Origin of the sequence: Bradyrhizobium sp. PMVTL-01, assembly GCF_051861855.1 — a bacterium.
Classification (GTDB): domain Bacteria; phylum Pseudomonadota; class Alphaproteobacteria; order Rhizobiales; family Xanthobacteraceae; genus Bradyrhizobium.
The window spans coordinates 1,068,038-1,286,728 of the sequence record NZ_CP193982.1; the positions used below are offsets into that span (position 1 = coordinate 1,068,038).

At 64.8% G+C, this 218,691-nt stretch carries 220 protein-coding genes, 3 tRNA genes, 3 pseudogenes and 1 riboswitch (2 of these 227 only partly in view); of the genes and pseudogenes, 119 read left to right on the forward strand and 107 right to left on the reverse strand.

Going from position 1 to position 218,691, the window contains the following annotated elements:
- Together ACRQ5Q_RS04975 and ACRQ5Q_RS04980 are read left to right on the forward strand one after the other, a co-directional pair.
- Positions 1-680 carry the 3' portion of a GNAT family N-acetyltransferase gene (locus ACRQ5Q_RS04975; RefSeq protein WP_439396299.1) on the forward strand. 466 nt of this gene lie to the left of the window's left edge, so only the last 680 of its 1,146 coding nucleotides appear in the window; the start codon falls outside the window, past its left edge; the stop codon is at positions 678-680.
- An 83-nt stretch (positions 681-763) separates the two neighbouring features.
- Positions 764-1,648: a protein-L-isoaspartate O-methyltransferase family protein gene (locus ACRQ5Q_RS04980; protein WP_439396301.1), complete on the forward strand. Its 885-nt coding sequence runs from the start codon at positions 764-766 to the stop codon at positions 1,646-1,648.
- A 226-nt stretch (positions 1,649-1,874) separates the two neighbouring features.
- On the opposite strand, the gene wrbA is transcribed toward ACRQ5Q_RS04980, so the two are convergent.
- The 3 genes from wrbA to ACRQ5Q_RS04995 are packed head-to-tail and all read right to left on the reverse strand — an operon-like array spanning position 1,875 to position 4,008.
- The gene (gene wrbA / locus ACRQ5Q_RS04985; protein ID WP_439371233.1) at positions 1,875-2,474 is read right to left on the reverse strand and encodes an NAD(P)H:quinone oxidoreductase; all 600 of its coding nucleotides are present in this window, start codon (positions 2,472-2,474) and stop codon (positions 1,875-1,877) included.
- Positions 2,475-2,519: 45 nt separating this feature from the next.
- A complete protein-coding gene (locus ACRQ5Q_RS04990; RefSeq protein ID WP_439371232.1) occupies positions 2,520-3,218 on the reverse strand; it encodes a pirin family protein in 699 nt (232 codons plus the stop codon).
- A 37-nt stretch (positions 3,219-3,255) separates the two neighbouring features.
- Positions 3,256-4,008 (reverse strand): SDR family NAD(P)-dependent oxidoreductase, encoded by a 753-nt coding sequence (locus ACRQ5Q_RS04995; RefSeq protein ID WP_439371230.1) that lies wholly within the window; start codon positions 4,006-4,008, stop codon positions 3,256-3,258.
- Positions 4,009-4,125: 117 nt separating this feature from the next.
- Between ACRQ5Q_RS04995 and ACRQ5Q_RS05000 the strand changes: the two genes are divergently transcribed.
- Positions 4,126-5,061, forward strand: a complete 936-nt coding sequence (locus ACRQ5Q_RS05000; protein WP_439371228.1) for a LysR family transcriptional regulator — start codon at positions 4,126-4,128, stop codon at positions 5,059-5,061.
- 118 nt (positions 5,062-5,179) lie between these two features.
- On the opposite strand, the gene ACRQ5Q_RS05005 is transcribed toward ACRQ5Q_RS05000, so the two are convergent.
- Entirely contained in the window at positions 5,180-5,437 is a 258-nt protein-coding gene (locus tag ACRQ5Q_RS05005; protein ID WP_439396303.1) for a hypothetical protein, read from the reverse strand.
- A 144-nt stretch (positions 5,438-5,581) separates the two neighbouring features.
- On the opposite strand from ACRQ5Q_RS05005, the gene ACRQ5Q_RS05010 reads away from it, so the two are divergent.
- Together ACRQ5Q_RS05010 and ACRQ5Q_RS05015 are read left to right on the forward strand one after the other, a co-directional pair.
- Positions 5,582-6,568, forward strand: coding sequence for a tripartite tricarboxylate transporter substrate binding protein (locus ACRQ5Q_RS05010; RefSeq protein WP_439396305.1), 987 nt, complete (start codon positions 5,582-5,584; stop codon positions 6,566-6,568).
- 95 nt (positions 6,569-6,663) lie between these two features.
- Positions 6,664-6,996: a hypothetical protein gene (locus ACRQ5Q_RS05015; RefSeq protein ID WP_439396307.1), complete on the forward strand. Its 333-nt coding sequence runs from the start codon at positions 6,664-6,666 to the stop codon at positions 6,994-6,996.
- Between the two features lie 6 nt (positions 6,997-7,002).
- Here the strand turns inward: ACRQ5Q_RS05015 and ACRQ5Q_RS05020 are convergent, their stop codons facing one another.
- Both ACRQ5Q_RS05020 and ACRQ5Q_RS05025 read right to left on the reverse strand, forming a co-directional pair.
- Positions 7,003-7,470, reverse strand: a complete 468-nt coding sequence (locus tag ACRQ5Q_RS05020; RefSeq protein WP_439371223.1) for a YbaK/EbsC family protein — start codon at positions 7,468-7,470, stop codon at positions 7,003-7,005.
- Between the two features lie 32 nt (positions 7,471-7,502).
- On the reverse strand, positions 7,503-8,234 hold the full coding sequence (locus ACRQ5Q_RS05025) for a haloacid dehalogenase type II (protein WP_439396309.1): 732 nt from the start codon (positions 8,232-8,234) through the stop codon (positions 7,503-7,505).
- Positions 8,235-8,771: 537 nt separating this feature from the next.
- On the opposite strand from ACRQ5Q_RS05025, the gene ACRQ5Q_RS05030 reads away from it, so the two are divergent.
- From ACRQ5Q_RS05030 to ACRQ5Q_RS05040, 3 genes are all read left to right on the forward strand, one after another.
- On the forward strand, positions 8,772-9,368 hold the full coding sequence (locus ACRQ5Q_RS05030; protein ID WP_439371221.1) for a superoxide dismutase: 597 nt from the start codon (positions 8,772-8,774) through the stop codon (positions 9,366-9,368).
- Positions 9,369-9,434: 66 nt separating this feature from the next.
- Positions 9,435-10,028 carry a hypothetical protein gene (locus ACRQ5Q_RS05035; RefSeq protein WP_439396311.1) on the forward strand — a complete coding sequence of 198 codons (594 nt, stop codon included), beginning with the start codon at positions 9,435-9,437 and terminating at the stop codon, positions 10,026-10,028.
- Positions 10,029-10,068: 40 nt separating this feature from the next.
- Positions 10,069-10,566 carry a GlcG/HbpS family heme-binding protein gene (locus tag ACRQ5Q_RS05040; RefSeq protein WP_439396313.1) on the forward strand — a complete coding sequence of 166 codons (498 nt, stop codon included), beginning with the start codon at positions 10,069-10,071 and terminating at the stop codon, positions 10,564-10,566.
- A 38-nt stretch (positions 10,567-10,604) separates the two neighbouring features.
- On the opposite strand, the pseudogene ACRQ5Q_RS05045 reads toward ACRQ5Q_RS05040, so the two are convergent.
- Positions 10,605-10,768, reverse strand: a pseudogene (locus ACRQ5Q_RS05045) (haloacid dehalogenase type II); the annotation flags it as partial.
- 117 nt (positions 10,769-10,885) lie between these two features.
- On the opposite strand from ACRQ5Q_RS05045, the gene ACRQ5Q_RS05050 reads away from it, so the two are divergent.
- Together ACRQ5Q_RS05050 and ACRQ5Q_RS05055 are read left to right on the forward strand one after the other, a co-directional pair.
- Entirely contained in the window at positions 10,886-11,311 is a 426-nt protein-coding gene (locus tag ACRQ5Q_RS05050) for a hypothetical protein (RefSeq protein ID WP_439375807.1), read from the forward strand.
- A gap of 186 nt (positions 11,312-11,497) precedes the next feature.
- On the forward strand, positions 11,498-12,637 hold the full coding sequence (locus ACRQ5Q_RS05055) for an OpgC domain-containing protein (RefSeq protein WP_439396314.1): 1,140 nt from the start codon (positions 11,498-11,500) through the stop codon (positions 12,635-12,637).
- A gap of 339 nt (positions 12,638-12,976) precedes the next feature.
- Here ACRQ5Q_RS05055 and ACRQ5Q_RS05060 read toward each other — a convergent pair whose 3' ends face one another.
- Positions 12,977-13,861, reverse strand: coding sequence for an amidohydrolase family protein (locus tag ACRQ5Q_RS05060; RefSeq protein ID WP_028180449.1), 885 nt, complete (start codon positions 13,859-13,861; stop codon positions 12,977-12,979).
- A 342-nt stretch (positions 13,862-14,203) separates the two neighbouring features.
- Here ACRQ5Q_RS05060 and ykgO point away from each other — a divergent pair, with 342 nt between their 5' ends.
- The 3 genes from ykgO (at position 14,204) to ACRQ5Q_RS05075 (ending at position 15,461) form a co-directional block, all read left to right on the forward strand.
- Positions 14,204-14,329: a type B 50S ribosomal protein L36 gene (gene ykgO / locus ACRQ5Q_RS05065; RefSeq protein WP_006611362.1), complete on the forward strand. Its 126-nt coding sequence runs from the start codon at positions 14,204-14,206 to the stop codon at positions 14,327-14,329.
- A 108-nt stretch (positions 14,330-14,437) separates the two neighbouring features.
- Complete coding sequence (locus ACRQ5Q_RS05070; RefSeq protein WP_439396316.1) at positions 14,438-15,070, forward strand: tetratricopeptide repeat protein; 633 nt, start codon at positions 14,438-14,440, stop codon at positions 15,068-15,070.
- A gap of 124 nt (positions 15,071-15,194) precedes the next feature.
- A complete protein-coding gene (locus tag ACRQ5Q_RS05075) occupies positions 15,195-15,461 on the forward strand; it encodes a hypothetical protein (protein WP_439371213.1) in 267 nt (88 codons plus the stop codon).
- Here the strand turns inward: ACRQ5Q_RS05075 and ACRQ5Q_RS05080 are convergent.
- Positions 15,458-15,640, reverse strand: a complete 183-nt coding sequence (locus ACRQ5Q_RS05080; protein ID WP_439371211.1) for a hypothetical protein — start codon at positions 15,638-15,640, stop codon at positions 15,458-15,460. The genes ACRQ5Q_RS05075 and ACRQ5Q_RS05080 overlap by 4 nt on opposite strands.
- Before the next feature lie 329 nt (positions 15,641-15,969).
- Between ACRQ5Q_RS05080 and ACRQ5Q_RS05085 the strand changes: the two genes are divergently transcribed.
- Positions 15,970-16,926, forward strand: a complete 957-nt coding sequence (locus tag ACRQ5Q_RS05085; protein WP_439371209.1) for an alpha/beta fold hydrolase — start codon at positions 15,970-15,972, stop codon at positions 16,924-16,926.
- A gap of 120 nt (positions 16,927-17,046) precedes the next feature.
- Here ACRQ5Q_RS05085 and cycA read toward each other — a convergent pair whose 3' ends face one another.
- Complete coding sequence (cycA, locus tag ACRQ5Q_RS05090) at positions 17,047-17,442, reverse strand: cytochrome c-550 CycA (RefSeq protein ID WP_439371207.1); 396 nt, start codon at positions 17,440-17,442, stop codon at positions 17,047-17,049.
- Between the two features lie 229 nt (positions 17,443-17,671).
- On the opposite strand from cycA, the gene ACRQ5Q_RS05095 reads away from it, so the two are divergent.
- The 5 genes from ACRQ5Q_RS05095 to ACRQ5Q_RS05115 all read left to right on the forward strand — a co-directional run bounded on the left by ACRQ5Q_RS05095 (position 17,672) and on the right by ACRQ5Q_RS05115 (position 23,710).
- Positions 17,672-19,165, forward strand: a complete 1,494-nt coding sequence (locus tag ACRQ5Q_RS05095) for an FAD-linked oxidase C-terminal domain-containing protein (protein ID WP_439396318.1) — start codon at positions 17,672-17,674, stop codon at positions 19,163-19,165.
- A gap of 153 nt (positions 19,166-19,318) precedes the next feature.
- Complete coding sequence (locus ACRQ5Q_RS05100) at positions 19,319-20,557, forward strand: FAD-binding protein (RefSeq protein WP_439371205.1); 1,239 nt, start codon at positions 19,319-19,321, stop codon at positions 20,555-20,557.
- Positions 20,554-21,876: a glycolate oxidase subunit GlcF gene (glcF, locus tag ACRQ5Q_RS05105; RefSeq protein WP_439396320.1), complete on the forward strand. Its 1,323-nt coding sequence runs from the start codon at positions 20,554-20,556 to the stop codon at positions 21,874-21,876. Before ACRQ5Q_RS05100 ends, glcF begins: the two co-directional genes overlap by 4 nt.
- Positions 21,877-21,960: 84 nt before the next feature.
- Positions 21,961-22,293, forward strand: coding sequence for a histone (locus ACRQ5Q_RS05110; protein WP_439371202.1), 333 nt, complete (start codon positions 21,961-21,963; stop codon positions 22,291-22,293).
- A 403-nt stretch (positions 22,294-22,696) separates the two neighbouring features.
- Positions 22,697-23,710: a TorF family putative porin gene (locus ACRQ5Q_RS05115; protein ID WP_439396322.1), complete on the forward strand. Its 1,014-nt coding sequence runs from the start codon at positions 22,697-22,699 to the stop codon at positions 23,708-23,710.
- Between the two features lie 224 nt (positions 23,711-23,934).
- Here ACRQ5Q_RS05115 and ACRQ5Q_RS05120 read toward each other — a convergent pair whose 3' ends face one another.
- Entirely contained in the window at positions 23,935-25,698 is a 1,764-nt protein-coding gene (locus ACRQ5Q_RS05120) for an ABC transporter ATP-binding protein/permease (protein WP_439371198.1), read from the reverse strand.
- A 315-nt stretch (positions 25,699-26,013) separates the two neighbouring features.
- Between ACRQ5Q_RS05120 and ACRQ5Q_RS05125 the strand changes: the two genes are divergently transcribed.
- Both ACRQ5Q_RS05125 and ACRQ5Q_RS05130 read left to right on the forward strand, forming a co-directional pair.
- On the forward strand, positions 26,014-27,678 hold the full coding sequence (locus ACRQ5Q_RS05125) for an L-lactate permease (RefSeq protein ID WP_439396324.1): 1,665 nt from the start codon (positions 26,014-26,016) through the stop codon (positions 27,676-27,678).
- Between the two features lie 132 nt (positions 27,679-27,810).
- The gene (locus tag ACRQ5Q_RS05130) at positions 27,811-28,209 is read left to right on the forward strand and encodes an META domain-containing protein (RefSeq protein ID WP_439371194.1); all 399 of its coding nucleotides are present in this window, start codon (positions 27,811-27,813) and stop codon (positions 28,207-28,209) included.
- A gap of 216 nt (positions 28,210-28,425) precedes the next feature.
- On the opposite strand, the gene ACRQ5Q_RS05135 is transcribed toward ACRQ5Q_RS05130, so the two are convergent.
- From ACRQ5Q_RS05135 to ACRQ5Q_RS05145, 3 genes are all read right to left on the reverse strand, one after another.
- Positions 28,426-29,637: a hypothetical protein gene (locus tag ACRQ5Q_RS05135; RefSeq protein WP_439396326.1), complete on the reverse strand. Its 1,212-nt coding sequence runs from the start codon at positions 29,635-29,637 to the stop codon at positions 28,426-28,428.
- A gap of 143 nt (positions 29,638-29,780) precedes the next feature.
- Entirely contained in the window at positions 29,781-31,412 is a 1,632-nt protein-coding gene (gene groL / locus ACRQ5Q_RS05140) for a chaperonin GroEL (RefSeq protein ID WP_439371190.1), read from the reverse strand.
- Between the two features lie 117 nt (positions 31,413-31,529).
- Positions 31,530-31,826: a co-chaperone GroES gene (locus ACRQ5Q_RS05145; protein WP_439371189.1), complete on the reverse strand. Its 297-nt coding sequence runs from the start codon at positions 31,824-31,826 to the stop codon at positions 31,530-31,532.
- Between the two features lie 315 nt (positions 31,827-32,141).
- Here ACRQ5Q_RS05145 and ACRQ5Q_RS05150 point away from each other — a divergent pair, with 315 nt between their 5' ends.
- A complete protein-coding gene (locus ACRQ5Q_RS05150) occupies positions 32,142-32,660 on the forward strand; it encodes a hypothetical protein (RefSeq protein WP_439396328.1) in 519 nt (172 codons plus the stop codon).
- 164 nt (positions 32,661-32,824) lie between these two features.
- Here the strand turns inward: ACRQ5Q_RS05150 and ACRQ5Q_RS05155 are convergent, their stop codons facing one another.
- On the reverse strand, positions 32,825-33,610 hold the full coding sequence (locus ACRQ5Q_RS05155) for a protein phosphatase CheZ (protein ID WP_439396329.1): 786 nt from the start codon (positions 33,608-33,610) through the stop codon (positions 32,825-32,827).
- A 316-nt stretch (positions 33,611-33,926) separates the two neighbouring features.
- Here ACRQ5Q_RS05155 and ACRQ5Q_RS05160 point away from each other — a divergent pair, with 316 nt between their 5' ends.
- Positions 33,927-34,742, forward strand: coding sequence for a L,D-transpeptidase family protein (locus ACRQ5Q_RS05160; protein ID WP_439396331.1), 816 nt, complete (start codon positions 33,927-33,929; stop codon positions 34,740-34,742).
- Positions 34,743-34,981: 239 nt separating this feature from the next.
- Here the strand turns inward: ACRQ5Q_RS05160 and ACRQ5Q_RS05165 are convergent, their stop codons facing one another.
- The 6 genes from ACRQ5Q_RS05165 to ACRQ5Q_RS05190 form a co-directional block, all read right to left on the reverse strand.
- The gene (locus ACRQ5Q_RS05165; RefSeq protein ID WP_439371184.1) at positions 34,982-35,794 is read right to left on the reverse strand and encodes a DUF2076 domain-containing protein; all 813 of its coding nucleotides are present in this window, start codon (positions 35,792-35,794) and stop codon (positions 34,982-34,984) included.
- A 136-nt stretch (positions 35,795-35,930) separates the two neighbouring features.
- Positions 35,931-36,776: a ChbG/HpnK family deacetylase gene (locus ACRQ5Q_RS05170; protein ID WP_439396333.1), complete on the reverse strand. Its 846-nt coding sequence runs from the start codon at positions 36,774-36,776 to the stop codon at positions 35,931-35,933.
- A complete protein-coding gene (locus ACRQ5Q_RS05175) occupies positions 36,773-37,879 on the reverse strand; it encodes a glycosyltransferase family 2 protein (RefSeq protein WP_439371182.1) in 1,107 nt (368 codons plus the stop codon). Before ACRQ5Q_RS05175 ends, ACRQ5Q_RS05170 begins: the two co-directional genes overlap by 4 nt.
- 100 nt (positions 37,880-37,979) lie before the next feature.
- Positions 37,980-38,957, reverse strand: coding sequence for an ATP phosphoribosyltransferase (gene hisG, locus ACRQ5Q_RS05180; protein WP_439396335.1), 978 nt, complete (start codon positions 38,955-38,957; stop codon positions 37,980-37,982).
- Positions 38,958-38,960: 3 nt separating this feature from the next.
- Positions 38,961-40,112: an ATP phosphoribosyltransferase regulatory subunit gene (locus tag ACRQ5Q_RS05185; protein WP_439396337.1), complete on the reverse strand. Its 1,152-nt coding sequence runs from the start codon at positions 40,110-40,112 to the stop codon at positions 38,961-38,963.
- A gap of 136 nt (positions 40,113-40,248) precedes the next feature.
- Positions 40,249-41,004 carry a 16S rRNA (uracil(1498)-N(3))-methyltransferase gene (locus ACRQ5Q_RS05190; RefSeq protein ID WP_439396339.1) on the reverse strand — a complete coding sequence of 252 codons (756 nt, stop codon included), beginning with the start codon at positions 41,002-41,004 and terminating at the stop codon, positions 40,249-40,251.
- 210 nt (positions 41,005-41,214) lie between these two features.
- Here ACRQ5Q_RS05190 and ACRQ5Q_RS05195 point away from each other — a divergent pair, with 210 nt between their 5' ends.
- Together ACRQ5Q_RS05195 and ubiA are read left to right on the forward strand one after the other, a co-directional pair.
- On the forward strand, positions 41,215-41,874 hold the full coding sequence (locus ACRQ5Q_RS05195) for a hypothetical protein (protein ID WP_439375720.1): 660 nt from the start codon (positions 41,215-41,217) through the stop codon (positions 41,872-41,874).
- A complete protein-coding gene (gene ubiA, locus ACRQ5Q_RS05200) occupies positions 41,871-42,803 on the forward strand; it encodes a 4-hydroxybenzoate octaprenyltransferase (RefSeq protein WP_439396341.1) in 933 nt (310 codons plus the stop codon). The genes ACRQ5Q_RS05195 and ubiA overlap by 4 nt, the downstream gene beginning before the upstream one ends.
- A gap of 124 nt (positions 42,804-42,927) precedes the next feature.
- Here ubiA and ACRQ5Q_RS05205 read toward each other — a convergent pair whose 3' ends face one another.
- Positions 42,928-43,446: a DUF6101 family protein gene (locus tag ACRQ5Q_RS05205; RefSeq protein WP_439371175.1), complete on the reverse strand. Its 519-nt coding sequence runs from the start codon at positions 43,444-43,446 to the stop codon at positions 42,928-42,930.
- Positions 43,447-43,719: 273 nt separating this feature from the next.
- On the opposite strand from ACRQ5Q_RS05205, the gene ACRQ5Q_RS05210 reads away from it, so the two are divergent.
- The 6 genes from ACRQ5Q_RS05210 to lpxK are packed head-to-tail and all read left to right on the forward strand — an operon-like array spanning position 43,720 to position 49,247.
- Positions 43,720-45,111 (forward strand): TldD/PmbA family protein, encoded by a 1,392-nt coding sequence (locus ACRQ5Q_RS05210; protein WP_439371173.1) that lies wholly within the window; start codon positions 43,720-43,722, stop codon positions 45,109-45,111.
- Complete coding sequence (locus ACRQ5Q_RS05215; RefSeq protein WP_439396343.1) at positions 45,098-45,916, forward strand: inositol monophosphatase family protein; 819 nt, start codon at positions 45,098-45,100, stop codon at positions 45,914-45,916. The genes ACRQ5Q_RS05210 and ACRQ5Q_RS05215 overlap by 14 nt, the downstream gene beginning before the upstream one ends.
- 60 nt (positions 45,917-45,976) lie before the next feature.
- Entirely contained in the window at positions 45,977-46,219 is a 243-nt protein-coding gene (locus ACRQ5Q_RS05220; RefSeq protein ID WP_439371169.1) for a DUF4170 domain-containing protein, read from the forward strand.
- Positions 46,216-46,929, forward strand: coding sequence for a lysophospholipid acyltransferase family protein (locus ACRQ5Q_RS05225; protein WP_439371167.1), 714 nt, complete (start codon positions 46,216-46,218; stop codon positions 46,927-46,929). Before ACRQ5Q_RS05220 ends, ACRQ5Q_RS05225 begins: the two co-directional genes overlap by 4 nt.
- Positions 46,892-48,238 (forward strand): 3-deoxy-D-manno-octulosonic acid transferase, encoded by a 1,347-nt coding sequence (locus tag ACRQ5Q_RS05230; RefSeq protein ID WP_439396345.1) that lies wholly within the window; start codon positions 46,892-46,894, stop codon positions 48,236-48,238. The genes ACRQ5Q_RS05225 and ACRQ5Q_RS05230 overlap by 38 nt, the downstream gene beginning before the upstream one ends.
- Entirely contained in the window at positions 48,231-49,247 is a 1,017-nt protein-coding gene (gene lpxK / locus ACRQ5Q_RS05235; protein ID WP_439396347.1) for a tetraacyldisaccharide 4'-kinase, read from the forward strand. Before ACRQ5Q_RS05230 ends, lpxK begins: the two co-directional genes overlap by 8 nt.
- Before the next feature lie 188 nt (positions 49,248-49,435).
- Here lpxK and ACRQ5Q_RS05240 read toward each other — a convergent pair whose 3' ends face one another.
- Both ACRQ5Q_RS05240 and ACRQ5Q_RS05245 read right to left on the reverse strand, forming a co-directional pair.
- Positions 49,436-49,663: a hypothetical protein gene (locus tag ACRQ5Q_RS05240; protein WP_439396349.1), complete on the reverse strand. Its 228-nt coding sequence runs from the start codon at positions 49,661-49,663 to the stop codon at positions 49,436-49,438.
- 417 nt (positions 49,664-50,080) lie between these two features.
- Positions 50,081-50,305, reverse strand: a complete 225-nt coding sequence (locus ACRQ5Q_RS05245; protein ID WP_232994551.1) for a DUF2093 domain-containing protein — start codon at positions 50,303-50,305, stop codon at positions 50,081-50,083.
- Between the two features lie 187 nt (positions 50,306-50,492).
- On the opposite strand from ACRQ5Q_RS05245, the gene ACRQ5Q_RS05250 reads away from it, so the two are divergent.
- Together ACRQ5Q_RS05250 and ACRQ5Q_RS05255 are read left to right on the forward strand one after the other, a co-directional pair.
- Positions 50,493-51,317, forward strand: a complete 825-nt coding sequence (locus ACRQ5Q_RS05250) for a dienelactone hydrolase family protein (protein ID WP_439371163.1) — start codon at positions 50,493-50,495, stop codon at positions 51,315-51,317.
- A 223-nt stretch (positions 51,318-51,540) separates the two neighbouring features.
- Positions 51,541-51,690, forward strand: a complete 150-nt coding sequence (locus ACRQ5Q_RS05255; RefSeq protein WP_439371161.1) for a hypothetical protein — start codon at positions 51,541-51,543, stop codon at positions 51,688-51,690.
- 231 nt (positions 51,691-51,921) lie between these two features.
- On the opposite strand, the gene xseA is transcribed toward ACRQ5Q_RS05255, so the two are convergent.
- Positions 51,922-53,544: an exodeoxyribonuclease VII large subunit gene (gene xseA, locus ACRQ5Q_RS05260; protein ID WP_439399688.1), complete on the reverse strand. Its 1,623-nt coding sequence runs from the start codon at positions 53,542-53,544 to the stop codon at positions 51,922-51,924.
- 214 nt (positions 53,545-53,758) lie between these two features.
- On the opposite strand from xseA, the pseudogene ACRQ5Q_RS05265 reads away from it, so the two are divergent.
- The 4 genes and pseudogenes from ACRQ5Q_RS05265 to ACRQ5Q_RS05280 all read left to right on the forward strand — a co-directional run.
- A pseudogene (locus tag ACRQ5Q_RS05265) lies at positions 53,759-54,141 on the forward strand (hypothetical protein); the annotation flags it as partial.
- A 4-nt stretch (positions 54,142-54,145) separates the two neighbouring features.
- A complete protein-coding gene (locus ACRQ5Q_RS05270) occupies positions 54,146-54,445 on the forward strand; it encodes a winged helix-turn-helix domain-containing protein (protein WP_439371160.1) in 300 nt (99 codons plus the stop codon).
- A 267-nt stretch (positions 54,446-54,712) separates the two neighbouring features.
- Positions 54,713-55,996 carry a phosphoribosylamine--glycine ligase gene (purD, locus tag ACRQ5Q_RS05275; protein WP_439371158.1) on the forward strand — a complete coding sequence of 428 codons (1,284 nt, stop codon included), beginning with the start codon at positions 54,713-54,715 and terminating at the stop codon, positions 55,994-55,996.
- A gap of 188 nt (positions 55,997-56,184) precedes the next feature.
- Entirely contained in the window at positions 56,185-57,087 is a 903-nt protein-coding gene (locus ACRQ5Q_RS05280) for an alpha/beta fold hydrolase (RefSeq protein WP_439371157.1), read from the forward strand.
- Between the two features lie 105 nt (positions 57,088-57,192).
- On the opposite strand, the gene ACRQ5Q_RS05285 is transcribed toward ACRQ5Q_RS05280, so the two are convergent.
- Complete coding sequence (locus ACRQ5Q_RS05285) at positions 57,193-57,651, reverse strand: nucleoside deaminase (RefSeq protein ID WP_439371156.1); 459 nt, start codon at positions 57,649-57,651, stop codon at positions 57,193-57,195.
- Between the two features lie 117 nt (positions 57,652-57,768).
- On the opposite strand from ACRQ5Q_RS05285, the gene ACRQ5Q_RS05290 reads away from it, so the two are divergent.
- Together ACRQ5Q_RS05290 and rsmD are read left to right on the forward strand one after the other, a co-directional pair.
- Positions 57,769-59,682 carry a pseudouridine synthase gene (locus tag ACRQ5Q_RS05290; RefSeq protein ID WP_439396350.1) on the forward strand — a complete coding sequence of 638 codons (1,914 nt, stop codon included), beginning with the start codon at positions 57,769-57,771 and terminating at the stop codon, positions 59,680-59,682.
- Between the two features lie 174 nt (positions 59,683-59,856).
- Positions 59,857-60,414: a 16S rRNA (guanine(966)-N(2))-methyltransferase RsmD gene (gene rsmD / locus ACRQ5Q_RS05295; protein ID WP_439396352.1), complete on the forward strand. Its 558-nt coding sequence runs from the start codon at positions 59,857-59,859 to the stop codon at positions 60,412-60,414.
- Between the two features lie 54 nt (positions 60,415-60,468).
- Here the strand turns inward: rsmD and mutL are convergent, their stop codons facing one another.
- From mutL to ACRQ5Q_RS05335, 8 genes are all read right to left on the reverse strand, one after another.
- Positions 60,469-62,283 carry a DNA mismatch repair endonuclease MutL gene (gene mutL / locus ACRQ5Q_RS05300; RefSeq protein ID WP_439399690.1) on the reverse strand — a complete coding sequence of 605 codons (1,815 nt, stop codon included), beginning with the start codon at positions 62,281-62,283 and terminating at the stop codon, positions 60,469-60,471.
- A 292-nt stretch (positions 62,284-62,575) separates the two neighbouring features.
- Positions 62,576-62,992 (reverse strand): alternative ribosome rescue aminoacyl-tRNA hydrolase ArfB, encoded by a 417-nt coding sequence (gene arfB, locus ACRQ5Q_RS05305; RefSeq protein ID WP_439396354.1) that lies wholly within the window; start codon positions 62,990-62,992, stop codon positions 62,576-62,578.
- 132 nt (positions 62,993-63,124) lie between these two features.
- Complete coding sequence (locus tag ACRQ5Q_RS05310; protein WP_439396356.1) at positions 63,125-64,495, reverse strand: M16 family metallopeptidase; 1,371 nt, start codon at positions 64,493-64,495, stop codon at positions 63,125-63,127.
- On the reverse strand, positions 64,492-65,886 hold the full coding sequence (locus ACRQ5Q_RS05315) for a M16 family metallopeptidase (RefSeq protein WP_439375717.1): 1,395 nt from the start codon (positions 65,884-65,886) through the stop codon (positions 64,492-64,494). The genes ACRQ5Q_RS05310 and ACRQ5Q_RS05315 overlap by 4 nt, the downstream gene beginning before the upstream one ends.
- Positions 65,887-66,078: 192 nt before the next feature.
- On the reverse strand, positions 66,079-66,804 hold the full coding sequence (locus ACRQ5Q_RS05320) for a hypothetical protein (RefSeq protein ID WP_439396358.1): 726 nt from the start codon (positions 66,802-66,804) through the stop codon (positions 66,079-66,081).
- Positions 66,805-66,901: 97 nt separating this feature from the next.
- A complete protein-coding gene (lspA, locus tag ACRQ5Q_RS05325; RefSeq protein WP_439396359.1) occupies positions 66,902-67,396 on the reverse strand; it encodes a signal peptidase II in 495 nt (164 codons plus the stop codon).
- 7 nt (positions 67,397-67,403) lie between these two features.
- Entirely contained in the window at positions 67,404-70,412 is a 3,009-nt protein-coding gene (ileS, locus tag ACRQ5Q_RS05330) for an isoleucine--tRNA ligase (RefSeq protein WP_439396361.1), read from the reverse strand.
- Between the two features lie 202 nt (positions 70,413-70,614).
- Positions 70,615-71,586: a bifunctional riboflavin kinase/FAD synthetase gene (locus tag ACRQ5Q_RS05335; protein ID WP_439371146.1), complete on the reverse strand. Its 972-nt coding sequence runs from the start codon at positions 71,584-71,586 to the stop codon at positions 70,615-70,617.
- 231 nt (positions 71,587-71,817) lie between these two features.
- Here ACRQ5Q_RS05335 and ACRQ5Q_RS05340 point away from each other — a divergent pair, with 231 nt between their 5' ends.
- On the forward strand, positions 71,818-72,213 hold the full coding sequence (locus tag ACRQ5Q_RS05340) for a response regulator (protein WP_007596883.1): 396 nt from the start codon (positions 71,818-71,820) through the stop codon (positions 72,211-72,213).
- 151 nt (positions 72,214-72,364) lie between these two features.
- Here the strand turns inward: ACRQ5Q_RS05340 and ACRQ5Q_RS05345 are convergent, their stop codons facing one another.
- From ACRQ5Q_RS05345 to ACRQ5Q_RS05355, 3 genes are all read right to left on the reverse strand, one after another.
- Complete coding sequence (locus ACRQ5Q_RS05345) at positions 72,365-73,219, reverse strand: TIGR01459 family HAD-type hydrolase (RefSeq protein WP_439371144.1); 855 nt, start codon at positions 73,217-73,219, stop codon at positions 72,365-72,367.
- A gap of 15 nt (positions 73,220-73,234) precedes the next feature.
- Complete coding sequence (locus ACRQ5Q_RS05350) at positions 73,235-74,722, reverse strand: EAL domain-containing protein (RefSeq protein WP_439371143.1); 1,488 nt, start codon at positions 74,720-74,722, stop codon at positions 73,235-73,237.
- 141 nt (positions 74,723-74,863) lie between these two features.
- Complete coding sequence (locus ACRQ5Q_RS05355; RefSeq protein WP_439396363.1) at positions 74,864-76,426, reverse strand: winged helix-turn-helix domain-containing tetratricopeptide repeat protein; 1,563 nt, start codon at positions 76,424-76,426, stop codon at positions 74,864-74,866.
- A 122-nt stretch (positions 76,427-76,548) separates the two neighbouring features.
- Between ACRQ5Q_RS05355 and ACRQ5Q_RS05360 the strand changes: the two genes are divergently transcribed.
- Positions 76,549-77,388 carry a class I SAM-dependent methyltransferase gene (locus ACRQ5Q_RS05360; protein WP_439371140.1) on the forward strand — a complete coding sequence of 280 codons (840 nt, stop codon included), beginning with the start codon at positions 76,549-76,551 and terminating at the stop codon, positions 77,386-77,388.
- Between the two features lie 42 nt (positions 77,389-77,430).
- Here the strand turns inward: ACRQ5Q_RS05360 and ACRQ5Q_RS05365 are convergent, their stop codons facing one another.
- From ACRQ5Q_RS05365 to uvrC, 7 genes are all read right to left on the reverse strand, one after another.
- Positions 77,431-78,561, reverse strand: coding sequence for a YihY/virulence factor BrkB family protein (locus tag ACRQ5Q_RS05365; RefSeq protein WP_439396365.1), 1,131 nt, complete (start codon positions 78,559-78,561; stop codon positions 77,431-77,433).
- 1 nt (position 78,562) lies between these two features.
- Positions 78,563-79,150: a phage holin family protein gene (locus tag ACRQ5Q_RS05370; RefSeq protein WP_439396367.1), complete on the reverse strand. Its 588-nt coding sequence runs from the start codon at positions 79,148-79,150 to the stop codon at positions 78,563-78,565.
- A gap of 90 nt (positions 79,151-79,240) precedes the next feature.
- A complete protein-coding gene (gene prmB / locus ACRQ5Q_RS05375; protein ID WP_439396369.1) occupies positions 79,241-80,200 on the reverse strand; it encodes a 50S ribosomal protein L3 N(5)-glutamine methyltransferase in 960 nt (319 codons plus the stop codon).
- The gene (locus ACRQ5Q_RS05380; RefSeq protein WP_439371135.1) at positions 80,200-80,667 is read right to left on the reverse strand and encodes a molybdenum cofactor biosynthesis protein MoaE; all 468 of its coding nucleotides are present in this window, start codon (positions 80,665-80,667) and stop codon (positions 80,200-80,202) included. Before ACRQ5Q_RS05380 ends, prmB begins: the two co-directional genes overlap by 1 nt.
- Positions 80,668-80,671: 4 nt before the next feature.
- Positions 80,672-80,923: a molybdopterin converting factor subunit 1 gene (gene moaD / locus ACRQ5Q_RS05385; protein ID WP_439371134.1), complete on the reverse strand. Its 252-nt coding sequence runs from the start codon at positions 80,921-80,923 to the stop codon at positions 80,672-80,674.
- Positions 80,920-81,537, reverse strand: a complete 618-nt coding sequence (gene pgsA / locus ACRQ5Q_RS05390) for a CDP-diacylglycerol--glycerol-3-phosphate 3-phosphatidyltransferase (protein ID WP_439371132.1) — start codon at positions 81,535-81,537, stop codon at positions 80,920-80,922. Before pgsA ends, moaD begins: the two co-directional genes overlap by 4 nt.
- A 97-nt stretch (positions 81,538-81,634) precedes the next feature.
- Complete coding sequence (uvrC, locus tag ACRQ5Q_RS05395; protein WP_439396371.1) at positions 81,635-83,692, reverse strand: excinuclease ABC subunit UvrC; 2,058 nt, start codon at positions 83,690-83,692, stop codon at positions 81,635-81,637.
- A gap of 254 nt (positions 83,693-83,946) precedes the next feature.
- Here uvrC and ACRQ5Q_RS05400 point away from each other — a divergent pair, with 254 nt between their 5' ends.
- Positions 83,947-84,570, forward strand: coding sequence for an outer membrane protein (locus tag ACRQ5Q_RS05400; RefSeq protein ID WP_439396372.1), 624 nt, complete (start codon positions 83,947-83,949; stop codon positions 84,568-84,570).
- A 102-nt stretch (positions 84,571-84,672) separates the two neighbouring features.
- Here the strand turns inward: ACRQ5Q_RS05400 and ACRQ5Q_RS05405 are convergent, their stop codons facing one another.
- The 4 genes from ACRQ5Q_RS05405 to ACRQ5Q_RS05420 form a co-directional block, all read right to left on the reverse strand.
- The gene (locus ACRQ5Q_RS05405; protein ID WP_008544396.1) at positions 84,673-84,888 is read right to left on the reverse strand and encodes a cold-shock protein; all 216 of its coding nucleotides are present in this window, start codon (positions 84,886-84,888) and stop codon (positions 84,673-84,675) included.
- A 253-nt stretch (positions 84,889-85,141) separates the two neighbouring features.
- Complete coding sequence (locus ACRQ5Q_RS05410; RefSeq protein WP_439396374.1) at positions 85,142-86,002, reverse strand: 23S rRNA (adenine(2030)-N(6))-methyltransferase RlmJ; 861 nt, start codon at positions 86,000-86,002, stop codon at positions 85,142-85,144.
- A 165-nt stretch (positions 86,003-86,167) separates the two neighbouring features.
- Complete coding sequence (locus tag ACRQ5Q_RS05415) at positions 86,168-86,860, reverse strand: ribonuclease T2 family protein (protein ID WP_439396376.1); 693 nt, start codon at positions 86,858-86,860, stop codon at positions 86,168-86,170.
- 119 nt (positions 86,861-86,979) lie between these two features.
- Entirely contained in the window at positions 86,980-87,441 is a 462-nt protein-coding gene (locus ACRQ5Q_RS05420) for a hypothetical protein (protein ID WP_439371125.1), read from the reverse strand.
- 182 nt (positions 87,442-87,623) lie between these two features.
- Between ACRQ5Q_RS05420 and ACRQ5Q_RS05425 the strand changes: the two genes are divergently transcribed.
- Together ACRQ5Q_RS05425 and ACRQ5Q_RS05430 are read left to right on the forward strand one after the other, a co-directional pair.
- Positions 87,624-87,917, forward strand: a complete 294-nt coding sequence (locus ACRQ5Q_RS05425; RefSeq protein ID WP_439371124.1) for a hypothetical protein — start codon at positions 87,624-87,626, stop codon at positions 87,915-87,917.
- 44 nt (positions 87,918-87,961) lie between these two features.
- Positions 87,962-88,492 (forward strand): DUF3617 domain-containing protein, encoded by a 531-nt coding sequence (locus tag ACRQ5Q_RS05430; RefSeq protein ID WP_439371122.1) that lies wholly within the window; start codon positions 87,962-87,964, stop codon positions 88,490-88,492.
- 206 nt (positions 88,493-88,698) lie between these two features.
- On the opposite strand, the gene ACRQ5Q_RS05435 is transcribed toward ACRQ5Q_RS05430, so the two are convergent.
- Genes ACRQ5Q_RS05435 through ACRQ5Q_RS05445 form a run of 3 tightly spaced genes read right to left on the reverse strand, consistent with a single transcriptional unit; the run spans position 88,699 to position 91,374 of the window.
- Complete coding sequence (locus ACRQ5Q_RS05435; protein ID WP_439371120.1) at positions 88,699-90,084, reverse strand: ATP-binding protein; 1,386 nt, start codon at positions 90,082-90,084, stop codon at positions 88,699-88,701.
- A gap of 19 nt (positions 90,085-90,103) precedes the next feature.
- Positions 90,104-90,835 carry a response regulator gene (locus ACRQ5Q_RS05440; RefSeq protein WP_283023652.1) on the reverse strand — a complete coding sequence of 244 codons (732 nt, stop codon included), beginning with the start codon at positions 90,833-90,835 and terminating at the stop codon, positions 90,104-90,106.
- Positions 90,832-91,374, reverse strand: a complete 543-nt coding sequence (locus ACRQ5Q_RS05445; RefSeq protein WP_439371118.1) for a MarR family winged helix-turn-helix transcriptional regulator — start codon at positions 91,372-91,374, stop codon at positions 90,832-90,834. Before ACRQ5Q_RS05445 ends, ACRQ5Q_RS05440 begins: the two co-directional genes overlap by 4 nt.
- A 340-nt stretch (positions 91,375-91,714) precedes the next feature.
- Here ACRQ5Q_RS05445 and ACRQ5Q_RS05450 point away from each other — a divergent pair, with 340 nt between their 5' ends.
- The 5 genes from ACRQ5Q_RS05450 (at position 91,715) to ACRQ5Q_RS05470 (ending at position 96,017) form a co-directional block, all read left to right on the forward strand.
- Positions 91,715-92,797, forward strand: coding sequence for a branched-chain amino acid aminotransferase (locus ACRQ5Q_RS05450; protein WP_439396378.1), 1,083 nt, complete (start codon positions 91,715-91,717; stop codon positions 92,795-92,797).
- A 173-nt stretch (positions 92,798-92,970) separates the two neighbouring features.
- Complete coding sequence (locus tag ACRQ5Q_RS05455) at positions 92,971-93,489, forward strand: DUF2314 domain-containing protein (RefSeq protein ID WP_439396380.1); 519 nt, start codon at positions 92,971-92,973, stop codon at positions 93,487-93,489.
- A gap of 188 nt (positions 93,490-93,677) precedes the next feature.
- Positions 93,678-95,192: a histidine--tRNA ligase gene (gene hisS / locus ACRQ5Q_RS05460; protein WP_439396382.1), complete on the forward strand. Its 1,515-nt coding sequence runs from the start codon at positions 93,678-93,680 to the stop codon at positions 95,190-95,192.
- A gap of 54 nt (positions 95,193-95,246) precedes the next feature.
- Entirely contained in the window at positions 95,247-95,501 is a 255-nt protein-coding gene (locus ACRQ5Q_RS05465; RefSeq protein ID WP_439399692.1) for a tautomerase family protein, read from the forward strand.
- Between the two features lie 111 nt (positions 95,502-95,612).
- The gene (locus ACRQ5Q_RS05470) at positions 95,613-96,017 is read left to right on the forward strand and encodes a thioesterase family protein (RefSeq protein ID WP_439371112.1); all 405 of its coding nucleotides are present in this window, start codon (positions 95,613-95,615) and stop codon (positions 96,015-96,017) included.
- 95 nt (positions 96,018-96,112) lie between these two features.
- Here ACRQ5Q_RS05470 and proC read toward each other — a convergent pair whose 3' ends face one another.
- Together proC and ACRQ5Q_RS05480 are read right to left on the reverse strand one after the other, a co-directional pair.
- Entirely contained in the window at positions 96,113-96,937 is an 825-nt protein-coding gene (gene proC, locus ACRQ5Q_RS05475) for a pyrroline-5-carboxylate reductase (RefSeq protein WP_439396383.1), read from the reverse strand.
- Positions 96,938-97,162: 225 nt separating this feature from the next.
- Positions 97,163-97,663 carry a YbjN domain-containing protein gene (locus ACRQ5Q_RS05480; RefSeq protein WP_439396385.1) on the reverse strand — a complete coding sequence of 167 codons (501 nt, stop codon included), beginning with the start codon at positions 97,661-97,663 and terminating at the stop codon, positions 97,163-97,165.
- 406 nt (positions 97,664-98,069) lie between these two features.
- Positions 98,070-98,243, forward strand: a riboswitch (FMN riboswitch).
- 78 nt (positions 98,244-98,321) lie between these two features.
- On the opposite strand from ACRQ5Q_RS05480, the gene ACRQ5Q_RS05485 reads away from it, so the two are divergent.
- Entirely contained in the window at positions 98,322-98,882 is a 561-nt protein-coding gene (locus tag ACRQ5Q_RS05485; protein ID WP_439371107.1) for a 6,7-dimethyl-8-ribityllumazine synthase, read from the forward strand.
- 262 nt (positions 98,883-99,144) lie between these two features.
- On the opposite strand, the gene ACRQ5Q_RS05490 is transcribed toward ACRQ5Q_RS05485, so the two are convergent.
- From ACRQ5Q_RS05490 to lgt, 5 genes are all read right to left on the reverse strand, one after another.
- Positions 99,145-100,098 carry a ribose-phosphate pyrophosphokinase gene (locus tag ACRQ5Q_RS05490; protein WP_439396387.1) on the reverse strand — a complete coding sequence of 318 codons (954 nt, stop codon included), beginning with the start codon at positions 100,096-100,098 and terminating at the stop codon, positions 99,145-99,147.
- A gap of 196 nt (positions 100,099-100,294) precedes the next feature.
- Positions 100,295-100,921 (reverse strand): hypothetical protein, encoded by a 627-nt coding sequence (locus tag ACRQ5Q_RS05495; protein ID WP_439371106.1) that lies wholly within the window; start codon positions 100,919-100,921, stop codon positions 100,295-100,297.
- Between the two features lie 113 nt (positions 100,922-101,034).
- Positions 101,035-101,802 carry a peptidoglycan editing factor PgeF gene (gene pgeF / locus ACRQ5Q_RS05500; protein WP_439371104.1) on the reverse strand — a complete coding sequence of 256 codons (768 nt, stop codon included), beginning with the start codon at positions 101,800-101,802 and terminating at the stop codon, positions 101,035-101,037.
- Positions 101,802-102,917 carry a class I SAM-dependent methyltransferase gene (locus ACRQ5Q_RS05505; RefSeq protein ID WP_439396389.1) on the reverse strand — a complete coding sequence of 372 codons (1,116 nt, stop codon included), beginning with the start codon at positions 102,915-102,917 and terminating at the stop codon, positions 101,802-101,804. Before ACRQ5Q_RS05505 ends, pgeF begins: the two co-directional genes overlap by 1 nt.
- A gap of 21 nt (positions 102,918-102,938) precedes the next feature.
- A complete protein-coding gene (gene lgt, locus ACRQ5Q_RS05510) occupies positions 102,939-103,781 on the reverse strand; it encodes a prolipoprotein diacylglyceryl transferase (RefSeq protein ID WP_439396391.1) in 843 nt (280 codons plus the stop codon).
- Between the two features lie 209 nt (positions 103,782-103,990).
- Between lgt and ACRQ5Q_RS05515 the strand changes: the two genes are divergently transcribed.
- From ACRQ5Q_RS05515 to ychF, 4 genes are all read left to right on the forward strand, one after another.
- Positions 103,991-104,242 (forward strand): accessory factor UbiK family protein, encoded by a 252-nt coding sequence (locus tag ACRQ5Q_RS05515; RefSeq protein ID WP_018648337.1) that lies wholly within the window; start codon positions 103,991-103,993, stop codon positions 104,240-104,242.
- A gap of 206 nt (positions 104,243-104,448) precedes the next feature.
- Positions 104,449-105,174, forward strand: coding sequence for a 50S ribosomal protein L25/general stress protein Ctc (locus ACRQ5Q_RS05520; protein ID WP_439396393.1), 726 nt, complete (start codon positions 104,449-104,451; stop codon positions 105,172-105,174).
- A gap of 58 nt (positions 105,175-105,232) precedes the next feature.
- Positions 105,233-105,838 (forward strand): aminoacyl-tRNA hydrolase, encoded by a 606-nt coding sequence (pth, locus tag ACRQ5Q_RS05525; protein ID WP_439371098.1) that lies wholly within the window; start codon positions 105,233-105,235, stop codon positions 105,836-105,838.
- Positions 105,839-105,843: 5 nt separating this feature from the next.
- Positions 105,844-106,941 (forward strand): redox-regulated ATPase YchF, encoded by a 1,098-nt coding sequence (ychF, locus tag ACRQ5Q_RS05530; protein WP_439371097.1) that lies wholly within the window; start codon positions 105,844-105,846, stop codon positions 106,939-106,941.
- 231 nt (positions 106,942-107,172) lie between these two features.
- On the opposite strand, the gene ACRQ5Q_RS05535 is transcribed toward ychF, so the two are convergent.
- Complete coding sequence (locus ACRQ5Q_RS05535) at positions 107,173-107,469, reverse strand: DUF4282 domain-containing protein (protein ID WP_028176656.1); 297 nt, start codon at positions 107,467-107,469, stop codon at positions 107,173-107,175.
- Between the two features lie 167 nt (positions 107,470-107,636).
- Between ACRQ5Q_RS05535 and ACRQ5Q_RS05540 the strand changes: the two genes are divergently transcribed.
- The 3 genes from ACRQ5Q_RS05540 (at position 107,637) to ACRQ5Q_RS05550 (ending at position 109,005) form a co-directional block, all read left to right on the forward strand.
- Positions 107,637-108,089, forward strand: coding sequence for a MaoC family dehydratase (locus tag ACRQ5Q_RS05540; protein ID WP_439371095.1), 453 nt, complete (start codon positions 107,637-107,639; stop codon positions 108,087-108,089).
- Complete coding sequence (locus ACRQ5Q_RS05545; protein WP_439396395.1) at positions 108,089-108,568, forward strand: MaoC family dehydratase; 480 nt, start codon at positions 108,089-108,091, stop codon at positions 108,566-108,568. Before ACRQ5Q_RS05540 ends, ACRQ5Q_RS05545 begins: the two co-directional genes overlap by 1 nt.
- A gap of 290 nt (positions 108,569-108,858) precedes the next feature.
- Positions 108,859-109,005 carry a hypothetical protein gene (locus ACRQ5Q_RS05550; RefSeq protein WP_165424826.1) on the forward strand — a complete coding sequence of 49 codons (147 nt, stop codon included), beginning with the start codon at positions 108,859-108,861 and terminating at the stop codon, positions 109,003-109,005.
- A 35-nt stretch (positions 109,006-109,040) separates the two neighbouring features.
- On the opposite strand, the gene ACRQ5Q_RS05555 is transcribed toward ACRQ5Q_RS05550, so the two are convergent.
- From ACRQ5Q_RS05555 to ACRQ5Q_RS05570, 4 genes are all read right to left on the reverse strand, one after another.
- Positions 109,041-109,178 carry a hypothetical protein gene (locus ACRQ5Q_RS05555; protein WP_439371093.1) on the reverse strand — a complete coding sequence of 46 codons (138 nt, stop codon included), beginning with the start codon at positions 109,176-109,178 and terminating at the stop codon, positions 109,041-109,043.
- A 302-nt stretch (positions 109,179-109,480) separates the two neighbouring features.
- Positions 109,481-109,900, reverse strand: a complete 420-nt coding sequence (locus ACRQ5Q_RS05560; protein WP_439371091.1) for a hypothetical protein — start codon at positions 109,898-109,900, stop codon at positions 109,481-109,483.
- Positions 109,901-110,253: 353 nt separating this feature from the next.
- Complete coding sequence (locus ACRQ5Q_RS05565) at positions 110,254-111,174, reverse strand: hypothetical protein (protein WP_439396397.1); 921 nt, start codon at positions 111,172-111,174, stop codon at positions 110,254-110,256.
- A 266-nt stretch (positions 111,175-111,440) separates the two neighbouring features.
- The gene (locus ACRQ5Q_RS05570; protein ID WP_439371088.1) at positions 111,441-111,881 is read right to left on the reverse strand and encodes a nuclear transport factor 2 family protein; all 441 of its coding nucleotides are present in this window, start codon (positions 111,879-111,881) and stop codon (positions 111,441-111,443) included.
- 300 nt (positions 111,882-112,181) lie between these two features.
- Here ACRQ5Q_RS05570 and ACRQ5Q_RS05575 point away from each other — a divergent pair, with 300 nt between their 5' ends.
- Together ACRQ5Q_RS05575 and ACRQ5Q_RS05580 are read left to right on the forward strand one after the other, a co-directional pair.
- A complete protein-coding gene (locus ACRQ5Q_RS05575) occupies positions 112,182-112,424 on the forward strand; it encodes a hypothetical protein (protein ID WP_439371086.1) in 243 nt (80 codons plus the stop codon).
- 138 nt (positions 112,425-112,562) lie between these two features.
- A complete protein-coding gene (locus ACRQ5Q_RS05580) occupies positions 112,563-112,949 on the forward strand; it encodes a hypothetical protein (RefSeq protein WP_439371084.1) in 387 nt (128 codons plus the stop codon).
- 84 nt (positions 112,950-113,033) lie between these two features.
- On the opposite strand, the gene uvrB is transcribed toward ACRQ5Q_RS05580, so the two are convergent.
- The 4 genes from uvrB to ACRQ5Q_RS05600 form a co-directional block, all read right to left on the reverse strand.
- Positions 113,034-115,988, reverse strand: coding sequence for an excinuclease ABC subunit UvrB (uvrB, locus tag ACRQ5Q_RS05585; RefSeq protein WP_439396399.1), 2,955 nt, complete (start codon positions 115,986-115,988; stop codon positions 113,034-113,036).
- A 104-nt stretch (positions 115,989-116,092) separates the two neighbouring features.
- The gene (locus ACRQ5Q_RS05590) at positions 116,093-116,326 is read right to left on the reverse strand and encodes a hypothetical protein (RefSeq protein ID WP_439371082.1); all 234 of its coding nucleotides are present in this window, start codon (positions 116,324-116,326) and stop codon (positions 116,093-116,095) included.
- A gap of 39 nt (positions 116,327-116,365) precedes the next feature.
- Positions 116,366-116,590 (reverse strand): hypothetical protein, encoded by a 225-nt coding sequence (locus ACRQ5Q_RS05595; RefSeq protein WP_439371080.1) that lies wholly within the window; start codon positions 116,588-116,590, stop codon positions 116,366-116,368.
- Positions 116,591-116,704: 114 nt separating this feature from the next.
- Complete coding sequence (locus ACRQ5Q_RS05600) at positions 116,705-117,622, reverse strand: LysR substrate-binding domain-containing protein (RefSeq protein ID WP_439371078.1); 918 nt, start codon at positions 117,620-117,622, stop codon at positions 116,705-116,707.
- A gap of 314 nt (positions 117,623-117,936) precedes the next feature.
- Here ACRQ5Q_RS05600 and ACRQ5Q_RS05605 point away from each other — a divergent pair, with 314 nt between their 5' ends.
- The 3 genes from ACRQ5Q_RS05605 to ACRQ5Q_RS05615 all read left to right on the forward strand — a co-directional run bounded on the left by ACRQ5Q_RS05605 (position 117,937) and on the right by ACRQ5Q_RS05615 (position 119,773).
- Positions 117,937-118,716 carry a TSUP family transporter gene (locus tag ACRQ5Q_RS05605; protein ID WP_439371076.1) on the forward strand — a complete coding sequence of 260 codons (780 nt, stop codon included), beginning with the start codon at positions 117,937-117,939 and terminating at the stop codon, positions 118,714-118,716.
- Positions 118,713-118,943: a hypothetical protein gene (locus ACRQ5Q_RS05610; protein ID WP_439371075.1), complete on the forward strand. Its 231-nt coding sequence runs from the start codon at positions 118,713-118,715 to the stop codon at positions 118,941-118,943. The genes ACRQ5Q_RS05605 and ACRQ5Q_RS05610 overlap by 4 nt, the downstream gene beginning before the upstream one ends.
- Positions 118,944-119,074: 131 nt before the next feature.
- A complete protein-coding gene (locus tag ACRQ5Q_RS05615) occupies positions 119,075-119,773 on the forward strand; it encodes a glutathione S-transferase family protein (RefSeq protein ID WP_439371073.1) in 699 nt (232 codons plus the stop codon).
- A 77-nt stretch (positions 119,774-119,850) separates the two neighbouring features.
- Here the strand turns inward: ACRQ5Q_RS05615 and ACRQ5Q_RS05620 are convergent, their stop codons facing one another.
- Complete coding sequence (locus ACRQ5Q_RS05620) at positions 119,851-120,057, reverse strand: cysteine-rich CWC family protein (RefSeq protein ID WP_439371072.1); 207 nt, start codon at positions 120,055-120,057, stop codon at positions 119,851-119,853.
- A 114-nt stretch (positions 120,058-120,171) separates the two neighbouring features.
- Between ACRQ5Q_RS05620 and ACRQ5Q_RS05625 the strand changes: the two genes are divergently transcribed.
- The 3 genes from ACRQ5Q_RS05625 (at position 120,172) to ACRQ5Q_RS05635 (ending at position 123,546) form a co-directional block, all read left to right on the forward strand.
- A complete protein-coding gene (locus ACRQ5Q_RS05625; RefSeq protein WP_439396401.1) occupies positions 120,172-121,731 on the forward strand; it encodes a DUF1800 domain-containing protein in 1,560 nt (519 codons plus the stop codon).
- Positions 121,732-121,733: 2 nt separating this feature from the next.
- Positions 121,734-122,951, forward strand: coding sequence for a DUF1501 domain-containing protein (locus tag ACRQ5Q_RS05630; RefSeq protein ID WP_439371069.1), 1,218 nt, complete (start codon positions 121,734-121,736; stop codon positions 122,949-122,951).
- Positions 122,952-123,222: 271 nt separating this feature from the next.
- Positions 123,223-123,546: an antibiotic biosynthesis monooxygenase family protein gene (locus ACRQ5Q_RS05635; protein ID WP_439371067.1), complete on the forward strand. Its 324-nt coding sequence runs from the start codon at positions 123,223-123,225 to the stop codon at positions 123,544-123,546.
- A 16-nt stretch (positions 123,547-123,562) separates the two neighbouring features.
- Here ACRQ5Q_RS05635 and ACRQ5Q_RS05640 read toward each other — a convergent pair whose 3' ends face one another.
- The 5 genes from ACRQ5Q_RS05640 to ACRQ5Q_RS05660 all read right to left on the reverse strand — a co-directional run bounded on the left by ACRQ5Q_RS05640 (position 123,563) and on the right by ACRQ5Q_RS05660 (position 127,628).
- On the reverse strand, positions 123,563-124,504 hold the full coding sequence (locus tag ACRQ5Q_RS05640) for an aldo/keto reductase (RefSeq protein ID WP_439396403.1): 942 nt from the start codon (positions 124,502-124,504) through the stop codon (positions 123,563-123,565).
- A 253-nt stretch (positions 124,505-124,757) separates the two neighbouring features.
- Positions 124,758-125,213: a GNAT family N-acetyltransferase gene (locus ACRQ5Q_RS05645; protein WP_439371063.1), complete on the reverse strand. Its 456-nt coding sequence runs from the start codon at positions 125,211-125,213 to the stop codon at positions 124,758-124,760.
- A gap of 178 nt (positions 125,214-125,391) precedes the next feature.
- Positions 125,392-126,198, reverse strand: coding sequence for a PAS-domain containing protein (locus tag ACRQ5Q_RS05650; protein WP_439396404.1), 807 nt, complete (start codon positions 126,196-126,198; stop codon positions 125,392-125,394).
- A 358-nt stretch (positions 126,199-126,556) separates the two neighbouring features.
- Positions 126,557-126,733: a hypothetical protein gene (locus ACRQ5Q_RS05655; RefSeq protein WP_439371060.1), complete on the reverse strand. Its 177-nt coding sequence runs from the start codon at positions 126,731-126,733 to the stop codon at positions 126,557-126,559.
- Between the two features lie 244 nt (positions 126,734-126,977).
- Positions 126,978-127,628 (reverse strand): glutathione S-transferase family protein, encoded by a 651-nt coding sequence (locus tag ACRQ5Q_RS05660; protein WP_439396406.1) that lies wholly within the window; start codon positions 127,626-127,628, stop codon positions 126,978-126,980.
- Positions 127,629-128,171: 543 nt separating this feature from the next.
- Between ACRQ5Q_RS05660 and ACRQ5Q_RS05665 the strand changes: the two genes are divergently transcribed.
- The 7 genes from ACRQ5Q_RS05665 (at position 128,172) to ACRQ5Q_RS05695 (ending at position 136,611) form a co-directional block, all read left to right on the forward strand.
- Complete coding sequence (locus ACRQ5Q_RS05665) at positions 128,172-129,374, forward strand: pyridoxal phosphate-dependent aminotransferase (RefSeq protein ID WP_439396408.1); 1,203 nt, start codon at positions 128,172-128,174, stop codon at positions 129,372-129,374.
- Between the two features lie 420 nt (positions 129,375-129,794).
- Positions 129,795-130,277: a DUF992 domain-containing protein gene (locus ACRQ5Q_RS05670; protein ID WP_439371055.1), complete on the forward strand. Its 483-nt coding sequence runs from the start codon at positions 129,795-129,797 to the stop codon at positions 130,275-130,277.
- 189 nt (positions 130,278-130,466) lie between these two features.
- Entirely contained in the window at positions 130,467-132,515 is a 2,049-nt protein-coding gene (locus tag ACRQ5Q_RS05675) for an elongation factor G (RefSeq protein ID WP_439396410.1), read from the forward strand.
- A 313-nt stretch (positions 132,516-132,828) separates the two neighbouring features.
- Positions 132,829-133,098 carry a helix-turn-helix domain-containing protein gene (locus ACRQ5Q_RS05680; protein ID WP_439396412.1) on the forward strand — a complete coding sequence of 90 codons (270 nt, stop codon included), beginning with the start codon at positions 132,829-132,831 and terminating at the stop codon, positions 133,096-133,098.
- Between the two features lie 114 nt (positions 133,099-133,212).
- Positions 133,213-134,955, forward strand: a complete 1,743-nt coding sequence (locus tag ACRQ5Q_RS05685; RefSeq protein ID WP_439371050.1) for a SulP family inorganic anion transporter — start codon at positions 133,213-133,215, stop codon at positions 134,953-134,955.
- Between the two features lie 130 nt (positions 134,956-135,085).
- Positions 135,086-135,919 carry a shikimate dehydrogenase gene (locus tag ACRQ5Q_RS05690; RefSeq protein ID WP_439371049.1) on the forward strand — a complete coding sequence of 278 codons (834 nt, stop codon included), beginning with the start codon at positions 135,086-135,088 and terminating at the stop codon, positions 135,917-135,919.
- 65 nt (positions 135,920-135,984) lie between these two features.
- Complete coding sequence (locus ACRQ5Q_RS05695) at positions 135,985-136,611, forward strand: hypothetical protein (RefSeq protein ID WP_439396413.1); 627 nt, start codon at positions 135,985-135,987, stop codon at positions 136,609-136,611.
- 144 nt (positions 136,612-136,755) lie between these two features.
- On the opposite strand, the gene ACRQ5Q_RS05700 is transcribed toward ACRQ5Q_RS05695, so the two are convergent.
- Positions 136,756-137,892, reverse strand: a complete 1,137-nt coding sequence (locus ACRQ5Q_RS05700) for an alpha-hydroxy acid oxidase (RefSeq protein WP_439396415.1) — start codon at positions 137,890-137,892, stop codon at positions 136,756-136,758.
- Positions 137,893-137,996: 104 nt separating this feature from the next.
- Here ACRQ5Q_RS05700 and ACRQ5Q_RS05705 point away from each other — a divergent pair, with 104 nt between their 5' ends.
- The 12 genes from ACRQ5Q_RS05705 to ACRQ5Q_RS05760 all read left to right on the forward strand — a co-directional run bounded on the left by ACRQ5Q_RS05705 (position 137,997) and on the right by ACRQ5Q_RS05760 (position 151,534).
- Positions 137,997-138,164 carry a hypothetical protein gene (locus ACRQ5Q_RS05705; RefSeq protein ID WP_439396417.1) on the forward strand — a complete coding sequence of 56 codons (168 nt, stop codon included), beginning with the start codon at positions 137,997-137,999 and terminating at the stop codon, positions 138,162-138,164.
- Between the two features lie 223 nt (positions 138,165-138,387).
- On the forward strand, positions 138,388-139,731 hold the full coding sequence (gene glmM / locus ACRQ5Q_RS05710; protein WP_439371044.1) for a phosphoglucosamine mutase: 1,344 nt from the start codon (positions 138,388-138,390) through the stop codon (positions 139,729-139,731).
- A 268-nt stretch (positions 139,732-139,999) separates the two neighbouring features.
- On the forward strand, positions 140,000-141,301 hold the full coding sequence (locus tag ACRQ5Q_RS05715; RefSeq protein ID WP_439396419.1) for an MFS transporter: 1,302 nt from the start codon (positions 140,000-140,002) through the stop codon (positions 141,299-141,301).
- 228 nt (positions 141,302-141,529) lie between these two features.
- Complete coding sequence (locus ACRQ5Q_RS05720; protein WP_439371042.1) at positions 141,530-142,360, forward strand: outer membrane protein; 831 nt, start codon at positions 141,530-141,532, stop codon at positions 142,358-142,360.
- A gap of 170 nt (positions 142,361-142,530) precedes the next feature.
- Positions 142,531-143,418, forward strand: coding sequence for an outer membrane protein (locus tag ACRQ5Q_RS05725; protein WP_439371040.1), 888 nt, complete (start codon positions 142,531-142,533; stop codon positions 143,416-143,418).
- A 77-nt stretch (positions 143,419-143,495) separates the two neighbouring features.
- The gene (locus ACRQ5Q_RS05730; protein ID WP_439371038.1) at positions 143,496-144,086 is read left to right on the forward strand and encodes a glutathione S-transferase family protein; all 591 of its coding nucleotides are present in this window, start codon (positions 143,496-143,498) and stop codon (positions 144,084-144,086) included.
- Between the two features lie 28 nt (positions 144,087-144,114).
- Positions 144,115-144,579 carry a GNAT family N-acetyltransferase gene (locus tag ACRQ5Q_RS05735; RefSeq protein ID WP_439371036.1) on the forward strand — a complete coding sequence of 155 codons (465 nt, stop codon included), beginning with the start codon at positions 144,115-144,117 and terminating at the stop codon, positions 144,577-144,579.
- Between the two features lie 157 nt (positions 144,580-144,736).
- A complete protein-coding gene (locus ACRQ5Q_RS05740) occupies positions 144,737-144,943 on the forward strand; it encodes a hypothetical protein (RefSeq protein ID WP_439371035.1) in 207 nt (68 codons plus the stop codon).
- A 78-nt stretch (positions 144,944-145,021) separates the two neighbouring features.
- Positions 145,022-146,194, forward strand: coding sequence for a phosphoserine transaminase (locus tag ACRQ5Q_RS05745; protein WP_439371034.1), 1,173 nt, complete (start codon positions 145,022-145,024; stop codon positions 146,192-146,194).
- A gap of 206 nt (positions 146,195-146,400) precedes the next feature.
- On the forward strand, positions 146,401-147,990 hold the full coding sequence (gene serA / locus ACRQ5Q_RS05750; RefSeq protein WP_439396421.1) for a phosphoglycerate dehydrogenase: 1,590 nt from the start codon (positions 146,401-146,403) through the stop codon (positions 147,988-147,990).
- 204 nt (positions 147,991-148,194) lie between these two features.
- Positions 148,195-149,367, forward strand: coding sequence for a thiolase family protein (locus tag ACRQ5Q_RS05755; protein WP_439371032.1), 1,173 nt, complete (start codon positions 148,195-148,197; stop codon positions 149,365-149,367).
- A 193-nt stretch (positions 149,368-149,560) separates the two neighbouring features.
- Positions 149,561-151,534, forward strand: a complete 1,974-nt coding sequence (locus ACRQ5Q_RS05760; protein WP_439396423.1) for a methyl-accepting chemotaxis protein — start codon at positions 149,561-149,563, stop codon at positions 151,532-151,534.
- Positions 151,535-151,655: 121 nt separating this feature from the next.
- Here the strand turns inward: ACRQ5Q_RS05760 and ACRQ5Q_RS05765 are convergent, their stop codons facing one another.
- Positions 151,656-155,081, reverse strand: coding sequence for a PAS domain-containing protein (locus tag ACRQ5Q_RS05765; protein WP_439396424.1), 3,426 nt, complete (start codon positions 155,079-155,081; stop codon positions 151,656-151,658).
- A gap of 674 nt (positions 155,082-155,755) precedes the next feature.
- On the opposite strand from ACRQ5Q_RS05765, the gene ACRQ5Q_RS05770 reads away from it, so the two are divergent.
- The 5 genes from ACRQ5Q_RS05770 (at position 155,756) to ACRQ5Q_RS05790 (ending at position 159,280) form a co-directional block, all read left to right on the forward strand.
- The gene (locus ACRQ5Q_RS05770) at positions 155,756-156,190 is read left to right on the forward strand and encodes a phasin (RefSeq protein ID WP_439371028.1); all 435 of its coding nucleotides are present in this window, start codon (positions 155,756-155,758) and stop codon (positions 156,188-156,190) included.
- A 341-nt stretch (positions 156,191-156,531) separates the two neighbouring features.
- A tRNA-His gene (locus ACRQ5Q_RS05775) sits at positions 156,532-156,608 on the forward strand.
- A gap of 556 nt (positions 156,609-157,164) precedes the next feature.
- Positions 157,165-157,344, forward strand: coding sequence for a hypothetical protein (locus ACRQ5Q_RS05780; protein WP_439371027.1), 180 nt, complete (start codon positions 157,165-157,167; stop codon positions 157,342-157,344).
- A gap of 505 nt (positions 157,345-157,849) precedes the next feature.
- On the forward strand, positions 157,850-158,059 hold the full coding sequence (locus tag ACRQ5Q_RS05785) for a hypothetical protein (protein WP_439396426.1): 210 nt from the start codon (positions 157,850-157,852) through the stop codon (positions 158,057-158,059).
- A gap of 471 nt (positions 158,060-158,530) precedes the next feature.
- The gene (locus ACRQ5Q_RS05790) at positions 158,531-159,280 is read left to right on the forward strand and encodes a hypothetical protein (RefSeq protein ID WP_439371023.1); all 750 of its coding nucleotides are present in this window, start codon (positions 158,531-158,533) and stop codon (positions 159,278-159,280) included.
- A gap of 302 nt (positions 159,281-159,582) precedes the next feature.
- Here ACRQ5Q_RS05790 and ACRQ5Q_RS05795 read toward each other — a convergent pair whose 3' ends face one another.
- Together ACRQ5Q_RS05795 and ACRQ5Q_RS05800 are read right to left on the reverse strand one after the other, a co-directional pair.
- Positions 159,583-160,029, reverse strand: coding sequence for a hypothetical protein (locus ACRQ5Q_RS05795; RefSeq protein ID WP_439396428.1), 447 nt, complete (start codon positions 160,027-160,029; stop codon positions 159,583-159,585).
- 413 nt (positions 160,030-160,442) lie between these two features.
- Positions 160,443-161,387 carry an AEC family transporter gene (locus ACRQ5Q_RS05800; RefSeq protein ID WP_439396430.1) on the reverse strand — a complete coding sequence of 315 codons (945 nt, stop codon included), beginning with the start codon at positions 161,385-161,387 and terminating at the stop codon, positions 160,443-160,445.
- A 460-nt stretch (positions 161,388-161,847) separates the two neighbouring features.
- Between ACRQ5Q_RS05800 and ACRQ5Q_RS05805 the strand changes: the two genes are divergently transcribed.
- On the forward strand, positions 161,848-162,210 hold the full coding sequence (locus tag ACRQ5Q_RS05805; protein ID WP_439371018.1) for a hypothetical protein: 363 nt from the start codon (positions 161,848-161,850) through the stop codon (positions 162,208-162,210).
- Between the two features lie 475 nt (positions 162,211-162,685).
- The gene (locus ACRQ5Q_RS05810; protein WP_439396432.1) at positions 162,686-163,363 is read left to right on the forward strand and encodes an AAA family ATPase; all 678 of its coding nucleotides are present in this window, start codon (positions 162,686-162,688) and stop codon (positions 163,361-163,363) included.
- Between the two features lie 123 nt (positions 163,364-163,486).
- Here the strand turns inward: ACRQ5Q_RS05810 and ACRQ5Q_RS05815 are convergent, their stop codons facing one another.
- The 5 genes from ACRQ5Q_RS05815 to trxB all read right to left on the reverse strand — a co-directional run bounded on the left by ACRQ5Q_RS05815 (position 163,487) and on the right by trxB (position 167,472).
- A complete protein-coding gene (locus ACRQ5Q_RS05815; RefSeq protein WP_439396434.1) occupies positions 163,487-163,684 on the reverse strand; it encodes a hypothetical protein in 198 nt (65 codons plus the stop codon).
- 98 nt (positions 163,685-163,782) lie between these two features.
- Positions 163,783-164,004: a hypothetical protein gene (locus ACRQ5Q_RS05820; RefSeq protein ID WP_439371017.1), complete on the reverse strand. Its 222-nt coding sequence runs from the start codon at positions 164,002-164,004 to the stop codon at positions 163,783-163,785.
- A 218-nt stretch (positions 164,005-164,222) separates the two neighbouring features.
- Positions 164,223-165,131 carry a 4-hydroxy-tetrahydrodipicolinate synthase family protein gene (locus ACRQ5Q_RS05825; protein ID WP_439396436.1) on the reverse strand — a complete coding sequence of 303 codons (909 nt, stop codon included), beginning with the start codon at positions 165,129-165,131 and terminating at the stop codon, positions 164,223-164,225.
- Between the two features lie 446 nt (positions 165,132-165,577).
- On the reverse strand, positions 165,578-166,501 hold the full coding sequence (locus tag ACRQ5Q_RS05830; protein ID WP_026312114.1) for a LysR family transcriptional regulator: 924 nt from the start codon (positions 166,499-166,501) through the stop codon (positions 165,578-165,580).
- 5 nt (positions 166,502-166,506) lie between these two features.
- Entirely contained in the window at positions 166,507-167,472 is a 966-nt protein-coding gene (gene trxB, locus ACRQ5Q_RS05835; protein ID WP_439371014.1) for a thioredoxin-disulfide reductase, read from the reverse strand.
- Between the two features lie 267 nt (positions 167,473-167,739).
- Here trxB and ACRQ5Q_RS05840 point away from each other — a divergent pair, with 267 nt between their 5' ends.
- On the forward strand, positions 167,740-168,219 hold the full coding sequence (locus tag ACRQ5Q_RS05840; RefSeq protein WP_026312113.1) for an Lrp/AsnC family transcriptional regulator: 480 nt from the start codon (positions 167,740-167,742) through the stop codon (positions 168,217-168,219).
- Between the two features lie 242 nt (positions 168,220-168,461).
- On the opposite strand, the gene greA is transcribed toward ACRQ5Q_RS05840, so the two are convergent.
- From greA to ACRQ5Q_RS05855, 3 genes are all read right to left on the reverse strand, one after another.
- Positions 168,462-168,935 (reverse strand): transcription elongation factor GreA, encoded by a 474-nt coding sequence (greA, locus tag ACRQ5Q_RS05845; protein ID WP_027563740.1) that lies wholly within the window; start codon positions 168,933-168,935, stop codon positions 168,462-168,464.
- 208 nt (positions 168,936-169,143) lie between these two features.
- Complete coding sequence (gene carB, locus ACRQ5Q_RS05850) at positions 169,144-172,608, reverse strand: carbamoyl-phosphate synthase large subunit (RefSeq protein ID WP_439371013.1); 3,465 nt, start codon at positions 172,606-172,608, stop codon at positions 169,144-169,146.
- A gap of 141 nt (positions 172,609-172,749) precedes the next feature.
- Complete coding sequence (locus ACRQ5Q_RS05855) at positions 172,750-173,919, reverse strand: MFS transporter (protein WP_439396438.1); 1,170 nt, start codon at positions 173,917-173,919, stop codon at positions 172,750-172,752.
- A gap of 113 nt (positions 173,920-174,032) precedes the next feature.
- Here ACRQ5Q_RS05855 and ACRQ5Q_RS05860 point away from each other — a divergent pair, with 113 nt between their 5' ends.
- Positions 174,033-174,410: an ArsR/SmtB family transcription factor gene (locus tag ACRQ5Q_RS05860; protein ID WP_439371011.1), complete on the forward strand. Its 378-nt coding sequence runs from the start codon at positions 174,033-174,035 to the stop codon at positions 174,408-174,410.
- A gap of 142 nt (positions 174,411-174,552) precedes the next feature.
- Here the strand turns inward: ACRQ5Q_RS05860 and ACRQ5Q_RS05865 are convergent.
- A tRNA-OTHER gene (locus tag ACRQ5Q_RS05865) sits at positions 174,553-174,628 on the reverse strand.
- Between the two features lie 54 nt (positions 174,629-174,682).
- Positions 174,683-175,384 carry a class I SAM-dependent methyltransferase gene (locus ACRQ5Q_RS05870; protein ID WP_439371010.1) on the reverse strand — a complete coding sequence of 234 codons (702 nt, stop codon included), beginning with the start codon at positions 175,382-175,384 and terminating at the stop codon, positions 174,683-174,685.
- Positions 175,385-175,498: 114 nt separating this feature from the next.
- On the opposite strand from ACRQ5Q_RS05870, the gene ACRQ5Q_RS05875 reads away from it, so the two are divergent.
- Positions 175,499-176,023, forward strand: a complete 525-nt coding sequence (locus tag ACRQ5Q_RS05875) for a Dps family protein (RefSeq protein WP_439396440.1) — start codon at positions 175,499-175,501, stop codon at positions 176,021-176,023.
- 95 nt (positions 176,024-176,118) lie between these two features.
- On the opposite strand, the gene ACRQ5Q_RS05880 is transcribed toward ACRQ5Q_RS05875, so the two are convergent.
- Both ACRQ5Q_RS05880 and carA read right to left on the reverse strand, forming a co-directional pair.
- Positions 176,119-176,643, reverse strand: coding sequence for a cupin domain-containing protein (locus ACRQ5Q_RS05880; protein WP_439371007.1), 525 nt, complete (start codon positions 176,641-176,643; stop codon positions 176,119-176,121).
- Positions 176,644-176,762: 119 nt separating this feature from the next.
- Positions 176,763-177,953 carry a glutamine-hydrolyzing carbamoyl-phosphate synthase small subunit gene (gene carA, locus ACRQ5Q_RS05885; protein ID WP_439396442.1) on the reverse strand — a complete coding sequence of 397 codons (1,191 nt, stop codon included), beginning with the start codon at positions 177,951-177,953 and terminating at the stop codon, positions 176,763-176,765.
- A 230-nt stretch (positions 177,954-178,183) separates the two neighbouring features.
- Here carA and ACRQ5Q_RS05890 point away from each other — a divergent pair, with 230 nt between their 5' ends.
- The 3 genes from ACRQ5Q_RS05890 to ACRQ5Q_RS05900 all read left to right on the forward strand — a co-directional run bounded on the left by ACRQ5Q_RS05890 (position 178,184) and on the right by ACRQ5Q_RS05900 (position 181,651).
- Positions 178,184-178,639, forward strand: a complete 456-nt coding sequence (locus tag ACRQ5Q_RS05890; RefSeq protein WP_439371005.1) for a GatB/YqeY domain-containing protein — start codon at positions 178,184-178,186, stop codon at positions 178,637-178,639.
- A gap of 218 nt (positions 178,640-178,857) precedes the next feature.
- The gene (locus tag ACRQ5Q_RS05895; RefSeq protein ID WP_439396444.1) at positions 178,858-179,997 is read left to right on the forward strand and encodes an epoxide hydrolase family protein; all 1,140 of its coding nucleotides are present in this window, start codon (positions 178,858-178,860) and stop codon (positions 179,995-179,997) included.
- A 43-nt stretch (positions 179,998-180,040) separates the two neighbouring features.
- Positions 180,041-181,651: an acyl-CoA synthetase gene (locus ACRQ5Q_RS05900; RefSeq protein ID WP_439396446.1), complete on the forward strand. Its 1,611-nt coding sequence runs from the start codon at positions 180,041-180,043 to the stop codon at positions 181,649-181,651.
- Positions 181,652-181,773: 122 nt separating this feature from the next.
- Here the strand turns inward: ACRQ5Q_RS05900 and ACRQ5Q_RS05905 are convergent, their stop codons facing one another.
- Entirely contained in the window at positions 181,774-184,005 is a 2,232-nt protein-coding gene (locus tag ACRQ5Q_RS05905; RefSeq protein ID WP_439396448.1) for an ATP-binding protein, read from the reverse strand.
- Between the two features lie 267 nt (positions 184,006-184,272).
- Here ACRQ5Q_RS05905 and ACRQ5Q_RS05910 point away from each other — a divergent pair, with 267 nt between their 5' ends.
- Complete coding sequence (locus ACRQ5Q_RS05910; protein WP_439396450.1) at positions 184,273-185,046, forward strand: DUF2189 domain-containing protein; 774 nt, start codon at positions 184,273-184,275, stop codon at positions 185,044-185,046.
- 186 nt (positions 185,047-185,232) lie between these two features.
- Here the strand turns inward: ACRQ5Q_RS05910 and ACRQ5Q_RS05915 are convergent, their stop codons facing one another.
- From ACRQ5Q_RS05915 to ACRQ5Q_RS05925, 3 genes are read right to left on the reverse strand one after another with little or no spacing between them, the layout of a single operon-like run.
- Entirely contained in the window at positions 185,233-185,745 is a 513-nt protein-coding gene (locus ACRQ5Q_RS05915) for an SRPBCC family protein (protein WP_439396452.1), read from the reverse strand.
- A complete protein-coding gene (locus ACRQ5Q_RS05920) occupies positions 185,742-186,212 on the reverse strand; it encodes an SRPBCC family protein (protein WP_439396454.1) in 471 nt (156 codons plus the stop codon). Before ACRQ5Q_RS05920 ends, ACRQ5Q_RS05915 begins: the two co-directional genes overlap by 4 nt.
- On the reverse strand, positions 186,205-186,519 hold the full coding sequence (locus ACRQ5Q_RS05925) for an ArsR/SmtB family transcription factor (protein ID WP_439370996.1): 315 nt from the start codon (positions 186,517-186,519) through the stop codon (positions 186,205-186,207). Before ACRQ5Q_RS05925 ends, ACRQ5Q_RS05920 begins: the two co-directional genes overlap by 8 nt.
- Positions 186,520-186,635: 116 nt before the next feature.
- Here ACRQ5Q_RS05925 and ACRQ5Q_RS05930 point away from each other — a divergent pair, with 116 nt between their 5' ends.
- The 3 genes from ACRQ5Q_RS05930 to ACRQ5Q_RS05940 all read left to right on the forward strand — a co-directional run bounded on the left by ACRQ5Q_RS05930 (position 186,636) and on the right by ACRQ5Q_RS05940 (position 189,573).
- The gene (locus tag ACRQ5Q_RS05930; protein WP_439370995.1) at positions 186,636-188,081 is read left to right on the forward strand and encodes an LVIVD repeat-containing protein; all 1,446 of its coding nucleotides are present in this window, start codon (positions 186,636-186,638) and stop codon (positions 188,079-188,081) included.
- 2 nt (positions 188,082-188,083) lie between these two features.
- Positions 188,084-188,617 (forward strand): hypothetical protein, encoded by a 534-nt coding sequence (locus tag ACRQ5Q_RS05935; protein ID WP_439396455.1) that lies wholly within the window; start codon positions 188,084-188,086, stop codon positions 188,615-188,617.
- A 335-nt stretch (positions 188,618-188,952) separates the two neighbouring features.
- Complete coding sequence (locus ACRQ5Q_RS05940) at positions 188,953-189,573, forward strand: LysE family translocator (protein ID WP_212341692.1); 621 nt, start codon at positions 188,953-188,955, stop codon at positions 189,571-189,573.
- A gap of 47 nt (positions 189,574-189,620) precedes the next feature.
- Here the strand turns inward: ACRQ5Q_RS05940 and ACRQ5Q_RS05945 are convergent, their stop codons facing one another.
- Positions 189,621-190,424: an N-formylglutamate amidohydrolase gene (locus ACRQ5Q_RS05945; protein ID WP_439396457.1), complete on the reverse strand. Its 804-nt coding sequence runs from the start codon at positions 190,422-190,424 to the stop codon at positions 189,621-189,623.
- A 91-nt stretch (positions 190,425-190,515) separates the two neighbouring features.
- Between ACRQ5Q_RS05945 and ACRQ5Q_RS05950 the strand changes: the two genes are divergently transcribed.
- The 3 genes from ACRQ5Q_RS05950 (at position 190,516) to ACRQ5Q_RS05960 (ending at position 192,822) form a co-directional block, all read left to right on the forward strand.
- Entirely contained in the window at positions 190,516-191,427 is a 912-nt protein-coding gene (locus tag ACRQ5Q_RS05950; RefSeq protein ID WP_439396459.1) for a transglutaminase family protein, read from the forward strand.
- Positions 191,427-192,257 carry a transglutaminase-like domain-containing protein gene (locus ACRQ5Q_RS05955; RefSeq protein WP_439396461.1) on the forward strand — a complete coding sequence of 277 codons (831 nt, stop codon included), beginning with the start codon at positions 191,427-191,429 and terminating at the stop codon, positions 192,255-192,257. Before ACRQ5Q_RS05950 ends, ACRQ5Q_RS05955 begins: the two co-directional genes overlap by 1 nt.
- A 166-nt stretch (positions 192,258-192,423) precedes the next feature.
- On the forward strand, positions 192,424-192,822 hold the full coding sequence (locus ACRQ5Q_RS05960) for a gamma-glutamylcyclotransferase family protein (protein ID WP_439370986.1): 399 nt from the start codon (positions 192,424-192,426) through the stop codon (positions 192,820-192,822).
- Positions 192,823-193,024: 202 nt separating this feature from the next.
- Here the strand turns inward: ACRQ5Q_RS05960 and ACRQ5Q_RS05965 are convergent, their stop codons facing one another.
- The gene (locus ACRQ5Q_RS05965; protein ID WP_439370985.1) at positions 193,025-193,588 is read right to left on the reverse strand and encodes a chlorite dismutase family protein; all 564 of its coding nucleotides are present in this window, start codon (positions 193,586-193,588) and stop codon (positions 193,025-193,027) included.
- 152 nt (positions 193,589-193,740) lie between these two features.
- Here ACRQ5Q_RS05965 and dnaG point away from each other — a divergent pair, with 152 nt between their 5' ends.
- The 3 genes from dnaG to ACRQ5Q_RS05980 all read left to right on the forward strand — a co-directional run bounded on the left by dnaG (position 193,741) and on the right by ACRQ5Q_RS05980 (position 199,571).
- The gene (dnaG, locus tag ACRQ5Q_RS05970) at positions 193,741-195,750 is read left to right on the forward strand and encodes a DNA primase (protein ID WP_439370984.1); all 2,010 of its coding nucleotides are present in this window, start codon (positions 193,741-193,743) and stop codon (positions 195,748-195,750) included.
- A 375-nt stretch (positions 195,751-196,125) separates the two neighbouring features.
- Complete coding sequence (gene rpoD / locus ACRQ5Q_RS05975) at positions 196,126-198,279, forward strand: RNA polymerase sigma factor RpoD (RefSeq protein ID WP_439396463.1); 2,154 nt, start codon at positions 196,126-196,128, stop codon at positions 198,277-198,279.
- A 343-nt stretch (positions 198,280-198,622) separates the two neighbouring features.
- Positions 198,623-199,571, forward strand: a protein-coding gene (locus tag ACRQ5Q_RS05980; protein WP_439368321.1) for an IS630 family transposase whose coding sequence is annotated in 2 segments (ribosomal slippage) — positions 198,623-198,958 and positions 198,960-199,571 — 948 coding nt in all. Because the reading frame shifts where the segments join, the coding sequence is not laid out codon by codon here.
- Here ACRQ5Q_RS05980 and ACRQ5Q_RS05985 read toward each other — a convergent pair.
- Positions 199,550-199,780, reverse strand: coding sequence for a hypothetical protein (locus tag ACRQ5Q_RS05985; RefSeq protein ID WP_439396465.1), 231 nt, complete (start codon positions 199,778-199,780; stop codon positions 199,550-199,552). The two genes, ACRQ5Q_RS05980 and ACRQ5Q_RS05985, sit on opposite strands and share 22 nt — an antisense overlap.
- Before the next feature lie 102 nt (positions 199,781-199,882).
- On the opposite strand from ACRQ5Q_RS05985, the gene ACRQ5Q_RS05990 reads away from it, so the two are divergent.
- Positions 199,883-200,014, forward strand: coding sequence for a hypothetical protein (locus ACRQ5Q_RS05990; protein WP_439396466.1), 132 nt, complete (start codon positions 199,883-199,885; stop codon positions 200,012-200,014).
- A 270-nt stretch (positions 200,015-200,284) separates the two neighbouring features.
- Here ACRQ5Q_RS05990 and ACRQ5Q_RS05995 read toward each other — a convergent pair whose 3' ends face one another.
- On the reverse strand, positions 200,285-200,626 hold the full coding sequence (locus ACRQ5Q_RS05995) for a hypothetical protein (protein WP_439375713.1): 342 nt from the start codon (positions 200,624-200,626) through the stop codon (positions 200,285-200,287).
- Positions 200,627-200,884: 258 nt separating this feature from the next.
- On the opposite strand from ACRQ5Q_RS05995, the gene ACRQ5Q_RS06000 reads away from it, so the two are divergent.
- Entirely contained in the window at positions 200,885-201,691 is an 807-nt protein-coding gene (locus ACRQ5Q_RS06000) for a lytic murein transglycosylase (RefSeq protein ID WP_439370981.1), read from the forward strand.
- Between the two features lie 45 nt (positions 201,692-201,736).
- Here ACRQ5Q_RS06000 and ACRQ5Q_RS06005 read toward each other — a convergent pair whose 3' ends face one another.
- The gene (locus ACRQ5Q_RS06005) at positions 201,737-202,567 is read right to left on the reverse strand and encodes an SDR family NAD(P)-dependent oxidoreductase (RefSeq protein ID WP_439396468.1); all 831 of its coding nucleotides are present in this window, start codon (positions 202,565-202,567) and stop codon (positions 201,737-201,739) included.
- A gap of 120 nt (positions 202,568-202,687) precedes the next feature.
- On the opposite strand from ACRQ5Q_RS06005, the gene ACRQ5Q_RS06010 reads away from it, so the two are divergent.
- From ACRQ5Q_RS06010 to ACRQ5Q_RS06025, 4 genes are all read left to right on the forward strand, one after another.
- Positions 202,688-203,062 carry a response regulator gene (locus tag ACRQ5Q_RS06010; RefSeq protein ID WP_439370980.1) on the forward strand — a complete coding sequence of 125 codons (375 nt, stop codon included), beginning with the start codon at positions 202,688-202,690 and terminating at the stop codon, positions 203,060-203,062.
- A gap of 57 nt (positions 203,063-203,119) precedes the next feature.
- Positions 203,120-203,731, forward strand: coding sequence for a LysE family translocator (locus ACRQ5Q_RS06015; protein ID WP_439396470.1), 612 nt, complete (start codon positions 203,120-203,122; stop codon positions 203,729-203,731).
- 783 nt (positions 203,732-204,514) lie between these two features.
- Positions 204,515-205,726, forward strand: a complete 1,212-nt coding sequence (locus ACRQ5Q_RS06020; protein WP_439370979.1) for a GGDEF domain-containing protein — start codon at positions 204,515-204,517, stop codon at positions 205,724-205,726.
- Positions 205,727-205,761: 35 nt separating this feature from the next.
- A complete protein-coding gene (locus tag ACRQ5Q_RS06025; RefSeq protein ID WP_439396472.1) occupies positions 205,762-206,385 on the forward strand; it encodes a peptidoglycan recognition protein family protein in 624 nt (207 codons plus the stop codon).
- A 160-nt stretch (positions 206,386-206,545) separates the two neighbouring features.
- Here the strand turns inward: ACRQ5Q_RS06025 and ACRQ5Q_RS06030 are convergent, their stop codons facing one another.
- From ACRQ5Q_RS06030 to ACRQ5Q_RS06040, 3 genes are all read right to left on the reverse strand, one after another.
- A complete protein-coding gene (locus ACRQ5Q_RS06030) occupies positions 206,546-206,887 on the reverse strand; it encodes a hypothetical protein (protein WP_439370976.1) in 342 nt (113 codons plus the stop codon).
- Positions 206,888-207,069: 182 nt separating this feature from the next.
- A complete protein-coding gene (gene rpoH, locus ACRQ5Q_RS06035; RefSeq protein WP_157328162.1) occupies positions 207,070-207,969 on the reverse strand; it encodes an RNA polymerase sigma factor RpoH in 900 nt (299 codons plus the stop codon).
- Positions 207,970-208,186: 217 nt separating this feature from the next.
- Positions 208,187-209,209 carry an RluA family pseudouridine synthase gene (locus ACRQ5Q_RS06040; RefSeq protein WP_439396474.1) on the reverse strand — a complete coding sequence of 341 codons (1,023 nt, stop codon included), beginning with the start codon at positions 209,207-209,209 and terminating at the stop codon, positions 208,187-208,189.
- On the opposite strand from ACRQ5Q_RS06040, the gene ACRQ5Q_RS06045 reads away from it, so the two are divergent.
- The 3 genes from ACRQ5Q_RS06045 to ACRQ5Q_RS06055 all read left to right on the forward strand — a co-directional run bounded on the left by ACRQ5Q_RS06045 (position 209,208) and on the right by ACRQ5Q_RS06055 (position 211,716).
- A complete protein-coding gene (locus ACRQ5Q_RS06045; RefSeq protein ID WP_439370972.1) occupies positions 209,208-209,552 on the forward strand; it encodes a hypothetical protein in 345 nt (114 codons plus the stop codon). The genes ACRQ5Q_RS06040 and ACRQ5Q_RS06045 overlap by 2 nt on opposite strands.
- A 156-nt stretch (positions 209,553-209,708) precedes the next feature.
- Positions 209,709-209,783 (forward strand) — tRNA-Glu (locus ACRQ5Q_RS06050).
- A gap of 88 nt (positions 209,784-209,871) precedes the next feature.
- On the forward strand, positions 209,872-211,716 hold the full coding sequence (locus tag ACRQ5Q_RS06055) for a DUF6538 domain-containing protein (RefSeq protein ID WP_439396476.1): 1,845 nt from the start codon (positions 209,872-209,874) through the stop codon (positions 211,714-211,716).
- Positions 211,717-212,371: 655 nt separating this feature from the next.
- On the opposite strand, the gene ACRQ5Q_RS06060 is transcribed toward ACRQ5Q_RS06055, so the two are convergent.
- Positions 212,372-212,662, reverse strand: coding sequence for a hypothetical protein (locus ACRQ5Q_RS06060; protein WP_439396478.1), 291 nt, complete (start codon positions 212,660-212,662; stop codon positions 212,372-212,374).
- Complete coding sequence (locus ACRQ5Q_RS06065; RefSeq protein ID WP_439396480.1) at positions 212,631-212,975, reverse strand: response regulator; 345 nt, start codon at positions 212,973-212,975, stop codon at positions 212,631-212,633. Before ACRQ5Q_RS06065 ends, ACRQ5Q_RS06060 begins: the two co-directional genes overlap by 32 nt.
- 411 nt (positions 212,976-213,386) lie before the next feature.
- Between ACRQ5Q_RS06065 and ACRQ5Q_RS06070 the strand changes: the two genes are divergently transcribed.
- Entirely contained in the window at positions 213,387-213,767 is a 381-nt protein-coding gene (locus ACRQ5Q_RS06070) for a response regulator (RefSeq protein WP_439396482.1), read from the forward strand.
- A gap of 79 nt (positions 213,768-213,846) precedes the next feature.
- Here the strand turns inward: ACRQ5Q_RS06070 and ACRQ5Q_RS06075 are convergent, their stop codons facing one another.
- From ACRQ5Q_RS06075 to ACRQ5Q_RS06085, 3 genes are all read right to left on the reverse strand, one after another.
- A complete protein-coding gene (locus ACRQ5Q_RS06075; RefSeq protein ID WP_439396484.1) occupies positions 213,847-215,778 on the reverse strand; it encodes a hypothetical protein in 1,932 nt (643 codons plus the stop codon).
- 537 nt (positions 215,779-216,315) lie between these two features.
- A complete protein-coding gene (locus ACRQ5Q_RS06080; protein WP_439396485.1) occupies positions 216,316-216,864 on the reverse strand; it encodes a hypothetical protein in 549 nt (182 codons plus the stop codon).
- 28 nt (positions 216,865-216,892) lie between these two features.
- Complete coding sequence (locus tag ACRQ5Q_RS06085; protein ID WP_439396487.1) at positions 216,893-217,078, reverse strand: hypothetical protein; 186 nt, start codon at positions 217,076-217,078, stop codon at positions 216,893-216,895.
- A gap of 203 nt (positions 217,079-217,281) precedes the next feature.
- Between ACRQ5Q_RS06085 and ACRQ5Q_RS06090 the strand changes: the two are divergent.
- Positions 217,282-217,413: pseudogene (locus ACRQ5Q_RS06090) on the forward strand (transposase); the annotation flags it as partial.
- A gap of 108 nt (positions 217,414-217,521) precedes the next feature.
- Positions 217,522-218,100, forward strand: coding sequence for a hypothetical protein (locus ACRQ5Q_RS06095; protein ID WP_439399981.1), 579 nt, complete (start codon positions 217,522-217,524; stop codon positions 218,098-218,100).
- 169 nt (positions 218,101-218,269) lie between these two features.
- On the opposite strand, the gene ACRQ5Q_RS06100 is transcribed toward ACRQ5Q_RS06095, so the two are convergent.
- Positions 218,270-218,691, reverse strand: the 3' portion of a protein-coding gene (locus ACRQ5Q_RS06100) for a recombinase family protein (RefSeq protein ID WP_439396489.1). It continues 250 nt past the right edge of the window; 422 of the gene's 672 nt are visible here — the last part of the coding sequence; the start codon falls outside the window, past its right edge — the gene reads right to left on this strand; the stop codon is at positions 218,270-218,272.

The window sequence follows — 218,691 nt, forward strand, 5'->3', positions numbered from 1 at the left end:
TCGGCCGCGCCGGATCGTGCTCGGTCAACGGCAATCTCGTGCTCATGGGCGACGACTATGAGGACTATCGGGCCTCGATCAAGCGCATGCAGATGCCGCGCTGCTGGCGCGTCTTCAGCCGTCACGCCGGTGCGCGGTTCGAGATTGCCACGGACCCCGCGCGGACGCGCGAGCTGCTGGATGTGATGGACGTCCAGCAGCAGGCACGGATGCGCAAGCTCGGCTCGCGCTTCGTTCTCAACGACGACACCCATGCCCGCTTCTATCGCGAGGTTGCTCGCCAGGGTGTCGCAGAAGGCTATGCCGTCATCTCGGCACTGGTATGCGACGCAGCCATCGTCGCCACCACGCTCGGCGTGAGATACGGAGCGACCTATTTCCTGCTGCGCATCAGCCACGCAGGCGATTCCTGGTCGAGCTGCTCGCCCGGACTGCTGGTGGCCGAACGCACCATGGCGGCGCTGCATGCTCAGGGCGTGCGCCGCTTCGATCTCAGCATCGGCAATCAGGATTACAAGCGCCGGCTTGGCGCCGAGCAGGTGCCGCTGACCGATGCCAGCGTCGCGCTGTCCTGGCGCGGGCTGCCTCTTGCCTGGCGCGACCACGCCGCCCAGGGCCTGCGTCGTCACCCCAGGCTCGCCGCTCTTGCGGCGCGGGCGATGGACAAGGGCGGACGCTGAAACCGGACAATAACTCCGGGTTGCATGACCATTGGATTGTCGCAGACGTTGTGTTATCCTCGCCCTCATTTCCCGGAGGCGACATGGAAGATCGTTCGGCCAAATATCGCGCGTTCTACGCGCGGTTGATCTGTGCGGCGGCGAAAGCCACGGATCCGCGTCTCGAGGAGGCCTTTCGGACCGTCAGGCGCGAGCCTTTCGTCGGGCCCGGGCCGTGGTCGATCTGTTTCGGCGGTCATCCTTACGTGGTAACGCCCGATGATGATCCGGCCTTTCTCTATCAGAACGCGCTGCTCGCGCTGGATCCGGTCCGTGGCCTCAATATCGGCATGCCCAGTGCACACGCTTATTGGCTCACCGGCTGCGCCGTCAGGGAGGGCGAGACCGTGATCCAGATCGGCGCGGGCAGCGGCTATTACACCGCGATCCTCGCGCATCTCGTCGGACCCCGCGGCCGCGTCCACGCCTATGAGATCGACGAGCGCCTGGCGGGACTTGCGCGCGAAAATCTAGAGGATGTCGCCCATGCGGATGTGCGCGACCGTTCGGGTATCGCCTCCGATCTGCCGGCTGCCGACGTGATCTATGTCTGCGCGGGCGCGGCGCAGCCGGCCGCGGAATGGCTCGAGGCGCTGCGACCCGGCGGGCGGCTGGTGTTTCCGCTGGCGCCCGAAGGCACGCCCGGCGGCATGTTGATGATTACCCGCCCGGATGACGGCGCGATCTGGCCGGCGAAATTCCTCAGCCGCGCCCAGTTCATCGGCTGTGCGGGATTGCAGAATGCGGATGCCGCCCGTCGATTGGCAGATGCGTTCGCGACAGGATGGGAGGGCGTGCAGTCGCTGCGGCGAGAGGGCGCTCCCGACGAGACCTGCTGGTTTGCCGGCGAGGGCTGGTGGCTGTCGACGGCGCCGCCCCCCATGAGGACAGAGCTAGTCCAGCCTCACGCCGGCATCACGCAAGTGTAACGGCGATTGCCGTCTCACGATCCCGTGCACCCGGCGCAGTGAAGCCGGCCGCGCGAAGCGCGGAACAGGCTGCGGCAATACCATCGCCGCGCCAACGCCTGTGCGGGCTTGCGGATCATCTGCGCGATCAACAAGAGTTCGAAAGCCATTCGTCTCGCTTCGGGTCAAATATCCTGCTCATGCATATGGGGCGGCAGTCCCGAAGGAGAATGCCGCCCGTGTCGCATCAGCCATGCAGCTTTTTGGCCGTCTCCGCGATCTGCCGGCCCTGATAGCGCGCGCCGGCGAGCTCGTTGGCGCTGGGCTGGCGGCTGCCGTCGCCGCCGGTGATCGTGGTGGCGCCGTAGGGCGCGCCGCCCGTGACCTCGTCGAGCTTCATCTGGCCGGCAAAGCCGTAGTTCATGCCCACCACGACCATGCCGAAATGCAGCAAGTTGGTGATGATCGAGAACAGCGTCGTCTCTTGGCCCCCATGCTGGGTCGCGCTGGAGGTGAAGGCGCCGCCGACCTTGCCGTGCAGCGCGCCCTTCGCCCATAGCCCGCCGGCCTGGTCCAAGAAGTTCGCCATCTGCGAGGCCATCCGGCCGAAGCGGGTGCCGGTACCGACGATGATCGCGTCGTAATTGGCGATATCCTCGATCTTGGCAACGGGCGCGGCCTGGTCGAGCTTGTAGTGGGAGGCTTTCGCGACCTCGGCCGGCACCAGCTCCGGCACGCGCTTGATGTCGACGGTGGCGCCCGCCTCGCGCGCGCCTTCGGCGACGGCATTGGCCATCGCCTCGATGTGGCCATAGGCGGAATAATAGAGGACGAGAACTTTGGTCATGGTGGTCTCCGTTGGGATTGGTGAGATGATCGGTCGTTTGAATCGTCAAGCCGCGTCGACGAGCACGAGCTCGGAGTCTTCGAGCGCCGTGATCTTCAGCCGGTCCTCGTCGCGGATCGCCGCGCCGTCGCGGGCGTTGACGCGCACGCCGTTGATCTCGACGGCACCCGCCGCGGGCACGAGGTAGAGATGCCGCGACTTCTGCGGCGCGTACTCGGCGCTCTCGCCCGCCTTCAGCGTGGTGGCGAGCACCCGCGCATCGGCGCGGATCGGCAATGCGTCCGTGTCATTCTCGAAGCCGCTCGCGATGGTGACGAGCTTGCCGGAGCGGTCGGCCTTGGGGAAAGGCTTCGAGCCCCAGGTCGGCTGTCCGCCGCGTTGCGTCGGCTCGATCCAGATCTGGAAGATCCGCGTCTGGGTCGGCTCGAGATTGTACTCGGAGTGGCGGATGCCGCTGCCGGCGCTCATCACCTGGACGTCGCCCGCTTCAGTGCGGCCCTCGTTGCCGAGGCTGTCCTGGTGCGTGATCGCGCCCTCGCGCACATAGGTGATGATCTCCATGTTGGCGTGGGGGTGGGCGGGAAAGCCGGTGTTCGGCGCGATCTCGTCATCGTTCCACACCCGCAAGGCGCCATGACCCATGTTGTTCGGGTCGTAATGGCTTGCGAATGAGAAGTGATGCTTGGCCTTGAGCCAGCCATGGTCGGCGCCGCCGAGCTTTGCGAAAGGTCTGAGTTCGATCATTTGCGTACTTCCTTGGGTTGGACGGGTGACGCCTTGTTCAGGCGCCAAACCCGCCGTCGATGTTGAGCACGGTGCCGGTGACGAAGGAGGCTTCCGGGCTTGCGAGGAAGACCACGCCGGCCGCGATCTCTTCCGCAGTGCCGAAGCGTTGCAGAGCGTGCTGCTTGCGCTGTGCGTCGGCGAATTCGCGGTCGTCGTCCGGGTTCATGTCCGTATTGATCGAACCCGGCTGCAGCACGTTGACCGTGATGCCGCGCGGTCCGAGGTCGCGGGAAGCGCCCTTGGTGTAGCCGACGATCGCAGCCTTGGTTGCCGCGTAGTCCGCGAGGCCGGGGAACGAGGCGCGCGTGGCAATACCGGAGCCGATCGTAACGATGCGGCCGCCTTCACCCATCAGCTTCGAGGCCGCACGGATCGCGGCGACCACGCCGTGCACGTTGATGTCTTCCTGGCGTGCAAGTGCGGCGGTGTCGGTCGAAGGATCGTCGATCAGTCCACCGACGGCGACGCCGGCATTGTTGACGAGGATGTCCAACCGGCCGAAATCGTTGCCGACGCTCCTGACCAGTTGATCGACCTCCTTGGCCGAGGCTTGATCGGCCTTGTAGGCACGGGCCTTGACACCGCGGGCCTTCAATTCCGCGACGACGGCTTCCGCCTTGTCCGGCGAAGCGACATAGCTGATGGCGACATCCGCGCCCTGATCGGCGAGAGCGCGTGCGGATGCCGCGCCGATGCCGCGCGAGCCGCCGGTGACGAGGGCAACCTTGCCTGAGAGCTTCTTGGTCATTGGATTTCTCCATTCCGTGGATTTGCGATTGGCCTTGGATAAGCCTCGGCCTGTGGTATAGAAATAGAAACTGTTGAAACGCATTGTTTCCTGAAATTCACCGAGACGGGTTGATCGATGGCAAAACTCCCCGATTTCGAGGCGCTCGCAATCTTCGCAAAAGTCGTGGAGTTACGGTCGTTTGCGGGGGCCGCGAGCGAGCTGACGATGTCCAAGGCGACGGTGTCGAAAGCCGTGACCCGGCTGGAGGAGCGGCTCGGCGCCCGCCTGTTCAACCGCACCTCGCGCCGGCTCGCGTTGACCGATGCCGGCCACAAGCTCGCCGACCGGGCGACGCGCCTGCTTGCCGATGGCGAGGCGGCCGAGAACGAGGCGCTCGCGCAATCGGTCGCACCGCGAGGCCTGGTGCGGCTCGCCGTGCCCATGACGTTCGGCATCAAGGCGGTGGCGCCGCTGCTGCCGGAGTTCTTCAAGGCCTATCCGGAAGTCTCGGTCGATCTGCACTTAAGCGATGCGACCGTGGATCTGATCGGCGAAGGGTTCGACATGGCGGTGCGGATCGCGCGGCTGCCGGACTCCTCGCTGATCGCCCGCCGGCTCTTCACCATGCCGCGCTTCACGGTGGCGGCGCCGTCCTATCTGAAGCGTCACGGCCGGCCGACGCATCCGATGCATCTCGCCGAGCACAGATGCTTCAGCTACGCCTACATGTCGACGCCCAACATCTGGCATTACACCAATTCGGCCGGCGAGCAGGCCAGCGTGCGTCCGGGCGGCCCGCTCCGCGTCAACAACGGCGAAGCCGTGATGCCGTCATTGATCGCCGGCCTCGGCATCGCCGAGCTGCCCGAATTCATCGTCGGCGAGGCCATTTCGTCCGGCGCCGTCGAAGTGATCCTGAAGGACTGGAAGCAGGCCGAAGGCGCCGTGCACCTGGTGACGCCACCCGGCGGCCCGCGTCCCGCACGCGTCGAAGCGCTCGGCGATTTCCTCGCCGCCAACCTGCCCGGCACCTGCAAGCGGCGGCCGCGCGGGAAGGTGAAGGGAGCGTAGGGAGAGCGGTCCCGACTATCTCGTCATTGCGAGCGCGGCGAAGCAAATCCAGAGTGTCACCGCCGAGGGAATTCTGGATGGCTTGGTCGCAAGGGATCCTCGCAATGACGGCGTGTGGCTACGACACCTGCACGCCGTTGATCGCGACGATGCGGAGATTCGGCTTCAGCGTTCCCTCCAATCGCGTCTTCAACTCGTGGACACGCGGGTCGGTCGAGTGGGCCGCGCAAACCGCGTATTGATGGACGGACTTCGCCAGGGCCTGCCGCGCTTCCGGTGTTCGCGTCGCGTCCGGTTCCGAAAGCCGCAAGACGATCGCGGCGAGATTGACCAGCATCTCGTCCAGGGCGACGTCGATAGTCCCAAGATTGCACATCACTCCCTCCCGGCAAGGGCAACCCGCAGGTCCGCCGATGCGTTCCGCACCCGGTCGGACATGGTTAATGCCTGGTTAACGGCTTGTTATTGCCGGTCGCCACGCTAGGCTGGCCGGAGAAACAAAGAAAATCTGGGGAGGCACATGGATCGACGCGATCTCTTGCGCGCCGTTGCGGCATTGCCGCTGTTGCGGGCTGCTGTACCGGACAGGGCCCTCGCGCAAGCCTATCCGGTGCGCAACATCACCATGATCGTGCCGTTTCCGGCCGGCGGCCAGGCCGATCTCGCGGCGCGCCCCGTAGCGATGGCGCTGGAGCGGATCCTCGGCAAGCCCGTCATCGTCGACAATCGCGCCGGCGGCGGCGGCGGATCGGTCGGCAATGCCGCCGCGGCACGCGCCGAGCCCGACGGCTACACGCTGCTGATGACGCTGTCCTCGCTCGCGGTGCTGCCGGAGGCCGACCGGCTGTTCGATCGTCCCGTTGCCTACGAGGTCTCGCAGTTCATGCCGATCGCGCGCGTGCTGGCCGATCCGACGCTACTCGCGGTGCCGGCCTCGGCACCGTGGAAGACAGCGCAGGATTTCATCGAGGATGCGAAGAAGCGGCCGGGCCAGATCACCTACGGCTCGTCCGGCCCCTACGGTACGCTGCATGTGGCGATGGAAATGTTCGCAAACAGCGCTGGCATCAAGCTGCTGCACGTGCCGTTCCGCGGCGCCGGTCCTGCGCTCACCGCGTTGCTCGGCGGCACCGTGCAGGCGATCGCGGCCGCGCCCGGCACGCTGAAGCCGCAGGTCGACGACGGCAAGCTGCGCGTGCTCGGTAATTGCGGCGCGCAGCGCGTTGCGAGTTTCCCGGACGTGCCGACCTTCCAGGAGCTCGGTTACAAGGACGTCGAGATGTACATCTGGGCCGGCCTCTTTGCGCAGAGCTCTCTTCCCGCGCCGATCGTCAGCCGGCTGCGCGAGGCGATGGCGCAGGTGATGACGAGCCCCGACGTGCTCAAGGCATTCGAGACATCAGGCAGTCTCGTCGCCTATCAGGACGCGCCGGCCTTCTCCGAATTCGTGGCGGCCGACAGCGCGCGGCTGATCGCGGCGGTGAAGAAGATCGGCAAGGTGGAGTAGGTTCCGCATTGCCTTCACATTTTGTTGTTGGTTCAGAACCTGCCCGCGTCTCATTGTTTGATGAGAATTCGAGAGACTCGGGAAGGGATGGAACTATGCGAGCAGAGCGGATTGCGCTGAGTGTGGCGCTTGCGATCGGCGGCATCGTCGTCCACAGCGCTGCCTCCGCCCAGGAATATCGCGGAACCATGGAACAGCAGATGGCCTGCACACCGGATGTGTGGCGCCTGTGCGGCGACCAGATTCCGGACAGGAACCGTATTGTGGCTTGCTTGCAGCAGAACACGCCCCGCCTTTCGAGCGGTTGCCGCGCCGTGTTTCAGTCGAGCAACCAGGCGCAGCAGCCGGTGCCGCGCAACCGCGTCGCCCCGCCCCCGCGCTATAACAATGCGCCTCCGCCTCCGCCTTATTACGATGACGACGACTAGGCGGCTCTAGGATTTGTGCTCGCAGACATCGACCCATTCGGCCGCGGTCAACTCCGCCATGCGCTCGGGCGTGATGCGCACCGCGCTGTGGGTCGAGCCTGCGGCCGGCACCACCACGTCGAACGCTTTCAGCGACAGGTCGCAATAGACCGGCAGCGGCGCCTTCAGCCCGAACGGGCAGACGCCGCCGACCTCGTGGCCGGTGATGTCGGCGACTTCTTCCGGCCCCAGCATCTTCGGCTTGCCGCCGAACTGCGCCTTCACCTTCTTGTTGTCCATGCGCGAGGTGCCCGCGGCGACGATCAGGATCACGCGCTCGCCGATCCGCAACGACAGCGTCTTGGCGATCCGTCCAGGCTCGACCCCATAGGCTTCGGCCGCCAGCGCCACCGTCGCGGAGCTGATCGGGGATTCGATGACGGTGACGTCGGGGGCTTTCTCGGCGAAGAAGGCGCGAACAGATTCCAGGCTCATTCCAGTCTCTCGGGCGGGCGGCGGTACCTGCCCTAGATGATAGCTGGCAGCTCGGAGAGCGAGCGGACGCGGTGGTCCGGCGCAAAGCCGAGCTCGTCCATCTGGGTGCGGATCGCCTTGAACATTGTCAGCGGTGCCACGAGTTCGGTCTCGACGCAAGCCAGCGCCATCGCCTCGGGCGTCACCCGTTCGAGCCAGGCGACGTTCAGCCCAAACGACTTCGCGCCCGCCACGTCCCAGGGATTGGAGGACACGAACAGGACTTCGTCCGTCTTGGTGCCGAGCACCTCCCCGATCAGCTCATAGGCCGCCGGGCTCGGCTTGAAGATCTTCTTCGCATCGACGCTGATGGTGGCATCGAGCAGGCCGTCGAGCCCTGAGTTGCGCACCAGCCCGTCCAGCATGTCCGGACTGCCGTTGGAGAGGATGGCGAGTTTTCGCGGCCTCAAGGCTGCAAGCGCGCCTGTTGCATCCGGATAGAGATCGAGATGTAGATATTTTTCGATCACGCGCTCGAAGCCCTCGCTCTCGTAGGCGAGCCCGAGCATGCGCAGCGTATAGGCGAGCGAGTCGCGGGTGACCGCGTCAAAATCCCGGTAGCGCCGCATCAGCGAGCGCAGCCAGGTGTATTCGAGCTGCTTGATGCGCCAGACCTGAGTGATGATCTCGCCATAGCCCGGAAACGCATCCTCGGTGACGTCTGCGACCGACTGGATGTCGTAGAGCGTTCCGTAGGCGTCGAAGACGACGGCTTTGATGCTCATTGGCTCGCTCCTCCGTGATATTTGCAGCGCGCACCGACAATACCGAAGCGGCCCGGCGCGCGACAAGGTCGGACCTCTCTTCAAGAAATCGTCACCCCGTTGACCTCGCCTGGCAGATTGACACGCCAGGCGGCAGAGCGCTTAATTCACGGCACGGGGATTTGCGATCTCCCCGCGAGGCGACATGCCCAAGCATCGCGTCCTGGTCACCAAGGACGCTGCATGTCTCCTTTCATCTCGAACTCATCAGCGAAATTGTCCCGTCAATTGGTGCCGCCAGCGCGCCGACCCATCGTCGATGTCCGTATCGACGAGGGCCGCGCGCTCCATTTGCGCGCGCGACAGGACAGCGAGCACCAGCAGCTGGCGAGCACGCGGGGCACGTCGGGGACGATGATGACGTGGAGGATTCCGTGACCACGAATACCCGACCGCCGGGACTTCGTCAGGGGCGTGGGGCCTGCTGCGGCATCGACCGCAATACTCACGGGGACGCAAGCCCTTGCGCACGTCAATCAGCCAACAGGAGCCCTGCCAATGACACACCAGGCCAAGCCGATGCCGTTCGACCCGAAATCCATTGCCGGCATCTCGGAGAAGGTGCTCGTGAGCCACTACGAGAACAACTATGTCGGCGCCGTAAAACGACTCAACGCGATCGGAACGCAGCTTGCCGAGCTCGACTTCGCGAAAGCTCCGAACTTCGTCATCAATGGCCTGAAGCGCGAGGAACTCGTCGCGTCAAACTCGATGATCCTCCACGAAATCTATTTCGACGGGCTCGGTGGTGCCGGCAAGCCGAGCACGGCACTTGCCGACGCCATCGCGCGCGATTTCGGCAGCATGGAGCGGTGGCGCGCGGAGTTCTCCGCCATGGGCAAGGCCGAAGGCGGCGGCTCCGGCTGGGTGATACTTTCCTACTCGCCACGCGACAAGCGGCTGGTCAATCAATGGGCCGCCGACCACACGACCACGCTGGCCGCCGGACGCCCCGTGCTGGTGCTCGATATGTATGAGCACGCCTATCACATGGATTATGGCGCCGCTGCCGCGAAGTATGTCGACATCTACATGGAAGCGATCAAATGGGACAACGCTGCAACACTGTACGATCAATACAGGCGGGAAGCTTAGATGCAAAAAATGAGCGCAGCGCTCTCGGGGGCGGCGTTGTTCCTGTTGTTGGTGGGAGGAAACGCGATGGCAGAAACTGTGAACTTTGACAACGCAGCGGCCGGCGCAGCGCCCGAAGGCTGGACTCTGACGATGACGGGCCGTGGCCAGCCCAAATGGACGGTCGAAGTGGAGTTGACGGCGCCCAGCAAGCCGAACGTCCTCAAACAATCCGGTCAGGCGACGTTTCCAGTTGCGCTCAGGAACGGCATCAGCATCCTGGACGGGTTCGTCGAGGTCAAGTTCAAGGCGATCGCAGGCTCCGAGGATCGTGCGGCCGGTATTGTCTGGCGTGCAAAGGATGCCGACAATTACTATGTGGTACGGGCCAATGCGCTTGAAGACAATGTCGTGCTCTACAAGACGATCAAGGGTGTTCGCAGCGCGCTCGATATCGTCGGCCGGAAAGGCGGCTATGGCGTCAAGGTATCGGTGCCGTCGGGCCAATGGCATTCCCTGCGGTGCGAATTCGCGGGAAAGTTGTTCAAGGTAACGTATGACGGCAAGCCGATGTTCGAGGTCGAGGACCAATCGATCAAGGACGCCGGCATGATCGGCTTGTGGACCAAGGCCGACAGTGTCACCTTGTTCGACGACCTGACATACGGTGCGCTGAACTAGGCCAAAAGTCGGCGCCGGACCTGCTCACGTCGGAGAAGCCATGCTCGCTCGAACCCTGCTTGCGGCCACCGTCCCGTTGATGCTCGCGTACCCGGCAATGGCGCAGGAGCCGCTCGCGACCTACAAATCCCTGAGTCCCGAGCTGGCGCTTGACCTGGCCCGGGCATCGCTTGGCGATTGCCGATCGCGCGGGTACCAGGTCGCCGTCGCGGTCGTCGATCGTTTCGGGGGGACACAGGTGATCCTTCGCGACAGGTTCGCAGGCGCTCACACCGTTTCGACGGCTTCGGGCAAGGCGTGGACCGCAGCAACATTCAGGACCAGCACCACCGAACTGAATGCCGTCAGCCAACCTGGCATGATGCAGGCCGGTATCCGCAATCTCCCCGGCACGGTGATCATAGGTGGCGGATTGATTGTCGAAGCGGGCGGTTCGCTGGTCGGGGCCGTCGGTGTGTCCGGGGCGCCTGGCGGTGATGCTGACGAAGCCTGCGCCAGGGCCGGGATCGAGGCGATACGCGACAAGCTGGAGTTTTAGGGCTGCAGTTTTCGGGCCGGCTTGCCCGCCTCAGAGACGAAAAGCCGCCAGCGCCGCATCAGCGAGCGCAGCCAGGTGTATTCGAGCTGCTTGATGCGCCAGACCTGCGTGGTGATCTCGCCATCGCCCGGAAACGCATCCTCTCGGTGAGCGAACCGTAGGCATCGAAGACGACGGCTTCGATGGGCGGCTCGCAAGCAATTTGCACCTCTTTCAGACCGATACAGTTTTTCGATACGATGAGTTTGGCCTTAAAGTGAGAAACCGACGTCCGGGGTCGGCGCAGGCAGCCCGGGCGTAGCTCGGAAAGCCCGCGGCGATGGGAAGACTGATTGGCGAAGTTGCTTCGAAGGGGATCAGAGCGGCGCGACAACGGTTGGTGCTCTGTCGCCTGATGATCGACATCATGAGAACCGTGCACGGAGCCTATGCTCCTGCAAGTGAGCCTTTTGGTAGCCGCTTGGAAATCTTCTTCATTGGGTTGTGCGTAGCTCTTGGTCAGTTTGAAGACAGGCCATTTTCCGTCGCTAAGATTGCGGCGTACATGCGTGTGCCCCGCACGACAGTCCTGCACAGACTGGAACGCCTGCGAAGTTGGGGTCTCGTTCATCGACAGGACCGTCGCTATTACGTCGACGAAAAGGCGCTCAATTCTCTCCTGGGCATGCGAAGCTATCAGCGCATCAGGGGGCTGCTCGACAAGGCTGCCGAGGAATTGACCGTTTTGGACACTTTGCCGGATTGACCGCAGCGCTCGAATGTCCAATAGCGGATCGCTTGACTCAACTGATTGTGCGAAGCCGGCAAAGCTCAATGCTGGTGCGCAAATTCATCTCCGGTGACAGCAAAAAAAATCAGCCTTTGAAGGTGACCAACTCACCTCAGTACCTCCAGCGGCAGGTCCATTTTGCCTGCTTGGGGGAAAAGCCGGATGCGCAACCAAATTACCATCCCGAGGTTGGCTGTCGGCGAACTGTCGGAGCTGAAAGGCCAGGGCCGCGACCTGCGAATAGATGCCTGTCGGGGCGTCGCGCTGTGGTGCATCTTTCTTGACCATGTTCCCAACAACATCGGAAGTTGGCTGACGCTACGGAACTACGGCTTCAGCGATGCCGCCGAAGCATTCATGTTCATTTCCGGCGTAACCTGCGCGATGGCCTACGGCAAGGCATGGCGCCGCGAGGGCTGGACCGGAGTGATCATCCGGACGGTGCGGCGAAGCTGGGACATCTATGTCGCATTTCTGTTGCTCACGCTCGCTTGCGCCATCCTGGTTCACGTTGCAGGCGGAGGCCGCCTTGCTGACGAGAGCAATACGCGCATTCTACTGGACGATCCGGGCGCGACGCTCGCGCGCACGGCGATCCTGCAATACCGTCCGGTCAATACCGACGTGTTGCCGATCTTCGTGCTTTTTCATCTCTCGTTCGCGCCCTTGCTGTGGCTGCTGCTGCGTCTGCCGAACGTGACGCTTGGCGCCTCGCTGGCGCTCTATGCGCTGGTGCATATCTTCGGCTGGACCGTCACTGCATGGCCCAACGGCCACTGGGCCTTCAATCCGCTGGCCTGGCAGCTGCTGGTTGTACTTGGCGCCTGGTGGACGATCGCGGGCGAGAGAGTGCTGCCGTTTTTGATGTCACGCACAGCTCTTACAGTTTCAGTCTTGTATCTGCTGCTCAGCTTGATCGTCGCCTTGAGCTGGCACATCAGGCCCCTGGAAGCAGTAATTCCGCAGCTGCCGAAGCTGCACCCCTTGGACAAATCGAATCTCGATCCATTTAGACTGCTGCATTTTTTGGCCATGGCGGTCTTGGCGGCATGGTTCATGCCTCGCAAATGGCCAGGGCCGATGAGGCCGGTGATGCGCGGTGCGATCCTCTGTGGCCAGAACTCGCTACCAATCTATTGTCTCGGCGTCCTGCTGTCGTTCGCTGCCGATGTGGCGAAGCACGACATCTCGGACGGGCTTGCGATGCAGTTAGCCCTTAGTCTCGGTGGCATCGTGGCGATGATCGCGACTGCAACGCTGCTGAACTTGCTCGACATCAAATCCAGACAGCAACAACGATAATTTCAACGCTGCGATTAGGGAACGCCTATGAGAACGAAGCGCGTCGACATTGGCGAGATCACGACATTGCAGGTGCAGGGTCGGTTGGCAGCACCTCTCTGACGCCTGATTTAGGTGTTCGTCGATGGGGCCCGGCGCAGGTCTGGGGTCTCGTTCACCTCTCCCGCTCGCGGGAGAGGGGCGCGTCGCGGGCGATGCGAAGCATCGTTTCGCGCGACGGGTGAGGGCTTCCTCCTCTAGGGGATTGTCCCGTTGTTGAAACAGGCTCTCCCCGACCCGCTCCCGCAAGCGGGAGAGGGGTGGGACTCCGTTGGCAACCTGATCTCATTACGCTTTAGCCTAGATCCCCAGCAGCTTCCGCGCGTTCGCTTTCAGCACCTTCGGCCGGATCTCGTCGCGGATGTCGATCTTGGCGAAATCCGACAGCCAGCGGTCCGGCGTGATCACCGGCCAGTCCGAGCCGAACAGCATCTTGTCCTGCAGGATCGAGTTGATGTAGCGCACCAGGATCGGCGGGAAATATTTCGGCGACCAGCCGGAGAGATCGATGTAGACGTTCGGCTTGTGGGTCGCGACCGACAGCGCCTCCTCCTGCCAGGGGAAGGAGGGGTGGGCGAGGATGATCTTGAGGTCGGGGAAATCGGCCGCGACGTCGTCCATGTACATCGGGTTGGAATATTTCAGCCGCATGCCCATGCCGCCGGGCATGCCCGAGCCGACGCCGGTCTGGCCGGTGTGGAACAGCGCGATCGCGCCGCCATTGTTGATCTCTTCATAGAGCGGATAGGCCATGCGGTCGTTGGCGTAGAAGCCCTGCATGGTCGGATGGAATTTGAAGCCGCGCACGCCGTATTCCTCGATCAGCTTGCGCGCCTCGCGTGCCCCGAGCTTGCCTTTGTGCGGATCGATCGAGACGAACGGAATGAGGACGTCGAGATGCTCGGAGGCGACCTCCAGCATCTCGTAATTGTTGTAGCGGCGGAAGCCGGTCTCGCGCTCGGCATCGACAGGGAAGATCACCGCGGCGATGTTCTTGGAGCGGTAATAGGCCGCGGTCTCCGGCACGGTCGGCGGATGCTTGTTCGGCGACTTGAAGTATTCCGCCATCTGCGCCTGGAAGTCGTCATAGCCGTCGTCGGGATGGCAGCCGCAGGGCTCCTCGGCATGGGTGTGGATGTCGATGGCGACGACATCGTCGATATTGGGCAGCTTGAGCTTCGGCATTGGTTTCCTCCCGACGGGTTGCCGAATTGATTATATGATATAACGAATTTGGCAAGGCGTTGCTGGAAGCAAAACCGCAGGCCGCAAGAGTCGTTGCTGCGCCTGGCCTCTGATGAGGAAGATCGGGCCGATCCGGCCGCTTCTACTGTGCATGGGGTTGTTTTCGCGAAATTGCCGGTTCGGAACCGGGCGGTTAACATTGACATGACCTCCCGCCATGCCTTAAGAACCGCCCCGTCCCGGGCGGTCGGTCCGCCGGCGGGCAAGATCTCATTTTGCCACATTCGCGCGTGCCGAAACGGTAGTGCCGAACACGGCCTTTCGAACGTTCAGGATTCTGCCATGAAGGTCCGTAACTCGCTGAAATCGCTGCGCGGTCGCCATCGCGCCAACCGCCTGGTCCGCCGCAAGGGCCGGGTCTATGTGATCAACAAGGTGCAGCGCCGCTTCAAGGCTCGCCAGGGCTAAGCTTGCCCTCGCGCTTGCCTGTCGCGCGCCCCGCAAGACCACGGTCTCACACGAGTTTGACGCCGCCTTTGCTTTGCAAGGGCGGCTTTGCGCGTTTACACTTTCGCCATGGCAGTGAGATTCCGTTTCGCGCATACCCTGTGTCTGACCCTCGCGCTGGGAACCGCCGGGCTGGCTCCAGCCCTGGCGCAGCAGATTGAGCCGCCCGGCAAGCAGAAGAAACTGCCGGAGGCCCCGTCCAAGCTGCCCAAGGTCGACCGCAGCAAGAATCTCGATTTCCTGTTCGGCGCGTTGAAGGCGGCGCCCGACGAGGCCAGCGCCAAGCATGTCGAGGCGCGAATCTGGGCGATCTGGCTGCAGACCCCGAGCGACACCGCTTCGCTCTTGATGTCGCGGGCCAAGACCGCGGTCGACGCGCAAAAGATCGACGTCGCGATCAAGCTGCTGGATTCGGTGATCAAGCTCAGGCCCGATTACATCGAGGCCTGGAACCGGCGTGCCACGCTCTATTACATGCACAACGATTACGGCCGCTCGCTCGCCGACATCCGCGAGGTGCTGATCCGCGAGCCCCGCCATTTCGGCGCGCTCGCCGGCCTCGGTATGATCATGCAGGAGGTCGGGGACGAGAAGCGTGCGCTCGAGGCCTACCGCAAGGCACTCGCCGTCAATCCTCACCTCGAGAAGATTCCCGATCAGGTCAAGGCGCTGACCGAAAAGGTCGAAGGCCGCGACATCTAGCCTCGAACTCGATCAGTTGTTGAAGGAACGCAGCGTCTTCGGATTAACCAAGATCGCAGGCGCGGCGTTTCGAGGTCTATTGCCGGCGTCGCCACTGGCTTACCTGCATCGCAGGAGCACAGCCATGAAGCGCTTGATCTTTGCGGGTAGCTTGCTGCTCGCGTCGGGAACGATGAGTTTTGCCGACGGACTGTTCTGGGTGGTCGGCAATCGCGCCACCGGCAAATGCGACATCGTGACCAGCAATCCGATCATCATCGGCGATATCTGGTTCGGCGACGGTCCCTACAAGTCCAGGGCCGATGCCAAGCTTGCCCAATCTACGATTCGCGCCTGTCCGGCGCCCGCCTCCGACGAGGAAAAGGCCGACGACAGCACGAGCCAGGACTAGTGCAGGACGCTGCTGCCGCGCTCGGCGAGGTCGCGATCCGCAGCCGCGGCGTAGGCCTTGGCAAGCTCCGCCTCGAGATGCTCGTTGATCAGGAGCAGCGCCCGCACGGCACCGCGCAGGTCACCGTTGCAGCTCGCGACGATTTCGTCGATCGCAGTGTCATTCGATCTGAAGTTCATCGACATTCTCCGGTTCAAACCAGGACAATTCCCGCCGGCCTGTCCCGCATCCCCCGAAGGCTGCAAGGAGGATCGGCGCCCACCCGCGCCTAAATGGCGGAACCGACCGTGGCGATTATATGGAAGCCGCGATGACGGTCGCATGAAGCTGGTCCGAAGCTTGCGTGTCGCAGGGCAATATCATTGATTCCATTTGTTTTTCCTGTTTGGCAATTGTGGACATATCCACAGCCCCTTAATTTCTGTGGAAGTGCCGAAAGGCCCGGGGCGAAACTGCCACGCGCCACGCTCGTAATTGTGAAGTGCCCTGGATCGCCCGGATTCGCTCCATGATCGTGATGTCAGTCGTGACGGCGCTGGTTCTGCTGGCGCTGGTCACGCAGGCGGGTGTCCTCGCCGTGCAGCGCGCCTTTCCGCCGCAGGGCCGCATGATCGAGGTCGATGGCGCCGTGCTTCACGTCGTCGACATCGGTCCGCGCGAAGCCGGCCTGCCGATCGTGATGCTGCACGGCGCGAGCTCCAATCTCGAAGCGATGCGGCGTCCGCTCGGCGACCTCCTCGCCCGGGACCACCGCGTCATCCTGATCGACCGTCCCGGCCACGGCTGGAGCACGCGCGCACGGCGGCAGGATTCGACGCCCGAGGTCCAGGCGCGGATGATCGACGAGGCGCTTCAAAAGCTCGGCATCGCGCGTGCGGTCTTCGTCGTGCATTCCTGGAGCGGCGCGCTCGGCGCGCGGATCGCGCTCGATCATCCGGCCCGCGTCGCCGGCCTCGTGATGCTGGCGCCCGTCACCCATCCCTGGCGCGGCGGCGTCGGGCGCTACAACGAGCTCATCGCAACGCCGGTGATCGGCCCGCTGCTCGCCTACACCATCACGCTGCCGCTCGGCTATTTCGTCACCGAGGCCGGCGCGCGCAACGTGTTCCTGCCGCAAGTTATGCCGGATGGTTTCGTGCAGGATTCCGCGACGCCGCTGTTGCTGCGCCCGCGCGAGTTCATCGCCAATGCCAATGACCTGGTGACGCTGAAGGAGGCAGTGCTCGCGCAGGTCGCGCGCTATGGCGAGATCAAGGCGCCGGTCACGATCATAGCGGGCGAGCCCGACAAGACGGTGAAAACCAGCATCCACGCGCGCCCGTTTGCAGCATTGGTGCCGAATGCGAAGCTGCTCGTGCTGCCCGATCTCGGCCACATGGTGCAGAACGCGGTGCCGGATCTGGTGAAGACGGAGATCGAGACGATGATCGGAAACATCGCCCCGGCGCCGGCAGCCGCCGGCTAAGGCGTTTTCGAGCGGCGTGGGTACCTTCTCGCGAGAAGAAAGCGCGTCAAAAACAAGAAGCCGGCGCTTCGGTTCTGATCCGATCAGAACCGAAGCTCCGGCGGGCGCCGTTCGCGCCGCTTACTGCTTGATCTTCCCGTCCTTGTCGAACTGCGAGATGAAGGCCCAGAGATTGTTGATCTCGGTCTCGTTCTTGACGCCGGCGAATGCCATCTTGGTACCGGGAATCTTGGCCTTGGGGTCCTTGATGTATTCCTTGAAGGTCGCTTCGTCCCAGGTGATGCCGGAATTCTTGTTCGCATCCGAATAGCTGTAGTCCGGCGCAGTTCCCGACTTGCGGCCATTCAGGCCGTTCAACTCGGGGCCGACCTTGTTCTTGGCGCCTTCGCCGATCGCGTGGCAGGCCAGGCACTTGTTGAACGATGTCTTGCCGGCCGCGACATCCTGCGCCATCGCGGCGGGTGCGGTGGCAATGACGGTGAGGAGCGTCAGCGCGCCGAAAGTCAGTTTTGTCATAAGGGTGCTCTTCGTCTCTTCCCGGGTCAGATGGAGGGTCGTGGTTTTCGCAGGTCCGGTGCAGGTGGACAAGCCGCGAAACCTTGACAGGTTTCCCGATAGCCGACTTGCCCCAGAGAGAACTTGCGCTGCAACAAAGCAATGCGACCTTCGGAGGACCCTACCCAAAGAGGGCAAGACATGATTGATTTGCCGGGACAATTTCCTCCGTCGGACGAAGGCTTCTAATATGGCCATCATGATGCCCGCGGGCGACCAGAACGTGCTGGCGCGTCGCAGCGAGATCGTCGCCGCCTTGCGCGCAATCGTGCCAGGTGAAGGCGTGATCGACAGTGCCGCCGAGATGAGGGCCTATGAATCCGACGGGCTGACCGCCTATCGGCAGCCGCCGATGGTGGTGGTGCTGCCCGATACGACCGAGCAGGTCTCGCTCATCCTGAAATATTGTGCCGCGCAGGGTATCAAGGTGGTGCCGCGCGGCTCCGGCACATCGCTATCCGGCGGCGCGCTGCCGCTGGAAGACGGCGTGCTGCTCGGGCTCGGCAAGTTCAAGCGCATCCGCGAGATCGATTTCGAGAACCGCGTCGTTGTCACCGAGCCCGGCGTCACCAACCTCGCGATCAGCCAGGCGGTCGCGCATGCCGGCTTCTACTACGCGCCCGATCCGTCCTCGCAGATCGCCTGCTCGATCGGCGGCAATGTCGCCGAGAATTCCGGCGGCGTGCACTGCCTGAAATACGGCATGACCACCAACAACGTGCTCGGTTGCGAGATTGTCCTGATGAGCGGCGAGATCCTGCGCATCGGGGGCAAGGGGTGCGAGAACGCCGGCTATGATCTGATGGGCGTCATCACCGGCTCGGAGGGGCTGCTCGGCGTCATCACCGAGATCACGGTGCGCATCCTGCAGAAGCCGGAGACGGCGCGCGCGCTGATGGTCGGATTCGCGCAAGTCGAGGCGGCCGGCGAATGCGTGGCGCGCATCATCGGTGCCGGCATCATTCCCGGCGGGATGGAGATGATGGACAAGCCCGCGATCCACGCGGCCGAAGCTTTCGTCCATGCCGGGTATCCCCTCGATGTCGAAGCGCTGCTCATCATCGAGCTCGACGGTCCCAAGATCGAGGTCGACGAGCTGATCTCGCGCGTCGAGACCATCGCAAGAGACTGCGGCTCGGTGACGCTGCAGATCTCCAATTCGGAGGCCGAGCGCAACCTGTTCTGGGCGGGCCGGAAGGCAGCGTTCCCCGCCGTCGGCCGCATCTCGCCCGACTATCTCTGCATGGACGGCACGATCCCACGCGGCGCGCTGCCGAAGGCGCTGGCGCGCATTCGCGAACTCTCGGAAAAATACCAGCTCGGCTGTGCCAACGTGTTCCACGCCGGCGACGGCAACCTGCACCCGCTGATCCTCTACGATGCCAACAAGCCGGGCGAGATCGAGCGCGCCGAGGCTTTTGGCGCCGACATCCTGCGCGCCTGCGTCGAGTTCGGCGGCGTGCTGACCGGCGAGCACGGCGTCGGCATCGAGAAACGCGACCTCATGGGCGACATGTTCACCGAGATCGATCTCAACCAGCAGCAGCGGCTGAAATGCGCCTTCGACGCACAGGGCCTGCTCAATCCCGGAAAAGTGTTTCCGACCCTGCACCGCTGCGCCGAGCTCGGCCGCATGCATGTCCATGCGGGGAAGCTGGCGTTCCCGGACATCCCAAGGTTCTGAGCGGCATTGAGTGCCCTCTTCCAGGGCCGGGGAGGGCAGGCGCATATGGCCTTTCGTCAGCGGGTGGTGCGTGCGTGAAGCCGCCTTTGGGATGAGAGGCTCGAGCGTCGCGCGAATTGATTTCCGACGCGAATTTCGCTACCGCCTTTTCCCGTGGATACGCTCAAGGTCAGAGACGCCAAAGACGTCGAAGAGGTGGTGCGCGCGGCGATTGCCAATGAGCAGCCGCTCGAGATCATCGGCCATGGCAGCAAGCGCAGCATTGGCCATGCCATGGCGACCAATGCCCTGCTCGACATCTCCGCGCTCAATGCCGTCACCTCCTACGAGCCCAACGAGCTGATCGTGACGCTCCAGGCCGGCGCGCCGCTCGCTGACGTGCTGTCGCTGATCGACGCCAAGAACCAGCAATTCGCCTTCGAGCCGATGAACACCGCACCGCTGCTCGGCACGCCGGCGCTGGGCACCATCGGCGGCATGATCGCAGCCGGGCTTGCCGGGCCGCGGCGCATCCGGGCGGGCGGGGCGCGCGATCACCTGCTCGGGGCGCATGCCGTTTCCGGTTTCGGCGACAGCTTCAAGACCGGCGGCAAGGTGGTGAAGAACGTCACCGGCTACGACCTCTGCAAGCTGCTCGCGGGGTCCTGGGGCACGCTGTCGGTGATGACCGAGGTCACGCTGAAAGTGATGCCGAAGCCGGAGGCCGAGCGGACTCTGCTGCTGCGCGGGTTAGATGATGCCGCCGCCAACAAGGCGATGACCGCGGCGCTGGGCTCGCCGTTTGACGTCTCCGGTGCCGCGCATTTGCCGAAATCGGCGTTTCGGGCCAGGACAGACGGGCTTGGCGACATTGCAGGCCAGGGCGAGGCGCTGACCGCACTTCGGCTCGAGGGCATCACCGCCTCCGCCGCCCACCGCGCCGGCTCGCTGCGTGAATTGCTGACGCCGTTCGGAACCGCAACCCTGATCGAGGACGCGGCGTCGTCCGCGCTGTGGGCGACGCTGCGCGACGTGCTGCCGTTCGCGGCCGGCGGCGCGCTGGGGGCCTGGCCGGTTTGGCGGATCGTCTGCCCGCCGGCCTCCGGCGCGGCGCTGGGGACGCAATTGGCGCGCGAGACCGGCGGTGACGTGATCTATGATTGGGGCGGCGGCTTGATCTGGGCCGCGTTGCCGCCGAAGCGCGACGCGCATGCCCCGGTCGTGCGTGCGTGCGCGAATGCGGTCGAGGGTCACGCCACGCTGATCCGGGCGGCCGAGGATGTCAGGCGCGAGGTCGATGTATTCCATCCGCAGGCGCCCGGCATCGCGGCCCTGAGCGAACGGGTACGCGCCAGTTTCGATCCGAAGACGATCTTGAACCGGGGACGTCTGACGCGGGGCGCTGCGGCATGAAGACCGAATTCTCGCTGGCCCAGCTCGCCGACCCCGATATCGCGGAAGCCGACAAGATCCTGCGCGCCTGCGTCCATTGCGGCTTCTGCACCGCAACCTGTCCGACCTATGTGCTGCTCGGCGACGAACTCGATAGCCCCCGTGGCCGCATCTATCTGATCAAGGAGATGCTGGAGAAGGACCGAGCCCCGACGGCCGAAGTGGTCAAGCATGTCGACCGCTGCCTGTCGTGCCTGGCCTGCATGACGACCTGCCCCTCCGGGGTGAACTACATGCACCTCGTCGACCAGGCCCGGGTCAGGATCGAGCAGCGCTACCAGCGTCCGCTGGCCGAGCGCCTGCTGCGCCAGGTGCTGGCCTTCGTCCTGCCGGACCCGCAGCGTTTTCGCATCAGCATGTGGCTGGCGCGGCTGGCCCGCCCGCTGGCCGTGTTTCTGCCGACGCCGCGGCCCTCGGCGACTCCCGGCCTGATCCAGCGCCTCAAGGCGATGCTGGCGCTGGCCCCACACCGGCTGCCGTCACCGGGACCGCTCCCGGGCAGCGTGTTCGCGGCCCTCGGCAAGAAGCGCGGCCGGGTCGCGCTGCTGCAGGGCTGCGCCCAGCAGGTGCTGGCGCCGCGCATCAACCAGGCCGCCATCAGCCTGCTCACCCGCCACGGCATCGAGGTCGTCCTGGTCAGGGACGAGCAGTGCTGCGGCGCGCTGACCCATCACCTCGGCAACGACCAGGATGCATTGGCGCGGGCGCGTGCCAACGTCGCGGCGTGGAGTGCGGAGGCCGCCGGCGAGGGGCTCGACGCCATCCTGGTGACGACCTCCGGCTGCGGCACCGTGATCAAGGACTACGGCTATCTGCTGCGCGAGGATCAAGCCTTCGCAGCCGACGCGGCGAAGGTGTCCGCGCTCGCCAAGGACATCACCGAATACGTCGCCGGCCTCGGATTGGAATCGACTGCACGGCAGGACAACATCGTCGTCGCCTATCACTCCGCATGTTCGTTGCAGCACGGACAGAAAATCACGGGGCTTCCGAAAGAATTGCTTTCCAAGAATGGATTCGTGGTGAAAGATGTGCCCGAGAGCCATTTGTGTTGCGGCTCGGCGGGGACCTACAACATTCTCCAGCCCGAGCTTGCGGGCCGGTTGCGCGATCGCAAGGTCGCCAACATCGCAAGCGTCAAGCCGGACATGATTGCCGCGGGCAATATCGGTTGCATGGTGCAGATTGCCAGTGGCACGTCAGTTCCGGTCGTACACACGATTGAGCTTCTCGATTGGGCTACGGGCGGGTCGCGGCCGGCACTGAACGCGCAAGTTTGAGCTTTCAGAGCCTGAACTTTCCTCCCGAGGTGACGTCTGAAGGCGCCCGATCGACCATTGTTCGGCGGCAACAGGAGGACCACGATGGCGAAAGCGAAGAAGAAGAAAAGCAAGAAGGCCAAAAAGGCCAAGAAGGCTGTAGCGGCGAAGAAGGCGACGAAGAAGAAGGCAGCCAAGAAGTCCGCGAAGAAATCTGCCAAGAAATCTGCGAAGAAGGCCGCCCCGAAGAAGGCTGCCAAGAAGGCGGCGGCCAAGAAGGCTGCACCGAAGAAAGCCGCGAAGAAAGCGGCACCGAAGAAGGCGAAGGCAGCTCCCGCGCCGAAGCCATCAGGTCCGGCGCCCGAGCCCGTCGCCGAGACGAGCTGGGCGATGCCTTCGTCTTCTGCGGAACCGACGCCGGTCGAGGGGCAGGGCTAGGCCGAGGGCCCTATCTCGATCTCTTGGAATATCTGCAAGCAGAAAGGCCGTGGCGGTGACGCTGCGGCCTTTTTGCATCGCTGCATGAGGAGCCGCGAGCCGTCCCTCTTCAGCCGAAATGATTCGTGGCGCCGGCGCCACGTGGCCGGCGGCGTCCGTACTTGCACGGGGCCCCTATGCACTTTGTGATGCAGATAATGTGATCCAGAAGCCACACAGGCTGACAACCTTTCGTGGAAACCTCAAAACGCCTAAAAAGTCGGCAGATGCTCGCGCTTTTTGCTTCACCCTTCGCGTCCGTCGATCCAGATTGTCGCAGTAACGCAATTTTGCAGACAGGTCGCATGCCCCGGGGGCTTCCGGGCGCCGACTGGCAAGTACGAACGGGTAGATGGGGATCGAAATGAAAAAAGTGGCTTTGTTGGCAACGGCGCTGGCAATGGTGACGACGGGTTCGGCTTTCGCGGCCGACATGGCAGTGAAGGCCAAGAAGGCCCCGCCGGTGGTTGCTTTCGATCCCTGGGATATCGCTTTCGGCGGCGCAATCATGAGCGACTACATCTTCCGCGGTATCACCCAGTCGAACCACAAGCCCTCGGTCGCGGCCTATTTCGAGCCTCGCTACAACGTCACCAAGGACCTCCAGCTCTATGTCGGCGTGGCCGGTGAGAGCATTTCCTTCCCGAACCGGGCTGCGGCCGAAATCGACGTCTACGGCGGTATCCGCCCGACCTTCGGTGCGTTCGCCTTCGACATCGGCGTGTGGGGCTACCTGTATCCGGGCGGCACTTGCTACTTCGGCGCCCCCGGCATCGACAACGCCGGCGTCTTCCAGGGCGCCGAGTGCGCCGAGAAGGCCCTGCTCAACACCAACGTGATCAAGAAGGACCTGAGCTTCTTCGAAGTCTACGGCAAGTTTACCTACACCGTGAACGACAACTGGTCGTTCGGCGTGAACGAATACTACACCCCGAGCTATCTGAACTCGGGCGCCTGGGGCAACTACGCCTCGATCGTGGGCAAGTATACCGCGCCCAGCACCGTGTTCGGCTCCAGCGGCGTCGGCATGTATGTGTCGGGTGAGTTCGGCCGTCAGTGGCTCGGCACAACCGACAGCTTCTACGGCGTGCCGGCCTTCCCGAACGGCATCAAATATGCCGACTACAACACCTGGAACATCGGTATCGGCTTCACCTACAAGGTCATGACGCTGGATCTGCGCTACTCCGACACGGACCTGTCGAAGGGCAATTGTAACGCCTTCACCAGCGACTGGTCGGCACGCGGCAACATCACGGCCTCAAGCGGCACCTTCGTGACCCCGATCAATCCGACGGGCGTCGGCTCCAACTGGTGCGGCGCGGCCGGCATCGCCAAACTGTCGTTCGACCTGACGGCGATGACCAACCTGAAGTAAGTTTCGTCTCGGGACTACTCACGAGGGCGGCAGGGCAACCTGCCGCCCTTTTGCTTTGAGGATGCAGAGACGGGGCGGGGCCGTGAGACGACTAGTCTAGTCCAAGCTGAGTTTGGGGCTTCAAATGCGAACCGGCAGGGCGCCGCGGCTGCCTCACACTCCCTCATTGGCGAGCGCAGCGAAGCTGGGCAGTCTGGACAGCCGGCGAGGGACGCCCCTGCGCCTCAGCGCGCCGCCGTCGGCTCCTTCTCGGCGGGCGCGGCGGCATCGCCGAGAACGTGGATCTCGCCGTCCTGCACCATCGCCACCTTGCGGGTGTGGAAGACATCGAGTGTCGAGCGGTGGCCGATCGAGACGATGGTCGCCTGCGGCAGCTTCTCCGCCAGTAGCCGGTACAGCCGCGCCTCGGAGGGCTCATCCAGCGACGCCGTGGCCTCGTCCAGGAAGAGATAGTCGGGTGCATGCAGCAGGGCGCGGGCGAGCCCGAGGCGCTGCTGCTCGCCGAGCGACAGCATCCGGTTCCAGTGACCGTCCTCGTCGAGCCGTCCGGCGAGATTGGGCAGCCCGACCGCAATCAGCGTGTCCCTCACGCGCGCGGGGTCGAATGCATCACGCGTTGCCGGATAGACCACGCCATCGCGCAGCCTGCCGACGGGGAAATAGGGGCGCTGCGGCAGCATCATCAGCCTGGCCTTTTCGGGAACGAGGATGGTCCCGGTGCCGAACGGCCAGATGCCCGCGATGGCCCGGAACAGCGTCGACTTGCCGGAGCCGGACGGACCGGTCACCAGCACGCGTTCCGAAGGCTGGATAGCAAAGGCATCGGCGGCGACCAGCGGCGTGCCGTTGGGCAGGTTCACGCAGAGCTGCTCGAGGGCGATGATGCGGCTGCCGCCCGCAGCCCTGAGGGCAATCGCAGGTTCATGCGCCGGCAGGTTTGCGGAGGAAGCGACCGACATCTCGAAGCCGTCGAGGCGCGCGACGATCGAGCGCCATTCCGCCAGCGACCGGTAAGCCGTGACGAAGAACGACAGTGCACCCTGCACGCTGGAGAAGGCGGATGCGGTCTGCATCATGTCGCCGAGTTGAATCTTTTTGGCGAAGAAGGCGGGGGCCACCAGCACATAGGGAAAGATCACGGCGGCCTGCTGATAGCTCGCCGTGAACGCCGTGAGCCGCTTCGTCCGGCTCATGATGGCGTACCAGTTGCCGATCACGAAGCCGAAGCGATCCAGCAGCCGGCCGCGTTCGGCGCCTTCGCCCTTGAGCAGCGCGATCTGCTCGGAGTTCTCGCGCACACGGACGAGGTTGAAGCGGAAGTCGGCCTCGTAGCGCTGCTGCTCGAAATTGAGGTTGACCAGCGGGCTGCCGATCCAGTGCGTCAGCGCGGTGCCGAAGATCGCGTAGATCAGTGCGCCCCAGCACAAATAGCCGGGGATCATGAGGTCGGTGCCGAACAGGTGCAGCGGCGCAGCGTTGGAGAGGCCCCAGAGAATGATCACGAAGGAGAACAGCGTCACGATCGAGGAGAGCAGGCCAAGCCCGATCGTCAAGGTCTGCTCGACGAAGTTCTTGACGTCTTCGGTGATGCGCTGGTCCGGGTTGTCGGCCGCATCGCCCTTGAGCTGCATGCGGTAATGCGTGGCGTTCTCGAGCCATTCGCCGAGATAGTGCCGGGTCAGCCATTGCCGCCAGCGGATCTGCAGCCACTGGTTCAGGTACAGCTTGTAGACCGCCAGCGCGATGTAGGTGAACGCGAGGGCGACGAAGATCCAGATCTGCGTGACGAACGCGTCCCAGTCGCTCGCCTGCAGAGCGCTGTAGAACCTGTTCTGCCACTGGTTCACCAGCACGTCGATCGCCACCAGCGCCAGCTCCATGGCAACGACGGCGCCGAGCAGGCCGCGGCCGGCCCATTTGTCCTCCGATCGGAAATAGGGGATGGCGATTCGCCAGACGATCGCGAGCGTGGCGCGGATGTTGTTCACAGAGCTCTGTCTCCTCGAGGGGATGTGCACAAATGCCCTGAGCCAAAGACTTGAGGCAATGACGAAAATGGGCGCGCTTAGACTAAAGTCGCAAGCTGTGCAATTTGCGTTGGCTTGTCGCAGCTTGCAACCCTAGCATGGGCGTAACGGCGCGGGGCGGGGGTGCTTCGGGGTTTCGCGAGCTTGTGAGCGGAGGGGAACCGCCGCATTCGCGAGGAATTCGCGTCCAGCTCGGGGGTTATCGCTACCAGCGAAAAGCAGGATTGGCTCTCCACGCGGGCCGTCTGCCGCAAACATGCGTGGGGGAGGAAGATCATGTGGAATCAAATTTATGATCCGCTGCACAGTCCGGTGCTGTCGACGATCGCGGCGGCGGTCCCGGTCGTCACGCTGCTGGTCCTGATCGCGAGCGGGCGCGTCCAGGCGCATATCGCGGCCGTCGTCGCCGTGATCGTGACCAACCTGATCACGATCTTCGTTTTCACCATGCCAGCGAACATGTCGATCCGGGCCTCGGTGCTGGGCATCGTGACCGGCTTCTTCCCGATCGGCTGGATCGTCCTCAACGTCATCTTCCTCTACCAGGTGACGGTGGCGACCGGGCGCTTCGAACTCCTGAAGCGTGCGGTCGGCGGGGTCACCGAGGACCGGCGGCTGCAATTGCTGCTGATCGCGTTCTCGTTCGGCGCGTTCTTCGAGGGTGCTTCGGGCTTCGGTACGCCGGTCGCGATCACCGGTGCCGTGCTGATAGGCCTCGGCTTCTCGCCGCTCGCGGCATCGGGTCTGTCGCTGATCGCCAACACCGCGCCGGTCGCCTATGGCGCGCTCGGCACGCCGATCCAGGGGCTTGCCTCGGTCACCGGGCTCGATCCCTACATCCTCGGCGCGATGGTCGGCCGGCAGTTGCCGTTCTTCTCGCTGATCGTCCCGTTCTGGGTGGTGTGGGCGTTCGCGGGCTGGAAGGGCATGAAGGACGTCTGGCCGGCGATCCTCGTCACGGGCGTGTCGTTTGCGATCCCGCAATTCGTGATCTCGAACTTCATTAATCCGTGGATCGTCGACATCGGTGCGTCGCTGATCTCGATGGGCGCGCTGATCCTGTTCCTGAAGGTCTGGCAGCCGAGGCAGCTCTGGCTGTCGCCGGCGCTGCGCGGCCGCGATGAATCGGCGGCCACGATGGGGGCGGCAAAGCCGCTCGACAAGACGCCGCTGACGCAGAGCGAGATGTGGAGTGCGCTGCTGCCGTGGATCATCGTCTGCATCGTGATGCTGATCTGGGGCAATGGTGCGTTCAAGACCTGGGCGAACTCGATCTTCGTCTGGAACTATCCGGTGCCCGAGCTGCACCAGATGATCAACAAGATGCCTCCGGTTGCACCGGCGCCGACCAAGGAAGCCGCGGTGTTCAGCTTCACCTACCTGTCCTTCACCGGCACGGGCATGCTGATTGCGGCGATCATCTCGGGCTTCCTGATGGGCGTCGGTCCCGGACGGCTGCTGACCGAATACGGCCGCACCATCCGCCTGTGCGCGATCTCGCTGGTCACGATTTCGGCGATGCTCGCGATCGGCACCTTGACGCGGCTCTCCGGCGTCGACGCCACGCTCGGTCTCGCCTTCGCCGCAACCGGCGTGCTCTATCCCTTCTTCGGCACGCTGCTTGGCTGGCTGGGTGTGGCGCTGACCGGATCGGATACGTCGTCGAACATTCTCTTCGGCAACCTCCAGAAGATCACGTCTCAGCAGTTAGGTCTGTCGCCGGTGCTGATGGCGGCGGCGAACTCCTCCGGTGGCGTGATGGGCAAGATGATCGACGCGCAGTCGATCGTGGTCGCCTCCACCGCGACCAACTGGTACGGCCACGAGGGCACCATCCTGCGCTTCGTGTTCTGGCACTCGATCGTGCTGGCATGTCTCGTCGGTGTGCTCGTGACGTTGCAGGCCTATGTCTGGCCGTTCACGACGCTGGTCCTGCAGTAACCGGCGGCGCTGCGACGCCAATCCCCGCGAGGTTCGCCCTCGCGGGGATTTTGCGTCCGTACCCGGCGAACCTTCTCAATGACGCCATCGTCTTATAGAAGGTGCCGCAAATCAGGTCGGTCGAGAGGTTTCATGGTTTCGATCAAGCAGATCGTGTGTGCGGCGGTTGCAATGCTCGCGATGGCCACGCTCGCGCGCGCCGAGGACGGTTTTCCGTTCGGCACCGAGATGACGCTGGAGGCGTTGCCGCAAGCAGGCTCGAAGCGGATTCCGAACATCGAGATCGGCGACAATGGCGAGGTCGTGCTCGAGCTCTGGTGCAAGGGCGGCAAGGGCCAGTTCTCGGTCGCCGGCAACACCGTGATCTTCGTCCCGGGCCAGATCCAGGACCGGTCCTGTCCGCAGGCCAAGGCCCAGGCGGACGATGAGCTGGTCGCAGCGCTCGGCAGCGTCGAGACCTGGAAGCGCCAGGGCGACGTACTGACCCTGATCGGCCCCAAGCCGCTGCGCTTTCGCGTCAACGGGAATTGAAGCACGCTCGTCGTCGTGCCCCGGCTTGACCGGGCTTGACCGGGGCACCCAGCACTCCGCGGCTTGTCCGCGTATCATCAGCGTCTCGGAGTACGGGATCGCCCGGTCCGGCTCCGCCAAGGCTACGCCGAGGCGCACAAAGGCGCTCGGCGCCGAAGCTTCAGCGAAGGCGGCAAGCCGGGCGATGACTGAGAGTGAGGTGCGCGACTCACTTCGTCACTTCCACACCGACTTGTCGGCGTCCCAGCGCTGGCCCTTCAGCTCCTTGGTGAGCGCCTCGAGCGATCCGTTGTCGTCGGGCAGATCGCCCTCCTCCTCGGCCGAGGCGTCGTCCGAGAGATTGAGCTTGGGGCCGCTGCTCTCGTCGCTGGTCGTGGTCGCGGGGCTGCCGATCCAGAGCATCAGCTTGTCGGTGGTGCCAGGCTTGTCGGGCGAGACGAGCCCTGCGACCTCGATCGTGTCGGTGAGCTCGAGCGCCGGGTGATCCTGGTTCGGCCGCTTGAACACCAGCTTGAGCTTGCCGGTCGCCGGGTTGAAGCTTTGCGACACCGGCTTTGCCGCGAGCGTCCTGCTCAGCACGCCCGCAACGGCGGTCGCGAGCTTGTCGCGATTGATCCTGTCGCCGTCGCGCCAGTCGGCGGCGGGGAAACGGATCGTGCGGTCCATCTCGGTCATCCCCGCGGTCCAGCCTGCCGCGGTGACGCCCGGCATCGCCTTGAACTTTGCCAGCATCTCGGCCGCGCGCTCCGGGTCGACCGACATGTTGATGGTCTGCTCGCCGGCGCGCAGTGCGTCGCAGCCGACATTAAGGCTCGCCAGCGTCACCTCGACCGCCTGGCCCTTCAGGCTCTTCAGGAACTCGGTCGCCGCATCCAGCTTGACCTTCACCGCGATCGCCTCCGGCGAGACGTCGGTGAAATCCTTCGGCTGCGGCACGATGCCGTCGTCGGAGGTCTGGTTGTCCTGAAATTCCTTCTCGCTGAGATCGGAATTGTCGGGCGAGGTAACCTCGGTCACCGTCTGGCCGATGCTGATCTGGCCGCGGAATTCGAACGTGTCGCCGCTCTGCTTGCGCAGCAGCTTGACGCTGACGGGCGACTTCTCGCCAAGGCTCTGCGTCGTGCCGGTCAGCGTCTGGCCGGCGACCTGGAGATTGACGACGAAGCGGTCCTTGCGCTCGGAATTCTTCGCGACCGGGTAACAGACGTCGAGCACGGCCGCCGTCACCGTCTTGCCCTGCCGCGTCTCCTTCAGGATCACGTCGGCATTGCCGTCCATCAGCCCGTCGATTGAGGTGAAATAGCGCGTCTCGGTTCCACCCGGCGCCGTGGCCTTGGGCGACAGTTTCATCTGGGCGGAGGCGACTTCGGGCGCGATTGCCAGCAGAGCCGCCAAAACAACCGTCAGGCAAACCAGAAGCGCGCGCATCGTGGAAATCCTTGATCGAGAATCGGCGCGCCACCGTAGTGGGTTTTGGCCGCCGGTTGAATCGGAAAGCGGCGGGGCAGGGTCGGCAAAAAAGAAGGCCGCCCGGAGGCGACCTTCGTTGGTGCTGGTAGATCAGGAAGGGCTCAGAAGCCGCCCATGCCGCCGCCGGCGGGCATCGCGGGCGGAGCTTCCTTCTTCGGCAGCTCGGCCACCATGGCTTCGGTGGTCACCAGCAGGCCGGCCACGGAGGAGGCGTCCTGCAGCGCGGTGCGCACCACCTTGGCGGGGTCGATGATGCCCTTCTCGACCATATCGACATAGTCCTCGTTCTGGGCGTCGAAGCCGAAGGTCTCGGACTTGTTCTCCAGGATCTTGCCGACCACGATCGAGCCTTCCACGCCGGCGTTCTCGGAGATCTGGCGGATCGGGGCTTCCAGCGCCTTCAGCACGATGTTGATGCCGGCCTGGACGTCGTCATTGGCGTTGGACAGACGGCCCACGGCCTTCTTGGCGCGCAGCAGCGCGACGCCGCCGCCGGGGACGATGCCTTCCTGCACCGCGGCGCGGGTGGCGTTGAGCGCGTCCTCGACGCGGTCCTTCTTCTCCTTGACCTCGATCTCGGTGGCGCCGCCGACGCGGATCACCGCGACGCCGCCGGCGAGCTTGGCGAGGCGCTCCTGCAGCTTCTCGCGGTCGTAGTCCGAGGTGGTCTCCTCGATCTGCGCCTTGATCTGGCCGACCCGGGCCTCGATCTCGGGCTTCTTGCCGGCGCCGTTCACGATCGTGGTGTTCTCCTTGTCGATCACCACCTTCTTGGCGCGGCCGAGCATCTTGACCGTGACGTTCTCGAGCTTGATGCCGAGCTCCTCGGAGATCAGCTGGCCGCCGGTGAGGATCGCGATGTCCTCGAGCATGGCCTTGCGGCGGTCACCGAAGCCCGGCGCCTTCACGGCGGCCACCTTGAGGCCGCCGCGCAGGCGGTTGACGACCAGGGTGGCCAGCGCCTCGCCCTCGACGTCCTCGGCGATGATGACGAGCGGCTTGCCCGACTGCACCACGGCTTCGAGCACCGGCAGCATGGCCTGCAGGCCCGACAGCTTCTTCTCGTGCAGGAGGATGTAGGCGTCCTCGAGCTCTGCGGTCATCTTCTCGGCGTTGGTGACGAAGTAGGGGCTGAGATAGCCGCGGTCGAACTTCATGCCCTCGACGATGTCGACCTCGGTGTCGAGCGACTTGTTCTCCTCGACGGTGATGACGCCCTCGTTGCCCACCTTCTGCATCGCCTGGGCGATCATCTTGCCGATGGCGGCATCGCCGTTGGCCGAGATGGTGCCGACCTGGGCGACCTCGGAGGATGCGGCGACCGGCTTGGCGCGTTTCTCGATGTCCTTGATGACCGCGGCAACCGCGGTGTCGATGCCGCGCTTGAGGTCCATCGGGTTCATGCCGGCCGCAACCGCCTTGGCGCCTTCGCGCACGATGGCCTGGGCCAGCACGGTCGCCGTGGTGGTGCCGTCGCCGGCGAGGTCGTTGGTCTTGGAGGCGACCTCACGCACCATCTGGGCGCCCATGTTCTCGAACTTGTCCTCGAGCTCGATCTCCTTGGCGACGGTGACGCCGTCCTTGGTGATGCGGGGCGCGCCGAACGACTTCTCGATGACGACGTTGCGGCCCTTCGGGCCGAGCGTCACCTTGACGGCGTTGGCGAGAATGTCGACGCCGCGCAGCATGCGTTCGCGCGCCTCTCCGGAAAACTTGACGTCTTTGGCAGCCATGGTCTGCAATCCCTCGTGTTTCGTGATGTGTCTTGTTTGGTGCTGTGCGGCGGAATGATGGATGCCCGGATCGCTCGATCCGGGCATGACATTCAGCGGCCGTTCAGGCGGATGGCCTTAGGCCAGAACGCCCATGATGTCCGACTCCTTCATGATCAGGAGCTCTTCGTTGTCGATCTTGACCTCGGTGCCCGACCACTTGCCGAACAGCACGCGGTCGCCGACCTTGAGGTCGATCGGGATCAGCTTGCCGGTCTCGTCGCGGCCGCCCGGGCCGACGGCGACAACCTCGCCCTGGGACGGCTTTTCCTTGGCGGTGTCGGGAATGATAATGCCGCCCTTGGACTTTTCCTCGGCGTCGATACGTTTGACCACGACACGGTCATGCAGCGGACGAAATTTGGATTTAGCCATGACGTTTCCCTTTGGAGGCTCGCTTCGGAAGTAGTGGAAGTGGGTGGGGCGGCGCTTCCGTCCCCCCTCGTCCCGAGGATCGAACGGCGCGCTTAGCAATCGGGCTTTCCGAGTGCTAATAGTGCGTCCGGGAATATGGCTTGGCTGCGATCCTGTCAAGCAAAGCTGGTTAAGCGATTGGTGAGGCGGATATAGGATGGTGGCATTGGAAACTTGTTCGGGGCGCCGGCGTGTCAAAGGACGTCATTGCTCCGGCAGCGGTTTTACGCTTGGCTGCGGGAGGGGTGCGGCCATGGTCTTGTTCGGGGGAATGCCATGATCAGTTCAGCTCACGCGCGCAAGGTCGCCAACCTGGCGGCTGCCTCTTGCCTGGCGCTGCTGCTCGGCGCCTGCGGCGGCGGCACGAGCCTGCCGTCCTTCTCGTCGTCGCCGCCACCCGAGGCGGAGCCCGGCACCGGTCCGGAAATGCCGGCGACCATCCGCCCCGACGAGATCGTAGGCCGCTGGGGCCTTGCCTCGTTCCAGAACCCGGCCGACCGCGCCCGCACCGAGGCCGCGGCGAGGGCCCAGTGCAAGAACCCTTACGTGATCACCGCCGGTTCCTCCGGCGGCGTGATCATGCATCTGGCCGACCAGGCGACGCCGCAGGAGCTGCGCCTGAAGGGCTCGCCCAGCGGCAAGAACTATATCGGACCCGCCGGCCCGACGCCCGGCGAGCAGGACCGCGAGATCGTCTCCTTCGACGGCCGCGTCCTGATCACCCGCTTCATCGACAAGGACGCCGCCACCCGCTACGGCAACATGGTCTACGTCCGCTGCGCGCCGAGGGCCTGATCGGGGTTCCGGCCTAACCACTCGTCATTGCGAGCGCAGCGAAGCAATCCAGCCTGTCTCCGCGGAGGCAGCCAGCATTGTTTCGCTTCGCTCCTCGCAGTGACGAGAAACAAAAACGCCGGTCCCCAGGGCCGGCGTTTTGCTTTTTCCTATGCCGCGTCCGCTCAGTCGAACAGTGCGTCGATGTCGTCCTGCGAGGCGTGGCCGACGTCGCCGGCGAGCTTGGGGCCGTTGAGGAGCTTCTCGTCCTCGCTGCGCGTGTCGACCGGCGCCGGCACATGAGCCTTGATCGCGTCGACCCCGCCCCAGATCTCCATCATCGCATTGATGTGCTGCTCGATGAACTTCATCGTGGTCATGACCTTGCTGATGCGCTGGCCGGTCAGGTCCTGGAAGTTGCAGGCTTCGAAAATAGAGATGACGCGTTCCTGGATGTCGTCGGCGAGCCGCTTCTGCTGATCGGCCGAGTCCACCTTTGACATCGCGCTGGCGGCCTGGTCGATCGACTCGGCCGCTTCGAGGATTTGCTGGGTCGCCTGCTCGGTGCCGCCGACCACCGCGCCCAGCTCGCCATTGACCTTCGCCATCTCGCCGCCGTCGAAGCTCTTGCCGTGCAGGGTCGCGATCTCGCGCTTGGTGCGGTCGATGGCGTCGTGGATGAGATCTAGCTCGACCTTCAGCTTCTCGCATTGCTCGATCTGCGCCCGGTAGGTCTCGAGCATGGTGCGCGCTTCGGACAGCTCATGCGCGGTCGACGCGTCGATCGCCGCCATCGCGGCGCTGCCGGTCAGCGGGCTGGCCGTGATGCCCTTCGCCATCTGGGCGCGGATCGCGCGCAGCTCGGCCATGATCTCGCTGTGCATCGGAGTTGCCTCTTCAGTTACGTCTAGAATGGGCATCTCGCCACCGGCGATATCCTCGACACGAAAACGCTTGCGGTGAACAGCCATCAGGATACTCCCCCCACCTCACTCACGCGTCTTTGTACGCAGAAGCGATTTAACACGAAGTTCACAGCGGGAACTGTCGTTGCGGCCGCGCGGGACGGCGCGCAAAGAAGCGATTAACGAGGGTCGCGCGGCGTTCATCGAAAATAAACGCTGATCGCCAAATTGCAGGCCCGCTCGCGACGTGGTGAATCGAAACGGCTGATACGTTTACCAAACAAAACGGCTTTTGCTTTTTATTGACCACGTCGCGGGCGTGGATCAGCCACCAGACCTGCACGACGCATGTGATCTAGACGAAACAGTACAGAGTACGTCGATGTTCAAGAAAATGTCTGTCGCGCTGCTCGGCAGCGCTTCCACCTTCATTGCCGGCACCAGCGGCGCCAGCGCTTTCGACAACACAGTGCCGAACGATCCGCCCGCGGTGCTCTATCAGCCGCGCGTGCCGCCGGCGTCGGTGCGCGTCGCCTCCAACTCGAACATGGGCGGCGGCTTCATCGAATTCCTGTTCGGCGATGGTCCGGGTCGCGGTCCGGCCTATGCGCCCGAGCGGCCGGTGTATCAGCAGCAGCCGGGCTATTACGACCAGCGCCGGCTGCCGCCGATGAGCGAGCCGCAGATGCAGGGTGGATATCAGCAAGGTGCAGGACTGCAGCAGGAGGCGATCGACCCGCGGCAGCGTCCGTTCGATCCGAAATTCGAGAAACAGGTTGTTGACTATAGCGGCAATGAAAGCGCCGGCACGATCGTGGTCGATACGCCGAACAAGTTCCTCTATCTCGTCGAGGGCAACGGCAAGGCGATGCGCTACGGCATCGGCGTCGGGCGTCCCGGCTTCACCTGGTCCGGCGTGAAGTCGATCACCGCCAAGCGCGAATGGCCGGACTGGACCCCGCCCGCGGAGATGCTCGCGCGCCGGCCTGATCTGCCGCGGCACATGGAAGGCGGCCCCGAAAATCCGCTCGGTGCCCGCGCGATGTATCTCGGCTCCACGCTCTACCGCATCCACGGCTCCAACGAGCCCTGGACCATCGGCACCAACGTCTCCTCCGGCTGCATCCGCATGCGTAACGAAGACGTCATCGACCTCTACGGCCGCGTCAATGTCGGCACCAAGGTCGTGGTGATGTAGCCAAGCGTTCGCTGCTCACCCTCTCCCCTTGCGGAGAGGGTGGATCGCCGCGCCGCGGCGAGACGGGTGAGGGGTCTCCATCCTCACGAGCAGTCCTGCAATTGGAGATATACCCCTCATCCGGCGCTTCGCGCCACCTTCTCCCACAAGCGGAGAAGGGAAGAGGCCTGCGCAAGAGTTGGAAATGAAAAACGGCCGCCTCCCGGACGGCCGTTGTTGTTTGTCATGCTATCGAGCAGTTACGCGTAATCGCTGCCGCCGTCGTCATTGCCGAAATCGCTGTCGTCGGCCATGTCCATGCTGTCGTCGTGATCGTCGTCGTAGTTCTGGTCGTTGTTGTCGCGGTCGTTCGACGCCTGGTCGAAGAAGCCCTGGCGCGAGTCGTCGCTGCGGTTGGAGCCGATGTCGTTCAGGCCGGCATCGCGCGCGAGCGAGCCGCCTGACTGATCGCTGCCGCCCCACGGACTGCGGTCGCCGAGCGCGTTGGTGTCGCCGAAGGCCTGCTGGTGCGGGCCGCCCATCATGCCGCGGATGCTCGAGAGCAGCAGCGATCCGCCGACCACGCCGGCCGCGGCTGCCGCCGCCGTGCCGAGGAACGAGCCGCCGCCACCGCCGACCGGCGGGGCGCCATAACCCTGTCCCGGACCTTGTCCGTAAGCCTGGCCATAAGGCGGCTGGCCGTAGCCCGGCTGGGACTGCTGCATCGCCTGGCCGCTGTTCCAGACCGGCCGCTCCTCACGCGGCGGCACGTTCGGAACCGAGCCGCGCGACGGGCTCGAGCCGAACAGCGTGTCGCGCATGGTATCGAGGAAACCGCCGGACTGGGCCGGCTCCGGCGCATGGGCCGCTTCCAGTTCCTGGATGCGGGCATTGGCGCGCTTGAGGGCTTCATCCTGCAGCAGCACGGTCTGCACCAGCGCATAGACCGCGCCGGGCGCCTTGCGCAGGCCGTCGGAGATCGCGGCGATCGCGTCGGGATCGCGCGGGGCATTTTCCAGCTTTGAAAGCCGGTCGAAAAGGTCGTCGACGAGCTGGCGTTCCTGCGGGGTCATGATCTGTCTCCTTCGCGCAAAACCAAGCGCGCAGAAGATGTAGGGTTCCATTGTGGCCCCAACAGTGCCGGCCGGATTAAATTTCGGTATGCGACAAGCTGCCTCTTGGCTGCCCCTGGCCGGCTTTTCGCCGACTTCATGCCAGTGTCACGTTGCTGTCCGCCAGCAGGCGGGCGAATGCATCGCTCTTCAGATAGGCGTGCTCGCGCTCGCGGACGTCGGTCATCGGATCGAGGCTGGTGAGGATGTCGTCGACGAAGCCGGGATGGCACATCACGAGGCCGCCGTCCGGCAGGCCTTCCAGAAACTGCCGCATCAGCTCGCCGAAATCGGCCGCGCGCGTGAAATCATAGGCGCCGGCGAAGCCGGGATTGAAGGCGAGGCCGGCGCTGGCGGCGCGGCGGCGGAATTGCGCGCTGAGGATGTCGAGCACCATGGCTTTGGGCGAGGCCAGCCGCTGCGCCAGTGGCAGCTTGCGGCCGCCCTGGCGCACCCAGGCCTGTGGCGCAGCCTCAACAACCGCATCGACAAAGCCGTCGCGCACCTGCGGATAGAGCTGCACATGCTGATGGCCGTCGACGAAATCAGGCGTGCGGCCGAAGGCGTCGACGAAGGCGGCGAGCTGCGCCTTCACCTCGGCGCGAAAGAATTCGCGGTCGAGCCGCCGCGCAAGACCGGCGCGCAGCAGCTTTGGAAACGGCAGGAACATATCGCCATCGAGGGGACGGAAATGCATGGTGAGCGGCCGAAACGGCGCCGACAGCGTGACATGCAATCCGATCGCGCAGCGCGGGCTCGCTTTCACCGCAGCCTGAAGCGCCTCGGCCTCGCTGCGTTCGATCGCAGCTCCCACCATCATCACCGAAGTGGCGTTGAGGCGGCCGCGTTCGATGAGGTCACGGATGGCGCGGTTGACGCCCGGGCTGATGCCGTAATCGTCGGCGCAGAGCCAGATTCGCCGCGGGCTCGCGGCGCTGCTCATTCGGCCGCCGTCCTGCTCGAGGCGTCCTGGCTCGAACCGTCCTGGCTCGAACCGTCCTGGCTTGAAGCGTCCTGGCTTGAAGCATCCTGGGCCTTGTCGGCCTCGAAATGCCTCTCGCTGTGCTCGGCGACGAAGTAGATCGGCCGCGCCTTCAGCTCGGAGAGGATCTTGCCGATATATTCGCCGACGATGCCGATCATGATGAGCTGCACGCCGCCGATGGTCATCAGGCCGACCACGAGCGAGGGATAGCCGGGCACCTGCTTGCCGGTTGTCCATACCTCCCACAGGATCGACAGGCCGAACAGGAAGGCGCCGCCGGCGAGCACCACGCCGAGCAGGCTGGCGAAGCGCAACGGCGCCACCGAGAACGAGGTCAGGCCCTCGATTGAAAGGCCAAGCAGTCGCGCGGCGTTGAAGGTGGTGACGCCATGTGCGCGCGGTGCCGGCTCGTAGTCGACGCGGATCTGGCGGAAGCCGATCCAGCTGGCGAGGCCCTTGAAGAAGCGGTTGCGCTCCGGCAATTGCCTGAGCGCTGCGACTGCGCGCGGCGACAGCAGGCGGAAATCGCCGGCATCCTCGGGGATCTTCTGGCGCGCGCCCCAATTGATCAGCGCGTAGAAGCCGTGCACGGCGAGGCGGCGCAGGAACGTCTCGTTGTCGCGATGCGCCTTGGCGGTATAGACGACGTCATAGCCGTCATCGATCCAGTGCCGCACCAGCTGCTCGACCAGGGCCGGCGGATGCTGGCCGTCGCCGTCCATGAACATCACGGCGCCGAGCCGGGCATGGTCGAGGCCGGCCATCAGCGCCGCCTCCTTGCCGAAATTGCGCGACAGCGACACCACCTGGATGCTGATCGCGTCAGCCGGCAACGAACGTGCGATCGAAAGTGTCGCGTCCGCGCTGCCGTCGTCGACATAGACGACCTCGCAAGCGAGCCGATAGCGCTCGCGCAAGGTCTTGGCGAGCTCGCAGATGCGCTGGTGCAGGGCGGCGAGGCCGGCCGCCTCGTTGTAGACGGGGACGACAATCGACAGTCCCTTCGCCGCGGCGGTGCCTGCGGTGGTCGTCATGCCGGAAACGTCAGAGCCCAGCGTCATCGATTGGGGTTCCAGAGGAGATCAAGGTCATCTCAACAGCATATGGTAGCTGCGGTTTGCTGTCGCTACGCTGAACGGAGCTGCTCAGCAAACTTTGGGCTCACCGCCGCAGGAACGCCTCGAGCTTGGCGAACAGCGGGTTCTCCCGGTCGAACACGTAGTCGAGCGAGGCCACCGAGACCGTGTCGGCGCCATGCTCGCGCAGGAAGCTCGCCAGTGCATAGAGCTGCCCCGGCGGGCAGTGCAGCGTCAGCATGCCGGACGAGGTCGGCCCGCCGAACGGGGCCTCGACGCCGAACCGGCTGTGGGCTTCGCCGAGCAGGGCGGCGTCGCACTGCCGGAAGCGGGTGCGGACCTCGCGGTATTTGTTGGCGCGCGCCCTTGCTGCGATGTGATCGAGGATGACGCGCGCAGTCTCGCGCGCCTGCGGCGACCAGTCGGCGTCCTTCGAGGCGACCAGATTGGCCTGGCTGCGCAGGATCACGCCGTCGTCGAGCACCCGCAGGCCGTTGGCGGCCAGCGTCGCGCCCGTGGTGGTGATGTCGACGATCAACTCGGCGCTGCCGGCCGCCGGCGCGCCTTCGGTTGCGCCCGCGCTTTCGACGATGCGGTAATCGGTGATGCCGTGGCTCTGGAAGAAGGCACGCGTGAGGTTGACGAACTTGGTCGCGACCCGCATCCGCATGTGATGCTGCTCGCGGAAGCCGGTGGTGACGTCGTCGAGATCGGCCATGGTGCGGACGTCGATCCAGGCCTGCGGCACCGCGACGACGACGTCGGCATAGCCGAAGCCGAGCCCCTCGATCAGCGACACGCGCTTGTCGGCGTCCGCGATGGTCTCGCGCACCAGATCCTCGCCGGTGACGCCGAGATGCGCGAAGCCGCGGGCGAGCTGCGATGCGATCTCGCTCGCCGAGAGATAGGCGACCTCGACATTGTCGAGCCCTGCGATGGTGCCGCGATAGTCGCGGGCGCCGCCGGCCTTCGACAGCTTGAGGCCGGCACGAGCGAAGAAGCCTTCCGCGTTTTCCTGCAGGCGGCCCTTGGAGGGAACGGCCAGAACGAATGGCGCGCTCATGACTTAAGCTCCCAGCTTGCGGCCGATCCGGTTCAGCGCGTCCACCCAGACCGAGAAGCCGACGGCGGCGATCGGCTCGCTAGATCCGAGCTGGGTCATCAGCCCGTCATAGCGGCCGCCCGCGACCAGCGGCTCGGCGCCGTTGCCGCTGTGGTGCAGCTCGAATTCGAAGCCGGTGTAATAGTCGAGCCCGCGTCCGAACGCGGTCGAAAAGCGCGCCTGCTTCACCTCGATGCCGCGCGCGGCCATAAAGCCGACCCGGCTCTCGAACTGGTCGATCGCAGCATTGAGATCGAGCTTCGCGTCAGTCGTGAGCGCACGCAGCTCGGCGACGGCATCGTCCGGATTGCCCGCGATCGACAGGAAGCGCTTGAGCACGGCGATGGCCTCGCGCGGCAGTGCGCCGCCCTTCAGCGTCGACTGCTCTAGGAAGCGGTCGGCGATCTCGGCCGTGGTGCGGCCGCCGACATTGGTGGTGCCGGCGATCGACATCAGATCGGTGACGAAAGCGAGTGCCGCCTTCCGGTCCGAGCCTGCGAGCGCTGCCAGCACGCCCTCATATTCGCTGCGCTTCGCGGTGGCCGCGGCCGCCAGCCGCTCCAGATCCTGTTCCAGGCTGATCTTGCGGTTGAAATCCTTGACCAGGCGGCGGCGCCAGACCGGATAGAGGTTGAGTGCGTCGAGCAGCGCGTTGAACAGTGCGACGTCACCGGTGCGGATCTCGACGTCGCGGACGCCGAAGGCGGCCGTCGCCTCCAGCGCCAGCGCCAGCATTTCGGCGTCGGCCGCGGCGCGGTCCTGACGGCCGAACGATTCGATGCCGGCCTGCAGGAATTCGCTGGCCTGACCGCTGCGGTAGCGAAACACCGGTCCGAGATAGCTGAATCCTGCTGGCTGGCCGGCCCGGCCGGAGGCGAGATAGTCGCGGGCGACGGGGATGGTGAGGTCCGGGCGCAGGCAGAGTTCCTCGCCGGAGAGGTCGCTGGTCAGGTACAGGCTCTTGCGGATGTCCTCGCCGGACAGGTCCAGAAACGGCTCGGCCGGCTGCAGAATCGCGGGCTCGGCCCTGACATAGCCGGCCTGCGCGAACGACAAGAGCAGCGTATCCGCCCAGGCGGCGGAGCCGGCAGCATTTGAGGTGGCAGTCGCGGTCATCTCAGGGGTCCATCGTCCCGGTGGAAGCGGGCAGAGCAGGGGAGGCGGAGGCGAATTGGCGGAGCCCTTAGCATGGCCCGACATCGGTTTCGACCTCCAAAGGATCAATCGCTTAACGGCGGGCAATGCGTCGGGATCAGCCGTTTTTGCCACCCCAGTCGCCCAGCACCGCCTGCACCAGCGCCAGGGCGGCGACGGCGGCCGTGTCGGCCCGCATGATGCGGGGGCCGAGGGCCAGCCGCAGGATGCTGGGCTGCCGCAGCAGCAGCGCCCGCTCTTCCTCGGCAAAGCCGCCTTCGGGGCCGATCAGCACGTCGATACCTTGCCCCGCCTTGCGGGCGCCTTGCAGGCTCTGAACGGGGTTTTGGACCTCCGCCGCCTCGTCGCAGAAGATCAGCCGGCGGCCTGCGGCGCGCTGGCTGAGGTACCGATCCAGCGGCACCGGCTCGCCGACGGTAGCGATGCTGAGGATGCCGCATTGCTCCGCCGCCTCGACCACATTGGCGCGCATCCGTTCGGTGTTGACCCGGGAGGCCTGGGTATACCTGGTCAGGACCGGTTGAAGGCTGGCGGCGCCCATCTCGATGGCCTTCTGGACCATGTAGTCGAGCCGGGCATGCTTGAGCGGGGCGAAGACATAAGTGAGGTCGGCCAGACGGTCCTGGGGCCGGGTCTGCTGCAGGATGACGAGGCCGTCCGGCCGCTTGCGGCCTTCGACCGCGGCCTGCCACTCGCCGTCGCGGCCGTTGAAGGCCAGCACCTCGGCCCCCGCCGACAGCCGCAGCACATTGCCGAGATAATTGCTCTGGTCGCGGTCGAGCGGGACCCTGGCGTCCTGGGCGAGGAGAGCATCAACGAACAGGCGGGGGGCGCGAAAATCGTGGGATGGCATCGTTCAAAGGTCCAATTTGGGGCCGTTCTTAACCGAAACCAGTCGTTTTGGGGGTAAATATCGCTGAATCGGTGCGTTCCCGCGCCGCGCTCTTGCCCTATTCGACGGGTTGTTAAGCGCTGGCGGGAATCGTAAAAACGCGAACACGCTGGTTGCGCTTCAATGGGAAGACGCTGAACCCCGTAAGCTCCTGCCGGAGAGACTGCCTTGATGATCCGTCATCTGATGGTTCCGATCACTGCCGCCATGGTCACCATGGGGGCCGCGGGCGCCTATGCGCAAAGCGCCTTCCCGGCGCCGCTGCCGAACCAGGCCGCGAGCAGCTCGGCATTTCCGCCCGTGAACGGCTCGGCGCCGACCGCCTCTGTCGGCGCGGCGCCGCAATCCTCGTTTCCCGTGAACGGCGCTGCGCCGATCGGCGGCGCTGGCGCTTTCAGTGCGGCCCCGCCGACGCAGGCCCCGGGTGAGGACTGCATGAAGGCCTTCCTTCCCTTGCGCGAGGAAGCCGAGAAGCGCGGCAAGGCGATCAAGGCCGCGAGCGACCGACATGCGCCACCGGACGAGGCCTGCAAGCTGATCCGCAATTTCAGCCAGGCTGAAATGAAGATGATCAAGTACATCGAGACCAACGCCGCCAAATGCGGAATCCCGCCGAATGTCGGCGCGCAGATGAAGGACGGCCACAAGAACACCGAGGCCATGCAGACCAAGGTCTGCAATGTCGCGCAGCAGATGCAGAACCAGCCGCGCGGTCCGGCAGGTCCGTCGTTGAGCGAGGTGCTGGGCTCGGGCTCGGCGCCCGAGGCCAATGCCGGCAAGAAGGGCGGCAGCACCTTCGATACGCTCAACGGCAACGTCCTGACCCGATGAGCGACACATCCGCCCGCGTTGCCGACTCCACCGGCAACTGGGTCGATACGCTCGCGCCGCATTGGGCGCGGCCCTACCTGCGGGTGTCCCGCTTCGATCGTCCGATCGGCTCCTGGCTTCTGCTGATGCCGTGCTGGTGGTCGGCGGCGCTCGCCGCCGGCATCGCGCACGATATCAGCCGTCTGCCGCTCACCATCGTGCTGTTCTTCATCGGCGCCTTTGTGATGCGTGGCGCGGGCTGCACCTGGAACGATATCACCGACCGCGACCTCGATGCCAGGGTCGAGCGCACGCGCTTGCGGCCGCTGCCCGCGGGACAGATCACCGTGAAGCAGGCGCTGGCCTTCATGATCGCGCAGGCGCTGGTCGGTCTCGTCGTGCTGCTTCAGTTCAACCGTTTTGCGGTCGCGACCGGCATCGCTTCGCTCGCGGTCGTCGCCATCTATCCTTTCATGAAGCGGATCACCTGGTGGCCGCAGGTCTTCCTCGGACTTGCCTTCTCCTGGGGTGCGCTGATGGGCTTTGCCGTCACCTTCGGACGCATCGACCTGACCGCGCTGGTGCTCTATGCCGGGTCGATTGCCTGGGTGATCGGCTATGACACCATCTATGCGCATCAGGACACCGAGGACGACGCGCTGATCGGCGTCAAGTCCACCGCGCGCCTGTTCGGCGCGCACACGCACCAGGCCCTGATCCTGTTCTATGGGCTCGCGGTGGTGCTGATCGGCGTCGCGCTGGCCTCAAGCGATGTGCGCTGGCCGGCCTGGCTCGGGCTCGCGGCGTTCGCCGCGCATCTGGTCTGGCAGATCGTGCGGCTCAGGACAGAGGATCCCGTGCTGTGCCTGCGCCTGTTCAAGTCGAACAAGCATGCTGGTGCGCTGCTGTTTGCCGGATTGCTCGCGGACGCGGTGATGCGGGCGGCGTAATTAGCAGGGTAGGTTAGCCCCGTGCTGCGCGGAGCGCAGTTGCTCGGCGTAACCCACCACTTTGCTTTCGATGCGGACAGATATTGGTGGGTTACGCCTACGGCCAACCAACCCCACGGCACCTTCAGTTCCGCGCGATGATCTCGCGTTCGTCGCGGTGAACGGCCAGCTCGCGCGCCATGCCGGTGCGGCGGCGCATCAAGAATTTCGGACGTCGGGCGCGGATCGCGTTGGCGCGACGACGGCGGGCTGCGGGCTTGCGCGCACCTTCGTCGAGCTGCGGAAGCGCAAAGATCTCGCTCCAGATCGCCCAGGCCTCGGTAAGCTCATTGGCTTCGGCGCCGACCAGCAGCGGAACGGAGAGGGAAGGGTCGCGATGGACGAGGACGAGCGCCTGCGCCTCGTCATGGCCGCGCAGCGCGATGCCGGTGAAATCGCTGACGCGGACGTTGATCGCCATCTGCATGCCGCGGACGGCACGGCGCAACACGACACGCTCGCGATGAAGCTCGATCTGCCTGGTGTATCCGTCGGCGCGCGGATCATGCGCGTCGAAGCGGACCGGAAGGGAAAGGGGGTCGAGCCGCAGGGAGCGGCTCGACCCGGCGGGAGCGACCCCGCATGTTGATGTTTGACGCCTCACGGCTTTCGTTCTCCCCGCCGGGATTATGTTCCCGGTCGATGCGAGGACCTTAGCGCGCCCCTTTCCGAAACCGCTTAAAAAGGCTGGTTAACCCGGCGTGACCACGGCTCATGATTGACAAGACCTTCGCGCGCATGATTGACGAGACGTTGCGCCAACGAAGCGAATCTGAGCTTTTTGCGGGCTGAAAATGCTTGAAGTCCGCACCATTTGGGCACATCTGGTGGGTTCGGCCGTTCCGGGCTCGACCCTCGCCCCAACAGGATTTCGTTTGTGAACCCTTCACCAAGCTCGACGCTTTCGCCCAAAGCCAATCGTGATCTGTTCGATCAGTCCGCGCTGTCCGATCTCGCACAGCGGCTGGTGGAGGCGGCCAGACGCGCAGGCGCCGATGCGGCCGATGCGGTCGCGGTGCGCGGCGTCTCGCAAGGGGTCGAGGTTCGCGACGGCCGCGTCGAGGAATCCGAGCGGTCCGAGGGCGATGATGTCGGCCTGCGCGTGCTGGTCGGCCAGCGCCAGGCGGTGGTCTCCACCAACGACGTCAGCGGCGATGCCGTGACCAAGCTCGCCGAACGCGCGGTGGCGATGGCGAGGGTTGCGCCCGTCGACAAATATGTCGGCCTCGCCGATCCCGCGCTGCTCGCGCGCGACTTCCCCGATCTCGATCTGCTCGATCCCGACGTGCCCGCGACCTCGGAGCTCGAGCGCCGTGCGCTCGCCGCTGAAGCTGCCGCACTCGCGGTGAAGGGAGTCACGAAATCCGGCGGCGCCTCGGCCTCCGCCGGCATGGGCGGCATGGTGCTCGTCACCTCGACCGGCTTCCATGGCTCCTACCTGCGTTCCAGCCAGGGCATCTCGGCCACCGCCATTTCCGGCGAGGGCACCAGCATGGAGCGCGACTACGATTTCACCTCCGCGCCGCATGGCGCCGACCTGCTGTCGCCGGAAGCCGTCGGCCGATCCGCCGGCGAGCGCACCGTGGCGCGCTACAATCCGCGCAAGGTCGAGACCTGCAAGGTGCCCGTGGTGTTCGACCCGCGCGTCGCGGGCTCGCTGGTCGGCCATCTCGTCGGCGCCATCAACGGCGCCTCGATCGCGCGCAAGACCAGCTTCCTCAAGGACAAGCTCGGCCAGCAGCTGTTCGCCAAGAACATCCGCATCATCGATGACCCCTTGCGCAAGCGCGGCCTGCGCTCGCAGACCTTCGACGCCGAAGGCGTCGCGGTGAAAACAATTGCGCTGGTCGATGAAGGCGTGCTGACCACCTGGCTGCTCGACTGCGCCACCGCGCGCGAGCTTGGGCTGGCCACCACAGGCCACGCCCATCGCGGCGTCTCGTCCTCGCCGTCGCCGGGGCCGTACAATCTGCACCTCGAAGCCGGCACGCCGACGCCGGCCGAATTGATCGCCGACATCAAGCAGGGCTTCTACGTCACCGACCTGATCGGCTCCGGCGTCAACGGCGTCACTGGCGATTACAGCCGCGGCGCCTCCGGCTTCTGGATCGAGAACGGCGAGATCACCTATCCCGTCAGCGAGGTCACGATCGCCGGCCATCTGTTCGAGATCTTCAAGTCGATGCAGCCGGCGAACAATCTCGAATTCCGCTACGGCATCAATGCGCCGACGGTGCGCATCGAGGGCTTGACGCTTGGCGGACGCTGACGCGAACTCCCTCGACTCGACCATCCTGACCCACGACGCGGCGCTGCTGAAAGACGCGGTGCGGGAGGCGGGCGCGCTCGCCCAGTCGATGTTCCGGACCGAGCTGAAGAAGTGGATCAAGGGCGCGTCCTCGCCGGTCTCGGAAGCCGACATCGCCGTCAACGATCTGCTCGAGGCGCGGCTGCGCGCCGCCACGCCGGACTATGGCTGGCTCTCCGAGGAGAGCGCCGACGACGCCAAGCGGCTGTCGCGGCGGCTGACATGGGTGGTCGACCCGATCGACGGCACGCGCAATTATCTGGGCGGCCATGACGAGTGGTGCGTCAGCGTCGCGCTGGTCGAGGACGCCACGCCCGTTCTCGCCGCGGTGTTCGCGCCGACCATCGACGAGTTCTTCTTTGCGGTCCGAGGGCAAGGTACGACGCTGAACGGCAAGGCTGTGCGGGCGACTGGCGGATCCGAACTCGACTTCTCGCGCGTCGCCGGGCCAAAACCTCTGGTCGAGCGCCTGAAGCCGTCACTCGGTGAGATCAAGCTGCACCCGCGAATCGGCTCGCTCGCGCTCCGGCTCTGCCGGGTCGCCCATGGCGCGCTGGATGCGGCTTTTGCGGGCGGCAACAGCCATGATTGGGACCTTGCGGCGGCCGATTTGATCGTGCAGGAAGCGGATGGTAGGATGAGCGACCTCTCCGGAGATCCCATCCTCTATAACCGCCGGGAAGTGGCCCACGGGGTGCTGGTGGCAGCGGGACGCGATCGTCATGCGAGCATTGTCGCGCATTTTCGCAACCGTCCCTTGCCCTGAAGCGCTTTCGCGTGCCTGTTGATCACTGCTTTGCCGGGCAGCCCGTTAGAAAGAGAACCCATGTCAGATAGTGCCCCGCAACAACTGCTTCACCTCGTCATCGGCGGAGAGCTCGTCGATCTCGAGCACAGCACCTTCAAGAACCTGGACGACGTCGACATCGTCGGCCTCTATCCGAACTACGCGACGGCGCACGCCGCCTGGCGCGCCAAGGCGCAGAGCACGGTCGACAATGCGCAGATGCGCTATTTCATCGTCCATCTCCACCGGCTGCTCGACCCGAATCAAGAACCGGCGCGTTGAAAAAACTGCTTCGCAATACGCTGCGAAGCAGCTTCGTTCAGCGTGCCGTCGGGGTCCTGGCGGCCGAATATCTGCGCTTTGTCTGGCGGACCAACAAGTTCACGTTCGATCCGTCGGACGTCTATGACATCGTCGAGCCGCAGATCCCGGCGATCTTCGCCTTCTGGCACGGCCAGCACTTCCTCACGCCGTTCATCAAGAACAAGGACTGGTACAAGGCCAAGGTCCTGATCTCACGGCATCGCGACGGCGAGTTCAATGCCATCGCCGCCGAGCGGCTCGGCATCGGCACGATCAGAGGTTCCGGCGATCACGGCGGGGCGTTCCACCGCAAGGGCGGGGTCGGCGCCTTCAAGGAAATGGTGCGGACGCTCCAGGACGGTTGTAATGTCGCGCTGACCGCCGATGTCCCCAAGCGCTCGCGCGTGGCCGGGCTCGGCATCATCATGCTGGCACGGGAATCGGGGCGGCCGATCATGCCTTTCGCGATGGCGACCAGCCGCTTCGTCCGGCTCAAGAACTGGGACCGCACCACCATCAATTTGCCATTCGGGCGGGGCGCATTGGTCGGCATCAAGGAAATCCACGTTCCGCCGGATGCTGACGCCGCCATGATGGAAGCGCTGCGGCAGGAGCTCGAGGAGACGCTGAACGAGGCGACCCGGCGCGCCTATGCGCAGCTCGGCCGCCCGGGACCGGAAGATGCCTAAATCGCTGCCCATTGCGCTGCCGATCACGCTCCGGATGTACCGGCGCCTGGCTAGCGGCCTGGTGCCGCTCGCCCCTGCGCTGATCAAGCGGCGGCTGAAGCAGGGCAAGGAGGACCCCGCGCGGGTCGGCGAGCGGCGCGGCCTGTCCCGCGACGTGCGGCCGCACGGCCCGCTGGTCTGGATCCACGGCGCCAGCGTCGGCGAGGTGCTGGCGGCGGCGGCGCTGATCGAGCGCCTGCGCGATCTCAATCTGCGCATCCTGCTCACCTCGGGCACGGTCACCTCGGCGGCGGTCGTCGCAAAGCGCTTTCCGCCCGACGTCATCCATCAATATGTGCCGTATGATTCGCCGCGCTATGTCGCGCGCTTCCTCGACCATTGGCAGCCGTCGCTGGCGCTGTTCATCGAATCCGATTTGTGGCCGAACCTGATCCTGGCGGGCGCCGCACGGCGGGTGCCGATGGTGCTGATCAACGGGCGGATGTCGCCGCGCTCCTTCCCGCGCTGGCGGCGGATGCACGGCACCATCTCCGCGCTGCTGTCGCGGTTCGATATTTGTCTCGCGCAATCCAGGACCGACGCGGAGCGCTTCTCCGCGCTCGGCGGCCGGGACGTCGTCACCACGGGCAATCTCAAGCTCGACGTGCCGGCGCCGCCGGCCGATCCCGCAAAACTCGAAAGGCTGATGGCGGTGACGCGCGGGCGGCCGATTATCGTCGCGGCCTCGACCCATCCGGGCGAGGACGAGATGCTGGTCGCGGCACATCGCAGCCTGGTCGGCTTCTCCCCGCAGCTTCTGACTGTGATCGTGCCGCGCCATCCCAATCGCGGCTCCTCGATTGCAGGCCTCGTCACGGCGTCCGGCCTCAAGCCTGCCTTGCGCTCGCGCGAGGAGCTGCCGACGGCCGCGACCGACGTCTACGTCGCCGACACCATGGGCGAACTCGGCCTGTTCTATCGCCTCTCGCCCGTCGTGTTCATGGGCGGATCGCTGATCCGGCACGGCGGGCAGAACCCGATCGAGGCGATCAAGCTTGGTGCGGCCATCGTCCACGGCCCGCACGTCTTCAACTTCGCCGAGGTCTACGAGGCGCTCGACCGGGGCGGCGGCGCGCGCCAGGCCGACACGCTGGAGGCGCTGGTCAAGCAGCTCGGCCTGTTGCTCGCCGACCCGAGCGTTTGCGACAAGATGCAGCGGGCGGGTGCGGGCGTGGTCGAGCAACTCGGCGGCGCGCTCGATCGCACGATGGCCGCGCTCGAACCGTATCTGTTGCAGCTGCGGATCGAGATGGGAGCCGCCAATGCGTGAGCCGGCCTTCTGGTACCGGCCACGTTCTCTCCAGTCATACGTCTTATGGCCGCTCGGCGCGCTCTACGGTGCGATCACCGAACGGCGCATGCTGCGCACGGGCTTTGACGCCGGTATCCCCGTGATTTGCGTCGGCAATTACCATGTCGGCGGCGCCGGCAAGACGCCGACCGTGCTGGCGCTGACCAGGCTGTTGCGCGAGCTCGGTGAGACGCCTGTGGTGCTGAGCCGCGGCTATGGCGGCCGCCTGACGGGCCCTGTCATGGTCGACCGCGAGCGCCACACCGCGACCGACGTCGGCGACGAGCCGTTGATGATGGCGCGCGACGTTCCTGTTGCCGTGGCGCGCGACCGCCTTGATGGCGTCGCGCTGGCGAAGTCGCGAGGCGCCACCGTGATCCTGATGGACGACGGTTTCCAGAACCCGAGTCTTTTGAAGGATGCCTCGCTGATCGTGATCGACAGCGAGCGCGGCCTCGGCAACGGCGCGGTGTTTCCCGCCGGCCCGCTGCGTGCGCCGCTGCAGGCGCAGCTCGCGCGCACCGACGCGCTGGTGCTGATCGGCGACGGGCGTGCCGCCAATGACGTCGCCGCCGAGCTCGCCAAGCGCAACAAGCCCGAGCTGCGCGCGCGGTTGAAGCCGGAGGCGGCCTCACTCGCGCAGCTCCTCGGCAAGCGGGTCTTTGCTTTTGCCGGCATCGGCGATCCCGCGCGCTTTTTCCGCACGTTGCAGGCCAGCGGCATCGAGGTCGCGCGCACGCGCCGCTTCGACGATCATCACATGTTCTCGCGCGAGGAGCTCGCCGAGCTCGCGGCGGAAGCACAGCGCGAGCAGCTCACGCTGGCGACGACGGAAAAGGATCTTGCGCGCCTGCATGGCAGTGAAGGCGTGCCCGCCGGCATCGTGCCGTTTGCCGTCCAGCTCGAATTCGACGACCCGGCCAAGTTGCGGCAGCTGATCACCGATCAACTCTACAAGGCGCGCGAGCGCAGGTTCAGCCGGCGCTGATCGCCGCATTGCGGGGGCCGCGATCGCTGCTTCAGCAGACAGTCATGCTCACCACACCCCAACGACCATCATTCCGATGATGGTCAGGCACGAGACGCAGGTCACCATGACGGTATAGCTTTCGGGTGTGTTCATCGCTGTCTCCCAAACTGTTGCCGACGCGGGAGAGATTGCCGGACTCGGCCGCTTCAATTCGGCGCGCCGCGAGCGGTCTTGCGGTGTGCCGCCGCCCTCGCGTCGTCACTCTGATCCGAAACAAGATAGTCCGCTTCGAGTGCTTCAAAGCGTTCAGCTGCGATCAGAAGCTGTTTGCGCATTTCGGCGAGGCGCGCGCGGCAATATTCGCGATAGAGCAAGTCCAGTATGATGGGCATGATCACCCCCATCGATTGACTTTGGATTGGCAGATATTCCACCGCGCATTTTCGAGGTGATCAGTAGCCCGTCAGGTGGCTCTTCGCTATGAGCCCGTTCACAGACTGCGCCAATTCCAAAGCTCAACGGTCGTTTGGTCGACTTGATCGTCTGTGCGATAAAAGGAACAGGGCTAGTTACCTAACACGCAGTTTAGCAGCGCTGTGTTTCAGCAAGACTTCGTCAAACAACTTAAGGACGCCGCACCGAGACGAAAAATCCAACCACAAAGCGAAATGACTTACCTCGGGGTGAAAGCACGATTCGATGCAACGTGGATCAACGACGAGGATTATTTCGCTGCGTGCAGGTCCAACGGCAGTTCGCCATTCACCCCTCATTCATCGCAAAACTTCTATCCGTTCCGGACGATCAGGATCACGCCTGGCGCCTTTGCCCACCCTACGAGGTCTGCGAGATCACGACTGCTTCGGCGCGCCGGGAAAATGCCGCTGCAGCACGGCGGCGGGCGTGGCGTAGGCTTCCTGCAGGTCAACGCTCCAGTACTTCAATTCGTCGAGCGGGATCCGCGTGTCGGTGATGGCGCAGCGCACGAAGGTCCCCGGCGAGATCACGCGGAAATCGCCGTCGAGATATTGCACCTGCGCTTCGCCATGGCCGGAAGAGCCGAACTTGTTCAGCACGGTCGAAAGTCTCCGTGGAAGGCCCATAAGGGCACGATGTGTTGGACGGGATGTAGCATAGATAGGGTGGCTTGTCCGCCCGGTAAACCCACCGGTTTGTGATGTTTTGCCGCCGTTTCCGCATGGTACTGCTCCGGGCGAAGGGTCGTCCCGCCGCTCGCGGCCGCAACTGATATGGCAGAGTCCGATGCGCCTTCGACTGATCGCCCTGTTCCTGACGCTTCTGATACCGGCCGCATACGCTGCGCCGGCCCCGCATCAGGTCGAGATTCCGCTCGCCTCGGGGACGCTGCATGCGCAGCTGTACAAGCCCGAGGGTGACGGGCCGTTTCCGACCGTGATCGCACTGCATGGCTGCGGCGGCCTCGGCGGCCATTCCGATCCCGTGCTGCCGCGCTATCGCGACTGGGCCGAGCGCCTGCTCAAGGCCGGCAACGCCGTGCTGCTGCCGGACAGCTACGGTTCGCGCGAACTCGGGCCGCAATGCCGCGTCAAGGAGAGCCACGTCAAGGTGCGGCGCGAGCGCGTCGCCGACATCGCGGCCTCGCGCGCCTGGCTGATGAAGCAGGCCTGGGTCGCGCGCGACCGCATCAGCCTGATCGGCTGGGCCAACGGTGCCAGCGCGCTGCTCTGGGCGGTGCGCCCGCAGAGCACCTCGCGCGATCAGGGACCGGATTTCCGCGCCGCGATCGCGTTCTATCCGGATTGCCGGATCTCGGCGGGTTTGGGCTGGAGCGCGCGGGTGCCGACGCTGGTGCTGATCGGTGCCGATGACGACGTGTCGTCGCCGCCGGCCTGCCGCCAGATGGTCGACGGCGCGCGCGGCCGCAGCGCGCTCGCGCGCATCGTGGTCTATCCGGGCGCCTATCACGATTTCGACCGCGCCAACACGCCGCTGCATGCAGCCAGCGGCAGCAGCGACGCCGCCGCGCCCGAGCACGGTCACCTCGGCACGGATGCCGAGGCGCGCGCGGAGTCGCACAAGGAAGTCGCGGAGTGGCTGGCGCGGTAGCGGCAATGCCGCAGCCAAGATGAGGCGACTTGTCCCGCCGTAGCTCGATAGAGCGAGGGCGGAAGCGGGGCCGCCCGGGAACAACATCACGTGGACAGCCCCGCATCGACCACCGCCCTGCACGGAAAATGGCCGACCGTGAATCTACGGATCGCGCATGGCCGCGGTTTCAGCACATGGCCGTGCCATCATTCGACCACGATGTCGATTAAACGCATCTCACATGCGCAACCGCATCACGCTCTTCGCCTCCGCCCTGATCGCCTTCACCGTCGCGATTTTCCTGTATGAGGCCCACGCTGGCGCCCCACAGCTTGCGCCGGAACATTGCGGCTTCTGGACCACGATGGACGCGGGATTGTCCTGCCGGTAGGGCTGCCGTAGCCCGGATGAGCGAAGCGATATCCGGGACAAGCGTCGCCGCACATCGCTGCGCTCATGCGGGCTACAACGCCTCCACGTCGTCATTGCGAGCGCGGCGACTTGTCCGCCGAAGCCTTGGCGACGGCGGAAGCAATCCAGAATCCTTCCGCAGCGGGATTCGGGATTGCTTCGTCGCAAGGGCTCCTCGCAATGACGGGGATAGAGCGCCGCCCTCGCGCACTCAGAACAAGCTGCCCTGATCCACCGGCTTGGCCACGCGCTTCGGCGCGGGCTTTGTCTCCTGAGCGGCCGGCTTCGGTTGCGACAGCGTGCGCTTTGCCGCGGGCGCCGGGCGATCCCCATCCGCGGTCGCGCCGACACGGCCATCCGCGAACTCGATCTCGACACGTGCGCCGGGGCCGATCGCGTCCGCAGCGTGCACGGGGTGGCCGGCTTCATCGCGCACCAGGGCAAAGCCGCGTGCGAGCACGCCGCGATAGGACAGCGCGGAGAGCAGCTTGCCGCTGTTCTCGACGCGCGCATCGAGCCGCTGCAGCAGCGTGAGGAGCGCGCGGCCGGCGCGCTCGGCGAGGCGATGCGTGCGCTCGCGCTGGCGGGCAATCGCGTTGCGCTGCGCCTGCGCATTGGAAAGCTTTGAGGCGCGCAGACGCACCTCCAGCCCGGCAAAGCGGTCGCGACGCTGCCGCAGCAGCGATCGGGCGGAGAGGCCGAGCCGCTCGCCGCACACGGTGAGGCGGTGATCGGCCTGCGAGATCTGGCCATGCAGCACGCGCAGCGTCAGCTTTGAACTGGCGGCGGTGAACCTGCGGAAATGCGCATGCGTGTTGGCCTTGAGGCAACGGGGCAGGGAGGCTCCGGCTGAATCCAGCCGCTGCCGCGGGATCGCGAGCAGATCGCCGGCCGCCGGCAGCGCGCGGGCGGCGGCGCGCAGCTCGCCGCGGCGGCTCTCCTGCGCGCGCTGCCAATAGGCGCGGGTGCGGCGTCCGAGATCGGCGACCTCGACGAACAATTCGCTGCGCACGGGGACGGCCATCTCGGCGGCCGCCGTCGGGGTCGGTGCGCGCTTGTCGGCGACGAAGTCGATCAGGGTGATGTCGGTCTCGTGCCCCACGGCCGAGATCAGCGGGATCATGCTCTCGGCTGCCGCCCGCACCACGATCTCCTCGTTGAACGACCAGAGATCCTCCAGCGAGCCGCCGCCGCGAGCGACGATCAAGACGTCGGGCCGCGGAATCCTGCCGCCCTCGGGCAGCGCGTTGAAGCCACGGATCGCAGCCGCGACCTGCTCGGCGGAGCCTTCGCCCTGCACCCTGACCGGCCACACCAGCACGCGGCGGGGGAAGCGGTCCTCGAGCCGGTGCAGGATGTCGCGGATGACCGCGCCGGTCGGCGAGGTCACCACACCGATCACCTCCGGCAGCCACGGCAGGAGCTGCTTGCGCGCCGCGTCGAACAGGCCTTCGGCGGCGAGCTTCTTCTTGCGCTCCTCCATCAGCGCCATCAGCGCGCCGATGCCGGCCGGCTCCAGCGCCTCGATCACGATCTGGTATTTCGAGGAGCCCGGATAGGTCGTGAGCTTGCCGGTGGCGATGACCTCGAGCCCCTCCTGGGGCTTGAAGCGCATGCGGCCGTGCACGCCCTTCCAGATCACCGCTTCGATCTTGGCGCTCTCGTCCTTGAGCGCGAAATAGCAATGGCCGGAGGAGTGGGCGCCACGGAAGCCCGAGATCTCACCGCGGACCCGGACATGGCCATAGGTGTCCTCAACGGTCCGCTTCAGGGACTGCGAGAGCTCGGAGACGGTGAATTCGGGCGTATTGAGCAGTTGTTCCGCAGGCGGCATCGGCAAACGATTCGGCATTTTGGGGTCAGACCCGACGTTAAGGATTTTCGCCGCGCGGCGCCAATTCGGGGATTGATCAGGAGAGTTCTCTGTAGTATAGAGTTCTCTATTGATGATGAATTCGGTGAGGGGTGGTCCTGGTCATGCAGTTGCTCCGAGGTGCTCTGGGCTTGCTGAAATGGGGTTGTGTGCGGTCGGCGCCGTGGCGCTGCGAGTCTATGCCTGGGTCGCTGTGGACGTCCTCGGCGGCCTGGTTGCGCTCTGCTCAACCCGCCGCATCACCGCCATGGCTCCGGCTTCGACGTTAGGCTGCTCCTGGTGTTCGTGCTGTTCTTCGCCTTCGGTTATCTCTGTACCAATGTGATCGGCCATTTCGGCCCGCGCCAGTTGGGTACATTTTGGCCGCTCTATTTCATGCTGTTTTATACCCTGGCGGGTTTGTGGTTCGGCTACGTCTTTGTGGCGATCATCGGCCTCGGCATTTCCGCATTGACACTGATCGGGTTCTTCTACATCGGCGAAGCGTTTCCGCTCTGGATGGCCTTCTTGAACGGCGGCGGCCTCATCCTCGGCGGCCTCTGGATGCGGCGGATCTAGCTGGATGGCCGAGCTCGACGACATCATCCACCAGCCGCTGCGCCTCAAGATCATGGCCGCGCTGAATGCGTTGCCTGCGACGGCCGGACTGGAGTTTTCCCGTCTGAAGAGGCTCACCGGCGCCACCGACGGCAATCTCGGCGCCCATATCGAGACCCTGGCCAAGGCGGGGTACGTCTCGGTGGACAAGGCCTTCGTCGGCAAGAAGCCGCAGACGACAGTGACCGCCACCGCCGCCGGCCGCGGCGCCTTCGCGCGGCACGTCGCGACGCTGCAGGAGATCATCGCAGGGAAGCAGGTTTAGCTTTCTGCGATGCCGATTATTGTGCCCTCTCCCCTTGCGGGAGAGGGCATGACCACTGAAAGCCGAGGGCTCGCTTGGGTGAGGGGTCTGTCTCCGCGGATAGAGACGCCTCATCCGGCGCTTCGCGCCACCTTCTCCCACAAGGGGAGAAGGGAAGGCAGCACTGCCTGCGCCCCGGCATGACGGGGAGCGAGGCGTTTCCCCTTGAGACCAGCGCCGATTCGTGCGACCTCCGCCCCCAGCAAAACCCCTCATTTCGAGCCCTCGATGCACATTCTACTGCTCGGTTCCGGCGGCCGCGAACATGCTCTCGCGTGGAAGATCGCGGCCTCCCCCCTGGTCACGAAATTCTGGTGCGCGCCCGGCAATGCCGGCATCGCCCGTGAAGCGGAATGCGTGGCGCTCGATGTCGCCGACCATGCCGCCGTGATCGACTTCTGCAAGAAGAGCGCGGTGGAGCTCGTGGTGGTCGGCCCGGAAACGCCGCTGGCGGCCGGCATCGTCGATGACCTCGCCGCTGCCGGCATCAAGGCATTCGGGCCGAGCGGAGCCGCTGCCCAGCTCGAAAGCTCCAAGGGGTTCACCAAGGCGCTATGCACCGAATTCGGCATTCCGACCGGCGCCTACAAGCGCTTCACTAACGCTAATGCCGCGCGGGCTTATGTCCAGAGCCGGGGCGCGCCGATCGTGGTCAAGGCCGACGGCCTTGCCGCCGGCAAGGGCGTGGTGGTCGCCAAGACGGTGCGCGAGGCGGAAGACGCCATCGCCATGATGTTCGAGGGCGCCTTCGGCGAGGCTGGCGCCGAGGTCGTGATCGAGGAATTCCTGCCCGGCCGCGAGATCAGCTTCTTCGCGCTGTGCGACGGCGAGACCGCGATCCCGCTGGCCTCGGCGCAGGACCACAAGCGCGTGTTCGACCATGACGTTGGTCCGAACACCGGCGGCATGGGCGCCTATTCGCCGACGCCGCTGGTGACGCCCGCGATCCACGACGCGATCATGGCCAAGATCATTTTGCCGACGGTGGCCGGCATGAAGCAGCGCGGCACGCCGTTCCGCGGCGTGCTCTACGCCGGCATCATGCTGACGACGCAGGGGCCGAAACTGTTCGAGTTCAACGTCCGCTTCGGCGATCCCGAGTGCCAGGTGCTGATGCTGCGCATGATGTCGGACATCGTGCCGGCGCTTCTCGCCGCCTGCGACGGGCAGCTGAAGAATTTCGACCTGCGCTGGCATCCGGAATCCGCGATCACCGTGGTGATGGCGGCGAAGGGCTATCCCGGCGACTACCAGAAGGGCACGCGCATCGAGGGGCTCGATGACGCCGCCAAGGTGGATACCGTCGAGATCTTCCACGCCGGCACGGTGGCCAAGGAGGGCGCGATCTTCGCCAATGGCGGCCGCGTGCTGAATGTCTGCGCGCTCGGCAAGACCGTGACCGAGGCGCAGGCGCGTGCCTATCAGGCTGTCGACCGCATCAACTGGCCGGACGGCTTCTGCCGCCGCGATATCGGGTGGCAGGCGGTGGAAGCGGAGAAGGCCCGGAGCTGACAGGCTTTTTTGCGACACGCGCGCAAAAACCTTGCGCCATCGCGCCGCCACATCGACATTCCAGAAATGCGTAGTCGGCTGTTTGACTTAGCGTCCTTCGCCGAGGACGCGTGGTACTGTGCATGGGGTTGTTTTCGACTTTTTTGTTGGGAGCGGCTCCGGGACTGACCAGACAAGGATGCAGAAAGATGTCCGATCTCGCCGACCTCTATCCCGGCTTCGCCTCCGAATGGATCAACACCTCCTTCGGCCGCATCTTCGCCCGCATCGGCGGCGAGGGCCCGCCGCTGCTGCTGCTGCACGGCTTCTCCGAGACGCATGTGATGTGGCACCGCGTGGCGCCGCAGCTTGCCGACAGGTTCACGCTGATCATCGCCGACCTGCCGGGTTACGGCTGGTCCGACATGCCCGAGAGCGATGCGCTGCACATGCCCTACAGCAAGCGCGCGATGGCCAAGGCCATGGTCGAGGCGATGGAGCGGCTCGGCCACGTGCACTTCGCGCTCGCCGGCCATGACCGCGGCGGCCGTGTCTCCTACCGCCTGGCGCTGGACCATCCCGGCCGGCTGTCGAAGCTTGCCGTGCTCGATATCCTGCCGACCTATGATTACTGGGAGCGGATGAACCGCGCCTATGCGCTGAAGATCTATCACTGGACCTTCCTGGCGCAGCCCTATCCGCTGCCGGAGACGCTGATCTCCGGCAATGGCGAGTTCTACCTGCGCTTCAAGATGGCGAGCCAGACCAAGTCGAAGACGCTGGATGCGATCGACAAGCGCGCGCTCGAACACTACATCGCCCCATTCCGCGATCCCGCCCGCCTGCACGCGATGTGCGAGGACTACCGCGCCGGCGCCTATTTCGACTACGACCTCGACAAGGCCGATTTCGAGGCCGGCAAGAAGATCACCGTGCCGATGCTGGCCCTGTGGGGCGGCGCCGGCATCGCCCAGGCCGCGGCGACCCCGCTGGACACGTGGAAGCAATGGGCGACGAACGTGGATGGCATGCCGGTGGATTCCGGCCACTTCCTCACCGAGGAGAACCCTGACGTGACCGCAAAGGCGCTGCTGGATTTCTTCTCAGCTTGATCCACGTCGTCATTGCGAGGAGCCCTTGCGACGAAGCAATCCAGGCAGTCAACGCGGAAAGACTCTGGATTTGCTTCGCTGCGCTCGCAATGACGCAGGAGGGGCCTACCTTCGCTCCCGGAAGAACTCCCTGAGCAGCCGCGCCGCCTCGCTCTCGCCGACGCCGGAGTAGACATCAGGCGCGTGGTGGCAGGCGGGCGAGGCAAAGAACCGCACGCCAGACTCCACCGCGCCGCCCTTGGGGTCGGCAGCGCCGTAATAGAGCCGGCGGACCCTTGCAAAGGAGATCGCGCCCGCACACATGGTGCAGGGCTCCAGCGTCACGTAGAGGTCGCAGTCGACGAGGCGCTCGCTGCCGACCTTTTTCGCCGCCTCGCGCAGCGCGACGATCTCGGCATGGGCGGTGGGGTCATGGTCGGTTAGCGTCCGGTTCGCTGCGGTAGCGATGACCTCGGAATTTCTGACCACCACGCAGCCGATCGGAACTTCGCCTGCTTTTCCGGCATTTTCGGCCGTCAGAAGCGCCAAATCCATGAAAGAGGGGGCTTTCAAGCCTCGTATCATCCTTAGAAACCTGCTAGTAGCTCCGCATTCAGCAAGAGTGAATACCGGTTTGCCTGAGCGTGCGGCTCGGAACGAGCGCGCACAATGCCCTCGCGCCACCCCTGAGTGAGATTATTCATGCCTCGCGACAGCGACAAAGACAACGATTCCCGCGGCCGGCGAGGCCCGGCCAAAGGCCGTAGCGGCAAGCCGCGTGGACCCGACAAGAAATTCGCCAAGCGCGGCTTCGAGGGCAAGGGCGACCGCGACAGCCGGCCGCCCCGCGAGGGTCGTGAGGGCCGCTCCTTCCGTCGCCGCGAGGACAGCGATGCTCCGCGCCGCGATTTTTCCGACCGTCCGCGCTTCAAGCGCGACGGTGAGGAGCGCGGTGAGCGCAGCTTCAAGCCGCGTGGTGACCGGCCGTTCAAGCCGCGCGGCGACCGTCCGAAATTCGAACGCGACGATCGCGCCCCGCGCGGCGAGCGCTCCGAGCGCCGCTTCGAGGACCGCAAGTTTTCGCGCGGCGACTCCGATCGGCCGCGCAAGGATTTTGGCCGCGACCGCGACTTCCGGGATCGCAAGAGCGACTCGGGGGATCGCAAACGCGACCCCGGAGATCGCAAGCGCAGCTTTGGCGATCGTCCGCGTGGCGATCGCCCGCGCAAGAGCTTCGACAAGGATTTCGCCGGGCGCGATCGCGGCGACGAAAAACCCTGGCGTCAGCGTGACGACCGGCGCGAGGGCGGCCGCGGCGAGGACCGTCCGCGCTTCTCGCGTTCGCGCGATGATCGCGCATCCGGTAATCGTCCGTTCCGCGAGCGGCCGCAATTCGATCGGCCCCGCGACCGTGACAGCGAACGTGGTGACCGTCCGAAATTCGATCGTCCGCGCCAGCGGCCGGAAGGCCGCATGGACTGGCAGGAGCATCCGCGCAGCGAAGGCCGCTTCCGCGATCGTCCGCGCCGCGACAATGAGGACGACAGCCGAATCTTCGAGAAGCGTCCCGCCTTCGGCGGCCGCGGCGCCTATCGCGAGCGTGATCGTGATTTCGAGGGCCGTCCGCGCCGCGAGGAGGCGCCGAAGCCGAAGAAGGTCGGCGAGCGCATCGCCAAGGCGCTGGCGCGCGCGGGCCTCGCCTCGCGCCGCGACGCAGAGGGAATGGTCACGCAGGGCCGCGTCACCGTCAACGGCCGCGTCATCAATTCGCCGGCGCTCGACATCACGCCGAACGACGTCGTCCTGGTCGACGGCAAGCCGTTGCCGCCGCGCGAGCGCACGCGGCTGTTCCTCTATCACAAGCCGCGCGGGCTGATGACGACGCATGACGACCCCGAGGGTCGTCCGACCGTGTTCGACAATCTGCCCGAAGGCCTGCCGCGCCTGATCAGTGTCGGCCGGCTCGACTTCAACACCGAAGGCCTGCTGCTGCTCACCAATGACGGCGGCCTCGCGCGCACCCTCGAGCTGCCGGACACCGGCTGGCTGCGCCGCTACCGCGTCCGCGCCCATGGCGACGTCACCCAGGCGCAGCTCGACGAGCTCAAGAACGGCATCGAAATCGAGGGCGTCAAATACGGTCCGATCGAGGCGACGCTGGAGCGCGACCAGGGCGCCAATGTCTGGCTGGTGTTCGCGATCCGCGAAGGCAAGAACCGCGAGGTGCGCAACGTTTGCGCCCATCTCGGGCTCGAGGTGAACCGGCTGATCCGCGTCTCCTATGGCCCGTTCCAGCTCGGCGAGATTCCCGAAGGCGAGGTCGACGAGATCAAGTCGCGCGTGCTGCGCGAGCAGCTCGGCGACAAGGTGATCGAGAAATCGGGCGCCGAGTTCGACGTGCCGTCGAAATCCGCCGGACGCGGTGACGATGCGCCGAAGAAGCCGATGAAGCGCGCCGTCATCAACGACCGCAAGGGCCGCCGCGTGCTGGTGCAGCGCACCGGCAGCGAGGAAGCGCGCGAGCGCAACGAGATGGAGGCGAACGGCTATGGGCCGCCGCGCCGTCCCAAGCGCGGCTACCACGGCAAGCGCGATCTGACGCCGCGGGAGGACTGAGGTGGAGTGCAGTCATTCGCTCCGCTCTCTCTTGTTCCCTCCCCCCTTGTGGGGGAGGGGTAGGGAGGGGGGTATCCCACGGGAGGTCTGCGCGCGTGGCACCCCCTTCGCCAACCCTTCCCCACAACGGGGAAGGGAGCTCACCGTTCGTGTGGCTGCAGCGGGGGCAATGTAGTGCGCGTCGTCGGCGGCAGGTTGAAGGGGCGCAATCTCGCCTCACCGTCCTCGCGCGACATCCGCCCCACGGCGGACCGCTTGCGCGAGTCCGTGTTCAACATTCTCGTGCATGCCTATGACGATCCGATCGCGGATGCGCGCGTGCTCGATCTCTTCGCCGGCACCGGCGCGCTCGGCATCGAAGCCTCGTCACGCGGCGCGAAGTTCACGCTGTTCGTGGATAACGGTGCGGAGGCACGCGCGCTGCTGCGGAACAATGTCGAGTCGCTCGGCCTCGGCGGGGTGACGAAGGTCTATCGCCGCGATGCGACCGATCTCGGCCCTGCGCATCCCGTCGAGCCGTTCTCGCTGGTGTTCCTCGATCCGCCCTATGGCAAGGGTTTTGCGGAGAAGGCGCTGGCCTCCTTGCGCGATGGCGGCTGGCTGACGCCCGGCGCGCTGCTGGTGGTGGAAGAGGCGAAGGCCGCGCAGTTCGCGACGCCGGAGGGCTTTGAGGAGCTGGAGCGGCGGGCGTATGACGATACGGAGTTCGTGTTCTTGCGTAGGGCGCATTAGCGAAGCGTAATCCGCCGTGTCGCGCCGCGGAGGCTAATCCACCCTTCAGCACCGTCACCTCCGCCCGAACAGCTTCTCCACGTCGCTCAGTTTCAGCTCGACATAGGTCGGCCGGCCGTGATTGCACTGGCCGGAGTTCGGGGTGTCCTCCATCTCGCGAAGCAGGGCGTTCATCTCTTCCGGTCGCAGCCTGCGCCCGGCGCGGACCGAGCCGTGGCAGGCCATGGTGGCGGCGACGTGCATCAGGCGGCGTTCGAGAGGGAGAGCCTCGTCCCATTCGGCCATGTGCTCCGAGAGATCGCGCAAGAGGCCGCCCGCATTGGTCTTGCCGAGCAGCGACGGCGTCTCGCGCACCGCAACCGCACCGGGGCCGAAGGATTCGATTGCCAGCCCAAACGAGGCCAGCTCCTCGACGCGCTCCAGCAGCCGCTCCACCGTGGCCTCGTCCATCTCGACGATCTCGGGGATCAAGAGGATCTGCCGTTGCACACCGTTTGCGGCGAGCGAGGCCTTCAGACGCTCGTAGACGATGCGCTCATGGGCGGCGTGCTGGTCGACGATGATGAGGCCGTCGCGGGTCTGCGAGACGATGTAGGTCTCGTGGATCTGGGTGCGCGCCGCGCCGAGCGGGCGATCGACGAGGTCAGCCACTGGCTGCGTCTCGATCCGCACATCGGCACTGGGCGCGCCGACATCGAACGCGGCCTGCGCGCGCTCGGTGAAGGCAGGCGCCGCGGCGCCTTCGAAGGACGGCATCGGCGCGACCGGGGCGGATGGTGAGGCCCGCCAGTCCCAGCTCGCCGGACGCGGCGGCGTGAACGCGGGGCGGAACGAGGACAGCGCGCTCTCGCCGTTGTTGGCGGCGGTGCGGCGGCCCTCGCGCGCCAGCGCGTCCTTCAATCCGTGCACGATCAGGGCGCGCACAAGGCCGGCATTGCGGAAGCGCACCTCGGTCTTGGCCGGATGCACATTGGCGTCGACCTCGCGCGGATCGAGCGTGACGAACAGCGCCAGCACGGGATGGCGGTCGCGCGGCAGATAGTCGGAATAGGCCGCGCGCACGGCCCCCAGGATCAGCTTGTCGCGCACCGGGCGGCCGTTGACGAAGAGATATTGCCCGAGCGCATTGGCCTTGGTCAGCGCGGGAGCCGCGGCATAGCCGGCGACGACGATGCCCTCGCGCTCGGCATGGACCTCGATGGCGTGGCTGCGGAATTCCGCGCCGAGGATATCGCCGAGCCGCGTCAGCCGCCCGGCGGCGCCGGGCAGCGCGGCAGCCCAGGTCACCGGCGCGCGCTCCTCGCCCGCGAGTGTGAAAGCGACGTCGGGCCGCGCCATCGCGAGGCGCCGCACCACCTCGCGGATGGCTTCCGCCTCGGTGCGGTCGGTCTTCAAAAACTTCAGCCGCGCCGGCGTCGCATAGAAGAGATCGTTGACCTCGACCCGCGTGCCATGCGCCAGCGCCGCCGGCATGATCTCGGACTTCTCGCCGCCTTCGACGCCGAGCGCCCAGGCATGCGGCTCGCTGGCATGGCGCGTCGTGATCGACAGCCGCGCGACCGAGCCGATGGAAGGCAGCGCCTCGCCGCGGAACCCGAGGGTGCGGATCTGGAGCAAATCCTCGTCGTCGAGCTTGGAGGTCGCATGGCGCTCGACCGCGAGCGACAGGTCCTTCGCGGTCATGCCGCTGCCGTCGTCGGTGATGCCGATCCGGCGCCGGCCGCCGCCGTCGGTGAAGACGTCGATCCGGCTCGCCCCGGCATCGATGGCGTTCTCGACCAACTCCTTGACCACGCTCGCGGGCCGCTCGACCACCTCGCCGGCGGCGATGCGGTTGACGACCTGTTCTGGAAGCTGGCGGACGGGCATGAGGCTCACTTGGCGAATATCCCAGTTTAATGCCGCGCGGCAACAAATGCATTGGGAAGGTCGAGGCTTCCCACATCCGAAATGGGGACATTTCAGCTCGCGTCGTCCCTGGCAACGCGGCGCATGTTCCGCGCTGCCTTATATGCGGAGCACAATTCCGCGAAAGCGCCGTCCAATCTCATCGCGCTTTAATCGGCGGCAAAAAACTCCGGCCGCAAGGTCATCGCGCTTTAGGATGTTGTTTGCGCATGAATTTTTCGGAAAATCGCTTCGCACCGTTCCCGATCGTGCTTTAATCGTCGAAGCGGCCGCCGCGCCCCGCCTTGACGTCGCTGCGGCGCTTCTTGCCTTCGAGCCGGCGCTGCTTGGAGGCGAAGGTCGGCCGCGTGGCGCGCCGCGGCGTTGGTCGCACCATGGCCTCTTCGAGGATTTCAACGAGGCGGTCGATGGCATCCTGGCGGTTGCGCTCCTGGGTGCGGAAGCGCTGGGCGTGGATCACGATGACGCCGTCCTTGGTCATGCGCTGGCCGGCGATGCGGGCGAGGCGCAGCGCGGCATCGTCGGGCAAGGTCAGCTTGCGCGTGTCGAAGCGGAGTTGCGCGGAGGTCGCGACCTTGTTGACGTTCTGCCCGCCCGGCCCGGAGGCGCGGACGAAGCCGATCTCGATGTCGTCCTCGTCGATGACGAGATCGCGGGATATCCGCAGCATGATGGCACCATTCGTAATGTCCGGACATACCGCGGACACCGGCCTTCAGCAATGGCGCTCCCAGCGAACACAAATGGCCGGGGCAAACCCGGCCATTTCAGGAAGCCTACAGAGAAGAGGTCTGTTCGACTGCTAATTGGACTTGGGCGCCGTAGCCGCGGGCTGCGCGGCGGCCTGCGGGGTGCGGCCGACGACGACCGTCAGCAGGCCCTGGCCCCAGAGCCGCTTGGCGGCGGCCTTGGCGTCGTCCAGGGTCACGGCGTCGACGATGGCATTGCGCCTTTCGATATAGTCGATCGGCAGCTTGTCCTGCTGGTACTGCAGCAGCGCCTGCGCCAGCTTGGATGAGGTGTCGAGCGCCAGCATCTGCGAGCCCTTGAGGTAGGACTTGGCCTCGTCGAGCTCCTTCTGCGTCGGGCCCTCCTCGGCGATGCGGCGCACCTCCTTCTCGATGGCGTCGATGGTGTCGCCGGCGCGGTCGGCGCGGGTGCCGGTGTTGCCGATGAAGACCGCCGAATGTTCCATCCAGAGCAGGGATTCGAACACGGAATAGGCCAGGCCTCGCTTCTCGCGAACCTCGCGATAGAGCCGCGAGGACAGTCCGCCGCCGCCGAGGATGTGGTTGACGACATAGGCCGCCATGAAGTTGGGGTCGCTGCGCTTCACGCCGGGGCCGCCGAAGGTGATCACGGTTTGCGGCACGTCCAGCGGCACGAAGGCGCGCTGCGGCGGCTTGATCGCGTCGACGTCGGGCACCGGCACGAGATTGGCCTTGGCGGGCAGGCTGCCGAAGGTGTGGTCGAGCAGCTTGCCGAGCGTCTCCGGATCGACGTCGCCGACGACAGCGACCTTCAGCCCGTCCCTGGCGAGCACGCGGCCGACATAGTCCTTGAGGTCGGCGACCGTGATGGTCGGCACGCTGTCCAGCGAGCCGTTGCTCTGCCGGCTGTACGGATGATCGCCGAAGGCGACCTCCAGGAACTTGCGGCTCGCCAGCGATGACGGGTTGGTGGTCTCGCGGCGCAGGCCTGAGATCACTTGCGAGCGGATGCGCTCGATATCGGCGGTGTCGAAATGCGGCGAGGTCAACGCCATCCTGAGCAGGTCGAAGGCTTCGTCCTTGTTGTCGCGCAGCATGCGCAGACTGCCGCGGAAGCTGTCGCGGCTGGCGCTGAAGGAGAGCTCGATGGCACGGCGGTCGAGCCGCTCGTGGAAGGTCTTGGAGTCGAGATCGGCGGAGCCTTCATCGAGCAGGTCGCCGACCAGATTGGCGACGCCCGACTTGTCCTTGGGATCCTGGGCCGAGCCGCCGGCAAAGGAATATTCCATGGCGATCAGCGGCACGGTGGCGTCCTGCACGAACCAGGCCTCGATGCCGCCGGGCGAGACCAGGCGCTGGATCTTTGCCGCCGCCTGCGACGGCGCGACCGTGGCGAGGGCGAGCGCCGCCCCGGTCGCGAGGGAGAGGACGAAGTGTCTTGCGCGAAGGAAGTGATAGGTCACGAACGCTTCTCCTCGCGCTTGGTGGCACTGGTGTCCTTGATCAGGTAGCCCGTCACCGAGCGCTTCTTCTCGAGCCATTTCTGCGCGACGGCGCGCACCTGCTCGGCGGTGACCGCGCGAATGCGATCGGGCCAGCTCCTGATGTCCTCGATCGACAGGCCCGTGGTCAGCGCGCCGCCATACCAGCGCGCCAGCACGGCCTGATTGTCCTGGGCGTAGATCGCTTCGGCAATGAGCTGGGTCTTCACGCGCTCCAGATCCTCGGCGCGGATCGGGTTCTGCGCGATGTCGGCGATGACGCCGTCGATCACCTGCTCGACCTCGGCGAAGCTGACGCCGGGTTTCGGCGCGGCCGAGATCGCGAACTGGGTCGGGTCGAGCGAGATGCTCGAATAGCTGGCGCTGGCGGAGACCGCGAGCGGCTTGTCGACGACGAGCGCGCGGTAGAGATAGGAATTGCTGCCGCTGCCCATCAGCTGTGCCAGCACGTCGAGGGCTGCGCTCTCGCCGGCTGCGGCCGTCGTTGCGGACGGCGCCAGATAATTGCGGCGCAGGCTCGGCTGCTCGACGCGCGGGTCGGCCAGCGTGACGGTGCGGGGTGCGGCCGGCTCGGGCTCCTGCGGGCGGACGCGGCGCGCGGGGATCGCGGGCTGGGCCGGGATGGCGCCGAAATTGCGCTCGACCAGCGGACGGATGTCGGCGGCCTCGACGTCGCCGGCGATCACCAGGATCGCGTTGTTCGGCGCGTAGAAGCGGCGGTAGAAGGCCAGCGCGTCCTCGCGATCGAGCTTCTCGATCTCCTGGTGCCAGCCGATCACCGGGCGGCCATAGGGATGGTTGAGATAGAGCGCGGCCATGATCTGCTCGTTGAGCCGCGCCTCGGGATTGTTGGCGACGCGCATGTTGTACTCTTCGAGCACCACGTCGCGTTCTGGCAGCACGTTCTCGTCCTTGAGGATCAGGCCGGTCATGCGATCGGCCTCGAACTCCATCATGGTCGGCAGCTGCTCCTTCGGCACCCGCTGGTAGTAGTTGGTGTAATCGACCGAGGTCGAGGCGTTCTCGTTGCCGCCGACGCGAAGCACGGTCTGGGAGAATTCGCCGACCGGATGCTTTGAGGTGCCCTTGAACATGAGGTGCTCGAGGAAATGCGCGAGCCCGGATTTGCCCGGCGTCTCGTCGGCCGAGCCGACCTTGTACCAGATCATCTCCGTGACCACGGGCGTGCGGTGGTCCGGGATCACCACCACCTGCATGCCGTTGGGCAGCGTGAAGCTGGCGGGTGGGGCCGATGTCACCGTGGTCTGGGCGAGCGCGGCGCCGGCTGAGAGGACGCTGGTCGAAAGCAGCGCGGCAAGAAGGCAGGCAGCCGATCGGTAAGAGGACATCATCATCCTTATGACAGGCCGAGCCCGGATGTCCGGCTCGGAGGGCACGGCATGCTACACCGTGCGGCTGAGGCTTCGCGTCACGAAGCAGAGAACTCACCGCTTAGGCAAGTTACTGATAAGCAATTCAAGACCGCGCCGGGATTCATCAGCCGCCGGCGCGCTCTGTCAGAATGTCGCGGTGGACGAGGAACGCTATTGTTCCTTGTCCTTGCCCGACATGATGTCGAAATAGGTCCGCCGCGACTTGTCCGGACCGGCGCCGTAGGCGTAGTTCGGTGACGGCGTCTGGTAGCCGGGCGGCGGCTCGACGAGCGACTGGCGCGGCGGCTCGCTGGTGAACTTCTTTTCTTCGGAGCCGTTGCCGCCCTTCATCATGTTCCACAGACCGCCGGCGTAACCGAGCTGGGCGGGGCTGAGCGAAGGATTGCCGTTGGTGCCCGGCTGGATCGGATCGTTGCTGGTGCGCTCCGGAGCGGCGACCTGACCGGCCTTCATCTCGGCGGGCGTCAGCGGCTGGGCGGCCTGCCAGTTCTCCGTGGCCTTGACAGCCTTTTTCCGCTGGGCGATCGCCTCCTTGCGGCGCTTCTCGTCGGGGTCCTTCGGCCAGTTCGGCACGTTTTTGGCTTCGGTTCCGGCAGGCGGGGGCAGGTCGAGCTTGGGCGGTACCACCAGCGGGGAGCGCTCGCGGTACTCGATACCCTTCTTCTCCATGCTCTTGGCGCCGATGCCGGACATCAGATTGTCGATGAGCTTCTCTTCGAAGGTCATGTCGTCTTCGTCGTCGCCGTCATCACCGGCGCGGGCCGCCCCCGCCGACATGACGAGACCGATGCCGAGCGCGACGGCGGATAATCTCAATGCCTGCCAGAACCCCGACCGGGGATCTCCGATCGAACCGCTGGTCTTCGAGCTGCGCATCGCTGTACCTGTTCCAAATTGTGGCAGTTTGCCGCTCGCCCCGCGGCTTAAACCCTCGCAAAAGCAAGGTTCCACCTGCCGGTCGTATCGGCCGGGATCAGGGCGCTTTTGCGGCGGGTACCCCCAGGAAGGAATCATACAATAGCGCTGCCACCCCAGCAACGATGGCCACGTCCGCGAGGTTGAACACGTACCAATTATAGGTATTTCCGCCGATATCGATGTGAAACAGGGCGAAATCGACCACCGCGCCATAGGCCAGGCGGTCGATGCCGTTGCCGATGGCGCCCCCGATGATCAGGCCGAGCGCGACCGTGGCGAGCAGGGTGTGCGACCGAGCCATCCAGATCGCCAGCGCGACCACGGCGATGGTCTTGACCGCCATCAGCGCGATCTGCGCCGCCTGGCCGTCGTTCTGGAGCCAGCCGAAGCTGATGCCGATGTTCCAGGCCAGCACGAGGTCGAAGAACGGCGTCACCCTCACCACGCCGCGCCGGGCGAGGTCGAATCCGTTTAGCAGCCAGAGCTTTGAGGCCTGGTCGAGGATGACCGTGACCACGGCCGAGATGATGCCGGCGCGGAGGGGGGTCATGCCGGCATCAGATGCTCACCCCCAGCGCCTTCCATTCGCGCAGCGCCTTCGCATCGCGCGGGGTGACGTCTGGATATTCAGGGTCTTCGCCGACCGTCGGCGAGATCTTCCAGGAGCGCGCGCATTTGGTGCCGACCGCCTTCTCCACCACGACGGCAACGCCGGGCACCGCATCGAGACGGAACGCCGAAGCCGGCGCCTCGCCCTCACGCAGCTCGTAGTTCGAGGTGATGCAGATTTCGGCGAGGTCGGTGTCGAACAACGTCATCAGCACGTTCCGGTCGGCGACATAGATCACAGGCGAAGCCTCGAGCGAGGAGCCGATGTTCTTGGCGGCGCGTTCGAGCTCGAGCGCGCCGGTGACGACGCGGCGAACGTCGCGGATGATCTCCCATTTCGCGGCCAGCCTGTCGTCGAGGAACTCATCCATTGCACCGGGGAACATCGTGAGATGGACCGACGCTTCGGCCTGCGGCCTGTACATCCGCCAGGCCTCCTCGGCGGTAAAGCTCAGAATCGGAGCGAGCCACTTCAGGACGGATTCGCACAGCAGGTCGATCGTCGTCAGCGCCGCCCTGCGCGCCGGCGAGGACGGCGGATCGCAATACAGCGTGTCCTTGCGGATGTCGAAGTAGAAGGCCGACAGCTCGCTGTTCAGGAAAGCGGAGAGCGTGGCGACGACGGTCTTGTAGTCGAAGGTGGTGTAGGCCGCGCGAATGATCGCTGCCCGCTTTGCAAGCTCGTGCAGCATCAGCCGTTCGAGCTCCGGCATCTCGGCGTGAGCGACCTTCTCGCTCGCCTTGAAGTGATGCAGCGTTCCGAGCATCCAGCGGACCGTGTTGCGCAGCTTGCGATAGGTCTCGATGGTGTTCTTCAGGATCTCCGGGCCGATGCGCTGGTCGTCGGCATAGTCGGTGGCACAGACCCAGAGGCGGAGGATGTCCGCGCCCGAATCCTTGATCACCTTCTGCGGCTCGACGGTGTTGCCGATCGACTTCGACATCTTGCGGCCGTTCTCGTCGAGCGTGAAGCCGTGGGTGAGCACGATGTCGTAGGGCGCGCGGCCGCGCGTGCCGGCGCTTTCCAGCAGCGAGGAATGAAACCAGCCGCGATGCTGGTCGCTGCCTTCCAGATACATCACGGTATCGTTGCCGCCGTCGACCTTGCGGACGATGTCGCCGAGCTGCGGGAAGTTCTGACGATCCTCGAGCACGAAGGCGTGGGTGGAGCCGGAATCGAACCAGACGTCGCAGATGTCGTCGACCTTCTTCCAGTCCTCGCCTGAACGCGAGCCCAGGAAGCGCTCGCGGGCGCCGTCCATGTACCAGGCATCCGCGCCTTCCTCCATGAAGGCTTCGGTGATGCGCTGGTTGACGATCTCGTCCTGCAGGATCTCGGCCGAGCCATCGGCCATCTCGCGCACGAACACGGCGATCGGCACGCCCCAGGCGCGCTGGCGCGAGATCACCCAGTCCGGACGGTTCGCGATCATGCCGTTGATGCGGTTCTCGCCCGACGGCGGCACCCATTGCGTCACCGAGATCGCACGCAGCGCGCGGGCGCGCAGCGTGTCGCCCTTCTTCGCGTGGCCGTCCTCGCTGATGTCCTTGTCCATCGCGATGAACCATTGCGGCGTGTTGCGGAAGATCACCGGCTTCTTCGAGCGCCACGAATGCGGATATTGGTGCTTGAGGCGGCCGCGCGCGAGCAGCTTGCCGCGCTCGATCAGCGCCTGGATCACGGCCTCGTTGGCATCGCCCTTCTCGCCCTTGTCGTTGAGCACGCGCTTGCCGGTGAAACCGGGAGCCTGGGCGGTGTAGGCGCCGTTCTCGTCGACGGTGTAGGGAATCGCGGTCGGGATGCCTCGCGCATCGAGCTCGCGGGTGTTGGCCATCCAGACGTCGAAGTCCTCGCGGCCGTGGCTCGGCGCGGTGTGCACGAAGCCGGTGCCGGTGTCGTCGGTGACATGCTCGCCGGCGAGCAGCGGCACGATGAACTCGTAACCGCCACCGAGGCCACGCAAGGGATGGGCGCATTCGACGGCATCCAGCGTGTCGCCGGGAATGTCGCGCACCTTCTCGTAAGCCGTGACGCGGGCCTGCTTGAACACGTCCGCAGCCAGCGTATCGGCCAGGATCAGGAGATCGCCCGTCTTGGCCCAATTGTCCGCAGGCGCATCCGTCACCTTGAAGAGGCCGTAGGCGATTTTCGGCGAGAACGAGATGGCGCGGTTGCCCGGCAGCGTCCAGGGCGTGGTGGTCCAGATCACGACGCTGGCGGAAGCAAGCACGCCATGGGCCGGCGAGGTCACCGGGAATTTCACCCAGACCATGTCGGAGGTGTAGTCCTCGTACTCGACCTCGGCCTCGGCCAGCGCGGTCTTCTCGACCACGCTCCACATCACCGGCTTGGAGCCGCGATACAGCGTGCCGTTGGCGGCGAATTTCATCAACTCGCGTGCGATCTGCGCTTCGGCCGGATAGCTCATCGTCTGGTAGGGATGATCCCAGTCGCCGATGATGCCGAGCCGCTTGAACTCCTCGCGCTGCACGTTGATCCAGTGCGTCGCATAGGCGCGGCATTCCTTCCGGAATGCCACCATCGCGGTGGAGTCGCGGAAATCGGGCTTCTGCTTGCCCTTCTTGCGGTAGTTCTCCTCCTCGATCTTCCATTCGATCGGCAGGCCGTGGCAATCCCAGCCCGGCACGTAGTTGGAGTCGAACCCGAGCATCTGCTGGCTCTTGGTCACGACGTCCTTGAGGATCTTGTTCAGCGCGTGCCCGATATGGATGTTGCCGTTGGCGTAGGGCGGGCCGTCATGCAGCACGAACTTGGCGCGGCCCTCGGCTTCCTTGCGCAGCTTGTCGTAGAGGCCGATGTCGTTCCAGTACTTGAGAATCTCCGGCTCGCGCTGCGGCAGGCCGGCACGCATCGGGAATTCGGTCTGCGGCAGGAACAGGGTTTTGGAATAGTCGTTGGCTTCAGACTTTTGGGACTTTTGCGGCTTTTCGGACATGAGGCTGACTGGCTCGGAAGGGCGCGGGAACGGATGGCGACATGGAATCGCGGGGGTGAAACGACCAAATCCCGGTCTTGCGCCGAGCCAAAAGCTCAGGCGGAAGCCGGGCCGCTAATCCCTATGATGCGCCGCGCAAACATGGGCTCTCCATAGCAGCCGGGCCGAGGAAGCGCAAAGGTCCGGCAGGCCCGTTTCGGCCTCAGTCGATCGCGCCAAGCCGTGGAAATGCGTCCGGGGCGGCGGCCAGGATAGTGCGGGCACGGGCCGAATCGTCGTCCATCCGCCGGATCAGGGCCTCCAGACTGTCGAATTTCAGCTCCTCGCGGATGAAGCCGATGAAGGCGCAGTCGAGCGCCTGCCCATAGAGGTCGCCCTTGAAGTCGAACAGGAAGATTTCGAGCAGCGGCGCGCCATTATCAAAGGTCGGGCGGCGGCCGAAGCTGGCCACCCCGTCGAGCCGCTCGGTGCCGCAGCCGACCCGAACCGCATAGATGCCGTGCTTGAGGCCGCAATTGGCGTCGAGCCGGATATTGGCGGTGGGGTAGCCGAGGTCGCGGCCGCGCTTCTCGCCGTGGATGACCTCGCCGGTGATGAACCAGGGCGCGCCCAGCATGGTCGTGGCCTCCTCGAGGAGGCCTTCGGCCAGCGCGATCCGGATCGCGCTGGAGGACACCGGCCGCTCGTCGATATCGACATGCGGCTGCACGTCGACCTCGATGCCGAGCCGGGGTGCCTCGTTGACCAGGAGGCCCGGCGAGCCGACGCGCCCCTTGCCGAAATGGAAGTCATAGCCGACCACGATGCCGCTGACGCCGAGACGTCCGATCAGGTCGTGGTGAATGAAGTCTTGCGCGCTGGTACCGGCCCTTGCCTTGTCAAAGGTCATGACCACGGCACCGGCAAGCCCGGTGCCGGCCAGAAGCCGCAGCTTGGCCCGCTCGTCCGTCAGGCGGAATTGCGGGGTATTGGGGCTGAAAAACCGGCGCGGGTGCGGCTCGAAGGTCAATGCCAGCGCTGGGCGGCCATGCGCGCGGCCCATTTCCAGGGCGGCCGCGATGACGGCCCGGTGGCCGAGATGAACCCCGTCGAAATTGCCCATGGCGACCACGGCGCCGCGGGGAATGGCAGAATCCGGCGTGGTGTCGCGAATAACGGTAAATTGCGGGGCCATCAGGGGAATTCTCGAGCCGGCGGGACCGGCCGGGACCGTGGCGCGACCCGCCCGATGAAGTCAAGCGGGGGAGGCGGGCCGGATTCAACAGGGTTTCAATTCTGCGGGGGCGCCCCCAGTTAACGCGCTGTTTAACGCCTTGGTGCTAGTCCTTGAAACGTGGAACTGGACCGGCCTCCGGCCTGGCAGGTCCGATCGTAATATTCCTGGGTTTGCGTTGGGGGAGTCGAGATGGCGGTTGATTTGTCGATGTCGGTTCTGGTGGTTGATGACTACAGCACCATGATCCGAATCATCAGGAATCTGCTGAAGCAGCTTGGCTTTGAGAATATCGATGATGCCAGCGACGGTTCGGCGGCACTGAACAAGATGCGCGGCAAGAAGTACGGGCTCGTGATCTCCGACTGGAACATGGAGCCGATGACGGGCTACGACCTGCTGCGCGAAGTGCGCGCGGATCCGAACCTCGCCACCACGCCCTTCATCATGATCACGGCGGAGTCGAAGACCGAGAACGTGATCGCGGCCAAGAAGGCCGGCGTGAACAATTACATCGTCAAGCCGTTCAACGCGGCGACGCTGAAGACCAAGATCGAAGCGGTCTTCCCGGACATGGCGAGCGCGTAAGCGCGCCAGAGTTTTCGGCTGAACTCGCAAGGCCCGGGCCGCGTCCCGGGCCTTCTACGTCGGGTCCGTCATTCCGGGGCGGTGCGTCAGCACCGAACCATGGAACGCAAGTGCGCCCCGTAGTTCGCGCTTCGCGTGCCCCGTTAGGTCATCACCACTTCAATTCGCGCATCAGCGCCTTCGGCGGGTGGCCGAACAATTCCATCACCGAGGCCGGATCGAGCTGGTCGAGGCCTTCGAATTCCTCGGCATGGATGCCGCGGGTGACGAACAGGCAGTCAATGCCGAATTCGCGCGCGCCGGTTAAGTCGGTGCGGACGGAATCGCCGATCGCCAGCACGCGTCTGCGGTCGATCATGTGGCCCTGGCGCTCGCCGGCTAGCCGCATGGCGCGCTCGTAGATCGGGCGGTGCGGCTTGCCGTAGAAGATCACCTCGCCGCCGAGCTCGCGGTAAAGCTCCGCGACGGCGCCGGCGCAATAGATCAGCCGGTCGCCGCGCTCCACCACGATGTCGGGGTTGGCGCAAACCAGCGTCAGCTTGCGCTCGCGCGCCTTCAGCATCATGCCTCGATAGTCTTCGGCGGTCTCGGTCTCGTCGTCATAGAGGCCGGTGCACACGATGTAGTCGGCCTCTTCCAGCGGAGCGGTTTTCGCGTCGAGGCCGCGATAGATCGAACTGTCACGCTCGGGGCCGAGCCAGAACATCTTGCGGCCGGGATGCTCGGCGACATAGAGCCGGGTCAGATCGCCCGATGACACGATCGCGTCATAGGTTTCGTCGGGGACGCCGAGCTTGCGCAATTGCCGCTGCACCGAGTCGGCCGGGCGCGGCGCGTTGGTGATCAGGATCACCGTACCGCCCCGGCTGCGATAGGTGTGCAGCGCCTCGCAGGCCTCGGGGAAGGATTCGAGGCCGTTGTGAACGACACCCCAGATGTCGCTGAGCACGACGTCGACGCCGCCCACGAGCTCGCGCAGGCTTTCAGCGAAATGCAGCGTGGTCATGATGCGTGCGGTCGATCAGATGCGGCGCGCGAGCGCCGCGTTGCCGGTGATACGCTGGGGCGGAGGCGCCGAAGACGTCGCGCCTGAGCTTTGTTTGCCGGAAGCATTGGGTCCCTGAGTGTCCTGCGCCTGGTTCGGCGCGGCCCCGCCGGTAGCAGATGCCCCCTCCGGCCGCAATGGCCGGGGCGGCGCGAACAGGAACCCCTGGCCGAACCGCACGTCGTAATCGAGCAGATCGATCACGGCGCGCTCGCCCTCGATCCGCTCGGCGATCAGGTCGATGCCGAAACGGCCGAGCAGATCCGAGAGGTCGGACGGGTGGATGTCGGAGGTCGAGGCCTGCCTGGGGTCGAGCAGCAGCGTGGCCGGTACCTTGATGAAGCGCACGCCGCGGTCGGCGAGTTCGCGCGGCTCGATCCGGAGATCGGTGACATGGTCGATCGAGAAGCGGAAGCCGCGCTGGGCGAGCGCGGCGAGATTCTCGGTCTCGGCCGGACCGAGATTGCGGAAGGTCGACTGCTTGAACTCCAGCACCAGCGACGGCGCCAGCGCGCGGTTGGCTTCGAGGAAGTCGAGGCATTGCGCGAAAGTGGTGGAATTGCCGAGCGTGGAGGCCGCGACGTTGCAGAACACGCCGACATCCTTGTTGCGCACCATCAGGCGCCGCAGCACCTGCACACAGCGCAGCATCACCGCGTTGTCGATGCGCCCGATCAGCCCCGAGGCCTCGGCGATGCTGATGAAGTCCTCGGCGGCGATCAGCTGGTCGCGCTCGTCGCGCACCCGCGTCACGGCTTCGTAGAACCGCACCTTGCGCTGCGGCAGCGTCACCATCGGCTGCAGGAAGATGTCGATGCGGTTCTCGTCGATCGCATTGCGCAGCGTCGCCAGCAATTGGGTCTGGTTGCGTCCGTTGGTGTGGGCCGGATTGGCGGTCTGGGTCTGGACCGGCGGCGCGGGCCGCGACTGCATGGCAGGCCGCGGCGCTGCGGGAAGTGGCGGCGGCGCCATCGGGCGCTCATCGACCGCCGCGATCAAATCCATCGGCGCCTCAGGCTCCGGCCTCGCAACCGGACCGGAGGAGGGGGCCGGCGCGGCACCGGCCAGCAGGTCCTCATGAGCCGACACCGTGGTGGCGAGCTGCCTGACCAGCCCGCCGAGCTCGTTGATCTCGCCGACCACGGACTGGATGCGGTCGGAATTGGTCGAGTTGGACGAGGCCATGCGCCCCTCCATGGCCGCCAGCCGGCGGCCGAACTCGGCCACCTGGCGGGCGAGGTCGGCGGTGCCGCGGGAGAGATCGGCGATCTGGCCACCGACGTCGCTGCGGTCGCGCAGGCGCATCGACACTGCGTTGTAGAGGATCAGGAACGTCAGCGCGGTCAGTGCCACGATGGCCGATTCGGTGCCGCTGATGCCGGCGACCGCGTAGAGCACAAGGCCGAGCGAAGCCGCGACCAGAACCATGCAGATGGCGATGAAGATCGTCGAAATGCGAATCATGCCGCGCGTTACGCCTCAAGAGCTGACAGCCTCACCCTGGAAAACACGGCCAGCGTGCGACCGCGTCACGCCTCATGCTCCCCCAAGCCGCAGGAGCTTAACATCATTGTTGATTCGGGGGGATAGCGACCAGTTCGGACTTCAAGTGAGGCCAGCCCGGCGAAAGCCTTCGAGGTAGCGCTCGCGATCACTGGCGAGCTTGATCGGCATGAACTCGGCGATCCAGGCGAGCGAGACGTTCGGCTGGGCCCGGCGCAGTTCCCTCAAGGCCGCTGCGGCGATCTCGCGACGCCCGGCCATGCCGGCGGCCGCGGTCAGCACCCGGTGCGCGCCGACGAAGTCGCTGCGCTGGCGCAAGGCCTCCTGCGCCAGGCGGATGGCCTCCTCGTCGTCGCCGCCGAGGAAACGTGCATAGGCGGCGATGCCGAAATAGACCGGGGCATAGGGATCGCGCGGGCTGAGGCGGATCGCCCGCCGGGCCGCCTCGTCGGCGTCCTGCCAGCGGCCGCAATAGCCGAGCGCCAGGCCATGATAGCCCTGCGCCAGCGCGAAGTTCGGATTGAGCCGCAGCGCCGTCTCGAACTCGGCCAGCGAGTGCTCGAACCGTCGCGCGAACAGATGGACGTGGCCGAGCGCGTTGTGCGCCCAGGCGTCCTCGTCGTCGGCACGGATCGCGGCACGCGCTGCGCGCTCGGCGGCGGGTAGCGCGATGGCCATGTCCATCCAGCCCATGTGCGCGGTGAACATGTAGCTGGTGCCGAGCAGGCCGAGCGCCTTGCCGTAGGTGGGGTCGAACGCGATGGCCTTTTCGAGCAGGGCCTGGGCCACGACGTGATCCTGCCGCGTCACACGCCAGTAGTGCGAGAGCGCGCGCATCACGAGATCCCAGGCGTCCATGCTGTCGGGCGGCTTGCGCTGGGCCCGAAAATTCTCGGCGGCATAGAGCTGCGGCTCGATCGCGGCGACGATCGCCTCGGTGATCTCGTCCTGGACGGCGAAGACGTCGGCGAGCTCGCGGTCGTAGCGTTCGGCCCAGAGGTGGCTGCCGGTGGCGACGTCGTTGAGCTGCGCGGTGATACGGACGCGCTCGCCATCCTTGCGGACGCTGCCCTCGACGACGTAGCGCACGCCGAGCTCTTCGGCGACCTGCCGCAAATGAACCGTGCGGCCCTTGTAGATGAAGGAGGAGTTGCGCGCGATGACGAAGAACCAGCGCAGCTTCGAGAGCGCGGTGATGATGTCCTCGCTGATGCCGTCGGAGAAATAGTCCTGCCCGGCCTCGCCGCTCATATTGGTGAAGGGCAGCACCGCGATCGCGGGGCGATCGGGCAGCGGCAGGCCCGTCGGTGCCGGCGCGGGCGGCGCGTCTGTCACGGCTGGTCTGGCGGCGCCGGCGAGCTCGGCCACCGCGCCGACGAACCGCACGCCCTTGCGCGCAACGGTGCGGATCAGCCGCTGCTCCTCGCCATTGTCGCCGACCGCGCGGCGCGCTGCGTTGATCCGGCTGGTCAGTGTCGATTCGGAGATGACGCGGCCGTTCCAGATCGCATCGAGCAGATTGTCCCGCGTCACCACGCGATCGCGGTTGCGGACGAGGTAGGTCAGGAGATCGAACACTTGCGGTTCGAGCGCGACGAGCGTCTCCGCGTGCCGCAATTCACGGCGGTCGGGGTCGAGCAGGAAGTCCTCGAACTGAAACGTCACAATTCCCCCTCGGATTCCGCTAGGAAAATCAAGGTGCTCTCAGCGTAAAATAACGCCGCCCTCAAGGCCAGCGAGCCGCATGCGCCCTATCGTCCCGGCGTTTTCAACCGCAGGAGATTGCCATGTCGACATCCGCCGCGCTCAAGCCCGCCACAACCCAGCCCGATCTTGCCGCCGTCAAGCAGCGCCAGCACGGCGCGTGGTCGTCGGGCGACTATGCCGTCGTCGGCACCACCTTGCAGATCGTCGGCGAGCAGCTCTGTGAGGCACTCGACATACGCGCTGGCAGCAAGGTGCTGGACGTTGCCGCCGGCAACGGCAACGCGACGCTGGCCGCGGCGCGGCGCTGGTGTGACGTCACGTCCACCGATTACGTCCCGGCGCTGCTCAAGCGCGGACGCGAGCGCGCAGCGGCCGAACAACTCATGATCGAATTCCGCGAGGCGGATGCCGAAGCGCTGCCGTTTGCCGACGCCAGTTACGATGTCGTGCTCTCCACCTTTGGCGTGATGTTCACGCCGGATCAGGACAGGGCGGCTTCCGAGCTTGCGCGGGTCTGCAAACCCAGCGGCAAGATCGGCCTCGCCAACTGGACCCCGCAAGGTTTCATCGGCCAGCTGTTCAAGACCATCGGCAAGCATCTGCCGCCGCCGGCCGGCGTGAAGTCGCCGGCCCTGTGGGGCACACGGGCACGGCTTGAGGAGATGTTCGGCAGTCAGGCTTCCGAGATCGCGGCCGAGCCGCGCATGTTCGTGTTCCGCTATCGCTCGCCGGAGCATTGGCTCGAAATATTCAAAACCTTCTACGGACCCACGCTGAAGGCGTTTGCCGCGCTCGACGAAACCGGCCAGGCCGCGCTGAAGCGCGATCTCCTGGCGCTGCTCGGCGAGTTCAACCATGCCGACGACGGCACGATCGTCGTGCACAGCGAATATCTGGAAGCCGTGATCACCAGGCGCTGATGCGCGAGATGCGGTCAGGCCGGCCCGCCTGACCGCTGCCGCTCAAGATGGCGCGGCGGCGCCGACCGTGTCGGCCGAGACGGCTTCGCGGCTGCCGAGCGGCTTGGGCTGCCCGGTGGTCGTGTCGCGCAGCGTCTGCCGCTCGATCTCCGAGTTCAGTTCGGCCCCGAACATGATGACGATCGCCGACATCCACATCCACATCATCAGGCCGATCGCAGCTCCAAGCGAGCCGTAGGTCGCGTTGTAGTTGGCGAAGGACGAGAGATACCAGGACAGCAGCGACGAGCCGGCGATCCAGAGAATGGCGGCCGTCACCGCGCCGACGCTCAGCCATTCCCAGCGCGGCGCATCGCGGCTGGGCCCGAAGCGGTAGAGGATCGCGAGTGCCACCAGCAGGATGACGAACAGCAGCGGCCACCGTGCCAGCGCCACGATCAGCTTGCTTTCGGGCGCCATGCCGAGATGGTTGAGCGCGAGCGGGAAGGCGACGACGGCCCCCACCATCAGCAGCAGCGCCACGATGCCGCCCACGGTGAAGGCCAGGGACACCATGTTGAGCTTGATGAAGCTGCGCTTCTCGCGCTCTTCATAGGCGACGTTGAGGGCGTCGATGATGGCTTTCACGCCGGCGTTGGCGCTCCAGATCGCCAGCAGAAGGCCGAACAGGAAGGTGGCCCCAAGCGTCGTATTGCCATGAGACACCACGCGCGAGACCTGCTCCTCGACGATCTGGAATGAACCCTCTGGCAGCATGGTCGCGAGAGTCTGCAGATTGGCGCTGATCGTCGAGGGATCGGCGAACAGACCGTAACAGGAGACCAGTGCGGTTACGGCCGGGAAGATCGCGAGCAGCCCGAAGAACACGACGCCGCCCGCTGTCGCGAGCAGGCGATCCTCGTCGATGCGCTGATAGGTACGCCAGAAAATATCCTTCCAACCCGCCCAGGGAATCGTGAACGGGCTCTTCGCATGACGTCCGCGGTGGGGCTGCACAGCCGCGCGCGCCGGGTGGGTTTCCGGTGAATTCGCCTCTTGCTTGCGGTGGTCTGGCGGAGGTCCTGGCCGGATCAGGCCGGAGTCCTGGAAGTAGCGCTCCGCCGTGAGCACGAAGACGGCGGTGGCCGCCATCAGCAGCCAGCTGTCGATTGGCTCGGAGCGCCGCATCAGCATGTCAGGTCTCCAACCGCTGCCCGTGGCGCCGCCTCCGCGCCGCCGTGACGCCCAGCAGCCCGACCGCCGCGAGCATCAGGCCAAGCTGCACGGGACGGTTGGTGCGAACCGGCGAGCTCCGGTTGCCACGGCCGCGTTCGCCCGGCGCGAGCGGCGCCAATGGAATCGTCGTCGCGACCTCCTTCACCGCCTGCTTGACTGTTCCGCGCGGGATCCGCGGCGTTGCGACCGCCACGCGCAGACGGCTCGCGAGCGGCACGATCGGCTTGGCTTTGCGCCTCATCTGTGCCAACGCCACCCCGGCACAGACGCCAGCCAGGATCAGCAGCACTGCGCCGACCGCGCCAAAGCCCCAGAATTGGCCGTAGTGGATCGCAACCCAGCGGTACAGGGCGATCAGCCCCACGAGGAATGCTGCGACAACGAACAGGCCTGCGACCGCGAACAGCCCGCCGGCCACCGCGTAGGACGTCACCTTGCCGGTGGCCTGGCTGGTCTGGTCACGCAGATAGGATTGAGCAGCGCGTTTGACGTGATTGAGCTTGAGCGCCACGCCTGCGCGCAGCAATTCGCCCGATGGCGCAAGCATGGGGACATCCTCCGAGAGCGAGACAATGCATCGGAGGGATGAACGTGGCCGAATTTGACTTGTTCCGTCGAAGCGGGCGGCCCTGACGGATCAACCGAGATCGGCGGCCGAAACCCAGAACACCTCGCCCTCGGAGTCCTCGGTGTCCAGCCAGAGCAGCGGCAGTTCCGGAAAGGCCTCGTCGACCAGTTCGCGGCCGCGGCCGATCTCGCAGATCAAGCCGCCGCCGGGCGCAAGATGATCGGGCGCATCGCGCAGGATCTTCCGCACCACGTCGAGACCATCGGCACCGCCGTCGAAGGCGAGCTTCGGCTCGGCCCGGCACTCCGGCGGCAATGCCGCCATGCCTTCGGCATCGACGTAAGGCGGGTTGGTAATGATCAGGTCATATCGTGCATCGCCGAGTGGAGCGAACAGGTCGCCGCGATAGAGCGTGATCCGGTCCTCGAGTCCGTAGTCCGCGACATTGCGCGCGGCGACCTCGATTGCGCCCTTGGAGATGTCGACGGCATCGACCTCAGCGTTCGGGAACTGATGCGCAGCGAGGATCGCAAGACATCCGGATCCCGTGCAGAGATCGAGCACGCGCTCGACGGCGGTGGGATCGTCGATCAGCGGGCCGGGTCCGCCCTCGTCGCCGAAATGCGAATCCAGGAGCTCGCCGATGAAGGAGCGCGGAACGATGACGCGCTCGTCGACGTAGAAGGGCAGACCGCGCATGTAGATCTTGTTGACGAGATAGGCGGCCGGTTTGCGCGTCGTGACGCGCCGATGGATGAGATCGAGAAGGGTCTTGCCTTCCGCGACGGTGACACGCGCGTGGGCAAAGCCCTCAAACTGGTCGGGAGTGAGATGCAGCGCCTCACAGACCAGGAAGACGGCTTCCGCGACCGGGTCGGTCGTGCCGTGGGCAAAGGCGAGCTTCGCCTCGGCAAAGCGGCTGACCCCGTAGCGGACGAAGTCGAGCAGTGTGAGAAGCTCGGCGGGTCCCACTTTGGCAAGCTTCGGCGCGGCGCGGCTGCGCGTGCTCTTTTTCGCAAATTTTGCCATCAGGATTTGGTCCAGCGTGCCGCGGCCTCGTCGTCACGGGCGTGGGCCTCGACCCAGCCGGTGCCGGTGGCGCTCTCTTCCTTCTTCCAGAACGGGGCGCTGGTCTTGAGGTAATCCATCAGGAACTCGGCCGCCTGGAATGCGGCCTGGCGATGCTGCGAGGCGGTGAGCACCAGCACGATGTTCTGGCCCGGCATGAAGCGCCCGACGCGGTGGATCACCGTGAGGCCGTTGAGCGGCCAGCGCGAAACGGCCTCGTCGGCATGGCGCCTGATCTCTTCCTCGGCCATGCCGGGATAATGCTCGAGCGTGAGCGCGGCGACCTTGGCGCTGTCGTCGTCGGCGCGGCAGATGCCGGAGAAGCTCACCACCGCGCCGATGTCGGTGCGGCTCTCGGTCAGGACCGCGATCTCGCGCGCGATGTCGAAATCGTCTTCCTGGATGCGGATGGTGACGGGGCAGCTCATGAGCCTAGCCGCCGGTCATCGGCGGGAAGAACGCGATCTCGCGGGCGCCCTCGATCGCGGCGTCCGACTTGACGTGGGCATGGTCGATCGCGGCGCGGATCACCTTCGGCTTCTCGAACGCATACGCGTAAGCCTCGCTCCGGCCGGAGAGCCAGGCGATCAACTCGTCCACGGTGCGCACGGTCGCCGGCGGCTCGATGGTCTCCTCCGCCTTGCCGACGCGCTCGCGCACCCAGGCAAAATACTTCACTTTCATCCCTCATCCTCCTTGATGAGGTGATGGATGCCGGCGCGGAAATAGTCGTAGCCGGTATAGATGGTCAGGATCGCCGAGGCCCACAGCAGCGCAAGGCCGATCATCGTGACGACGGGCACCACCTCGTCACCGGCAGGTCCCGCGAGCAGGAAGCCGATCGCGACGAGCTGGACCGTGGTCTTCCACTTCGCAAGCTTGGTCACGGGCACGCTGACGCGGAGCGCGGCGAGGTATTCGCGCAGGCCCGAGACCAGGATCTCGCGGCACAGGATCACGATGGCGGCCCACAGCGACCAGCCGTGGATGATGCCGTCGGCAGCCAGCATCAGCAGGCAGGACGCGACCAGCAGCTTGTCGGCGATCGGGTCGAGCATCCGGCCGAACGCCGATTGCTGATTCCAGATCCGCGCGTAATAGCCGTCGAGGTAATCGGTCACCCCTGCGGCGATGAAGATGGCGACCGCGAGCCAGCGCAGCCAGAGCGGCTGATCCAGAATCGACTGCGCATAGATGCATCCGACCACGACCGGGATCGCAGCGATCCGGCCATAGGTCAGGATGTTGGGGAGGGACATCGCGCGGCTGGTCGTCCCTCGTGTCGTGGCGATGTTCATCCGTCCTACCAATACCGCTCAAGGCTGAAGGTCAACCGTCCCGCTCACAAATGGGATGCGGGACGCGACGCCCTTATGACCATGGCTCCCCTTTATTTCACCCCGGCTGGGGATGGAAATACTCGAAAATCCTGCGGGCGCTTTCGGCGCTCACCCCTGGAACCTTGCCAAGGTCGGCGATCGAGGCCCGTTCGATCTCCTTCAGGGTTCCGAAATGGTGCAGCAAGGCACGTTTGCGTGACGGGCCGATCCCCGGAATCTCCTGCAAGCCGGCCTCGCGGATGTCCTTCTTGCGCAGCTTGCGGTGCGAGCCGATGACGAAGCGGTGGGCCTCGTCGCGCAGGCGCTGGATGAAATAGAGCACGGGATCGCGCGGCTCCAGCTTGATCGCCTCGCGATCCGGCATGAACAGGGTTTCGCGCCCGGCATCCCGGTCCGGCCCCTTGGCGACCGACATCAGCGATACCTGGGTCAGGCCGAGATTGGCAAAGATTTCGCGCACCGCGTTGAGCTGGCCGCGGCCGCCGTCGATGATCACGAGGTCGGGCCATTGCGGGAAGTCGTCGTCCTTGACCTTGGCGCCCTCCTCGGGCGGATTGATCAGGCGCTTGAAGCGGCGCTCCAGGACCTCGCGCATCATGGCGAAGTCGTCGCCCGGCGTGATCCCTTCCGACTTGATGTTGAACTTGCGGTACTGGTTCTTCACGAAGCCGTTGGGGCCGGCGACGATCATGGCGCCGACAGCGTTGGTGCCCTGGATGTGGCTGTTGTCGTAGACCTCGATGCGCTTGGGCGCATGCGGCAGGCTGAGCGTCGCGGCCATGGCGTCGAGCAGGCGGCTCTGGGTCGCGGTGTCCGCGAGCTTGCGGCCGAGCGCCTCGCGCGCATTGGTCAGCGCGTGGGTGACGAGCTCCTTCTTCTCGCCGCGCTTGGGCGCGGTGACCTCGACCTTGTGACCGGCCTTGGTCGCGAGCGCGTTGGCGAGCAGCTCGCTCTCCTCGATCTCATGCGAGAGCAGGATGACCCTCGGCGGCGGCTTGTCGTCGTAGAACTGGGCGAGGAACGAGCCGAGCACTTCCTCCGGCGTAAAGGTCTTCTCCGCGCGGGGGAAATAGGCGCGATTGCCCCAGTTCTGGCCGGTGCGGAAGAAGAACACTTCGACGCAGAAGAAACCGCCTTCCTGGTGGACGGCGAACACGTCGGCTTCCTCCACCGTGCGCGGATTGATGCCCTGCTGCGACTGGATCGCCGAGAGCGCGGCGAGGCGATCGCGGTAGAGCGCGGCGCGCTCGAACTCGAGCTCGCTTGAAGCCTTCTCCATCTCGCCAGCAAGCTCCTGCTTCACCGCGTGGCTCTTGCCGGAGAGGAAATCGCTGGCCTCGCGCACCAGCGTCGTGTAGCCGCCGAAGTCGATCTCGCGGGTGCAGGGACCGGCGCAGCGGCGGATCTGATAGAGCAGGCAGGGCCGGGTGCGGCTCTCGAAGAAGGAATCGGTGCAGGAGCGGATCAGGAACGCCCGCTGCAACGCTGTGATGGTGCGGTTGACCGCGCCGGCGGAGGCGAACGGGCCGAAGTAGCGCCCGGGCCGGGTCTGGGCGCCGCGATGCTTCAGGATCTGCGGCGCCCAATGGTCGCCGGTTATCAGGATATAGGGAAACGACTTGTCGTCGCGCAGCTGCACGTTGAAGCGCGGCCGCAGCTGCTTGATCAGGTTGGCTTCCAGCAGCAGCGCCTCCGTCTCGGTGCTGGTCGAGACGATCTCCACCGTCACGGTGGCCGCGATCATGCGCAGGATGCGCGCCGGCTGCGGCGCGCTCTGGCGCGCGTAGTTGGACAGGCGCTTTTTGACGTTCTTGGCCTTGCCGACATAGAGCACGTCGGCGTTGGCATTGAGCATGCGGTAGACGCCGGGCGAGGTCGGGGCGAGGCGGACCGCGCGCTCGATCGCCTCGTGGCCGGTCGCCAGCGGCTCTTCGCCGACCGCGCCGCTCTCCTCGAGGATGTCAGGCAGCAGCGCATCGTCCTCCTCGTCGCCGCCTGCGGTGGCGGGATCGACGTCCGGCGATGCCAGCCCCCCGGGCGGCGCGTCATTCGCTGCGGTGTGCGGCGATTTGCGCGCGCGGTCGTCCGGATTGTCGGTGGAATCGTGAACCATGGGGCGAATTTAGGCGCTGGGGGTGCCGATTTGAAGTTCCGGCCATGCCGCACACACAGGATGGCGGCGCAGTTCCCGGTAACGCTCGCTTAAGCCTGTTAACAGCGCGGTAACCCGGCTTAACAGCCCTTTAACTTAAAACTCTCGATAAATCCTGCGCGAAAAGTTCTTGGTTCCGTAACCATGCGGTTTTGCCTCGCGCGCGGCGCCGCCACGCTTCGCACCGGTTGCGGCAGTTGCGTTGGAGTTGAGTGATGAAGAGGCTCGTTGTGGGCGCAGCCGCGTTGGTTGCTGCCGGCTGGACGGCTTCGGCAGGGGCCGCCGATATGAATTATGGAGGGCCCGCGCCCTATACCGTCAACCAGCCGCTCAATGCGTATAGCTGGGCCGGTCCGTATCTCGGCGGCAACATCGGCTACGAATGGGGCTCGGTCGACAACAACCCCGCAAAGCCGTCCGGCTTCGTCGGCGGCGTCCAGGCCGGCTACAATTTCCAGAACGGTGCGTGGGTGTTCGGCGTCGAGGGCGACATCCAGGCTGCCGGCGCCGACGATACCTTCGCGCCGTGGAAGTTCTCCAATCCGTGGTTCGGCACGCTGCGCGGCCGCGCCGGCTATGCCTTGAGCAACGTGCTGTTCTACGGCACCGCGGGCCTTGCCTTCGGCGAGCTGCGCGCGCAGACCTTCGGCTGGACGGAGTCGCACACCACCGCCGGCTGGACCATCGGTGCCGGCGCGGAAGTCGGCCTCACGCCGAACTGGAGTGCCAAGCTCGAATATCTCTACATCGATCTGTCGACGAGCCAGTTCGCAATCACCGGCGTGTCGAACGGCTACAGCGCCAGCGTCGTGCGCGCAGGCGTGAACTATCGCTTCTGATAGCTGAACAAGAAAATACCGGACCATAGCCTCCCGGCCGTTCGCGGCCGGGATTTTTTTGCGTCAGGTGCTTTCGCGTCAGGCGTTTCGCGGGCAAGCCCGCTAGGAGAGGATCACCAGGTTGACTGCCTTGGGTCCCTTCCCCTTCTTGTCCGGTTCGACTTCGAAAGTAATGCGCTGTCCTTCGGCAAGGTCTTTCAGTCCCGCACGCTCTACAGCCGTAATATGTACGAAGACATCGCGACCGCCGTCATCAGGCTTGATGAAGCCGTAGCCGCGCTCTCCGTTGAAGAACTTAACTGTTCCCGTCATGGCCATCGGGAAACTCCCCCTCATTGCTCCTCCGTCGCGACGCAGACGCGCGTCACGACATGACCGGGCGTTACGAAGCCCGGGAGAGCTGGCCGTCCTTGGTCGGACCTCGTCGGCCCGGCAGGATCTTTCTTAGGCCTTCACTCCGCCGCAACCATTCGCGGAAGCGGAACGTAAAGCCAGTCACGGAAACAGCATAATACGGTTCTTTGCGGATTGACTACCGCTACTGCATATTTTTCCCAAGAATGGCGGAGTGTTACGGCCTTGGCACCTCTAATCGGAATCTGGCAGCTCCGCCCTGGCCGAGCGGCATTTCCAGCTCGGGCAGGATGGTCTTGAGCTCGCCTTGCAGCGTGTAGGGCGGATTGACGATCAAAAGCCCGGTCGAGGTGAGGGGCCCGCCATCGGCTTGCGGTGCGGCGCTGAATTCGAGGCGCAGGCATTTGCCCGGTGGTTTTGCTGCGGCTGCGAGCCGCGCCACTGATTGCGCCAGCGTGTCGGTGGCGCGGCGGTTCTTGGCCGGATACCAGATTACATAGATACCGGTCGGCCATTTCGCGAAGGCTGGCGAGAAGGCTTCGCCCAGCCGCTCGAACTCGTCCTTGGCCTCGAACGGCGGATCGATCAGCACGAGACCGCGCCGTTCTTTCGGCGGCACGAAGGCCGGCAGCGCCACCCAGCCGTCGAGATCCACCACGCGAGCCTGCTCGTCGCGGCGCAGCACGTCGATCAGCCCCTTGCGCGCCTTCGGCTCGAGCTCGCAAGCGACGAGGCGGTCCTGCGGCCGCAACAGACCGCGCGCGATCAGCGGCGAGCCTGGATAGGCCTTGAGCTCGCCCCTCGGATTGAAGGCGCGGACGATGTCGAGATAGGGTTTGGTCAGCGCGACGGTCTCGTTCGACAGGCGTGCCTGCATCACTCGCGCGATGCCGGTCAGCCACTCGCCGCCGCGCCGCGCCTCGTCGCTTTCGAGATCGTAGAGGCCGGCCCCGGCGTGGGTGTCGATGACGCGGAACGCCCCCGGCTTGTCCTGCAGATAGGTGATGATGCGCGCCAGCACGATGTGCTTGATGACATCGGCGAAGTTGCCGGCGTGGAAGGCGTGGCGGTAATTCATGGCGGAGAGTTACGACATCCCGCGATGAAAGTAACTCCCGTCATTCCGGGGCGGTGCGCAGCACCGAACCCGGAATCCATCTGCAGCAGCGTTTGTGGCGAGATGGATTCTCAGATGCGCAATTGCGCATCATAGTTCGCGCTTCCGCGCGCCCAATGACGAACTCTAGCCACCCCTGATCGGCGGCATCGTCACCTGGTCGCGGCGGCAGGCGCGGCGGTCGATCTCCTCGCAGGCGCGGAATTGCAGGTCCTTGCTGAGGCAGATGCGGACTTCGGACAATCGCGTGCGGTTGCAGGTGACCGAGATGGCGGCGCTGCTGAGGCCCGGATTGGCTTTGATGAAGGCCTCTTCGACGTCCCCGGGGGCCACGGTCTTGGCCTGCGAGAGATCGAGATATTCGGCCGGGATCTTGATCGCGGCGCGCGCTTTGCGGATCGTCTCGAAATAGCTGCGGTCGGCCAGACCCGAGCAGGTGCCGTGCTTGTCCCACTCGTTGAAGATCAGGCCCGGCGCCGGCATCAGGTCGAGCATCGAGGAGACGATGCTGCGGTTCAGCCGCGGTGCCGGGCGCTGGCAATATTCCGGAAAGCCGTTTTCATATTGCGGCCACAGCCCGTGCACCACGAACGCGTAGGGCCGGCCGCTGCATTGCATCTGGGAGCGGCCGCCACGCTCGGCCGCTTCCTCGCAGAACGAGGGCGACCATGACAGCGACAGCACATAGAAATCGAATTCGCCCGGCGCGTTCTGCCGCTTGTCCTGGGCTTTCGCGCCGCCGGCGAGCGAGGCCAGCCCGGCGGCGAGCGCGAGTGAGATCACAAGACGGGAAAACGAACGCAATCTGGCATGAAACATGGCGACGCCCCTCAACTAGACTGTGCAAGCGAGCCTAGCAGGCGATGAGAACATTTCAAGAACAAATTTCGAGCGCCGACCGTTCGACCGCTTGATCGGGCCGAATCAGGCTTTTCGAATCAGGGCCTCGCGGCGCGGCAGGCCGGGTTGTAGGCCCAGTTGCGGTCGAGCCCGACCACGCACCATTCGACGCCATTGCCGTAGCCCGCAAAGCCGCCATCCTCGATGATCGAGAAATGCACCTTGCGCACCTTGCCGTCAGTGAGCATGGCCTCGCCGGTGCAATAGCGGCGCGGGATGTTATCGGACTGCCAGGGCCGGAACGCGATCTCGCGAACGGCCGCGAAGCCCGTGATCTTCAAGGAGGAATTCCAGAACGAGCTTTCCTTTTCCCAGAACTGCGTGGCGATCGTCGGCAGCGCCTTGTCGCAATCGGTGACGGCGCCGTCATAGCGCGGCCCGCTCAGCCAGAAGTTCAGCTCCAGCGGATTGGCGGCCCGGGCCTCGCTGAGCGACAGCGCCCCGAACATGAGGCCGAGCACGGCGGCGAAGCGGAGCGATTTGAAGGAGGGGGTGCGCATGGGCAATCCGGACTGCTGGGTCTTGCGAAGCTCGAACGGTGCCGCGAAGGCCGGAAGAGGTCAAGTGCAGCGCGGCAACACTTCGCCAGGAGTTGACCAGAACGGCGCGGCCGGCCGGCCTCGGTTCTTTTCACTTCGGTCCCGGCACCGTAAACTGGCGCGAACCAATTGGAGTGACGGGAATGCGAATCATTACGGCCGCGGGCCTTCTTGCCCTGGGTATGATGGCGAGCCAGCCGGCGCGCGCCGATATCCTTCCGGTGCCTCCGTTCAAGGGCAACGACACCGGCGGTATCATCGCCTATTCGATGGCAAGCCAGGTCGATGCGCGGCAGGTCGCGGTCGATCATTGCGCGCGCTACGGCAAGGTCGTCAAATTCCTCGGCGTGCAGGCCTACGAGGGCGGTTACATCTCGTTCTCCTGCCGCTGGGTGCCCTATGGCGCCGCCGACCAGCCGATCCGCACGCTCTACTGAGGCGTCGTCGTAACGTCGCAATCTGTCAGCCGGGAGCTTCCCACATGGCGCGCAAACTCGCTTTGCTCGGCTCGGCCCTTTGCCTTGTGGTGTCGGCTGGCAGTGCATCTGCCGACGATCTGCCCCAGCGCAAGGCCGGCCTCTGGGAAATGAAGCTGGTCACGAGCGGCTCGCCCGTGCCCGAGATGACCATGCAGCACTGCACCGACGAGACCGTCGACAAGGAGATGAGCAACAACGTCTCGCCGATGGCCAAGCAGGTCTGCGCCAAGCAGGAGATCAAGAAGACCGCGAGCGGCTATGTCAGCGATTCCGAGTGCAGCGTCGCCGGCGTCAGCACGATCTCGCATGCCGAGATCACGGGCGACTTCAATTCGGCCTACACGGTGAAGACCTCCTCGCATGCGCAAGGCGGCGTCGCCGGCGCTGCGGGGCGCGATACCACCATGACGCTGCAAGCGAAGTGGTTAGGAGCCTGCAAGCCGGACCAGAAGCCCGGCGACATCGTCATGCCAGGCGGCTTCAAGATGAACGTGCGCGACATGGACAAGCTGAAGGCGCTGCTGCCGAAGTAGGTGAGATGGTCGTGAGACCGTAGCCCGGAAATTGGTGCGCTCCCTCGCCCCTTTATTACGGTGAGAGGGTTGAGCTGAGGGCCTCTCACCAGACGTGAGATCGATGAGAGACCTGTACCCCCTCACCCGGATCGCGCCGGACGATGCTGCGCATCGCCGGGGGCGATCCGACCTCTCCCGCAAGCGGAGAGAGGTGGAGAGGCTACCTACACCGGTATCCTCACGCTCGCCCGCAATCCACCCATCGCGCTGTCGCCCAGCGTGATGTCGCCGCCATGGGAGCGGGCGATATCGCGGGCGATGGCGAGGCCAAGGCCGGTGCCGCCTTCGTCCTGGTTGCGGGCATTGTCGAGCCGCAGGAACGGCTTGAACACCTCTTCGCGCAAATGCGCCGGGATACCCGGGCCGTCGTCCTCGACCGTCACGGTCAAATAACGGTGATCGCGCTGGCCGGTGATGGCGATGCTCTTGCCGTAGCGCGCCGCGTTGGTGACGAGGTTGGCGAGGCAGCGCTTGAACGAGGCCGGCTTCACCGTCACCACCGGCAGGCCATTGAATGCCACGGTCGCGGTGTGGCCGTGGCGCTCGGCGTCGCTGCGCAGCTCCTCGAGCGCCTGTGCCATGTCGGTCGGCTGCGACTGCTCGCCGGAATCCCCGCGGGCAAAGGCGAGGTAATCCTCCAGCATCATCGACATCTCGTCGACGTCCTTGCGCATGCCCTCGAGCTCGGGGTTTTCGCCGATCAGTGCCAGCTCGAGCTTGAAGCGGGTCAGGATGGTGCGCAGATCGTGGCTGACGCCGGCGAGCATCGCGGTGCGCTGCTCCATCGTGCGCTCGATGCGCGACTTCATCTCGAGGAAGGCGACCGCCGCACGCCGCACCTCGCGCGCGCCGCGCGGCCGGAAGTTCGGCGCCTCGCGGCCCTTGCCGAAACTCTCCGCGGCATCGGCAAGCCGCAGGATCGGCTTGATCTGGTTGCGCAGGAACAGCACCGCGACGATCAACAGGATCGACGACGTGCCGACCATCCAGAACAGGAAGATCTCCGAGTTCGAGGCATAGGCAGCGCTGCGCTGCGCGAACACGCGCATCACGGCATCGTCGAGCTGGATGCGGATCTCGACGAGGTTGGAACGGCCGACCGTGTCGATCCAGAACGAACGGCCGATCTGGCGGCCGAGCTGCACCGACAGCGTCTGGTCGAGCAACGAGAAGAACGGTTTCGGTCCCGGCGGCGGCATGTCGCCGGCTGGCAGGAAATCGACCACCAACTGCAACCGCTGCCCAATGCTCTTGAGCTGCGCGCGGTCCTTGTCCTGCGGATAGCTTTTGTAGACGTCGATCAGTGCGGCGATGTCCTGCACCACCGCAGCCGACAGCCGTCGCGTCACCGTGTTCCAGTGCCGCTCCATGAACACGAAGGCGACCACGGTCTGCAGGATCACCATCGGCACGATCATGATGAGCAGCGCGCGGGCATAGAGGCCGGTCGGCATCCAGCCCTTGAACGCGTTGCCCATCCAGCCATTGGCGGCGGAGACGCGGCCGGCGGCGCTCTTCAGAAGCGTCAGGCCGGTATCGATCGTGCTCATTTAGTGCGCTTCACTTGATCTATGGCGAGGCCACCAGACGATAGCCGATGCCGCGCACCGCCTGCAGGAACAGCGGATTGGCCGGGTCGGTCTCGATCTTGCGCCGGAGGCGGTTGATCTGCACGTCCACGGCGCGCTCGTTGACGCTGCCATTGCCGGTCAGCGCGCTGCGCGGCACGGTCTCGCCCGGCGTCTCCGAGAGAATGCGCAGCATCTCGCGCTCGCGGTCGGTGAGGTGGATGACCTCCTCGCCTTGTCGCAATTCGCCGCGATCGAGATGGTAGACATAGGGACCGAACGCGATCTTCTCGACGGTCGCGGCCTGCTGCGGCGGCGCGGCGCGCTTGAGGATGTTGTTGATGCGCAGCGCAAGCTCACGCGGCTCGAACGGTTTTGCGACGTAATCGTCGGCGCCGATTTGCAGGCCCTCGATGCGAGCCTCCGCCTCGTGGCGCGCCGTCAGCATCACGATCGGCACCGAGGAGGAGGTGCGGATGAAGCGGGCGAGGTCGAAGCCGGTTTCGCCCGGCATCATCACGTCGAGGATCAAGAGGTCGAAATGCAGGCCCAGCAGTTTCGAGCGCGCATCGCCCGCGCTTGCCGCGGTGGTGACGCGGTAGCCCTCGCTGGCGAGAAAGCGCGAGAGCAGGTCGCGGATACGGCGGTCGTCGTCGACCAGCAGCAGATGCGGGGCATCGTCGGCCGGTTGCACCGGCGGACGGGCGAGCGTGGCTGCGAGCGGCACGGTCACTCCTTCGATTCTTGATTGACGGAGGCGAAGATCGTCTCGAGCACCTTGTCCGGATCGTCGCGGTCGATCATCGCGCGCAGGAAGCGCTTCACCGTCTCGGCGTCCTGCGGCCCCATCTCGGCGAGTGCCTTGGTGATCCGCGTGGTCTGGAGCCCGGCGAGCTTCTGCACCAGCGCCTCGCCCTTCGGCGTCGCGTAGAGCAGGCGCTGGCGGCGGTCATTGTCGCCGGTCTTCTGCACGATATAGCCCTCGTCCAGGAGCTGCTTGAGCACCCGGCCGAGCGACTGTTTTGTGATGCGCAGGACGTCGAGCAGGTCGGCAACCTTCAGCCCGGGATAGCGGTAGACGAAGTGCATGACGCGGTGGTGGGCCCGACCGAAGCCGAACGCCTCCAGTTCCTGGTCGGGATCACCGACGAAATCGCGATAGGCGAAGAACAGCAGCTCGATGATATCCCAGCGCAAATTGCCTCCGTCGCCTGCGGCAGGCCTGGACCCGGCGGCATCTTGAGGGGGAGTCGCGAAATTTATGTCAGGCATATTGACGTTTCTTGGGTTCAATGTTACAAAAGGATCGGCCCGCACGAAATTTTAGATCGTTTCGCACCGGGTGGCATCGTAGCAGGGCGGCCGGAGAGAGCCGGACAGGCGGCGACGGCCGAAGCAGATCTACCGTGCGATTGTCGAGCGGCATTTCGGCAAAACATACTGGACTTCCGCCTTCCGCAAAAGCATGTCCTCGGCGACGTATGCTGGCCACGGAAACCGGCCGTAACATGGCTGGCGGCGGTCCGGCCAGAAACCCAATCAAGCCAGCCGGCCCCGAAACGGGCAGGAGGGCGCCAGAATAGCGCCGCCACCGGCAGCGGGAGGCAAGGACATGAGCATGAAATTCGACATCCAGCCCGCATCCAATCCGACTCCTGAGAAGGACCGCATCGCCAAGCTGGTGGACCCGGGATTCGGACGGGTCTTCACCGATCACATGGCGATCGTCCGCTACAACCAGGCCAAGGGCGGCTGGTACGAGGCCCGCGTCGAGGCGCGCGCCAACTTCCAGCTCGATCCTGCCGGCGCGGTCCTGCACTATGCCCAGGAAATTTTCGAAGGTCTCAAGGCCTACAAGCGAGACGACGGCGGCGTGAACCTGTTCCGTCCCGACGCCAATGCGCGGCGCTTCAAGGATTCCGCCGACCGCATGGCAATGGCGGAGCTGCCCGAAGACGTCTTCATCGAGGCGGTCGAGCAGGTCGTGCGCATCGACCGCGCCTGGATGCCGGGCGGCGAGGGCAGCCTGTACCTGCGCCCCTTCATGATCGCGAGCGAGACCTTCCTGGGCGTCAAGCCGTCGTCCGAATACATCTTTGCAGTGATCGCTTCGCCGGTGGGTTCATACTTCAAGGGCGGGCCTGCTCCGGTGTCGATCTGGGTGTCCGAGAACTACACGCGCGCTGCGATCGGCGGCACCGGCGCCGTCAAATGCGGCGGCAATTATGCCGCGAGCCTGCGCGCCCAGGCCGAAGCGATCCAGCACGGCTGCGATCAGGTCGTCTTCCTCGACGCAGTCGAGCGCCGTTACATCGAGGAGCTCGGCGGCATGAACATCTTCTTCGTGTTCGACGACGGCTCGCTCTCGACGCCGCCGCTCGGCACCATCCTGCCCGGCATCACCCGCGACTCCATCATCGCGCTCGCCCGCGATGCCGGCAAGATGGTGCGCGAGGAGCCCTATTCCCTCGACCAGTGGAGCAAGGATGCGGCCTCCGGCAGGCTCAAGGAAGCCTTCGCCTGCGGCACCGCCGCCGTGATCTCGCCGATCGGCAAGGTGCGTTCGGTGAGCGGCGATTTCGAGATCTCGGGCGGAGCCGCCGGCCCCGTCGCCATGGGCCTGCGCAAGCAGCTCGTCGACATCCAGTACGGCCGCACCAACGATCCGCATAACTGGATCCGCAAGGTGTTCTGATGCCTGGTCCCGGACCGAGTGCCGGGGCCAAGCTCGCAAAAGGATCGGCGGCGCATCTTCCGGCGAAGGCGGTGCGCTCCGTTTTTGCCGGGAGTTCAACCTTTAGTTGTTGAAAGTGTCCTCGCAACTATATCACAATGGCTGGGACATCAAGGTTCTCAGACGTTGCGATCATGCCAGCCTCTCTCCCCCTGCCGATCAAATGGGCCCTATCCGCTGTCGTAACGGCAGTGGCCGTCTTCGGTGTTCTAACATTGGGGCCTGGGCCGACGGTCGAGGTGGCGGACCGGGTCATCAGCGTGGCCGACACAGACGCCGAGATGAATGCCGCGATCGCTCGCGCACGTGCGACGCTACCTGTCTTCTGGGCTTCCTATGAGGCGCCAAAACGGATGGAGACGGATCACTCTCTCAAGGTGCGATTTCGGACGGTCGGCAATGACGAGCACGTCTGGATGAGCGACGTGAAGAAGCTTGCGAGTGGCGAATATACCGCGCGTTTCGCGGACACGCCTCGGAACCTGCCAGAAAAACGGTTCGGAGACCTCGCCGCGTTCAAGGATGCCGACATCTCGGACTGGATGTTCATGCGCAACGGCAAGATCGTCGGCGGCGAAACCATCAAGCCGCTGCTCAAATCCATGCCGAAATCCGACGCCGACGCGCTCCGGGCGCGGATGGAGCAGCCGTGAATTCTCTTCCCCTCTCCCCGCCTGCGGGGAGAAGTAGGGTGAGGGGGAGTCTCCGCAGGGGCGGTGACAGTTGGACTCGCGAAGAGTCCCCCTCACCCGGTCGCTTCGCGGCCGACCTCTCCCCGCAAGCGGGGCGAGGTGAGAACACCCCGGTTGCTCCCCCGCGTGTCGGCTGGTAAACGCCGCGCATGGCCGAGAAACCCAAAAAACCGCAGAAACTGAAGGCGCGACTGCCGCGCGGGCTCGAGGATCGCGATCCCGCCGCGATCCGGGCGACGCGCGAGATGGTCGAGAAGATCCGCGCCGTCTACGAGCTCTACGGTTTCGAGCCGGTGGAGACACCGGCGATGGAGTTCACCGACGCGCTCGGCAAGTTCCTGCCCGATCAGGATCGCCCGAACGAGGGCGTGTTCTCGTTCCAGGACGACGACGAGCAGTGGATCAGCCTGCGCTACGACCTGACCGCGCCGCTGGCCCGCTACGTCGCCGAGAATTTCGACACGCTGCCAAAGCCCTATCGCAGTTACCGCGCCGGCTACGTGTTCCGCAACGAGAAGCCCGGCCCCGGTCGCTTCCGCCAGTTCATGCAGTTCGATGCCGACACGGTCGGCTCGGCGACCCCGGCGGCGGATGCCGAGATCTGCATGATGGCGGCCGACACGATGGAAGCGCTTGGCATTGCGCGCGGCTCCTATGTCGTGAAGGTCAACAACCGAAAAGTGCTCGACGGCGTTCTGGAGGCCATCGGGCTCGCCGGCGCCGAGAACGCAGGCCGCAGGCTGACCGTGCTGCGCGCCATCGACAAGCTCGACAAGTTCTCCGTCGACGAGGTGCGCAAGCTGCTCGGTCCCGGGCGATGGGATGGCGGCGAGGAAGGCAAGGGCGACTTCACCAAAGGCGCCAACCTCGGCGAAGCTGAAGCTGACGTTGTTCTCGCCATCACCAGGCCGCGCGAGGATTGGAAAGAGGCGATTGCCGCCGCGGAAACCTACCTCGCCAAGAGCGAGATTGGTCAAGCTGGCGTGAGCGAGCTGGAAGAAATTGCAAAACTGGTGACGGCGTCGGGTTACGGCGCGGACCGCATCAAGATCGATCCCTCCGTCGTGCGCGGCCTCGAATATTACACCGGCCCCGTCTACGAGGTCGAATTGCTGCTCGACACCAAGGACGAGAAGGGCCGCCCGGTGCGCTTCGGCTCGGTCGGCGGCGGCGGCCGCTACGATGGCCTCGTCTCGCGCTTCCGCGGCGAGCCGGTGCCGGCGACCGGATTTTCAATCGGGGTCTCGCGGCTGCAAGCCGCGCTGACGCTGCTCGGCAAGCTCGACACGCGGCCCGAATCCGGGCCCGTCGTCGTCACCGTGTTCGACCGCGACCGCGTCGCCGACTATCAGAAGATGGTGGCAAGCTTGCGAGGTGCCGGCATCCGCGCCGAGCTCTATCTCGGCAATCCCAAGAACATGGGCAACCAGCTCAAATATGCCGACCGCCGCAACAGTCCCTGCGTCATCATCCAGGGCTCGGACGAGAAGGCGCGTGGCGAGGTGCAGATCAAGGACCTGGTCGAGGGTGCGAAGGCAGCCGCCGCGATCGCTTCCAACCAGGAATGGCGCGGGACCCGCCCGGCGCAGTTCTCCTGCGGCGAAGCCGATCTCGTCACGAAAGTGCGTGAAGTCCTCGCGCGCCATGACGTGAGCTGGGGCTAGCCATTCCTCCATCGGTCATGCGCGGGCTTGACCCGCGCATCCATCTTTCAAATGATGAATGGCCGGGATAAGCCCGACCGTGACGACAGCAGCAGGGAGAAGACAATGCCTGAGATCACCATCAGCATGGCCGAGGGCCGCACCGACGAGCAGAAGGCCGGCATGATGCGCGACATTACGCAGGCGCTGGTGAAGAATCTCGGCGTCGAAGCCGACGCCGTCGTCATCCAGATCAATGAAGCCCCGCTCCGCCACAAGATGAAGGGCGGCAAGACCTTTGTAGAGCGCGCGGCGGCGGCGAAGAAGTGACGCGTTAGCGTCATTCCGGGCAGCCCGTCAGGGCTGAACCCGGAATCTCGATCGACAATCTCCGGATTCCGGGTTCGCGCTTTGCGCGCCCCGGGATGACGAGCAAGCAGCATGGACGCACGCGACTTCATCAAGATCGGCATGAGCGCCGAGCGCACGCTGGTGGTGCCTGTGGAGCGCACGGTCGGGCATTTCGTGCCCGGCATGCCTTTTGTGTATGCGACGCCGATGATGATCCTGGAGATGGAGATGACATCGGGCGATGCGATCCGCGCCGCGCTTCAGCCGGGCTGGGTCACCGTCGGCACCGAGGTCGACATCCGCCATCTCGCAGCTGCCTTGGTCGGCGCGACAGTGCGGACCACCGCAAGCGTCGTTGCCGTCGAGCGCCGCGTCATCCGCTTCGAGGTCGAGGCATTCGAGGGCACGCGCAAGCTCGGCGAAGGCCGGCACGCGCGCGGGCTCGTGAATGTCGAGATGTTCAACAAGCGATTAGCCGCCGCCTCGAAATCGTAAGGGCGGGCAAAGGCGCGAAGCGCTGTGCCCACCATCCCTCCCCAATCCCGATTGAGGCGGTGGCACGCTTTGCTTTGCCCACCCGACGGCACTTTCTACTTCGCCAATTCCTCCGACCGCTTCGTCGCCGCCGCGATCGCACGGATCATCAGATCGCGCAGGCCCGGCTCGCCCATCAGCACGCCAAGCGCCGCGGCCGTGGTGCCGCCGGGCGAGGTGACGTTCTGGCGCAGAGTTGCGGAGGGGAGCTCCGACTGGTGCAGCAGTTCGCCGGAGCCGGCGACGGTCACGCGCGCGAGCTTGGTCGCCAGCGCTTCAGGCAATCCCGCTTCGACGCCGGCGCGCGCGAGTTCTTCTGCGAGCAGGAACACATAGGCCGGGCCCGAACCGGAGACGGCGGTCACCGCGTCCATGAGGCCCTCGTCCTCGACCCATTCGACCGAGCCGGTGGCACGCAGCAGCGCGTCGGCCACGGCGCGCTGCGCGACGCTGACGGTCTTCGCCGCAACGGCAACGGTGATGCCGCGGCCGATCGCGGCCGGCGTGTTCGGCATCGCGCGCACCACGGCACCGCCGCAGACCTCCTCGAGCGAGGCGATCGTGGTTCCCGCCATGATCGAGACCACCGAGGTGTTTTCCGACACGAATGATTTCAGCCTGGCGCCGGCCTCGCGGAACATCTGCGGCTTCACCGCGACGACCAGCGTCTCGACGGTGCCTGCGGCCTTCACGTCGGGATTGAGCGCGACGCCTCTGGCGGCAAGCGCGGTGATCTCCGGCGAGATGTACGGATCGATCACTGCGACGCGGCGCGGATCGAGTCCGCCTGCCAGCCATCCGGCCAGCATCGCGCCGCCCATCTTGCCGGCGCCGGCGAGCAGGATGGTGCCGGTGATGTTTTGAAGGGTGCTGTTTGCCACTGGGGTCACCACAAACAGAGGTGTCGTCCCGGCCTGGTGCGCAATTGCGCACGGGGGCCGGGACCCATGACCACGAGTTCTAGTGGATGGAGGTCCCGGCAACAAGCCGCGTGCCACAAGCGAAATCACGCGGCATGGATCGCGGATCTGCGCGCGCTTCGAGCGCGTTTGTCCGGGATGACGTTGGGAGGGAGCACCGGCTCTCTCCTACGTGGTGAGCGCGTCCTACGCCTCGCCCACCGTGTCGAACATCGCCGCGTCCATGGCCTGCGCGGTGGTCTTGCCCGCCCACACCACGAACTGGAACGCCGGGAAGTAGCGCTCGCAGGCGTGGATGGCGCCGGCCAGCATGGCCTCGCATTGCGCGGTCGAGGCGGTGAGGCCGCCCGGCAGCACCAGGGCCTGGCGGTGCATCACCATGCCGGTGTTGGTCCACAGATCGAAATGGCCGACCCACAGCTGCTCGTTCACCGCGGCGACGAGCCGCTGCACTTCGTTCCGCCGCGCGAGCGGAATCTTCATGTCGAACGCGCAGGCCAGATGCAGCGCCTCGATCTCGCCCATCCAGGTGAAGGAGAGCTGGTAGTCGGTCCATTGTCCCTTGGAGACAATCGTGAGCTCATCTTCGCCGGAGCGTTCGAACGGCCAGTTGTTGCTGGCAGCGATATCCTCGACCACCGCGAGCGGATGGTTTCGGGAATCGATGTTGCCTTCGAGCAGGGACATGCCGTCTCGACCTCTTGCCTTCTTGTTGTCGTTGATACGCACGCGGTTGGGCCCGGCGCGCGCTCCCTAAACGCTACGCGATCCCCTCGGATCAGCGCGGGCCTGTCGCGGATCAAGTGATGTGATTTGCGGAATCTGCGCAACCGGGTCGCGAGTCCGTCCACAAGCCAGGACTCGTTCGTCCACAGCTCATCTCCGCCACAATTCTTAACGCAGGAAGCCGCAATCCGGACGGAGGAGAACAAACCGGAATCGGATTCGAGCGGGCCGGCCAATCGTTAATTCCGCGGGGTGAGGCTGGATGGCCATAGCGGCATGGGACCATGCGCTTTTCCCATGCGGAACGCGCTTGCTGTGACCGCCGGCAGGCGTCATATTTCCGGTCAGGCCGTTCATTCCGGACGGCCGATGTTCTCAGGGCGGGGTGAAAGTCCCCACCGGCGGTAAGGGCCGAAAGGCCCAAGCCCGCGAGCGCCTTCTCCCAAGGACTTCCTGAAAAGGTCTTGTCCGAAGGGAAGGGTCAGCAGATTCGGTGCAACTCCGAAGCCGACGGTTAAAGTCCGGATGAAAGAGAACGGTCGGTGGCAGACGCATCGCGAGGATGCGGCTGTTTGTCGTTCCGTGTGCCCTGATTCTGGTCCTTGAACCGAGGAAAGCCATGAATCAGATGTTGCAAGATCCCCAAGCCGAAACGTCCGAAGTCACCCAGCCGCCGGTTCCCCAGGATCCGGCACCCGCGCATCCGCGCTTCGCCAAACCGCAGCGGGTGGCCTTCGTGCAGGCCTGCTGGCACCGCGACGTGGTCGAGGAAGCCCGCATCGCCTTCATGAAGGAGGCCGAGGCACGTCACCTCACCCATGTCGACGTGTTCGAGGTGCCGGGCTCGTTCGAGATCCCGCTGCACGCGCAGGTGCTCGCCAAGACGCGGCGCTACACCGCGATCGTCGCCGCCGGCCTCGTCGTCGACGGCGGCATCTATCGCCACGAGTTCGTCGCCGACACCGTGATCAAGGCGCTGATGGACGTTCAGCTGCGCACCGAGGTCCCGGTGTTCTCCGCGGTGCTGACGCCGCAGCAATTCCACGAGACCGAGGTGCACTACGATTTCTTCCGCAGGCATTTTGCCATCAAGGGCGTCGAGGTCGCGGCCGCCTGCGCCGAGACGTTGCACGGCCTGGAGCGCCTGCGCGGCCAGGTCGCGGCGGGGATCGTGGGGTAGGATGTCTCTCCCTCTCCCCGCTTCCCAGGGCTATCGCATTTGGCTCTTTGCGCGAGCTGAGCGCGCGCCTCGTCCTTCGAGACGACCGCTTCGCGGTCTCCTCAGGATGGGGCTAAGTGGCATCAGAGCCCGTTGAATTGGCGAAACGTACTCGGTCCTCATCCTGAGGGCCCGCCAACGGCGGGCGTCTCGAAGGATGGCCACAGGCGATATCACTCCCATATGCGATTCCCCTGCCGCAAGCGGGGAGAGGCGAAGGAAATCAGTCGAACAGGCTCGACACCGACTCTTCCGCAGCGGTGCGCGCGATCGCGTCCGAGATCAGGCTGGCGATCGGCAGCGTGCGGATGTTCGACGCCTTGGTCACCGCTTCGGTCGGCAAGATCGAGTCGGTGATCACCAGCTCCTTCAGCCTGGAGCCCGCGATGCGGGCGGCGGCGCCACCGGAGAGCACGCCATGGGTGATGTAGGCGTAGACGTCCTTGGCACCCTTGGCGATCAGCGCGTCGGCCGCATTCACCAGCGTGCCGCCGGAATCGACGATGTCGTCGACCAGGATACAGCTGTAGCCGGAGACGTCGCCGATCACGTTCATGACTTCGGATTCACCCGGACGCTCTCGGCGCTTGTCGACGATGGCGAGCGGGGTGTTGATGCGCTTGGCGAGGCCGCGGGCGCGGGCCACCCCGCCGACGTCGGGCGACACCACCATCACCTTGCCGAGGTCGAAACGTTCGCGGATGTCACGCACCATCAGGGGGGCCGCGAACAGATTGTCGGTCGGGATATCGAAGAAGCCCTGGATCTGGCCGGCATGCAGGTCGAGCGTCATGACGCGGTCGACGCCGGCATGGGTGATCAGATTGGCGACGAGCTTGGCCGAGATCGGCGTGCGCGAGCCGGAGCGGCGGTCCTGCCTGGCATAGCCGAAATAGGGGATCACTGCGGTGATGCGGCGCGCCGAGGAGCGGCGCAGCGCGTCGGTGATGATCAGCAGCTCCATCAGATTGTCGTTGGCCGGAAACGAGGTCGACTGGATGATGAAGGCATCCGAGCCGCGGATGTTCTCCTGGACCTCGACGAAGATCTCCATGTCGGCGAAGCGCCGGACCACGGCCTTGGTCAGCGGCATGTTGAGACCTTGCGCGATCGCCTGGGCGAGTGCCGGATTGGAGTTGCCGGCGACGAGCTTGATAGAGCCGTTCTTGGCCGACATGGACGCTTCCTCCCGCGCTTTGCTGGATACGACGTTCAACATCAGAAAATACCCACTGACAGCACGGTTACGACGGGCGAGGAAATATCAGGCCGGGGGCCGCAATGGCAACCCGGGACGCTACGTTTTCCCTTTGAAATCCCGAGTCCGGCCAACGGCTTGGCCGCAAACTGGGCCCGTGGTTTAGCGGGGGTTATCACTCGGCATAGCTGAGCGCCGAGGCTGGCATGTCCGGCACCGGGCTCTCCTTGATCACGCTCGCCACCGCCGGTCCGCGCAGGCCCGGGACAGAGCCCGGGATATCCGGCGTCCCATTGATCATGTTGGAAAGTCCGCTGAATCCGGCCTGGGCGATCTTCCGCAGCACGAGGTCATCGGCCGCGGCCCAAGGATCGCGGGGCGCATCGCGAGCGCCCTTGGCCGAGGTCGGTTCCTCGCCGGAGAGGCGCAGCGCCCGCTGCTGGTTGGCGTCGTAGACGTCCCAGACCCAGGCGATCACGGTCTTGCCGCGCACGACCTGGGCGGAGAGGTAGCTGCGCACGCGGTAGGCAGCCGTCCCCTCGCGGGAGACGACGGAGAGGCTGCGCAGCTTGGATTCGCTGTCGAGCACGCCGACCATGCGGTCGAACACCTGCGGCGGCGGCCCGTCGATGGATTCGAAGGCGACCGTCGCTCCCGAGCCGGTGCTCGGCGCCATCGCATAGGAGGTGGCGGCACCGCCACCGCCACCGGCGCAGCCGCCGAGCGCGGCCGCTGCTACCAGCAGCACGACCGCCAGCACGCGCGAACCCGCGCGGCCGAAGATGAATGACGCATCCCTCATTATGGAGGGCAGCGATATCGTTAAAATCGATTAAGGTCTAGGGCGGAGGCGACACAACACACGGTGATCCCGTCAGAGCATCGCCCCGGAATGACACGGGGTTGCTCTTGTGTTCACGCTTCGAGCGCGATCGCGTGAACGTGCCGGCCGTAATCCGGCTCCTTGCGATGCACCGAGCGGCGATAGCTGAAGAAGCGCTCGTCGGCGTAGGTGTCGAGACCCAGGTCGTCGATCATCAGGATGCCCGCGGCTTCCAGTCGCTTGCGGATGAAGCCGGCGAGATCGAACATCGCGTGTCCCTCGCGTACCGACGGGATGAAGAACACCGCGTTGTCCGCATCCGCCTCGATGAAGCGCGCGACGAACTCGTTGCCGACCTCGTAGCTCTCCTGGCGGATCAGCGGACCGATCGCGGCGATGATGCCGCTGCGCGTGGCGCCGAGCTTCTCCATGGCCGAGATCGTCGATTCCAGCACGCCGGTCAGCGCGCCTTTCCAGCCGGCATGTGCGCCGCCGATCACGCGCGCATTGGGATCGACGAACAGCACCGGCCCGCAATCGGCGGTGGAGACGCCGAGCGCGATGCCGGGCGTCTTCGTCACCAGCGCGTCGCCCTTCGGGCGCGGTCCGCTCGGCCACGGCATTTCGGCAACGAGCACGTCGGGCGAATGGATCTGATGCAGGCTGACGAGACGTTCCGGCGTGACGCCGACATGCTCCGCCATGCGGCGGCGGTTCTCCGCGACGAGGGCCTGATCGTCGTTGGAGCCGAGCCCGCCGTTCAGCGCCGAGTAGATGCCGCTGGAGACACCGCCCTCGCGGGTGAAGAAGGCGTGGCGCAGGCCGGGCACCGCCGACAGCAGGGACGAGGCAACAGTCATCAATGTCCTCCGGCGTGTTCGAGATCGCTGAGGCCGGCAATGCCTGTCAGCCGCGGCTCGGAGATGCCGAGCACCTTGAACATCGAGCCCATGCCGCTGCGTCCCGTGTCGGTCAGGCGCTTGAGCGCCACCGAAATGTCGGTGGCGACCTCCGGCGTCGCCTTCTGCATCAGCGCCGCCGCGCGGGTGTCAATGCCGACGCGCTTGAGGAAGTCTCCTTGGGTCACCGGACCGTGCACACGGGCGCCGACATCCTCGGCTGCGCGCGCCAGCGCCTGGAAGTCGACATGGGCGGTGACGTCGGCCTGGCCTGGCGCCTTCAGGGGATCGGTGAAGGTGTGGCGCGCGATCGCCTGGAAGGTGTCGCCGACATCGCTGCGCAGGTGGCCGTAATCGATGATCAGCGCCGCGCCGTCCTGGTCGCGTACGCGCGTGGCGAGCTTCATGATCTCGCCGTCCGGTCGCCATTCGAACACGGCGCCGACCGGGGCGGCGCGCACCAAAGGCGGCAGCAGCACGTCGAAGCGTGGCGTCGGCTCGGACGCCACGCCGAATTGAAGCTTGCCGTTCGGGTCGATCTCGATCACGCGCTCGTGCCAGCCGTTCTCCCCCTTCACCATCTGGTGGATCGGCAGCACGTCGAAATATTCGTTGGCGAGGATGACGCTCGGCCCCTCGGGCACGTCGTCGATGCTGTCGTGCCAGGCGATGTTGCGCACCCCTGCCAGCGTCGCGCTCTGCCGCTCGCGCAGCACCGGATTGATCTCGACCATGTGGATATGCAGCGCCTGGTACAGCGGCGGCAGCACGCGAAGCGCGCGCAGCGCATCCGCCATCATGGTGCCGCGGCCGGGGCCGAGCTCGATCAGCCGCAAAAATTGCGGCGAGCCCATCTGCTTCCACACCGAGGCGCTCCACAGGCCCAGGAGCTCGCCGAACATCTGGCTGACTTCTGGGGCCGTCGTGAAGTCGCCCTCACGGCCGAGCGGATCGCGCGCGACGTAATAGCCATAGCGCGGATGCATCAGGCACAGTTCCATGTACCGCCAGACCGGCATCGGGCCTGAGGCTTTGATCAGCGCCTTGATCTCGTTGAGTAGCGGCTGCTCGGTCACGGCGTGCTTTCTCGAAATGAATTAACGAACGGCCTCGGTCGGCTTCGGCGCACCGCGCCGCGCTGCCAATACAATAAGTATGAGGCCGACAATAAGCATCGGGATCGACAACAGCATGCCCATCGTTAATCCGCCCCAGAGGAAGCCGAGCTGGGCGTCCGGCTCGCGGAAATGCTCGCCGATGATCCGGGTCAGGCCGTAGATCAGGATGAAGCTGCCGAGGACGAGACCCGGCCGCTTCAAGGCGCCGCTGCGGATCATCACGGCGAGCACGGCGAACAGCAGCAGCCCCTCCATGCCTGCCTCGTAGAGCTGGCTCGGATGGCGCGGCACGTCACCGCCGCTCGGGAAGACCATGGCCCAGGGCAGGGTGGGATCGGCGGGACGGCCCCACAATTCGCCGTTGATGAAGTTGGTCAGCCGCACCAGGAAAATCCCGATCGGCGCAACGCCGCAGGTGATGTCGCCGAGCGACAGGATCGAGATGCCGTTCTTCCGGGCGAACCACATCACCGCGACGACGCAACCGAGGAAGCCGCCGTGGAAGGACATGCCGCCTTCCCACAATTTGAAGATGGCGGCCGGATGCTCGATGAAGAAGGGCAGATTGTAGAACAGGACGTAACCGCTGCGGCCGCCGACGATGATGCCGAGCGTCACCCACAAGATGAAATCGTCGATCTGCACCAGGCTGATCGGCGATGAGCCGGCCCACAGCCTGTCGTTCTTGATCAGTGCGCGGGCGTAGAGCCAGCCGAACGTGATCCCGCAGATATAGCCGAGCGCATACCAGCGGATCGCAAATGGCCCGATCTGGAGTGCGATCGGACTGAACGAGGGAAAGTCGATGAGCAGGAAGGGCATCGCGCCTTGTATGTCTGGACGAGATTGCGGCAATAGAGCGCCAGCAGACGCCGCATGATTCTGCTTATGCCGGGACGTTGAATACGATTGCAAGGAAACCGGGGCATGACAAGGATACCGCCGCTTCGCTCTTGAACCGGCCCGATCGGATTGCCATTGTCTTTCGAACGTTCGCGCAAAGTTTATCTCGAGGCCGCCAGGAGACCGACATGACCCAGACCAGCAACCGGTTTTTCGACGAGATCGGCCGCCTCATGAACGACGCCGCCGGTGCGGCCCAGGGCGTCAAGCGCGAGTTCGACACGGTGATGCGCACCCAGGCGGAAAAATTCCTGCGCGACATGGACCTCGTCAAGCGCGAGGAGTTCGAGGCGGTCAAGGATATGGCGCGCCTCGCGCGCGAGGAGAACGAGGCCCTGAAGGCGCGCATCGCGGCGCTCGAGGCCAAGCTGGGCGGGTAGGGCTACTCACCCTCCAGGGCCATCCAGGGGAGGGTAAGAAGGATAGGAAACCCGGGGCTATCAGCCCATTCGCCTTGTCATTTCCGCATCTTCCGGGTAAAAGCCCGCCACGTCCGCGGCCCCCGCACCCCTGGAGGCTTGCTGCGGACGCTGCCATGGGCCGCCTTGCGGCCCATTAACTTTTGCAAAAACAAGGACTTAACGACATGGCGACGACCGTCAAGGAATTGAAGGCGACCGCACGTCCGAAGAGCGGCAAGGGGGCCGCCCGGGCTGAGCGTCGCGCCGGGAGAGTGCCCGGAGTGATCTATGGCAACAACCAGCCCCCCGTCACGATCTCGATCGAAGATCGTGAACTGCGCCAGCGCATCCTCGCCGGCCGGTTCCTGACCACGCTGGTCGACATCGATCTCGAGGGCAAGAAGCACCGCGTGATTCCGCGCGACTACCACCTCGATCCGGTCAAGGACTTCCCGATCCATGTCGACTTCATGCGGCTCGGCGAAGGCGCCACCATCCGCATCAGCGTTCCCCTTCACGTGGTGAAGGCGGAAGGCTCCCCGGGCGTGAAGCGCGGCGGCACCGTCAACATCGTGGCCCACGCCATCGAGCTCGAATGCGGCGTCGAGAGCATCCCGCAGTACATCGAGGCCGATGTCGGCTCGCTCGAAATCGGTCACTCGCTCCACCTGTCGGACATCAAGCTGCCCGCCGGCGTGAAGGCGCTGACCCGCGAGGACGCGACCCTCGTCACCATCGTGCCGCCGTCCGGCTACGCCGAAGAGCAGAAGGCTGCTGCTGCGGCCGCGGCTGGTGGCGCGGCTCCGGCTGCGGGCGCTGCTGCTCCGGCGGCTGGCGCTGCTGCTCCGGCGGCTGGTGCTGCTGCTCCGGCGGCTGCCAAGGCTCCCGCCGGCGGCGACAAGAAGAAGTAATCTCTCAAGGCTGGCGCGCGGTTCCTGACCGCGCGCCGAGCGAGGGGCGCGCCGCGTCATGCGACTCTTTGTTGGGCTCGGCAATCCCGGCGCGAAATACGCACGTAACCGGCACAATATCGGCTTCATGGCCGTCGACGAGATCGCGCGGCGTCACAGCTTCTCGCCGTGGCGCCGCCGCTTTCAGGGCGAGACGTCGGAAGGTGCGCTCGGCACCGAGCGCGTGATCCTGCTCAAGCCCACGACCTACATGAACGACTCCGGTCGCTCGGTGCAGGAGGCGGCGAGCTTCTTCAAGATCGCTCCGGGCGACGTCACCGTCTTTCACGACGAGCTCGAACTGCCGCCGGGCAAGGTGCGGGTGAAGATCGGCGGCGGCATCGCCGGCCATAACGGCCTGCGCTCGATCTCGGCGCATATCGGTAACGACTACCGCCGGGTGCGGCTCGGGATCGGTCATCCCGGCGTCAAGGAACTGGTCCACGGCCACGTGCTGTCGGACTTCGCCAAGGCCGACAACGAATGGGTGGCGACGCTCTGCGACGCGGTCGCCGAGCATGCCGCACTGATCGCCAAGGGCACGGACGCGACCTTCGCCAACAGGGTGCATCTGGCCATGCAGGCGAAGGGATTTTTGACCAAGGACGAGAACGGCAAGGAATAACGCTCGTGGGATTTAAATGCGGGATCGTCGGATTGCCCAATGTCGGCAAGTCGACCTTGTTCAATGCGCTGACCGAGACGGCTGCGGCGCAGGCCGCGAACTATCCGTTCTGCACCATCGAGCCGAATGTCGGCGAGGTCGCCGTCCCCGATCCGCGCCTCGACAAGCTTGCGGCCATCGCCAAGTCGGGCCAGATCATCCCGACCCGGCTGACCTTCGTCGACATCGCCGGCCTCGTGCGCGGCGCTTCCAAGGGCGAAGGGCTCGGCAACCAGTTCCTCGCCAACATCCGCGAGGTCGACGCGATCGCGCATGTCGTGCGGTGTTTCGAAGACTCCGACATCACCCATGTCGAGGGCAAGATCGCCCCGCTCGCCGATATCGAGACCATCGAGACCGAGCTGATGCTCGCCGACCTCGACAGCCTCGAGAAGCGCGTCGACAACCTCACCAAGAAGGCCAAGGGCAACGACAAGGACGCCAAGGAACAGCTGGACCTCGTCAACCGGACGCTGGTGCTGCTGCGCGAGGGCAAGCCCGCGCGCCTCGTCGAGCGCAAGGCGGAGGAGGAGCGCGCCTTCGCGATGCTCGGCCTGTTGTCGTCAAAGCCCGTGCTCTATGTCTGCAACGTCGAGGAAGGCTCGGCTGCGACCGGCAACGCGTTCTCCAAGGCGGTCGAGGAGCAGGCGGCGAAGGAGGGCGCGGTTGCCGTCGTCATCTCCGCCAAGATCGAATCCGAGATCGCGACGATCTCACGTGAAGAGCGCGCGGACTTCCTGGAGACGCTGGGCCTTGAGGAGGCCGGGCTCGATCGCCTGATCCGCGCCGGTTACTCGCTGCTCCATCTCATCACCTATTTCACGGTGGGTCCGAAGGAAGCGCGCGCCTGGACCATCCATCGCGGCACCAAGGCGCCGGGAGCTGCTGGCGTGATCCACACCGACTTCGAGAAGGGTTTTATCCGCGCCGAGACGATCGCCTATGACGACTACGTCGCGCTCGGCGGCGAAGCCGGCGCCCGCGATGCCGGCAAGCTCCGCCTCGAAGGCAAGGAATACGTCGTCGCCGACGGCGACGTGATGCATTTCAGGTTTAATACGTAAGCCGGATCTGTCATTCCGCGGCGCGCCTCTTGGCGCGAGCCATGGTGCGCAATTGCGCACCTGAGAAGATTCATCCACTTGTTCTGAGGCCCGATGGATGCCGGGTTGTGCGCGCCCTCGGAATGACGTGCTAAAGCGCGATGGGATTGGGATGAATCGTCATCGCGCTTTAGGTTGTCGTTCGCGCATGATCTTTCCGGAAAACCGCTTCGCACTTTTCCGGATCATGCTTTAGCGTATCCCGCCGCCCTGGTCCCGGATCGCGCCGAGATGCTCGTTGATGCGGAAGACGATCAGGATCAGCTCGGCGACGATGCGCGAGAACACGATCCCGACCACGACGCTCGCGATCGACGACAGCAGCACCAGGAAGCCGCCGAACGGGCTGATCGCCATTGCAGCCAGCCCTGAGAAGATGCCGGAGAGGCCGAACAGGCAGATCAGCGCGATCACCAGCCAGTAGAAAGTCTTGATGATCGTCGGCGTGATGAAGCGGTCCCATTGGAACAGGTCGCTGAATGAAAACATTGCTCTCCCCAAGGCAAATCGGGACTTCAAATCGCGTTTCGGCCGTCGATCGATCCGACTCAAATCAACGCAGATCCGCCGTATGTAGCACGAGCCATGCGGGCCGGCGGGTTGAGATTGCCGCAAAGTGCGGCCACAATCTGTCATTCCCGCAAAGCTTTCCCAAGATGACCCTGACCTTCGAAGATTTTCCGCCCGGCCGGTTCGGAACGTTCGGCCCGCGCCATGTCACCCGTGACGAGATCCTGGCCTTCGCCGCCGAGTTCGATCCGCAGCCCATGCACCTCGACGAGGAGGCAGCGGCTAAGAGCATGCTGCGCGGCCTGTCCGGCTCGGGCTGGCACCTCTGCTCGCTGATGATGCGGATGATGGCCGACGGTTTCATCACCCGCGCGGCTTCGCTCGGCTCGCCGGGCGTCGACGAGGTGCGCTGGCTCTCGCCCTTGCGGCCCGGCGACGATCTCACGCTCGACGTGGACGTGCTGGAGGCGCGGGTCTCCAAGAGCCGCCCCGGGCTCGGCATCGTCAAGTTCAAATGCGCCGTGCGCAACGCCGCAGGACAGGTGCTTGCCGAAATGACTTCGCCGATCCTGATCAAGCGGCGCGAGGGAGCGGCCTGATGCGGTTCTTCGAAGACATCGCGATCGGACAGCGCCGGGAGATCGGCACCTATACGTTCACGGCGGAGTCCATCAAGTCATTCGCCGCCAAATTCGATCCGCAGCGCTTTCACCTGGACGAGGAGGAGGGCAAGAACTCGCTGTTCGGCGGGCTCGCCGCCTCGGGCTGGCATGTCGGCTCGGCCTGCATGAGCCTGCTTGTCGCCGACGGCCAGCGTCTGGCGCGCGAGGCTGCTTCGCGCGGCGAGGAGGTCGCGGTCTGGGGCCCGTCGCCGGGCTTTCGCGACCTGCGCTGGATCAGGCCAGTGCTCGCAGGCGACACCGTCTCTTACGTCAACGAAGTCCTCGACAAGCGCACCTCCGCCTCGCGTCCCGGCTGGGGCATTTTGACGGCCCGCACCACCGGCACCAACCAGCGCGGCGAGGAGGTCTACTCCATCATCGCGAGCGCCTTCGTGCCGCTGCGGAAGAGCGCGTAGTTTGGAATAGGTCAAGGCGAGCTCTCCTTCTTCTCCCCTTGTACGAGGGGCGAGGGCGCAGCAAAACGCATCTCGCCGGCTGCATCTCTCAGAGCAGGGAAGGGGGAACATCCGCCGAATTGGTGCCAACTGTGGCCCGCGCGCTATGGACGCTATTCGGACCGGCTGCCATAAGCCTGCGCAACATGGTTACCGCGAAGCAATTGCCGGAACCATCAAGTTGCTAACCAATTATGAACCTGTCGCTGTCTATTTGAAACGAATAGACAGAAGGACAGGGGACGAGGACCATGGCTGACCGCGGCGCACTCAAGTTTGTTGGATTTATCTTTGCGACCGCGACGCTGGCCGTGATGCTGGTCGCCGGCATGGTGGTGAAGGGCTATGCCGACGGCGCCTACACCCTGGAAGCTTCGACCGTCGACGCTGACCGGTAACGGTCTGTTAACGTCCCAGGGCCCGCGGCCCCGCCTCAGCGACTATAGACGAACGCCAGCACCGCGATCGCAATCGCCAGCAATCCGACAAAGCGCAGCATGATCGTGCCGAACTGGCTCGGCGCGGGCCGCAGCGGTATGGGGTCCGTGGTGTCGGGCCGAATGCTTTCCATCTGACATGTCCCCTGAGCCCGGCCGTGGCGGCACGGGCGCCTGGCATTGGTCGCCGGGAGGGGACGGAGGGTTCAACAGGTGGGCTCCTCGCCTCGCCCCCCGCTTGCGGGGAGAGGCCGACGCGCGAAAGCGCGGCGGGTGAGGGGAGACTCTCCGCGAGTCTGTCTATCACCGTCCTTGTGGAGACTCCCCCCTCCCCGCAAGCGGCCGCAAGCGGGGAGAGGGAGGAAACACCGCCACAATCAAAACCGCCGCGCCCACTTCCGGGAACGCGGCGGCCAATGATGCGTCGTGCTGGTGATCAGCTGTTGCGAAGGCCGTCGGCGGCGCGCTTCCACTGCGCGACGTTGTCGGCGATCATGCGGGTCGACTTCATCGCGGCCTGGCTGAGCTGGGCGTAGCCGGAGATCTCGCGCTGGACGCGCTGGCCCTCGGCATGCAGCAGGTCACGCAGGCTCTCGAGCTCGGAGATCAGGTTCTCGATCTCGGCGAGCGAGGTGCCGGCGACGCGCTGGATCAGCGAGTTGACGTTGGTGACGGTGGCCTCGGCGCTCGCATCGAGCGGCGGCGCGTCGGTGCCCGAGGCAGGACGGCGCAGATAGGCGATGTCGTTGCGGACGAAATCGCGAATGCCGGCCTCGACCTCGGAGACCGCGGCGAGATTGGTGTCGACCGTCTCAGTCTCGGTGGCTTCGATCTTTTCCGGACGGATGGCGTTCATCGTTGTTCCCCTGTTCGCGTTGAGCGCAGCGCGAGTGTCCCCCGCACGACGATGTCTGTAAGGCAGCCCGCATCAGGGCGTCTGATTTTGACAGCAAAGGGGCCGAGATGCGGCAAGGGGGGACCATTCGGGGGTTTTGCCGTGGCGTATGGTTAGGGGAGTGTGAATGGCGGCTGCGGCGAGGTGAAGCTCGTAGTCAGGTTCGGCGGTCTTCTCCCTCGCCCCGCTCGGAGGGTGGGTGAGGGGGAGTCTCCGCGGGACGGTGACAGAGGAGTTCGCGGAGAGTCCCCCCTCACCCGGAATTTGCTCGCGCAATTCCGGCCTCTCGCCGCAAGCGGTGAGAGGCGAAGAACTCACCAGCTCTTTTTGAATCCGGCCGTCACGCTCTTGTTGATGGCGCCTTGCGAGGTTTCGCCGACTGAGCCGGAGACGGTGACGTTGTCGAACAGCTTTTGCTCGGCGCCGAGCTTGCGCAGCCATTTGTCGTCCGTGGTCGACAGCGTCTGGCCCGCGGTGATGCTGGTGCCGGTGTCGGTGATGGTGACCCTGGCGGACTGGTCGGTCTCGTAATTGCGCGTGATGTGGCCGCCGATGCCGGGGACGGCAGTGGTGCCCTGCTGGTTGACGCTGTAGCCGTTCTGCAGCGTCAGCTGTGTGTCGCCCGACAGCGGCACCGACTTGGTCAACGACGCCCCGATCTTGCTCTGGTCGGTGCCGGGATCGACACGGGCCTCCACCGCGGTCTTGTCCCAGATCACCCCCGCGCCCGGCGCGGTCGCGGTCGCCCAGGCGCTGCCGGAGGATTGCGGCAGGCTGCCGCCATTGGCGGCCTTCTGGGCCAGCAGCTCGGACATCGTCCTGGGCTCGCTCGCCACCGTCATGTCGGCGCCGATCCGCGTATCCCAGAACTCGAACACCGACTGCTTCACCGTCACCGCCGAGGAGCCGTTGGCGTTGGCGTTCGACGACCAGTTCAGTCCGCTATTGGCCGCGGCCTGTGCGCGCTTCTTGGCGGCGATGATGTCGTTGAGCGTGCCGGCGTCGACGGCGAGCTGGCTCCAGTCGAGCTTGTCGACGTCGATGCTCTTCATAACGTCGGGATCGTTGGCGCTGGGAACCTCCGCCGTCTCCGCCTCCTCGTCGTCGGACGCTGCGGCCGGGCCGGGGGAGAAGGGCGGGATGATCTGCGCCGAGACCGTCAGCGCCGATCCCAGGATCAACGCGGCCGCCAGCACCGGCAGCCTCGCCCAGCCAAAACCCGTCGAGAATTGCATCGTCCTGCCCGCAAACCCCAGCGCATGCTATTCCCAATATATAGGGTCCTTCTGCAATGCGCTATTCCGCGCGGAGCATGCTCACCTATCGTTGCGAAATTGTGACGACTCGCCTCGCGACGCCGGAGGACGCGAACCAACGGGCCGCGCGAAAGGCGCGCGCCCGATGACGGCTGGCCTGCGACGGCATCCGGCGGGGCTGGAGGCCAGGACGTCGCGGTCGCCTTGTCATCGGTCCCGGAATGCGGGGCCCGTTGGCGTCCCCCTCAGCCGACGCTGGTCATCTTCGGCAGATGAATGGCGCGGCCGAGTGCCTGCTCGACCAGGTCGAAGGTGTCGATCAGCACCCGCATGCTGACGAGCCTGCCCGCCCTGAACTGGGCGAACTGCGCCACGCGCAAGGAGATCGGCTTGTTGGTATCGAGCGCCGTCAGCGAATAGCGCAGCATCGAGGCGGCGGAATCGACGCCCAGCATGATGCTCTCCCGGTCGAAGCGGCGGACCTGGAAATTGTCGGCGAGCTGGCGGATGACGTCGAGCACGGCGTCCTTGCCTTGGCGCGCGCCGAGGAACGGAAACATGTCGATCGGGCCGTAGAGCGCCCACTCGACGTCCTCGTCGATCAGGGCCTCGATATCCTCGAAATGCCGGTCGTTGATCGCACGGTGCAATGCGCGCGAGAAACGCCAGAGGCTGTGCTCTGTCATTTGGGCAGTCCTGACGCTGGCTTGCAGAAAAAACGGAAAACAACCCCATGCACCGTCAAGGTGCGCCGGGGCGCTCAACTCATTTGTGTGCGAACGAAATAGCCGATTTCGGCCAAAACTCAATTCACGTTTTTGCAAGGCACAATTGACTGCGCTTTGTGAGATTTACAACAGAACCCCGTAATCTACCGGTCCCCGTGGACGGCGGGTTGCCGACGCGTCTTGCCGGGTGTCGCGCAAGGGAACCTGGATCCGTTCACGCCCGTTGATGTCGGGACACCGCATCCGGGACATCGATCCATGAAAGCCACGCTTCTCGCCGTCACCGCCGCGCTCCTCATGCTAGGCGCGAGTTCCGCCGCCAACGCCAAGGGCTGCATCAAGGGCGCCGTCGTCGGCGGCGTCGCCGGCCACTATGCCGGCCATCATGGCATGTTAGGGGCCGCTGCCGGCTGTCTCTACGGCAGGCATCACGCGAAGGAACAGGAGAGGCAGCGCCAGCAACAGCAACAGAGCCAGATGAACGGGCAGGGGAAGCTGTAGCGCGACACAGCATCCGCATCGGCAGGCTGCCCCCTCTCCCCGCAGGCGGGGAGAGACGAAGCACCGGCGTGACCCATCTCACGTCACCCCGCCGGCACCGCGGCTAACGTCATCCCCATGTCATCAGGGAGACGTGCCATGGCCGCCACCGCCGCCGCGAGAAAGTCCCGCCTGCACAACGCGCTCGAAGGCCTCGCGCTCACTGCGACGCTGCAGAGCTTCCCGAGCTTCGCCACCGCCGCCTTCCTGCTCAAGCTCGTCGGCAACCACGACCTCGTGGGCGACCCCGGCGTCGCCATCTTCGTCGCGGTTGCCTCGATGCTGCATGCAATGCTCGCGGTCACCCTCGGCCCGAGCTTTCCCGCCGTCTTCAAGACCGTCTACGAGCCGAAGTTCTTCGAGGCCCATCTGTCGCTCTCCGACAAGATCACGGCCTGGCGCACCCAGCCCGCCGCCTCGCTCCAGCTCATGACCATCGTGCTGCTGCTGTCGGTGATGGCCGTGGTGACGGCGAGCGTGGGGTGAGGGGAGATCCCTCCATTCGTCATTCCGGGGTGCCAAAAGGCGGCGAGCCCGGAAGCCATGGTCACGACGAGCGCGGATGCGCCCCTACCTTTTCTTCCACCCCCCGCGGCGCCCTGGCGCCCCACCCGTCGACTTCGGCGCCGGCCCGAACTCCGGACCCGACTGCCGCGAGTCCGTCGGCTGGATGATCCTGCTCGTGCTGCCGAACGGCTTTGACGGCAGGCTCGGGCTGGCGCGGTAGGGCAGGGATTCCGGGCCGTGCATCTCGTCGAGATGCGGCTTGTGCACGCGGGAGCCCTTGCCGCCGCCGGCCTTGAGCGCCGTTGCGACGCTCTTGTTCTTCATGGCGCTGACGGGAAGGTTGGCGGCGTCGCCGTACTTCTTCGCGCCGGCATAAGCGCCGGCCTTGCCTGCAACAGTGCGCTGTTTCGCGGTGGGATCGTCGACCACCGCAAGCTCAGTCGCGCGCAGGCGCTTGACCTCGTCGCGCAGGCGGGCGGCTTCCTCGAAGTTCAGATCGGCGGCGGCCTCGCGCATCCTCGTCTCGAGATCGGCCAGCACGGCCTCGAAATTGTGACCGATCGAGATGACGTCGTCGGTCATGTCGTGGCCGCCGACCTCGACCAGCACGTGGTCGCGCTCGTAGACCGAATTGAGAATGTCGCCGATCTGCTTCTTCACGCTCTCCGGCGTGATGCCGTTGGCGTTGTTGTACTCGACCTGCTTCTCGCGGCGGCGGTTGGTCTCGGCGATGGCGCGCTCCATCGAGCCCGTCATCTGGTCGGCATAGAGGATCACCTTGCCGTCGACGTTGCGCGCGGCGCGGCCGATGGTCTGGATCAGCGAGGTCTCGCTGCGCAGGAAACCCTCCTTGTCGGCATCGAGGATCGCGACCAGCGCGCATTCGGGGATGTCGAGGCCTTCGCGCAGCAGGTTGATGCCGACCAGCGCGTCGAACGCGCCGAGGCGGAGGTCGCGGATAATCTCGATGCGCTCGATGGTGTCGATGTCGCTATGCATGTAGCGGACGCGGATGCCCTGCTCATGCAAGTATTCGGTGAGGTCCTCCGCCATGCGCTTTGTGAGAACCGTGATCAGCGAGCGATAACCGGCCTGGGCTGTGGCACGGACCTCGCCGACGAGATCGTCGACCTGGGTGCGGGCAGGGCGAATATCAACGGGAGGATCAATAAGTCCGGTCGGTCGAATGACCTGCTCGACGAACACGCCGCCGCTCTCGTTCAGCTCCCAGCCGCTCGGCGTCGCCGAAACCGCGATCGTCTGCGGCCGCATCATGTCCCACTCCTCGAAGCGCAAGGGGCGGTTGTCCATGCAGGAGGGCAGGCGGAAGCCGTATTCGGCCAGCGTCGCCTTGCGGCGGAAGTCGCCGCGGAACATGGCGCCGATCTGCGGAATGGTGACGTGGCTTTCGTCGGCGAAGATCAGCGCGTTGTCGGGAACGTATTCGAACAGCGTCGGCGGCGGCTCGCCGGGGCGGCGGCCGGTGAGATAGCGCGAATAGTTCTCGATGCCGGCGCAGCTCCCCGTCGCCTCCATCATCTCGAGGTCGAAGGTGGTGCGCTGCTCCAGCCGCTGCGCTTCCAGCAGGCGGCCCTGGTTGTTGAGCTGGTCGAGCCGCTGCTTCAGCTCCGATTTGATCGACTTGATCGCTTGCACCAGCGTCGGGCGCGGCGTCACATAGTGCGAGTTGGCGTACATCTTGATGAATTCGAGCTCGTCCTGCTTGTGGCCGGTGAGCGGATCGAACTCCTCGATGGCCTCGATGGTGTCGCCGAACAGGTTCACGCGCCAGGCGCGGTCTTCATAGTGCGCCGGGAAGATGTCGATCACATCGCCGCGCACCCGGAAGGTGCCGCGGGTGAAATCGGCCTGGGTGCGCTTGTACTGGAGCGCGACGAGGTCCGCGATGAGCTGGCGCTGGTCGATGCGCTCGCCCTTCTTCAGCGCGAAGGTCATCGCGGTGTAGGTCTCGACCGAACCGATACCGTAGATGCAGGACACCGACGCCACGATGATGACGTCGTCGCGTTCGAGCAGCGCGCGCGTCGCCGAGTGGCGCATGCGGTCGATCTGCTCGTTGATGGACGAATCCTTCTCGATATAGGTGTCGGTGCGCGGAACGTAGGCTTCGGGCTGGTAGTAGTCGTAGTACGAGACGAAATACTCGACGGCGTTGTCGGGGAAGAAACTCTTGAACTCGCCATAGAGCTGGGCGGCGAGCGTCTTGTTCGGCGCCAGGATCAGCGCCGGGCGCTGCGTCGCCTCGATCACCTTGGCCATGGTGTAGGTCTTGCCGGAGCCGGTGACGCCCAGCAGCACCTGCGAGCGGTCATTGCGCTCGATGCCCTCGACCAGCTCCTTGATCGCGGTCGGCTGGTCACCCCTGGGCTCGTAGGATGATTTGATCTCGAAGCGCACGCCGCCTTCGGACTTTTCCGGCCGCGGCGGGCGGTGCGGCGTCCACACTTTCATGGAGCCGTCGTCCTTGCGGAACTCCGGGCGGCCCTCGCGGATCAGCGACTCCAGCGCCTCCGCAGTCGCCTTGACGCCGAGCGCCTCCATCTTGTTGCGCGGCGGACGCGCCAGCGCTTCCGCGTCATCCTCTTCGGTGGGAAGTCCGAGCTGACGGGCCAGTTCCGGATCGAGCGTCGGGATCGTCGCGGTGGTGCCGTAATTGGCCTGCGGCGCTTCATCAAAACCTTCGGTCGATGCACGCGCCCCCGGCGGCTGCGGATTGGGCCGCAGCGGCATCGGTCGCGTCATATCCTGCGGAAACTCCTTCGGCGTCGAGGCGCGCGCGCGATGCGCGGCGGCCTCGCCCCCGGCGCGGCGGTCGCGCGAATTGTCCGGCGGCGGCTGCAGGCCGGTGCCCGAGCCAAGCCCGGCGTCGCCGCGATTGATCGCGGGATTGAGCAATTCGGCCAGCGCCGGCCCGATCGGCTGCACATCAGGGCGGTGCGCTTTCGAGTTCGGGGCCTTGGATTTGGGGGATTTCGGGGGAGCAGGTTTCTTCGCCATGTGGCGAATATGGGACGAGTCCGCCGCTCAATAAAGGGCGAATGACCCGCCACGCTCAGGCTGCTGACAGCAGGTTGGCAGCAGCCCGTGGCCGATACCTGCGCTCACGCCGCAGGCAGCGGTCCGTCGTCATCCTCGACCGCCTGGCGCGGCTTCAGGACGTCGAGATGAATGCCGCCGCAATCGGTGCACCGCATGGTCCAGTACTCACATCCGGCGCGGCCGCCGATCACGCGGACCACCGTGAGTTCGCCGTCGCAGTCCGGGCATTTCGACAGCACCGACCGGGCGTAGGTTCGGGCCAGCGGCTGGGTCTCTTCGATCTCGATAGACGACATCACGGGTTCCTGGTTGCGCGCCGCGCTGTGCTGAAAGGCCTATTCGTCGCCCCTGGCGGCGCGCCGGCGGAAGCGATCGATGTGATGCTTGGCGTCGGCGATCGCGGCATCGCGATCGGGCCAGGCGAAGCCGACTTCCATGGCCGGAAACAGCACGCCGTCGATGGCAACCGGGCTGAAATCGGCGCGCCGGATGCGGGCGTGCCACAGTCCCTTGCCAGCTTCGAAGGATTCGATGTCAAAGCCGTCGTAGAGGGTCGTCATTGCTAGTCCCCAAAGTGGTCCGTAAGTGTCTTTTTGGAGGGTCAGGAGACCACGTTTGCCGACTCTGGGATGTGAAGCCGTTCACAAGATGCCGGCTTTTTTGCCGGTGTGGCGTCAGTTCCGCGCGGAACTGCGGCTGGACCGCCGGAGGGGACGGGCGGTGGGTTCCGATGCCGCGCGCATGATCCAGCGGCGGAACGCGGCAAAGTCGCGCTGTTCGGTCTGGAAGCTGCGATAGAGCAGGTACCAGCGCATGCCCTTGGGCACGGAGAGGTCGAACGGAGCGACCAACCGTCCAGCGGCGAGATCGTCGTCGATATAGGGCCGGATGCCCATGGCGATGCCGAGCCCGTCGGCGGCGGCCTGCAGTGCCTGGCCATAGAACTGGAACTGCGGCCCGCGCGCGTTGATGCGCGGCAGGTTCGCGGCCTTCAGCCAGATCGGCCAGTCCTCGGGCGAGTGCGCGACGCGGATCAGGCTGGGTCCCCGGAGATCGGCCGGCCGCTTCAATGAGGCGGCGAGACGGGGCACGCAGACCGGCGTGAGATCGCCGGCAAACAACGGCTCGGCGACGAGGCCGGGCCAGTCGCCGGTGCCGAGCTTGATGCCGCAATTCCAGTCCTCGCCGAACGGCACCAGGGCGCCGCCGGTGGTGAAGCGCACCTCGATGTCGGGCTCCTCGCTGCGAAACTCCGACAGCCGCGGGATCAGCCAGCGCATCGCAAAGGTGTGGCCGACGCCGATGGTGAGCACGCGCACGCTGGAAGGCGCCGTCACCTGCGCGGTGAGGCTTGCGAGCGCATCGAAGATCGGGGTCAGCCCGCTTTGATACGCGCGGCCGGCCTGCGTCAGCACCAGGCGGTTGGCCTTGCGCTCGAACAGGGCGACGCCGAGCCGCTCTTCCAGGAGATGCACCATGCGACTGACGGCGGCTGCCGACACGCTGAGTTCGAGCCCGGCCGCAGCAAAGCTGCCTGTCCGCGCCGCCGCCTCGAATGCCTTGATGCCGTTGAGAAACAGCAGCCGCCGCAAATGCCCGACCCTCAGGAAAGCTGATGCCAGGGCAAGATAACTCAGTTTGCGAAGACGCGGCAAGCGAGGCAGAAGAATGACCGTAATTCCAAGTTGATTGACCGGGAGGCGCCGTTGCCTTCGCCTCTCCCCGCCTGCGGGGGGAGCCCGGAATTTGCGGCAGCAAATTCCGGGTGAGGGGGACTCTCCGCGAGTCCAACTGTCACCGTTCCCGCGGAGACTCCCTGACCCCACCCCTCTCCCCGCAAGCGGGGCGAGGGAGTGAAACAGCGTGCGTCCCTGACTATGCGTGCCCGCGGAAGGAGATTCCCCTCGTGACGCCCATCATGATCGCTGCCCTTGGATTGCTGATGGTCGCAACCGCATTCCTGTCGGGGCTGTTCGGCATGGCGGGCGGGCTGATCCTGATCGGGGTGCTGCTGGCCCTGATGCCGCTGCCGACCGCGATGGTGCTGCATGCGATCACGCAGATGGCCTCGAACGGCTGGCGCGCGTTCCTGTGGCGGGCGCATATCCGCTGGCGGCCGGTCGCGAACTACATGGTCGGTGCTGCCATTGCGCTCGCCGCCTGGTCCATCACCCGCTACGTGCCGGACAAGCCGACGGCCCTGCTCCTGCTCGGCATCACCCCCTTCATGGCACGGCTGTTGCCGTCAGACATCAAGCCGGATCCCGACAGGCTCTGGCAGGGCACTGTCTATGGGACGATCTGCATGGGCCTGATGCTGATGACCGGCGTGTCGGGGCCGTTGCTCGACACCTTCTTCCTGGGCGGCGACTTTGGCCGGCGCGAGAAGGTCGCGACGAAAGCGATGTGCCAGCTCGTCAGCCATTTCACCAAGCTGGTCTATTTCGGCGGCATCATCGACCAGGCCGCGAGCCTCGATCCCGTGCTCGCCGGCGTCGCGATCGCAGCCTCGATGCTCGGCACCACGCTGGCGCGGCGCATCCTCGAAGCCATGACCGACCAGCAATTCATCGCCTGGTCGAACAAGCTGATCACCACCATCGCCTGCTATTATATCGCCTATGGCGGCTGGCTCCTGGTTCGCACGCCGGTGCTGGCCGCTTTCGAAAAGGGAGGTTTGCAATGAGCTGTAACGCCGATCCGCTGGTGCTGGACTTCGTCGAATGGATCGCGCGCGAACCGCGCGCCTATGCCGAGGTGATTTCGACCTGGAAGACCTCGTGCCCGCGCCTCACCATCTGGGAAGACGCCGCTGAGCGCGGCTACGTGGCGCGCGAGACGCTGCCCGGTGTCGGACTGGTCATCGCGGTGACGGAAGGCGGCGAGAGGCTGCTGCGCACCAACGGGCGGTGATGCACGCTGCCGCCTCCACATCGTCATTGCGAGCGCAAGCGAAGCAATCCAGAATGTCTCCGCGACGGCAGTCTGGATTGCTTCGTCGCAAGAGCTCCTCGCAATGACGGAGCATGAGGAGCCTGCCAGCCATGTCACTCAAACTGTTCGAGCTCGTCGGCACCGACGCCGCACGCCCCTTCAGCCCCTATTGCTGGCGCACGCGGATGGCGCTGGCGCACAAGGGTCTGTCGGCGGAGACGGTGCCCTGGCGCTTCACCCAGAAGAGCGCGATCGCGCCGCACGGCTCGGAGAAAGTCCCGGTGCTGCTGCATCACGACAGGCCGATCGTCGATTCCTGGACCATCGCGAACTATCTCGAGGACAATTTTTCGGACCGCCCGTCACTGTTCGGCGGCGAGGGCGGCCGCGCCATGGCGCGCATGATCAACGCGTGGGGCGACATCGCGATCGTCGGCGGCATCTTTCCGCTCATCATCGCCGACATCCCGAAGAATCTGGCCGAGGTGGATGCCGCCTATTTCCGCAAGTCCCGCGAGGCGCGCTTCGGCGGCAAGACTCTCGAGGAGATCATGGGGAGCCGCGATGCCGGCGTGATCGCATTCCGCAAGTCGCTGGAGGTGATGCGCCAGACGCTCAAGACGCAGCCGTTTCTCGGCGGGCAGGCACCGAACTATGCCGACTACATCGTGTTCGGCGGATTCCAGTGGGCGCGCGTGGTGAGCCCGTTCAAGCTGCTGGAGACGGACGATCCGGTCTATGCCTGGCGCGGGAAACTGCTGGATGCCTTCGACGGCATGGCGCGGAAGTCGCCGGGATTTGCGGTGTAGCTGTCGGGCACACTCGCTCTCCAACGTCGCCCTGGTTTCGCCGGGACGACACGGGAGAATATGGCTGCGTGTCGCATCTAACCAGCAGCGCTCGCCTCTGCAGCCTTGCGCAGACATGCCCGGCACAGGCAATCCTCGCCCTTGACCGGCATCGGCAGGCGCTCGGTTTCCTCCGCGCACCAGCAATCGCCGGACAGATCGCAGCCGAATTCGCTGCCGCAGCGGGAGCAGATGAGGCGGCGCGGAAGTGCCGGCGCTGACGGCATTTCTTTCGGAATTGTCATGATTTACGCCGAAGCTTCGCCGTCATTTTCATGTCGGGTTCATCTGTTGCTGCGCTATATTATGCGCAGCGCACGCATCAGGAAAGCGGTTGGCAATCCGCGAAGGACAAATCGATGGCACGCGATTCGCAAGCCGCCCTCGTTGCGCTCAACCGCTTCGGCTTCGGTGCCCGCGGTGGTGCATCGGGTGATCTCATCAACGCGGCCTCCGATCCGCGCGGCTTCGTGAAGGCGGAACTGGCCCGTCCCAATGGCGTGCTGCTCGAGGCGCCGGGGCTGCAATCGACGCCGCAGCTCGGGCAGGCGGTGTTTGCCTATCAGGAGCAGGTCAAGCAGGCGCGCGAGGCTGCCAAGGAAACTGGCAAGGCCGCTGAGACGCCGCCGCAGGCGCCGGCCGATCAGAAGCCCGCTTTGCGCCGCAACCTTTCACTCAATGCAGCCGCGACCGAGATCGCCGGCCAGATGGCGGAGGCGAAGCCTGCCGACACGATGGCGAAGCCGGAAACGATGCAGCCGAGCGCGGCCACGCCGCCGGCGGCAAAGCCCGCGCCGCAGCCGCTCAACGTGATCCAGAAGACCTTTCGCGCCGAGGCGCTGGCGCGCCTGCAGCGCGCGACGCTGGTCGAATGCGGCTTCACCGAGCGTCTCGTCGTGTTCTGGTCCAATCATTTCTGCATCTCCGCCAGCAAGGGCGAGCTGGCGCGGATCTGGGCCGGTGCGTTCGAGCGCGAGGCGATCAGGCCGCACGTGCTCGGCCGTTTCGCCGACATGCTGAAGGCGGTCGAGCAGCATCCGGCGATGTTGTTCTTCCTCGATAACCAGCAATCGCTCGGCCCTGACTCGCGCGCCGGGCAGAACCGCAAGCGCGGGCTGAACGAAAATCTCGCGCGCGAGATCATGGAGCTGCATACGCTTGGCGTCGGCGGTGGCTACACGCAGGAGGACGTCACCTCGCTCGCGCGTATCATCACCGGCTGGACCTATGCCGGTCGGCAAGGGCAGCTCGGCACACCCGGCTCGTTCGTGTTCAACGCCAATGCGCACCAGCCCGGGCCGCAAATGCTGCTCGGCAAGACCTATGAGCCGAGCGGCCTTGCGCAGGGCGAGGCTGCGCTCGCCGACATCGGGCGTCATCCCTCGACCGCGAATTTCATCGCGACCAAGCTCGTCCGCCATTTCGTCGCAGATGAGCCCCCGCCCGCGCTCGTGGCGCGGCTGCGCGATGTCTTCGTCAGGACCGACGGCGATCTCAAGGCGATTGCGACGGCGCTGGTCGATGCCGACGAGGCCTGGAAAGCGCCGCTGACCAAGATGCGCAGCCCTTACGATTTCCTGGTCGCGAGCGGCCGGCTGCTCGCGCGCGTGCCCGAGGATCCCGGCGCGTATCTGAACAATCTCAACCTGCTGGGACAGCCGCTGTGGTCGCCGGCAGGGCCCAACGGTTTCCCCGACACCAGCGCCGCCTGGGCCGCGCCTGAGGGCATGAAGCTGAGGCTCGACATCGCCGCCCAGATGGGCGCGCGGCTCGGCAACAACATCGATCCGCTCGACCTCTTGGAGTTCGCAGCAGCCGACGCGGCCTCGATCGAAACGCGCCGCACCATCGAACGCGCGGAGTCGCGCCAGCAGGCGCTGGCGCTGCTGCTGATGTCGCCGGAAATGCAGAGGAGATGAAGATGATCGACTGCATCGAGAACCGGCTCCTCACCTCGCGCCGCGGGCTCCTGCTCGGCGGCGCCTCGTTCGCGGCGTGGGCTTACCTGCCGAAATTCGCGCGCGCCGCCGACGGACGTGATCCCAGATTGATCGTGGTGATCCTGCGCGGCGCGCTCGACGGGCTCTCGACCGTCGCGCCGCTCGGTGACCCCGACTACGCCGGCCTGCATGGCTCGATCGCGCTCACGGCCGATGGCGCACATCGCGCGATCATGCTCGACTCGTTCTTCGCGCTGCATCCGGCGATGCCGGAGTTCGCGCGCATGTATCGCGACCGGCATGCCGCGGTGATCCATGCGGTGGCGACGCCCTATCGCGACCGCTCGCATTTCGACGGCCAGGACGTGCTCGAAAGCGGCTATGCCGGCCCGGGTCGCGTGCAGTCCGGCTGGCTCAACCGTGCGCTGGAGGCGCTGCCGCGCGGCGAGCGCGTGTCGAGCGGCCTTGCGGTCGGGCCGACCACGTCGCTGGTGCTGCGCGGCAATGCGCCGACCGTGGGCTGGGCGCCGGTCGCGCTGCCGCAGGCCGACGACGACACCGCGATGCGGCTCGTCGAGCTCTATCGCCACCGCGATCCCGCGCTGGCGGCGGCGCTGTCGCAAGGCCTTCAGCTCGACAAGGCCGCTGTTGGCGACGACATGAAGGCGAAGGGCGGCAATCAGGTTGCGCAGATGCGGCAAGTGGCCCGGGGCGCGGCCAAGCTGATGGCGGCCGACGACGGCCCGCGCATCGCCGCGCTCGCCTTCGACGGCTGGGACACGCACGCCAATGAGGGCGGCCCTGTCGGGCGTCTCGCCTTCCTGCTCGGCGGTCTCGACGGCGCGCTCGCCGAATTCGAGAGCGGTCTGGGCGAGCGCTGGCGCGACACCGTCGTCGTCGTCGCCACCGAGTTCGGCCGCACTGCGCGCATCAATGGCACCGACGGCACCGATCACGGCACCGGTACCATCGCGCTGCTCGCCGGCGGCGCCGTGAAAGGCGGCCGCGTCATCTCGGATTGGCCGGGCCTCAAGCTCGCGAACTTGTACGAGGCCCGCGACCTCAAGCCCACGACGGACCTGCGCGCGGTGATCAAGGGCGTGCTGCAGGACCAGTTCGGCCTGTCGGATCGCGTGCTGGCGGAGACGGTGTTTCCGGACAGCGCGAGCGTGCGGCCGATGAAGGGATTGGTTACATAACCTCTCCCCGCCCTTCTGCGGGGAGAGGTCGGATCGCCCCGGCGATGCGCAGCATCGTCCGGCGCGATCCGGTTGAGGGGCAGGGCACACTGTTGCCAAGAGGGCCGTGTTTCCGACTCCCACATTGACCGTGCGTGCGCCACGCAGTTCGCCTACAATCGACGCCGAATGGGCGGAGACGGCCCCTCACCCCACCCTCTCCCCGCAAGAGCGGCGAGGGAGTGTGAGGGCGATGCGTCCCTTACAATTCCGGATCAGGAGAGACCACCGCATGTACATCGCCATGAACCGCTTCCGCGTCGCCAAGGGCTCCGAGTCCGCCTTCGAGCAGGTCTGGCTGACCCGCGACACTCATCTGGACAACGTGCCGGGCTTTGTCGAATTCCATCTGCTGCGCGGGCCGGAAGCCGAGGACCACACGCTCTACGCCTCCCACACCGTGTGGGCCAACCACGCGGCCTTCGAGGCCTGGACCAAGTCGGAGGCGTTTCGCGCCGCGCATCACCGCGCCGGCGACAACAAGCCGCTTTATCTCGGCCATCCCCAGTTCGAGGGTTTTGAAGTCATGCAGACGGTGGGGCGCGGCGCGAAGTAGCGCCGCCCTTTACACTTCAGCCCAAGGTGATCCTGTCGATCTCGGCCATCTCGTCGGCGCTGAGTCTCCAGGCGATCGCCTTGACGTTCTCCTCGATCTGTTCGACGCGGGTCGCACCGGCAATCACGCTCGAGACTTGCGGGCGCGCGGCGAGCCAGGAAAAGGCGAGCTGCAGCATCGAATGGCCGCGCGCTTTCGCAAAGGCCTGGAGCTTCTCGACGATGTCCTCGTTGCGCGGCGTGACGTAGCGGTCGCGCAGCCGCGGCACCTTGCCGAAGCGGGTGTCGGCAGGCGCGACCTCGCCCTTCCTGTATTTGCCGGTCAACAGACCGCTTGCGAGGGGGAAGAACGGCAACAGCCCGAGCTTGTATTCCGTCGCGGCCGGCAGCAGGTCCTTCTCGATGTCGCGTACGAGCAGGGAATATTCGTCCTGGCACGAGACGAAGCGGCTGACATTCATCGCGCGTGCGACGTACTCGGCTTCCGCGATCCGCCAGGCCGGAAAGTTCGAATTGCCGATGTAGCGGACCTTGCCCTGGCGGACGAGATCGTCGAGCGCGCGCAGGCTCTCCTCGATCGGGGTCAGCGGGTCGTAGTCGTGCTGCTGGTAGAGATCGATGTAATCGGTCTTCAGCCGCTTCAGGCTCGCCTCCACGGCCTCCATGATGTAGCGGCGCGAGGCGCCCTGCCTGGTGCCATCCTCGGCCATGGGCTTGGCGTATTTCGTCGCCAGCACGATGTCCTTGCGGCGATCGCCCAGCATGGTGCCGAGCACGGTCTCCGAGCCGCCCATGTTCGAATAGATGTCGGCAGTGTCGAACAGCGTGATGCCGAGGTCGAGCGCGCGATGGATGACCTTGCGCGAGGTCTCGAGGTCGGTGCGCTGGCCGAAATTGTTGCAGCCGAGCCCGACCGCGGACACGCGTAGTCCGGAGGCGCCGAGATTGCGAATTTCCATGAAAGATCCTGTCGGAGATGAGCGGCGGGCATTCTGACCAGTATGCGCCGCAGCAGCAAGCCGCCCGCCGCGCTGCTGCCATGCCGGCAGCGCGGACAAAGAAATGCGGCCCCTGTCAGACGCGGCGACTGACGGGGACCGCTTTGGGGCGCTTGATCGGTGACGGGGGGCCTGATCAGACGCAACTGCAGCCTAGTCCCGGTGTGTAACGTGCCGGTGACAGGACGAGTTGCCCACAGGCGGTGCGCGTGGATCAGAACAGCTTGCGATAGACAATGAAGCCGGACCGCTCCGCGACCTGGTCGTACAGGCGCTGTGCCGTGAGGTTGGTCTCGTGGGTCTGCCAGTAGACCCGTGGCGAGCCCGCCAGCTTGGCCCGCTCATACACCCCATGGATCAGCGCCGAGGCGACGCCCTTGCCGCGCGCGGCTTCCAGCGTGAACAGGTCCTGCAGGTAGCAGGACGGCTCGATCGCGGTGGTGCTGCGATGGAACAGATAGTGCGTCAGCCCGAGCAGCTTGCCGTCGCTTTCGGCGACCAGCGCGTGCACCGGCTCATAGGCATCGAAGAAGCGCTGCCACGTCATCTTAGTGATCTCGCCCGCAAGCGCAGTCGGACCGGAGCGCCCGTAGAAGGCGTTGTAGCCGTCCCAGAGCGGGAGCCATTGATCGTAGTCCTGCCTCGTGACGGAGCGAATGGTGAGCGACATGTGAGAATTCCGCGATCGATGAGGCGTCCTTCATACGTGATGAAGGGGAGGCGATCAATTTTCATGCGAGACGGATGGACATTCGGTCGTGGCAAATGATGTGCCCGGCCCCTCACCGTGGGGTGAGGGGCTGTGTCCGCGAGCGCCGGCGCATACGATGGGCGCACGGTCGACCAACTCACTCCGCGGCGCGCAGATACCGGATCAGCTTGCGGTTCGTGGGATCGCGCAGCGAGCGGTAATAGTCGGCACGCGCCGGCGCATCGGTGTGGCGCACGAGGTCGGTGACCGGCGTGTAGTTCAGCATGCGCCCACCGTCGGGCAGCGCGGCGCAGACGAAGCGCAGCACCTCGCCATTGCGCAATTTGATGTTGATCGGCGTCGCATCGCCGACCCGCACCATCTCCATGCGCTGCGCGATGAAAGTGCCGAGCTCGTCCTCCGGCAATTCGAACGCGCCGGTGTCGCGGCTGTGATACATCAGTGCGATGAAGGGTGGCTTGCCGTCGGCGATGTCGTCCGGCACCGCAAAATAATCGCGGAAGGCGCGGTTGATGAATTCGGCGCGCGTCTCCGTGTCGAGCAGCACGATGCCGATGTCGACCTGGTCGAGTGCGGCCGACAGCCGCGCGGCGGTGGCGTGGCTCTGGCGCTCGGTGGCGAAGGCAGCGAGCAGCCGCTCGCGCATCAGGCCGGTGATGCCTGCGGTGCCGAAGGCCGTCACTGCGAGCAGGCCGACCATGTCCGCGTTGGCATGGAAGGGCACGGCGCGATGCCCGGCGAAGAACAGCGCCGCGCCGGCGACCGCGAGGACTGCGCTGGCCATGGCGGAGGCGAAACCCGCCAGCGCGCCGGCAAGCGCGACGATGCAGACGAACAGCGGCGCAGGCGAGGGAATTTGAACGGATCGATCGAGCAGGATTGCCAGCAGCGTGATCGCTACCGTCAGTATCGGACCGCAAATCGCTCGCCATCCGGACCGCATGGCCTGTCTCGTTCCTCCTGAACGAGGGAACGCCGCAACATTGACCGATTGTTGCGCCTGCGCGGTGAGGAATCCTGCGGTGTGCTTAAAGGCGGCTTGCGAGCGCGCGCCAAGCTTTCGGATGATTTTACACCAAATGCGAATGCCTGACGCGCTGCTGCAACGGCGGCGCGTTCAGCGTCGAGGTGCCCGAGCTCTTGCGCATGCCCGTGAAAATCAACAGCGATGCCGCACAACCAGGATGGCCGCGGTCAGGGTAATTGCCACGACGACCACAGGTGATTTCATCGACGCCCTGTCGATGCCGTGCAGCGCGGGCCGCGCGGCACCTTGAAGGCGGTCCAGGACGAAACGGGAATCAGACCGGCAGGCCCATCGCCATGGTCGCCTTGGTCGACAGCACTGTCAGGGTGACGATCAGGCACAGCGAGATCGCGGCGACGGCGAGCGAGGCCGCGACCGCATTGGTCAGCCGGGAAGACGAAACGGTATCGGTTCGGCTCTGAAAGCCTGCCGTGCCGGACGCCTGAGTCATGGTCTAAATCCTTCAACGTGCGAGCGAATCAGCCGCGACGCCGAACAATTTCACCATTTGAACCGGCAAGATTGCGGCGGCCGGGGCGCAGAATATGGCGGGATCGGGGCAGGGGTTAACACTATACCCGCTATTCTTAACGCCCGGAGTGGTTGCGGACCAGTCGAGCCGCGCATTCGCTGCACCTCTCTTGCAAGCTTGCGGGAGAGGAGCGCACCTTCCTCGAGTTCGGCCTTCCGGGTTTTCAGGCCCCCGCGGCGATGCTGGCGGGGTCGTCGATATCAGCCGGACGCCAGTCCATCGACACGAAGCCGGGGGCGGCCTCGACGCGCTTCAGCCAGTCCCGGATCGCCGGGAAGGCCTGGAGGTCGAAGTCGCAGCGATCGGCGAGGTGGGTGTAGCCGTACAGCGCGATGTCCGCGACCGTGAGCTGGCGGGCGGCGAAATAGGGGCTGGTCTTGAGATGGTTCTCCATCACCTGGAGCGCGCCATAGCCGCGCTCCATCCAGTCCTCCAGCGCGTGGGTCTGCAGGTCGCGGCCGCCCTTAACCAGCGACAGCCAGAAATAGGCGGCGCCGATATTCGGCTCGAGCGCGTGTTGCTCGAAGAACATCCATTGCAGCGCCTCGGCGCGGTCGATGCGGTTCTCCGGTGCGAGCGGCGTGCCGACGGCGACATACCAGAGGATGGCATTGGACTCGGCGAGGTAGCGGTCCTCGCCGACCTCGAGCAGCGGCACCTGGCCCGACGGATTCTTGGACAGGAAGTCCGGCGTGCGGCTTTCGCCGCGCAGAATGTCCACCTCGACCGCTTCGTAAGGGACGTTCAACAGCGCCAGCGCAAGGCGGACCTTGTAGCTGTTGCCAGAGCGTTGCATCGAATAGAGCTTGTACATTCTGAAAGTTCTGAACCTGGGACGGGGAAGCGCGGCGCATCCTGCCCACGCGCCGCGGCTAAACAATGATGCCGATGCGAATCCGCCGCAAGTGCCGGCCAATAGAAAAACTCGAAAACCCTACCGCACCGCAATGCCGCGGAAGATCATTTCCGCGCGACGCCGCAAATCGACATCACGCCTGCGTCAACGCGTCGGCGTTGCCCATAACTGCTGAGACGTTGGGCGGCTGTGATCGCGCCGGGCGCTCACGATCGACTCGAGGGCCCAGGCGTTCGCGAAACGTCAGCGTCGTGGTCGGTTCTTGGTATCGAAGCGGCCTGAAATTGCTCGGAGGACAAGCCTTGCCGGATATGAGGGGTTTGCGCGGCAAAGTTGCGGAAAATTGCGGGAAATCGCGGCTTGAAGCGGCAGAATTCGTAAACTTTTGCGGGATCGGGCCGAAGTTTCTTGCGGTGCAGCGGCACACGTTTTAGGGTGCCTCCATTCCCACAATCAGAGTCGTGAGGCGAAAGGCTTCACGACGCTTGTCAGGAGATGACGATGTCCTTCCTTGCCGCTGCGCTCGACCGTGTGAAGCCGTCCGCGACCATCGCGGTCACGGATAAAGCACGGGCGCTGAAAGCGGCGGGCCGCAACGTCATCGGCCTCGGTGCCGGCGAGCCCGACTTCGACACGCCCGCCAACATCAAGCTCGCGGCGATCCGCGCCATCGAGGCCGGCAAGACCAAGTACACCGCGGTCGACGGCATCCCCGAACTGAAGGAAGCCATCATCGTGAAGTTCCAGCGCGAGAACGGCGTCGTCTACAAGCCGAACCAGATCATCGTCGGCACCGGCGGCAAGCAGGTGCTCTACAACGCGCTCATGGCGACCATCAATCCGGGCGACGAGGTGATCATCCCCGCGCCCTATTGGGTCAGCTACCCTGAAATGGTGGCGCTCGCCGGCGGCGAGCCGGTGCCGGTGGTCTGCACCGCCGCGACCGGCTTCAAGCTCGGGGCCGAGGCCCTCGAGCGCGCGATCACGCCGAAGACCAAATGGGTGATCCTGTGCTCGCCGTCGAACCCGACCGGTGCGGCCTACACCAGGGCAGAGCTGAAGGCGCTCACGGACGTGCTGGTCAAGCATCCGCATGTGTGGGTGATGACCGACGATATGTACGAGCACCTCGTTTATGACGACTTCCAGTTCACCACGGTCGCGCAGGTCGAGCCCAGCCTCTACGACCGCACGCTCACGGTGAACGGCGTGTCGAAGGCCTATTGCATGACCGGCTGGCGCATCGGCTATGCCGGCGGCCCTGCCCAGCTCATCAAGGCGATGTCGACCATCCAGTCGCAGTCGACCTCGAACCCCTGCTCGATCGCGCAGTGGGCTTCGGTGGAAGCGCTGAACGGTCCGCAGGACTTCATCCCCGCCAACAACAAGGTGTTCAAGGAGCGCCGCGACCTCGTCGTCTCCATGCTCAACCAGGCCAACGGCATCGAGTGCCCGCGTCCCGAAGGTGCGTTCTACGTCTATCCGTCCTGCGCCGGCACGATCGGCAAGAAGGCGCCCTCGGGCAACGTGATCTCGAACGACGAGCAGTTCGTCACCGAGCTGCTCGAGACGGAAGGCGTCGCGGTGGTGCAGGGTTCGGCCTTCGGCCTCGGCCCGGCCTTCCGCATCTCCTATGCGACCAAGACCTCGGACCTCGAAGACGCCTGCAAGCGCATTCAGCGCTTCTGCGGCAATCTGCGCTGATCGCGTCTCGACTAAGTTCGCGAAAGGCCCGCCTCCGGCGGGCTTTTTTGTGCGTGTTTCGATTGAGTGGAGTCGGATGGGCTTTTGTTTGGGCCAGCAGCGTGCCTTGCCCCGTCACCCGGATCGCGCCGGACGATGCTTCGCATCGCCGGGGCAATCCGACCTCTCCCCGCAGAAGGCGGGAGAGTTAAGTCGCGGCCGCTAGCGCGTTTTGATTGTTGTCGGTCGTGAGGGACGCGCCGCTCTCTCGCTCCCTCTCCCCGTTTTCACGGGGAGAGGGCGGGGTGAGGGGCCTCTCTCCGGGCGTTCATTTCAGATACGTCCGATCTGGCACCCACAACGCTCTTGTGGCATAGACATCGCGCAACACGGGTGGGGCGCTCTCTCTGCTCGCATCACACTCATCGCCGGAGACATTTCATGCGCCGTTCGTTCATCTTCGCCGGGCTCGCTGCCGCCAGCCTCGTTGCCTCCGTCGCGACCAGCGGCGCGCAGCAGCAGCGGATGGTCCGGGTCGGCGTGCTCGAATGCCGCGGCGGCGCCAGCGTCGGCTTCATCGTGGGATCGGTGACCAACCTCGGCTGCGTGCTGCGCGCCGACGGCTTGCCTGAAGACCGCTATGTCGCGACGATCCGGAAAGTGGGCCTCGACATCGGCATCACGCAGGAGACCACGCTGGCGTGGGGCGTGTTCGCGCCGGTCGACCGGCTCGGTCCGGGCGACCTCTCCGGCAATTACGCCGGCGCGCAGGGCAGCGCCTCGCTCGGCGTCGGCGTCGGAGGCAACGTGCTGGTCGGCGGCTCCAACAATTCAATCGCGCTCCAGCCGCTCAGCGTGCAGGGCCAGGTCGGCCTCAACGTCGCCGCCGGCCTCGAAAGCCTGGAACTCCGTCCGGGCCGTTAAAACGCCTGGGGCGGTGCTGCTTCACCTCTCCCCGGCGCGGAGAGGTGAAACATCACAACGATCTGATCGCGATCCAACCGACGACGCACCGCAGCGACGTTTGATGCTTGCCAAATCTCGGGGACGGGCAGAGCATCTACGTTTGCCGACCCAATCACGGGCCGAGCTCCATACAAAGGAGGCGGCGAAATGGGACAAGACGTCAGAAGTCCCCGAGGTCCACGGTGCATCGCGCTGGTGGGCCCTTTCCAAAGCGGTAAAACCACACTTCTGGAAGCAATATTGGCGCGAACGGGCGCAATCCCGCGCGCCGGCAGCGTCGACGCCGGAACTTCTGTCGGCGACGCCACCCCGGAGGCCCGTCATCACAAGATGACCGTCGGCCTGACTGCCGCCACCACGAGTTTCATGGGCGACAGCTACACCTTCCTCGATTGTCCCGGTTCCGTCGAATTTGCCCACGACATGCGCGCCGCGCTGCCCGCGGTCGATGCCGCCATCGTGGTCTGCGAGGCCGACGAGAAGAAGCTGCCGCAGCTTCAGATCATCCTGCGCGAGCTGGAGGAGCTGAAGATCCCGCGTTTCCTGTTCCTCAACAAGATCGACCGCGCCAGCCAGCGCATCCGCGAGACCCTCGCGATGCTGCAGCCCGCCTCGCGCGTGCCGCTGGTGCTGCGCCAGATCCCGATCTGGAAGGGCGAGCTGATCGAGGGCTTCGTCGATCTCGCGCTGGAGCGCGCCTTCGTCTATCGGGAGCACAAGGCCTCCGAGGTGGTCGCGCTCGAAGGCGGCGATCTCGACCGCGAGAAGGAAGCCCGCTTCTCGATGCTGGAGAAGCTCGCCGACCACGACGACGCGCTGATGGAGCAGCTGCTGGAGGACATCCAGCCGCCGCGCGATGCCGTGTTCGACGATCTCGCCCGCGAACTGCGCGAAGGGCTGATCTGCCCGGTGTTGCTCGGTGCGGCCGCGCGCGAGAACGGCGTGCTGCGTCTGATGAAGGCGCTGCGCCACGAGGCGCCCGGCATCGCCGAGACCGCAAGACGTCTCGGTGCGCCCGAAAGCAAGGATGCACTCGGCTACGTCTTCAAGACGCTGCATTCGCAGCACGGCGGAAAACTGTCGCTGACGCGTCTCATCGCCGGCCATCTCGACGACGGCGCCACGCTGCAATCCTCCTCCGGCGGCGCGGGGCGCATCTCCGGCATTCTCGCCGTCAACGGCGCCTACGACACCAAGCGTGCCTCGGCGGAAGCCGGTGAGACCGTGGCGCTGGCCAAGCTCGATCCGGTCAAGACCGGCGACATGGTCTCGAGCGGCAAGACGGCGCCCGCGGCACTGATCGCGATCGAACCGACGCCGCCGGTGCTCGCGATCTCGGTCGCGGCCACCGACCGCAAGGACGACGTCAAGCTCGGCCAGGCGTTGATGCGGCTGCACGAGGAGGATCCCTCGCTCCTGATTGTGCAGAACCCCAAGACCCACGACACCGTGCTGTGGGGCCAGGGCGAGATGCACCTGCGCGTCGCCAGCGAGCGTTTGCGCGATCGCTTCGGCGTCAAGGTCACCTCGCATCCGCCCGCGATCGGCTATCAGGAGACCATCCGCAAGCCGATCACCCAGCGCGGCCGTCACAAGAAGCAGTCCGGCGGCCACGGCCAGTTCGGCGATGTCGTGCTCGACATCAAGCCGCTGCCGCGCGGCGACGGCTTCAAATTCGCCGAGAAGGTGGTCGGCGGCGCGGTGCCGCGCAACTACATCCCGGCGGTCGAGGAAGGGGTCGTCGATGGCCTCGCGCGCGGTCCGCTCGGCTTCCCCGTCACCGACGTGCAGGTGACGCTGACCGACGGCTCCTATCACAGCGTCGATAGTTCCGATCTCGCCTTCCGCACGGCGGCGCGGGTCGGGCTCAACGAAGGCCTGCCGCAATGCCAGCCGGTGTTGCTGGAGCCGATCCACGTGGTCGAGATCGTCTGCCCGACCGATGCCACCGCCAAGATCAACGCAATCCTGTCGGCGCGGCGCGGCCAGATCCTCGGCTTCGACACCCGGGACGGCTGGAGCGGCTGGGACTGCGTCCGCGCCATGATGCCGGAAGCCGAGATCGGCGAGCTCATCGTCGAGCTGCGCTCCGCGACAGCAGGCGCCGGCAGCTTCACCCGCCAGTTCGACCACATGGCCGAAGTCACGGGCCGCGCCGCCGACCAGATCATCGCCGCGCATCAGCACGCGGCGTGAGTCGGTCTGTCGCGCAATAAGGCACGCATGCCTCTCTCACTCCCTCTCCCCGTTCTTGCGGGGAGAGGGTGGGGTGAGGGGCCGTCTCCCACGCGTGCGGTGAAAGTTGGACTCTCCCGCTCTCCTCCCTGCCGTCGTTGCGAGCGTAGCGAAGCAATCCAGAAGGGAAGCTGGATTGCTTCGTCGCAAGAGCTCCTCGCAATGACGGAGGAAGACAGACGGGCAGTCCCTTGCCTTTGCCCCTCAATGATGTATTTTACATCATTGTATATGTTCCAAGTATCACTTATAACTCCTGACACGTGAGGCCAAGGTGATCACCTCGTTCCAGATGCGGGCGGCCCGCGCGCTGCTCGGCATCGACCAGAAAACCCTGGCCGAGCTCGCCGGTGTGTCGCTGCCGACCATCCAGCGGATGGAGGCGTCGACCGGCAACGTGCGCGGTGTGGTCGAGACCTTGATCAAGGTGGTCGAGGCGTTCGACCGGGCCGGCGTCGAATTGATCGGCGAGCAGACGCGCAGTGACAGGGGCGGGCGGGGCGTTCGCCTCAAGGAGCCGGGGCCGCCGCGGCGAGTCGAGTAGGGGCATGATCTTGCGGGCCATGCTCCGGAGCAGTCTGAACTAACGCACCGTCGCGCCGAGCTACGCGGCCGCACGATGCATCGGAGCATTGTGGGCAGCGGAGCACTTCGGGGTATGAGCATCACAGGCGATCACGCGGACCGGTTGCACCAGCTTCGCCGGCCGACCTTCACCGAACTCTATCTGCCAAAGCTCGTCACCGTCTGGCGTGAAGGCTACGGCGTCGCCGACTTTCGCGCCGACGTGTTCGCGGGCCTCACGGTCGCGATCGTCGCGCTGCCGCTGTCGATGGCGATCGCGATCGCCTCGGGTGTGACGCCGGACCGCGGCCTCTACACCGCCGTCGTCGGCGGTTTCATCGTGTCGCTGCTCGGCGGCAGCCGCTTCCAGATCGGCGGGCCCGCGGGAGCCTTCATCGTGCTGGTCGCGGTGACCGCGGAGCGGCACGGCGTCGACGGCGTGATCCTCGCCACCACGATGGCGGGACTGTTCCTGATCGCGGCCGGGCTGTTGCGCGTCGGCACCTACATCAAGTTCATTCCCTATCCCGTCACGGTCGGCTTCACCGCCGGCATCGCCGTGATCATCTTTGCGAGCCAGCTCCGCGATCTCTCGGGCATCACGCTTGCGGGAAAAGAGCCCAGCGAGTTCGTTCCAAAGCTCACGGCACTCGCGGGTGGCCTGCAGACCATCAACCCGTCGGCGCTAGTCGTCGCGCTCGTCAGCATCGCGATCATCGCGGCCTTGCGGCTCTGGCGGCCGTCCTGGCCCGGCATCCTGATCGCAGTCGTGTTCGCGGCCGTCATATGTGCGGCGTTCTCGCTGCCGGTCGAAACCATCGGCAGCCGCTTCGGCGGGATTCCGCGCGAATTGCCGTCGCCTGCGCTCCCCGCGTTCTCGATTGCGAAGGCCAAAGCGGTGCTCCCCGACGCGATCTCCTTTGCGCTGCTCGCGGCAATCGAATCGCTGCTGTCGGCGGTGGTGGCCGACGGCATGACCGGGCGCCGCCACCGCTCCAATTGCGAGCTGGTGGCGCAAGGCGCGGCCAATATCGGCTCGGCGCTGTTCGGCGGCATCTGCGTCACCGGCCTGATCGCGCGGACCGCCACCAACATCCGCGCCGGCGCGCGCGGGCCGCTGGCGGGCATGCTGCATTCGGTCTTCCTGCTGCTGTTCATGCTGATCGCTGCCCCGCTCGCCAGCTACATCCCGCTTGCCGCGCTCGCCGCCGTGCTCGTGGTGGTCGCCTGGACCATGGCCGAGAAGCAGGAATTCGCCACGCTGCTGCGCTCCTCCTGGGGCGATGCCGTGGTGCTGCTCGCGACCTTCCTGCTGACGATCTTCCGCGACCTCACCGAAGGGATCCTGGTCGGCTTCGCGCTCGGTGCGGTGCTGTTCATCAACCGCATGGCGGAGATGACCGGCATCGAGGAGCGCACGCCGCTGGTCGCCGCCGATCGTCCCGACGACGGCAATGGCGAGCGCGTGCGCTATGATCCCGGGCTCGCGGTCGACCGCGACGTGCTGGTCTATCGCATCACCGGCGCGTTCTTCTTCGGCGCGGCCTCGGCGATCGGCGGCGTGCTCGACGGCATCGCCGACAAGCGCAAGGCCTTCGTGGTCGATTTCGCCGCGGTGCCGTTCCTGGATTCGACGGCGGCGAACGTGCTCGGGCGGGTCGCCGCCAAGGCCCACCGCCAGGGCATCCGCCTGTTCATCACCGGCGCCTCGCCTGCGGTCCGCCGCGCCCTGCTCACCCATGGCGTGACGCCGCCGCGCGCGCGCTATCGCACGAGCCTCGAGCGCGCCGTCGCCGACATCAAGAGCCGAGCGGCCGACGAGGCTGCGGCGGGCTGACCGCGCGCACGTCCGCCGGGCGGTTTGATCGACGCCTGCCGCGGCGTCACGCTGCGTCTCCCGCGCGCTTGACAGCGCCCGCGGGACGCGAAATGGATCGTCGCGGAAACCACCGAGGGGAAGGACGACCGTGACCAAGGCTCCCGCAGCCTGTCTGATCGGATGGCCGGCTGCGCATTCGCGCTCGCCGCTGATCCATCGTTACTGGCTGCGTACGCTCGGCATCGAAGGTGGCTACGTCATCGAGGCGGTTCCGCCCGAGGATCTGCGCGATTTCGTGCTGCGGCTGTCGCTGCGCGGCTTCGTCGGTGCCAACGTCACCATCCCGCACAAGGAAGCCGTGCTGGCGCTGTCGACACCCGATGCGCGCGCGCGGGCCGTCGGCGCGGCCAACACGCTGTGGTTTACCGAGGGTGAGCTGCGTTCCACCAATACCGACGTCGAAGGTTTCATCAACAATCTCGACGCCAGCGCGCCCGGCTGGGAAAAGGCGGAAGAGGCGCTCGTGCTCGGCGCCGGCGGCGCCGCGCGCGCGGTCGTGTTCGGGCTGCGCGAGCGCGGGATCAAGCGCATCCATCTCGCCAACCGCACCATCGGGCGGGCCGCGACGCTTGCAGGACAGTTCGGTGCGAGCGTGCATCCCGTGACGTGGGACGCGATCGGCGACGTGCTGCCCCGTGCAAAACTTCTCGTGAACACGACCTCGCTCGGCATGCATGGCCAGCCGTCGCTCGACGTCGACGTGTCGCGCCTGCCGCAAGAAGCCGTCATCGCCGATCTCGTCTACGTGCCGCTGGTGACGCCGCTGCTGGCCGCCGCGAAAGCGCGCGGCCTGAAGACCGCCGACGGGCTCGGCATGCTGCTGCACCAGGCGGTGCACGGCTTCGAGCTGTGGTTCGGCCGGCGGCCGCAGGTCACGGCCGAGCTGCGCGCACTGGTCGAGGCAGATCTCACAAAGACTTGAGAGGGTAACGGCGAATAGCACACCATCTCCGGAGTTCTATCCCCGTGGGACAATCGGAGACCGTCATGACTATTCAACGTACAACCTTGATACGCCCGCTCGTCGCCGTCGCCATGGTAACCGTCTCGACGCTCGTGGCCGTCGCGCAGAAGGCGCCGGTGCCGACGCGCGTGCGCGGCACGATCGAGAGTGTCAACGGCGACACCATGCAGGTCAAGTCGCGCAGCGGCGAGGACGTCAAGCTGCGCATCGCCCCTGACGTCAGCGTGTCGGGAATTGCAAAAATTTCACTCGCCGACATCAAGGTCGGATCCTTCGTCGGCGCCACCACCGTGCCGGGACCGGACGGCGGCCAGAACGCGGTCGAGGTCCACGTGTTTCCCGAAAGCATGCGCGGCACCGGCGAAGGCTCGCGGCCCTACGACCTCAAGCCGAATTCCAGCATGACCAATGCGACCGTCGCGGAGAGCGTGGTCGGCAATGACGGCCATACGCTCCTGGTCAAGTACAAGGACGGCGAGAAGAAGGTGTTCGTCCCGGACGACACGCCGGCGGTGACCTTCGTGCCCGGCGACAAGGGCGAGCTTAAGCCCGGCGCCAAGGTGATCGCCTCCATGAAGCAGCTGCCGGACGGCTCGTTCGAGACCAACCGCGTCAGCGTCGGCCGCGAGGGCCTGACACCGCCGATGTGATGATCTCGCCAGGGAATCGGCTCGCTGGAAGCGAACCGGGTGAATGTGGGGCGGGATGGGATCACGCCGCCGATGTGAGGGTGTGAGGGGCGCCTCGCCTTCTCGCTCCCTCGCCCCGTTCTTACGGGGAGAGGTTAGGGGGCCTCACACCGCAATCACGTGATCGTCGATCTCGTCGATCCGGTTGACGCCGCACAGGCCCATGGTGGTGAGCAGCTCCTTCTGGATGATCTCGATCGCCTTGGCGACGCCGGCCTGGCCGCCGGCACCGAGGCCATAGGCATAGGCGCGGCCGATCATGCAGGATTTTGCGCCGAGCGCGAGCGCGCGCATCACGTCCTGGCCGGAGCGGATGCCGCCGTCGAACATGATCTCCATCCTGTCGCCGACCGCGTCCGCGATCTCCGGCAGCACCTCGATCGAGGACGGCGCGCCGTCGAGCTGACGACCGCCATGGTTCGACACGACGAGGGCCTGCGCGCCGGTCTTGGCGGCTTCCTCGGCGTCCTCGACGTCGAGAATGCCCTTGAGGATGAGCTTGCCCGGCCAGATGCTGCGGACCCACTCGACGTCCTTCCAGTTCAACGACGTGTCGAACTGCGAGGCCGTCCACTCGGCGAGACGGTTGAGGTCCTCGGTGTTCTTCACGTGGCCGGCGATGTTGCCGAAGGTGCGGCGCTTGCCTCGCAGCACGCCGGAGACCCAGGCGGGCTTGCTGGCGAAATCCAGGAGCTTCGACAGCGACCATTCCGGCGGCACCGTCATGCCGTTCTTGATGTCGGCGTGGCGCTGGCCGATCACCTGCAGGTCGACGGTGAGCACGAGTGCGCTGCACCTGGCTGCGGCGGCGCGCTGGATCAGGTCCTTGATGAAACCGCGGTCCTTCATCACGTAGAGCTGGAACCAGAACGGCTTCTCGACATTGGCAGCGATGTCCTCGATCGAGCAGATCGACATCGTGGATTGCGTGAACGGGATACCGGCGGCCTGCGCGGCGCGGCAGGCGTAGATTTCGCCGTCGCCATGCTGCATGCCGAGCAGGCCGACGGGCGCAAGGATCAGCGGCATGGTCGAGGGCTCGCCGAGGATCGTGGTCGAGGTGTCGCGCTTGGAGACGTCGACCAGGATGCGCTGGCGGAACTTGATGGCCTGCATGTCCTCTCGGTTGGCGCGCAGCGTCTCCTCGGCATAGGAGCCGCGGTCGCAATACTCGAAGAAGGCCTTCGGCACGCGGCGCTTATGCAGCGCGCGAAGATCGTCGATACACGTGATGTGCTTCATGAACGTTTCCCGACCCGTCTTTACCCAAGAGTCTTGCATAGGAAGGTCGAGGGATCATCTAGCATGGTTGGATCCACAGCCAAATCGTTTGAGAAGAGGCCGCCATGACGAAGCCGCACGCGAGACCTTCGCCCCAAGAGATCAAGGAGAAGCAGGATCTCGAGGACGCGCTGGAGGAGGGGCTGGAAGAGACCTTTCCGGGCTCCGATCCCGTCAACGTGACCCAGCCGGCGCCGAGCCGCGGCGACGGCCATGTGAAGCGCGCGGACTAGGGTGAGTTCCGCCAGCTTTCCGCTGGTCACATCGGAACTGCAGTGTTAACAATGTGTTACCGAGGCGGTCGCGGCGCCGGTTCCGTAATGATTCATCATATTTTTTGAAGCCAAGTTAGCCGCGATGGCTTTATAAGACCCCTCAGCAGATCAGGGGATGCGGGTCCCGTTCGGGCAGCCCGTGGTTGTAGAGGGGATCCCTGGTTGTTGCTCGGGGGACCATATGAGTCGCAAATATTTCGGCACGGACGGGATTCGGGGCCGCGCCAACGGACTGATCACGCCGGAGCTCGCGCTCAAGGTCGGCCAGGCGGCAGGCCTTGCGTTTCAGCGCGGTGACCACCGCCACCGGGTGGTGATCGGCAAGGACACCCGCCTGTCCGGCTACATGATCGAATACGCGATGGTCGCGGGCTTCACCTCGGTCGGCATGGACGTGCTGCTGGTCGGGCCAATGCCGACGCCGGCGGTCGCGATGCTGACCAAGTCGATGCGCGCCGATCTCGGCGTGATGATCTCGGCCTCGCACAACCTGTTCGAGGACAACGGCATCAAGCTGTTCGGCCCGCAGGGTTTCAAGCTCTCCGACGACGTCGAGCGGCAGATCGAGCAGCTGCTCGACGAATCCCTCGACAAGCGTCTCGCACAGAGCGCAAGCCTCGGCCGCGCCCGCCGTATCGACGGCGTGCATGACCGCTACATCGAATTCGCCAAGCGCACGCTGCCGCGCGATCTCTCGCTCGAGGGCCTGCGCGTCGTGATCGATTGCGCCAACGGCGCCGCCTACAAGGTGGTGCCCGAAGCGCTCTGGGAGCTTGGCGCCGACGTCGTGCCGATCGGCGTCGAGCCCGACGGTTTCAACATCAACAAGGATTGCGGCTCGACCTCGCCGGAGGCGCTGTCGAAGAAGGTGCGCGAGATGCGCGCCGACATCGGCATCGCGTTGGATGGTGACGCGGATCGCGTCATCCTGGTCGACGAGCGGGGCCATGTCGTCGACGGCGACCAGCTGCTGGCGGTGATCGCGCAGAGCTGGAAGGAAGACGGCCGCCTCTCGCGTCCCGGCATCGTCGCCACCGTGATGTCCAATCTCGGCCTCGAGCGCTTCCTCAAGGGGCAGGGGCTCGATCTCGTGCGCACGCCGGTGGGCGACCGCTACGTGCTCGAGCAGATGCTGAACGGCGGCTACAATCTCGGCGGCGAGCAGTCCGGCCACATCATCCTGTCCGACTACGCCACCACCGGCGACGGTTTTGTCGCCGCCCTGCAGGTGCTGGCCGTGGTGCAGAAGCTGCGGCGGCCGGTGTCGGAAGTCTGCCATCGCTTCGATCCGCTGCCGCAGATCCTCAAGAACGTCCGCCACAAGGGCGGCAAGCCGCTCGATGATTCCGACGTCAAGTCGGCGATCTCCGACGGCGAGAAGCGCCTCAACGGCCACGGTCGCCTCCTGATCCGCTCCTCCGGCACCGAGCCGGTGATCCGCGTCATGGGCGAGGGCGAGGACCGCCGTCTGGTCGAGGACGTCGTCGACACCATCGTCTCCGCGCTGGGCCAAGCCGCGGCGTAAGCGCGCCGCTTCCTTTTCCTTCCTTCTGGGAGAAGGTGGCGCGAAGCGCCGGATGAGTTGTCTCCGCGCGCTCAATCATGAGAGGCTTACAGGCGGAGAGAAACCCCTCACCCGTCTCGCCGCTGCGCGGCGAGCCACCCTCTCCCCCAAGGGCCACAAGGGGGAGGGTAAGAGACGCATCCCAGCCATTTGCGATTGGCGGTGGTTTCGACGCCACCTGCATCGTAATCAGCAGATCGCGGCAATCTGCCGCGCCGGGATCGCTCGATTGAACAAGCCTGTCGTCGTCTCAGAGGAAACACTGACCGAGCCCGTCGTCGTCAGCGATGTTGCGTCCGCGGCTGCCAAGTCTGCTGCCAAGTCTGCTGCCAAGTCTGCTGCCAAGTCTGCTGCCAAGTCGGCCGCAGGGCCGGCCTATGTCGTGCTTGCCGGCATCAGCTTCTCGCACTTCCTCAACGATACCATGCAGTCGCTGATCGCCTCGGTGTATCCGATCCTGAAGGACACCTACGCGCTCGATTTCGCGCAGATCGGCATGATCACGCTGGCCTTCCAGTTCACGGCCTCGCTGCTGCAGCCGGTGGTCGGGCACTACACCGACAAGAAGGCGCAGCCTTATTCGCTGTCGATCGGCATGGCCTCGACCTTCTTCGGCCTGCTGCTGCTCAGCGCCGCGCACCAATATCTCGTCATCCTCGTCGCCGCCGCGCTGGTCGGCCTCGGCTCGGCGGTGTTTCATCCGGAATCCGCGCGCATCGCGCGGCTCGCCTCCGGCGGCCGCTACGGGTTTGCGCAATCGGTGTTCCAGCTCGGCGGCAGCTTCGGCACGGCGATGGGGCCGGTGCTGGCCGCGCTGATCGTGGTGCCGTTCGGGCAGGGCAGCATCGCCTGGTTCTCGTCGATCGCGTTCCTCGCCATTCTCATCCTCTGGCGCATCGGACGCTGGTACGCACCGCAGATCACGACCAAAAAGGCCGCGCCCGTCCACACCCACCCCGGAGGGCCGAGCTCGCGCCGTGTTGCCGTTGCACTTCTCGTGCTCGTGGCGCTGCTGTTCTCGAAGCAGCTCTACGTCTCCAGCCTGTCGAGCTACTACATCTTCTACCTGATCGACCGGTTCGGCGTGTCGACGCAGGCGGCGCAAATCTATCTCTTCATCTTCCTGGCGGCGAATGCGGTCGGCGCGTTCTTCGGCGGCCCCTTGGGAGATCGCTTCGGCCGCAAGATCGTGATCTGGATCTCGATCCTGGGCGCGCTGCCGTTCACGCTGGCGCTGCCCTATGCCGGGCTCTACGCCAGCGCGGTGCTGTCGGTCATCATCGGCCTGATCATCTCCTCGACGACGTCGTCGATCATCGTGTTCGCGCAGGAGCTGGTGCCGCACCGCTTCGGCATGATCTCCGGCGTGTTCTTCGGGGTCGCCTTCGGTATCGGCGGCCTTGGCGCCGCCGTGCTCGGCAAGCTGGCCGACCACACCTCGATCGAGTTCGTCTACCAGGTCTGCGCTTATTTGCCGGCAATCGGACTGCTTGCGGTGTTCCTGCCGAAACTTCCGCAGCACGCGCGTTAACAAACCGTTCTTCGCTGCATTCCGGCTTCATGCATCGTTAGCAATTGCGAGGCGGCAAGGCTTGCAATTCTGCAACGCTCGCGCCGCGTCCGCGTGTGAGTAGGGAAAAAATCAACCTTAAAAATTAGGGTTAAGTGGCGCTTAAACATTTGCTGCCATCGTCCGGGTCGTGAGTTTCCAGAACGTGGGGCGTCTGCATTTGCCTCACCGGCCATAAGGACGAAGCCAATGCGTAGCGTTAAGTCTCTCCTTGCCGCGGGTGCGGCAACCCTGATCTCGTCGATGGCGTTTGCCGCCGATATGCCGATCGCGGCGCCGCCTCCGATGTACGCGCCGCCGGCTCCGCCCGCCGACTTCGGCGGCTGGTACCTCCGCGGCGACATCGGCATGACCAACCAGCGCGCAGAGCGCATCGAGGCCTCTCTGCCCGCCGGGTTTACGAAGACGACGGAGGGCCTCGGCTTCGACTCCTCGCCGCTGTTCGATCTCGGCGTCGGCTATCGCTTCAACAACTGGTTCCGCGCCGACGTGATCGGCCAGTACCGGGGCAAGGCCAATCTGCATGGCGGCGACAACGTCGTTGGACCCGGCTTCGTCGGCGCCAACAATTACGCCGGCAGCAAGTCCGAGTGGGTCGTCATGGCGAATGCCTATGTCGATCTCGGCACCTGGTGGTGCATCACCCCGTTCATCGGCGCCGGCGTGGGCGGCTCCTACAACAAGATCAGCGGCTTCCGCGACGACGGCGTGTCGTACAGCCCGTTGCTCAACAACAGCGTCGCTTACTTCGCAGACAACGGAAAGTGGAACCTCGCCTGGGCCGCCCACGCCGGCCTTGCCTACAAGGTCAATCCCGGGTTCACCGTCGAACTGGCCTACAGCTACATGAACCTCGGCGATGCCGCGCCCGGCAACTTCCGCCTGTTCGACAACAGTGCCTCCGGTCCGACCTCGATCAAGATCAAGGAGCTCACCTCGCACGATCTGAAGCTCGGCGTGCGCTGGGATCTCAACAGCCCGCCGGCCTACGCGCCGGCGCCGCTCGTCACCAGGGGCTGATCCTCGAGCTCATCGCTTAACGTCTCTTGACGGCGCGGGATCATCCCGCGCCGTTTTGCTTTGCGGATTTTTCATGGCCCGACGGCGGCGAAGCCGCCGGACGCAACCATTGGTTAAGGTTAACGAGCCATGATCATGGCGACAGTTCGAGTCCGATTTGGAGCGTTGCGATGCGGAGGCTTTTGTTGGCGGCAGCGATGTTGGGGACGGTGTCTGCCGCACACGCGGCCGATATGCCGGATCTGCCGGTCCTGCGCGGCGGCTTCACCGACGGCCTGTCGAAGACGTCTCGCAACTGGGACGGCTTCTACGTCGGCGGCAACGCCGGCTACACCAGCGACGCCAGCGATTTCAGCCAGAGCGTCGTCGGCCTGACCAACTACATCTTCCGCGACAGCGTTCTTCAGCAGCCGACGTCGACGTGGTCGCTGATGAACAAGACCAACACGCAAGGCGTCAATTTCGGCGGCTTCATCGGCCGCAACTGGCAATGGTATGACGCCATCCTCAGTCTCGAGGGCACCTACAGCTACTTCAACAATCTCGCGACGTCGACGTCGGGCTCGAACTCGCTCATGATCGTCAACCCGGCCGGCGAAACGCGCCCCCCGGGCGTCACCAACAACTATGGGGTGACACTGACCGGTACCGCTGCGGCGCAGGTCAAGGACATGATCACCTTGCGCGGGCGCATGGGCTGGGACGGCGGCGGCTTCATGCCCTACATGTTCGCCGGAGCCGCCGTCGGACGCATGGACGTGTCCCGCACGGTCACGAGCAACGTGACCTTGCGGCAAGACTCGACCGTCACGGACGCCTTCGGCAATGTCATCACGATCATCGGCCCGACGAACCCCGTTCCGGCACAATCGCAGACCCAGTCGCAGCACAGAACCAATACTTTCGCGGTGGGCTGGACTGCCGGTCTCGGTCTCGAATACTGCATCTGGGATGGCCTGTTCGCGCGCGTCGAATATGAATATGTGAGATTCTCTCCCGTGATGAACACGCAGGTGACGCTGAACAACGCGCGCCTCGGCCTCGGCTACAAGTTTTGACGCGGTTGCACGTCTCGCCGGTTGACAGCTTCCCTTCGTCCTGATGCTCTGTCGCTCAGCGCGGCGGGGCGGCAGCGATGAAGATCTACGGCGACAGCAATTCCGGCAATTGTCTCAAGGTGAAGTGGGTCTGCGACAAGCTCGCGGTGCCCTATCAGTGGATCGAGATCGACACCCGCAAGGGCGAGACGCGCACGCCGCAATTCCTCAAGATGAATGGCACCGGCCAGGTGCCGACCGTCGCCTTCGACGATGGCCGCACGCTGGCGCAGTCCAACGCCATCATCCGCTATCTCGCCCGCGACAGCGTCCTCATTCCGCGCGATGCCTTTGCTGCGGCGAAGATGGACGAATGGCTGTTCTGGGAGCAGTACAGCCACGAGCCCTATATCGCGGTGTGCCGCTTCCTCATCGTCTATCTCGGCAAGGACGCTTCCGAGCTCGATCCTGAAAAGGTCAAGCGCGGCTATGCGGCGCTCGACCGCATGGAGCAGCATCTCGCCACGAGCCGCTTCTTCGCCGGCGATGCGGTATCGCTCGCCGATGTCTCGCTGCTCGCCTATACCCGCCTCGCGCATGAAGGCGGTTTCGACCTCGGTCGCCATGCGGCCATCCGCCGCTGGATCGGCGACGCCGAGGCCTTTCTCGGCTTGCCGCCGGCGCGCTGAGCCCGCGCCGGGTTATTGGAGTTTACGTATGAACGACAAGTCCATCTCGATCCGTCCCGCGCGCCGCGAGGACGTGCCGGCGATCGTGGCGATGCTCGCCGATGATCATCTCGGGCGCGCTCGCGAGCGCGTGGAGGATCCGCTGCCTGCGTCCTACTACGCGGCTTTCGAACGGGTCGAGCGTGATCCGAATCTGACGCTCGTCGTTGCCGAAAGCGAGGGCAGGGTGGTGGGCTGCCTGCAACTCGCTGTGCTCTCAGGCATCAGCTCGCAAGGCGGCATCCGCGGTCTGCTCGAGGACGTGCGCGTTGCCACTGATTGTCGCAGCCGCGGCATCGGCGAGCAGCTGGTGCAATGGGCCGTGACGGAGGCAAAGGCGCGCGGCTGCAATCTGGTCGAGCTGCTGACGCATCAGACGCGCGTCGATGCGCAGCGCTTCTACAAGCGGCTGGGATTTGCTGCGAGTCATGTCGGCATGACTGTCCGCTTTTGACGCAACACCGCTTGGCCGTTGCGCCATCTGCAAATTCGGATTGCGCGTTCGTTCATCTTAAGAGCTGATAAACTACCCCTCCTTCGTTCACGTGGAAGCAGGAACGAACGGTGCTACGGAGCGTCGGAAACCGGGCTCGGTCAGTTCGGGGATTTCGATGACAAGCTATTCCATGATCAAGGTCGGCAACGACTACGTTGTGCAGGCCAACGACAAATGCATTTTGAAAGTCAGCAGCCGCCGCCGCGCGGCGCAATTGATCAGCGATGCCACGGACTTGCTGAATGCGCTCACTGTGGTCGAAGCCCCGGAAATCGCCCCCGAGGCGCCTTCACTCCGGCGTGAGACGCCCGAACTTTCTTGACGACTCTGCCCGTTTCCCGTATCAGCCGCGGCGGGACACCTCCCCCCAACGGGAGGCTCACTATCTGGAAGGGTAGACATGACTGTAGCGAAGCCCGCTTCGCGGCCGACCGTGCCGCATTTCTCCTCCGGCCCCTGCGCCAAGCGCCCCGGCTGGAACGCCCAAAATCTCAAGGACGCAGCCCTCGGCCGCTCGCATCGCGCGAAGGTCGGCAAGACCAAGCTCAAGCTCGCGATCGATCTGACGCGCGAAGTGCTTGAAGTGCCCGCCGATTATCGCATCGGCATCGTGCCCGCCTCCGACACGGGCGCGGTCGAGATGGCGCTGTGGTCGCTGCTGGGTGCGCGCCCCGTCACCACGCTCGCCTGGGAATCCTTCGGCGAGGGCTGGGTCAGCGACATCGTCAAGGAATTGAAGCTCAAGGAAGTCACCAAGCTCAACGCGGCGTACGGTGAGATTCCCGACCTCTCCAAGGTCGATCCCAAGAGCGACGTCGTCTTCACCTGGAACGGCACCACCTCGGGCGTCCGCGTGCCGAACGCCGACTGGATCAGTGCGACCCGCGAAGGCCTGACCATCTGCGATGCGACCTCGGCAGCTTTTGCGCAGCCGCTCGACTGGCCCAAGCTCGACGTCGTCACCTTCTCCTGGCAGAAGGCGCTCGGCGGCGAGGCCGCGCACGGCATGCTGATCCTGTCGCCCCGCGCGGTGGAGAGGCTCGAGACCTACAAGCCGGCCTGGCCGCTGCCGAAGATCTTCCGCATGACCAAGGGCGGCAAGCTGAACGAAGGCATCTTCGTCGGCGAGACCATCAACACGCCGTCGATGCTGTGCGTCGAGGATTATCTCGATGCGCTGAACTGGGCGAAGTCGATCGGCGGCCTCAAGGCGCTGATCGCGCGTGCGGACGCCAACACTAAGGTGCTCGCCGACTGGAAGGCGAAGACGCCGTGGATCGACTTCCTCGCCAAGGACGCTTCGATCCGCTCCAACACCTCGGTGTGCCTGAAGTTCACCGATCCCGCGATCACCTCGCTCTCCGACGACGCGCAGGCCGAGTTCAGCAAGAAGCTGGTGGCGCTGGTCGAGAAGGAAGGCGCCGGCTACGACTTCGCCTATTACCGCGACGCACCGGCGGGCCTGCGCATCTGGTGCGGCGCCACGGTGGAAGCAAAGGACGTCGAGCTGCTGACGCAGTGGATCGACTGGGCCTTCGCCGAGGCCAAGGCGCAGCTCGCCAAGGCGGCCTGATGTTTTCACCTCTCCCCGCTCTTGCGGGGAGAGGTCGGATCGCGCAGCGATCCGGGTGAGGGGCTCTCTCCATTTGCGCCTTCGCCCGCGGCTGCCCCTGACCCCAACCCTCTCCCCGTAAGAACAGGGAGAGGGAGAAGTGCTCCGAGACATTCATCCAATCCGGTCTAAGCCCCTTCTTTGAGGAAGGCAGAGGACACATCCCCATGACCAAACCCAAAGTTCTCATTTCCGACGCGCTCTCTCCCGCCGCCGTGCAGATCTTCAAGGACCGCGGCGTCGAGGTCGACTTCCAGCCCAACCTCGGCAAGGACAAGGACAAGCTCGCCGAGATCATCGGCAATTATGACGGCCTCGCGATCCGCTCCGCGACCAAGGCGACGGCCAAGATCATCGAGAAGGCGACCAAGCTGAAGGTGATCGGCCGCGCCGGCATCGGCGTGGACAATGTCGAGATCCCCGCGGCGACCGCCAAGGGCATCATCGTGATGAACACGCCGTTCGGCAATTCGATCACGACCGCCGAGCACGCCATCACCCTGATGCTGGCGCTCGCCCGCGAGATCCCGCAGGCCGACGCCTCGACCCAGGCCGGCAAGTGGGAGAAAAACCGTTTCATGGGCGTCGAGATCACCGGCAAGGTGCTCGGCGTGGTCGGCTGCGGCAATATCGGCTCGATCGTCGCCGACCGCGCGCTCGGCCTGCGCATGAAGGTGGTCGCCTTCGATCCGTTCCTGTCGCCGGAGCGCGCCAAGGACATCGGGGTCGAGAAGGTCGATCTCGATGACCTCCTCAAGCGCGCCGACTTCATCACGCTGCATACGCCGCTGACCGACAAGACCAGGAACATCATCGACGCGGCCGCAATCGCCAAGATGAAGAAGGGCGTGCGCCTGATCAACTGCGCCCGCGGAGGCCTCGTCGACGAGCAGGCCGTGGTCGATGCGCTCAATTCCAAGCACATCGCCGGTGCCGCCTTCGACGTCTTCGTCGAGGAGCCCGCGACCTCCAACGTGCTGTTCGGCCATCCCAACGTGATCTGCACCCCGCATCTCGGCGCCTCCACCACGGAAGCGCAGGAGAACGTCGCGCTTCAGGTCGCCGAGCAGATGTCGGACTACCTGCTCACCGGTGCGATCTCGAACGCGGTCAACTTCCCCTCGATCACCGCCGAAGAGGCGCCGAAGCTGAAGCCGTTCATCGCGCTCGCCGAGAAGCTCGGCTCGTTCGCCGGCCAGCTCACCGAGAGCGGCATCCTCAAGGTCGAGATCACCTATGAGGGCCACGTCGCCGAGATGAAGATCAAGGCGATCACCTCCGCGGTGCTGTCGGGCCTGCTGCGGCCGATGCTGGGCGAGGTCAACGTGGTGTCCGCGCCTGTCGTCGCCAAGGAGCGCGGCATGGTGGTGGACGAGATCGTCCGCGCCGCCCAGAGCGACTATGAGAGCCTGATCACCGTGACCGTCGCAACCGAACGCCAGGAGCGCTCGGTCTCCGGTACCGTCTATCACGACGGCAAGCCGCGCCTCGTCGATGTCAAGGGCATCCGGGTCGATGCCGAATTCGGCAAGTCGATGATCTACATCACCAACGAGGACAAGCCGGGCTTCATCGGCCAGTTCGCGAGCCTGCTGGGCGATGCCAACATCAACATCGCGACCTTCCATCTCGGCCGCGTCGCCCGCGGCAGCGATGCGATCGCGCTGGTCGAGGTCGACGGCGCCGTGCCGGCCGACGTGCTCGCCAAGGTGCAGGCCCTGCCGCAGGTCAAGCAGGCCAAGGCGCTGACGTTCTGATCTTCACCTTCCCCGCTGGGGAGAGGTGACAGAGCGAGCCGGCAAAGTCGGATCCTCTCGCCTTCTACAGACATATTCCGACCGGCGGAACAACGCCGCTTCCATTACCGGGAGGCGGCGTTTTATTTTCCCCGCGACCTCCTGACTTGTGTACCAATGGCGTCAGGACGCTCCGTTCAAAATCGTTCGACAAGGGAGAAAACAATGCGTGAAGCCGTCATCGTTTCCTATGCGCGCACGGGCCTCGCGAAATCCGGCCGCGGCGGGTTCAACATCACGCCGCCGATGTCGCTTGCGGCGCACGCCATCCAGCACGCGGTCGACCGGGCCGGTGTCGAGAAGGACTATGTCGAGGACTGCTATCTCGGCAATTGCGCGCACGGCGCACCGAACATCGGCCGCCAGGCCGCGCTGCTGGCGGGACTGCCGAAGACCACGGCCGGTGTCTCGGTGAACCGCTTCTGCTCCTCGGGGCTGCAGACCATCGCGATGGCCGCGAACTCGATCCGCTCCGACGGCGCCGATTGCATCGTCGCCGGCGGCGTCGAGAGCATCTCCATTCCCGGCGGCGGCTCGCCGAACGAATCCATCGATCCTGAGCTGCTCAAGGTCGCCCCCGACATCTTCATGGCGATGATCGACACCGCCGACATCGTCGCCGAGCGCTACAAGCTCAGCCGCGAATACCAGGACGAGTTCTCGCTGGAATCGCAGCGCCGCATGGCCGCCGCGCAGCAGGCGAACAAGTTCAAGGACGAGATCGTCCCGATGAAGACCAGGATGAAGGTCGTCGACAAGCAGACCAAGGCGGAGTCGATCGTCGACTACGTCGTCGACCGCGACGAGTGCAATCGCCCCGACACCACGATGGAAGGATTGGCCAAGCTCGAGCCGGTGAAGGGCCCCGGCAAGTTCGTCACCGCCGGCAATGCCAGCCAGCTCTCCGACGGCGCGGCCGCCGTGGTGCTGATGGAAGCCAAGGACGCCGAGAAGCGCGGCCTCGAGCCGCTCGGCCGCTTCGTCGCCTGGGCGACCGCCGGCTGCGAGCCCGACGAGATGGGCATCGGCCCGGTGTTCGCGATCCCGAAGCTCTTGAAGCGCACCGGCCTCAAGATCGACGACATCGATCTGTGGGAGCTCAACGAAGCCTTCGCCAGCCAGTGCCTGTATTGCCGCGACAAGCTCGAGATCGATCCGGCCAAGTACAACGTCAATGGCGGCTCGATCGCGATCGGCCACCCCTTCGGCATGACCGGCGCCCGTCTCACCGGCCATCTGCTGCAGGAAGGCGCCCGCCGCAAGGCCAAGTGGGGCGTGGTAACCATGTGCATCGGCGGCGGCCAGGGCGGCGCCGGCCTGTTCGAGATCTATAGCTGAGCCGATCGCCTCGCTGAACGCTCAGCCAGGGAAGCACGGCGCGTCATGCGCCGTGCTTCTTTGTTGGTGCATGTGCCCGTTGCAGTGCATTGTGTCACAAAGCACGTAATTCTACGTGCCCGCAAATTAACGGAAGTTTTCGGGCATTAGCGCTTTATCAACCGCATCGGCCACCACCAGCTCCGGCATCACGATGCGGCTCTTCTCTGTCAGGCTCGCGCACAAGATCACTGCAATCAGCGTCCTCGGCGTCATCGGCGTCGTCCTGATCGGCGGCATTCACCTCTACGGCGAGCGGGTGATGGGCGTCTATCGCGACGCGGCCGAGGATGCACGCGGCGTGTTCGAGCTGAACGACAGGATCGCGGTCGAGCTGCTCAAGGCGCGCCGCGCCGAAAAGGATTTCCTGCTGCGCAACGATCCGGCCAGGGCCCAGCTCCAGGCGGAGATCAGCAGGCAGGTGGCGCTCGATATCGAGACGCTCCGCGGCAGGATCGCAGCGCTCGGCAAGCCGGAGCTGGCGCAGCAGATCGACGCGATGAATGCGTCGTTGAAGATCTACCAGGCGCGCTTTGCCGCGGTCGTCGAGGAACGGCAGCGGCTCGGCCTCGACGAGAAGTCCGGCCTCGAAGGCCGCCTGCGCACATCCGTCCACGGCATCGAGAGCCAGGTCGACCAGCTCCAGAATTCCCAGCTCAAGGTGATCATGCTGATGATGCGCCGGCATGAGAAGGACTTCATGCTGCGTCGCGACGCCAGATATGGCGACGACATGAAGAAGCGCGCGACGGAATTCGCGGATGGTGTCGATGCGGCGGCCATTCCCGACGGCGGCAAGGCCGAGCTGCGCCAGAAACTCGCCGACTACCAGCGCGACTTCGCCGCCTGGATGGAGACCGCGCTGAAGCTGGCGGCCGAGCTGAAGGCCATGTCCGAGGCCTTCTCGTCGGTCGAGCCCGTGATCGAGCAGATCTCGAAATCGGTCGACCGGGTCCGCGTCGAGGCCGATCGCCTGAACGATGCCGAGCGCGCCAGCATCCAGTTCTGGATTGCAGTCGCGATCGCGGTGATTGCGACCGGCGTGCTCGGTCTCGGCATCTTCATCGGGCGTTCGGTGTCGAAGCCGCTGTCGGCGATGCGGGTTGCGATGATCGAGCTCGCCAATGGCAATTTCGCCATCGCGCTGCCGGGGCTCGGCCGTCCCGACGAGATCGGCGAGATCGCGCGGGCGGTCGAGACGTTCAAGATCAACTCCGAACGGAAGGCGCGCGAGGAGGCGGAGGAGAAGATCAGGCAGGACAAGCTCGCCGCCGAGCGCCGCCGCGCCGACATGATCAGGATGGCCGACGATTTCGAGGGCGCGATCGGCGAGATCGTCGAGACCGTGTCGTCGGCCGCGACCGAGCTCGAGGCCTCCGCGACGTCGCTGACGACGACCGCCGGCCGCTCCACCGAGCTTGCGGCGCTGGTGGAAGCCGCGTCCGAGGAGGCGGCGACCAACGTGCAGTCGGTGGCCTCCGCAGCCGAACAGCTGACCGCGTCCGTCAACGAGATCAGCCGCCAGGTGCAGCAATCGGCGCGCATGGCCGGCGATGCCGTCAGCCAGGCCAGCCAGACCAACGATCGCGTGAGCGAATTGTCGCGCGCGGCCGCGCGCATCGGCGATGTGGTCGAACTCATCAACGCAATCGCGGGCCAGACCAACCTATTGGCGCTCAACGCCACGATCGAGGCGGCGCGCGCGGGCGAGGCCGGGCGCGGCTTCGCCGTGGTGGCGTCGGAGGTGAAGGCGCTGGCCGAGCAGACCGCCAAGGCGACCGGCGACATCGGCCAGCAGATCTCCAGCATCCAGGTCGCGACCCAGGACTCCGTTGGCGCGATCAAGACCATCGGCGGCACCATCGAGCGCCTGTCCGAGATCTCCTCCACCATCGCCGCCGCCGTGGAAGAGCAGGGCGCGGCGGCCGGCGAGATCTCGCGCAACGTCCAGAACGCGGCGGCCGGCACCTCGCAGGTCAACGCCAATATCAGCAGCGTGCGCCAGGGTGCGACCGAGACCGGCTCGGCCTCTTCGCAGGTGCTCTCCGCGGCGCAGTCATTGTCGAATGACAGCAACCGGCTGAAGATCGAGGTGAGCAAGTTCCTGCATACGGTGCGCGCAGCGTAAGCTTGCACGGTAAGGGACGCGCCACTCTAACCCCTCGTCATTGCGAACGTGGCGAAGCAATCCGGAATCTTTCCGAAGGGATTCTGGATTGTTTCGCTGCGCTCGCAATGACGGCGGCCAATCACGCCCCCGCCGTCACCGGCGCGAACACCACTTCGATCAGCGTGCCGTGGCCGGCGCTCTTGATGTTGAACCGGGCGCGGTTGGCTTCGACCAGCGCTTTGGTCAGCGACAGATTGAGCGCGGAATTGTCCGCGGCATCGCCGGGCGGCGGGGTGCGGAACGGCTCCATCGCGGCGGCGACCTCGCGCTCGGTGAGGCCATGGCCGGTGTCGCGGATGCGCAGTGCGATCTCGCCGCGGTCGGTCATCGCGGTCGAGACGATGACCTGGCCGCCGGCGCTCGCCAGCCGGATCGAGTTCGAGATCAAATTCATGGTGATCTGCCGCAGCGCGCGCGCGTCCGCGCTCACCTGCGGCAGCGCATGGCCGAGCGAGGTGCGGATGATGATGCGTTCGCGGTTGGCCTGCGGCTGCATCACCGCGACGCAGGCTTCGACGAGGTCGTTGAGGTTGAGGTTGGCGAAGGTGAGGTCGAGCTTGCCGGTCTCGATCCGCGACAGCTCCAGGAGATCGTCGATGATGGCGATGACACGCTCGCCGGAGGCGCGGATGTCCTTCATGTACTCGCCGTAGCGCTCGTTGCCGAGGCTGCCGAAGCGCTCCGAGATCATCACCTCGGCAAAGCCGATGATGGCGTTGAGCGGCGTGCGGATCTCGTGGCTGATCCGCGCCAGCATGTCGGCCTTGGCACTCGCCGCGCCGTCGACGAGGCGGCGCGCCTGCGTCAGCTCGCTCTCGCCCTTCTTCGCGTGCGAGAGGTCCCGGAATACGGCGAAGAAGTTCGGGCCGTCGGGCCGGGTGCGGCCCATGATCATGGCGAGCGGAATGACGCCGCCCTTCTTCTCGCGTCCAAGCACCTCGCGGCCATGATCGAGCAGGCTCGCGATGTCCTGGCTCTTCACGCTGTCGAGATAGTCCGCGACGACCTGCTGGCTCTCGGGCGCGAACAGGGTCACCAGATTCTGCTCGAGCAGCGCCTCGCCGTCATAGCCGAACAGCGCCTCGGCACTGCGGTTGCAGGCGTGGATGTTGCCCTCGGCATCGAACATGAGGATGCCCTCGGCGGTGGTGTCGAGGATCGCGGCGAGATCTTCCGCGTCGGCATCGCCGGCCGAAGGCTCCGCATCAGGCGCGTAGGGGAAGGACTCGGGGACGACCGGCTCGCCGGCAACCTGGGGCGCGGCAATCGCGGGTGCGGCTTGCGGCAGCGCGCAGATCAGCGCATGCGCGCTGTCGCCGTCCCAGTCGATGCTGTGCAGATGCGCGTCCGTGGTCGGCAGCGGCGCTTCGCCATTGGCAAGCGTCGCGCTGATCGTCACCGGCGTGCCGCCTTGCGACGTGCTGGAGGCCGACGACACGCCCGGCTCGACATAGAGCGCGTCCAGTCCGCCGGCATGCTCCAACGCCGTGATGCTGTCATAGCCCAAGCGCGCGAGGAACGCCGGGTTGGCGTAGAGCAGGCGGTCGAGGCGATAGATCAAAATGCCCGTCGGCAACAGGTCGAGCAGCGTGCGGTCGCGCAGGCTGATGCCGCGCGCCGGCGGCGCGGGCTCGGTCAGCCATTCGGCCGGTGCGGGCGGCGGCAGGGATTCGGGCTCGAACTCGGGCTCGGACAGCGGCGGCTCGGGCGCAGTCGCGGCAGTCGGCGGCTCGGCGCCGGCGACTGCGATGCTCTCGCGCTCGCGTTCGAGCCGCTCGGACAATTGCCGCGCCAGCTCGTTGAACGCGCTGTTCTCGACCGGTGTCAGCGTCGGCGATCTCGCATCGCCGGGGCTGCGGAACGGCACGACGTTGGGAGACGTTTCCACTGGCGTTTCCGGATCGCTTGGGTGTGAATGCGCGTCTGGTGTTGGTGCGGGCAGTTCAGCGACAGGCTCGGGCGTTGGCTCAGGCTCAGGTGCAGGCGGTTCGACCGAGGGAGGCGGTGCCTCCGCCATCGGCTCCGACTCGACGCTATCCGCGGAAGGGCTTTGCTGCGCGTGCGGCGCGACGAACAGCTCGAAGCGGCGCAGCGCATCGAGCCGGTTGAGGCCGTCGAGATCGCGGCAGACGCCAAAGCCGCGGAAGCCCGCAAAGTTGTGATCGCGGTCGTAGACCGGCAGGCCGGCGAGTTCGACCGGCAGGTGCTCGCCGCCATCGGCGGGCCAGTTCACGGTGATCCCGGCCCAGGTGTCGTGGCTGGCGAGCGCCTGCGCGACGCGGCCCTCGGGATCGAGCGAAAACTGTTCGGCGATCTCGCGCCAGGGGCGGCCGAAGCCGGCCGCGGTGTGCGCGCCCATCAGGCGGATGAACTCGTCCGAGCCGAGCACGAAGCGGCCGTCCGCATCCATCTGCCAGAGGAAGCGCAGCGGATGCTGGCGCGGCGGCTCTGCGGGCGCGGGCGGCGGCTCGACCATGCCCGATGTGATCAGCGCGGCCTGCGGCGGCGCAATGGCTGCGGGCGGGTTTTCAACCGGAGATTTTGCCGCGACGTCGATGACTTCGCCGGTCGTTTCCGCGGCAGACGCCTCGGGCGCGACGGCGTCGGGGATCGACACGATCTCCGCGGCCGGCTCGCCCGCGGGCACCTCGGGCGCTTGCGCAATGGTCTCGGCTGGGGGGTCGCTCGGTTCGGCAAGGGCATCGAACAGCTTGATTCCGGAGGCGGCCTCGTTCGGCTGTGAAGACTGCACATCGTCCGGCGCCGTGGCCGGGGGGGCGGGCGGCGCGTCAGGCGCAGGCTGGGCGGCTTCTTCGCCCATGATCTCCTGAACCGCTTCGCGCGCCGGCCGCGCAGCGGCCGGCTCGATCAGCGCGACCAGCCCGACATCGGCGCCCGTGCCGACCCGCTGCAGCACCATGTGGCCGATGCCGATCGGCGTCTCGACCCGGCCTTTGGCGAGCGCATCGCTGCGGGCCTGCTCGAGGCCGGCCTCGTCGAGGTCGCGAAAGCCGAGCAAAGAGCGGGCGGCCTCGCTGGCGCCGACGAACAGGCCGTCGGGCGCGAACGCCGCCATCGGCACCTTCGCGGCCTCGACCAGGCGATGCAGCCGCTCGACCAGCGGCATCGGCTGCCCGGTCGGGTCCAGCGCGGTGACGAGCACGCCGTTCTTGCCGTCGGCGAAGTCGAGCCGCGCGCAGGCGCAGGTCATGAGGGTGCCGAGCCGGGCGCCGAAGCCGCGCAGCCGCTCCAGCCGCACGGCGCCGCCTCCCGGGAGCTGGCGGGCGAGCCGGGCCACCTGGCGGCGATGGCTGTCGGCAGGGCCGAAGATCTTCTCCGCGAGTGCCGCGGCATGGGCCGCGCCGAACAGCCTGGCGCCGACCGGATTGGCCCACAGCACGCGGCTGCCGTCGACCGCGAACAGCCAGGTGGGAAGCTGCGAGGTCGCATGCACGGCCAGCCGCGGATCGCCCACGCCTCGCAACTGGAAATCCGAACTACTCATCCAACCGGCTTCACGTCTCGCTGTCGGCGTCTTCTGTGGCGGCTTGCCGGAATGGCAGCCTTAAGAAAGGGTTAGTATTGCCCGCGGGCGCGGGCAGGTCCACGGCCCGGCCCCGAAAGAGGGGCCCAAAGCCGCGATAACCTTAATCCAGTAGAACCCGCAAGCCGCAGCCCGCCTGCATCCGCAGGATTCGCGGGGGGGGGCGATCGTCCGGCCGGCAGTCGAGGCTGCACGCGGCATCCTTGGCTCGCCCGCAACGCATCCTTCGAGACGCCCGCCGACGGCGGGCCCTCAGGATGAGGGAGGAGAGCGCGGCGGCAGTTCAATCTGGGCAATGCTGTTTAGCCTCATCCTTAAGGAGACCGCGAAGCGGTCGTCTCGAAGGACGAGGCGCTTGCTCAGGCCGTCTTCCCCGCACCAGACTACCTCAACCTCGGGTTCCCCCCTCTAGGAACCTCACCCTCACCGTGATTAAATTTCGCGCCGCACCCGTCCGATGCATTGCGCTGCACAATGTTGACATGTTAGGCAACCACAATGCTGGGCGCTGGGGCGAGTCATCTCGTTTGTTTCGCGTATCCAGTCTTCGTACCCGCCAACAGACGGCCCCGGTTGGCCGGCGGGCGCGCCGTAAGGCTCACTTCATTTTTTCTAGATTAGCGTGAGGGACAACCATGACAGGTGCGACTGATCCGTTTTCTGCCTCGATCATTCCGTTCGAGGTCCCCGAGCAGATGCGTGCGTTCGCCGAGAAGGGCGTATCGCAGGCCCGCGAGAGCTACGCCAAGTTCAAGGACGCGGCCGAGACCCACAACGGCACCGTCGAGGCCGTGTTCACCTGCGCCTCCAAGGGCGCCAGCGAGTACACCGCCAAGCTGGTCGAGTTCATGAAGGCCAACTCCACGGCCTCGCTGGACTTCGCCCAGGAGCTGCTCGGCGCCAAGTCGCCGTCGGACGCGTTCACGCTGTGGAACGACCACGCCCGCAAGCAGCTCGAGACCTTCCAGGCCCAGGCCAAGGAGCTGGTCGAGATCAGCCAGCGCGTCGCCGCCGAGACCGCCGAGCCGATCAAGGCGAGCGCTGCCAAGTTCTACAAGCCGGCTGCCTGACCAAAGCGGCGGATCGATCAAGTTGAGAAACCCGGGCCCCACGGCCCGGGTTTTTCTTCGCCTCTCCCGCTCTTGTCCGCCGAAGCCTTGGCGAAGGCGGATGCGGGAGAGGCCGGGGAGAGCGCTCTCTCCCCACGGGGAGTGTCGCCGCCAAGCGCGCGAGGCTCAGCACATTGATGGTCACCATCCGTGCCGATTTCGTCGGGCTGAACATGTTTTCCGCTGTTTTTTCGCGCCACTGCGGCCTTGCCAAATGAGGCCGTTGCACCTAGTTTCCGGCCCGTCCAGCCCCCTCGGTTGTCGGCCCTGGCAAGGGCGCCCCCCGGGCGGCTCGCAAGGATGCAGTTGTAGCTCAGTTGGTTAGAGCGCCTGTCTGTGGAACAGGAGGTCGGTGGTTCGAGCCCACCCAACTGTACCACCGTGCCGGATAACTCCGCATTCTCAGCATCTTCTTGATAGACCTGAGGTATTTGCGCCGCCTAAAATACAAAAGGCGCTACAAATGGCATTGCGTATGGTCGGTTTGAATCGAGCTTCTGACGGTCGATGGTTTGCTCGCAAAGGTGTCCCCGAGGACGTTCGCGAGGAGTACCAAAGGCTCTATGGGACCAGGCGTGAAGCTCATCTCAAACTCGCGGCCGACACCCCCAAGCACGAAGCTAAGGCCCGCCTTGGCGAGTGGGAAGCTGAGGTTGAAACGCGCATCGCTGCGAGCCCAAAGGAGCGGCGAGGGGCAACCACTCACGAGGCTCAACGCAATCGCTCTCGCGGGCCGTTGGTACGTGAAGCTGCACGAGGCTGATCCTGGACCGGCGAAGCGCTGGAGGAAATGGGCGACTACCTCGTGTGGGATGTGATTTATCTCGAGGCACCCGAAAGCTACCACGACAATCCCACGGCCGATCCGCATTGGGAGTGGCAGAAGGAGCCCGAGGTCCGAGAAGCGGTGAGGCCGCGTATCGCTGAATTGGCGGGTGGCGACGTTTCTTGCGAGCGAGGGTAAGGCACTGAACGCCACCGCCTATGCGCTCTTTGTCGATGCTGTTAGCGACAACCTTCTGCTCGCGATAATGTTGCTGGAGAGGCGCGCGAATGGCGACTACTCACGCGATGACACCCCCGACAGCTTTCCGCAGTTCACGGCTCAGGCGTGAGTTGCTGGGAATTGTTCGAGGCTTTCGTTACTGCGACAACGCCCGCACCTAATACGGTATCCCGCTGGCGAGCCGTATCTCTGGAAATACAACGTGAGTTTGCCGAGGTGGGGACGGACGGGATCACCGAGGACGCTGCGCGCAAGTGGGTGCATGGTCTAATAACAGCCAAGCGTACGGCGATAACTGTGCGGGAGATTTGGCGTTCAGCCTCGCGTCGAGTGTTTAGCTGGGCGCGCGAGCACAAGCGCGTTCGCCAAAATCCCTTCAAGGAAGTCAAGGTTGACGTTCCCCGCAAGGTGCAGACGCGCGAGGACGCCCGCAGCTTCACCACGGCAGAGGCCAAATCATTCTGAAAGCCGGCCTTGCGTATCAGAAGCCTGTCACGCCAACTGAGAGGACGCGCCATTGGGTGCCATGGCTGTGTGCGTACTCGGGCGCGCGGTCAGGTGAAATCACTCAGTTGCGCGGCGGCGACATCGAAGGACGCGACGGATTCTACGTAATGAAGCTGACCCCCGAGGCGGGCACGCTCAAGACTGGCAAGCCGCGCGTTGTGCCGATCCATGAACACCTGATCGCTCAGGGCTTCATCGAAATGGTTCAGCAGGTTGGGAAGGGGGCGCTGTTCTACAATGACAGGACGCCACAGAAGAAAAGCAATGACCCGTTGAAGCCGTCACGTTCTCGCGCCGACACTGCTCGCGCTCACTGAGGAACATGGGTTCGCGGACTAGGTGTTGACGATCCCGAACTTAGCCCCAACCATGCTTGGCGCCATCTCTTCAAGAGGATCGGTGATGAAATCGGGATGTCGGAGAAAATGAACGACGCCATCACAGGGCACACGCAGGCGACCGAGGGACGGAAATATGGCCCGCCGACCGTATTTGCCATGGCCGAAGCTCTCAAGAAATTCCCTCGCTACAAGCTGGATTGAACGTGTGCTCCCTCGGTGGTCGCGTGTCCGGTTGCTCAGCAAGCCAATGTCTACACGCGGCACCAAGGTAAGCCGAGGATTGCGCAAGTCGGCTAATCCATCAGAAGCGGACGAGCTGCAAGGCGATTAGCGGTTCAATCTCACGCCCTTTTCTCTACACGATGGCCGCTTGTGCCTTGTTTCGGCCGCAAGAGTGAGAATTGATTGAGTTAACAAATGAACATAAATGCGTTCTGAGGTATCCTTATGGAGGCACTTGCAGAGACGGCTCCTTCTGATCTGGCCGACGAACTCACGGCCCATGCGGTTGCCAGCATCGAGGCAGCCGATCATTTCTCTTTTCCCTTCCCCCATATTGTCTTCCGCAATTTCTTTCCCGTGGAGTTTTACCGGGATCTGGTACGGAATGTTCCCACTGAAGGATATGATCCGATCACCGGCACGGGAACGCGTAGGGCGCTGCGCCTCTATGGCGAGAATATAGACAAGATCGATCCGTCACTGCGACCTGCATGGGCTGCGGTGTCGACCATGTTGACCTCGAAGGGGGTCGAGCGGGCGATCCGGAACAGACTGCACGACGGGCTTGAAATTCGCGCTCGCGGCGACAAGGTGCCGGGCGTCGACGATCTGAAGCTAGTAGCGAAGCCGGTGCTCTACTGGGACAGGGACGGCTACCAGATCAAACCGCATCCGGACACACGCAAAAAGGTTGTGACGATGCAGCTTTATTGCCCGGCCGACATCAGCCAGGAAGCTCTCGGCACGACGCTTTATCGGGCTTCCCTCAAAGGCCTGTTTCATGTTGGTTCCTACTGCCTTGAGCCCGTGAAAACCATCCCTTTCCTGCCCAATGTCGGATATGCGTTCGTGGTCCTGAAAGCCTATCACTCGCTGGCAAAGATGAGCTGGCACGGCCGCCCGCCAATCAAGACCGATCAGCCTCGGATCTCCATTCTTAACACCTTCTACATGAACGAGCATGTGGGCTTCTGATCGTTTGCCAAAGACGCAGCGTCCCTCGGACCAGCGAAGACGGTGTTGAGACTGGACAGCGCGTGACCGTCGCTTTTGGCCCGTCGCGTCAATATCGTTAGGTCTGCTTTTGTGGCGCTCTTGGTTGCTAAGCAGACATGTGAATGCATAGCCTAAAATGAGACCGCACGCGGGCTCCCGAGGGAAACCTGTGTGCGGCCTGTTTCTCGTTACGCTGCTTTCACAAGGTAGCTTTTCGATCCCCAGCCGACGCCGGGAAGGTAGCTTACCTTTCTCTCCCTGAGTGCCTGTGAGGCCGGGTGTTAGCTGTCGTTCAACATTTCACGTAGCTTCTTCACACTGCTGAGCTGTAGGTCGCGTTGAATAACGGTGAGGGACACCGGGCCGGGCGCCTGCTTCTCCATACAGGAGATGAGCCGTGCGTGAGAGCTACCGATGCGAGGCTTCTTCTCCTTTGGGGTGTCCAGTGCGAAGGCCCAGTCTGTCACCTTGATCCCCGGCATATCGGCCTTGATGTCATCGAGTACAGCGCCACCCAAGGCATCCTTCGGCAGCACAATAAAGATGTCAGCAGGAGGGCAGTGGCCTTCAGCATCAATCACTTGTCGGCAGCAGATACGGTTGGCAGCTTGGATCACAGACACGGACATCTGATGTTGTTCCATCGTCTTCCGAACGTTCTTGTACTGCTTCCACTCCGGTGATTGCAGCCATTCGTCATCCTGTGCCCCTTGCAGCGCGCAGAACATGTTGGTGGCCCACCTCTGAGGGAGATAGGGCAATCCAAGGATCACCGCCGTATCGCAGTCCTGCCATGTATTCCGGCCGTCTCGTCAGGCCGACCGGGACGGAATTGACAATTTCGTCGGAAGCGCGACCTTTGGAAACGCCACTGAATCACGGCCAAGGGCAGCGGCGTTCTCTGGGGTGGCGTGGCGTCGGCGTCGAATATGCGCTGGACTTGAACTGGATTGTCGGCGGCGAATTCCTGCATACGATGTATCGGATGGCGATGCGACCATTCGCCGACGGGAGGGGCAGACCCGATGCCAATTGCAGCATCGGCGGCCAACTCACGACCGACGTTGCGCGCGTGAGGCTCAGCTACAAGTTTCAGTCGCCGCCGCTAGCCCTCAAATCATTCGGACAGGGGCGAGCCGAACTACCTCATCCCCACCACTACCCACACCGCCACGGGCAACGTCACCGCCGCCAGCAACGTCCCCAGCGCGACCGCGCCCGACACCGGGTTCACCAGCCGCCGATACTGGACCGCGAAGATGTAGGCGTTGGCGCCGGTCGGCATTGCCGCGAACAGCACGATCACGCCGGCCGCATTCGGCGGCAGGGCGAGCAGCTTTGCCAGCACGAACGCTGCGACCGGCATCGCCAGCAGTTTCAGCGCGCACATCACCAAAATGCTCAGCTTCTCGCCCTTCACCTCGAATCGAAACAAATTGATGCCGAGTGCGATCAGCGCGGCTGGCGAGCCCGCCTGCGCCAGCAGCTCGATCGTGCGGTCGACGACGGGATTGAGGCCGAGGCCCGTAAAACGCCAGACCACGCCGAAACCTATTCCCAGCATCAAGGGGTTGCGTGAGAGATCCGCGAGCACCGGCCAGATGATCGAGAGCGGCGAGCCGCTGCGCTTTTGGCTGACGAGCTCCATTTGCAAAATGCCGCAGAGCCAGAGCAGCGGCGTGTTCACCGACAGGATCAGCGCCATCGGTCCTGCCGCCTCGTTGCCGAGCGCGGAGAGCACGAGCGGAATGCCGAGCATCACGATGTTGCCGTAGACCGAGCCGATCGCGAACACGACGCCGTCCTCGCTGGTAGCGCCCCGCGCGCGCAGCGCCGCCGAGAGCGTCAGCGCCGCGATCCAGGTGAGCGCGAGCGCGCCGTAATAGCTGCCCCACATCCGCCAGGGGCTGACGTCGGGGAATTCCGACACGACGATGGTGCGAAACAGCAGCGCTGGGATGGCGATGCTGAAGGCGAATTCGGAGATGCCCTTGTGCGCGGTCTCGGAGACGAAGCGAAACAGCACCGCGACATAGCCCGCCGCGATCAGGGCGAACACCGGTGCGACGATCAGGATGGTGGCCATGCGCCCTTTGACCTCACGGGGATCGGCCGACCACCCCACGCATTTTTCGATGCCGGCATTATGCCCCTGTTTTGCCCGACGAGTCAAAACGGATTCGTAAAATCCGCAGATGCCTCGAGGCCCGGCTACTGTGCATGGGGTTGTTTTCGCAGTTTTTGTTGGAGGGCCCCCCGAGCCTGCAGCTGGAAGGCGATCTCGTCAGTTTCGCCGAGGGTTAGCCGGAGTCCTTGACCAAACTCAGCTGTCATCCTCCGCGACCCGGCTCCGCCGGGGCCACAAGGGTGCTCGGCCCGCCGAAGCTTCGGCGAATGCGGCAAGCCGGCTGACGACAGCGGAGGAGATGGCCGGCTGCTCCGGCCTGTTGCCGAGACCGCACAACTCCGGCCTTTCGCATCCCCCCTCGTTGCCAACGAACCGCGGTTCACCCACACTCCGCCACGGTCAGACATTGGGGGGATCGATGCCGGCGTTTCACTCTGGGAAGTCCGTTCTTGCTGCCATCGCCGGGGTCGCGCTGGCCGTGCTGGTCCAACCGGGCTCAGGCCTTGCCTACACGCCGGAGCAGCAGCAGGCCTGCACGCCGGATGCGATGCGGCTGTGCGGCGAGTTCGTTCCGAACGTCGATGCCATCACCGCCTGCATGATCCAGAAGAAGGCGCAGCTGTCGCCGCAATGCAAGGTGTTCTTCCGCGAGGGCCCCGAGCCCGGCGAAGCCCGCGCCGATCGGCCGACCAACGCCAGTGCCGCGTCGAAGAGCTCGGCGAAGAAGAGCAGCAAGCCGGCGGCGAAGGCGAGCAAGAAGAAGAAAAGCGACGAGGGCTGAAGCGCGCCGCACGTTCCTTGTTCGAAACCTGCTGATGCCCGGGGGGCGTCTTCACCCGGGCATTTGCATGTCCTGCGATGTCCTCCGAAAGCGAGAGGCGTGAAAGCGGTTTGTTCGATCCGCGAAGCAGATGATTGCGGGTCAGCCGTGCGACAGCGTCGGACTCGTTTTGTTCGCAGCACCATGCGCGCGGACCCGCGGCGATTGCCGCCACACGCGATGGAAAAGAGTCTGAAGAAAGTTTGCGCGGCAGGGTTGCATTCGGCTTTACCGCCGCGTTGCTCGAAAAGCGCACATATGCTCGTTTCAGGCGCGATGCATTGTGGCTTGTGTCTCGTCGCGTGCAGCAGTGTGACTCAAAAGCCAACACGCCTTGTTATTTCGTGGCGGCCAAGCAACTCCGGTAAATTTTTCTTTCCCGAATCAGTGCGCTGATTCATTTTCGCGGCCAGGGGTCAATCTGGAGGCCAAGGGTATGAACGTTATTGTTTTTGCATCGCGTAAAGGCGGCTCGGGCAAGAGTACCCTGGCCGCACATCTCGCCGCGCAGATCAAGGCGAGCAAGCAGGTGATGCTCGTGGACGCGGATCCGCAGGGCTCGCTGACGCTGTGGCACAAGCTGCGCGGCACCAACGAGCCGCCGATCAAGGCCGCCGTGAACTCCGTCAGCGGCATCGTCTCCGCTGCCAAGCGCGACGGTTATGAATGGGTGTTGATCGACACGCCGCCGAACCTCTCGGCCGTCGTCGACGACGCGATCAAGAATGCCACCATGGTGGTCATCCCCGCCCGTCCCGGCGTGTTCGACGTCAACGCGGTGCAGGAAACCATCCAGATGTGCCGCGCGGCGCGCAAGCCCTACGCGGTCGTGCTCAACGGTGCTCCGGCCAAGCGCGACGAGGCCGAAAGCCCGATCGTCACCATCGCCCGCGAGGCGCTGGCGAAATTCCGCGCTCCGGTGTGGGGCGGTCAGATCACCAATCGTTCGGATTTGTTGATGGCGCTCAGCCACGGCGAAGGCGCGCGTGAATATCAGGCCGAAAGCCGTGCGGCTCAGGAAATCGCAAGGCTGTGGGCGGCGATCGAGCGTTCGGTCAAGGCCATTCGCGGCACGGCGTCGGGATCCGGCGCAATGCACAAGCAGGCGGCGTAATTTTTCATAGATCATTGCCCGGACGGAAAACGCGCGGGAAGGTCCGCGCGTTTTGCGTTTCCGGGCTCACCTGTCATTCCGGGATGATGCGTAAGCGCCAGATCCGGAATCTCGAGATGAAACTCACGCCACCATCAGCATGTAGAACACGATGACCGGCGACAGCGTCAGGATCACCGACCAGATGCCGACGGCCCAGAGGATGTCTTCGGTGGTGAAGCTCTCTTCGGTGGACAGGCTCTGCCGTCCGGCGCCGAAATGCGACGCCATTTCATTATGACTATTCACAAACGCCCCCGCGATTTCTTCGCTTATGGGCATCATGCTATGCGGGATGTTTTAAAATTCCGGCTTGCAAGCCCGCTCGCATTTTGAGCGCATTTGCCACTTGAGCTTAACCATCGCGGCGCGCCGCCGTCTCAGGTCAGCCAGACCCGGAACAGCAGCACCGGCATCAGGCCGAGCACCACTGCCCAGAACGCGAACGACGAAACGACGAGAATCCCCTGCATGAGATCGGCGGGCGCGAATTGCTGCGCGGCCGTAGGCCGGGTGCGATGCCCCATGGTCATTCCCCCTTTTTGGTAGACTTTGGGAAGGACGATAGGTGCGGTCTCGTAAACGAGACGTGGATGCGCCATGCGGCAGCTGCGAAGAGTGTTGGGGTGCGATTAACCACGTGGGCGCCTTACCCTCTGCCCTTGCGGGAGAGGGTGGCTCGCCGCGTAGCGGCGAGACGGGTGAGGGGTCCCTCTCCTCACGAACAGTGTTGCGCGTCGAGAGAACCCCTCATCCGGCGCTTCGCGCCACCTTCTCCCGCAAGGGGACAAGGACGAGCTGCGCGCGTGGAGAGAGTGCACTACGCCGGAACTTTCATCCGTCGCTCGATCTCGCGATCGATCGTGGCTGCGAGCTCGCTGCTCACCTCCACCATTGGCAGGCGCAGTTCGGGGCTGTCGATCAGGCCGGATCGCCACAGCCAATACTTTGCCGGCGCGGGGCTCGGCTCGGTGAACAACAGGCGCGTGAGCGCGGCGACCTCATTCCAGCGCGCCTGCGCGGCGTCGTGGTCGCCGCGCTTCGCCTCCGTGTACATGGCGGCAAAGGTCGCGGTCTCGACATGGGCCGACAGCACGATGCCGCCATCGGCGCCGTCGATGAGCGCCTCGAGATAGTTGGCGTCCTCGCCGGTCAGCACGCGAAATCCCTTGGGCCGGTCACGCAAGAGCGCGATCGATTGCTCGCGGCTGGCGCCGCAATCCTTGACGCCGACGATGTTGGGATGCCCGGCGAGCCGCAGCGTGGTCTGGTTGGTGATGTTGACCGCGCAGCGATAGGGAATGTTGTAGAGCGCGATCGGCCACGCCGCGTGGTCGGCGAGCGCCTCGAAATGCGCCAGCAGTCCGCGCTGAGACGGCCGCACGTAGTAGGGGCTTGCGATCAGATAGCCCTCGATCGGCCAGTCCGCGGTCTCGTCCAAGCGGTCCTTCAGCCGCGCAGTGTCGGCGCCCGACAGTCCGAGGCAGATCGGCAAGGTGCGGCGGCCCGCCGACATCTCGTCGCGCACCACGGCGACGAGGCGCTCGAGCTCGCCCTCCCGCAGCGTCATGCCTTCCCCGGAGGTCGCCCCCAGGATGAAGCCGTCGACAGCCTGTCCGCTGTAATGCCGGGTCAGCCGCCGCAGCGAGGCCTCGTCCAGCTTGCCGTCACGGAACGGCGTCACCAGCGGCAGCCAGAGTCCGTGCAAATGGTCGCGTAGTCCGGTCATGTTCCATCTCCTTCTCGGGAAAAACCTGAGACGGAGGCACATGAAAAAACCCCGTCCAGGTGGCGGGGTTTTCGGGATCTAGCTCGCGATGACGAAGCCGTTAAAAGCGCGCGCAAAACTCCGAGGTCCCCGGACGGGGACCTTTTTTCGAAACGCGTGCGCACGACTTCGTGATCATTGGCAAAGAATGCGGGGGACGCCCAGAACTGTCAATACACGCGGAGGGCGAAAGCCCATTTCGGCAGAAAAAAAGCCGGACCCGAGGGCCCGGCTTAGGTATTGGCCACGTGAGGCCGACACAATCACCTTCCAAGAGGGATTACTGAACTCCCGCGCCACTGGAGGAGGGGGACAAATGCGCAACGCGAAGGCTCAGCGTGCAAACAGTATGGGCTTGACGAGCGCCGTGCAGCAACAGCCGAGGCCGCATGTCAGACATGCGGAAATCAGGACGGCCAGCGCTGCGCCTTGCTCACCACGAAGTCGCGGAACACCTGCACGCGCGCGACCGTCTTCAACTCCTCGGGATAGACGAAATAGGTGTCGAGCTGGATCGAATCCGATTCGCCGAACAGTTGTACGAGCTTGCTCTGTTCCTCGACCAGATAGTCGGGCAGTGCAGCGATGCCGAGGCCCTGCTGACAGGCCCGCACGAGGCCGAGGATGTTGTTGACCTTGAAGTACGCCTCGCGCGGGCCCGAGCCGTTGCGCGCGGCTTCGACCAGCCAGTTGCGGTTCTGCAGATGCGGCGCGAAGTTGCCGTCGGAGAGCGTGATGATGCGATGGGAGTCGAGTTCCTCCAGCGTCCGCGGCGTGCCGAAGCGCTTGATGTATTCCGGCGAGCAATAGGCGTGGAAGCCCATCGCGAACAGCTTGCGCTGGATCAGGTCCGGCTGCGTCGGCTTGCGGGTGCGGATCGCGACGTCCGCCTCGCGCATCGACAGGTCGAGCTCCTCGTCGGTGACGATCAGCGAGATCCGGATCTCCGGATAGAGCGCGGTGAATTCGCCGAGCCGCGGGATCAGCCAGTTGATGCCGACGCCCGGCGTCGTGGTGATCTTGAGATCGCCGCTCGGCCGCTCGCGGCTGTCGGTCAGTTTCGCGCGCGCCGCCTGCAGCTGCATGAACACGTCATGCGCGGTGCGGAACAAGAGGTCGCCCTGCTCGGTGAGGATCAGGCCGCGGGCGTGGCGGTGGAACAGCGAGACCGAGAGCTCCTGCTCCAGCGCCGAGACCTGGCGGGAGACCGCCGATTGCGACAGGCCGAGCTGCTCGCCCGCATGCGTGAAGCTGCCCGCTTCCGCCGCCGCGTGAAACACCTTCAGCTTGTCCCAGTCCATATCCGTAAATCCGTCGCGTGTTCGGGGCATGATCTTCATTCCGCTGCGGCGCGCTCGCTGGCGCGCAGGGCCAGGAAACGTTCGGCTTCGAGAGCGGCCATGCAGCCGAGGCCGGCGGCCGTGACGGCCTGGCGATAGGTCTCGTCGGCGACATCGCCGGCGGCGAACAGGCCGGGCACCGACGTGGCGGTCGAGTTCGGGGCGACCTCGACATAGCCGGACGGTTTGAGCTTGACCTGGCCCTTGACCAGCTCGGTTGCAGGCGCGTGGCCGATGGCAATGAAGACACCGTCGGTCTTCACGTCCGAGAGCGCACCGGTCTTGACGTTCTTCAGGCGGACATGGGTGACCTTGTTCGGGTTCTCGGTACCGCAGATCTCGTCGACGGCGGAGTCCCAGATCACCTTGATCTTCGGGTGCTTGAACAGGCGTTCCTGCAGGATCCGCTCCGCGCGGAAGTGATCGCGACGGTGCACGATGGTGACCTGCGAAGCATGGTTGGTGAGGTAGAGGGCTTCCTCGACCGCGGTATTGCCGCCGCCGACCACCACGACCTCCTTGCTGCGGTAGAAGAAGCCATCGCAGGTGGCGCAGGCCGAGACGCCGCCGCCCTGGAATTTTAGTTCCGACGGCAGCCCGAGCCAGCGTGCCTGCGCACCGGTGGCGAGAATGACGGCGTCGGCCAGATAGACGTCGCCGCTGTCGCAGGTGAGGCGGAACGGCCGCTGCGCCGTATCCAGCTTGACGACGAGATCGGTGACGATCCTGGTGCCGACATGGACCGCCTGCTTCTCCATCTGCTCCATCAGCCAGGGGCCCTGGATCACGTCGGCAAAGCCCGGATAGTTCTCGACGTCGGTGGTGATGGTGAGCTGACCGCCCGGCTGGATGCCCTGGATCAGGATCGGCTCGAGCATCGCGCGCGCGGCGTAGATCGCGGCGGTGTAACCGGCGGGGCCGGAGCCGATAATGACGACCTTTGCATGAACAGGAGCGGACATTTCGATGGACGCCTTTCACGGGGGATTTGCAGCGCGGGCGCGGAACGTGCCGGGAGGCCTCGAGGAGGCGCTGAAATATCAGAGCTAATCTAAGCCTTCTGATGAGCCATGCAAGAATTGCATTCCCTGTCGGCGGATTTTTCCAACAAGGAACAAAAGTCGATTGCACTGCACGCGCAATAAAATTGCGCTAACCGTGCGGACTAGGCTATGAGGATTGCGACAGACCCACCCAATACCGCCGCAAAGGCCAGGAGTTCCAATCACGTGTCGCGGAGCCTAGACGAGATCGACCTGAAAATTCTCACCGAGATTCAGGCCGATGGTCGAATCACCAATGTCGAGCTGGCCAAGCGGGTCGGCATCTCGCCGCCGCCCTGCCTGCGCAGGGTCCGGGCGCTGGAGGAGGAGGGGTATATCCACGGCTATCGCGGACTGCTGGACGCGCGAAAGCTGGGGTTCGACGTCACGGTGTTCGCCGCCGTGCACCTGTCCAGCCAGGCCGAGGCGGATCTGCGCGCCTTCGAGGAGTTCGTTCGCGCCGAGCCCCTGGTGCGGGAATGCTGGATGTTGTCGGGCGAGGTCGATTTCATCCTGAAATGCGTCGCGCCGGACATGGCGACGTTCCAGGATTTCGTGACGCACCTGACGGCGGCGCCGCATGTCCGCAACGTGCGGACGTCGCTGGTGCTGCACAATTCGAAATACGAGGCGGCGGTGCCGCTCGAGGTGAAGGGACGGAGGTAGGGCTTCACCTCTCCCCGTTCTTACGGGGAGAGGCGAAGACCAGCTGATGCTCCTCTCCGTCATTGCGAGCGCAGCGAGCAGTCCAGACCGTTTCCGCAGAAAGATTCTGGATCTGCTTCGCTGCGCTCGCAATGACGCGTGGCGAGGGCGTGAGTTCACCACAACCCGAGCACCACGCCGAAACAAAAAGGCCGCGCACTGCGCGGCCTTTTCGAAACGTCAGGGGACGCAGCGGCAAAAGCTTACCGCCACTCCACCTTGGTGATTTCATAGGCCTTGGCGCCGCCGGGCGTGTTGACCTCAACGGAGGCGCCCTTCTTCTTGCCGATCAGCGCGCGCGCGAGCGGCGAGGTGATGGAGATGCGGCCCTTCTTGGCGTCGGCCTCGACCTCGCCGACGATCTGCCAGACCGTTTTCTTCTCGGTGTCCTCGTCGACCAGCGTCACGGTGGCGCCGAACTTGATGGTGTCGCCGGAAAGTTTCGAGATGTCGATGATGTCGGCGCGCGCGAGCTTGTCCTCGAGCTCGGCGATGCGGCCCTCATTGTGGGACTGCTCTTCCTTCGCGGCATGGTATTCCGCGTTTTCCGACAGGTCTCCGTGCGAGCGCGCCTCGGCGATATGCTCGATGATCCGCGGACGGTCCACAGACTGGCGCTGCTTCAATTCTTCCCCGAGCGCGACAAAGCCGGCCTGGGTCATCGGAACCTTTTCCATCTCTTCTCTCGTCCTTCGGCCGGCGCGCCCCACTGACAGAAGGGCGCGGCAACCTTGATTCGTCGATATTTCCGGGGCCGAACACGCCGCCACCGGAACGTTATGTGGGTCTGGCGCCGGAACAGAACAACCACATGGCCGGACAGTTCCTCCGGCCATTGTAGCTTCATTGCCAACCACTTAGCGGCGGGCTCACCGCCGCTCGCGATCAGGTTTCCGAAAAGTAGCTCTGCAGGGTGCGAACCTCAAGGTCCCCGCCCAGATAGGCGCGGATGCCCTGCGCCGCGGCCACGGCCCCGGAAAGAGTGGTGTAATACGGCACTTTATGCAAGAGGGCGGCGCGACGCAGCGAACGGCTGTCCGCGAGAGCCTGCGGGCCTTCGGTGGTGTTGAGGACGAGCTGGACGTCGCCATTGGTGATGGCGTCGACGATGTGCGGCCGTCCCTCCAGCACCTTGTTCACCTTCTCCGCCGGGATGCCCTGGTCGGTCAGGAAGCGCGCCGTGCCCGAGGTCGCCAGCACCCTGAAGCCAAGCGAATGCAGCTGGCGCACGGCATCGGCGATACGGACCTTGTCGCTCTCGCGCACCGAGACGAACACTGTGCCCTTGCGCGGCACCCGCGTGCCGCCACCGAGCTGGCTCTTGGCGAATGCCACCGCGAAGGAGCGATCGATGCCCATGACCTCGCCGGTCGAGCGCATCTCGGGGCCGAGCACCGTGTCGACGCCGGGGAAGCGGGCGAACGGGAATACCGATTCCTTGACGCCGACATGCTTGAGATCGGCCCTCTTCAATTTGAAGTCGGCGAGTTTCTCGCCGGCCATGATCCGCGCCGCGATCTTGGCGACCGGCGTGCCGATCACCTTGGCAACGAACGGCACCGTGCGCGAGGCGCGCGGATTGACTTCGAGCACGTAGATCTCGCCGTCCTTGATCGCGTACTGCACGTTCATCAGGCCGACGACGTCGAGGCCGAGCGCGAGCTCGCGCGTCTGACGCTCCAGCTCCGCGATCATCTTGGTGTCGAGCGAGTGCGGCGGTAGCGAGCAGGCAGAGTCGCCGGAATGGATGCCGGCTTCCTCGATGTGCTCCATGATGCCGACGATGAAGGTGTCCTTGCCGTCCGAGAGGCAGTCGACGTCGACTTCGGTGGCATCGGTCAGATAGCGGTCGAACAGCAGCGGGTTCTTGCCGAGCACGGTGTTGATCTGCCCGGTCTTGTCGTTGGGGTAGCGCGCCTTGACGTCGGCGGGCACCAGCTCCGGCAGCGTGCCGAGCAGATAGTCGTTGAGCTGGTTCTCCTCGCGGATGATCTGCATCGCGCGGCCGCCGAGCACGTAGGACGGACGCACCACCAGCGGCAGGCCGAGATCGGCGGAGACGAGCCGCGCCTGCTCGACCGAATAGGCGATGCCGTTCTTCGGCTGCTTGAGGCGAAGCTTGTCCAGCACGCGCTTGAAGCGGTCGCGGTCTTCCGCGAGGTCGATCGCATCGGGCGAGGTGCCCAGGATCGGCACTTCGGCGGCTTCCAGCGCACGCGCGAGCTTCAGCGGGGTCTGGCCGCCGAACTGCACGATCACGCCGTGCAGCGTGCCGTTCGACCGCTCCTTCGCGATGATCTCCAGCACGTCCTCGGCGGTGAGTGGCTCGAAATAGAGCCGGTCGGCGGTGTCGTAGTCGGTCGACACGGTCTCCGGGTTGCAGTTGACCATGATGGATTCATAGCCGGCATCATGCAACGCGAAGCAGGCGTGGCAGCAGCAATAGTCGAACTCGATGCCCTGGCCGATGCGGTTGGGCCCGCCGCCGAGGATGATGACCTTCTTCTTGTCCGACGGCGTGCTCTCGTCGACGGTGCGGCCTGCAAATGGCGACTCGTAGGTCGAGTACATGTAGGCGGTGGGTGAAGCGAATTCAGCCGCGCAGGTGTCGATGCGCTTGTAGACCGGACGGACACCGAGCGCGTGGCGCTTCGCGGTGACCGCGGCCTCCGTCGTCTGCGCGAGCACCGCAAGTCGCGCGTCGGAGAAACCCATTGTCTTGAGCGTGCGCATGCCGAAAGCATTGCCGGGCAGGCCGTGCTTCCTGACCTTCTCCTCCATGTCGACGATGCCGCGCATCTCGCCGAGGAACCACGGATCGATCTTGCAGGAGTTGAAGATATCCTCGTTCGACCAGCCGAGCCGCATCGCCTGGGCGACCTGAAGGATGCGGTTCGGCGTCGGCGTGCCCAATGCGGCGCGGATCGCGTTCTTGTCGTCGTCGCGGCCGAGACCTTCGATCTCGATCTCGTCGAGGCCGGTGAGGCCGGTCTCCAGTCCGCGGAGCGCCTTCTGAAGGCTCTCCTGGAAGGTGCGGCCGATCGCCATGACTTCGCCGACCGACTTCATCGACGTCGTCAGCGTCGAGGAGGCACCGGGGAATTTCTCGAAGGCGAAACGCGGGATCTTGGTCACCACGTAATCGATCGTCGGCTCGAACGAGGCCGGCGTTGCGCCACCGGTGATGTCGTTGGCGATCTCGTCGAGCGTGTAGCCGATCGCGAGTTTTGCCGCGACCTTGGCGATCGGAAAGCCCGTGGCCTTCGACGCCAGCGCGGACGAACGCGATACCCGCGGGTTCATCTCGATCACGACCATGCGGCCGTCTTCCGGATTGACGCCGAACTGCACGTTGGAGCCGCCGGTCTCCACCCCGATCTCGCGCAGCACCGCGAGGGAGGCGTCGCGCATGATCTGGTATTCCTTGTCCGTCAGCGTCAGCGCCGGCGCCACCGTGATGGAGTCGCCGGTGTGCACGCCCATCGGATCGAAATTCTCGATCGAGCAGACGATGATGCAATTGTCGTTCTTGTCGCGCACCACCTCCATCTCGAACTCTTTCCAGCCGAGGACGGATTCCTCGATCAGGACTTCGTTGGTCGGGGACGCGTCAAGGCCGCGCTCGATGATGTCGAGGAACTCTTCCTTGTTGTAGGCGATGCCGCCGCCGGTGCCGCCCATGGTGAAGGAGGGACGGATGATCGCGGGCAGGCCGATCTCGGACAGCGCCATCATGGCCTGGCCGAATGCGTATTCCTGGTAGCGCTTGCGACGGTCGCTTTCGCCGAGGGTCCATTGGCGGTCGAGCTCCTCGAGCGCTGCGCCCGACAGCTTCTCGCGCTCGGCGTGGTATTTGTCGCGGAAGGACTTCTTCAGCTCGGACGCGTTGGCGAGCCGCGACTTCGGGGTCTCGAGCCCGATCTTGGTCATGGCCTCGCGGAAGAGCTGGCGATCCTCGGCCTTGTCGATCGCGTCGGCGGTCGCGCCGATCATCTCGACGTCGAATTTCTCGAGCGTGCCTTGCCGCCGCAGCGACAGAGCGCAGTTCAGTGCGGTCTGGCCGCCCATGGTCGGCAGCAGCGCGAAGCCGCCGGGAATGACGTGACGTTCCTTCTCGATGATCTTTGCGACGATCTCCGGGGTGATCGGCTCGATATAGGTCGCATCGGCCAATTCCGGATCGGTCATGATCGTGGCCGGGTTGGAATTGACGAGGACGATGCGATAGCCCTCTTCCTTCAGCGTCTTCACCGCTTGCGTGCCCGAATAGTCGAACTCGCAGGCCTGGCCGATCACGATGGGGCCGGCGCCGATGATCAGGATGGTCGAGATGTCGGTTCGTTTAGGCATCACCGCTCGCGGGCTGGAATTTGGGCACAAAAAAAGGGCGCGCTTGCCGCGCGTCCCTTGAGCGAGAGCGCGGGGGTCTCCCTCGCGCGCGGGTGGGTCTTAGACCAGTTTTCGGGGCGGCGAAACCCCGAAAAACGCCCATCAACCGGCAATTTTGACGGGTTTTGGCCGGGCCTGCCAGCCGCGGGCGAGGTGCACCAGAAGCGAGGCCGCAACGCTCGATCCGCCGATCCAGCCGAGGTCGGTCGGCGACAGGGTGGCCAGTACCGCTCCCCCTAAGGCCCCGCCGATGGCGAAGCCGAGATACATCGCGGAGGCATTGAGCGAGAGCGCGATCATCGAGGCCTGCGGCTCGATCCGGATGATGCTGGCGACCTGGGCCGGATAGAACGCCCAGCCCGAGATGCCCCACAGGAAGATCGCGCCCAGCACGGCGTAGTGCGCTTGCCCCGGCATCAATTTGAGGACCAGCGAATGCAGGATCAGCGCGCTCGCCATGCCGGCGAGCCCGAGCGCTGCGGTGGTCAGCGTGCCGAGCCGGTCCGCCAGCGCGCCGCCGAGCATGTTCCCGATCGCAGCCGCGCCGCCGAACACCAGCAGCGCCAGACTGATCTGCGGGGCAGCGAAGCCGAGTCCGCGCAGCGGGATCGCGAAATAGGTGAACACGGTGAAGCCGCCGAGCGCCCAGAGAGTGGTGATCAGAAGCGCGATCAGGACGTTGCCGTGCCGCGCCACGGCCAGCCGGTCACCGAGCGAAGCCGTGTTGCGCGGCAGGCCGCGAGGCAGACCGAGCAGCAGGCCGGCGAGCGCAACAGCGCCGATCACGGCGACCATGGCAAAAGTCGCGCGCCAGCCGAGCAGGCTGCCGACGAGATTGCCGAGCGGAACGCCGATGACAGTTGCGACCGTGAGCCCGGAGGTCACGAGCGCCACCGCGCGGCCGCGCCGTTCGGGCGAGGCGACGGCGACCGACACCGCTAGCGCCGTCGGCATGCAGAGCCCCGAGCCCAGCGCCATCAGCATCCGCGAGACCAGCAGCAGGGCGTAGTTGGACGACACCATCGCTGCGAGGTTTCCGGCGATGAAAGTCGCCAGCGCCAGGGCCAGCACGGTGCGGCGGTCGATGTTGTTCAGCGCCACCGCCAGGATCGGCGAGCCCACCGCATAGGTGAGGGCGTAGGCGGTGACCAATTGGCCCGCGGCCGCGACCGAAATCGATAGGTCGCCCGCAATCGCGGGCAAAAGTCCAGCAATCACAAACCCTTCGGTGCCGATCGCAAAGGCCCCCAGGGCCAGCCAGAAGACGCTCATCAGAAACAATCCATATGTTCAACGTTTATTGAACTATCGAACCAAGCGATCGCTCTGTCAATTGGTTCAAGAACTATTGAACATTGTGGTCGCATCGCTATGATTCCGGGATCATGAGCCGCACACCCCACCATCCCACCCGCGAGCAGATCGAGCTGCCGATGGTTCTGGATTGTCTGAGCGATCCGATCCGTCTGGCGATCGTCTACCAGCTCGCCCAGCAGGAACGTGTCAGCAGCGAACTCCGCTGCAGCGACTTCAGCGCGCTCAGCGGCAAGTCGAACCTCGCCTATCACTTCGCCAAGCTGCGCGACTGCGGCCTGATGCGGACCCGCGTGGCGGGCACCAACCGCTTCATGCGGCTGCGCCGCGAGGATCTGGAGGCGCGCTTCCCCGGCCTGCTCGATGCCGTGCTCAGCTCCGCAGCCAGGGATGCGGACAGGCTTCCGCTGCTGCCGGAGTGCGAATTGGTTGAGGTTGACCGACGGTGAGACGCTTGCGCGTGGGCTGCTGATACGGCGCGCGTTAGCCGTCAGTCCGTCTTCGCTTTCGCTTCGCTTCAGGTACGCCGGACACGCTTCGCCCCTGCGGGTTCAGCGCGGCTGCGCCACGCGTAGCCCTGCGGGCGAAACGTGGAGACCCGGCCTGGATTTGAACCAGGATGAAGAGCGTTGCACCGCCCTCGCGTAGACGCTTCCGCCACCGGGCCGGCGGGGACATTACTGATTGCAGTCCGACAAGCCACAACGACTAATTGTTATGCTTAACGAACCAGAGGTGGCCGCGCGATGAAGGTCATGCGCCAGCGATTGTGCCCGATATTGGCGTGCGCGCGCTGAACCGCGAAGCCGGCCGCCTTCAGCTTCGCGGTGATCTCGTCCTCGCTGTAGCGCTGCAGCCCGATCTTCGAGCGCAGCTGACGGTAATCCGACAACGCGGTGCTGATCAGCCCGATCAGCGCGTCTTTCAGGAAGCCGTGCCGCCAGCCGAAGCCGAGCAGCGCAATCACGTCCCTGAACATGCCGACATGCGGCTGAAGGATGTCGCCAAGCACCAGCTTGCCGGACGGAGTGAGCAATCGCCGGATATTGAGCAGCGCGGCATCGAGCTCCGCCGGTGTCATGTATTGCGCGACCGAGTTCATCACCACGAGGTCGATGGACTGGTCCTGCATCTTGCGGACATCGTCGAGCGAGCGGACGCGGATCTTGGTGTTGGGGGCAAACCGCGCGATCAGCCGGCCGCGCACGCCCGGCGCCGGTTCGGCCAGGATCAGCTTGCCGCAGGCGGCCGCGACCTGGTTCGCGGACAGCGCCTCGCCGCAGGCGTAATCGAGCACGGTCGCCCCGGGCGAAGTGATGTAGCCGATGATGTCCCGCGCGATGATCTGGAAGTGCAAGTCGCGATGCAGCTTGCTGACATAGATCGTATGCGTCGAGTCGTAATAATCGATCCAATCGTCCATGGTATCCGCAGGTCCCGGCCAAATGGTTCCTGTCAAGGAACCGGCGCTGCCCGCCTTGCGTTAGGGGTGCGACGGCGCGCCGTCAATGTCCGCGTCCTAACAGGAAGGTCTCCCGTGAGCAAAACCAGCAACAAGGTCTCGCCCGATCTCGACACCCCCACCGACCTGTCGCCCGACGGGGTCAAGAAGGTCTCGGAACAACTGAACGTGCTCCTGGCCGACGCGTTTGCACTGTATCTGAAGACCAAGAATTTCCACTGGCACATCAGCGGCCGGCACTTCCGGGACTATCACCTGCTGCTCGACGAGCAGTCGGACCAGATCTTCGCCACCACCGACCAGCTCGCCGAGCGAGTTCGCAAGATCGGCGGCACCACGCTGAAGTCGATTGGCCAGGTCGCAAAGCTCCAGACCATCAAGGACAACAACGAGGACTACGTCCCACCGCGCGAGATGCTGCGCGAGCTGATGCAGGACAACAAGCACGTTGCGGCCGCGATGCGCAAGGCACACGACGTCTGCGACGAGGCCGGTGACGTCGCTAGCGCCAGTATCCTCGAAGTCTTCATCGACGAGACCGAGCGGCGGACATGGTTCCTGTTCGAGGCGACCCGGCAGGAAGGCAGCAACGCGGCGTAAGTCAGCTGGCGAAGACAGGTCATGGCCATCTCGCGCCATAAGCCGGTCTGAGGAGGTTCGCCGGGACGACGGTGGAGTTTGTTGAATGAGCGCAGCTAACTCCGCCACAACCGCATCAACGCGCCATCCTTCCCAGTCACCGGATCAGCCGGTGGCATCGCCACTTTTGGAATCGTCTTCAACGCCTTCGCGTGGTTCTCCGGCGTTGCCCGCGTGATCTCCATCTTGCTGCCTGGCGGGTAGGCGCCGATGATGCAGAGATCATCGCTCGCCTTGATGCATTGGTGCCCGGTGCCGGCCGGCAGGATCGCGACATCGCCGGCCTTGATCTCCAGCTCCTGGCCATGATCGCCGCCGAAACGGACGCGCGCGCTGCCGCGCGCAACGCCGAGCACCTCATGCACCGTCGCGTGATAATGTAGATAGTCGTAGACGCCGTTGCGCCACGTCCCACCCCATTCGTTCTCCTCGAACAGGTTTTCGACGGTTTCTTCCGGCTGCTTCGGGTCGAGCTCGACCGCGCCCTGGTAGACCAGGAACGGAAGAATGTTGTTCGGCACGAGCCCGTCATCCTCGAAAACGATGGCGAGCGGCTCGGCCTTGTCGCGGACGACGGACATGGCTGTGCTCCTGCGCGAGGATAGCAGGGATCAACGAGCGGCATGAGACCGCGTTCCTCGACGAAGAAGCCCGGGGCGAGCCCGGGCTTTTGTCGTGAAGTCGTCGTGGAGAACGCGCCTTACGCGCTCTTCTTCTGCCGCATCAGATCGGCGAAGCGCTGGAACAGATAGTGCGAGTCGCGCGGGCCGGGCGAAGCCTCGGGGTGGTACTGCACCGAGAACACCGGCTTGCCGTCGAGCTGGATGCCGCAATTGGATCCGTCGAACAGGGAGATGTGGGTCTGCGTCGCGCCCTTCGGCAAGGTCTTTTCGTCCACGGCGAAGCCGTGGTTCATCGAGGTGATCTCGACCTTGCCGGTGGTCTCGTCCTTGACCGGGTGATTGGCGCCGTGATGGCCCTGATGCATCTTCTTGGTTCTGGCGCCGACGGCAAGGCCCAGCATCTGGTGGCCGAGGCAGATCCCGAAGGTCGGTGTGCCCGACTTGATGACGTCCTGGATCACAGGCACCGCGTACTTGCCGGTCGCGGCGGGGTCGCCCGGGCCGTTGGACAGGAACACGCCGTCGGGCTTCATCGCCAGGATGTCTTCGGACGAGGTCGTCGCCGGCACCACCGTCACCTTGCAGCCGACGCCGGCGAGCAGGCGCAAGATGTTGCGCTTGATGCCGTAGTCGATGGCGACGACGTTGAACTCGGGCTTCTCCTGCCGGCCAAAGCCCTTGTCCCAGGCCCACGGCGTCTCGTCCCAGGTGAAGCGCTGGCCGTTCGTGACCATCGGCACGAGGTCCATGCCCTCGAGACCGGGCCATTCGCGCGCTTCTTCCTTGAGGCCGTGCAGGTCGAACTCGCCGGTCTTGGAATGCGCGATCACGGCATTGGGCATGCCCTTGCTGCGGATCAGCGCGGTCAGGGCGCGGGTGTCGATGCCCGAGAGGCCGATGATGCCGCGCGCCTTCAGCCACTGGTCGAGATGCTTGGTGGCGCGGTAGTTCGAGGGATCGGTGATCGCGGTGCGCAGGATCACGCCGCGGGCGCCGGGCGTTGCGGCCATGTTCACCGTCTCGATGTCTTCCTCGTTGGTACCGACATTGCCGATATGCGGGAAGGTGAAGGTGATGAGCTGGCCGGCGTAGGAGGGATCGGTGAGGATCTCCTCATAGCCGGTCATCGCGGTGTTGAAGCAGACTTCGCCGACGGCATGCCCTTCGGCGCCGAGACCAAAGCCCTCCAGCACCGTGCCATCGGCAAGCACGAGGAGCCCGGTCGGTTTGTGGTCCGGCCAAGCGGGATCGTTGTCATGTTGTGTCATGAGCCCGCTTCATAAGCCCCCCGCCTGCGCCCGTCAAAGCGGGAGAGGGCCGATTCACATGCGTTTTTGCATATTTGGCAGCCCGCGTCAGGCACTTGGGTCGGAACTGGCAATTTTGAGCCGTTTCGGGCCCTGGCGAGGAAACAATGCACCAGCGCCGGCTCCGGTATGGCCTCTTGGCTGCGAACGGCTTAGACCATGCGAAATCGAACGAGAAGGACCCCCCGACCATGCTGCGCGACGACATCAACAATGCGGTCAAGGAGGCCATGAAGGCCAAGGACGAGCGCAAGCTGTCCACGCTGCGCATGGTCAACTCGACCATCAAGAACGCCGACATCGACGCGCGGGGGCAGGGCAAGCCGCCGCTGTCGGATGCCGATTTGCTCGCCGTGCTGCAGAAGATGATCAAGCAGCGCCAGGAAGCGGTCGAACTCTACGACAAGGGCGGCCGCGCCGAACTCGCCAAGCAGGAGCGCGAGGAGATCGAGGTGATCTCGGCGTATCTGCCGAAGCAGATGTCCGAGGACGAGGTGAAGAAGGCGATCGCGGATGCGATCACTGAAACCGGCGCGAGCAGCATGAAAGACATGGGCAAGGTGATCGCCGTGCTACGCGCGAAATACGCGGGCCAGATGGACTTCGGCAAGGCGAGCGGCCTGGTCAAGGCCGCGCTGTCGGGCTAGCTCGTCTTAGCCTCTCCCCTTGCGTGAGAGGTGGGTCGCCGCGTAGCGGCGAGACGGGTGAGGGGTCTCTCTCCGCGCGCGAGCCTCTCACAATGAGCAAGCGGACAGAGACCCCTCATCCAGCGCTTCGCGCCACCTTCTCCCACGAGGGGAGAAGGGGCATCTTTGATGCGGCATCAGTTCGGTCTACTCTCTCCATAAGAAAATAGGGAGGCACCATGACCGCCGGGATCAAACCGTTCCGCATCGCCATCGGCGACGACATCCTCGCCGACCTCCAATCGCGCCTCGCGCGCACGCGCTGGCCGGAGTCGGAGCTGGTGGACGACTGGAGCCAGGGCGCGCCGCTGAAGTGGATCCAGGAGATCTGCAGCTACTGGGCTGATGGTTACGACTGGCGCGCCCGCGAAGCAAAGCTCAATCGCTTCGATCAGTTCACCACCGAGATCGACGGGCTCGACATCCACTTCATCCACGTGCGTTCGAAGGAAGCAAACGCGCTGCCGCTGATCATCACCCATGGCTGGCCCGGCTCGATCGTGGAATTCCAGAAGGTGATCGCGCCGCTCACCGATCCTGCCGCGCATGGCGGCAGTCCCGCCGATGCCTTTCACGTGATCTGCCCCTCGCTGCCGGGCTTCGGCTTCTCCGCCAAGCCGAAGACCACCGGCTGGGGCGTCGACCGCATCGCGGCGACCTGGGCGAAGCTGATGGACCGGCTGGGCTACGCCCGTTACGGCGCGCAAGGCGGCGACTGGGGCTCGGCGGTGACGACCTCGCTCGGCGCGCAGGATGCCGAGCACTGCTCCGGCATCCACATCACGCTCGCCTTCAACGCGGCGCCGAAGGTCGAGGGCGAGCCGACGGCGGAGGAGAAGCGCGCGCTTGCCGGCCTCAAGCACTATGTCGATCTCGACTCCGGCTACTCCAAGCAGCAATCGACGCGCCCGCAAACGCTCGGCTATGGCCTGACGGATTCGCCGAGCGGACAGGCGGCCTGGATTTTGGAAAAATTCTGGGCCTGGACCGATTGCAACGGTCATCCCGAAAACATCTTCACGAGGGACGAGTTGCTCGACAACGTCATGCTGTACTGGGCGACCGAGACGGCGACCTCGTCGGCGCGACTCTATTGGGAGAGTTTTGGCAAGCGCCGAACGACGCCGGGAGTGAAGGTGCCGACTGGCGTCGCGGTGTTCCCCAAGGAGATCATCACGCCGGTGCGGCGCTGGATGGAGCCGAACTTCCACAACATCACGCATTGGAGCGAGATGGAGAAGGGCGGCCATTTCGCCGCCTTCGAGCAGCCGGAACTGTTCGTGCGCGATGTCAGGAAGTTCTTCGCGACGGTGCGGTGAACCTGTGCAATAACAACAAGAGACCGGGAAGACGACCAAGCCGATGCTCACCGAAGCCAAGACCTACGACGAGCTCTATCGCAACTTCCGCTGGGACATCCCTGCGCGCTTCAACATCGCGGAGGCGTGCTGCGACCGCCATGCTGACGGCACCGGCCGTCTCGCACTGATCTATGTCGACGAGAACGGCGTCACCACGCGCACGTCCTTCGACGAGGTCGCGGACATGTCGCGCCGCTTCGCCAATGTATTGCAGGCGGACGGGCTTGTCCGCGGCGATCGCGTCGCGGTGTTCCTGTCGCAGTCGCTGGAATTGCCGATTGCGCACATGGCGGCGTTCCGCTCCGGGCTGATCTCGATCCCGCTGTTCGCGCTGTTCGGCGAGGATGCACTGGAATTCCGCCTGTCGAATTCGCAGGCAAGAGCCATCGTCACCGATGAGGCTGGCTGGGAGAAGCTGACGAAGATCCGCGATCGGCTGCCCTACCTGCAGGATATCTATGTCACGAGCGGCGCCGTCCACGCCGGCGCAAAGCCGTTCTGGTCAGCGATCGAAACCGCGGCCGAGGATTTTGCAAACGTCGACACCTCGGCCGATGATCCCGCGCTGATCATCTACACCTCGGGCACGACGGGCAATCCGAAGGGCGCACTGCATGCGCATCGAGTCGTGCTCGGCCATCTGCCGAATGTGGAGATGTGTCACAACTTCCTGCCGCGGCCCGGAGACCTGATGTGGACGCCGGCCGACTGGGCCTGGATCGGCGGTCTCGTCAACGGCCTGCTGGCGTTCTGGTATCACGGCATCCCGCTGGTCGGTCATCGCGCGCGAAAATTCGAGCCGCAGGCGGCCATGCAGATGATGGCCGATCTGTCCGTGCGCAACGTTTTCCTGCCGCCGACCGCGCTGAAGCTGATGCGGCAGGCCAGCGTGAAGCATCCCGGCGTCAGGCTGCGCAGCATTTTTACGGGCGGCGAATCGCTGGGCGGTGAACTCCTGGGATGGGTGCGCGAGACCTTTGGCATCGACGCGCATGAGGTGTTCGGCCAGACCGAGTGCAATCTCGTGGTCGGCAGCAACTCAAATCTTTTTCCGATCCGGCCGGGTTCGATGGGCAAGGCGACGCCGGGCTTCGACGTCCGCATCGTCAACGACAAGGGCGAGGAACTGCCGCGCGGTCAGCGCGGCATCATCGGCGTGCGCCAGCCATGCCCCGTCACAATGCTCGAATACTGGCGCAATCCGGAGGCGACGGCGAAGAAATATGCCGGCGAGTTTCTGCTCACCGGCGATCTCGGCGTGCAGGACGGGGATGGCTATTTCTGGTATGTCAGCCGCGAGGACGACGTCATCACCACCGCCGGCTATCGCGTCGGCCCCGCCGAGATCGAGCACACGCTGATGAAGCATCCGTCGGTGGCGATGGCCGCCGTGGTCGGCATCCCCGATCCAATCCGTACCGAATCGATCAAGGCCTGGATCGTGCTGCGTCCGGGCTTCGCCGGCAGCGACGCGCTCGCGCGCGAGATCCAGGAGTTCGTGAAGGTGCAGCTCGCCGCGCACGAATATCCGCGCTATGTGGAATTCGCCGAGACGCTGCCGATGACGGCGACGGGGAAGGTGCTGCGGCGCGAGCTGCGGGCGAGGGGTTAGGCTTTTCCTTGTCGAAGACCTCTCAAGCCGCGGGGCGCTGGAGCTCATGTACTCCGGCTGGCGCAGGATGACGCTGGAGGCCGACGATTATCTCGCGTTCCAGCTCGCGTTCTCGTCCTGATTCATCGCGACGGCGTCGAGAGCGCCGCCCGCAGCATCGCGGCGAGATCCTTGCGCCGGAACGGTTTTCTCAGGATGCGCGCGTCGCCGACGCCGTCGGGCGTCTTGACCGGATCCTGGGTGTAGCCGGAAGTGAAGAGCACCTTGAGCCCGGGCCGCAGCGCCGTTGCTTGCCGCGCAAGCTCCGGCCCGAACATGCCGCCGGGCATCACGACGTCGGTGAACAGCAAATGGATGTCGCCGCGCTGGCGCAACAAGTCCAGCGCCGCGGGACCGTTCGACCGCGCGATGACGCGGTAGCCGAGTGCCTTCAGCTCGTTCTCGACATAGGCGCGCACCATGTCGTCGTCCTCGACGACGAGAATAGTCTCGCTGCCATCGGGTGCCGCGATGTGCTCTGCCGGTAGTGCAGCCTCGGCCGGCGGTGTCGCAAGACGGGGAAAGAACAACCTGACGGCGCTGCCGTGTCCCGGCTCGGACTGCATCTGCACCAGGCCGCCGGACTGTCGCACGAAACCATAGACCATGCTGAGGCCAAGCCCGGTCCCCTTGCCGACCTCCTTGGTGGTGAAGAACGGCTCGAAGGCGCGGCTCGCCACCTCGGCGCTCATGCCGGTGCCGGTGTCGGTCACGGCCACCATGACGTAGTCGCCCGGCCGCGGCTCGCCGTTGACGTCGAGGTCGGACTCGCCGAGCGAGATGTTGCGCGCCTCGACCGTGAGCTTGCCGCCGTCGGGCAAGGCGTCGCGTGCGTTGAGCACAAGGTTGAGCAGCGCGGTCGCCAGCTGGCCGGGATCGACGCTGGTCATCCACAGATCCGCATCGAGCGCGAAGGTGCACTCGACGTGCTCGCCCAGCGATCTGCGCAGCAACGGCTGCATCTCCAGCAGCTTGCCGGCAATGTCGATGTCGCGCGGCCTCAAGGGCTGCTTGCGCGCGAATGCGAGCAGGCTCCGCGTCAGGTCGGAGCCGCGCTCGGCGGCGGTGGCGATGTCGCCGGCGATGCGGCGCAATTCCTTGTTGCCCGCCAGCTGATCGGCAAGATGCTCCGAATTGCCGAGAATGACGGTGAGGAGATTGTTGAAATCGTGCGCCACGCCGCCGGTGAGCTGGCCCATGGCTTCCATCTTCTGCGATTGGCTGAGCTTCTGGTTGAGATCGGCGATGGCGGCGCGTTGCTGCTGCAGCGACACGGCGGTGTCGTTGAGCAGGGTCATCAGTCCGCCGAGCTCGCCGCCCGGATGGGGCGGCGGAATGCGCGCGCTGAGATCGCCGCGCCCGAGCTTCTTCGCCATCGTCGCGAGCCGCCCGACCTGGCGCCCCACGCTCACGGTCGCAAGGATCCAGACCGCCGCCAGCAGCAGCAGCGAGGCCACGGTGAGGATCGCCAGGTCCTCGTAGAGCCGGCGGTTCGCGGCCGCAACCAGCCCGTCCTTGGACCGTCCGACCAGAATGTAGAGACCGGCATCCCGGGTCGCCGGCGAGCGGGCGGCGACACTCCAGACATGGGTGCGGCCCGCGCCATCGGTCACCTCATGAAAGGGCTCCCGGTCGGGCGCTGCCGCGAAGCGGAACAGTTCGGAACCCGCGATCGACCCGCCGACGGGCACGGACCAGCCGGCTCCGGAGGGCGCGACCAAAACCGTGCCCTTGCCGTCGACCAGCAGGACGTCCTTCTCGGCGAGCAGGCGCTTGTGGTGAAACTCCGCGAATTTGCGCAGGTTGAACGAAGCCAGCAGGATCAGCTTGAGCGCGCCGGCGTCCGTCCGCACCGGATAAGCGATCTGGAGCACCGACATCCCGGTCAGCCGGCCAAACACCGGCTCGAGCACCACGCCGCGCGAGACCAGCGCCTGCTTGAAATAGGCGCGATCCCGGAGATCGAGGCTGCGGTTGGTCCGCAGCGAGTCGCAGAACAGGCTGCCGTCGGGGTCGATGGTCAATATTCCGGTGAACTGCGGGTATTCCTCGCGCACTTCCGACAGGAACGCCGAGCAGGCCGCCTTGTCGCGGGTGTCGAGGTCGCGGGCGCGGGCGAGACCATAGTGCAGCTGCGTGGTGCCCTGGATCTTCTCGTCCAGGTCACTTGCAATCTCGTCGGCTGCCGCCGCCAGATTCGTCAGGGCGGCGTTGATGTCGCTGCTGCGGTTCTGCATGAAGCGCAGGCCGACGAGGCCCGCCGGCACCAGCATGGCCGCGATGACGAGGATCAGTAGCCGGGTACGCAAGCTCATCGGTCGAATGATCCGCTCTGGTCCATCGCATGTAAGGGGCGGAGGTACAATTTGCGGCACCGCCCTCCGGTCCGTCCATAGGCATCGTGCCGAAAAGCGGGGAAAGATTTTGGCGCACACGCTTGGCGGGTGGGAGGAGGAGGCGTTGCCGGCTCACTGCGATACCGTCGTTTCCGTCATCAACTGGCGCGTGCGCGCGGTGCGGGAGGGCGCTAATATCGATGTCGCGTGCGACGAAGATCGCGCCGGCAGATGAGGAGGCAGCTGATGTCCATCTCGGGCAAGGTCGATCCGGTGGTGCGCCCCGTCGTGGCGACCGACATCGCCGAGGCGCTGGTCGAGGGTCTGCGCGACTTCCAGGCGCTGCCGCTCTACGGGCTTTGCTTCGGCGCGCTCTATGCCGCTGGCGGCATCGCCATCATGCTCTGCCTCACCGCCTTCGGCATGGTCTATCTGGTCTATCCCCTGGCCGCTGGCTTCGCGCTGATCGGCCCGTTCGTGGCGATCGGCCTCTATGAAGTCAGCCGCCGCCGCGAGCGCGGCGAGCCGGTGTCGTTCGGCGCGATCTGGTCGGCGATCCGCTCGCGCAGCGAAATCGGCTGGATGGCGTTCGTTACGCTGTTCATGTTCGTGATCTGGATGTACCAGGTGCGGCTCCTGATCGCGCTGCTGCTCGGCCTGCATGCCTCGTTCTCGAGCCTGCAGGAATTCGTGACGGTGGTGCTGACCACCAACGAGGGCCTGCTGTTCCTCGCCATCGGCAACGCGGTCGGCGCCGTGCTATCGGTGATCCTGTTTTCGCTGACCGTGGTGTCGTTTCCGCTGCTGCTCGATCGCGAGGTCGATTTCGTCACGGCCATGGTGACGAGCGTGCGTGCGGTGGTGACGAGCCCGCTGCCGATGATCGGCTGGGCCGCGGTGATCGTGATGCTGCTGATCGTTTCTGCGCTGCCGTACTTTCTCGGGCTGATCGTGACGCTGCCCGTGCTCGGGCACGCGACGTGGCATCTGTATCGGCGGCTCGTGGTGCCGGTGCCGTAGTCTCCGCTGCCCTTCTTCCTTCTCCCCTTGTGGGAGAACGTGGCGCGAAGCGCCGGACGAGGGGTTGCTTCAGCGGATTCTACTGCAAGAAATCTTGGCGGAGACATACCCCTCACCCGTCTCGCCGCTTCACGGCGAGCCACCCTCTCCCACAGGGAGAGGGCCTCGCGCAACTTGTATTCTCTCCTACGGCGTCTTGATCCCCATCGCCTTCAGCGCATCGAGCATCCGCTTCGGCGGGCCCATTTTCACCGCCAGCGGCTTGCCGGTCTCGAGCACGCTCTTGAGGCTGGACAGGATCGCCGGCCAACCCTGGCGTCCACCTTCGAGGATATCGTCGCTGAGCGACCGGTCATGGCCTTCGCTCATGGTGAGACGAACCGCATCGCCAACCTGCTCGATCTCGTAAGTCACCAGCGTCGGGCCAAGCTTCTCGATCAGCTCCGGCCAGTTGACGTTGAAGGTGACGGAGAGCTTTCGCGGCGGATCGTAGGCGAGAACCTCGCCGCTGATGTGCAGCGCGCCATCCGGCGTGCGCACGATGAACGCGCCGCCAAGGCGCGGCTCGACCTCCACGGCGTTGCCGAAGAAATACTGCTTGCTGAACTCGGCCGAGGTCAGCGCGTCCCACACCTTCTCCGGCGTCGAGGCGATGTAGATGGTGTAGACCGTGAGCGGCTTGAATTGATCGAGGTTCATTTTGCATCGAATCCCTTGTTCAGCGCTGCGCGCGGAATGCCGAGCAGCTTGCCGGTCTCGAGCAGGCTCTTAAGCTGGGACAGGATCGCCGGCCAGCCGTTGGAGACGGCGCCGAGATATTTGCCGCCCTCGACGAAGCCGTCATGCAACACGGTCAAACGCACGAGCGGGCCGAACGGCTCGATGGTGAAGACGACACGCGAGATCGGCTCTCCGCGCAGTTCCTCGAACTTGTGGTGCTTGAAGCTGTAGGACAGCCGCCGCGGCGGATCGGCCTCCAAAATCTCGCCGGAATCGGTAACCTCGCCGTCGAGCAGGAGCGCGAAGGGCGAGCCGACCTTCCAGTCTGATTCCACCTCGGCGCCGAACCAGTATTGCCTGGTGAACGCGCTCGACGTCAGCGCCTCCCACAGTTTCTCCGGCGTGGTCTCGATATAGCTCACATAGACGAATTGCGGCTTACTCATCGCGCTTCTCCAACTGGCGTTTCAACTCGCTGAGGGCCACGAGCTTGTCGCGCTCGAACTTCCTGATCCAGCGTTCGCCGATCTGATGGATCGGCACCGGATTGAGATAGTGAAGCTTCTCGCGGCCATGCCTGATGGTCGTGACCAGATTGGCCTCTTCGAGAATGACAAGGTGCTTTGTGACGGCCTGCCGCGTCATCGCGAGGCCCTCGCAGAGTTCGTTCAGCGTCTGGCCGTTCCTGGCGTGAAGCCTGTCCAGCAGCGACCGTCTCGATGCGTCTGCCAGCGCTTTGAAGACTTCATCCATGATAGTGATCATAGGCAACCAAATGGTTGCATGTCAAGATGGTGTCTTTGGGCCGCAGGATTGACCGTGTTAGCCTTTCATCTCAGCCAACGCAGATTGGTTCCGGGAGGACATCGATGTTCCGTTGTGTCTTGACTGCCGCAGGCCTTGTCCTTTTCGTCCACAGCACATTTGTCTACGCCCAGAAGCAGACGATCGGCGCGCCGCCGGAGGCTTCCAACATGAAGCTGGTCGGCGCGAACGACCTCCAGGTGCGCAGCGCCTATCAGCCGACCATCCATCATCAGGGCGACCGCTGGATCGCCTATATCGGCCATCACGGCGGCACCGACGATGTGCCCGCTCCCGTCAATCCGATGACGGGGCAGGCGGAGCCGAACGGAACCTCGATCGTCGACGTCACCGATCCCGCGCGTCCAAAGTATCTGCGTCATCTGCCGGGGCAGGAGGGCAAGTATGAATCCGGCGGCGCGCAGATGGTGCGGGTCTGCGACGGCAAGTCGTTGCCGAAGGGCGATCCCAGCGCGGTCTACATGCTGCGCACCTTCGGCAGCGAGGCGCATGAGATCTGGAACGTCACTGATCCCGCCAGTCCCGTGCTCATCGCGCGCATCGCTGGCCTGAAGGACACGCACAAGAGCTGGTGGGAATGCGACACCGGCATCGCCTTCCTCGTCTCAGGCGCGCCGGACTGGCGCACGCGGCGGATGACGCAGGTCTATGATCTCTCCGATCCCGCCCATCCGCAGAAGATCCGCGACTTCGGTCTGCCAGGTCAGGAGCCGGGTTCGGCCGGCGCGGTGCCGACCGAATTGCACGGCCCGATCTCGACCGGGCCCGACGGCAACCGGGTCTATTTCGGCTACGGCACCAACAAGGGCGGCATCCTGCAGATCGTCGACCGCGAGAAGCTCCTGACGGGGCCCAAGGAGCCGACAGCGGACAATCTGCGCTTTCCCGAGATTGCGCGCATGCCGATGTCGGCCTTCAACGGCGCGCACACGACGTTTCCGATGCTGGACATGCCCGTTGCGGAGTTTGCCGAGGACAAGGACGGCAAGACGCGCGACATCGTCATGATCGTGGACGAGGCGATCCTCAACGAATGCGGCGAGGCGCGGCAGATGGTGTGGTTCGCGGATGTCACCACGGAGACCCGGCCGATGATGATCTCGAGCTACACCGTGCCGGAGGCGAGCGGGCAGTTCTGCCAGCGTGGCGGCCGTTTCGGCTCTCATTCCTCGAACGAGAGCATGGCGCCGGTCTATTACAAGAAGATGGCATTCATCGCCTTCTTCAACGCCGGGGTTCGCGCGCTCGATATCCGCGATCCCTATCACCCGAGGGAGGTCGGCTATTTCATCCCGGCGATCACCGCGGCGACTGACAAGCGCTGCATTCCCGTCGAAGGCGGTGAGCGCTGCAAGGTCGCGATCCAGACCAACAATGTCGAGACGGATGATCGCGGCTACATCTACATCGTCGACCGGGCCAATACCGGCCTGCATATCCTCGAGCTGACCGGGCCAGCGCGCGCCGTCGCCGGCCTGCCGAGGAACTGACGATGCGGCGCGCGATGATCATCGCGGCCGCGGCGATCGCTCTCGGTGCGGTTGCGGGCGTGCATGCCGATGGGACCGAGCGCGGCGGCCGATGGCAGGAGATCGCGTGGCCGTTTCCCCGCGATGGCTGGCCCGCGGGCCGCGCGTTCCGCTGTACCGCGGGCGGATGCGATGGCGACGAGCTCTATGTCCGCGCCAAGCGCGGCTTCTGCAATTGCGATATCGGCATTGCCGATGACGAGGAGGTCGACCGCGTCACCGACATCGACCTGATCAGTCCGAGCTTTGCCCCCGTCGCACCTGGTCACGCCGTGGGCATAGCCGCCATGGCGGGCCGCATCAGGCACTACGAGCTCGACATGCCCGGCGGCGCCCGCCACGCCGCCGCCGGCCTCGCGCTGTCGCGCCGCTGCGATCTGCTCGTCGCAGTAGCGCAAGGCGCGGGCGAGGCGAACGCCGTGCAGAGCGCGGCGCTGGAGCTTCTGGAGACGCAGGAGATGAAGCGATGGATGGCAGCGGCGCTGGACGGAAGGTGAGGCGCTGCTCTTCCGGGTGAGGGGGAGCATCCGCGAATTCAATTGGTTGATCTTACGTCAGCTTTCCCCACCCCGTCATTGCGAGCGAAGCGAAGCAATCCAGAATCTTTCTGCGGAGGGACTCTGGATTGCTTTGCTTCGCTCGCAATGACGGGGGAGCGGACAGTGTCGATCCCTCTGCCCTCGCCTTCGCGGAGGCAGCCCCTCACCCCGGTCCTCTCAGCGCGAGCCGAACTCGTCGCGGCCCCGTAAGAACGGGGAGAGGGAGAAGAGCTTCCGTTCCCGCCCATCCCATGCATTAATACTTCAAATCCGCCGCCAGCCGAGTCCCGCCCATGATGTCCATGCAAGCCTACCTCGCCTTCGTCGCCGCGTGCATTGCGCTGGCGTTGCTGCCCGGTCCGATCGTGACCCTCGTCATCGCCAACGGGCTGCGTCATGGCACGCGTGCGGCGCTCACGAACGTGGCCGGCGCGCAAGCGGGTCTCGCCATCGTCATCGGCATCGTCGCGATCGGCCTGACCTCGCTGATGGCGACCATGGGCTACTGGTTCGACTGGGTACGCTTTGCAGGTGCCGCCTATCTGGTCTGGCTCGGCATCAGGCTGATCTGGGCGCCGGTCGAGGGCGTCGATGTCGACGCACCGCCTCCGCCGCCGCGCGGCGGGTTTTTCCTGCAAGGTTTCCTGGTGCTGCTGTCGAACCCGAAGGTGCTGGTGTTCTTCGGTGCCTTCATCCCGCAGTTCATGGACATGAGTCAGCCGCACTTTCCGCAAGTCGCGCTGCTCGGCGCGACCTTCATGGTCACCGCCGTGATGACGGACGCGCTCTACGCCATCGCAGCGGGTCGCGCCCGGAAATTCTTCTCGGCCCGCCGCACGCGGTTGATGTCGCGCATCTCCGGCGGCTTCATGATCGGCGGCGGCATCTGGCTGGCGCTGACCAGGGCCAAATGAACCCTCTCCGGCAAGCGGGGGAGGGAGCGCACGGTCGGCTTGGCTGGCTACGCCAACCTCTCCGCCCGCAGCTCCACCTCGATTTCCGCAAAGAGCCCTGCCAGCCGCTCCGCCCATTGCTGCTGGCCGGACTGGTCCGCGATCAGATCCTGGCGGATCTCGATGCCGGTGTTGACGAGGCCGCGGGCTTCGCCGTGCACGGGGATGGTGTAGTCGGTGACGTCGCTCACCGCATAGGGCTCGTTGTCACCGACGACGAGATCGCTCTCGCGGCGAAGATGCTTCAGCAGCAGCCGCGGCAGCACGGTGTCGCGATTGTACAGTGCGCCGATGTGCCAGGGCCGCGCGACGCCGGCATAGACGGGCGTGAAGCTGTGCAGCGACACCAGCACGGTCGGGCGCTTGTCGTGCAGGCGCCGGCCGATCGTCGTGTCGATGCGATGGTGATAGGGCTCGAAGATCTCGCGCCGCCGCGCCGTGCGCTCGGCATCGGAGATGGCCTCGTTGCGGGGGATCGTGGTTGCCTCCGATATCACGGGGATCGAGCTCGCAGCGCCGGGCGGACGGTTACAGTCGATCACGAGCCGCGAATAGCGCTGCGCGATCAGGTGCGCATCGAGCATCCTGGCGAGGCGCTCGGCGACGCCGGCGATGCCGATGTCCCAGCCGATGTGCCTGACGAGCTCGCTCTCGGGAATGCCGAGATCGCCGAGCGCGCGCGGCAATGCGCGTCCGTAGTGATCCGCGGTGAGCAGGAAGGGCGATGTGCCTTCTGCATTCACCTCATGCACTGACGGAATGTCACTCTCGCCGAGCAGTTGATCGGTCGTGCCGGCTGTGTCTAAAGCCATCCTGATTGCCTATGGAAGATGCAGTCACCCCGAAAATTGGGCAGGAATCGGTATAGATTGGCCTACCCAAAATCACCATGATGGTCGGACGATGCCGCTGCTGACGATTCATCACAAGACCGAATATCGCTACAACCGCCCGGTGGCGTTCGGCGAACACCGCATCATGCTGCGTCCGCGCGACGGGCATGATTTGCGCGTGCTCGACTCGAGGCTCGAGATCTCGCCCGAGCCGATGTCGCTGCGCTGGATCCACGATGTGTTTGGCAACTCGGTCGCGATCGCCAGTTTCGACGAGCGCGCGGATCATCTGACCTTCGACTGGCACGTCACAGTCGAGCACAATCCGGTCGACGAGTTCGCGTTGACCGCGGACGATGCCGCCTATTTTTATCCGTTCGTCTATGACGACGAGGAGTTCGCCGATCTCGTCCAGTACATCACGCCGCAATATGCCGATCCCGACGGGGAGATCGGAGAATGGGCGCGCGGCTTCCTCGACGAGGAGGCCCCGACGCCGACCTTCAAGATCCTGAGCGGCATGACGCACGCGATCGGCGAGCAGTTCAGGTACCGCAAGCGTCACGAGCCCGGCACGCAGCATCCGCTCGACACCTTGCAGTCGGGCACGGGAACCTGCCGGGACTATGCGCTGTTCATGATCGAGGCGCTGCGCCAGCTCGGCATCGCCGCGCGCTTCGTCTCCGGCTACATCTTCGTGCCAGAGGACATCGCGGAACGCCATGTCGGCGGCGGCTCGACCCATGCCTGGGTGCAGGTCTATCTGCCGAGCGCAGGGTGGATCGAGTTCGATCCGACCAACGGTATCGTCGGCACCCGAGACCTCATCCGCGTCGCGGTCGCCCGCGACCCGCGCCAGGCGATCCCGCTGCACGGCGTCTATATCGGCTCCGAGGACGCCTTCGACGAGATGGAAGTGAACATCAAGGTGGTCTCCGACGACCAAGACAGCGACGAAAAGATGGACGCAGAGGTTCCGTGATGGAGATCAAGGTCGGCTTCGAGATCACCTACGCGGCGCTGCAGCCGACACCGATGGTGATCATGCTGAACATGCACCCCTCGCGACAGGCCGACATCATCGGCCGGGAGACGGTGGTTGCCGAGCCCGACGCTCCCATCCGCTTCTATCACGACGGCTTCGGCAATGTGTGCGGCCGCCTCATGGCGCCGGCCGGCGGCGTGACGCTGAAAGGTAGCGCGCTGGTGCGCGACAGCGGCCTGCCCGACGAGGTGATGCCGGATGCACAGCAGATCCCGATCGAGGAGCTGCCGAACGAACTGCTGCTCTATCTGATGCCGAGCCGCTATTGCGAGACGGACAAGCTCACCGACATCGCCTGGTCGCTGTTCGGCAAGACCGAGCCGGGCTGGCAGCGCGTCTCTGCCATCACCGCGTTCGTGCATCGGCATGTCACCTTCGGGTACGAGCACGCCCATCACATGAAGTCGGCGCACGACGTCTACGAGCAGAAGACCGGCGTCTGCCGCGACTTCGCGCATCTGGCCGTCGCGCTCTGCCGCTGCATGGGCATCCCCGCGCGCTACTGCACCGGCTACATGGGCGATATCGGCATCCCGCCCGAACCGTTCCCGATGGATTTCTCCGGCTGGTTTCAGGTCTGGCTCTCGGGCCGATGGTTCACTTTCGACGCCCGCCACAACACCCCCCGCATCGGCCGCATCCTGATGGCCACGGGGCGGGACGCCGCCGATGTCGCGCTGTCGACGAGCTTTGGCCGGATGGAGCTGAGGAAGTTCGAAGTGGTGAGCGAGGAGGTAGTCGGCGCGGCTGTGGCGACGGCGGGGTGAGGGGTGCTCCAATCCGTCATTGCGAGCGAAGCAATCCAGTCCGTTTCCGCAACGACGGTCTGAATTGCTTCCTCGCAAGAGCTCCTCGCAATGACGGTGGCGGGCACGATGCTTCCCCAACGTATAGCGCTGTCATTCCATCTCATGGCCGGCTATAGACCCCGTCATGACCTCCAACCGCCTGTTCGTCTACGGCACCCTGATGCGCGACTTCGACCATCCGATGGCGCGGCTGCTTGCGCAGCACGCGGACTTCATCGGCGAGGCAACCTGCCGTGGCAAGCTGTTCCTCATCAAGCATTATCCGGGATTGCTGCGCTCGGACGCGTCCTCCGACCTCGTCCATGGCGAGCTCTTCCAGCTGCGCGTAGCCGACGAGCTGCTGCGCGAGCTCGACATGTATGAAGCCTGCGGCGAAGGCTTTCCCGAGCCGACCGAATATCTGCGCGAGCTGATCGAGGTGACGCTGCCTGACGGCACGACCGAGAAGGCGTGGACCTATATCTACAACTGGCCCGTCACGGATCTGCCCCGCATCGAGTCGGGACGGTTTCTCGACCACTGATCACGAATGTGGACTTCACCTCCCCCCGCTTGCGGGGAGAGGTCGGATCGCTCTTGCGATCCGGGTGAGGGGTACAGGTCTCTCGATGATCTCACGCGCGGAGAGAGCCCCTCACCAGAAGCCTGCCAGCGCGAGTGAAGCTCGTCGCGGGCCCGTCAGAACGGGGCGAGGGAATAGACCTCCATCGCGGCGGCAGTTCGCCCTATGCCGACAGCACCTCCTTCACCGCGCGCACGTCGACCTCGCGCTCGACATAGCTCCATTCCTCGGTTTGCCTCAGCATCGCCACCAGCTCCTCGAACAACGAGGCATCCGCGGGGGCGAACTCGAACCAGGTCAGGAAGTCGAACGGCTCGCCGAGGTCGCGGCAGTGATAGAGCTGGCGCGCGATTGCGGGCAGGAAACGAAGACTGCCGGCGATGTGGTGCGATTTGTCCTCGAAGATCTTGCGCCGCTCTTCCTGGGTCAGGTCCCACCAGGCCTGCGATTTGCGGATCGGGATCAGCGCTGCGCTGGTGGCCTCAGGGCGGCCGAGCCCGGCTTGCACGGCCACGAGCTGCTGCTTCTCGGGCCGCTCGGTGTAGCGCAAGGTGCTGGCAACGCCGACCAGCCGCCAGGCATTGCGCGAGGGCACAAGCGGCAACGAGACCGCGTCGCTGTCGGTCACCGACAGCGCCGGCATGAAGGGCAGGGGCTCGCCAGTCACCGGTGAAATCGAGGTGACGCGCCAGCCCCCACTATGGCCACCTCGAAAGGTCCTGAACATGGGGGTATGGAAGCGTGGAACCGGGCGGGGTTCAAGGCCTGTGCATAGGTCGAATAACCCGGATAACCCGCCTAAACCTGACTATTGGGCAAGCTACGCCTATAACCCTGATCCTTCGCCCGACTCACCCCAGTTCGCGCTACACAGATCCCATGCGCTTCACGCCCCAATTCCTCGACGAGCTTCGTGCCCGGCTTTCGGTTTCCGAAGTCGTGGGCAAGCGCGTCAAGCTGAAGAAGGCGGGTCGGGAGTGGAAGGGGCTGTCGCCGTTCCAGCAGGAGAAGACGCCGTCCTTCTACGTCAACGACCAGAAGGGCTTTTACCACGACTTCTCCTCCGGCAAGCACGGCGACATCATCAATTTCGTGATGGAGACCGACGGCCTGCCGTTCGCCGAGGCCGTCGAGCGGCTCGCGAACATGGCCGGCCTGCCGCTGCCGGCGGTGACGCCCAACGCGGCGCGCGAGGAGCAGCGGCGCCGCTCGCTGCATGACGTCATGGATCTCGCCGCCAAGTATTTTGCGGAGACGCTGGCCTCGCGCGTCGGTGCTAAAGCGCGTGGCTATCTCGCCGACCGCGCCATCTCGCCGGCGACGCAATTGCAATTCCGTCTCGGCTATGCCTCGCCCGATCGCTTCGCGCTGAAGGAGCATCTCGGCAAGCTCGGAATCTCCGTCGACGACATGGTCGAGACCGGCCTCTTGGTGGCCGGCAACGACATTCCCGTTCCTTACGACCGCTTCCGCGATCGCGTGATGTTTCCGATCACGGACTTGCGCGGCCGCGTCATCGCCTTCGGCGGGCGCGCGCTGGAGAAGGACGTTCCGGCAAAATACCTGAACTCGCCGGAGACGCCGCTCTTCCACAAGGGTGACAATCTCTACAACCACCAGACGGCGCGCAAAGCCACCCATGACGGCGGCGCGCTGATCGTGGTCGAAGGCTATGTCGACGTCATCGCCATGGTCACCGCGGGCTTTGCGGGTGCGGTGGCGCCGCTCGGCACTGCGCTGACCGAAAGCCAGCTCGCGCTGCTCTGGAAGATGGCGGACGAGCCGATCCTCTGCTTCGACGGCGACCGCGCCGGACAGAAGGCGGCCTATCGTGCCGCCGATCTCGCGCTGCCCTTCCTGGCACCGGGCAAGAGCCTGCGCTTTGCCCTGCTGCCGGAAGGGCAGGACCCCGACGATCTCGTGCGCTCCGGCGGCCGTGGCGCGATGGAAGAGGTGATTGCGGCGGCACGTCCGCTCGCCGACATGCTCTGGTCGCGCGAGCTCGAAGGCGGCAATTTCGCCACGCCCGAGCGCCGCGCCGCGTTGGAGGCGCGCATCAAGGAGCTCACGAACGGCATCCGCGACGAGGTGGTGCGGCGCTACTACCGCGACGACTTCGTCGAGCGGCTGCAGCGCACCTTCGCTCCCGAAGGCGGGCGCGGCGGCTTTGGTGGTCGCGGCAATTTCCGCCCCGGCGGCGGCCGTCCGTTCCAGCCGCGGGGCGGGGGCGGCGCGAATCGATTCGCCGGCCAGGGATTCGGCGGCGGGCGCCGCGGCCTGCCGGGCCCGACCCTGCTGCCCTCCGGCCCCTACCAGGCGGCGAGCCCGCAGCTGGCGGCAAGCCCTATCATGCGCGGACAGAGAAGTGCCATTTCCCGCCGGGAGGCTTTGATCCTGCAAAGCCTGATCAACCACCCCTGGCTGCTGCATGAGCACCTGGAGGAGGTGGCCGCCCTGGAGCTGGCCCATCCCGAGGCCCACAAGCTCCGGGCCGGCATTATCAGCGCCTTCGTCAACGACCATTACCACTCGCCGGACCCCGAGGAGCAGGCCGAGAAGATGCGCGGCGACCTCGCAAAGGGTGGATTTTCTCAAGTCCTTCAAAGAGTTGAGAGCGCCATTACCACCGCGGCGGTGTGGGGCGCCCGCGAGGGGGCGGCACGGGACGACGTTCTTGCCACCTGGCATCAGCTGGTCGCCTTGCATCGGCAATGGCATTCACTACTTAGAGAGCTGAAGGACGCCGAGCTGGCCTTGGGGGAGGACCCCAGCGAGGCCAATTTGGCATGGCTGCGTGACGTCAAGGCTCGGATGGCCGAAGTCGACGGTACCGAGGCCCTGATCGAGGGTTTTGGCGAACTGTCGGGTCGGGTGCAGAAGAGCGTGTGACGAAAGAATCATGCGGACGGTCGTGGCCGGAACCGCTAAAAGACTCGCCAAATCCAAGGTTTGGCGGCAAAAACAGGGTTAATCGAGGCTTAACGGTCTTGTAGCACTTTGGCCCAGAGGCGGCCGCAGGCAGAACAGACGCGTCAGGAATGAATCCGCGCAATAGCTGTTGGCACTACACCTGCATCCGCCGCGACAAAGAGGCTCACGAAGCGTTAGGCAAATCCGGCGAGAGAGAGTTGGGGGTGGCGAGAGACGTGTGCGCCGCCCTTTCCGTGTCGAGAGCTGCCGAAGCGAGAGCGTCGAGCAACAGGTTCAAGTGAATTCACGCGGGCGCGTCGAACGTCTCGCATGAAGCGCGTTTAGGAGCAATGGATGGCCACCAAGGCAAAGACGCTGCAGGCGAAGGACAAGGAAAAAGACGACAAGGCAGCGGATGCTCCCGAGAAGGATTCCCAGGACGCGCCGTCGCCCTTGCTCGACCTGTCCGACGCGGCAGTGAAGAAGATGATCAAGCAGGCCAAGAAGCGTGGCTTCGTGACCTTCGATCAGCTCAACGAAGTCTTGCCGTCCGACCAGACCTCGCCCGAACAGATCGAGGACATCATGTCGATGCTCTCGGACATGGGCATCAACGTCACCGAAGCCGACGATAGCGAAGGCGAGGAGGACAAGGACGAGGGCGGCGAGGACGAGACCGACAACGAGCTCGTCGAGGTCACCCAGAAGGCCGTCACCGAGGTCAAGAAGAGCGAGCCGGGCGAGCGCACCGACGATCCCGTGCGCATGTATCTGCGCGAGATGGGCACGGTCGAGCTGCTCTCCCGCGAAGGCGAAATCGCGATCGCCAAGCGCATCGAGGCCGGCCGCGAGGCGATGATCGCAGGCCTGTGCGAAAGCCCGCTGACCTTCCAGGCCATCATCATCTGGCGCGACGAGCTCAACGAAGGAAAAATCTTCCTTCGCGACATCATCGATCTCGAAGCGACCTATGCCGGTCCCGAGGCCAAGGGCGGCATGAACACCGCGATGATCGGCGGCCCCGCTGCCGAAGGCGGCGAAGCCACGGCCGAGGCCGGTGAAGCCACCGCATCCGCCGCTGCGCCCGCCCATGTCGCGCCGCCCGCAGCTCCGCCGTCGCCGACCCCGTTCCGCGCCGCGCCCGCCGCCGGCAACGGCGAAGCCGAGAAGGATCCGGGCGAGGCCGCCGCCGAAGCCGACATGGACGAGGACGACGAGTTCGAGAACCAGATGTCGCTCGCGGCGATCGAGGCCGAGCTCAAACCCAAGGTCGTCGAGATCTTCGACAAGATCGCCGAGAGCTACAAGAAGCTGCGCAAGCTCCAGGAGCAGGACATCCAGAACCAGCTCGAGAGCACCTCGCACGGGCCCTCGCTGTCGCCGCACCAGGAGCGCAAGTACCGCAAGCTCAAGGACGAGATCATCGTCGAGGTGAAGTCCCTGCGCCTCAACCAGGCGCGCATCGATTCGCTCGTCGAGCAGCTCTACGACATCAACAAGCGCCTCGTCTCGCACGAGGGGCGCCTGATGCGCCTTGCCGACAGCCACGGCGTCGCGCGCGAAGACTTTTTGCGCAACTACACCGGCTCGGAGCTCGATCCGCGCTGGCTCAACCGTGTCTCGAAACTTTCCGCAAAAGGCTGGAAGAACTTCGTCCACCACGAGAAGGACCGCATCAAGGACCTCCGCCACGAGGTGCATCAGCTCGCGGCCCTGACCGGCCTCGAGATCGTCGAGTTCCGCAAGATCGTACACTCCGTGCAGAAGGGCGAGCGCGAGGCCCGTCAGGCCAAGAAGGAGATGGTGGAAGCCAACCTCCGTCTCGTGATCTCGATCGCCAAGAAGTACACCAACCGCGGCCTGCAATTCCTCGACCTGATCCAGGAAGGCAACATCGGCCTGATGAAGGCGGTGGACAAGTTCGAGTATCGCCGCGGCTACAAGTTCTCGACCTACGCCACGTGGTGGATCCGGCAGGCGATCACCCGCTCGATCGCCGACCAGGCGCGCACCATCCGCATCCCCGTGCACATGATCGAGACGATCAACAAGATCGTGCGCACGAGCCGCCAGATGCTCAACGAGATCGGCCGCGAGCCGACCCCGGAAGAACTCGCCGAGAAGCTCGGCATGCCGCTCGAGAAGGTCCGCAAGGTCCTCAAGATCGCCAAGGAGCCCTTGTCGCTCGAGACCCCCGTCGGTGACGAAGAGGATTCACATCTCGGCGATTTCATCGAGGACAAGAACGCGATCCTGCCCATCGACGCCGCCATCCAGTCGAACCTGCGCGAGACCACCACGCGCGTGCTCGCCTCGCTGACGCCGCGCGAAGAGCGCGTCCTGCGCATGCGCTTCGGCATCGGCATGAACACCGACCACACGCTGGAAGAAGTCGGCCAGCAGTTCTCGGTGACGCGCGAACGTATCCGCCAGATCGAAGCCAAGGCGCTGCGCAAGCTGAAGCATCCGTCAAGGAGCCGGAAGCTGCGGTCGTTCCTGGATAACTGATCCGGATCGTCATGCCCCCGGGGCATCCATGCAAACGAAAACGGCGGGCCGAAAGCTCGCCGTTTTTGCTTGAAGCGATTTTCAGGCCAATCGATTTGCTGCCGTGATTCTGGATCATCGGCCCCACCTCACCGTCTGCTGCCGGGTCTGTGACGCCGGCATCGACTGGCAGCGCAACAAGCTGCCGGGGCTGGTGAGCGCCTGCCAAGGTCGGCCTATTTCTTCTTCGCTCCCACCCGGTCGAGGCTTTTAGAGCGGTTCACGGATTTATTGAATCGGAGGGGATTCCGGGTCTGGGACGAATATGATTCAAGATGCTGGCTGGGCTGGAGGCCAGCATCCGATGGTCCGACCAATTTCCAACGATTTGCGTAAGCGTGCGGTATCCGCTGTTGCCAAAGGTGAGAGCTGCCGATCTGTGGCGGAACGGTTTGGCGTTGCTGTCTCGTCAGTTGTGAAGTGGTCACAGCGTTATCGAACGACCGGCTCGGTAGCGCCTGGCAAGATGGGTGGTCACCGCAAGCCTGTGCTTGATCCGCACCGCGCCTTCATCGTCGAGCGGATCACTCAGACGCCGCACCTGACGCTGCATGGTCTGAAGGCGGAACTGGCAGCCCGTGGGGTCAAGGTCTCACACAATGCGGTCTGGCTGTTCCTGCGCCGGGAAGGGCTGCGGTTCAAAAAAAACACTGTTCGCCCTCGAACAGGCTCGCGCCGACGTCTCTCGTAGGCGCTTGCGTTGGCGAGCCTGGCAGGCCGGGCTCGATCCGGGCCGGCTCGTCTTCATCGATGAGACCTGGATCAAGACCAACATGGCCCCTTTGCGAGGCTGGGGACCCAAAGGGGCGCGCCTGCGCGGCTTCGCTCCGCACGGTCACTGGCGTACCCTCACATTCCTCGGCGCGCTCCGCCATGACCAACTCACGGCACCCTGCGTCTTCGATGGCCCGATCAACGGTGAATGCTTCCGTGGTTACGTAAAGCACATTCTCCTGCCAACCCTGCGTGAAGGCGACATCGTCATTCTCGACAATCTCGGAAGCCATAAGTCGAAAGCCGTCAGGCAAATGATCAAGGCTGCTGGCGCCAGACTCTGGTACCTGCCGCCATACTCGCCCGACCTCAACCCAATCGAACAGGCCTTCTCCAAGATCAAACACTGGATGCGGCAAGCTCAGAAGCGCTCAATCGAGGAGACTTGGCGCCATATCGGTCACCTCGTCCAAGACATCCAGCCTCGCGAATGCGCCAACTACTTCGCCAGCGCCGGTTATGCTTCAATCAAAATGTGAAACGCTCTAATCGCCAGCGGCGGTCGTCCCGATTTCTCCGCGATCTCGCGGTCCTGCTCCATGATGAAGCTGCGGGCGGGTTCATCGCCGTCGAGGCCGCCGAGCAGTTCGGCGGGCACGCGGCGGTTGGACCGCTGGGAGCCGTCTTCATAGACGACGTTGAAGAAGGCGAATTCGCCTTTGGGATTGGTTCCGGGTTTCTTGGCCATGGCGGCTTGTCGTCGATCAGGGCGCCGCAGTCAAATGACTCTGGCGGTTGTCGGGCATGCAGCCGTGGTCTTGCGGAGCGCTCGGCGCCATCGATCGGCGAGATGTTGGAATGGAAGCGCCACGCGCTTTTCGAAGGTCCGGTGCGAACCCTCAATAAACGGCGGGCGCAAAGCCCGCCGTTTATTTTGGTCTTCAGCGTCGCCCGGGGCTGGCAGGGCTACAACCTGAAATAGAAGAATATACCTTTTGCCATGCCTTGGCAAGTCAAATCGACAGAGCGCTGGTGTCGCGGCGAGCTCAGCGGATATGCGGTGACCGTGAAGTTAAGTTCCGATGCACGTCGAAGCAATTGTTTGGGTTATCGAAGCACTTTGTTCATATTGCTGTTCTGGCGATGCAGCGGGCGTTGGACGCCTGTAGAGAATTGCGCTCCGCCGCACGTTCCCGTCTGCGTGCAGACACGCGGTTCCTCGCGCGAGGGCGAGTTCCATCGCTGCAGAGGTTTATCTTGGCCGCGGGCGCCGCGTCACGTCCTGAACGGCGAGTCGCGAGCCGTGGCCGCCGTTGCGCCCACCGACATCTTGTTTGCGTTCCTGCGCCATGATCGCACTGCCCATCGCGGCGGAACCGAAGGTGACGAAGAAGGAGGCGAGCAGCAGAACAAGCGCGATGCCGGGTGTGCGGTCGGCGAAGATCAGCTCGCGCAGATGACCGGGGTTGAGCCATAGCAGCCCGCCGACGAGCAGCACTGCTGCGCAGGCGCCGATCGCGAGGTTGATGGCGAGCAGGCGGAACAGCGGGACGCGCAGGAGGCGGGTTGGTCGAGGTCGATGATTGTCAGGCATGGCACCTCCTACACAAGCGCCGACATCATAAAGGAAGTTGCCTCGTCCGTCATTCCGGGGCGCGACGACGTTGCGAGCCATGATGCGCATGCGCATCCTGTCGTCATTGGCACTTCTCCCGGACGGCGCTCCCCGCCGGTCTAGAAAGCAGGGCACCAGACACGTTGATGCGGATCAAGCGTGCCGCTTTGACGCTGGCGGCTTTCCCGGGCATGATCGCACCCTGCTTCGCACCGGGATCTTGGGGGATCGCTCGACATGTTGAGATACGCTCTGGCCGCCGCCTGCTTCTTTGGTTTGGCCGGCGGCTCGGCGCAGGCCGCGCGCTGCGGCGGCGACTTCAACAGCTTCATTGCCGCCATGGCCTCGGAAGCGCAAAGCGCCGGCGTCTCGGGAAACGTCACCAGCGCGGCATTCAGCGGCATCACCCAGGACGGGGCCGTGCTCGCCTTCGACCGGCGCCAGCGCTACACCTTCAACAAGAGCTTTGAGCAGTATGTCTCGACCCGCGTCGGCCCGGGCCGCATCAATGGCGGCAGGGCGCTGCTGCAGCGTCACGCCGCGCTGCTCTCGCGCATCGAGCAGCAGTTCGGCGTGCCCCGTTACATCCTGGTCGCGATCTGGGGGCTGGAGAGCGATTTCGGCAAGGGCGACATGGGCAAGCTGCCGGTGATCCGCACGCTGGCGACCCTCGCGCATGACTGCCGCCGCACCGACCTGTTCCAGGGCGAACTGCTCGCCGCGCTCAAGATCGTGCAGCGCGGCGACCTGCCGCTGCGCGACCTGATCGGCGCCTATGCCGGCGAGATCGGCCAGACCCAGTTCCTGCCGTCGTCCTACATCAAGTACGGCGTCGATTTCGACGGCGACGGCCATGTCGATCTCCGCCACAGCGTCCCCGACGTGCTCGCCTCGACCGCGAACCTCTTGCACACGAGCGGCTTCAAGATGGGGCAGCCCTACGGCGAAGGCACCGCCAATTTCGAGGCGATGCGCGAGTGGAACAGGGCGGTGGTCTACCGCAAGACCATCGGGTATTTCGCGGACAGGCTGGCGGGGCAGTGACTTCACCGTCCCCCTTCCGGGGCAGGGTGGAAGAGCAGGCGACGTTCACGTCCCCTTCGCCATCTTCTCCAACCTGCGCTGCAGTGGCGCCCAATACGTCCCCGGGCGGAAGCGCTGCAACAGGTCCATGAACCTTGCGTCGTTGCCGATCAGGATGCGGGGCTCGTTCTTCTCGATGCCTTTGATGATGCGTAGCGCAGCGTCCTTTGGCGTAGTCTTCGCCGCGGTTTCGAACCGCTCGATCAACTGCGAGCGGCGCGCATTGTCGGTGACGCCGACGCCGGTGCGGGAATTGCGTGCGATGGACGTGGCGATGCCGCCGGGATGCACCACCGAGACCTTCACCGGGCTGCCCGCAACCGCAAGCTCATGGCGCACGCTCTCGGAAAAGCCGCGCACCGCGAACTTGGCCGCGGCATAGGCCGATTGGCCGGGCGGCGCGATGATGCCGAAGATCGACGAGACGTTGACGATATGAGCTTCCGGCCTCGTCTTGAGATGCGGCAGGAAAGCCCGCGTGCCGTGCACCACGCCCCAGAAATTGATGTCGAACAGCCACTCCATCTGCGCCTGGTCGATCTCTTCGAACGTCCCCAGCAGCGCCACGCCGGCATTGTTGACGACGATGCCGAGCGACGAATGCGCCATGGTCGCCTCGCTGGCGAACCGCGCGATGTCGCTCGCCTCGCCGACATCGACTCGATGCAGGCTGATCTTGCGGCTCGTGCCGAGCTCGGCGGTGAGCGATTTCAGCCCGGCCTCGTCGCGGTCGGCAAGCGCGAGGTCGCAGCCGCGCCGGGCGAGCTCAATAGCCAGCGCGCGGCCGATCCCGCTTGCGGCTCCCGTAATGGCTGCGGCGCCGCGAATCGCAGTCATGATCTCCCCACGTCAAGTCCCCGACCATGGAACCACGGCTTATTTTTTTGAAACGAAACCGAACCATAGCCGCTCGTTGTTTTTAACATACGTTACCGACGCAGGCATTAGGAGCCGTCGATGGGACAAGCACAGCCGTTTGGCGCGACAGCGCTCATTGTTGAAGACGACGTCATGCAGCGCGAGATGCTGTGTGTCCTGCTCGAAGAGAGCGGCTATCAGGTTATTCAGTGCGAGAGTGCCGAAGCTGCCGAACGCGTGCTGGACAAGAAGGCCGGTGCGCTACGCCTGATGCTGACCGACGTACAGCTTGCAGGCCGCATGAACGGCGTCGAGCTTGCGTATGTTGCCAAGGACCGCAATCCGAAGCTCGACGTCGTCGTCACCTCCGGTCGTCCCTTGAAGCAGCCCTTGCCTGACGGCGCGAAATTCTGGGCCAAGCCGTGGGCACCGCTCGACGTGCTGCGCGAGGCCGAGATCGCGCAGCTGTCCTGACGGCCGGTTCGCGCCAGCCGACTTTCCTGGCGTGAGGCGGACTGGTAAGGTCCGCTCATGTCCTGGTCCTTCCTGCTCACCTCGCTCATCGTGGTCGCCTCCCCCGGCACCGGCGTGCTTTATACGCTGGCGGCGGCACTGACCCGCGGATCGCGCGCCAGTGTCGCGGCCGCTTTCGGCTGCACGCTCGGGATCGTGCCGCACATGTGTGCTGCCATGCTCGGGCTTGCCGCCGTGCTCCATACCAGCGCGCTCGCCTTCGCCGCGCTGAAATGGGGCGGGGTGCTTTATCTGCTCTATATGTCGTGGCAGGCCCTGCGCGAAACCGGGGCGCTCGCAGTTGAGAGCGAGATCCGCGAGCGGTCGAGCGGCCGGGTCGTCGTCACCGGCTTCCTGATCAACATCCTCAATCCAAAACTGTCGATCTTCTTCCTCGCTTTCCTGCCGCAGTTCATCGCGGCGGACGAGGCTCATGTGCTGGCGCAGATGCTCGATTTGAGCGGCGCCTTCATGGCTATGACCTTTGTGGTGTTCGCCATTTATGGCCTGTGCGCCGCCTCGGTGCGCGAGCGCGTGATCTCCCGCCCGCGCGTCATGGCGTGGCTGCGCCGCAGCTTTGCCGCGGGCTTTGCCGCACTCGGCGCCAAGCTGGCATTCGCGGAAAGGTAGGCTCTTCACCTTGTCCCCGCTGCTTCCTTCACCTCTCCCCGTTTGCAGGGAGAGGTCGGATTGCATTGTAGATGCAATCCGGGTGAGGGGGTACAGGTCCATCGACAATCGCGCTGGGAAGAGAGGCCCCTCACCCCACCCTCTCCCCGTAAGAACGGGGAGAGGGAGCGAGAAGCTGAGCGGGCGCTACACGCCGCCCAATAAAAAAGCGAGCCTTGCGCCCGCCACCTTCGAACCAATCGGTCCCGACGCCCGGGCGGAGCGAGGCTCCACCCGGGCAAAGAAAAAGAAGCCTCGTTACTTCTTCTTCGCCTTCTTGGCCTTTTTCGCCTTCTTCTTCGCCGCCTTCTTCGCTTTCTTAGCCATAGTATCCTCTTAGGGGTTAAATGGTTGAACGCGACACGAGGGATGCTCGGCGGAGGGCCAGCCTCGCAATATCCTCGACCATAAACTCAGCAGATTCGCAGGGCTCTGCCCTGTGCTGTCACATCCGTGTCATCGCGTTATCCACAACTCAGATGCATTTTCGGGTGATTTTTGCCCGCGAATCCGCATCGAGCGCGTTGTGACAGGGACGCGGCGGGACCGCGGCGACATGCCTAACGATCCGACAACGCGACCGCGCCGTTCATGAATCCAAAACCAAAGGCGCGCTTTGAAGGATCTCGGTGAGACTCCGTTAAGCGCAGTCCGCGCATTGTTCCCCGCAAGAAGACGGGGATGGGTCATGGACGGACGGCTGCCAGGAATGGGGGACGCGATGCTGTGCGCGCGGCGCTCGCCATGCTGAACGTACCGACACTCTGGACGGTCTTCGTCGTCAACTTTCTCGCGCTCGGCCTGATCTGGGCCTACGTCGCGCGCTCCTATCCGAAATTCGCGGCCGCTCGGTTCTGGATGGCATCGGCCTTCGTCGGCGCGGCCGGCGCGGTGGTTGCCCTGATTGGCCTCTTGGTCATGTCTGCTGTGCCGCTTCTGATCGGCGGTGCCGGCATCATTGCGGCGAGCTGCTTCGCCGCAATGGGCATCCAGCGCTTCTATCATCGGCCAGTATCCTGGCGGTTCATGGTCGCGGCGAGCGCCCTGAGCCTGGGTGCAGTCGCTTTCTTCAAGTTCGGTTTCGATCACATGCCGCTGCGGATGCTCTGCTACACGCTCGGGCAGTCCCTGCCGTTGTTGCGCTCGCTGCATCTGTTGCTGTCGCCGCCGGAAGAGCGAGTCAGCCCGGGAGCCCGGCTGTCCGGCATTGTCATCATCGCCTTGGTCGCTACGTTCTGCATGCGCGTCGTGGGCAATTTGCTCGGCTATGATTTCTCGGCCATCGCGGGCGGTCAGAACCACGCCGTCATGGTGCTGGGACTGCTGTTCCTGTCGATGACGCTCAATTTCGGCTTCCTGCTGATGGCGATGGACCGGCTGCGGGGCGAGGTCGCTGACCTCGCGCTGCTCGACGATCTCACCGGCGTCGCCAACCGGCGCCATCTGTTGCAGCGCCTGTCCGAGGAATGCGCCCGCTCGGAGCGCAGCGGCGAGCCGTTCTCGCTGCTGGTGATCGACCTCGACGGCTTCAAGACCATTAACGACACCCACGGCCACGCCGCGGGCGACGATTGCCTGCGGCACTTCACCCTGATGGCGCAAACGCGCTTGCGGCCGGGCGACATGCTCGCCCGAACCGGCGGCGACGAGTTTTGCGTGGTGCTGCCGTCGTCGTCCCTGCGCGAGGCTGCGGCGATCGCCCGCCGCGTGCTCGAGGTCTGTCGCCAGGATGCCGCCACCTGCACGGCCAAGGAGATCCCGATCACGATCTCGATCGGCGTCGCCGAATGGGACCGCGGCATCGGCCAATTCCCGGACCGCCTCATCGCGCATGCCGACCACGCCCTCTATGCCGCCAAGAAGAACGGCAAGAACGATTTCGCGGTCTACGATCCGGCCCCGCCGCTTTCGCCGGAGCCGATCGGACCGGCCGAGAGCGAGCGCACATTCGCGTAAAGCCTGTTACGATCTGGGTCCGTTAGTGGACCTGCATGATGATGCCTCGCCTGCTCGCGGTCATTCTCGCCGCTCTCCTGATCACGCCCGCCGCCGCAACCGACGCCGAGCTCGCGAAGATCGCGCGCGCCTCCGGCACGCCCGACATTCCCGGCCTCAAGATGGTCTGGCTCGCGCCGTGGGGCGATGTCCGCAGCGCCCATCCCTGGCGCAACATCATCGTGCACCAGACCGAGGGGCCGGCGGGCTCGGCGCGCGGCGGCGCCGTGGAGCAATCGAAGAACCCGACGCGCCGCGGCGTCACGGTGTGGGTGGAGACCGATGGCACGGTCTATTGGGCGGTCGCCGAGAACCTGGTGCCGACGCACGGCGACGGCGCCAACCGCAACGACAACAAGTACATCGACAACCGGCCGACCTATCGTCAGGTCGTGCGTGACAATTCGATCGGCGTCGAGTTCGCCGGCAACTATCCTGATGTCGCGACGGGACCGACCGAGGCGCAGGTCGCGGCGTGGAAGATCCTCGTGAAGGTGCTGCGCGCGCGCTACGACATCCCGCTTGATCACGTCTATGCGCACAACTGGATCGACTACAAGGACGCGCGCTATTGCGAAGGCTGTTGGCTCGCGACGCTGGCGCGGACTTGGGGGGAGTAGAAGGTTGTCTTCGTAATGGCGGTGCGTTCTTCCCTTCTCCCCTGTGGGAGAAGGTGGCGCGAAGCGCCGGATGAGGGGTCTCTCTCCGCGAACAATCGCACATCAGTTCGTGCGGATAGAGACCCCTCACCACCCTCTCCCGCAAGGGGAGAGGGGAAGATCACACCGGCTGCGCCATCCAGCGGAACAGCCGCCGGATCAGGCCCGGCCGCTTCGGCAATTCCGGCGGCCCGTCGGCGGCCAGCACGCGTTTGAAGAAGTAGTCCAGGAACACCATGTCGTTCGGCTCGGTGACGGTGAATTTCTCGTCGCCGAAGAACACGCTGTAATCGTAGAAGAACGGCCCCACGAACGGCACTGTCGCGGTCGAGGCATAGTCCTTCGAGATCACGAATTCGGACGGCTCGAGCCCGTGCTCGCGCATCGCCTGCTCGACCAGTGGCAGCTTGCGCATGAACTGGGCTTCGAAGCCGCCGACTGTGGATTGCAGGATGATCGACACGGCGCGTGTCCGTTCTTTGGATTCGGCCCGGCAAGAGTTTGTCGGGCGACCCGTCGCAAGCGTTCATGGGCCCCGCAGGATCCCCGCGAAACATGTCGAAGCCCACACCCAACAAAAAAGCCGGCGTCACCGCCGGCTTTTCGTCTCTTTCGATCCGCCAATCTCTTGCCGCGCAAGCCCGCTTAATGCGCGGCTTCCAGCGCGGCCTGTTCCTGCCTTGCGATCGTGCCCTTGACCGCAGACTGCACCTTCTCGAAGGCGCGGACCTCGATCTGGCGGACGCGCTCGCGCGACACGCCGAACTCGGCGGCAAGATCTTCCAGCGTCATCGGCTCATCGGCGAGGCGACGGGCCTCGAAGATGCGGCGTTCGCGCGGGTTGAGCACGCCCATGGCGCCGTTCAGCGCGTCCCGGCGGTGATCATACTCCTCGTGCTCCGCCATCATGGCTTCCTGGTTGGGCGTGTTGTCGACCAGCCAGTCCTGCCATTCGCCGGCTTCGCCGTCGTCACGGATCGGTGCGTTGAGCGACGCGTCGCCACCGAGGCGGCGGTTCATGTCGATCACGTCCTGGTCCGTCACGCCCAGGCGCTTGGCAATGGTCGCGACCTGGTCGGGGCGGAGATCGCCTTCGTCCAGCGCGTTGATCTTGCTCTTCGCCTTGCGCAGGTTGAAGAACAGCTTCTTCTGGTTCGCGGTGGTGCCCATCTTCACGAGCGACCAGGAACGCAGGATGTACTCTTGAATCGACGCCTTGATCCACCACATCGCGTAGGTGGCGAGACGAAACCCCTTCTCGGGTTCGAAACGCTTCACCGCCTGCATCAGGCCGACATTGCCTTCCGAGACGACCTCGGAGATCGGCAGGCCGTAGCCGCGATAGCCCATGGCGATCTTGGCCACGAGGCGAAGATGGCTGGTGACGAGTTGGTGCGCCGCGTCGCGATCGTCATGCTCGCGCCAACGCTTGGCGAGCATGTATTCCTGCTGAGGTTCCAGCATAGGGAACTTGCGGATCTCGGCAAGGTAGCGAGAAAGGCCGGATTCTCCATTGAGGACCGGCAAAGCAGCGGTACGGGCCATAGTGCGCCCTCCAAAGGTTCAGGCCCCCGATAGCGGCGGGCCAGGCAGACGACCGCTGTGTCAAAGCCGGCCGGGCTGCGATGTTCCGCGTGGGTCATTTCCAACGCAGGCGCAATATACCCCATCGGGGGGCGAAAAGGGAAGGATTGCTGACGTCACGTCCCCGTGTGGCAGCTATAACTTTTTGTAATGTAACGACTTTCTTAAACGGCCTGCGTCATTGCGCCGCTTTCAGCGCGCTTTCCAAGAGAAGCAAATCCTCCGGGAGAGACGCCTCCCAGTGGAGTAATTCTCCGGTTCTGGGGTGCTGCAATACCAGAAGATAAGCGTGCAGGGCTTGGCGCCCCAGCGCGGTTAGAGCTCCTCGCGATTCCGGCCCGAGCTGGTGGGCCTTGGTCTTGAAATGCGGGCCATAGACTGCGTCGCCCATGAGCGGGTGGCCGATATGGGCGAGATGGACGCGGATCTGATGGGTGCGCCCGGTCTCGAGCTCGCAAGCCAGCAGGGCGGCGACCGGCTTGCCGTCGCGCCCGGCAAAGCTCTCCAGGATCTCCCAATGGGTGACTGCCTCGCGGCCGCCCTGCCGCACCGCCATCTTCTCGCGGGCGTGCGGGTGGCGGTCGATCGGCGCATCGACGGTGCCGCGGTGCCGGTTCGGCACGCCCCATGCAAAGGCCATGTAGCCACGCCGCATCGCGCCGGTGCGGCCGTGGTCGGCGAACTGGGCGGACAGGGAGGCATGGGCGAGGTCGTTCTTGGCGACCACCATCAGCCCTGTGGTGTCCTTGTCCAGCCGGTGCACGATGCCGGGCCGGCGCACCCCGCCGATGCCCGACAGCGAGGCGCCACAATGGGCGATCAGCGCGTTCACCAGCGTGCCGGTCTCGTGGCCGGCCGCGGGGTGAACGACCAGGCCCCTGGGCTTGTTGATGACGATGATGTCGTCGTCCTCGAACACGATATCGAGCGCGATATCCTCGCCTTTCGGCTCGGCGGGCGCCGCCTCCGGCACGTCGATTATGATCGTATCGCCGGATGCGGCGTGATAAGCGGGGTCGCGGATCGCGGTGGCCTTCAGGCTCACCGCGCCCGCCAAAATCAGGGCTTTCAGCCGCGATCGCGACAGGTCCGTGAGGTGCGCCGCCAGCACGCGGTCGAGCCGGGGCGAGCCCTCGTCGCCGGCGACGACAACCTCCAACCTTTGCGCAGAGCCAAGACTTTTAGGGCCAAGACTTTCCATGACGACGTCTGATACCGCTCTTCCCGAACCGAGTCCCGAGCAGGCCGCGCTGTTCGCGCGGGTGCGGCGGATGATGCTGATCGCGGGGTTGACCACGGCGCTGGCGATCTGCGCCGTGCTGATCGCGGTGGGCTACCGCCTTTTCAAGTCGGAGGGAAGGGCGGTCGAAGCCGCCGGCGACGTCATCGCCACCCTGCCCAAGGGCGCCAAAATCATCGCGACCGGGGTCGCCGGCGGCCGCCTGGTGATCACGCTCGATATCGGCGGGGTCACCGAGATCCGCACTTTCGACGCCCACACCTTGAGGCCGGCCGGAAAGCTGAAATTCGCCAACGAGCCGTGAGAGCGGCCTTGACCATCACCATTCGGGGGAACGGGTTGGTTGTAGCTCCCGTGCGCGATTGCGCCCTAGGCCAGGACGACGGTTGAAAAGGCCATCTGAAGCGCGTGAATCTCACCTTGCCGCCGGCAAAATTCGCGGCTATGTCCTGTCCCTCACGCTCCCTTCGTCTAGCGGTTAGGACGCGGCCCTCTCAAGGCTGAAACAGGGGTTCGATTCCCCTAGGGAGCGCCAGCGGCTCGAGAAGCGCTGAGATTTCAAAAACATCTAGCAAATCATGGCTTTGACTGCGCTCCGGTGGTAGCACTTGGACGTAGCTTTGATGCGCGCGCTGATGGGAATGATCAAGGATAGACACGGGACTTACTACGTCCAACGGCGAGTGCCAGAACGATTGCAAGAGGCAGTCGCCCGCGTGCTCAATTCAGGCCGGGAACGCCAAGTCTTCCTCAAGAAGTCGCTAGGCACCAAGAACCTCAAGGCGGCGAACGTGGCCGCAACGCATGTTCTCGCAGAATTCGACCGGACGCTCGCGGATGCTGAGGCGCTGCTGAAGGAACGTCCTGTAATCCCATCCCTGACAGATGCGCAGATAAGGCGCATGGCCGAAGCATTCTACGCCGGGAGATTGGCGAATGACGAGGAGGAGCGCCGCGAGGGCACCGGCTCCGAGCCGTTGTTTCAAAGCATTGCGGAGCAGCTCACTGCGGCGGGTATCGAGTACCAAACCCCATTTGCCGTTGGCGTCACGCCAGAGGCGGGCTTATCGGACCGCGAAGTTCTGAAGCGCGCAGGCACACTCGAATACGAGCTGGCCATCGTCCCTCCTGCCTTGGCTCGCGGTGACATCAGCGTCATCCGTGAGGAGCTGGACGAACTGATGAATGATTTCCAACTCAACGTTGATCGCAAAAGCCAGTCGTACCGAAAGCTCGGTATGGCGGTCTTAACAGCCTACGTTCGCGCTCTCAGGGACATCGAGAAGCGGAATGCGGGTGAACCGGTTGAGACACCCCCATCTGCCTACGTGCTTCCTGAGCGTCCTACGGGTGAACCGGGAGGCACGCTACGCGAGGCCTTCGAGGGCTGGAAGAAAGAGCGCGAGAGGCCCGAGGGTACGGTGCACGAATACGGTCGCGCCGTTGAGATGTTCATCCAACTGCACGGCAACCTTCGGGTCTCGGAGATGAGACGCTCTCACGCCCGCACTTTCCGTGAGGCGCTTCAGTCGGTGCCCAAGACCCGTAAGGGCTCGCTCCTCAAGGCTTCATTGCCGGAATTGAGCGAGTACGGGCGCACGCACCCATCCGTCGCCAAAGTCTCTGCGGGGACCGTGAACAAGCAACTGGGCGCCGTGCAGGCGGTTGCCGGGTGGGGCCACCACGCTGGCCTAGTCCCCGAGGATGCTCCGTGGTCTGATCCGTTCAGTGAAATGCGGCTTGAGGAAGAGCAGTCCGAGCGCGAGCCGTTCGATGCCCGCGACTTGCAGACCATTTTCAACGCTCCTCTGTTCTCCGAGCACAAGCTACCCACCGGGGGGAAGGGCGAGGCGGCATTGTGGTTGCCGTTGCTCGCACTGTTCGCCGGAGCGCGACAAGCCGAGTACGCAGGTCTCCGTGTGTCTGACATCCGTGAGGATGAGGAGACAGGCGTTCCGCTCATGTGGTTCACGCGGGACACCAAGGCCGGACGGCGGCTCAAGACAAAGACATCGGAGCGCGTCGTGCCTGTTCATCCGCAGCTCACTGCGCTGGGTTTTCTTGAATACGTGACTGCCCGGCGCAGAGACGGTGAGCGGGCTTGGCTGTTTCCTACGGTGGCCCCTGATCAGAAGGGCGCATTGAGCGCTTGGTCAAAATGGTGGGGCCGCTATCTACGAAATCATGTCGGCATCAACGACCGTAACAAGGTCTACCACAGCTTCCGTCATGGCTTTCAGGATGCACTCCGGCGCACCACGCCCGATGAAGAATTGCGAGACGCCCTGACAGGGCGAAGCAGCGGCAAGTCAGTTGGTCGCACCTACGGGGCCAAGGAGATGTTGCGGCGTTGGGGTGCCCAAACCCTCAAGCGAGCGGTTGATGACATTTCGTATCCCGGTTTGGACCTGTCGCGTGTCCGTACATCAGGAACTGTCAAGCGCAGGGGCGGCGCCAACGTTTCCTGACGACGCGCGAAGGGCACACTGTGGACCCGCGAGAGCCTCGTTGGCTAACGCACGAGAGCAGGACGAGACCGGAGTAGTTCGGCAGGTCTCAGTTTGGCCCTCAACGGAACATTTCCGAAGCGTGTAACCCGAGTGCCCAAAGCATGTTGGGGGTCTCCGAATTCCGTAGCAATCGCTGCCAGAAAGGCGCACAGTTGAAACATCATCGGCAACGGCTCTGTCCGTGGGCGCCGATGGCTGAGAGACCGATTGCGCTCCCACTGCACAACCAGGGAGCGCGGCCATGTTAGTACGGCGGGGAATTTGTCGTCCGTCCCAACAAGAAATCGACGAGATAGAAGTGTTACGAAAGCTCGTCAGGGAAGCCCGAGACATCTTGATGCGATTTCCTGTGCCCGACACGTTCCTCGGGAGGAAAACACAAGAGCCTTTCCCGCGAGAGACCCAATGCTCCGCAAAAATTCCGAATAATTCACATAGTTAAGTTCCAAAATCAGGAACAAGGTGTTTACTGGCGGCATCCTTCGTGAGGGGGAAGTCACAATGCCTCATCGTGTGTACCGCGCGTTAGAGCGGAATTGCCAAGTGCAGGCGGCCCTTACACAGCACAAACAAACGAGAGAAGAACTCGAAAAAATGCAAAGGGAGTATAAGGTCATTGCCGATTGGCTAGAGCGCCAACCGCCGGAGGCAGATCGGCCTCCTGATGTGCAATAGGTGCATCAGCATCGACAAAGAGCTTGCCGCCCTCAGACGTAGCCGGCCGCTGATAGACGATCAGCTGGCGCTGGGCCTGATGGCTGAAGTCGTCAAAGACCTTGAGACAGAGAGGGCCACGCTGCATTGGGACGAGAACAAGACGAGTGAGTAAAGGCGCCTCGGTCGGCGGTTGTTTCGATGTCGTCTGCTTGTCGTTATGGCAACAATTGAGCGAAGCAGCGTTCAAGCTGTTCTATCGCAAACGGCTTTTGCAGCCATGGTCGTCCGCTAAATTCCTCTGGCACTCCGTCCGCTCCATAACCCGTTGCGAACGCGAACGGGATGTTTCGATGCGCGAGAACCTTCGCCACAGGCGCGATGCTATCGCGACCTAGCCGTACATCGAGCACGGCGAGGTCAAAGGCAGCGTCCTTTGCGTGCTCCAACGCCGAAGGCAAATCACCAGCTTCGGCCGCGACGGTATGGCCAAGCTCAGTCACCATCTCGGCGACCATCATGCGGATGAGTACTTCATCCTCCACCAAAAACACCGAAGCCATACGCGCACCCCTTCAACTACTGCCGCGTGATCTTCGTTGCGGCCACGAAAGCTCGGAGAGCCACGCTTCGAAGCTCGCCCAAAGTACCTTGGCCTGCCTCGGCGGCTTGCAAAAGCTGTTCGGCAACCAGTCGTCGGCTCTCGTGAGGCTCCACCGTGCGGAAGCTCCCGGCAAGTCTCTTCCAACACAAATTCCATGTTTGACCTCACGCGGTCGGACAGAGGCATCCAACTTTCTCCGGCTCCGATGTCGGGATAATTAGGTAATATGGAACCGGCCCGAAGCGCTCCTCAAGAAGACTAACTTTCCAGACGGCCTCTTGGGTTAGCCACGCCCTAAGACAGATTGGAACGTTGTGTGCACTTTTGTACTTAGCACGCAGCCACAACGGAGTGGGCTGGAGGGCGGGCCGTGCAAAGTCCATTGCGGATATTGGTTGTCGAGGACGATTACCTCATTGCGGAAATGGTCCGGGAGGCGCTGGCAGAGGGAGGCTTCGAGACGGAGGTAGTGGCCTCCGGGCGGGAAGCGCTCGCGCTGCTTGATGACGACCACAAATACCGCGCGCTTGTGACGGACATCAATTTGCAGGACGATCACACAGGCTGGCAGGTGGCAAAACGCGCCAGAGAATTATTCGCCGATCTACCGGTGGTTTACATGACCGGCGCAGCTGCCGACGAGTGGGCGTCGCGCGGCGTACCAAACAGCGTTCTTCTGACCAAGCCATTCGCGCCTGCGCAGGTCGTGACGGCTGTTTCTCAATTGCTAAACGATACGCCGCCGCCATAGCGGACAATGTGCTGAACTCCGGAAGAAAAGGCCGCACCTGATGCTCCAAATGGAAAACCTTGGTGCGGCCCTTGGAATGTTAGGTGACTTTCACGAGGTAGCCTTTGGTGGCGGAACCTCGTCCTTCGACCTTGTAGAGTACTCCGAGTTCACGAAGCGCGGCCGAAAGGTTACTGGCGACCTTCGCAAGGTCTTCCTTGAGCCTACCGAACTGTCTGCTGGTCAGCGATAGCTGAGTACGAATGTACGACAGAGGCGTTTGCCCGGGCTCGCGTGTCCGCATCATCTCGATGACGGCTTGAGCCACGGAGTTGCTGCGCGGTGCATAGACCTTCGGGCCATCAGGCTCGAACTCCCATACAACCTGCTTGAGCCCCGGCATGTTCGTGTGGATGTCTCTCAGGATGGCGTCTCCACGCCAGTCCTTCGGGAGGACAATGTACACATCCGCCTCCGCGCAACGTCCCTCGGCATCGGTCACACGCCTGATGCAAATGCGGTTGATGGCTTGGATCACTGATGCCGAGACGTCCTTCTGAGAGATGACAGCCAAGATGTCCTCGTGTTCGCCGTGGCGGGGAGCCTTGAGCCACGAAGCATCCTTTGGTCCGTCGATGGCGAACACGTTGTTGATCGGTCGCGTCGGATCTTGCCAGTAGAGGCCGAAGATCACAGCCACGTTGCAGTGTTGCCAATCATTCTTCCCGTCCACAGCACCCCAGTAGCCGACGTGCAGCGGCAATTCTTTTGTGCTGTAGGTGCCGGCCAGGTCTTTCGCGCACTTGTGGACGCACAGGAACACCTCTCGTTCCTCTGGCAGTTGCCTTCGCAGTTCAGCGGCGAGGCGGGGCAGGCGCGTGTGCTTAGTTTTCTCCATCTTGGTCTTGCCCATGCCCGAGGTCGTGCGTGCGACGTGCAGGATCACGCTTTCGTAGTTGCGAATGCCGAGAGGTACATCGGCGATCATGACACCGCCGCCCAGTAGCTCATAGGTCACGTTGGAGCGAGCTGTGGCGTCCAGCACCAGAACACCCGGCATGCCCTTGGGGATGATGTAGCGCGCAGAGTTCAGGGTGTGTTGGGCACCGCTGCGGTGATAGTAGGCGAACTCTTCGAGCATGACCTGCACCGCCTCAAGGACGGTTGACACGTTTTGTGCAGCATCCTCGGCGAAGAGGTCGGGATCGAACTCGACGGAGCCCAAGGCCTCGCGGAGCGCTTCAATCTCCGAGGCGTGCTCAGGGAAGCCCTGAGCCCATAGAGGCACCGTCTGAGCATCGCCGCGGGCTTGCTCTTGTTCCCGCTTGTCGAGATAGCGCTGTAGATTTGTCAGTGTTTTGATAGCACCTCCGAACTTGTCCCTGTCCTCGTGCGGGATCGCTCGCAACACCAATTCAATGTCCTTGCTGCTGACCCGATGGTGGCTAACTGAGTTCAGTAATGCCTCGTCCACCACGACAAGATGGCGCTTGCCTCCAGCCCACGAGTAGAACGAGTTCCAGCGCTCCTCTGAGCCCGACCCGAAGGACCAGCAAGCGCGCATGAAGGCGGCGTGGGTGATCACCAGAATGTCCGCCTCGGCCATTTCGTGGGCCTTCAGTTTACCCTCGGTGTGACTGGTGACTGCTACGGGACGTCCAGCGATTGCGTTGATCTTCTGCACCAAGCTGTCAGCGTCCTTGATAAGCCGTGTAACGATCAGAGTGCCGATAGGCGTCCCGTCGCCCTTCGCGTTGGCCTCCGCTTGGAGAACTGCGTAAACACAGGTGCCCTCGGTCTTACCCGAGCCCGTTGGAAGTGGAAGCACCACAGAAGGCTTGAAGGGACTGTCACTCGCATTGTTGATGATCAGTTCTCTGGACCTGCTCTCGAAGACGCACCAAGCCTCCTTGAGGGCTGGTGTGGCTGGCATGTAGCCGTCAGAGATTTCGGACCAGTGTTGAACCATACGGTTCAGGAAGATTTGCGACGGCACGAGAGCAAGCCCGTGCTGGTCGATAGAGGTTTGCAAAGCAGAATTGTCCTTGAATTGAACACGACCCCTCATCCGGCCAAAGGACGGTCAGGAAGTGTCATGTTTGATGATTGTTAAAACCTCCCCCTTTTTCTCCTAAGAGAACAATCAAGGTGGAGCTTGAGGGGGAGATTGGAGTGTGAGAGAGTTGACGGTGAAAAGCTCGAACCGCAGCGGTCTAGGAGCTTGCCTTGTGGGCCACAGGAAGCCCGTAGGGTTCGTTTGAGCGTCTTGGTGCGGCAACACCATCACTCATCAAGAACGCCTCAGTGGACCCCTGAGCCCTTACTGAGGATGCCGTGTTGTGGGTGTTAGCCAAAGGCGTCCAAAAAGCCCGTAAGGTGGTCAGCTATAGGATGTGGTCAGCAAGACAACACGTACACGTAGAGATTAGTTAATCTCAGTCTATAGTGTTCTGCTCTTGTGCAGACCAACAGGCTTACGGCCACCAATTTGTCAGTAGCGCAAGGTTCACCAGAGGCTTCTAAGGTCTCCCATGTGGCCTCTGGTGCTCGCCCAGCGCGGTGCGTCTGCTCAGTCCTCCGAGCCGATAAGCGTGTTTAGAAAGTCTTCGGGCCTATCCCGCAGAAGCGCGTCTTTGCTGGTTGGCTTGGCCTTGGTGTACGTGAGGACGATGTTGCTGGCCTGAGCTTTCACTCGTGGGGTCGATGGTCCGACAGCGAGCACGAAGGCTTCCCGCAGGGCACCCTCGGCCTTTCCTTCGTCAGTAGGTGGCACGAAGATCCCACCGTCGCTGTTGTTGGCAACCTGGCGGGGCAGGTCAGGCAGTTCACCTTTCGCCTTCAGGCCTTCGATGAACCTATCGGCAAGTTCGTTAGCTCGGGCCCACAGGTGTTCTGCTTCGGCTCGGCGCATCCCATCGGGCACACCGTATCTGTAGAACTTGGTCGGGTCGGCCTTCGCAGCCGCGATCCGCGCTTGATCTCGGTGCTTCATCTTCTCGCGGAATTCGGGTGTTGCCCAAAGCTCCTTGAGGCGTGATGATGTAGCTTGAGTGGCCCTTGGAGCGCCCTTGCGGCGTGTGGACTTCTTCCGGGGGCGTGATTTGATCGTTGTTGTCATTTCTCTCTTTGGTTTCTGCGTTGGTCGCTTAGTGCAGGGTCTCGCTCGGGTCGCGCCCGATCAGGTGCGAGAAGAAATCTCGAAGTGCGGTTTCGTAGCCAACCTGCCATTCGTTCTCGGCAGGATCGCATTGGCAGAGTTCAAGCTCTCCGTAGAGCCAATCGAGCGCTTCATCCCAGTTGAGTTCTTCTTGTTCGAAGTCGGTGTCGTTCATCGGAGGTGTCAATTGAGTTCCTTGCGTAGTCGCGTTGTGTTCCGACAGGGTGTTCCGCCTCGTGCCGTTTTCGGGCTTTGAGAGCGCCTTTCTGTCAATAGGGACGGACCAATGGCCGAAAGGCCGTCTATCTTATTGAATTTCTTTGATTGGCCGGAAAAATTAGTGGACTTAGCAAAACAGGCGCCATAGCACCTTCCACGATGAAGTCCTTTCCATCCGACAATGCGGTGTTCCATGATGAACCCGCAGCGAGAGCCGCTATAGAAACCTTGAGGTGGCCAGACGGCCCCGTCTGCCCTCACTGTCACGCGAAGGCTCAGAGCTTTGAAATTGGGGGAGAGAAGCAGTCCCATCGCGCTGGGTTGCGTCATTGCCGAGAATGTCGCCGACAATTCACAGCCACTGTTGGCACAGCGCTCGAACGGACCCGAGTGTCTTACGTGAACTGGATGCGCTTGGCTTACATTCTTAGTCACACCAACAGTCGTAACCTGACCGTGCCCGAGGTGGCTGAGGCGCTCGACGTGCCTTACAAGACCGCCGCCCGCATGTTGGAGCGCGTGTCCGATACGCTGGTCACTTACAAGGGGTTGCTGGACAAGAACAGGTTTGGAGCGCTTGTCATTGAGTTCGTCGTGAAAGCCCGGGGGCGTCAGCCCCGACTTAGGTTTCCGAAGCATCCCAGCAACGCGAAGCACAGAGCAGATGTCGGGCTGAGATACGTGCGATGGAAACAGCGGCTGAAGCTGGACGCATCGGCCACACCCATCCCGACCGGTGTTCTTCGTTCGAAAGACAAGGCTTCGGTGTCACAGGAAAACCTTGATCGGGTCGAGAGGCTCCTCATGGTGGTCCTGCATGCTGACCAAGCCGAAGCCAAAGCGGCGAGGAAGAAGCGGAGTGGCTGGGAGTGGCATCGGCGGCGCTTCCAAGAGGTCCGCATCCGTAGTGCAAATAGTGCAGGCATACGTAAAAGGCTAAGTCCTTCTATCTCGCCTTCGAGCAATGGATGGCCGTGACCAGCGAAGAGCCACTCGCAGTTCAAGCACGCTGCTGCGATAAGTCTGGCGGCGGCTTGCCCCTTGAAGCCGAACATTTGAAGTCGGGGTGGCGGGTCCGCGCTCGCAGGGGCCCGGTGTCGAGATGGGACCCAAAGTTTTCCAAGGCTTCGCACTTATCCCGTGCGTCTCAAGCTCGTTCGAGAATGTTCGCGACGCTCTGGGCGTACCACTGGCCACCTCGTGCCGTGGGGATACCGCGCGCATTCAACGCATCGGCTAGCTGCCTGAGCGTGCTCGCACCGGCCTTCTGTGCCTCTCGAATGACGGGCAGCACGTTAGCCGCATAACGGTCCGCCTCGGCCTTCACGGCTTCAACGGCTCCCTTGCGGGCCAGGTGGAGCATTGGGTTGCCTAACGTGACCCCGCGAGCCTTGGCGGCCGATAGGGCTTGCCGGGTGCGCGTAGAGATGAGGGCGCGTTCCTTCTCGGCCAGTGCGGCGAAGAGGTGCAGCACGAACGGGTCTACGTCTGGCCCTAGTTCGGCGACCACGAAGGGCACCTTGTGGGCCATCAGGCCCGAGATGAAGTGCACGTCGCGGCTCAAGCGGT

Excerpts from the sequence above, each read along its gene's own strand:
- ACRQ5Q_RS04980 (WP_439396301.1), top strand. The coding sequence starts at position 764 with ATGGAAGATCGTTCGGCCAAATATCGCGCGTTCTACGCGCGGTTGATC.
- wrbA (WP_439371233.1), bottom strand. The coding sequence starts at position 2,474 with ATGACCAAAGTTCTCGTCCTCTATTATTCCGCCTATGGCCACATCGAG.
- ACRQ5Q_RS04990 (WP_439371232.1), bottom strand. The coding sequence starts at position 3,218 with ATGATCGAACTCAGACCTTTCGCAAAGCTCGGCGGCGCCGACCATGGC.
- ACRQ5Q_RS04995 (WP_439371230.1), bottom strand. The coding sequence starts at position 4,008 with ATGACCAAGAAGCTCTCAGGCAAGGTTGCCCTCGTCACCGGCGGCTCG.
- ACRQ5Q_RS05000 (WP_439371228.1), top strand. The coding sequence starts at position 4,126 with ATGGCAAAACTCCCCGATTTCGAGGCGCTCGCAATCTTCGCAAAAGTC.
- ACRQ5Q_RS05005 (WP_439396303.1), bottom strand. The coding sequence starts at position 5,437 with ATGTGCAATCTTGGGACTATCGACGTCGCCCTGGACGAGATGCTGGTC.
- ACRQ5Q_RS05010 (WP_439396305.1), top strand. The coding sequence starts at position 5,582 with ATGGATCGACGCGATCTCTTGCGCGCCGTTGCGGCATTGCCGCTGTTG.
- ACRQ5Q_RS05015 (WP_439396307.1), top strand. The coding sequence starts at position 6,664 with ATGCGAGCAGAGCGGATTGCGCTGAGTGTGGCGCTTGCGATCGGCGGC.
- ACRQ5Q_RS05020 (WP_439371223.1), bottom strand. The coding sequence starts at position 7,470 with ATGAGCCTGGAATCTGTTCGCGCCTTCTTCGCCGAGAAAGCCCCCGAC.
- ACRQ5Q_RS05025 (WP_439396309.1), bottom strand. The coding sequence starts at position 8,234 with ATGAGCATCAAAGCCGTCGTCTTCGACGCCTACGGAACGCTCTACGAC.
- ACRQ5Q_RS05030 (WP_439371221.1), top strand. The coding sequence starts at position 8,772 with ATGACACACCAGGCCAAGCCGATGCCGTTCGACCCGAAATCCATTGCC.
- ACRQ5Q_RS05035 (WP_439396311.1), top strand. The coding sequence starts at position 9,435 with ATGGCAGAAACTGTGAACTTTGACAACGCAGCGGCCGGCGCAGCGCCC.
- ACRQ5Q_RS05040 (WP_439396313.1), top strand. The coding sequence starts at position 10,069 with ATGCTCGCTCGAACCCTGCTTGCGGCCACCGTCCCGTTGATGCTCGCG.
- ACRQ5Q_RS05050 (WP_439375807.1), top strand. The coding sequence starts at position 10,886 with ATGGGAAGACTGATTGGCGAAGTTGCTTCGAAGGGGATCAGAGCGGCG.
- ACRQ5Q_RS05055 (WP_439396314.1), top strand. The coding sequence starts at position 11,498 with ATGCGCAACCAAATTACCATCCCGAGGTTGGCTGTCGGCGAACTGTCG.
- ACRQ5Q_RS05060 (WP_028180449.1), bottom strand. The coding sequence starts at position 13,861 with ATGCCGAAGCTCAAGCTGCCCAATATCGACGATGTCGTCGCCATCGAC.
- ykgO (WP_006611362.1), top strand. The coding sequence starts at position 14,204 with ATGAAGGTCCGTAACTCGCTGAAATCGCTGCGCGGTCGCCATCGCGCC.
- ACRQ5Q_RS05070 (WP_439396316.1), top strand. The coding sequence starts at position 14,438 with ATGGCAGTGAGATTCCGTTTCGCGCATACCCTGTGTCTGACCCTCGCG.
- ACRQ5Q_RS05075 (WP_439371213.1), top strand. The coding sequence starts at position 15,195 with ATGAAGCGCTTGATCTTTGCGGGTAGCTTGCTGCTCGCGTCGGGAACG.
- ACRQ5Q_RS05080 (WP_439371211.1), bottom strand. The coding sequence starts at position 15,640 with ATGAACTTCAGATCGAATGACACTGCGATCGACGAAATCGTCGCGAGC.
- ACRQ5Q_RS05085 (WP_439371209.1), top strand. The coding sequence starts at position 15,970 with ATGATCGTGATGTCAGTCGTGACGGCGCTGGTTCTGCTGGCGCTGGTC.
- cycA (WP_439371207.1), bottom strand. The coding sequence starts at position 17,442 with ATGACAAAACTGACTTTCGGCGCGCTGACGCTCCTCACCGTCATTGCC.
- ACRQ5Q_RS05095 (WP_439396318.1), top strand. The coding sequence starts at position 17,672 with ATGGCCATCATGATGCCCGCGGGCGACCAGAACGTGCTGGCGCGTCGC.
- glcF (WP_439396320.1), top strand. The coding sequence starts at position 20,554 with ATGAAGACCGAATTCTCGCTGGCCCAGCTCGCCGACCCCGATATCGCG.
- ACRQ5Q_RS05110 (WP_439371202.1), top strand. The coding sequence starts at position 21,961 with ATGGCGAAAGCGAAGAAGAAGAAAAGCAAGAAGGCCAAAAAGGCCAAG.
- ACRQ5Q_RS05115 (WP_439396322.1), top strand. The coding sequence starts at position 22,697 with ATGAAAAAAGTGGCTTTGTTGGCAACGGCGCTGGCAATGGTGACGACG.
- ACRQ5Q_RS05125 (WP_439396324.1), top strand. The coding sequence starts at position 26,014 with ATGTGGAATCAAATTTATGATCCGCTGCACAGTCCGGTGCTGTCGACG.
- ACRQ5Q_RS05130 (WP_439371194.1), top strand. The coding sequence starts at position 27,811 with ATGGTTTCGATCAAGCAGATCGTGTGTGCGGCGGTTGCAATGCTCGCG.
- ACRQ5Q_RS05135 (WP_439396326.1), bottom strand. The coding sequence starts at position 29,637 with ATGCGCGCGCTTCTGGTTTGCCTGACGGTTGTTTTGGCGGCTCTGCTG.
- groL (WP_439371190.1), bottom strand. The coding sequence starts at position 31,412 with ATGGCTGCCAAAGACGTCAAGTTTTCCGGAGAGGCGCGCGAACGCATG.
- ACRQ5Q_RS05145 (WP_439371189.1), bottom strand. The coding sequence starts at position 31,826 with ATGGCTAAATCCAAATTTCGTCCGCTGCATGACCGTGTCGTGGTCAAA.
- ACRQ5Q_RS05150 (WP_439396328.1), top strand. The coding sequence starts at position 32,142 with ATGATCAGTTCAGCTCACGCGCGCAAGGTCGCCAACCTGGCGGCTGCC.
- ACRQ5Q_RS05155 (WP_439396329.1), bottom strand. The coding sequence starts at position 33,610 with ATGGCTGTTCACCGCAAGCGTTTTCGTGTCGAGGATATCGCCGGTGGC.
- ACRQ5Q_RS05160 (WP_439396331.1), top strand. The coding sequence starts at position 33,927 with ATGTTCAAGAAAATGTCTGTCGCGCTGCTCGGCAGCGCTTCCACCTTC.
- ACRQ5Q_RS05165 (WP_439371184.1), bottom strand. The coding sequence starts at position 35,794 with ATGACCCCGCAGGAACGCCAGCTCGTCGACGACCTTTTCGACCGGCTT.
- ACRQ5Q_RS05170 (WP_439396333.1), bottom strand. The coding sequence starts at position 36,776 with ATGAGCAGCGCCGCGAGCCCGCGGCGAATCTGGCTCTGCGCCGACGAT.
- ACRQ5Q_RS05175 (WP_439371182.1), bottom strand. The coding sequence starts at position 37,879 with ATGACGCTGGGCTCTGACGTTTCCGGCATGACGACCACCGCAGGCACC.
- hisG (WP_439396335.1), bottom strand. The coding sequence starts at position 38,957 with ATGAGCGCGCCATTCGTTCTGGCCGTTCCCTCCAAGGGCCGCCTGCAG.
- ACRQ5Q_RS05185 (WP_439396337.1), bottom strand. The coding sequence starts at position 40,112 with ATGACCGCGACTGCCACCTCAAATGCTGCCGGCTCCGCCGCCTGGGCG.
- ACRQ5Q_RS05190 (WP_439396339.1), bottom strand. The coding sequence starts at position 41,004 with ATGCCATCCCACGATTTTCGCGCCCCCCGCCTGTTCGTTGATGCTCTC.
- ACRQ5Q_RS05195 (WP_439375720.1), top strand. The coding sequence starts at position 41,215 with ATGATCCGTCATCTGATGGTTCCGATCACTGCCGCCATGGTCACCATG.
- ubiA (WP_439396341.1), top strand. The coding sequence starts at position 41,871 with ATGAGCGACACATCCGCCCGCGTTGCCGACTCCACCGGCAACTGGGTC.
- ACRQ5Q_RS05220 (WP_439371169.1), top strand. The coding sequence starts at position 45,977 with ATGTCAGATAGTGCCCCGCAACAACTGCTTCACCTCGTCATCGGCGGA.
- ACRQ5Q_RS05230 (WP_439396345.1), top strand. The coding sequence starts at position 46,892 with ATGCGCAGCTCGGCCGCCCGGGACCGGAAGATGCCTAAATCGCTGCCC.
- lpxK (WP_439396347.1), top strand. The coding sequence starts at position 48,231 with ATGCGTGAGCCGGCCTTCTGGTACCGGCCACGTTCTCTCCAGTCATAC.
- ACRQ5Q_RS05250 (WP_439371163.1), top strand. The coding sequence starts at position 50,493 with ATGCGCCTTCGACTGATCGCCCTGTTCCTGACGCTTCTGATACCGGCC.
- ACRQ5Q_RS05255 (WP_439371161.1), top strand. The coding sequence starts at position 51,541 with ATGCGCAACCGCATCACGCTCTTCGCCTCCGCCCTGATCGCCTTCACC.
- xseA (WP_439399688.1), bottom strand. The coding sequence starts at position 53,544 with ATGCCGCCTGCGGAACAACTGCTCAATACGCCCGAATTCACCGTCTCC.
- ACRQ5Q_RS05270 (WP_439371160.1), top strand. The coding sequence starts at position 54,146 with ATGGCCGAGCTCGACGACATCATCCACCAGCCGCTGCGCCTCAAGATC.
- purD (WP_439371158.1), top strand. The coding sequence starts at position 54,713 with ATGCACATTCTACTGCTCGGTTCCGGCGGCCGCGAACATGCTCTCGCG.
- ACRQ5Q_RS05280 (WP_439371157.1), top strand. The coding sequence starts at position 56,185 with ATGTCCGATCTCGCCGACCTCTATCCCGGCTTCGCCTCCGAATGGATC.
- ACRQ5Q_RS05285 (WP_439371156.1), bottom strand. The coding sequence starts at position 57,651 with ATGATACGAGGCTTGAAAGCCCCCTCTTTCATGGATTTGGCGCTTCTG.
- ACRQ5Q_RS05290 (WP_439396350.1), top strand. The coding sequence starts at position 57,769 with ATGCCTCGCGACAGCGACAAAGACAACGATTCCCGCGGCCGGCGAGGC.
- mutL (WP_439399690.1), bottom strand. The coding sequence starts at position 62,283 with ATGCCCGTCCGCCAGCTTCCAGAACAGGTCGTCAACCGCATCGCCGCC.
- arfB (WP_439396354.1), bottom strand. The coding sequence starts at position 62,992 with ATGCTGCGGATATCCCGCGATCTCGTCATCGACGAGGACGACATCGAG.
- ACRQ5Q_RS05315 (WP_439375717.1), bottom strand. The coding sequence starts at position 65,886 with ATGATGTCCTCTTACCGATCGGCTGCCTGCCTTCTTGCCGCGCTGCTT.
- ACRQ5Q_RS05320 (WP_439396358.1), bottom strand. The coding sequence starts at position 66,804 with ATGCGCAGCTCGAAGACCAGCGGTTCGATCGGAGATCCCCGGTCGGGG.
- lspA (WP_439396359.1), bottom strand. The coding sequence starts at position 67,396 with ATGACCCCCCTCCGCGCCGGCATCATCTCGGCCGTGGTCACGGTCATC.
- ileS (WP_439396361.1), bottom strand. The coding sequence starts at position 70,412 with ATGTCCGAAAAGCCGCAAAAGTCCCAAAAGTCTGAAGCCAACGACTAT.
- ACRQ5Q_RS05335 (WP_439371146.1), bottom strand. The coding sequence starts at position 71,586 with ATGGCCCCGCAATTTACCGTTATTCGCGACACCACGCCGGATTCTGCC.
- ACRQ5Q_RS05340 (WP_007596883.1), top strand. The coding sequence starts at position 71,818 with ATGGCGGTTGATTTGTCGATGTCGGTTCTGGTGGTTGATGACTACAGC.
- ACRQ5Q_RS05345 (WP_439371144.1), bottom strand. The coding sequence starts at position 73,219 with ATGACCACGCTGCATTTCGCTGAAAGCCTGCGCGAGCTCGTGGGCGGC.
- ACRQ5Q_RS05350 (WP_439371143.1), bottom strand. The coding sequence starts at position 74,722 with ATGATTCGCATTTCGACGATCTTCATCGCCATCTGCATGGTTCTGGTC.
- ACRQ5Q_RS05360 (WP_439371140.1), top strand. The coding sequence starts at position 76,549 with ATGTCGACATCCGCCGCGCTCAAGCCCGCCACAACCCAGCCCGATCTT.
- ACRQ5Q_RS05365 (WP_439396365.1), bottom strand. The coding sequence starts at position 78,561 with ATGCTGATGCGGCGCTCCGAGCCAATCGACAGCTGGCTGCTGATGGCG.
- ACRQ5Q_RS05370 (WP_439396367.1), bottom strand. The coding sequence starts at position 79,150 with ATGCTTGCGCCATCGGGCGAATTGCTGCGCGCAGGCGTGGCGCTCAAG.
- prmB (WP_439396369.1), bottom strand. The coding sequence starts at position 80,200 with ATGGCAAAATTTGCGAAAAAGAGCACGCGCAGCCGCGCCGCGCCGAAG.
- ACRQ5Q_RS05380 (WP_439371135.1), bottom strand. The coding sequence starts at position 80,667 with ATGAGCTGCCCCGTCACCATCCGCATCCAGGAAGACGATTTCGACATC.
- moaD (WP_439371134.1), bottom strand. The coding sequence starts at position 80,923 with ATGAAAGTGAAGTATTTTGCCTGGGTGCGCGAGCGCGTCGGCAAGGCG.
- pgsA (WP_439371132.1), bottom strand. The coding sequence starts at position 81,537 with ATGAACATCGCCACGACACGAGGGACGACCAGCCGCGCGATGTCCCTC.
- uvrC (WP_439396371.1), bottom strand. The coding sequence starts at position 83,692 with ATGGTTCACGATTCCACCGACAATCCGGACGACCGCGCGCGCAAATCG.
- ACRQ5Q_RS05400 (WP_439396372.1), top strand. The coding sequence starts at position 83,947 with ATGAAGAGGCTCGTTGTGGGCGCAGCCGCGTTGGTTGCTGCCGGCTGG.
- ACRQ5Q_RS05405 (WP_008544396.1), bottom strand. The coding sequence starts at position 84,888 with ATGGCCATGACGGGAACAGTTAAGTTCTTCAACGGAGAGCGCGGCTAC.
- ACRQ5Q_RS05410 (WP_439396374.1), bottom strand. The coding sequence starts at position 86,002 with ATGAATTACCGCCACGCCTTCCACGCCGGCAACTTCGCCGATGTCATC.
- ACRQ5Q_RS05415 (WP_439396376.1), bottom strand. The coding sequence starts at position 86,860 with ATGTTTCATGCCAGATTGCGTTCGTTTTCCCGTCTTGTGATCTCACTC.
- ACRQ5Q_RS05420 (WP_439371125.1), bottom strand. The coding sequence starts at position 87,441 with ATGCGCACCCCCTCCTTCAAATCGCTCCGCTTCGCCGCCGTGCTCGGC.
- ACRQ5Q_RS05425 (WP_439371124.1), top strand. The coding sequence starts at position 87,624 with ATGCGAATCATTACGGCCGCGGGCCTTCTTGCCCTGGGTATGATGGCG.
- ACRQ5Q_RS05430 (WP_439371122.1), top strand. The coding sequence starts at position 87,962 with ATGGCGCGCAAACTCGCTTTGCTCGGCTCGGCCCTTTGCCTTGTGGTG.
- ACRQ5Q_RS05435 (WP_439371120.1), bottom strand. The coding sequence starts at position 90,084 with ATGAGCACGATCGATACCGGCCTGACGCTTCTGAAGAGCGCCGCCGGC.
- ACRQ5Q_RS05445 (WP_439371118.1), bottom strand. The coding sequence starts at position 91,374 with ATGCCTGACATAAATTTCGCGACTCCCCCTCAAGATGCCGCCGGGTCC.
- ACRQ5Q_RS05450 (WP_439396378.1), top strand. The coding sequence starts at position 91,715 with ATGAGCATGAAATTCGACATCCAGCCCGCATCCAATCCGACTCCTGAG.
- ACRQ5Q_RS05455 (WP_439396380.1), top strand. The coding sequence starts at position 92,971 with ATGCCAGCCTCTCTCCCCCTGCCGATCAAATGGGCCCTATCCGCTGTC.
- hisS (WP_439396382.1), top strand. The coding sequence starts at position 93,678 with ATGGCCGAGAAACCCAAAAAACCGCAGAAACTGAAGGCGCGACTGCCG.
- ACRQ5Q_RS05465 (WP_439399692.1), top strand. The coding sequence starts at position 95,247 with ATGAATGGCCGGGATAAGCCCGACCGTGACGACAGCAGCAGGGAGAAG.
- ACRQ5Q_RS05470 (WP_439371112.1), top strand. The coding sequence starts at position 95,613 with ATGGACGCACGCGACTTCATCAAGATCGGCATGAGCGCCGAGCGCACG.
- ACRQ5Q_RS05480 (WP_439396385.1), bottom strand. The coding sequence starts at position 97,663 with ATGTCCCTGCTCGAAGGCAACATCGATTCCCGAAACCATCCGCTCGCG.
- ACRQ5Q_RS05485 (WP_439371107.1), top strand. The coding sequence starts at position 98,322 with ATGAATCAGATGTTGCAAGATCCCCAAGCCGAAACGTCCGAAGTCACC.
- ACRQ5Q_RS05490 (WP_439396387.1), bottom strand. The coding sequence starts at position 100,098 with ATGTCGGCCAAGAACGGCTCTATCAAGCTCGTCGCCGGCAACTCCAAT.
- ACRQ5Q_RS05495 (WP_439371106.1), bottom strand. The coding sequence starts at position 100,921 with ATGAGGGATGCGTCATTCATCTTCGGCCGCGCGGGTTCGCGCGTGCTG.
- pgeF (WP_439371104.1), bottom strand. The coding sequence starts at position 101,802 with ATGACTGTTGCCTCGTCCCTGCTGTCGGCGGTGCCCGGCCTGCGCCAC.
- lgt (WP_439396391.1), bottom strand. The coding sequence starts at position 103,781 with ATGCCCTTCCTGCTCATCGACTTTCCCTCGTTCAGTCCGATCGCACTC.
- ACRQ5Q_RS05515 (WP_018648337.1), top strand. The coding sequence starts at position 103,991 with ATGACCCAGACCAGCAACCGGTTTTTCGACGAGATCGGCCGCCTCATG.
- ACRQ5Q_RS05520 (WP_439396393.1), top strand. The coding sequence starts at position 104,449 with ATGGCGACGACCGTCAAGGAATTGAAGGCGACCGCACGTCCGAAGAGC.
- pth (WP_439371098.1), top strand. The coding sequence starts at position 105,233 with ATGCGACTCTTTGTTGGGCTCGGCAATCCCGGCGCGAAATACGCACGT.
- ACRQ5Q_RS05535 (WP_028176656.1), bottom strand. The coding sequence starts at position 107,469 with ATGTTTTCATTCAGCGACCTGTTCCAATGGGACCGCTTCATCACGCCG.
- ACRQ5Q_RS05540 (WP_439371095.1), top strand. The coding sequence starts at position 107,637 with ATGACCCTGACCTTCGAAGATTTTCCGCCCGGCCGGTTCGGAACGTTC.
- ACRQ5Q_RS05545 (WP_439396395.1), top strand. The coding sequence starts at position 108,089 with ATGCGGTTCTTCGAAGACATCGCGATCGGACAGCGCCGGGAGATCGGC.
- ACRQ5Q_RS05550 (WP_165424826.1), top strand. The coding sequence starts at position 108,859 with ATGGCTGACCGCGGCGCACTCAAGTTTGTTGGATTTATCTTTGCGACC.
- ACRQ5Q_RS05555 (WP_439371093.1), bottom strand. The coding sequence starts at position 109,178 with ATGGAAAGCATTCGGCCCGACACCACGGACCCCATACCGCTGCGGCCC.
- ACRQ5Q_RS05560 (WP_439371091.1), bottom strand. The coding sequence starts at position 109,900 with ATGAACGCCATCCGTCCGGAAAAGATCGAAGCCACCGAGACTGAGACG.
- ACRQ5Q_RS05565 (WP_439396397.1), bottom strand. The coding sequence starts at position 111,174 with ATGCAATTCTCGACGGGTTTTGGCTGGGCGAGGCTGCCGGTGCTGGCG.
- ACRQ5Q_RS05570 (WP_439371088.1), bottom strand. The coding sequence starts at position 111,881 with ATGACAGAGCACAGCCTCTGGCGTTTCTCGCGCGCATTGCACCGTGCG.
- ACRQ5Q_RS05575 (WP_439371086.1), top strand. The coding sequence starts at position 112,182 with ATGAAAGCCACGCTTCTCGCCGTCACCGCCGCGCTCCTCATGCTAGGC.
- ACRQ5Q_RS05580 (WP_439371084.1), top strand. The coding sequence starts at position 112,563 with ATGGCCGCCACCGCCGCCGCGAGAAAGTCCCGCCTGCACAACGCGCTC.
- uvrB (WP_439396399.1), bottom strand. The coding sequence starts at position 115,988 with ATGGCGAAGAAACCTGCTCCCCCGAAATCCCCCAAATCCAAGGCCCCG.
- ACRQ5Q_RS05590 (WP_439371082.1), bottom strand. The coding sequence starts at position 116,326 with ATGTCGTCTATCGAGATCGAAGAGACCCAGCCGCTGGCCCGAACCTAC.
- ACRQ5Q_RS05595 (WP_439371080.1), bottom strand. The coding sequence starts at position 116,590 with ATGACGACCCTCTACGACGGCTTTGACATCGAATCCTTCGAAGCTGGC.
- ACRQ5Q_RS05610 (WP_439371075.1), top strand. The coding sequence starts at position 118,713 with ATGAGCTGTAACGCCGATCCGCTGGTGCTGGACTTCGTCGAATGGATC.
- ACRQ5Q_RS05615 (WP_439371073.1), top strand. The coding sequence starts at position 119,075 with ATGTCACTCAAACTGTTCGAGCTCGTCGGCACCGACGCCGCACGCCCC.
- ACRQ5Q_RS05620 (WP_439371072.1), bottom strand. The coding sequence starts at position 120,057 with ATGACAATTCCGAAAGAAATGCCGTCAGCGCCGGCACTTCCGCGCCGC.
- ACRQ5Q_RS05625 (WP_439396401.1), top strand. The coding sequence starts at position 120,172 with ATGGCACGCGATTCGCAAGCCGCCCTCGTTGCGCTCAACCGCTTCGGC.
- ACRQ5Q_RS05630 (WP_439371069.1), top strand. The coding sequence starts at position 121,734 with ATGATCGACTGCATCGAGAACCGGCTCCTCACCTCGCGCCGCGGGCTC.
- ACRQ5Q_RS05635 (WP_439371067.1), top strand. The coding sequence starts at position 123,223 with ATGTACATCGCCATGAACCGCTTCCGCGTCGCCAAGGGCTCCGAGTCC.
- ACRQ5Q_RS05640 (WP_439396403.1), bottom strand. The coding sequence starts at position 124,504 with ATGGAAATTCGCAATCTCGGCGCCTCCGGACTACGCGTGTCCGCGGTC.
- ACRQ5Q_RS05645 (WP_439371063.1), bottom strand. The coding sequence starts at position 125,213 with ATGTCGCTCACCATTCGCTCCGTCACGAGGCAGGACTACGATCAATGG.
- ACRQ5Q_RS05650 (WP_439396404.1), bottom strand. The coding sequence starts at position 126,198 with ATGCGGTCCGGATGGCGAGCGATTTGCGGTCCGATACTGACGGTAGCG.
- ACRQ5Q_RS05655 (WP_439371060.1), bottom strand. The coding sequence starts at position 126,733 with ATGACTCAGGCGTCCGGCACGGCAGGCTTTCAGAGCCGAACCGATACC.
- ACRQ5Q_RS05660 (WP_439396406.1), bottom strand. The coding sequence starts at position 127,628 with ATGTACAAGCTCTATTCGATGCAACGCTCTGGCAACAGCTACAAGGTC.
- ACRQ5Q_RS05665 (WP_439396408.1), top strand. The coding sequence starts at position 128,172 with ATGTCCTTCCTTGCCGCTGCGCTCGACCGTGTGAAGCCGTCCGCGACC.
- ACRQ5Q_RS05670 (WP_439371055.1), top strand. The coding sequence starts at position 129,795 with ATGCGCCGTTCGTTCATCTTCGCCGGGCTCGCTGCCGCCAGCCTCGTT.
- ACRQ5Q_RS05675 (WP_439396410.1), top strand. The coding sequence starts at position 130,467 with ATGGGACAAGACGTCAGAAGTCCCCGAGGTCCACGGTGCATCGCGCTG.
- ACRQ5Q_RS05685 (WP_439371050.1), top strand. The coding sequence starts at position 133,213 with ATGAGCATCACAGGCGATCACGCGGACCGGTTGCACCAGCTTCGCCGG.
- ACRQ5Q_RS05695 (WP_439396413.1), top strand. The coding sequence starts at position 135,985 with ATGACTATTCAACGTACAACCTTGATACGCCCGCTCGTCGCCGTCGCC.
- ACRQ5Q_RS05700 (WP_439396415.1), bottom strand. The coding sequence starts at position 137,892 with ATGAAGCACATCACGTGTATCGACGATCTTCGCGCGCTGCATAAGCGC.
- ACRQ5Q_RS05705 (WP_439396417.1), top strand. The coding sequence starts at position 137,997 with ATGACGAAGCCGCACGCGAGACCTTCGCCCCAAGAGATCAAGGAGAAG.
- glmM (WP_439371044.1), top strand. The coding sequence starts at position 138,388 with ATGAGTCGCAAATATTTCGGCACGGACGGGATTCGGGGCCGCGCCAAC.
- ACRQ5Q_RS05720 (WP_439371042.1), top strand. The coding sequence starts at position 141,530 with ATGCGTAGCGTTAAGTCTCTCCTTGCCGCGGGTGCGGCAACCCTGATC.
- ACRQ5Q_RS05725 (WP_439371040.1), top strand. The coding sequence starts at position 142,531 with ATGCGGAGGCTTTTGTTGGCGGCAGCGATGTTGGGGACGGTGTCTGCC.
- ACRQ5Q_RS05730 (WP_439371038.1), top strand. The coding sequence starts at position 143,496 with ATGAAGATCTACGGCGACAGCAATTCCGGCAATTGTCTCAAGGTGAAG.
- ACRQ5Q_RS05735 (WP_439371036.1), top strand. The coding sequence starts at position 144,115 with ATGAACGACAAGTCCATCTCGATCCGTCCCGCGCGCCGCGAGGACGTG.
- ACRQ5Q_RS05740 (WP_439371035.1), top strand. The coding sequence starts at position 144,737 with ATGACAAGCTATTCCATGATCAAGGTCGGCAACGACTACGTTGTGCAG.
- ACRQ5Q_RS05745 (WP_439371034.1), top strand. The coding sequence starts at position 145,022 with ATGACTGTAGCGAAGCCCGCTTCGCGGCCGACCGTGCCGCATTTCTCC.
- serA (WP_439396421.1), top strand. The coding sequence starts at position 146,401 with ATGACCAAACCCAAAGTTCTCATTTCCGACGCGCTCTCTCCCGCCGCC.
- ACRQ5Q_RS05755 (WP_439371032.1), top strand. The coding sequence starts at position 148,195 with ATGCGTGAAGCCGTCATCGTTTCCTATGCGCGCACGGGCCTCGCGAAA.
- ACRQ5Q_RS05760 (WP_439396423.1), top strand. The coding sequence starts at position 149,561 with ATGCGGCTCTTCTCTGTCAGGCTCGCGCACAAGATCACTGCAATCAGC.
- ACRQ5Q_RS05765 (WP_439396424.1), bottom strand. The coding sequence starts at position 155,081 with ATGAGTAGTTCGGATTTCCAGTTGCGAGGCGTGGGCGATCCGCGGCTG.
- ACRQ5Q_RS05770 (WP_439371028.1), top strand. The coding sequence starts at position 155,756 with ATGACAGGTGCGACTGATCCGTTTTCTGCCTCGATCATTCCGTTCGAG.
- ACRQ5Q_RS05785 (WP_439396426.1), top strand. The coding sequence starts at position 157,850 with ATGAAGCTGACCCCCGAGGCGGGCACGCTCAAGACTGGCAAGCCGCGC.
- ACRQ5Q_RS05790 (WP_439371023.1), top strand. The coding sequence starts at position 158,531 with ATGGAGGCACTTGCAGAGACGGCTCCTTCTGATCTGGCCGACGAACTC.
- ACRQ5Q_RS05795 (WP_439396428.1), bottom strand. The coding sequence starts at position 160,029 with ATGTTCTGCGCGCTGCAAGGGGCACAGGATGACGAATGGCTGCAATCA.
- ACRQ5Q_RS05800 (WP_439396430.1), bottom strand. The coding sequence starts at position 161,387 with ATGGCCACCATCCTGATCGTCGCACCGGTGTTCGCCCTGATCGCGGCG.
- ACRQ5Q_RS05805 (WP_439371018.1), top strand. The coding sequence starts at position 161,848 with ATGCCGGCGTTTCACTCTGGGAAGTCCGTTCTTGCTGCCATCGCCGGG.
- ACRQ5Q_RS05810 (WP_439396432.1), top strand. The coding sequence starts at position 162,686 with ATGAACGTTATTGTTTTTGCATCGCGTAAAGGCGGCTCGGGCAAGAGT.
- ACRQ5Q_RS05815 (WP_439396434.1), bottom strand. The coding sequence starts at position 163,684 with ATGCCCATAAGCGAAGAAATCGCGGGGGCGTTTGTGAATAGTCATAAT.
- ACRQ5Q_RS05820 (WP_439371017.1), bottom strand. The coding sequence starts at position 164,004 with ATGGCGCATCCACGTCTCGTTTACGAGACCGCACCTATCGTCCTTCCC.
- ACRQ5Q_RS05825 (WP_439396436.1), bottom strand. The coding sequence starts at position 165,131 with ATGACCGGACTACGCGACCATTTGCACGGACTCTGGCTGCCGCTGGTG.
- ACRQ5Q_RS05830 (WP_026312114.1), bottom strand. The coding sequence starts at position 166,501 with ATGCCCCGAACACGCGACGGATTTACGGATATGGACTGGGACAAGCTG.
- trxB (WP_439371014.1), bottom strand. The coding sequence starts at position 167,472 with ATGTCCGCTCCTGTTCATGCAAAGGTCGTCATTATCGGCTCCGGCCCC.
- greA (WP_027563740.1), bottom strand. The coding sequence starts at position 168,935 with ATGGAAAAGGTTCCGATGACCCAGGCCGGCTTTGTCGCGCTCGGGGAA.
- carB (WP_439371013.1), bottom strand. The coding sequence starts at position 172,608 with ATGCCTAAACGAACCGACATCTCGACCATCCTGATCATCGGCGCCGGC.
- ACRQ5Q_RS05855 (WP_439396438.1), bottom strand. The coding sequence starts at position 173,919 with ATGAGCGTCTTCTGGCTGGCCCTGGGGGCCTTTGCGATCGGCACCGAA.
- ACRQ5Q_RS05860 (WP_439371011.1), top strand. The coding sequence starts at position 174,033 with ATGAGCCGCACACCCCACCATCCCACCCGCGAGCAGATCGAGCTGCCG.
- ACRQ5Q_RS05870 (WP_439371010.1), bottom strand. The coding sequence starts at position 175,384 with ATGGACGATTGGATCGATTATTACGACTCGACGCATACGATCTATGTC.
- ACRQ5Q_RS05880 (WP_439371007.1), bottom strand. The coding sequence starts at position 176,643 with ATGTCCGTCGTCCGCGACAAGGCCGAGCCGCTCGCCATCGTTTTCGAG.
- carA (WP_439396442.1), bottom strand. The coding sequence starts at position 177,953 with ATGACACAACATGACAACGATCCCGCTTGGCCGGACCACAAACCGACC.
- ACRQ5Q_RS05890 (WP_439371005.1), top strand. The coding sequence starts at position 178,184 with ATGCTGCGCGACGACATCAACAATGCGGTCAAGGAGGCCATGAAGGCC.
- ACRQ5Q_RS05895 (WP_439396444.1), top strand. The coding sequence starts at position 178,858 with ATGACCGCCGGGATCAAACCGTTCCGCATCGCCATCGGCGACGACATC.
- ACRQ5Q_RS05900 (WP_439396446.1), top strand. The coding sequence starts at position 180,041 with ATGCTCACCGAAGCCAAGACCTACGACGAGCTCTATCGCAACTTCCGC.
- ACRQ5Q_RS05905 (WP_439396448.1), bottom strand. The coding sequence starts at position 184,005 with ATGAGCTTGCGTACCCGGCTACTGATCCTCGTCATCGCGGCCATGCTG.
- ACRQ5Q_RS05910 (WP_439396450.1), top strand. The coding sequence starts at position 184,273 with ATGTCCATCTCGGGCAAGGTCGATCCGGTGGTGCGCCCCGTCGTGGCG.
- ACRQ5Q_RS05915 (WP_439396452.1), bottom strand. The coding sequence starts at position 185,745 with ATGAACCTCGATCAATTCAAGCCGCTCACGGTCTACACCATCTACATC.
- ACRQ5Q_RS05920 (WP_439396454.1), bottom strand. The coding sequence starts at position 186,212 with ATGAGTAAGCCGCAATTCGTCTATGTGAGCTATATCGAGACCACGCCG.
- ACRQ5Q_RS05925 (WP_439370996.1), bottom strand. The coding sequence starts at position 186,519 with ATGGATGAAGTCTTCAAAGCGCTGGCAGACGCATCGAGACGGTCGCTG.
- ACRQ5Q_RS05930 (WP_439370995.1), top strand. The coding sequence starts at position 186,636 with ATGTTCCGTTGTGTCTTGACTGCCGCAGGCCTTGTCCTTTTCGTCCAC.
- ACRQ5Q_RS05935 (WP_439396455.1), top strand. The coding sequence starts at position 188,084 with ATGCGGCGCGCGATGATCATCGCGGCCGCGGCGATCGCTCTCGGTGCG.
- ACRQ5Q_RS05940 (WP_212341692.1), top strand. The coding sequence starts at position 188,953 with ATGATGTCCATGCAAGCCTACCTCGCCTTCGTCGCCGCGTGCATTGCG.
- ACRQ5Q_RS05945 (WP_439396457.1), bottom strand. The coding sequence starts at position 190,424 with ATGGCTTTAGACACAGCCGGCACGACCGATCAACTGCTCGGCGAGAGT.
- ACRQ5Q_RS05950 (WP_439396459.1), top strand. The coding sequence starts at position 190,516 with ATGCCGCTGCTGACGATTCATCACAAGACCGAATATCGCTACAACCGC.
- ACRQ5Q_RS05955 (WP_439396461.1), top strand. The coding sequence starts at position 191,427 with ATGGAGATCAAGGTCGGCTTCGAGATCACCTACGCGGCGCTGCAGCCG.
- ACRQ5Q_RS05960 (WP_439370986.1), top strand. The coding sequence starts at position 192,424 with ATGACCTCCAACCGCCTGTTCGTCTACGGCACCCTGATGCGCGACTTC.
- ACRQ5Q_RS05965 (WP_439370985.1), bottom strand. The coding sequence starts at position 193,588 with ATGTTCAGGACCTTTCGAGGTGGCCATAGTGGGGGCTGGCGCGTCACC.
- dnaG (WP_439370984.1), top strand. The coding sequence starts at position 193,741 with ATGCGCTTCACGCCCCAATTCCTCGACGAGCTTCGTGCCCGGCTTTCG.
- rpoD (WP_439396463.1), top strand. The coding sequence starts at position 196,126 with ATGGCCACCAAGGCAAAGACGCTGCAGGCGAAGGACAAGGAAAAAGAC.
- ACRQ5Q_RS05985 (WP_439396465.1), bottom strand. The coding sequence starts at position 199,780 with ATGGCCAAGAAACCCGGAACCAATCCCAAAGGCGAATTCGCCTTCTTC.
- ACRQ5Q_RS05990 (WP_439396466.1), top strand. The coding sequence starts at position 199,883 with ATGTTGGAATGGAAGCGCCACGCGCTTTTCGAAGGTCCGGTGCGAACC.
- ACRQ5Q_RS05995 (WP_439375713.1), bottom strand. The coding sequence starts at position 200,626 with ATGCCTGACAATCATCGACCTCGACCAACCCGCCTCCTGCGCGTCCCG.
- ACRQ5Q_RS06000 (WP_439370981.1), top strand. The coding sequence starts at position 200,885 with ATGTTGAGATACGCTCTGGCCGCCGCCTGCTTCTTTGGTTTGGCCGGC.
- ACRQ5Q_RS06005 (WP_439396468.1), bottom strand. The coding sequence starts at position 202,567 with ATGACTGCGATTCGCGGCGCCGCAGCCATTACGGGAGCCGCAAGCGGG.
- ACRQ5Q_RS06010 (WP_439370980.1), top strand. The coding sequence starts at position 202,688 with ATGGGACAAGCACAGCCGTTTGGCGCGACAGCGCTCATTGTTGAAGAC.
- ACRQ5Q_RS06015 (WP_439396470.1), top strand. The coding sequence starts at position 203,120 with ATGTCCTGGTCCTTCCTGCTCACCTCGCTCATCGTGGTCGCCTCCCCC.
- ACRQ5Q_RS06020 (WP_439370979.1), top strand. The coding sequence starts at position 204,515 with ATGCTGAACGTACCGACACTCTGGACGGTCTTCGTCGTCAACTTTCTC.
- ACRQ5Q_RS06025 (WP_439396472.1), top strand. The coding sequence starts at position 205,762 with ATGATGATGCCTCGCCTGCTCGCGGTCATTCTCGCCGCTCTCCTGATC.
- rpoH (WP_157328162.1), bottom strand. The coding sequence starts at position 207,969 with ATGGCCCGTACCGCTGCTTTGCCGGTCCTCAATGGAGAATCCGGCCTT.
- ACRQ5Q_RS06045 (WP_439370972.1), top strand. The coding sequence starts at position 209,208 with ATGACGACGTCTGATACCGCTCTTCCCGAACCGAGTCCCGAGCAGGCC.
- ACRQ5Q_RS06040 (WP_439396474.1), bottom strand. The coding sequence starts at position 209,209 with ATGGAAAGTCTTGGCCCTAAAAGTCTTGGCTCTGCGCAAAGGTTGGAG.
- ACRQ5Q_RS06055 (WP_439396476.1), top strand. The coding sequence starts at position 209,872 with ATGCGCGCGCTGATGGGAATGATCAAGGATAGACACGGGACTTACTAC.
- ACRQ5Q_RS06065 (WP_439396480.1), bottom strand. The coding sequence starts at position 212,975 with ATGGCTTCGGTGTTTTTGGTGGAGGATGAAGTACTCATCCGCATGATG.
- ACRQ5Q_RS06080 (WP_439396485.1), bottom strand. The coding sequence starts at position 216,864 with ATGACAACAACGATCAAATCACGCCCCCGGAAGAAGTCCACACGCCGC.
- ACRQ5Q_RS06085 (WP_439396487.1), bottom strand. The coding sequence starts at position 217,078 with ATGAACGACACCGACTTCGAACAAGAAGAACTCAACTGGGATGAAGCG.